This is a genomic window from Cryobacterium sp. CAN_C2, from assembly GCF_015751745.1.
Taxonomy (GTDB): domain Bacteria; phylum Actinomycetota; class Actinomycetes; order Actinomycetales; family Microbacteriaceae; genus Cryobacterium.
The window spans coordinates 1-213,295 of sequence record NZ_JADOUX010000005.1 but is presented as its reverse complement, the minus strand read 5'-3'; the positions used below and the strand labels follow the sequence as shown (position 1 = coordinate 213,295).

The following is a 213,295-nucleotide window of genomic DNA, read 5'->3' as shown; positions in this document are numbered from 1 at the left end:
TTTCGGTAGGCCAGCGACCCGGCGCCGAGGTCGGTGTCGGCGCGGGCACCGATGTCGGTGGTGGCTCGGAGTCTGGCCCCATCCACCCTGCGCCCGAGCCCTTCTAGAGCGCTCATCACCGCGATGGCCTCGGTGTCGTCGAGGTGACCAAACCGCACCCCGTCCAACGCGGAGGCCAGAATCGCACCGGCCTGAGCTATCGCCGCGACCCGGGAGGACACCGGCTCCGGGGTGGAGCCGGTGGCGGCGGGCGGGGCGGTGAGGGTCATGGCGGCGGTGCCTCCTTCACCCACAATTATAGCCCACACCACCCCCAAAGGCGAGAGAATCTCAGTAATATGCTGATACTCTCTCCGAGCTATATACCATTCGCAGGCAAGGGTAAATGAAGTCCTGAGGGCGGGTACAGGGTTGCCTCGGCACCCGCGAAGCTACCCGGTACCCGCCCTCGCGACCACGCGGTGAGCGTGTGGAGCGGGGCCTCACAAACTACGCTGGGGGGATGACCTCTGGCCCGATCACTCCCCCACTCGCCGCAAAGAAGCCGCATCGCCGTGAGCACCACAACGACGTCTACATCGACGACTACGAGTGGTTGCGCGATAAGGACAGCCCCGAGGTCATCGCCCACCTCGAGGCCGAGAACAGCTACACGGATGCCCGCACCGCTAATCAGGAACCGCTCCGGCAGCAGATCTTCGACGAGATCAAAAACCGCACCCAGGAGACCGACCTGAGCGTTCCGGTGCGTCGCGGCACCTTCTGGTACTACACCCGCACCGTCGAGGGCCAGGAATACGGCATCCACTGCCGTGCACCGATCGGCAGCCCCGATGACTGGGCCGCGCCCATCCTCGGCGACACCGACCCGACCAGCCCCGGCCTGCCCGGCGAACAGGTGCTGCTCGACGACAACGTCGAAGCCGAGGGCCACGAGTTCTTCTCGCTCGGCAGCTTCGACCTCAGCGAAGACGGCACCCAGCTGCTCTATGCCGTCGACGTGGAGGGCGACGAACGCTACACGATCCGCGTGCGCACCATCGCGACCGGCGAGAACCTGCCCGACACGATCGCGAACACGAGCGCCGGCGCCCTGTTCGATCCGAGCGGCCGCTACCTCTTCTACACCACCGTCGACGCCGCCTGGCGCCCCGATACCGTGTGGCGGCACGAAATCGGCACCACCCGAGACGCTGACACCAGCATTTTTCACGAACCCGACGAACGATTCTGGGTGGGGGTCGGAATCACGCGCAGCCGCAAGTTCCTCATGATCGAGGCCGGCTCAAGCGTCACGACCGAATCCTGGGTGCTCGACGCGAGCGACCCAACCGGCGACTTCACCGTCGTCTGGCCGCGGCAGGACGGCATGGAATACGACGTTGAACACGCCGTCATCGATGCAGAGGACCGCCTTCTGATTGTGCACAACGGCGGCACCGCCGTCAATTTCGAGCTGGTCAGCGTATCAGCAGGAGACCCACAGGGTGAGAAGCGGATGCTGCTGCCGCACGACCCGCAGATCCGCCTCGAAAGCGTCGACGCCTTCGCCGACTTTCTCGTCGTGGAGTACCGCCGGGACGGCCTCACCCGCCTCGCCATCGACCGGCACGACGCGAGCGGACTGACCGAGCTGGACTTCGACGAACCGTTGTTCGCCGTCGGCTCGGCCGGCAACCCGGAGTGGACGCAACCGACCATCCGGTTCGGCTTTACGAGCTTCATCACGCCCTCTACGGTGTACGACCTCGTCGTAGGGACCGGCGAGCGACGCCTGCTCAAGCAGCAGCCCGTGCTCGGCGGCTACGACCGGGCGCTCTACGAGCAGCGCCGGGAGTGGGCCACCGCCGACGACGGCACCCGCGTGCCGATCTCGCTGGTTTACCGCCGCGACCTCGTCACGCCCGGCACACCGGCACCGACGCTGCTCTACGGGTACGGATCGTACGAGCACAGCATCGACCCCGGGTTCGGCATCGCCCGACTCAGCCTGCTGGATCGCGGCATGATCTTCGCCATCGCGCACGTGCGCGGCGGCGGCGAACTCGGCCGCACATGGTACGAAACCGGCAAGACGACGACCAAGCGCAACACCTTCACCGACTTCGTGAGCTGCGCCCGGCACCTCACCGACGCGGGCTTCACCACCCCCGACCGGCTGGTGGCCGAGGGCGGCAGTGCCGGCGGACTGCTCATGGGCGCCGTCGCGAATCTCGCGCCCGAACTGTTTTCCGGCATCCTCGCCGAGGTCCCGTTCGTCGATGCCCTCACCTCGATTCTCGACCCCTCCCTGCCACTGACCGTGATCGAGTGGGACGAGTGGGGTGATCCCCTGCACGACGCCGAGGTGTATGCCTACATGAAGTCGTACTCCCCCGTCGAGAACGTGCGCGCAGTCACCTATCCCTCGATTCTTGCCGTGACCAGCCTGAACGATACCCGCGTGCTCTACGTCGAGCCAGCCAAATGGGTGGCCAAGCTGCGCGAAGTGGGAGCGAACGCCCTGCTCAAGACCGAAATGTCGGCCGGCCACGGCGGGGTCTCTGGTCGGTACAGCGCCTGGCACGAACGCGCGTTCAACTACGCTTGGGTGCTCGACGCCGCCGGCCTGAACCCGTCCGAGAGCGACAGCTAGGGGAATGTCGGATTCTGCGGGTACCCCGGGGAACGGGCCCGACGCAACCCCGGCTTGGAAGCGGCTGGTGCTGCCGCCGCTGCAGCCTCGCGGGGCATCCGTTCTGCCGCCCATCGGCAATTTCGGGCACCCGCGTGCCCTGGCGACCGGCCCGAAGGTGCCAATGGGGCTGCAGTTCGAACTGCGCGAGCAGACTCCGCGCACGAATGACCGCTGGCGGGGGCCGACCGCCAAACCGGTGAAGACGCTCGTAGCCGGGCACGGCGAGTTTCGGCTCGGCGTGCGGCCGGTCATTCAGAATGCGAATGGCAATTGGGTGCGCAGCAACGTCACGTGGAGCCACCTCACCTTTCAGCTGAACCGGTTCAACCTCGACCCCGAACATCACCGCTGGATCTCGCAGTTCTCCGCTCTCTACAAGGCCGTGCGCGAGGTCTACACGAGCCAGGAAACCGACTGGATCTACCTCGACAACTTCACCAGCCCGCTGCTCTGGCCGCTGCTGCGTGAGGCCGAGCAACTCGGCATCGGCTTCGTCGGCAATAAGAAAGACGTTGTCGTGCGGGTCGGGTCGCTCGCGCACGTCAGCCTTGACGCCTCGCAGGCGGATGCTGCCGGCCCGCTGCTTTTGCAGGCCCGGCTGCACATCGACGGCACCACCTACCCGCTCGAGGCCGCCGGAATCATCGCGGGCCACGGCGTCTACAGCGTACGGCTCGGCGCTCCGACCGTGTTCACCCTCGCGCCAACGAATGGTCCGTTGAGCCCTGAGCAGCGACATCTGGTCGGGCAGGTTGATCCGGCAGCGGTACCCGCGGCCGACACGGCCGAGTTTCTGGGCACGGTCTACCCGGCCTTGCAGCGCAGGGTCGCGGTCACCAGCACGGATGCCTCGGTGCGGTTTCCCGAGGTACTGCCCGACAATTTTGAACGTATCGAACCACCGCGCCTCGTGATCACGACCATCGAGACCGACCAGCGCGACTGGTTCGACCTCGGCGTAATCGTGACGATTGGGGAGATCACGGTACCGTTCGGGCCGTTGTTCACGGCGCTCGCAACGGGCCAGACCCGCCTGAAACTCGTCGACAACAGCTATCTCTCGCTCCAACAGCCCGAGTTCGAACGACTGCACGAACTCATTGACGAAGCCCGTGCGCTGCAGGAGTGGGAGACCGGCTTGCGCATCAGCCGCTACCAGGCCAGCCTGTGGAGCGATTTTGAGGATCTCGCCGACGAGACCGTGTCGGCCGTCTCGTGGCGGGCCGCTGCTGCGGGACTGAAGGATCCGAGCGGTGTCGACCCGATCGTGCTGCCCGACACTGTGCACGCAACTCTTCGCCCGTACCAGCAGGAGGGGTTCGCCTGGCTCGCGTTTCTCTGGCAGCACCAGCTCGGTGGCGTACTCGCCGACGACATGGGACTCGGCAAGACGCTGCAGACCCTGGCGCTGCTGGTGCACGCGACAGAGTCGAAACCGGGGCCGTTTCTGGTCGTGGCGCCGACATCCGTTGTGGCGAACTGGCTCAACGAGGCGACCCGGTTCACGCCTGGGCTGCGGGTGCGCACGCTGATGGCGACCGAGTCGAAAAGCCGCACCCGCATAGCGGATACCGCCACCGACGCCGACGTGCTCATCACTTCCTACGCGTTGTTTCGTCTCGAGTTCGAGGCGTACCAGGCTGTGACCTGGGCCGGCCTCATCCTCGACGAGGCGCAATTCGTGAAGAACCGCACCAGCCGCGCCTATGCCTGCGCAAAAGAGCTGGACACCCCGTTCAAACTGGCGATCACGGGCACTCCGCTGGAAAACAACCTCATGGACCTGTGGTCACTGTTCAGCATCGTGGCACCCGGTCTGTTCGCTTCAGCGCGCAAATTTACCGAGGACTACGTGCGGCCGGTGACGCGCGGTGAAGGCCCGCAGCGGCTCGCGAAGCTGCGCAGACGCATCCGCCCACTGCTGCTGCGCCGCACCAAGGAGGTTGTTGCTCGCGACCTACCACCGAAGCAGGAGCAGGAGTTGCAGATCGCGCTGAACCCGGCGCACCAGAAGCTCTACGACACATTTCTGCAGCGGGAACGGCAGAAACTGTACGGCCTCATCGAGGAACTCGACAAGAACCGGTTCATCATTTTTCGCTCTCTCACCCTGCTGCGGCTACTGAGCCTCGACGCTTCGCTCGTCGACCAGAAGTTTGCCGGCGTGCGCTCGAGCAAGCTCGACGCCCTGTTTGAGCAACTCGACGATGTCATCGCCGAGGGGCACAAGGCGCTTATCTTCAGCCAGTTCACGTCATTCCTGAAGCGCGCCGCCGCCCGGCTCGACGCGCAGGGCGTTCCCTACTGCTACCTCGACGGGTCGACACTGCGGCGTAGCGAGGTGATCGACCGGTTCAAGAGCGGAGCGGCACCGGTGTTTCTGATCAGCCTCAAGGCCGGCGGCTTCGGCCTCAACCTCACCGAAGCCGACTACGTTTTTCTGCTCGACCCGTGGTGGAATCCGGCGACGGAGGCGCAGGCCGTCGACCGCACGCACCGCATCGGCCAGACCCGCAACGTGATGGTCTACCGGATGGTCGCCACCGGCACCATCGAGGAGAAGGTTGTAGCGCTCCAGAAGCAGAAGGCCCAGCTGTTCACCGCGGTGCTCGACGACGACGCAATGTTCAGCACCGCGCTCACCGCCGAAGACATTCGCGGCCTGCTCGAGCCCTAAACGGCGCTCGAACCGGCCCAGAGGTTGATGCCCATGTCGTGGGCGTGCACGTCGATGGCCGCGAGCTCGGCGGCGGTGAAGGCGAGATTCTGCAGCGCTGCCACGTTGGTTTCCAACTGCACGACCGACGACGCCCCGATCAGGGCGCTTGTCACCTCGGAATTGCGCAACACCCAGGCCAGGGCCAGCTGTGCGAGCGACTGGCCCCGCTCGGAAGCGATTTCGGTCAGCGAGCGGATGCTGGCGAGCGTCTCATCGTTCACCATGGCCTTGTTCGCGGACCCGTCCCTGGCGACCCGGGAGTCCGCAGGAATACCGCCGAGGTAGCGGTCGGTGAGCAGCCCCTGGGCGAGCGGCGAGAACGCGATGCAACCGGCCCCGACGTCTTCGAGGGTGTCGAGCAGGTCGTCCTCGACCCACCGGTTGAACAGGGAGTAGGAGGGCTGGTGAATCAGCAGCGGCGTGCCGAGGTCGGCCAGAATCGCCGCAGCTTCGCGGGTGCGTTCGGGCGAGTACGAAGAGATTCCGGCATAGAGCGCACGGCCACTCGTGACGGCGGTGTGCAGGGCGCCCATGGTCTCTTCAAGCGGCGTGTCGGGGTCGGCGCGGTGGGAGTAGAAGATATCGACGTAGTCCACGCCCATGCGTGAGAGCGACTGGTCGAGGCTCGACAGGAGGTACTTGCGGCTACCGAAGTTGCCGTACGGACCCGGCCACATGTCGTAGCCGGCCTTGGTCGAGAGCACGAGTTCGTCTCGGTGGGCCAGAAAATCTTCCCGGTAGAGCTGGCCGAAGTTCGTTTCTGCAGACCCGTACGGAGGCCCGTAGTTGTTGGCGAGGTCGAAGTGCGTGATGCCGAGGTCGAACGCTCGGCGCAGAATGGCTCGCTGCGTTGCGAGCGGCTTGTCATCGCCAAAGTTTTGCCAGAGGCCGAGCGAAATGGCCGGGAGTTTGAGGCCGCTGCGCCCGGCGCGACGGTAGGGCATGGACTCGTAGCGGGATTCGTTCGAAATATAGGTCACACAATTATTGTCCCATTCTTCGGGCACGCGACGCCAAACGCGCCGGCCTGGGGCGCGTGGCTGTTTCACCCGGTGTGCGGGAACGATCATTGCGCGACTTCGGTGTCGAGCCTCTCGGTGTCGATGTGAGACCGCAGGTAGCCGGCGAATCCCGCCGGGGCGCGTCCGACTCGTCGCCCGCTCGTCAGCACCGGAATCAGCGCTGTACGCGCTTCGATCACACCCAGGTCGCGCAGCCGTGCCACCAGGAGTACGTCTTCATCGCGGTCCACCGGCGCAAACTCCCCGGCGGCCAGATACCGATCGGCGCGCACGCCCAGATTGGCTCCGTGCACGTGCGGATGACCCTCGCCTATCGTGTGCAGGGCCTCCCAGCGCAGTAGCTCGTGAGCCGCCACGTCGTCGTCTGGCTGAACTGTTCCGAGCACGAGCTCAGAACCATTGCGGGCCAGGGCCAGCTGGGTTACGAGCCAATTCGGCGGCACTGCCGAATCCGCATCGGTGGAGGCGATCCAGATGCGATCTGCTGCCGGTGCCGCCTTGAGCTGGCGAAGCGCGCACCGAATGCCGTACCGACGGGCCACACCGACGGAACCAGAGTCGAATTCCACTCGCGCAAAGTCGGCCCAGTGCGCCGCAACCCGGGCAGATAAGTCGGTACACCGGTCAAGAACGAGCAGCACTGACACCCGTGGACGATCGGATTGCGACACCACCTTCAGGGCGTCGATGGCGACCGTCAGGGCCGTCAAACAGCGTGGCAGCAGCAGTTCTTCGTCGCGCACCGGCACCACAATCGTGACGAAATCAATGTCCGGCCGCCGCACTCGCTCCCCGTAAGTACCCGCACTGTCGCTCACGGTACGAGGCCGTCACGCTGGGCCACTGACAGGGCCGGCCGCGGTTCGTACACCTCAAGCACGAAGTCTCGCTCGAGGTGATGCACCGTGCGCTGCAGCCCGACCACATGCGTGAGCTGGGCGTGCACGGCGTCCCCGGTGAGCGGATATTCCGCGACCGGATGCCGCCAGTGACAGGCCACAAGCACGCCATTCTGGGCGAGACTGGCCCGGCACCGTTCGAGCAGGCGGCGCAGATCGTTCACGGAACAGTAGTAGCCGACCTCCGACAGCACGATCAGGTCGAAGGACCCCTCCGGCCACTCGCCCGGCACCGTGCAGCGCTCAAAAGTCACACCGGGCTGCCCGGCCAATCGTTCCCGAGCCTGCATGAGCGGCGCTTCGATAAGATCGATTCCCAGTAGGGTGTCGCAACGTTCGGCGAGTTCGGCCGTCAGCACTCCGATCGAGCAGCCCAGCTCCAGCGCTGCGGTAAAACGTTGCCTGGGTAGTGCCGCGATCAATGCGGCCCGTTTGCGTTTCTCGTACCAGCGGGATTCAAACCCCCACGGGTCGGGACCCGACGAGTAGACGTCGTCGAAGAACCCGGCGGTGAGAGTCTGATTCGGGTCGGCCGGTGCGGGCGTACCGCTCCGCCCCGGTTTAGGGGAGCGTCCAGGCTGGGCATCCGCTGCGGCCGCGCTCAGCTTCATCTCCACGAGCGTTTCGTAATCGCGCGCGAAGTGCGCCCGAAAGTCGGCCGGCACGATCGCTTCATCGCCGGGTGCATCAGACAGTGGCCCAACCTGACTGCGATGCAACGCGAGCGCCCGAGCCTTGGCCTTGCGTTCGGCCGGTTTCAGGTCAAAAAGACGAACGGTATCACCTGACCAGATTGCAGCATCCGGAGTAGACCAGTGCCACGCCCAAATTGGATATTCGAAGAGACGCGCACTGCGATCTCGGGCCGCACGTTCGGCGGCCGCGCTGGCCGCGGCATGATCCGGATGCCCATCAGCTCGCCACGGCGCCACGACCCAGGTCGAGTCACCCGCATCGCCGATCGCCTCCGCGATGGCTTTCTCGGCGATGGCCACGTGATCGACGAGTTTGCCGTCGGGCAGTTCCAGCAGGTGAACGTGGGCGTTGGGGGCGAGGTGGGCGAGGGCATCCGTGACTTCGATGCGGCGGATCTGCGCGAGTCGGGCCGCGTCGTGGGTCGTTGATTGCGGATGCGACGCCTCGCCATTGCTCAGAACGATGACCACGATGGGCAGTCCGAGTGCCGCCACACGGGCGATGAGTCCGCCGACACCGAGGCTCTCGTCATCGGGATGCGCCGACACGACGACAAGGTGTGCCAGGGAGTCCAGGCCCAGCGAACCGAAGCGATCGGGCCAGCGAGCGGCCTCCCAGACCCTTTCGGGCGTGCCGCTGTCAGAATGACTGAAATTCACCATGGCGCACTCCCCCTCATTGCGAGCATTCGGCCCAACGCAGCATCATCGCGTTCGGCATGGTGCTGGCGCACGTACAGTTGCAGGTCGGCCACCCGCTGAACATGCCGCGCATCGAGAGCGAGCGGCGCCGGCCCGAGCGCATGCCCAACGTGGAATATGACCTCATCGACCGTGCGGGCGACGATTCCCCGCACGCGCGCAGCGAGCACGGAACCGGCCGCACCATCGGCTTCGCCAGCGTCGATGGCTGTCGCCGCAGCCGCGAGTGCCATTTTCGACGCGGTCACGGTCACGTCCACAGCACCGAGGTGGGCGAGTGCAATCTGGTCGGGGGTTCGGCCCTGGCTGGATTCGTAGAGTGTGCGGGCCATGCCAACGGCTCCACCCCACCACACCGCGGCCACGCCGATACCGCCCCAAGCGAATCCCGGCCGGCGCAAATACCAGCCGTCGTCGCCGACCGCGTCGGCCACGACGGCAGAGAAATCGACCGGTCCACTCGTCACCTGGGCCAGCCCCCTGGCCACCCACACCTCGTCGTGCACCTCGACCCCGGCCTGACGCAGGTCGACGGCGAACAGCCGGCGACCCCAAGCGCCGTCCGGGCGCTCCGCGCGCGCCGTAACGAGCGCATTCGAGAGCAGTCCGGCAATCGAACACCACGGTTTGGTGCCATCGAGCCGCCAGCGGGCGCCCGACCGAGTTGCCGTCAGTGTCATTCCGGGCATTTCAGCGGCAAAAACTCCCCATGATTCGCCCGGAGCGACGGGCGTGCAGCCCGCCTGATGCACGATCGCCATGGCATCCAAATGTGCCTCGGCGATTCTGGCCGTGGTGAGGTCGGCGGAACCGAGTTTCGCGAGGATCTCGAAGTATTCGTCGGTGCGGCCTCCTCCCGGCCGTGCTGTGGAGGGAAGGCTGGTCAGTACCTGCAGCGCCCGCGCCGCATTGCCGTCGACCTCATGTGCTGCCGCAGCGAGCTCATCACTATTCATCGACGGGGCCGTCGGTCTGACCGACTGAACGGACACGACGCGATCGGACACGGTGCGATCTAGCACCGACCGCTCATACCCCGTTGCCTCCGGTCACCGGCCAGACCGTCGATCACGAGGTCCGGGCGACGGATTTCAGCGCGGCCCGCTTGCGCGGCTTGCGGTTCTCCGCGCTGACCATCCACGAGTACTGCTCTAATTTCTCGATGAATTCGTGCAGAATATCCGCGCTCGTGGGGTCTTCATCATCGACTTCATCGTGCACCCTGCGCATGTTGTCGACGGCGGCATCGAGCCGTTCGGTGATGAGCGTCACCGTCTCGGTCGTGTCGACCTCACCGTCGGGAAACTTGGGCAGATGCGTGGTTTTGGTGACCGTCTCGCTGCGGCCATCGGGCATGGCGTGGAGGGCGCGCATCCGCTCGGCAACTTCGTCGGAAAATTCGCGCACATCGCTAATGATCTCGTCGAGTTGAAGGTGCAGGTCGCGAAAGTTCTTACCGACGACGTTCCAATGCGCCTGCTTGCCCTGAAGGTGCAGCTCGATCAGGTCGACCAGAACGGACTGCAGATTGTTGCTGAGTGTTTCGGAGGCGTGCATGGTGTCCTCTCAAAATAAAGGTGGAGTAACTGGGGAACATTGCCGCGACCATATCACCGCGCGATAATGTGGGCCACAATACCAAAGCCACCACGGATCCCAGACCCGACGTGCGGCCCGTGGTGGCTGCTACCGAGCGACCTCGCCGCGCCAGCCACCATTCTGGTTGGCCGGGTCTTCGATGAAGGACTTGAAGTTCGTGAGGTCCTTCTTGATCACGTGGTCGTCAATCCCGAACACGGCGCCGACCTTTTCGAGAAATCCCGCGGCCTCCCAATCCAATTGCACGGTGACCCGGGATGTGGAATCACTCAATTTGTGAAAGGTGACGACTCCGGCGTGGTTTTCGTCGCCGCCGATGCTGTTCCAGGCGACACGCTCGTCGGGGTGCTGTTCGGTGATCTCAGCGTCGAATTCGCGATCGACCCCGCCGATACGAACCTTCCAGTGCGTATGCGTATCGTCGGTTTGTTGAATGGATTCGACGAAATCAAGAAACTTCGGGAAAGACTCGAACTGGGTCCATTGGTTGTAGGCCACGTTCACTGGAACGTCGACGTCGATTTTTTCAATGACCTGTGCCATCGTTTCGTCCTTTTCGCTGGGTTCGCTGGGTTCGCTGGGTTCGCTGGGTGCAAACGATTCGAATCTAGCGCGCTATTCACCGAAGTACTCGGCTCAGCCGTTATTCACAGCATGCCTTGATGCGGCACCCAGCCATCAGGGCTCCCGTGGTGGACGCGGCTTGCTGTATTTCTTGTGAGCGGTCTGCGGTGCGGTACCAAGGATGCGCGCGATGTCAGCCCAGGAACAGCCGCCGTCACGCATCGCGTTGACCGCCGCGGTGACCCGAAGGTTGACCTCGACCCGATCGCGCACAGCGCGTTCCAACTCACGTTCGAGAGCCCGATAGGGCCGGGCTATGTGCGCGGCGGGTTCGTTCTGCACCGGACTGACGGTGATGGACTCGTTCGGCTGGTCCGGGACAATACTGGTCATCGGTAACCTTTCCACACAGCAATGTAGGCCCCTCCGGTGGCGGCGTCAACGGATTTTCGCAAACACGCTGACGTACCCAAATGGAGGGCTGCTGCCATCCCTTCGAACATGCGTGCGCTGTGGCAGAATCGTTGGCATGACACTCGAGAGGCTCTCCGGCACGGTCGTTTCCGGCACGGTCGTTTCCGGCACGGTCGTTTCCGTCAGCCGGGACGACGAGCACCGCTTCAGTAAGCCGGCGGTAGCCAGCATCCGTCTGCTGGCCGGAATCGGCGTCGAGGGTGACTCGCACGCCGGGGCCACTGTGCAGCACCTCTATGAGAAGAAGCGCAATCCTTCGGCGCCGAACCTTTGCCAGGTGCATTTCATGGCCGTCGAGCTGTTCGATGCCCTCGTCGCCACCGGGTACACGGTAGCGCCCGGCGAACTCGGCGAGAACGTGACCACCGCCGGAATCGACCTGATGTCCCTGCCGCTTTGGGCCCGGTTACACCTGGGCAACGAGGCCGTCGTCGCAATCACGGGCATGCGCAGTCCGTGCTCGCTCATTAACGGCTACCAGAAGGGCCTGATGAAGCAGCTCATCACAACGGATGCCACTGGAACGGTTGCGCGCCGCGGCGGCATCATGGGCGTCGTGGTCACCGGCGGCGTCGTGAATCCGGGCGACGGTATCCGGGTGGAGCTGCCCGCCGGCGAGCAGCAGCCCCTCGGGGTCGTCTAACGCGGCTGCCTCACCACCGGGCCCGGGCCGAAAAGGGACTCTACCGGGCGTCAGCGGACGTGTGGAACCACGGGGGGTAGACGGCGACCTTGGGCTTAAACGCGCTGGCTTCCAGGATGCCGCGCACGGTTGCGCGCACGTTGTCGTTGCACACGCCGATGAGCGTGATCAGCTCGATCGGCACGGCGTCGGGCACGAGCAGCTCTGCTTCGAGCATCATCGCGCCGTCGACTTCGGCGCGCAGGGTCTGCAGCATGCGCTCAGCGGTGGCCGGCGTGGCGCCGAACCGGGTCAGCGTGCCGGCGGCGTCACCGTTGGTGACGGCGACCACGCCGGGAACGAGGGGGGTGCCCTTGTTCCCGGCGGCAGCATCCGCCGTGGTTGGAGCGACGGCGGCGAGCCCGTCGTTGATCTTCTTGACCGTGCTCACGAGCATGACAAAGTCGAAGGCCTCGGATCCGTGTGCACCCAGGGCGAGGCGCGGGTCGGCCGCTTCGGCGCGAACGCTTTCCCACACCGTGGCATTCGGCGACAGGAAGAACGGCACGTACTCGGCAACGCTGCGGCCGTCGCCGGCGACGCGGGCGTCCCGCCGCGCGTCGCGAGTCGCCGGGGCGGAGATATCCACGGCCGGACGGGTCGTGAGGGCCTGGTTGGCAAGCAGACGTCCGCCCTGCAGAATCGCGGCAAGGTTGCTGATGTGGGTGAGGTGATACACGCGCTGCTCGTCGACGTTGTCGGTCGAGGCCTTTTCGGCGCGTACCGGGCGGGGTGCGCCGGCGACGCGAACCGGGCGAGCCGCAGCGGCGGGCCGCGCGGCCGCGGTCGGCAGCGGGTCGCGCAGCGAGGACAGCTTCGGAGCGCGGGTCTTCTTCACCGGTGTCGCGGGCTCAATGGGGGCTTTGGGATAGCACAGGGCGCACAATTGGCCCTCGAGTCCGTGGATGCATTCGTCGTCCAAGGGGTAAAACCTTTCGTTTCGCGGCTCGCGCCACTCGGCAAAGCCGAACGCACATACCGCCCATTAACGTTACGTTCATTTGGGGCGGAGCGGGGACCGTTCTTTGCTTTTCGGCGACACGAGCCGAACAATCAGTCCGTCGACGGTGACCTCCAGGACCAGGTGATCGAGCCCGGGTACGATCAGGTCGGCGTCGAGTTCGACGGCCGGGTAGGTTCCGGCAACGCCGATCGTTGTGCAGCCAGCCGCCCGACCGGCCTCTAACCCCGCGGGCGCATCCTCGATCACCAGGCACCGGCTCGGGTCGACGCCGAGACGCGCCGCTCCCGCCAGGAACGGTTCGGGGTTCGGCTTGCCGCAGGGCGTGTCGTCGAGTGCCACGATCACCCGCGGTGCCAGCAAAGCGGATGCCGCCAGCCGTGCGACGGCCAGTGGCCGTGCGCAGGACGTGACGATGGCGCGCCGACCTTCGGGCAGGCTGTTCAGGAGCGTGGAGTCGATGAGAGTGCCGTCCATGTCGAAGAGCACAGCATCGAAGACGCGTCCCCGCAGAACATTCTCGATGGCAAAACTGGGGTCGGGCATCCGCTGTCCCTTCGATGTGCCGGCTGGCTGTCGGTCGACATACCCACGGTAAGGCCACCCGTCAACAACTCGAAATTCGGTCTGGTTCGGGCCGGTATCGTGGACGGCAACAACAGAGCTGGGAGGCCGTACCGTGTGGACGACCGTTCTGGTGATTGCGGCCGTACTGATCGGCTCGAGCATGCAGCGCATCACCGGCATGGGGTTCGCCCTGGTCGCGGCCCCCTTTCTGGTTCTGCTGCTGGGACCGATTGACGGTGTCATCGTGGTCAACGTGTGTGGGGCGCTCACCGCCGGGGTGATTTTGATGCGCGTGTTCCGACACGTGGACTGGCGGCGCTACGGCATTCTGGCCGTATGCGCGGTGCTCGGCATCATCCCGGGCTCGTACGTGTTGCAGTTCGTGTCGGTGGCCTGGCTCGAAATCTCGATCGGCGTGCTCGTGGCCGCTGGCCTGACCATTTCGGTGAGTCTTGGCCGAGTTGTGGTGCGTGACCGGCTGAGTTTTCTCATGATGGCGGGCGTGACCAGCGGGTTGATGAACACGACAGCGGGCGTCGGCGGTCCGGCCGTGAGTATTTATGCCATCGCCACGGGCTGGCCGCAGCGATCCTTTGCCGCGACGATGCAGCCGTACTTTCTCACGATTGGGCTGGCGTCACTGACCTCGAAATTCGCCCTGGGTTCGGCCGAGGTACCGCAGCTACCCAACCTGGTCTGGGTTCTGATCGGCTGTGCCTGCCTTGTCGGCCTCATCGCCGGCGATCTGCTGACCACGGTGATCGAGCCGCACGTGGCCCGCCGCCTGCTCGTGATCGTGGCCTACCTCGGATCGTTCGCGACCATTGTGCGCGGAGTCCTCGAGCTATTCGCCTGATTCATTCGAACTCAGATGGTGAAGTCGACGCCCTCGACCGCCACCGACGCTGACTCGGCGGGATTAGCGAGGTGATGCGCGGCATCCGTTTGCATCATCTGCTTATGGGAATAGGTGGCCGTCACCAGAATGGGCATATGGTCGGAGGTGCCCTGCGGAAGGGTCTCGACGTTGGTGATCGCCAGGCCCATCGACGTCGCGAGGTCGAAGTGCCCGCGAAAGAACTTGTAGCGGGTGTAGGTGCGAGTGTCGCTGAGCGTGAGGTCGTAGCCGGACTGGTTCACTTTGTTGCCGAGCTTGCCCTGAAAGATCGGGTAGTTGTAGTCGCCGACCATGAGGGTCGGCAGACCGGGACCGAGGATGCTCAACTCTTCGTGGGCCGTGCGGATTTGGTTGCGGCGCAAGGAATTGAGCGCGGTCAACGGTGCTGCATGAAACGATGCGACGACGAGCTCTCGTTGGGCGACTTTGTCGATGAGGCGGGTGGCGATCAGGCGCTCGTGGGCGGGCGCGGCGAGGTGGTCGTGCAGGGACTTCTTCAGCGCGAAAGTCTGAGTCTTGATCGCCGTGAAGCGGTCTTTGCGGTAGTAAATGGCGAGGCCGAGCCGGTTGCGCTGAGTGGAATCCGCCAGGTGCAGGTCGCCGACCTCGGCCGGCAGGTCGATGGTGCTGCATTCCTGGAGGCAGAGAATGTTGGGACTGTAACGCTCGGCCAGTGCGACGAGTTCGCCGCTGGCACGATTCTTGCGGAGGTTGTAACTAATGACCCTCATGGCACCCGTTTCAGACTTAATGGCTAGGCCTAAAGCCTACGACTCTCTCCGAGGTAGAGATTAAACATCCGGGGCCAGTTGGCACATGCGCAGGTGGTATCCAGCCTGGCGCCGAGAGCCGTGCGGTGCTTTTTAGCGCCGACGATGAACCTCGTCACGATGACGACGAGGCCGGCCGCGGAAAAAGTGATCGTCGTGTAGCCGAGAATGTCGGCCCCACGATCAGGGTCCGGATTCGGCCGGCATCGAGTCGGTCAGCCCGCGCCACACTCTGTTCCCCGACGACCGCCGTCTGCCCGCATCGACCTCGAGCACGAGGACCGGGGCGTTGCGTCGCGGGGCGACGAGGCTCCGCGCGTCTGCACCGACTTTATAAAGGTACCAGGAGGGGTGCCTGCTCCCCCGGTCGGGGCACGGCGTGCGGGTGAAACGTAGACTTGGGGCGCCGACTCGTGACTTCGGCGAACGTGAGGGAGTCGCATGACCCAGAATGACATCGTTCTTATTCGCCACGGCCAGACCGAGTGGAGCATCTCCGGCCAGCACACCGGGCGCACCGACGTTCCGCTGACCGATTTCGGTCGTCAGCAAGCGGATGCCCTCGGCGAGATGCTCGACGACGAACATTTCGACCGGGTCTACTCGAGTCCGCTCGTGCGCGCTTGGGAGACCATGGAACGAGCCGGCTATGGGGCCCAGGGCGAGGCGAACAGCGACGTGTTGGAGTGGGATTACGGGGTCTATGAGGGTCGCCGCACCGTGGACATCCGCTCGGAAATTGCGGGCTGGACCGTGTGGGGCAACCCGATTTTGGGCGGTGAATCCGTCGATGAAGTGGGAGCACGCGCCGACCTCGCCATCGAGGAATGTCTCGCGGCGGAGGGCCGGGTGGCCGTTTTCGCCCACGGACATTTTCTGCGCATCATGACCGCGCGCTGGATGGGTTTGCCCGCCAACGCCGGCAAGAGCCTCAGCCTTGGAACTGCGACCGTGTCGACCCTCGGCTGGGAGCGCGAGAACCGAGTGTTGCAGATGTGGAACGACGCCTGCCACCTGAGCTCAATGGACCCGATCGTCTAACCGCACGCCGAAGGGCCGGAGTACCCCGAGTCTGGGCTCAGATAGATTCTATTCATTGGAACCACTGTCGCGGGGGCGCACAAACGAATGTGCGGATTGCGCCCGGAGGGCACGCCGCGCTGTCGACGTCGGGCTCAGACGGCCGTCACGCTGCAGAGCAACACGGTCACCGCGCCCGTCGAGTATGACAGCTTCGACGAAGGCGCGGGTGACTTCTCATCACCCGCGCCTTCGTCGTTGAACTCAGCGCACCGGCACCCAGGTGCCCTTGACTCTCTCGGTGACCAGAGACGCCCGCAACGCGGCGACGACCCGCAGGTCGGCCACGACGTCGGCGCCGATCTGCACGGCCGACGCCGCGTCATCCGCTGTGAACCGAACCGTGACCCGTGCTGCGCCGGCGACGATCGAGAGGTCGGAGGCCTCCACGGTGGTGAATTCGGCGGCCTTGGCTGTGGCCCGCGGCACGACCGAGGCGGGCGCGGTTCCCGGATGCAGGGATTCGATACTCATGGTGACGCGATAAGAGGGCATGGTTTCAGGGTACGGGTACTGCTTTACTAAACATGTCCCTCATCACTTCACGTTCGGAGACCCATGACTTTCACTGCCACGATCGTTGCCCAGGTGCACTACACCAAGCCCGATGCCCTCTGGGCCATCGCCACCGCCCTCAGTACCCAGGTCGAGAACCCGGCAGGCGCGAACGCGTTCATTGCCCTGCCCGACCAGGGTCGGGTCGAGGTGGAGATTCCCAAGTTCGGCGAGAGCCTGCCGCTGACCATCGATGTTGTGGACGCGCGCGGCCAGGCCGAGGCGCGCGCGTCCGCCCAGAATATTCTGGATCTGTTGGAGCAGTCCACCGGCTGGCAGGTCGATCACCTGCACGACTGAAGCGGATGCCCACCCGTGGCACACAGGCGCGCCGCCTAGGCTCGTTGCTATGACTGAAACGACTGCCACCGCACCGCGCATCACGATGTATGGAGCCGAGTGGTGCGGCGATTGCCGTCGGTCCAAGTCGCTGCTCGACCGACTTGAAGTCGACTACCACTACGTCGACCTGCTGCTCGTCGAGGATGGCGCCGACCGCGCCCGGGCCATCAGCGGCCGCACCAACATTCCCGTCATCGTGTTTCCCGACGACACCCATATGGTTGAGCCGAGCGACGCCGAGGTGCGCACCAAGCTCACGCAGCTCGGCCGCATCAGCTGACCTGCGTCGCTGAACACACCTCCATGGGGGCCGTCATGGTTCGTGATACTGTCAGAAATCGCAGATACCTACGGGAGTCGCACCATGCATTCAACGGTCAGGCGGTCGACGCGGAGCGTTCCTATTTCTCTGTGGATCAGCACGGTACTCTTCGTGCTCTACAGCGTGCTCGGAGTCACCGTCTGCCTCGAAGTGCGCAACGATGTCCTCAATATCATTGCTCTGTTGACCGTGTCTCCGCTGATGTTCGTGGGCATGGTCATCTCCGTGGTCGACATCGTGCGCACCCGTAAGCGCGATGATGCCGACCAGGCCTACACCCGGCTGCAGTGGGTGGGCCTCGCACTCATGGTCGCGGCAATGCCGCTCTGGATGGCTATCGCCATCGCGATCGCCTCGCTGCCGTAACCCGCATTCAGCGCCAGCGATCCCGGTATCGGTTGGTAGTGGCCGACAGAAAGAAATCCGATGCGTTTCATACGGTGTTCAGGCAAGAAGGGGCGCGCCAGGTGTGCGCCCCTTCTCGCAGTACGATCCGGCCGTTAGCGGCGCACGATGGAACGCAGCAGACGCACGGCGACCGAGAGCGACGCCATGTCGTCTTGCGCGAGGGCGTTGACCTCTTCGAACACACTGCGAGCCCGGCCGAGCTGTTCGGCATTGAGCTCCTCCCAGGCGAGGAGTCGCTCGTCGGCAGCGCCGGCGTCCGTTTCGTCGAGTACGGACCTGGCCATATCGGCGACGGTCGAGTACAGGTCGTCGCGCAGTGCGGCGCGGGCGAGGGCCTGCCAGCGGTCCTTGCGCGGTAGCTTGGTGATGCGCTCGAGCAGGTTGTCGATACCGAAACGGTTGTACACCGTGTAATAAATTGCGGCGACCTCGGTGACCTGCACGTTGGCCCGCGCCGCGACCTTGGCCACGTCGAGCAGCGCGTACGCCTCGAACAACTCGGACCAGCGACGACCGAGGTCGTCGGGCAGGCCCCACTCCCGGGCCTTGTCTTCCTGCGTTTCGAGGCGTTTGAGGTCGGTGCCTTGCAGGTACTCGCCGAGGTGCGCGCGCATGAGCGCAATCTGCGGCTTGTACCTGGCGACCACCGCGCCGACCGGCATGGTTCCGCCGTGGTTCACCTGCCAGCGCACCGCGCGGTCGAGCAGCCGGCGAATGTCGAGGTGGATCGCCGTCCACTTCTCGGTCGGGAACGACGACGGCAGCGCGTTGAGCTCATCGACCATCGTGTCGAGTTCGAAGACCTCGCGCAGGGCTACGAAGGCGCGCGCGATCGTCGCTTGGTTGGCCGAGGTCTCTTCCATCGTGCGGAAGGCGAAGGTGATGCCGCCGAGGTTGATCATGTCGTTCGCGACGACCGTCGCGATGATCTCTCGGCGAAGCGGATGCGTATCCAGCTCGGCATCGAAACGTTTCGACAAATGGGTCGGGAAGTACCGGCGCAGGGTGCTGCCGAACCAAGGATCATCGGCCAGATCGCTGTCGCGCAGCGCGGTGGCCAGCTCGATCTTGGCGTATGCGGCGAGCACGCTCAGTTCCGGGCTGGTCAGTCCCTGACCGCGGTCGAGACGCTCCCGCAGCGTGGCCGTCGTCGGCAGGGCCTCAAGCTCGCGCTGCAGATCACCCGATTCTTCGAGCCAGTTCATGAGGCGCTCGTAGCTCGGGCTCCAGTTGTTCACGAGCACCCGGTCGTTGAGCAGCAGAATGTTCTGGTCGACGTTGTCGACGAGAACGAGCCGCCCGACCTCGTCGGTCATCTCGGCGAGGAACTCGGCCCGTTCGGCCGGATCCAGCTTGCCAGCGGCGACCATGCGGTCCACGAATATTTTGATGTTGACTTCATGGTCGGAGCAGTCCACGCCGGCCGAGTTGTCAATCGCGTCGGTGTTGAGGATGACGCCGGCGAGCGCGGCTTCGATGCGTCCGAGCTGGGTGAAGCCGAGGTTGCCGCCCTCCCCCACGACCTTGACGCGCAGGTCCTTGCCGTCAACCCGAATGCCGTCGTTGGCCTTATCGCCGACCTGCGCGGCGGTTTCGCTGCGCGCCTTGACGTAGGTGCCGATACCGCCGTTGTAGAGAAGGTCGGTGGGTGCCAGCAGAATCGCACGCAGCAACTCGGGCGGGCTCAGCTGAGCGGTCCCCTCGGGCAACCCGAGCACGACCTGCACCTCGGCCGAGATCGGAACAGCCTTGGCCTGGCGGGGATACACTCCGCCGCCGTCACTGATCAGGTCGGTGGAGTAGTCCGCCCACGAGGAACGCGGCAGTTCGAACAACCGGGCACGTTCGACAAAGGAAAGGGCCGGGTCGGGATTGGGGTCGAGAAAAATATGCCGGTGGTCGAAGGCCGCGACGAGCTTGGTGTGCTTCGACAGCAGCATGCCGTTGCCGAACACATCGCCCGACATGTCGCCGACGCCAACAACGGTGAAGTCTTCGGTCTGGGTGTCAACGCCGAGTTCGCTGAAGTGACGTTTGACCGACTCCCAGGCGCCCTTGGCGGTGATGCCCATCTCCTTGTGGTCATAGCCGACCGAGCCACCGGAGGCGAAAGCGTCACCGAGCCAGAAACCATACTCGGCGGCCAGCCCGTTGGCGATATCCGAGAACGACGCTGTGCCCTTGTCAGCGGCAACGACGAGATAGCTGTCGTCATCGTCGTGCCGCACCACGCGGTGCGGTGCCACGACGTGTTCGCCGTCGGCCTCGGCGACCAGGTTGTCGGTCAGGTCGAGCAGCCCGCGAATGAAGGTCTTGTAGCTGTCGATGCCCTCGGCCATCCAGACCGCACGATCAACGCCGGGGTCGGGAAGCCTCTTGGCAAAGAACCCGCCCTTAGCGCCCGTGGGCACGATGACGGCGTTCTTGACCGTTTGCGCCTTGACCAGGCCGAGCACCTCGGTGCGGAAATCTTCACGACGGTCCGACCAGCGCAGCCCGCCGCGGGCGACCTTGCCAAAACGCAGGTGCACGCCCTCAACCCGCGGCGAGTACACCCAGATCTCGTACATCGGCTTGGGCGAGGGCATCTGCTCGATCTGCGATGGGTCGAGTTTGATGCTCAGATACGGCTTGTACTGAAAGAAGTTCGTGCGCAGTGACGCCTCGATCAGGGTGACAAGCGTGCGCAGCACCCGGTCGGCGTCGAGGGTGGCCACCTGCTCCATGGCGACCCGAAGCTGCTCGCGCACAACGGCGACACGGAGAATCCGCTCGTCATCGGCGAGGTCGGGGTCGAACCGGGCCTCGAACAGGGCCACGAGGCCGCTCGCGACGGCCGGGTTGGCCAGCAGTGCGTTTGCCACGAAGCCATAGGAGTTGGTGTTGCCGATCTGGCGCAGGTACTTGGCGTAGCTGCGCAGAATGATCACGCGGTGCCAGGGCATGCCATCTTGCAACACCAGGCGGTCTAGGCTGTCGGATTCGATGGCTCCGCTGATGGCCGCGCCAAAGGAATCGGCCAGCAGCATGCCGGTCGCAACCGGGTCGACTCCGGCCGGGTAGTGCAGGCCAAGGTCGTACAGGTAGAAACGATGCCCGTCGGTGGTCTGAATTTCGAACGGAACCTCATCAAGCACCTCAAGCCCTAAGTTCTGCAGAAATGGCAGAATCTGGCTGAGGCTCTTCGGTTCGGTCATGTAGAGCTTGATGCGCGCATCTTCGTCGGGGTCGCCGGCGGTCTTCGGCAGGTATACGTGCAGCCCAGGGCGGGTATGTGTGCCAGCGGATGCCCCCACCTGCTCGGTGCAGGCCTCGAATCGCCCAATGTCTTCGAGGGCGTCGGTGATTTCGTAGTCGACCCGGTAGCTGTCGGGAAAAGCGTCGGCCCACACGTTCGACAGGCGCTCGGCCTCTTCAACCGAGTGCGTTCCGCGCAGTTCGTCGCTGATACCCTCGGGCCAGGACCGCACGGCCATGGCCAGGCGGTGTTCCAGCGCTGCAGCATCGACGGAGTCGGTCGAGACGTCTTTAGGCAGGCGGATGCGATAGAACAGTCGCGCAAGCGCCGATTCGGTCATGCGCGCCTCGAAGTCAAGCGACTCCGAGTTGAACGTCTCTTGCAGTTCCTTTTCGATGCGCAGCCGCACGGCGGTGTTGTATCGGTCTCGCGGCAGGTAGACCAGTGCCGACATGAAGCGGCCGTAGATGTCGGGCCGCAGGAACAGGCGGGTACGACGACGTTCCTGCAGACGTTGAATGGCGAGCGACGCGGTGACCAGCGCGGGCACCTCGATCTGGAACAGTTCGTCACGCGGGTAGGTTTCCATGATGCCGAGCAGGTCTTTGCCGCTGTGCGACTCGGGCGGAAAACCGACCTCGGTCATGACAGCCTTGACCTTTTCGCGCAGTACCGGCACGGCCGTGACCGAGCTGGTGTAGGCGCTCGCGGCGAACAGTCCGATGAAGCGCTGCTCACCGTTGACCTGGCCGGCGGCATCGAAACTCTTGATACCGATGTAGTCGAAGTAGGCGGGACGGTGCACGGTGGACCGGGAATTGGCCTTGGTGATCACCAGAGCCGTGCGTTCGCGCGCTTTCTGACGGCCGGCATCCGTTAGATGCTGGATCTGGTGTCGGTCGTCGGCGGACCGTAGCAAGCCAAGGCCGCTGCCCTCGACGAGGGTGAGCACGTCTTCGCCATCGAGCGTCTCGAGGTTGTATTCGCGGTAGCCGAGAAAGGTGAAGTTGCCCTCGTCGAGCCAGTGCAGCAGCTGTTGGGTTTGGTGGAGGTCCTTGATCTGCTCGGCGCCAGCGACCGTGTCAAGGGAGTTGGCGATCTGCATGGCCTTGGTACGCATGAGCGGCCAGTCTGCGACGGCGGCGCGCACGTCGCCGAGAACGGCGGTGAGCCCGGCAATGAGGCTGTCCTGTTCGCCGTCGCCCGCGCTGTCGATCTCGATGGCGATCCAGGATTCGAGGTGTGAGGCGTCATCACCGATCGCGATGAGATGGGCAATGTTCGGCATGGCCGAGGTGTCACCGCTGGAGACGCCGGCGCTGGCCGGGATGCGGTTGATGTCGACAAGTTCGTTCGTGGCCTTGCTGCGGGCGACGATCAGCAGGGGGTGCACGACCAGGTGGATGGCCGAATGCTGGCGCACCAACTCGGCCGTGACCGAATCAACGAGGAATGGCATGTCGTCCGTGACGATATAGACGACACTGCGACCGGATTCATTGTGAATCTCGATGGTCGCCGTCTTCGGCACCCGACGCTGCGCAACCTGCCAGTGCGCTCGCGCCCGAGCTTCGAGAAGCTTCGAGGTGTAGTTCGCCGCATCTTCGTCTGTTAAATGCTCGTAGTAATCAACTATGAACGTTTCGAGCGTGGGATCTAACGGGGACAGACCCGTTCGGGTGAAACCAGACGACATCGAAAAAACGCCTCCATCAAATTCATCGTCGTGCGAGTGCGGCACGCTTGGGCTCACAAACTACCGGCTACCGCCGACATCCCCCGGGTGGGAATCTGGCACGGCGATGACCGGGCAGCCAACGAACAACAACCACAGACGAAATACGTGTGCAGGGTTCCTGCAACGGGCACGTCGGTGTGCCTCGCCGAACTCAATCATGGAGATCCCTTACCAACCCATCGTAGCGCCGGGCCCTGCACCCCGGCCGTACCGCCGCAGAACCTGCGGACTACCGCAACAAAATCGCCTGCGCATCGTCGATTCGGTCATGGCCGGGTTGTGAATGGCCGAGATCCTCACTCCGCCAACAAGAATTTTTTACGATAAGGCACGTTCGCGTTATTCCGGTCGACTGCAGCTGATCCTGCAGTCGACCGGTACGTCACCGTCGCCGCTGGTTAATACCAGCCGACGGACTGCGAGTGCGACCAGGCGGCGCACGGCGTTCCGTAGGAGGAGGCCTTGATGTAGCCGAGGCCCCAACTGATCTGTGTGGTGGCGTTGGTGGCCCAGTCGTTGCCGGCCGACGCCATCTTGCTGCCGGGTAGCGCCTGGGGAATGCCGGTCGCGCCACTGCTCGAGTTCATGGCCGCGTAGTTCCAGCCGGATTCTTTCTGCCACAACCGGTCGAGGCAGCTGAACTGATCCTCGCCCCAGCCGTACTGCGAGCCCGCCATAGCGCGTGCTGTGGCACGGGCACCCTCGACGCTGTTACCTCCGGCGAGGGATTGCACGAGAGTGGTTTTAGCAGCGGCTTCAGCGGCGGCTTGAGCGGCAGCTTGAGCGGCAGCTTGAGCGGCAGCAGCGGCAGCAGCCGCCGCCGCAGCCTCAGCGGCGACACGGTCGACTTCAGCCGTGGCGGCAGAGACCGACGCGGTCTCAACCTTCGCCGCGGCCGTGAGTGACTCCAGCTGGTCGATCGGCAGGATTTCGTAGCTGGCCAGGGAACTGGCTACCGAGGTGAGGGCCGTGGCATCCACTTTGCTTTGGCTCGCAGCGATCACCACGGTGGCGGCGTTCAGGGCAGCGGATGCGCTGTCGCGCGTGATCGACTCACCGCGCTTCGCGTAGAAGTCGAGTTGGTCGCTCTGGCGACCGGTGCTGTCGGAGAGGGCGGTCGTGGCGGCGATGCTGTCCTGCTTGGCATCGGCCGACTGGGCGGCAAATCCGCTGCCGGCGACGAGGCCGGCGATAACGAGTACGGCCCCGGTGGCAACGGCAACCTCGTGCCGACGGGTGCGGGGCTTACGGGGCTTACGGTGGTTTCGGGGGGCGAGGGGCGACTCACTGTTTTTTGGGCGCATGTCCTTCATCTGGCGCGAGAGATGGACGCTAGGTACGCCCGTTCGCTGGGTTCTGGGCCCGTGCACGTCGGGTTGGCGCGGGCGAATCCGCCAGCATGCCCCGCCTGTTTGAACAAATCCTCACGATTTTCTCCGAAACCCCTGACTTTCGGTCACACGCAATCTTTCATGACATACTCCGCATTTGAAATGTGCTTTCATACTGGCGAAATCAGGCGATTTAGCTGGTCAACGTCAAATTGGCCGGTAGAAATTACCGGAGCGAGCACGGCCACAAGGCCCAAAAAAAATGCGGTAATCTTTCGCGGCGAGAGCGAGCAAGCTCCCGACACGGCACCAAAAGTTCACCCAGTGCGCGGGCATCGCCGACCTCGTCTGCCGCGACGACGACGGCAGCCTCGTGAACGTGGATTTCAGGACCAGTATCAGCCTCGCACACCCATCACTCAGAGGCCGCGGCGACCCGTCAACAGGGCGTGCAGCAGCGGGGCGACCGACGCGATCATCAGCACCGTGCCGAGCACCGCGTCATCCGCTCGTAGCAGCACACCAGCGATGAGCAGTGCTCCGAACAGGAGCGCTGACACCGTTTGCCGTGTGGTGCGCTCGAGTTGGACGACCCGTTTCTCCAGGCCCGGGTTTGCGACCGCCACGGAGCCGTCCTCGAATCGGGTGATGAGCGCATCGAGCCGCTTCGGCAGACGAAATGCGATGCCCGCGGTCTCCAACGCTTGCTTCGCGAAGTCCTGCACCAGGTTGCCGCCCTCATCACGCAGCAGCTGCGCCGCATAGGGCTCAACGGAGTCCCAGAGGTTGAACGCGGGATTGAGCGCACTGCACACCCCGGAGGTGAGGGACATCGCCCGAATAATGAGCAGGAAGTTCTCCGGCAGCTGAAACGGCAGCGATCGCACCACAGCACCGAACTGCACCGCGAAGTCGCGGAACTCCCGTGGGTCCACTTCGCGCAGCTCGGCAAAACCCATGCCACCAAACCGAGCGAACAGCTGCGTCATCGCCCGCTCGAGTTGCGTCGTCTCCGCCGAAGGAAGAAGCACACCCACGTCCCGCATCGCATTCACCAGACCGCGCCCATCGCGTGAGGCTGCAGCGATCAGCAGCTTGCGCAGGCCGCTTCTTGTGCCGGTAGAGACCTCGCCCATCATGCCGAAGTCGATGAACGTCAGCTTCCATGGGCGCCCAGCAGGCCCGTCGGCGACCGGGGTGACAAAGACGTTACCGGGATGCGGATCGGCGTGGAAGAAACCCTTCGTGAACAGCTGGTCGAACATGACCGCCGCGAAGACCGGGGCCACCCCCGCCGGGTCGATGCCCGCCGCGACCAAGCCGTCCACATCCGTGATCTTGATCGCCGTCACGTCCTCCAGGGTGAGCACGCGGCGAGTGGTGCGCTCCCAGACGACAACGGGCACGCTCACCCGGTCGTCGTCGGCAAAAACTTCCGCGAAGCGCTCGGAGTTCGCAGCCTCATGCAGGTAGTCGATCTCTTCGAGGCTGGTCTGCGCGAACTCCTCAACCAGCGCAGGCATGTCCACACGGTTGGACACCAGTCGCACATGGCTGAGCCACCCGCCCACCTTCCGCAGTGCGGCCAGGTCGACATCGATGATCTCATCGATGCCCGGTCGCTGCACCTTGATGATGACTTCGTCGAGCCCGGTGTCGGCAGCATCGACCGGGGAGAGTCGGGCTCGGTGCGCCTGCCCGAGAGAGGCCGCAGCAACCGGGATCTCGTCGACCATCGTAAACGCGCGATCGAGCGGCATGCCCAGCTCCGCTTCGGCGACCGCGCGGATCGCCGCGAACGATACAGGAGCCACCTCGTCTTGCAGCCCCTCGAGTTCGGTGGTGATCTCGGGCGGGAGCACGTCGAGACGTGACGACATGAACTGCCCGACCTTGATCATGAGGCCGCCGAGGTCGGCCGCCAGCACATGAAAACCCTTCGCGAAGCGTCGCATCCGCTTTGATCGTGTGCGCTTGGCAATCTTCACCAGCCCGATGCGAGGGAGGAACAGCTCGAACCACCACGTTATCGCGAGATTCCAGCCGGCAAAACGCAGAATGCGGCGGTAACGGGCGCGGGTGTTTCCCGCGCCCGACATCGAATCGGTTCGACCTCGACGAGCCGATGGCACCCCGTCAGTCCTGAGCGAGGATCGAGTAGAGCCGACGACGCGCCTCGTCGAGCACCGTGACGGCCTGCTGAATCTGCTCCGGCGAGCCGGTACGACCCACCTGGGCCGCCGCCTGGGCGAGCTCGACGCCCGCCTTGGGCAGAGCCGCGAAGCCATGGCCGGGAGTTGCGCCCGCTGACCCCCACGGCGCTGTCGTGTCGGCGTCAGCGACAGCTTCGCGACCCTCATCGGTCAGTGAGTAGATTTTGCGGCCGTTGGACTCTTCGGCGCTGATGAGGCCCTCATCGGCCAGCAACTGCAGGGTCGGGTAGACCGAGCCCGCACTGGGCTTCCAGCTGCCGCCGCTGCGCTCCTCGATTTCGTGAATGATCTGGTAGCCGTGCATCGGCTGCTCAGCGAGCAGCGCCAGCACCGCCGTGCGCACTTCGCCGCGACCGGCTCGGGTGCCCGTTTGCTTCTCGAACCGTGAGCGCAACTGCTCCATCGCCTGCCACATGCCTTCAATGCTATTACCAGCGCCGAACCCGCCTGTCGGGAATGAACTGCCCATGATTGCCTCCTTTGTGTGAACCGCGAACGATATACAACGATACTCAACGATAGGTGGCGATGCGGTCGAGCGATACAAACAAACGGATGTTCTGTGCCGGCTCCCAGCGTCACTTTCAGAAGTCGACTGCACCGCCCATGGAGAGCGAGGGCCGCGGGGCGGGCACACGTCGAACTAAAAGTTTCCAACATCATGCCATCGGAGAGCACTGGCGAATCGCAGTGGCCGGGCGAGTATCAGGCCGCTGATGAGGCTGGCGAAGGCGACCGGGAACGCAATCAGGGCGCTGAGATGGGGAAGGTCCGAAGGGCAGAAAATGAGGGTCTTCCCGGCACGGACTTGAGTGAGGGGCAAGCTGCACCCCTCGACCATGTCGAGACCAGGACACTGGAGTCCGAGAACATCGTACGACCTGGCTGTACGGCCTTCCGCTGGTCGTACGCTGGCGAGTATGACGGTTGGTCGAGTGACGGCGCGCCAGGGCATCCCGACTCCTTGCGCGTATGCATCTTCGCGGCCTCGAACGCGAAATTTGGACGCTTGAGGGCTACCTCAAGCTCCCCTGAGCCTGTTCAATTCAAAAACGCAGCGATTGACGGAGATTTGATCTGGTGTGACTGGCTAGAGAAAGTTGTTTGTGTCGCCTCGGAGTAGTGTTTGCGGGTGATCAACTCTCGCGCTGTCTCCGACGGCATCCGCACCTGGATGCTCAAGGGCCTCGTCAACGAGCGCGCCGATCACGTGGGTCCCCACGCCGCCACGGTCGAGAAGACGCATTCCTGGTGGCGGGTGATGTGCCTGACCGGGGTTGACTATTTCTCCACCCTCGGGTACCAGCCGGCCATCGCGGCCCTCGCGGCCGGTTTGCTGTCGCCGATCGCGACCATCGTGTTGGTCGCCTTGACTCTTCTGGGTGCCCTGCCGGTGTATCGACGGGTTGCACAGGAGAGCTTCAACGGGTCTGGTTCGATCCAGATGCTGGACCGCCTGTTGCCGTGGTGGGCCGGGAAGCTCTTCGTGCTCGTCCTGCTCGGGTTCGCCGCCACGGACTTCATGATCACCATCACCCTGTCGGCGGCAGACGCCACGGCCCACGCGATCGAGAACCCGTTCGCTCCCTCCTGGATGCACGGTCAGGAGGTGCTGGTCACCCTGTTCCTGGTCGCGCTGCTCGGCCTCGTATTCCTCCGTGGTTTCAAGGAAGCCATCGGCATCGCCGTCGTGCTCGTGGCGATCTACCTGCTCCTCAATCTCGTAGTGATCCTAGTCTCCATCGGACACGTTGCCGGGCACGCTGCCCTAATCACGGACTGGTGGGCAGCGCTCACCGCGCAACATGGCAATCCGCTCGTCATGGTCGGAATTGCCCTGATCGTGTTCCCGAAGCTGGCGCTGGGCCTGTCCGGCTTCGAGACCGGGGTCGCCGTCATGCCGCACGTGACGGGCGACGCCAGCGACACCGAAAAGAACCCCGCCGGCCGGATCCGCGACACCAAGCGCCTACTCACCACGGCGGCGCTCATCATGAGCGGCTTCCTCATCACCTCAAGCATCGTCACGACCCTGCTCATCCCGCAGAAGGACTTCCAACCCCGGCGGACCGGCCAACGGTCGTGCCCTCGCGTATCTCGCACACGAATACCTCGGACCGGTTTTCGGATCCATCTACGACATCAGTACCATCTGCATCCTGTGGTTTGCCGGCGCGTCGGCGATGGCCGGTCTCCTCAACCTTGTTCCCCGCTACCTGCCGCGGTACGGGATGGCGCCCCAGTGGGCCAGGGCCGTCCGCCCGCTCGTCCTGGTCTTCATCGGCATCGCATTCCTGATCACCGTGGTCTTCCAGGCGAACGTCGACGCCCAGGGCGGCGCGTACGCCACCGGAGTGCTCGTGCTGATGACGTCCGCCTCCGTCGCCGTGACACTCTCGGCCTGGCACAAGCAGCAGCGCTGGCACACCCTCGGGTTCGGCGTCATCACCCTGATCCTGACCTACACGACGGTCGCCAATGTCTTTGAACGTCCGGAGGGCGTCCGGATCGCCGGACTCTTCATTCTCGCCATCATGACGACCTCGATCCTCTCCCGCGTCCGGCGCTCGTTCGAGCTGCGGGCGACCTCCGTCGTGCTGGATTCCAGCGCGCTCGACTACGTCATGTCGGATGCCGAGGAGTACGACGTCATCAGGATCATCTCGCACGAGCCCGATGAGGACACCGAGGCCGAGTACCGGAACAAGAGCCGCGACGAACGTCGCTTCGGACATATCCCGCCCGGGTCACCGATCATATTTCTCGAGGTGCACCCCTCCGACTCATCCGATTTCGAAGAGGACCTGCTCGTGCGCGGAGTCGCCAAGCACGGGTACCGCGTGCTCCAGGTAACGAGTGGCAACGTGCCGAACACGATCGCCTCCGTGTTGCTTGAGATCCGCGACCAGACCGGACTGATCCCGGAGATCTATTTCGAGTGGACGCAGGGCAACCCGATCTCCAACATGTTCAAGTTCCTGTTCACCGGCCTCGGCGAAATCGCCCCCGTCACTCGCAAAGTGTTGCGCGAATCGGAACCCAACGCCAAACGACGACCGCACATCCACGTCAGCTGATCACGATGATCTGCGTAGAATCCTGACGCGGGAAGCAGTTCTCGCAGTCAGCGGCGTCGTGTGGCCCGCGCAACACTTCGCGAGAACTTCGATCGGGCACGCGAAAAGCGAATCACCGGCATAGACCGTCCGAAACTGCCCATGAGAGTCATCCCACCGGCCGTTGAAGCGACACGCCCGCCTTCGGTGGCGTACTTGCAGTTGCTCCACTCCCACGGTTCCGGACGGAATCCGACCCGCCACAGCCGTTGGTCGACAGGCCGTTGGTCGACAGGCCGTTGGTCGACAGGCCGTTGGTCGACAGGCCGTTGGTCGACAGGCCGTTGGTCGACAGTGACAATGACCAGATCTGTGTCCCTCACGCCCGCTCAGCCGAACGCCGCGAAGGAACGAGCCGCCGCGAGCACAGCGGGGCCCGCAGTCTCGAACTCCTGCTCTCGCAGGACTCGCGCCGGCGAGACGTCGTTCAGTTCCGGGTTCATTCCCTGGAACCAACTCGCGACGGTCGACGCCGACTCGCGGTCCCTCAGCATCGCCATGACATAGAACGACGTACGCAACCGGAGCACAACGTCGCTCGAAGGCGTCCGCGTTCCCTCGGCCCACTCTCGAACGGCGCGTGTCTCACGAACGCCTCCCAAATATGCCACGAGCTTCGCGCCCAGCGTCTCCCGCAGCACCCCAGACCTAGTCCAGAGAACCGCGAGCATGAATTCAGCACGGGCCGTGACCGGGAGTTGATCACATCGATAAACGCCGTGCGCTGCTTGAGAGAGCCTCCCGCGATGGGCCAATGTGGTCAAGTCGATCGCGGACAGCCCCGATGGTTTTTGCATCGCGCGCGGTGACGTAGTCGTACTACCCGATCGCGATGTCCCACAGCCGGTCAAAGCCAATTACCTCACACGCTGCCCTGCGCTGAACAGAGCCACGCCTTAGACCTAGTTCCGCAATCGGGCCTTGACTTCGCGTTCGACAAGCATGGGTACGTAGTCACGTACCGGACGCCCGTCAAAGACGTGGTGTTGTTCGTAGACGGCCTTTTCAATGCGCGGCCGAGGGAGTTCGGGGAATCGTTCGACTAGTCGATCAACTACCTTTGCGACCGCTCGGTATTCGTCGTCGAGGTTCATCTGGCAAGTCTCGTGGAGAAGATACCGGTGGTCAATACTTCACCTACCTGGTCTCGGCGAGGGCCTGAGAGGCGGCGTGGATTGGATACGTACGCGCTCTCGCGCGTGCCGCCGGGGTCACCGGTCGACGTTCAGCGGGAGGTCGGCAGAGGAAACGGGCGGAGAGATCAGGTAGCCCTGCACCGTGTCGCAGCGAAGGTCTCGCAGGATCTGGAGCTGGCAGGGTCGTTCGATACCCTCAGCAGTGACGGTGAGACCCAGTGCATGGGCGGTGTCGATGACGCCGCCCACGAGTGCAGCGGCGGCGGGTGACGCATCAATGCTGTCGATGACGGTCTTGTCGATTTTGACGATGTTCAGAGGAAGGTCGCGCAACATCGACAAGGAGGAGTATCCGGTGCCGTAGTCGTCGAGGGCGATGCTGATGCCCATCTCACGGAGCTCGCGGAGTTGTCCGATAGCTCGGGGAAGGTCGCTGATCGCGGTGCCCTCGGTAATCTCGACCTGGATCAGTCTGGCCGGGATACCGTGCTCCCCAAGCGCCGCCCGGACATCAGGAACGATGGTGCGAGCAGCGAGTTGCATGGGAGACACGTTGACGGCGATCCGGCGCGGGCTCCCCCCATTGAGCCAGATCCTGGCCTGGGCGCAGGCCTCATTGATGACGCGTTTTCCGATCCGGAGAATGTCGCCGGAGAGCTCCATGATGGGAATGAACTCGGCCGGTGGCACCGCACCCAGTTCGCTGTCCGTCCAACGAAGGAGCGCCTCGACCGTGAGGCACTCGTTGCTGGCCAGGTCCAGTTGGGGCTGGTAGTGCAGTTCGAACAACCGGCTTTCGAAGGCATCCGTCAGGCGGCGACGAATGTGCGCGTTGCGGGCGATCGGAACGGCCTCACCGTGTCCGTTCAGGCGCGCAACCTGGCGTTTGCCCGCCTGTTTGGCCTTGATCATCGCGCCGTCGGCCTGGCGGAGCAACACGTCCAGCCGGCTCAGCCCCCGCTCAACGGCGACTTCGCTGGCCATGACCATCCCCACTGACGCGAAGACGTGCAGTGGCTGCCCGCCGCAGAGAAAGGGGACGGACGTGCTGAGCACTACCGTGTCGGCGATGGCCAGTGCCTGCGTCTCGTCCACGTTGGTCAACAACACCGCGAACTCGTCGCCGCCGAGCCGAGCGAGGACATCCCCGGGTCGCACGATATGCCGGAGCCGATCGGCGAACCCGATCAGGACCTCGTCCCCCATCTGATGGCCGAAGGTGTCGTTGACGGCCTTGAAACCATCCAGATCAATGTAGAGGACGGCGACGCCTGCCAGATCAGGGTCACTCTGGATGAACACGACGCCCCGGTCCTCCAACTGCCGATGGTTCGGCAGCCCGGTCAGGGAATCGTGCAGTGCTGCGTACCGGAAGTCCTCCGACAGCCGCTCAAAGACCTGCGACACCGACGCTACGCGGGGACCCTGATCGGTCAGCACCAGCACGTCGCGGTCACGGCTGTTCTCCGGCAACCCCAGGATCCGCTGCGCGGCGTCCACGAGGGACATCTGCCCGGGCAGGGCGAGCGCCTTCTCGGACACCAACTGACCGGCCGTCGACCGGGCGTGGAGCCCGCGGCCGTAGCCGAGCCGACCGGTCAACGTGGACTCGACATGCTCACGCGAGAGCAAAGCGTGGGTGCCGGCGTTCTGAACCACAAGGGAGCGGAGCTGCCGGTCCGCGCGAAACATCCGGTCGATCTCAGCCACCGGTGTCGCGGCAGAAACCAACCTCACCTCCGTCGCCAGGTCGGCCAGGCACGCTACACGGTCCACCCTGAAAAAGTCGAACCCGGACGCCAGAACAATGCTCATAGTTGATCAATACCCGAGATCCGCCGCGGGTCCAAAAGGAACCGCCGCTGTTTGCCGAGCGTTCAGGTCCTGCGCTGGCGGAGCCCGGTCGCCGGGAACGCTCGCGGCAGTTCACCGCGTGGTGCGACTGCCCGGCGGCGGAACCCTTTACCTACGAGGGACTGATCAGCGCGGTCTGAATATTGAGAACTGTTTCAGTCACTTTCGCATTCTCATTGCGCGCACCGCCGACAAATTCACCCTGATCGAATTCTCGTAAGCCATGGGCGGTCTCACGGGGTCGTTGCAACAGCGGTTGTCTTGGTCGACTGGTCCGGCGAGTCCATTCACTGTCGCCTGGACGTGTCTCCTGACTGTTTGTGCTTTCGGCTGAGATGTTTGTCTCGTGTCTCGCACTTCTGTATTGACCGATGACCAGTGGGCTCGGATCGCGTCGTTGATGCCGAGCTCGGCGGCGATGGGACGTGGGACAAGATCATCACCGAGTTGCTGTCGCAGGCCGATGCGGTGGCCGTGATCGAGTGGGAAGTGTCGGTGGACTCGACGCTGAATCGTGCCCATCAGCACGGCACGAACCTTGCTCGCACCACAGGGGGATCTGTCAAATTACACGAATCTGCTCGACGAGCCTCCTGATCATGCGATTGGCCGGTCACGTGGCGGTTTGACGGCGCAGATCCAGGCACTGTGCGATGCCAAGATGCGCCCGTTGGCGTTGTTGCTGGGGCCCGGTCAAGGCGGTGACTCGCCCCTGTTCCCGGAGGTAATGGGAAGCCTCGAGGTGCCGCGTGTTGGCGGCGGCCGGCCATCAGGGCTCGACAAGGAGGCGGACAGACGCCGCAACGTGATCTACGGGTGTTTCGCGGCCTTCAAGCAATGGCGGAGCAGCGAAACCCGCTATGACAAGCTCGCTCTCACGTACCGCGGCGGAGTCGTCCTTCGTGCCATCACAATATGGCTCAAAGCGTTACTGGCTCAAAGTGTTAGGAGACACGCCCTGGGCGGTCGTCGTCCGGCAGTGAAGATGCGGGTGGATGTGGTCATCCGAGGCGCTCTCTCCTGTCACGAGGCCTGACAGTTCGGCTCGTGGCGCCAGCCTGAGTTTCGATATGCCGATTTCGCTGACGCAGCGCGATTCTTCTCAAGGGGCCGTTCGCCTCTACGACACCGCGCGTCGCGCCGTCACCGCATAGAGCGGATCACCTCGATACCCCCGAGCGGCGGGCGTACGAAGGCTCAGGTGCGCTTCATCGAATGCTCCGGCTCGACGAAGATAATCGAGCACGATGGCGCCACGACCTTCGTCATCCGTCTCGAGCCAGCCGCGGATCGCTTTGGTCGGGAAGCATCGATTCGAGAAAGTGATCACGACCTGGCCCCCCGGCCGCAACACTCGCGCGGCCTCTCGGAGCACCTCGACGGGTCGCACGAGATAGTCGATCGAGACGCAGCACAGCACCGCATCGAAAGACCCGTCGGCAAACGGCAGAACGGGGTCGGCATTCAGGTCCTGCACGATGCGCTCAGTGGCCATCGAGTTGGCGTCGAGCTCCGAGGCGTTCATCCCCAACACGACCAGTTCGTCCGGGGCGGCGCGAAGATGCGACACCCACGACGACATCAGATCGAGTACTCGCCAGTGGTCCCTGGACAAACCGTCGATTCCGAGTTCCGCGTAGAGCTCCGAGACAGCGCCGATCGCGGCGTCGTCGATGTGTGTGACGAGCCTTAGCGGCCGGTAAAAGATGGCATCGGACGCGGGATCGCTACGCTCGAAGAACCCGTCGGGATAACCGCTCTCGATCTCGCTCACGGATCAATGATGCACCCTGGCTTTCACGGAGACCAGCTCTCGCCGAACGGTCAGCGGGCCGAACCGGTGGAGCTAGTGAGCGCGTCGGTAGATGTGCTCGACGACATCGCGGCCCAGGCCATCGGCATGCGATGTCTCGGAGCCGATATCCACGTATCCCGCGCGGGCCAGCACCCTGGCCGAGCCGAAAGTGTGCTCGGCTACGCGGGCGAGAACCGGCCGTATCGTCGCAACGGTCAGAAACACGAGGAGGGCTGCGCAGGCAAGTCCTTCGCCCCATCGAGCCGGGTCGATCCAGTAGGTAACCTCGCGGTCTCCATCGATTGTGAAGCTTCCAATGGTTCCCACCAGACCGTTACCGTCGTCGATCGCGCGGAGGATCACTGGCGGAGGATCACTGAGGGAGGCTCACTGAGGGATCGGTTCGAATTCGCTCGTAGTGGGTATCGAACACGTTCCGATCGGATGGATCCGCGCCGGTGAGCGCAGCCATCTCAGCTGCCGCACGATCCTGTTCCCAATCGAAGAGTCGATCAAGTTCAGCATCGTCAAGTTCCCGAAGCATTATGGCCACGCGCCTACCGTAACGGCTCCTACCGACAGACACCCGCAGGCCGAACCTTTAGCGGGACAGATTCGCCGCATCGCGGAGTCGCACCGCTCGGGAACGGATGTGACAGCGTTTATGGGGTCCAGCTCACCCGGCCGCGATCAATCCGCCCCGTTAGGGCTGGTTTGGCTTTCGCCTCGCCACCATAACGCGACCCACAATCCGCAACGGCGGCAGAGGTATGCGCCACCATCATTGAGGTAATGGAGTTTCGTGGGGCCCATCTGCGTCCGAACTCGGTCAGTCGTAGATGACCGCCAAGCCCCGGCGCTCCAGGTCGGCGAAGTTGTCTCGCATGGCCTGTAACTGATCAGGCGAGTGTCCGACCCAGTCCACCAGTTCACCGACGACCTTCACTGGCTCCCGGGTCCGATAGGATCGGGTCGGATTGCCAGGGAACTTTTTGTCCGTCACGTTGGGATCGTCTTCAGGGGTGCCCATCGGTTCAACGATATAGATCCGGCCAGAGCCCTCGCCTGCCGCTAGTTCAGCGCCCCACGTTGCGGCATCCACGGTCGCCGCAACATAGACGTGGTTCGCGGTCCGGCCCCCGCCGACGTTCGAACGCCGTCCGGGCCCCAAAAGATCGCCCACCGCGAGGTTCGCTTTCGTCCCGTGAAACAACGCCTCCGCCGCGTGGACTTCGAACGGTTTCGGCACGCTCATAATGTGTTCTCCCCAACATATTTGTACCGGGACTCTAGCGCGGTCGAGCACGTGGGCATTATCCACGACCCGGTCGCCGACGATCCACGACGAGCAGGCAGCCGCTGCGCCCGCAAGCTGGACTCTTATTGTGCACGATCAACGTGAACGTAAATTGGTCATTGCAGGCCGTCGACCTTCGCGAGGAGGACATCGCGTTCCCGGGAGTTAGTCGCCAGGCGGGCCGCTGTGAGCAGCTCGGATCTAGCCTCATCCGTCCGGCCGAGCTTCGCCAGGAGTTCACCGCGAACGCTGGGCAGCAGGTACGAGCCGCGAAGGGCGCCGTCGCTGTCGACGCGATCGACGATGGCGAGGGCGGTGGCTGGACTCATGGCCATCGATACCGCGACGGCCCTGTTGAGGTCGACGATGGGATTGGTCGCGATGCTCCCCAGTGCCTCGTAGAGCAGCACGATCCGGTACCAGTCGGTGTGGTCGAACATCTCTGCAGTCGCGTGACACTCGCCGAGGTCGCGTCGAATCCAGTGGTCGCCCGTTGTCGGTGCGTACCCTTCCGTGAAGATCAGGTAGGCGACACCGAGCACGGACCCGATGTGCCTCTGCCATTCGTTTCGTTCCGGTACCTCGAAGGTGATCTTCGCAGCGCCCAGCGTCGCTTTCGCGCGAACGATGCGCTGCTGGATCGTGGCGACTGGCACGAAGAACATCCGCGCGATCTCGGCGGTCGACAGGCCGCCGATGATGCGGAGCGTCAGAGCGATCTGCGCCTCGCGGCCCAGGACCGGGTGGCACGCCGTGAAGACCAATCGGAGGACGTCGTCCTCGATGGGATGCCCGGAGCCCACTCCTGCAACGTAATCGTCCAGGTCCTGCGCCAGGGAACGGTATCGGTCCTCCAGCTTCCGGCGACGGTTCCACGCATCGATTGCTTCCCGCTTTGCGACGGTGGTGAGCCAGACGCCGGGATTTGTGGGTATCCCTGTGGAGGGCCACTCGGCCAGAGCGTCTGCGACCGCCTCCTGCGCCACATCTTCCGCCAGGCAGATGTCGCCGGTCAGGCGCGCGAGCGCCGGTCACTCCTGCCCGTTCTCGGCTCTCCACGCGCCCTCATTCTTCAGGGCGTCAGTATCGGCGAAGTCGGCGAAGTCGCTCATTTCGGTCACACGTCGCCCTTCGAGCTTCGAGCCCGGGCCCAGCGGAGCCCGACTGGCCCACTGAGCGGCTTCTTCCTTCGACGACACCTGGATGATCCAGAAGCCATTGAAGAGTTCGTGGACCTCCCCCTAGGGACCGTTCGTGGCGACCGGGGCCTCACCCGCGAAGTCCACAACACAACTGACGGTCGTGTCGTCGGCCAAGCCCTCGCCAGCCAGCAGCACGCCCGCCGCAACGAGTGCCTCGTTGTAGGCGCCCATCTTTTCGATGATCTCCTGGGACGGGCGGGTGCGCTTGGGGCGGTCGACTTCCGAACCAGAGGCCTCGCGCTCGGCCAGCTCGGCGTGGTGCACGAAGGTTCGCAGACGCTGCACTATGCGATCGTGCCCGGGTCGGGACACGGCGAGCTCAACGGCATTACCGGAACATTTCACCTCACCATCGAGGACGATGGCACCCACCGGTATGAACTCGACTACGAGGTATAGCCGGCGGAACGCTCGCCGACAGGATTCCTCCGTGCACCCCAGGAGAATTCAGGGAGCATGTCGGGGTGCGCGATAGCGGGACGCTCACCGGACGGCATTCCAGGTGCCCACGAAGTGTGATCGAGGCTGGATTTGAACCTTGCTCGCGTGCCCGCAAACCGAACAACCTGAGGGACCGTGCTCTCACGCGGATCCCTCAATGAACGTCCAGAATTCTGGGGCTTTCAGCCACTGAGGTAAAGCCGCCATGTCGAGGGGATCAGCCGTCTGCCATCATTGGTTCATGGCCTCGACTCCTATGCTCGAAAGCGCCGTGCCGGACCTTCCGTCCCGAAACTTTGACGCTACGAAAGCCTTCTACGGCGGCTTCGGTCTCGAGCCGGTGTTTCGCGACGTGGGTTGGATGATCCTGACCTGAGGTGGCTTGCAGTTGGAATTCTTCCCATTCCCCGGCCTCGAGCTGCACGACGCCACCCGCCGAACCGGGGTACCCGACGTCATTACCGGGATCGCTCGTCTGCAGCCTGTTCGAATGCAGAAGTGGGGGCTACGGGCTGGGTATCTCGTGGATCCCGATGGTACCCAACTCACCGTCATTGAGCAGCGAGCCCGAAGACAGCGCTGACGCTCCGTTAAGCCGGGGTGAGGAGTCTCCGTCGGTGGGTTACCGGAGCGTTTTGAGGACCATGCGGATGTTGTCGTTGTCGAGTTCGGTGAATCACCGGATTGCGAATCGACAAATCAAAGAAGGTTTGTCGTCCAGAGCGGTTCGACTCACCGTGGGTGGAAAGCGCAGGGCCATGATGAACCGTACCACCACCGCCCTGCGCCTCGTTGTCGCCGGCCTGATCCTCGCCGCGGTCATCAGCACCGCGGCGGATGTCGCCTCCCGGGTGCCCCTTAACCCCTTCAATTTCTTCGGGTTGTGCACAGTGTGAACACGGCCGGGCCGGTGGCTTGTCATCGCCCGTGCATCTGTGACGAGGTACATGATCATCGTCGGCATTGTCTACGCACTCCTTCTGGCGCCGCTCGGCGCCGCCGGCGGGGTTCCGTTGCCGTGAGCCAACGCTGTGCTTCACATTGTGGTGCCCGTCTACGCCGTCGTGGACTGGCTCGTGTTCGGGACGCTGGTGTTCCGGGCGAGCCGACTTGCGCGAAAGGAAGTACAGGGACCAGCAGTGACCTGAGAGAGCCGGTGTCAGGCTTATTCGACCGCTCCGGAAAGAAGTGCCGCACGCGCACTGATGCCGGCGAACAAAAGCAATGCGACAATAAGCAAGCAGTCGTCGGTGCAGGGTACAGATGCATTAGACACGGGGCTTTCCTCCATCTCCTCAGCCTAGAGTCGGCTGATGATCATCTCCCTTGATGGCGCCTCTCCGGAAGCCGTGGTTGAACGACACTTCTCGCATCTCGTGTGTGATCGCATCAGGGCGAGCCCAGACATCCGCGGTGGCCAAACGGCGGCGAATGCTGCGCTCAACGCTTTCGACGTGGCCGGGTACGCTGCGACGCGTAACCGGGTACTTCCAGAAGCGGCTCGCGGAGCCTCCCGGTTGTCGCCCTACATTCGCCACGGGTTGCTTTCGCTGAGGGAGGTCTGGAACGCAGTCGCCGGTCCAGCGTCGGATGTCTCAAAATTTCGCGACGAACTCCTCTGGCAGGAGTATGGCCGACATTTATACGCTCGACTTGGCATGCAGTTGCATCGCAATCTGCGGTTCGACGTGGCATGGTCTGGGGATTTCACACCAGCGGCCTGGCCGCGCGAAATGGCCTGTGTGAACTGGGCACTCTCGAGTCTGGAAACAGAGGGCTGGCTTGTGAATCAGACTCGCATGTGGCTTGCCTCGCATTACACCGTGCGATCCGGAGCAGGGTGGATGGCTGCGCAGGAGTATTTTCATCGCCACCTGCTCGACGGCTCTCGCGCTGCCAATCTGCTCGGGTGGCAATGGACAGTTGGCGCAGGCACCGGAAAACCCTACGGATTTGCACGTTGGCAGGTGGAGAAACGAGCGCCTCAACTGTGCACGGCTTGTCCTCTCAATCGCAATTGCCCGATAGAGAACTTTCCTTCGGATACGGTTCCGCGGCCGGTTGCCGTACCGAATCCACGGCTCGTCCGGGACGACGATCTGGCAACCACCCGAGGTCCATCCACGGTCGTCGAACGCTCCACACCACAATCTGTTTTGCTCACAGTCGAATCACTGGGCGATGAGGATCCGGCACTTCTCGCCCATCCGCAGCTCCCTGTTGTCTTCATCTTCGACGAACCGGCCTTGGAAAAACTGCGCCTGTCGAGCAAAAGACTCGTGTTTTTCGTAGAGACGCTCCAAGATCTGGCGGAGCGGCGTGAAGTGATCGTGCATCTAGGAGACCCCAAACAGATCACTCCGGACCTTGACGCCGCGATCACCTGGGCCCCAGTGCCGAGCTTTGAAAAATACGCCAGGATTGCCGCGGAGATTCATCCGTGGCCGTGGCTCGCCGAACCTCATGCCGGTTCGCTCACAAGCTTTTCGGCGTGGCGCCAGAAACTGACGCAGCCGAAATAATACTCGGTCCGTGCGCCTCCGGCGGCATGTCTCCAACCCATCGAATCGAGCGCGCGCGCCGCCACGGGTCACGTCCCGCCGCGGAGTGCGATTCCACTCACCCTGCAGGTAGAAGTTTTCTGATTCTGGGGCTTCTGGTCTGGGGACGTGGATCAGGCCGGTGAGCGTGCCCCGATCGGCGTTCTTGAGCACCTCGTTCAAGGCGTCAAGCTGGCGGCGCAACCTGTTCCATCCCCGGGAACCAATCGCCGCCTGGGATGAGACACCGCGCCGGTGTCGAGACACTGAGGTTAGTAGACATCCATGCAGCTGGCGAGCGATAGCTGGACTGCGGCGTTCGGTGCTTCTCTGTCGTCGGTGGTCGTTCTGACTTCTCGGCCAGCTGGAGTACTTCGGCGCTCTGCAGATACTGGTGTGGAATCCGCTGGCTGCGGTCCCGGGCGCGACGCTCGGGCAGATCCGTGCGGATATGGCTCGCGCCAATGAGCACCTCAACGCGGACTGGGTCGTTGCCTGGGGTGGGATCGGCATTCTCTTGGCCGCCGTGGTTGCGCTGGTGGCGACCGTGCGGAGCACCAGTCGGGTCAAGCCGGTGGTGGCGGCCTATCTCGTGCTGCTGGTGAGTGCGGCCTCCCTGCTTGCTCTGATCGTGCTGATCATTCGTGCCGCGCGCGGCGCAGCCGAACGTGCCGCAGCTCGCGCCGGGGGTCTTGGTTAATTCGAGCCAGCCATTGCGAGTAAGAGTCGCCGCTGAGGCAGAATAGTCGGATGAGCGATGCCGGCGACTTCGTAGATCGCACGCTGCAGAACGAAGCAACGTGGGAGCGCGCAGCTGAGGCGCAGGCCCGTCTGGGCAACGAGCTGGAAATCTATGGCGCTTCGGTGGGTGCCGTGCGGGGAACCATCCGCGATCTGAACCGCCGGTATACAGACATGACGCGCGGCGAGGTGACCGCGCTGAGTTCCGAGCTGTGGAACGTGCCTGTATTCGAGCGCCGCCTGGCTGCGATCGTGTTGCTGCAGGCGAACCTGTCGCGGCTGGACAACACCGACCTGACCCGCATCGAGGGTTTTCTGCGGGGCGCGGGGCTGCCCGAGCTCGTGAATCCGCTCGCCCTCGACGTGGTGCTCCCCCTGGTCCACAGGCTGGGCGGAGCGAATCGCGCCCGTGCGGAGGCGGCTTTGAATCGGTGGGCAATCGACGGCAACCCGTGCCTACGCCTTGCCGCACACAGCGTCAGCGCGCACATCACGAACGGATAACGGCGGATCGAAGCGGCCTTCGGCGTTTGTTTTGCGGCACGAGTACGCGGTGCCACGGCTGGCTGGCGCGCCCCGCGCGTAGGCTGCGCCTATGCGCGCAATTATCGTGAACTCTCCCGGTGGGCCGGACGCCCTCACCCTGACGACCGTGCCCGACCTCGTCGTCGGTGCCCACGACATTCGGGTGGAGGTGGCTGCGGCGGGTGTGAACCGAGCGGATGTCGTGCAGCGGCAGGGCCATTACCCCTCGCCCGCCGACGCACCCCAGTGGCCGGGGCTTGAGGTGTCGGGCGTCGTCACCGAGGTGGGCGACGACGTGACCCGGTTCGGGACCGGCGACCGGGTGTGTGCTCTGCTCGCCGGCGGCGGCTATGCCACCGAAGCCGTGGTGAATGAAGACCTGGCCCTCTTGGTGCCACTGTCGATGGACCTCATCGACGCCGCTGCCCTGCCGGAAGCCCTGGCCACCGTGTGGTCGAACGTGTTCATGAGCGCTGAACTCGCACCCGGCGAGACCCTGCTCGTGCACGGCGGCGGCAGTGGAATCGGCACGACCGCAATCCAGCTTGCCCGGCTCATGGAGGCCCGCGTGGCCGTGACGGCCGGCTCCAGCGAGAAACTCGCCGTCTGCGAGGGCCTCGGGGCGCAGATTCTGATCAACTATCGGGAGCAGGATTTTGTGGCCGAGATCGAGGCAGCCACGCACGGGCGAGGCGCCGACGTAGTCCTCGACATCATGGGCGGCTCCTATGCGGCGCGCAACATCGAGGCGGTCGCGGTGAACGGCCGCATCATGGTGATTGCGAACCAGAGCGGCGAACCCGCCGCGTTCGACCCGTTCCGCCTCATGCAGAAACGCGCTCGCTACTGGGGCACCACCCTGCGTGCGCGGTCGCTGGCCGAAAAAGTCGCCATCATGCGAGCGCTCGAAGCGGCGGTCTGGCCCTGGATCGTATCGGGCGAGTTTCGACCCGTGATCGACGGCCGATTCTCGTTTGCGGATGCAGCGGATGCGCACCGACGGCTGGAAGCATCCGCTCACGTGGGCAAAATCGTGCTCGTGCCCTGACCCGGCTACCGACCGGTGCGACCCCTTCCGACTAGCGTCGAACGACTATGCCTGCTTATCGGCCAGCTCGGCGGCTGTAGCTGCAGGTGCAGCCCTGGCCTCGGCCTTCGCCGCGGCGGCGGCCTTGACGTCGGCGTCGATCGCGTCGACGAGGTCGGTGTGCATGGTGATCAGGAGCCCGTTGACGAAACCACCGACCAGGGCACCGACGCGACCACCGGTTGCGTCGCCGTAGACACGGCGGCGCCGAAACGAAAGCTCTACGTGAGGTCGCCGGTGACGCATGCCGCACCCTGCTCCGACACGTGGGCCCAGCAACCAGCACCCGCAGCGGCTCGTGACGGTCGCGGTACTGCCGAGCTGACTCTCACACGGTTGTGCGAGCATCCGTTCTCGTACCCAGCAGAATGAACGAAATCCGTTTCGCCTATCTTCCCCTGCGAACCCTCAACAGTGCGCATGGTGTCGATGCCGGGCATGGCGGGGTCAGACCCGTCAGGCCCCGCCTTCCGCTAGGGTGCCAGCACCGCATATTGGTGTGGTCAGCAAATCGTTGCAGCGTCGGGCTTGGCAGCGTGAACGCGGTCCCGCCCGTTGTGCTTGGCCTCGTAGAGAGCGGAATCCGCTCGAGACAGCCAGACCGAGACGGATTCGTGCGGTTCCAACGCCGCCACCCCCGCACTCACCGTGCAGGTCAGCCCCGGTGCGAGGCTCTCCCAGTCATACCCGCGTATGGAGGTCAAAAGCCGTTCGCAGGCCGCCGTCGCTTCAGCCAGGCTGGTTTCGGCAAAGACGAGCAAGAATTCCTCTCCGCCCACTCGCACCGCGAGGTCGGTGCCGCGGGTGATCGTGCGCAGCATCGAGGCCATCACCGTTAGAACCTGATCACCCGCCGCGTGACCGTGGTCGTCGTTCACCTGCTTAAAGTGATCGAAATCGATCATGGCGGCGCAGAGCGGTCGCCTGCCTTTCTCGGCGCGGCCCATCATCCATGGCAGTTCACGGTCGAGCGCGCGACGATTCGATAAGCGGGTGAGCGGATCGGTGTTTGCCTGGTCGTCGAGTTCCTCGGCCCGGAGGCGTTCCATCCGCACTTCCAGTTGGGATTTCTCTACCTCGTGTCGAGCTTGTTCGATTTCGATGGTGTTGATCAGCATCTGCGCCTGCAGCCCGGCCGTCTGTACGGTCATGAGCAAAGTCACGGCGTGCAGCCGCTCATGATGCGCCAGCGACTGAGCGAAACGCCCGCCCGCCTTGTGCATCTCATACAGCGACCGGTGCAGCTTGGCGAGCAGTGCCGGTTCGTCGTTGACGTCGGGATCGGCGAGCTGAGCTTCCATCATGGCGGTGGCTTCGTCGAAACAGCCGTCAGCCCTCACCATCTCGGCGAGCTGGGCATCGATGTCGACCTCAAGGCTGCGGTAGCCATGCACCTTGGCCAGCACCTTGCCCTGCCGACCTTGCTCGCGAGCCTCGTCGTACCGCCCGAGCCCGATCAAAAGGCTCACGAGGTTGGTTCGCGCAATCGCCTCCTGAAACGGGTTTTCCTGCTCCTGCGCCAGGCCAACCGCCTCACGCATGAGAACCAATCCGTCCTTGAAGGGTTGCGACGCGTCTTCGTTGCGGGAAAGCCTGGCCCGAGCGATGGTCAGATAGGTGTCGCCGAGGTTGTTCAGGGCCGTGAAACTTGTCTCCGGGTCGTGCAGCGCTTCGGCGAGTGCCAGAGCCTGCTTGCCCAGTTCTACCGAACGCACGGCATCGCCCATTGCCCCGTGCACCAGCGACGAGCGGCTCAGCGCCCAGAATTCTGCCGTCGGGTTGGCGCACGCGCGTGCCGCCTCGATCGCGCCGAGAACGTGGTGGAGCGCTGCCTCATTCAGTGCGGTGTCGGAGAACGCCAGCGCGAGCGTGCAGTGCACGTTCGACTGGGCCAACAGATCGCCACTTGCCGTGAAGTATTCCAACGCAAGAAGGCCCTGCTTGACCGACGCCTGATAGTCACCCAGCCGCAGTCGGTGCAACGTGAGCAGCTCGCGGGCAATTGCCTGTTGCCAGGGAGTCGCTTCGGGGCGGGCCAGCGCCTCTTCGGCCTGATCCGCGCCGGGACAATGTTCCCCCTGCGAGCTTGCTCGTTTACTGTTCGAGAGGAGGTCGTCGACGCTCATCGAAAGTTCCCCTGCGACAGCAGTGTCAGTAAGGATCATGGTGTAGCCCCCAGCGGTTTGCGGCTCATGAGGAACCGGGTAACGGCCCGCACGAACGTGAACCGCCACTGAGCCAATTCTGCTCATGGGTCAAGTTAAGCATGAAGCAAACCGGATGTGTGCCCCCTAACCCACCCAGTACGGGGCAGTGGCCGGTACTTTCGCGGCGGGCTGCCCCTTTCCAGGTTCTGCTCCGTCCGGTTTTAGAAGGTGATCAGCCAGAACACATCGCCCGCCTGAGCCGACTGTCACCAACGTCACGATCAGGTACACCGAGCGCGTCGTCTTTTGCTGCTGGATGCAACACCGAAGGTCGGGGCGTGCCCGAGCGGTGGTGACGGCTCCGGTTCTCACGAACTGCAGGGTCACACCCGCACGAGAGCACCGCGCGAGTTTCCAGACGCGGAACAAGAACGCCACCCGCGTCAGCCAATCACCGTGCCCGAGGCGCCAGGGTGACCGTTGCCACATTCTCCACCAGCGGATGCCGGTCATCGCCGTGGAGTACAACACCCTTCTCCCACCAAAGTTTTAGCCCGGCGGGGGTATCTTCAAGGCTCGCCAGACAGTTGTCAAACCAGGGCCCCTTGATGCCCGCCCAGCGGAACGGCGGCGACGCAACCCCGGCGGCGCGGGCCAGCAGCGCGCTCACTCGCGTGGCTATTCCGAAGGCGAGCACGGCGGAGAACGATCGCATTGCCACGGGGAGTGGATTGCGGATCGGCGAGCAGACGGCTTGCACGATGCGGCTACCCGTCGTTCGTTCCACCTCGGAGACGGTCGAGTAGTGCACGTCACCCGACAAAAAAGTCACCGTCTGCGGAATCGTCCCCCGTTGGCCGTCGGCGACCTCTGTGGCCATCCGCGCCAAATCCTGGAAGCTCCGCTGGAAGGCACCCCAATGCTCCAGATCGACCAACTGGCGCAGCCATTCGCCGACGCGCGCGGCTGGCTTGCCCCAGGCGCCTTCGGACACGGCCTCGTCCCACGATTCCAGGTGGTGGAGCCCGGGCGGCAGCAGAAACGGCAGGGAGGTACCGATCAGCAGGTGCCGAAATCCGCCGCGCATCCGCTCGTCTAGCCAGTCGGTCTCTGCGTCGTCCAGCAATGATCGCCGAGCGGGCTCCAATTCCCGGGCTGCGCGGGAGTCGACCACAATCAGCCGTACATCGTTGATGTCGCGGCAATAACTCCACCGGTAGCTGCTGGGTTCTTGATCACACCGTTCAGCAAACGCGTCGAGCCTGGAGCTGATGTCGAGTTCGGAAGCGCCGCCGTGGGATGCGATGTCGCGCCAAATTTCATCGGCAGCTCGTTCGGTGGGTGACATGTTGCCGAGATGCTGGTACACCCAGTACGAGGCCAACCCCGCCACAATGCGCCCCCGCCACCACGACGTTGCCGCCATCTGTCGTTTCCAACTCAGCGAGGTATTCCAGTCGTCACGAATGTCGTGGTCGTCGAAAATCATCGCGGTCGGCACCGTGGAGAGCAGCCAACGGTTGGCCTCGTCTGACCAGGCCAGGCGGTAGAGGTGTGCGTATTCTTCGAAGTCGGCCAGTTCCTTGCCGGGCGGCTCGCTGATGTCACGTCGAGCGCGAATGAACTCCTGCATCTTCTCCGTGGTCAAGTCTGCGTACACCTGATCGCCGAGAAAGAGGATCAGATCCGGACGCGGCACGTTGTTGCCAGGCGAGGCGAGGCGCAGGGCGCAGGCTCGGAGAGCGTCGACGCCGTGCGTGCGGTTGCCGTCTGCGTCATGTGGAACGCTGGTGCGGCAGGAACCAAACGACATGCGAAGTGGATGCCCGCTTCCGAGCGTCGCGATGACAGCCGCCGGAAAAGTGGAGTGCGCCATCGGCCACGCCAACGTCCCGTCGAACTCCACGGTGTACGGCAGCGTCATGTCGGGTTGCAGGCCGTCAACGTACACGAGCGCGTAGTGGTGTCCATGCACGGCGAAGGTGCGCGCCTGCCACGCTCGACCCGCGGCCGTCACGGCAACCTGACCGGCCTCCCGCGTCTCACACCAGATGCTCGCCGAGACGTCGTCGACGTACCGAATCATCGGGCCGAGAATCAGGGGCGAACTCGTCATGAGTAAGTTGTACCGCGTCAAACCGGCGACGGCTAGACATTTTTCGTCGGCAATCGGTATTGATGCTTCCCGCCGAGGTCGGTCGGCCGAAACTTTCTGCGTCCGGGGCACGCCGGCCGAGGTGCTCACCGACGAGGGAGCGCGCAGTCGTAGGGCGTCGACCAGGCTCGGCGGTACCGCCGGCGACGCGTCGGCGACCAAGTCGTGGTCCGCCGCCCGTAGACCGGTTCGGCACTGCTCCGGCGGCGAGTACGCTCGAATGGTGCTGTCCCGCGATTTGATTCGTCTGTACCCTGAGCTCTACCACGTGGCCGCTGACGGCAGTTGGCCTGCCATCGAGCGGCACGGACTGCTCAGCCCGACCGCGCTCGTGACCCGGTGGGGCGTCCAGCAGGGCGCCCCACAAGCGGCCATTCTGGGTAAGCGGCGAGGCGAGTCGCGTGTGCTGGAGCATGCGGAATTCGGTACCGCGGTCATCCGTCATCAAAAAGCCATTCACGAGCCGTCGCTCGACGACGCCCTCGAGGATATGACGCTCGCCGACTGGTACGCAGCCCTGAACGACCGCGTGTTCTTTCACCTGCAGCCGCGATTTCTGCGCGACCTGCTGAACGCCCGCTCCTATCGGAATGACGCCCACACCGTGATCACCCTGAGCACCAAAAGTCTGGTCGCCGCGCACGAGGACGAGATTGAGTTGAGCGCCATCAATTCCGGCTTCGCTCAGCGGCACGACAAAGAACTGCGCGGGCGCGACACCTTCGTATCAATCGAGGACTATCGACACCCGACCCGGTCACACGCGGTGACCAAGGGTCGCGATGTCGCCGAACTCGCTATTCCGCGCGCGGTGCGCGACCTGCGTGACCACGTCGTGCGTGTCGAACGGATGCGCGAGGGCACCGTTCTGGAGCGCCTCGCCTGATAACTCGGTGCGCGAGCTCTCGTGCAGGAGCCGGGCAGTCAGCGGGCGGCCAGAAACTCCACGGCGGAGACGATGAGGGGCGAGGTCGCGATGGCGAGCACGGTCGCGCCCGCCGCGGCGGCAAGAACCGTGAACGTGGTGCGCCGGGTGCGGGCGGCCGCTACCTGCTGTTCAAGTGCGGTGAACCGGGCGTGCAGGTGAGCCGGTGCGAGCGGCTGGCTCGCGGCCCGCCACGTGGCCGGGTCATCGATGACCGCGGTGAGCGCGGCCTGCTGCTGCTTGGTGAACACCGGGGGGCGCGCGACAAGCCACCGGCGCAGGCGCGGTGCGTCGATCACCGTCACGGTATCCGGTTTGCGGGCGAGCAGAATTTTGTGCGGATTGACCAGCACAATCATGGCTTGAACGACGGTTGCTGCCGGCATCTCCGCGGCCAGCAGGGCGGTGATCTGGGCCGATTCGAACCGGGGGTCTCGCAGGTACGGCATGGCGTGTTCGCCGATCGGAATCGAGCGCGGTGATCCGGTCAAGTCCCGATCCCAGTGGGTCTTCGAGTTGATTGAGAAGATTCCACCCGGACCCACCACGAGGTGATCGACCCAGAATGCCGTATTGCGAATGGGCAGGGAGTGATAGACGCTGTAGCCGTCGGGAAGCCGGGCGAGAATATCGCCGACAACGATCTCGGCCTGCGCGGCGCGCAGCCACCCCAGCTCGTTCGCGTCGAGCGGCGAGGCGCCCAGGGTGCGTGCGAGCCGTGACTGCGGCGGCCGATCGCCGTGCTGGCGGAGCAGTTCCTCGACGACGGATTGACCGGCGAACCGGCCCGGAGCGGTGAGTGCACCGGGCACCACTATACGAGCAGGCTCGCTAGCACGAGGATGCATTCCAGCTCCGACACTTATTATGGCCACGTTCACTTACCTCACCACGGGTTCGCACCCCGTACTATCGTGGCACCGCCACCTGCCGATTGCGTGTTAACAATCGGCCGCGTCGCAGCATTGGTTAGTAACTCTGAAGTAATGCTCATTCGTGCTCTGAAGGCGACGCACGAGGCTGGCACGAAGCATCCGCTGTCAATTTAGAGGGACGACCCCGGCCGGTGCCTCCCCCGCTAAGTAGGGCAACGTCAGCTAGCCTGAAATCCACCCCACCGATTGGATCCGCACGTGAAACACCTGACCTTCAACGTTTGCGCGATCGCGGGACTCGGTTTCAGCGGCTTAGCCGTGCTTCTCCTGCTGGCCAATCTTGTCTCGGGCAACCAGTTCGTCGACGCGATCCTGCCTGCGGCCGTTGTCTCCCTCGTGGTCGGCGGCGCATTCTCTGTGCGCGCCCGCCTGCTTTCGGCCAAGGGGAACGGTCCGGCCAAGCGCTGACTCCTAGTGTCTGGGCTGCTCCGCGCTACCGGGTTGCGGCACGATCGACGGCCGGATGCCCCAGGTCAGCGGGTTGTCGACCACGGCGGCGAGTTCCATGCGTTCGATCGGGCGCAGCACCCGCGGGCGCGCGGCCAGCCAGTCGCCGAGTGTGGCCGCCCCGAGCACCGGCACGGTCCGGCCCGACACCGACCGGCCGGTCACCCGTAGTCGACGAGCGCCGAGCACGACGAGCGCCGGCTGCACCGCGGTTCGCAGCGGCAGCCGCTGGCGCAGCCGCGTCGTAAGGCGGCGCGCGGTGGCTTCGGCGGCCGCGAGCTCCGACGAGCGTTTCCCGGCGACGAGCACCGTGCGTCGGTGAACCCAGGCGATCCGGCCGTCGTAGAGCTGCGCGTGCAGCGCGAAGACGCCGCCGGGGCCCACCAGGAGACGCACCACGCTCGCGTCGTCACCGCCGAGCACGGGCAGTGTGAAGGCGGCCCAGTGTTCCGGCAGCGTAACGAGCAGCGTGTCCACGGCGGACTCACAGCGCGCGCGGGCCACCGCGAGGTCGGTCGGCGTGGCGGTAGCTGGTCGCGACCCACGGCCGAGCAGCCAGGCTGGTCCTGTCGATGATCGAGGCGCTCCGGTACGATTCGATTCGGGCAATTCCGGAGACGTCGTCAGACGCCGCCGCGTGGAGAGTATGTGCGTCATCAGTGCTCCTCGCCGGGTTCTATATCCTGCCAGTGCCACCCCCGCTGCAAGACCCCCAGAATGGGTTACTTTTTACCAGGCGGATGCCGTGCCTCGGCTCCGCGGTTTGAGGCGCCCGGGTTGCGCAACGTATATTCATAGGGTCGTTCGTGTGCGGCCAGAAGGAGCCCCATGACCGTTCGCCGCCCGACCCGATCATTTCTGGTGGTGGGGTTGATTGCGGGCGCGCTCGCGGTGATTTTGGTGGGAACGGCGGTAGCGGAAGCATCCGTTTCGCCTGATCGGGCCGACACGGTAGGCAGTCCAACGCCCATACCGTCACCCGCCGTCAGTGCAGCCCCCGAGGCTTCGGCCGACACCGCGGCCCTCGCCGTGCTCGCGACCCTGCCGGTGAAGGGGCGGGCACCGAAGACCGGTTACGACCGCGAGGGAAGCTTCGGGTCGGCCTGGCAAGACGTCGACCAGAACGGCTGCGACACCCGCAACGATATTCTGGCCCGCGACCTGACCGTGCTCGTGGTCGACGGCAGCTGCGAGGTGCAGAGCGGCACCCTGATGGGACTGTACACCGGCCTGACCATCAATTTCGTGCGCGGGCAGGCGACCTCGTCGCTCGTGCAGATCGACCACGTAGTCGCCCTGTCGAACGCCTGGCAAACCGGCGCGCAGCAACTGTCGCAGGAGCAGCGGGTGGCGTTGGCCAATGATCCGCTCAACCTGCTCGCCGTCGACGGCGTGACCAACTCCCGGAAGGGCGATGGCGACACGGCCACCTGGTTGCCGCCGCTGAAAAGTTACCGGTGCGCCTACGTGGCACGGCAGGTCTCGGTGAAAGCGACCTATGCGCTGTGGGTGACTCCGGCCGAGCATGATGCGATGACGCGAATACTGTCGGGCTGCCCCAACGAACTCGCGACCATCGGTACCCAACCGGTCGTCGCGCCCGAAGTCGTGCCCAAGGCAGCGCCGGTTGCCGATACCCCGAACGACGTCTATTTTCAGAACTGCACCGCCGCCCGCGAGGCCGGAGCGGCTCCCGTGCACGCTGGAGATCCCGGCTATGGACGCCACCTCGACCGCGACGGCGACGGAACCGGCTGCGAGTAGGGCGTGGGCCCGGGCAATCGACAGGCCGAGGCCGGAACCGCCGAGAGGCTCTCCCCCTCTACGTGACGACAGCGCCCGGCACGGTGTCGGCGTGCTTGGGGGCTCCCGGTCCCCGGTCTGAGCCGGGAGTGGGGTCGGCCCGGTCGATCAACCGCTGTTGCAGGTCAGCCCGTACCTGCCCGCTGGGCACGAGGTTGATCAGAACACCGTCCGCCGCCAGCACAATCGTCGGCATCGCCAGAACTGCGCCGCGGCGCGTGGACGGCATCCGCTTGCCACGGCCAGCGACGAACCGGCGAGCGGTGACGAACTTGTCAGCCGGTGAGGCGGTAGCCGATGCCGCGCACGGTGTGAGGTCAGCGTTCGACCAAAATTCCATCTTCGTCGCAGTAGACGGTACGACCCGGAGTGAAGGTGACGCCGGCGATCTCGACGACGGCATCCGCTACCCCGGAACCGGTCTTGGAACTCTTGCGGGGGTTGCTGCCGAGGGCTTTCACCCCGAGGTCGAGGACGCCGATGGCCACTCGGTCGCGCACCGCGCCGTTGATGATCGCGCCCGACCAGCCGTTTTCGACAGCGAGGTCGGCGATCATGTCGCCCATGAGCGCCGCGTTGAGCGAGCCACCGCCGTCGATGACGAGCACGGCGCCGTGGCCGGGCGTGGACAGGATCGATTTGAGCAGGGCGTTGTCTTCGAAGCAGGTGACCGTGCGGATCGGGCCGCTGAAGCGGGCTCGCCCACCGATCGTCTGAAACTGCAATGGTACGGATTGCAGCTCGTCGCCACGCTCGTCGTATAAATCGGCGGTCAATACGGTCATTGTTCCTCCAGAGTTCCGGTGCTTCCAGAGTAGGCCCCGGCCAGGCAGCCCTGAACTCTATGTATATGACGCTGGCGAGGAACGCCTTCGTGCGCGGGTTCTACGGATTGTCCAGCACACTGGCCGGCTGGCCGTTTTCCACGACGACGCCGGCATCCATAAAAGGAAGATTCCCCTGACCACTTCGACGCCGCCGAAGCTCGTGCCACCGTGCGGGCACTGAACAGTGCTGCAACGGCGAAGGCCGTCGGTGCAGCGCTCGTCGCGGCGACCGTTACGCGTGTGGTGTCGGTCACCGGGCATCCGCTCTCAGGGTGGCAGGTGACGGTTGCGAGGCCGGACGCAGTGCCGCCCCTCACGCGGGCGAGCGGAGACGGCGGCAGCGCGCGGGCGTTGCCGCGGCCGTGGTGGCGTTCCAGGTACTGCTGCGGAATGATCACCCGCATGGCCTGCGGCAAGACGACCCTGAAGAGGGTGAAGGTGGCGTTCAGGCCTGCGTCACATGCAGGGTCATGGCCGTCTCCTCTGGTTGGGGAAAGGCCTGGTTGGGGAAAGGCTAGAAACGGATGCTGTCGGTGCGGGCGGTCACGCTGGCCAACACGTCGCGCAGCACCTCCACGCCGATGCCGGGGCCGGTCGGCACCCGCAGGTGCCCGTTCTCGAGCTCGAACGGTGCGGTGAGATCCTGCGCGAAATACCGGTTGGAGGCTGAGGTATCGCCCGGCAGTACGAAGTTCGGCAGCGCGGCGAGGGCCACGTTGGCCGCCCGGCCGATGCCGGTTTCGAGCATGCCGCCGCACCAGACTGGCACGCCGTGGGCCGCGGCGACATCGTGGATGCGACGCGCCTCGAGGTAGCCGCCGACCCGGGCCGGCTTCACGTTGATAATGCTGCAGGCGCCGAGGGTGATCGCCGTTGCGGCGTCGCGGGCCGATTCGATCGACTCGTCGAGACAGATCGGCGTGGTGATGAGCTTGGCCAGGTTGGCGTGGCCGAGCATGTCATCCTCCTTCATCGGCTGTTCCATCAGCAGCAGGTCGAAGGGGTCGAGCAGGGCGAGGTGACGGGCATCGGCGAGGGTGTACGCGGTATTGGCGTCTACCTGCAGCAGAACGTCGGGGCCGAAACGTTCACGCACCGCCCGCACCGGCGCGAGGTCCCAGCCGGGTTCGATTTTCAGCTTGATGCGCAGGTAGCCCTCGGCAAGGTAGCCAGCGACGGCGTCGAGCAATTCGGGGATCGAGTCCATGATGCCAACCGAGACGCCGGCCGGCACGGTGTCGCGCACCGCGCCGAGGTGGTTGCCGAAAGAGACACCGGTGGTTGTGAGTTGCGCATCGAGAATGGCCGTTTCAAGTACGGCCTTGCTCATCATGTGCCCCTTCACCGGTTCGAGCGCGGTGGCCACGAGTTCGGCGCTGAGCCGGTCGCCGAGCGCCTGCAGCCGAGGCACGAGGTGGTCGCGAATGACCAGATCGCTCGCGTCGAGAAATTCGGAGCTGTAGAGGGGATGGGCGTCGGCAGCACACTCGGCCCAGCCCTCGGCATCCGATGTGATGACGCGCACCACGGTCACCTCCCGCTCGGTCGACGTGCCGAACGAGGTGCGGAACGGCCGCACCAACGGCATGTGCACGCGGCGTAGTTCGATGGTCTCGATTTTCACGCTGTTCCTCCTGGTTCGAGTCGGTACCAGCCGTCACGGCTGACCCCGCGGGCTATATGCCCCGAAGCGAATACGTCGGTGAGGATGGAGCGGATGCTCCGCCGCCACTCGGCCGCGAGCTGCGGGTTCTTCGCGCGCAGCGCCACAATGTCAGTGGGGACCCGGCACCACCGGGCGCCGCCCACCGCGATGAGCACGGGGTCTCCGTCGGGGCCGAGTCGGAGCACATCGTTGGCTCCGAAGTCGGGGCGCCGGGCCGCAAGCGGGCGGTCTTCACTGCAGGCGGCCGACTCGTCGCTCGTGAGGGGCCAGACGGCGACCAGACGGTCGCTTTCGTCGTTGGCGTTCATCCCGCCCTGCATGGGGCCGTAGAAATCGACGGCGTACTCGCTCGTGTAGGCGCCCAGTTTGGTGAGGTTGAAGCGGGCGTTGCGGCTGACCAGGGGATCGAAGGTCCAGGTCATTTCGGTCAGGTCGCGAGCCAGCCCCCAGGCCCGCTGGTGCTGTTTGAGGGCGAAGCCCACGCCACGGTCGCTGATGCCGGGTAGAACCCCGGCGATCAGGGAGTACATCGACGGCGCCTGCCTGGCGGGGGACCGCGGGGTGACGATCGCCGCGGCAGCGCCGACGAGGCGGCCGGCCCGGTCTCGGGCCGCGGTAACGTTGCAGCCGGCGTGGCTGATGCTGCGCAGCAGTTCGGAGGAGATGGCGCTCTCGCCCGGCGGCAGCAGCCAGATCGTATTGAACAAGGTTTCGATCTCGAGAAAACCAGCGAGGCTGCCCTCGTCGCGCACTCGAACGTCGGCCGATTCAGACGCAATCCGAGCCGCAGTCTGGGCCTGCTCCGTCAGAGCGGTGAAGGACGGTTTCTGGAACATCTGCCCAGTATGGTCGAGTCGCGGACGGTGATCTTTAGCGCCCAGCATGAAAAAATGGTCGGTTTGTGGTCGCGCAGCACAATACGGGTTGGCTACGGTGCACGAATGACCCCTTTGGGCCTGTTCGTCGGTGACCGTTCCCGCTGGCTAATCCGATTGTCGCGAGGGTCGGCGGCGCGACCGCGTCGAAGACGTGCAGACCGGGGTGCTGGCCTATTCGACGCTGCCGGACCAGCCGATCGATGACACTCGGCGCGATGGCATTCTCGGCCGGCAGGTGCCCGAGCCGGCTGGTCGACGCCACCGGAACGCTCGCGCGGTCAGCGCGTTCGGTGCACACTAGCCAGGTGATTCGTAAACGAGTGCTCGCGCGAGGCGAGGTGCAGGGCGTCGGATTTCGGTACCACGCAAAGGCCGAGGCGCTGCGCCTCGGGCTGGTCGGGTATGCCCGCAACCGGTCGGACGGATCGGTGGAACTCGAGATCGAGGGGCGGGAGGCATCCGTTTCGCGCATGCTGGCCTGGTTGCAGGTCGGCCCGCGCTATGCCGTTGTGACCGCGCTCGAGGTGAGCGATATCGCTGCAACGGGCGAACGGGAGTTTCAGATCACCGGCTGAGGTCGGGGGCCGCCCAGCGCTGGCGTAGCGTTGTCCTATGACCGCGCGCACGAGTCCCGCCGGGGGATGGGAATGACAGCGCGCACCGCGTTCGGTTTGGCGCGCCTCGGACTGGCAGCGGGCGGGCTCGTCGCCCTGATCGGCTATTTTCGGTACACCCTCGGTGTGACCACGTTTGCGATTACCAATTTTTTCAGCTATTTCACGGTGCAGAGCGCCATTGCGTCGGTTTTCGTCTTCGTGACGGCCGCCGTGGTCGCGTTACGACGGCCCACCGACCCGGCCTGGCTCGACATGTTGCGGGCCATGGTCACGACCTACATTCTGGTCTCTGGCGTCGTCTACGGCATCATCGTCTGGCAATCGTCGGGGGCGAACTACTCGATCGAGGTGCCGTGGTCGAGCCAGCTACTGCACTTCGTGATTCCGCTCTGCGCCCTCATCGACTGGATCGTGGACCCGTTCAAGGCCCGCCTACCCTGGAAATATCTCGGCTGGGCCATCGTGTTCCCCGTGTTCTGGCTGGTCTTCACGCTCCTTCGCGGACCGATCGTGGGATGGTACCCGTACTTCTTTCTCGACGCCCGCCAGGTGAGCGGCCCCGGTGAGACCGTGTTCTATTGCCTGATCACTGTGGGAATCATCACCGGCATTGCTTCGCTGCTCACCTGGCTCACCCGGATCAGGCGGATGCCGCGCCACCTGCTTGCGCCTTGGCGCGCCTGAGCTACTGTTTGGGCTCCGCGAGGAACGGTTCGAGCGCGGTGAGCGCGGCCGCGAGAAAAGCTTCGTCGTCGAGTTCGGACAGCCGGGTTGCGTTTTCGGCGGCGACCATGCCCAAGAGGACGGGTTCGCCGGTGAGCGGCATCATGTTGACCCAGACCGGAAAGTCGGCGTCTTCGCCGACGATGGTCCAGAGGCGGGCCGCGGTATCCCAGAACGGCACGTCGAAGCGCAGCCAGATTTTGTCGACCAGGCCCATGCCGAGGGCGGCGATGGCACCGCGGTGGGCGAACGGCAGCGCGGGCGAAAACTCGATCGCCGCGTTCTTCAGCACACCAAGCGGCACCGTCACGATGACGCGATCGGCCGACAGCGACTCGCCGGTGCCGAGTCGCAGGCTCACACCGCGGTCGTCGTGGGCAACACGGTTGACCACGCTCGAGAGCAGCAGCTCGAGGCCCTCCGCGTCACTGGTCAGCAGCGTTGCATAGCCGCCGACCACGATCTGGTCGTCGTCGGCGCTCGCGATGTCGGTCGTGTACCAGGCCGATTGCTGGCTCGGGGTGGCCCCGGTTTCGATCTTTAGCTTCGTGGCGATTTCGTACTCGAGCCAGTCGGCATCCGAGAGGCCGTCGGCGTTCGGGGTTTTCGAGAGGTTGGCTTCGCCCGAGTCGATCAGCGCACGTTCGACCGAGACGTCCTGCTGCTGGTCGGCAGCCCAGTCGAGGGCACCTGCGACGACCTGCGCGCCGAGCGGGGACACCGTGACGACGGCACCGGCTCGGGTGCGCACCTCGGGGGTACGCACGAACGGCAACAGCGTCACCCCGAGAGCGGTCAGCTCGTCGTCCAGAGCAGTGACGGAGCTACGGTGCACGAACGAGGGGCCGCGTTCGATCGGAAAGGGCCAGTCGCCATTGACCGTGTCGATGCGTCCGCCGATGCGGTCGCGGGCCTCGATGACGAGCACGCTGAAGCCGGCGTCGACGAGTTCGCGCGCGGCGGTGATGCCGGCGATTCCGGCGCCGACGATCGTGATGCGCTCGCCGGGAGCCGCGACATCCCGCACCTGGCTGGCCGCGAGAAGGCCCGAAGCTCGGGCGCCCTGAACGGTGCCTGGCTCATCGACCGCGGTCGCTTCGCCGGCGAAAAATACGCGGGCGTCGACGGCCTGGCCGAGGGCCGCTCGGTGCTCGGGCGTGGCGCCGACGGCGGCGTAGCTGAAGGATCCGCGGGAGAAAGCGTCAGCCGACCAGTTGGTGCGGGAGACCGTCACTGGTTGGGGCACCAGCGACGGTGTGAGAGTGGTGGGTGAAGCGGATGTCGTCGGCACCGGCGCCGGCGTCACGCAGGCCGCGAGGGCCAACACGGAAAAACCCGACGCCGTGCCGAGCAGAAAAGTGCGCCGCTTCACGATTGGCCTGGTTCAGAACGGCGGATCTCGGGTCTGCGCCCGCAGTGGTTCAATCCGGCGCCAGTCATGAGACCAAACTACCGCAGACCGCCCCGAAGCCTCGGGCTGAGACGACGACGTTACCGATTTGAGTTGTCATTGCCGCCCCGCGGGCAGCTGGGGGCTGGTTCAGGAGATTCGTGTCAGCGTCCGCCGGCACCGCGTCGACCCAACAGGCCACGGCTCAGGACGGGCGGCGTTCCTCGGCCACGGAGTTTCCGCCGTCGACGACGATCACCTGCCCGGTGACGTAGGCGGCCCCCGGCGAGGCGAGAAACGCGATGACGGATGCGACCTCCCCCGGCGTCCCGCTGCGTGCGGCCGGAACAAGGGCACCTTCCAGAGCTTCGCTCGTGAGCTGGGAGCCGGTCGCGATCCAGCCCGGGGCGACGACGTTCGACGTGATGCCGGCTGCTGCCTCGTCGACGGCGAGGGCACGGGCCAGCCCAACCAGCCCGGCCTTGGCCGCGGAGTAGGCGATATCGCCGCGGCTCGCCATGATCGTTCCGCTGACGCTCGACACCGTCACGATGCGGCCCCAGCCGGCCGCGCGCATGAAACCGATCACGGTGCGCGTGGCGTGAAACGCCGTGGACAGGTTGATAGCGAGGCCGTGATCCCACTCGGCGGGGCTGGTCAGAATGTCGCCGTGGCCCATCTCGGCGTCCCCGACCGCGACCATACCGGCGTTGTTCACGAGGATCGTTGGTTGGTGCCCGCTCGCAGCGAGCGCCGCCTCCAGCCCTGCGGCACCCGCGACCGAGTCGAGGGTGCAGACGATTCCGATGGCATCGAGGCCGTCTGCGGCCAGCTCCTGCGCGCGGTCGTGCACCCGCGCCGTGGTGCCGGTGAGGATCACCCGAGCGCCGAGTTCGCCGAGCATCCGTGCTGCTGCGAAGCCGATACCGGCGGCGCTGCCCGCCCCGGTGACGAGCGCCGTACGCCCACCGAGGTCGAGGGCGGCCGGGAGCGCGTGGGCAAGAGTCATTGCGTCAGGTTAGCGCCCCGCGCCCGAGCCGGTGGTGCTGGGCGGCGACACTGTCAGGAAGCCGTCGGCCAGCAGCTCGCGTACCCTCGGCAGCAGTTCGCCGCTCAGCAAGGCCTCGTCGGCGTCGAGTAACTGGGCGAGAGCTCCGATGATGGCGCCGACGGCGAGGTCGCCGTCGCAGGCGCCGACCAGCCCGGCCAGAGCGGTGTCGAGCGAAACCGAACGGCCGAATCCGCTGCCCTGATGCAGGGTCATGAGTGTCGGATCCTGCTGACCTGGCCAGTAGTGGCGTTCTTCGGTGACGTCAGAGGCCACGGTGAGATTCGTTTGCAACAGGCGCGCGTCATCCGTTTGTGCCTGCCAGTCGTGCGCCGCGAGGCACTCGGCGAGGTGCGCGCCGAGCCCAGCCGGGTTGTGACCGAGGGCGTCGGGCAACCGTTCGAGGCGGCGCAGGGTGGGTTCGGTGGCGGACGCCACGCTCAGAGTTTCGTCGGGCATTCCTCGGGGCTCTGCGTCTGTCGGCAGCCGCAGCAGCAGGTAGCCGAACCCGACCCGGCGTACACCGCGCGTCTCGAAGTCGTTCAGCCAGGCGTTGTACAGCCGGTCGAAGTCGGGGCCGGGGCGGGTGCCGCCGTCGCGAATCCAGGTCTCGGCATACTCACCCGGTGACTGTACCTCACGTTCAATGATCCATGCGTCGAGCGCTGCACGAGCCGTCGCAGATTCTCCGGCTTCCGGCGTGAGCCAGTGCTCGAGCCGCTCGAAGGCATCCGTTTCGTCGTGGTATTCCCAGTTGCCGAGCAACTGGACGACGCCGCCGGGAGTGAGATGATCAGCAGCCCCGCGCACAACGGCCTCGACCAGGGCGTCGCCGACCATCCCTCCGTCGCGATACTCGTAGCTCGGCACCCCCTCGGCCCGCGGCGTGATCACGAACGGCGGATTCGAAATGATGTGGTCGAACCGCTCCCCGAACACCGGCTCGAACAGGCTACCGAACCGAAATTCGATGTTGTAGATGTCGTTCAGCTCGGCGTTCAGCGCCGCGAGTTCGAGCGCACGCACCGAGATGTCGGTCGCGACGACGCACTCGGCGTGCCGAGAGGCGTGCATGGCCTGAATTCCGCATCCCGTGCCGATGTCGAGCGCGCGCTCCACCGGGGTCGGCATCATGAGTGCGCTGAGGGTGCGCGAGGCGCCGCCGATGCCGAGAACGTGTGTTTCGCCGAGCGGATGCCCCAGCGCCAACTCCCCCAGGTCGCTCACGATCCACCAGCTGCCAGCCCCGTGGGCGTCGATGAAGCTGTACGGGCGCAGGTCGACGAGCGGGCACAGGAGCGCATCCGGTGCGGTCACGCCTCTTGCGCCGGCACGTTCGACAGCGGGCGGTCGATCAATTCCATCGACCGCTCTGACGAGCCCGAGTTGCTCGGCTCCGGCCGCCCCAAGAGCCGGCAACGCGGCATCGAGGTCGGCGCGCGGCACCGCGTCCCCGAGCAGGAACAGCCGGGCAAGAGTCGCGGCGGGCTCGTTCCGGTCGAGCGTGGTGGCGAGCGCGGCGAGCGCCCGCCGGGCCGGAACCCGCTGATTGCGGCGGAGGGCGGCATCCGCTTCGATGCCCCACAAGCCGGTCAGGCCGGGAACCGAGAAGTGGGCGGCGGCAAGGTCGGTGCGCAGGCGGGAAATAAGAGTTGCAGAAGTCACCCGTCCATTCAACTCGATGCGCGGCCGACGCCCCATCACAGCCAGCGCATGGTGAATGCCCGGGCCACGAGCTCGTTGGCCGGTGGCAGCGTGAGCGAGCGCACGAGGGCGTTGCGAGCGCCAAGCCGCAGGCCGTGCGCCGGCCGGCCCATCTGCATGTTGAATGCTGCCTGCCGGACCGCACGGCGAGCGGCGTCGCGGCGGGTACGGTCGTAGTCGGCCAGCACGGATGCCGCCTCCCCCGGCGCCAGCAGCGCCCGCTGCAGCGCCGGCGCGAGTGCAACGGCGTCGAGCCAGCCGAGGTTCATGCCCTGCCCGCCGATCGGACTGATCTGGTGTGCCGCGTCGCCGACCAGCACGATGCGGCCGGCGGGCCGCGGCTGAGGCAGCGGCCCGGGGCGCCAATGCCCCGCGCGCGACGGCCCCTCCCCCAGCGGCTCCGAGTGCATCCGCCCCGCGAGCCTCTGCTGCACGGCGAACGCGCTGGCCGCTCCGAGCGGCTCGGCAACCCTCACTCCTGTTCGATGACGGATGAGCGCGGCCAGGTCGGCGCTGTCGGCATTCGCGGCCAGAAAATCGGTCATCGCCACCCAGCGGCGTCGGGCACCGGGCAGCGGAAACGACTCGACCACCCCGCCGCGCTCGAAATAGAGCACCGCACCGGTGTCGCTCGGTCCGGGGTCGGCGAAGTCACCCATGAGATAGGTTTCGTGACGGCCGAGCTGCCGCCAGGCAATGCCGGCCGCTTGGCGCACCCCACTGCGCGCACCGTCCGCGCCGATCACATAGCGGGCCTCGATCGGGCCAGAGTCGGTCGAGAGTTCGACGGCGTCGCCGCGGCACTGAACCCCGGTGACCGTTACGCCGCTGCGATACCGGTCGGGCCGCAACTGCTCGAACCGGCCGAGCAGCAGGGCCTCCGTCTCGTATTGCGGCAGGGCGACGACGAACGGATACCCCGGCGCAGCCCGCTCGAACGACATCTTCCCGAGCCTCCGGCCGTCGCAGCGCACCTCCCCCGCGGGAATCCGCACAGCCCGCTCGAGCACGGCGTCGGCGACACCGATACCGGCGAGGGCGCGCAGCAACGGCGGGTGGATACCGATCGCCCTCGAGCGGAGCGACGGCTGCTCCCGCTGCTCGAGCACCTCGACATCCAGTCCGCCTACGGCCAGCACGCAGGCAAGCATCGTGCCGACCGGACCCCCGCCGACGATAACGACGTCACGCATTCGGCGCGTCCCAGCTCAGTACGAGCCGGGACGGCAGGCCTCGCGATACCGTCCACCCGGCGGGAACCGCCGCCCGTAGCTCGACCGGCGTGTAGCTGCGGCGAATCGAGGTGAGGCCGTCGGGGCGAATATAGGAGTGCCGAAAGAACGGCCAGGTCGCCGCCGCGAACCCGAGATAGGCGATGTTGGAGCGTTCCAGGTCGGCGTGCAGCACCCGGCGACGGGCGAGATCCTCTGAATCCACGAGCAACCCTTTCAGTTCAGCAACGCTGAGGTGGTGCAGCACATGGTTCGAGACCACGAAATCGAAGCGCGCACCCTCAGCGACGAGGTCCGAGCTGAGCGCCCGCCGAAACGACAGCCCGGCAATTCGCGACTGGCTGGTCGCGAACAGGTGCGCGCGGGCATCCGGGTCGATGCCGGTCACCCTCAGCCGAAGACCGTCGCGTACCGCCCAGCGGGCCAGCGCCCGCGAGACGTCGCCGCCGCCCGAGCCGACGTCGAGCAGCGTCGCTTCGGTCGTGGTTGACAAGGCGGGGCGAATGCTGCGGCGATAGATCCTCCACCAGCCCGACACGACCGCGTTGACCACGCGAAAATCCTGGTAGGTGCGGTTGAGCATGGCCGGATCGCACAGCGGAGAATCCATGATCTCTGCTGCTCCGTGAGCCCGCACACGCAATGAGGGAAGGACCATTCAGCCCTCGATCACGGTCATCAGGCCGGATTCCACGGTGAGCCCCGGGCCGAACGCCATGGCGCAGACCCGTTCGCCATCGGCGGTGGCTGGGCCGTCGAGAATGGCCTTCATCACGAACAGAATCGTCGCGCTGCTCATGTTGCCGTTGGTGCGCAGCGTCTCCCTCGAGGGCACCAGTTGGTCCGCGCGCAGCTCGAGCTTCGCCTCGGTCTTGTCGAGAATGCTGCGGCCGCCGGGGTGGATCGCCCAGTGTTCGATTACCGAGCTGAGCGAGGCGGCGGGAGCGAGGGTGAGAACCGGGGCGAGGAGGGTCGCGACGGTACCGGCAGAGTATGCGGCGGAATCCGCTTCGCGAGGAGCGGCGAGCTGCCCGGTGATGGCCGCATCACGGGCGAACAGCGGGGCAAGGGCGCCCTCGATGTGTTCGTCGATGATGTGCGGCACGTAGGTGCTCAGAATCATTTCGAAGCCCTCATCGCCGATTTTCCAGGCCATGTCGCCCTCGCCGACCGGGGTGATGACCGTTTCGAACAGGTCGAGGCCGAGTGCTTTTTCGCCGGGCAGCGGCGGCCGGGCGCTGACGATGCCGGCGGCCGCGCCGTCGGAGAACAGTGAGGACGCCACGATCGTGTCGGGGTCGCTCGAGGTGCGCAGGTGTAGTGAGCAGAGTTCGGCACTGACCACGAGCACGACCGCGTTCGGGTCGGCTTCGACGAACTGCTTCGCGGTGCGGAGGGCCGGCATGGCGGCGTAGCAGCCCATGAATCCGAGGTGGTAACGCTGGGTGCTGGCTCGCAGGCCGAGCTCTCGCACGAGCATGTAGTCAGGGCCGGGGGCATAGAACCCGGTGCAGGAGACGGTGACGACGTGGGTCACGTCTTCCGGTCGGACGTCGGGGCAGGCGGCGAGCGCCCGGCGCCCCGCTTCGACAAAGAGTTTGGTGGCCTCCGTGATGTACAGCTCGTTGCGTACCCGGGTGCTCGGCACGAGCAGAAGCTGCTGCTTTGAATCGAAGAACTGCGGTTCGGTCTCATCGTTGTCGAGGGTGAGCTCGGCGATCACGGTATGCCGGGTCTCGATGCCCGACACGTTGAAACTCGTGCTGACCAGCCGTTGAGCCAGCCGGCTGAGTCCGGGCTGGGCGGCAAAGATGTCGCGCACCTGCTCTTGAATCAGAATCGTCGGGGGAACTAGGGTCTGGATCGCTCTCAGCGTGACGGCCATGAGTCAGTCTCGCACGCGACTTCGATTGAGTACACCCCAACTTTACGAATCTGGGGCAGCCGGGCGGACAGAATCTGGGGCAGCCGGGCGAACAGAATCTAGGGCAGCCGGGCGAACAGACGGGTTCCGCTGAGCGCCAGCAGCAGCCCGGCGGTGACGATGGCCGCGACACCGCCGAGGTAGGCGACGATCGTGCCGAGCGTTCCGACACTGTCAAACAGGCTGCTGTTCAGTACCAGAGTGGCGATGAAGGCCACGGCAGAGAGCCCGCCACAGCCGATCGACAGCCAACGAATGCCGCGAATAGTCGACTGACGCAGTCCAGTGAACGTCCGGCGCGGGGCTGCTGGTTGGGCGAGAGCCGCAGCATCCGCTCGCGGTACGACGCCCACGCGCGGCCAGGCCAGCACGGCTCCGGCGAGGCATCCCCACAGGGCGACCCAGAGCAGGGCGGCGATCACGTCGCTCGGTCGATGCCACTGGTTGGCGAGCGTCGCTACGCCGGCCAGCACGGCGAAGGCGGTTCCCCAGCCGGCGACCATCGGGCGCATCCGCGGGCTCGCGACCAGGAACACGACGAGAGCGGATGCCGCCGCCACAGTGGTATGCCCGGATGGGAATGAGTTTCCGGCGTAGCCCTGGACCGCCAGGTCAGGGCGGGCCAGAATTCCATATTTCAGCAGTTGAGCCGAGGCCGTCGCCGCTCCGCCAGCGACGAGCGCGACGATCAGGTTGCGCCAGTTGCGGCGCACGAGCGCGATGACCGCGGTCAGTACCACTCCAAACGCCACGGCGACATCCGGCACCGAGTCGAGCACTCGGCCGGTGAACGGTGTGATGCTCCGTCGGCCGAATTCGGCGCCGTCATAGGCGAGCTGGTCGGCCTCCTGGCCGGCGTGGCTGCGCACAAAGAACAGGTAGAGACCGATAAAGGCGACCGTGGTCAGCGCGGCTCCGGCGAGGTACCCGAGCGATCCCTGTCGGAGGGAGCTGAGACTTGACCGGTTGCGCACGGTCAAGCATGCCACAGCGTTTCTGGGAGGCACAGCGTTTCGGGGAGCTACTGCGATGCTGGGAGCCCGCACCTCGCCGCGACCAGGCGAGAGAGCTCCTTGCCCATTTACCCCAAGGGACGCACGATTGATGCGTGGCGTACACCCGTTGTTCAAGAACTTCTGATCGAATAGGCTCAATCATCGTGACGGCATGCCCGCAGAGCACGCCCGCGACAAACGAATGGACGCTCCGTGAGCATTCGAACGGCTGAGTACCCCCGGCCGGACCACTTCTTGTTACACCTGAGCGACACCCACCTGCTGGCGGGGGGTTCGAAGCTCTATGGCAGCGTCAACGGTGAAGCGCATCTGGCCGAACTCTTCGCCGAGGTTGAGGCCTCCGGCGCCCGCCCCCAAGCCATCGTCTTCACCGGCGATCTCGCCGACAAGGGTGAGCCGGGCGCCTACGAGCTCCTGCGCGAGATCGTCGAACCCGCGGCGGCCCGGCTCGGCGCCCGCGTCATCTGGGTGATGGGCAATCACGACAACCGTTCGGCGTTCCGCGCCGAACTGCTCGATCAACTGCCGAGCGAAGCTCCCGTTGACCGGTCGTACGACCTCAATGGTCTGCGTCTGATTACGCTCGACACCTCGGTGCCAGGCCACCACCACGGCGCGGTGTCCGACCAGCAGTTGCTCTGGCTCGCCGACGAATTGCGTGTGCCGGCACCGGACGGCACGATTCTGGCCATGCACCACCCACCGATCCCGAGCGTGCTCGACCTCGCCACCGCGGTGGAACTGCGCGATCAGGACCGTCTGGCCGCGGTCCTGAGCGGCACGGACGTGCGTAGCATCATCGCCGGACACCTGCACTACTCGTCAATGGCGGTGTTCGCCGGCATTCCTGTGTCGGTGTCGTCGGCGACCTGCTACACGCAGGACCTCAACGTTCCCGTCGGAGGGACCCTCGGTCGTGACGGCGCCCGCGCGTTCAACCTCGTGCACGTCTACCCGGGCACCGTGCTGCACTCCGTGGTGCCGCTCGGCCACTATCCGACGCTCGACTATGTCGATGCCGCCGAAAGCGCGCGTCGACTGCGCGCTTCCGGCGTCGAGATCAAGCCGTCGGAAACTCTGCCTGCATTGCGCGAGCCGCCAATGACCAGGCCGATCCCGGTTCTGCACTAGTTGCGACACTGGTCCGTTCCCACGGCGCCACGATCGGAAAGTACAGCTCCAAAAACTCGGTGACCGCACCGCGGCGCACCTCGGTCGAAATCTCCGGGTGACTGCCGTCGTTCAGGCAGAACATGTCCTGGTCGCGACGCTTGCGCAGGTGATTCATCTGCCGCAGGGCGATGCGCAGGGTCGTCTCGATGTATAGCGAGTGCGCCTGTGTCTGCGCGACCGCACGACCGGTCATCAAGGCGTAGTAGTGGTAGAGCGAATTGGTGACCGAGATGTCGGTCGCCGAACGAAAACGACTCGCCGCGGTGCGACTGAAGTCCTCGGGAAACTCCCGCTCCAGTTCCAGCAGCACGCTCCGACGCATCGGTGCCGGCGTGTGCTCCAGGTGCCGGGTGGTGACCTTGCCGAATCGACCGCGCAGCAGCGCCCGGTTCACGCGGGCGGCGTTCTCGAAACCGCTGCGGGTCGGGTCGTTCTCGCCGAGACCGATACGAGTGGATGCCTCCACAAACTTGGTCACTCCGCCCGGCGAGAAGAACAGCTCGGGACCGACAGGACGGCCGAAGAACATGTCGTCGTTGGAGTAGAGAAAATGCTCCGCCAGCCCGGGAATGTGGTGCAGCTGGCTTTCTACGGCGTGCGAATTGTGAATGGGCAGCACACTCGTGTCCACGAAGAAGTCTTCGCTGCGCATGATGGTCACGCGGGGGTGTTCGGCGAGCCACTCGGGCGCGGGCGAGTCGGTGGCGATGAAGATGCGTCGAATCCACGGGGCGAACATGTACACGCTGCGTAGCGCGTACTTGAGCTCGTCGATCTGCCGAAAACGGGCGTCGGAATCGTCGCCTTCGCCGACAACGTAGGCCTTCATACGCTTGGCACGTTCCCGCTGAAACTCGTCGCTCGAGCCGTCGACCCAGCTGAACACGAGATCGATGTCGAAGGAGACGTCGCTGGCCAGGTCATCAAACATGTTCTGCAGGGTCAGCCAGGTGCGCCCGTACAGGTCGATCGTGGTCTCGCGGGCTTCGGAGCGCGGCAGCCGGGTGCGCATGAGGGCATTTTCGACCGGGGCGATGATTTCGTCTTCGCCGAACCGCCACAGCTCAAATTGGAACGCGGTCTGGGCGCCGTAGCGCAGGCGACCGATCGGTTCGATGCGCGGCCGGTAGACCCGAAAAACGGAAGACTTGCGCAGCGCCGTGAGCGCGCCGTCGGCGAGCAGAAACGGCTGGCTCACGTTGCCGTCCAAGGGCTTGGCGTAGAAGGGCTCGTTGGCGAACGCCGTGGCGAGAACCTTGGTTATTTCCTTGCGCCGTTTGCGGTCCACGGCGATGACTGGACGGTTGTGGTCGCCGCGCACGAGCACAAAGTCGACGCCGGCGTTGGTGAGGGCGTCGTACACTGCGACGAGGTCTTTCACCATGGACTCGTGCGGCGTGTAGTGACCATTGATGAGGGCAATCTCGCCCTTCCGCACGACAAGGTCGTCGCGGTCAAACCGGCGGGTGCGGGCATCCGGTGTGATCAACACCAACTCGGGCTCACCGCTGAGCGACAGGGTCGGGATCAAACCGGTGTTGGTCGGGGGTTCCGGCTCGCTCGAGTCGTAACCCACAGAGTCGGGGCGAAAGGCGTCGGTGCCAAAGATATCGCCACCGAACGTATCGGAGTGACCCCGGTCGGAAACATCCGCTTGTGCGTCCGGAATATCGCGTGTCGCCATGGTCCTCCTTGAAAAAGTGGAGCACTCAATCGCGGGCCGGCCAGGGCTGAACCCGAGGAGTGCGGCCGACTGCGTCGGCGTGGATGCTTCAGTGTGTTTCGCAGCGACGATCTTGTCGAGAAGTGACGAAGTTCTCAATGGGCGACTGGCGTTCGGTGAAACGCCGTGGGCGCTCGTAGTCAGTCTACGTCCCGATGTCGGTAATTTGCTGCGCCCACTGATCGACCGGTCGGCGCCGGCGAAACGAATGCTGCGGCATCCGTTTCTCGGCCCGATTGTTGCTGTTCAGCGGCAATCTCGCTCAAGAACGCAGCGGCGACAGTTCTGCCGGGTCGGTGATCGGCAATCGGCAGACGAAGTCACGGCAGAGGTAGGCCGTGGGCTGGCCGCTCGGTGCGGTGCGTGCCGCGAACAGGTCGAATCCGGCGGCGGCGAACGCCCCGGCCTGGGATTCTGAAACGGATGCGACGACTCCCGCCGGGTGGCGTCGGGCCAGGTCCTGCAGGGTGACGGGGTACGCGGTGGCGACCGGTGGGGTTGACGGGCCGGGCCGGTCGGGCGAGACGATCACGAGCTGCTCGATCGGGCCCCCCAGCTCATCGAACAGGCGCAGGGCAGCGCCAAACGCGAGCGGACGGTCGGGCGCGAGGGCGGAGACCGGACCGAGGCCGGCCTGCGCCGCCCGCCGATAACGGTCGTCGCCGGTGAGGAAGTGCAGCAACAGGGCAGCGTCGGCCGTGGCGGACAGTCCGGACGGATAGGCGCCCTCGGAGGGGTCGACGGCGCTGACCAGGCCCTGCGCGGTGAGCACCGGATCTGCGCCGTGCGGCGGGCGGAAGGCGGGTGCCGCGGTCGTGGCGGCGGATAGAGCCGGGCCGGCGACGTCACCCCGGGGCGTTGCCGCCGGCACGAGGGTCGGCGCGACGGGCCGGTCGGTGGTGCCCGACAGTGTGCTCTCGAGCAGGTGACGAGCCTGGATGGCGTAGGTCACGTCGCCGGTGACGAGTGCGAGTTCGAGGAGACCCCGTGAGTACATGCCATAGTCCTCCAGCGTGGCTTTCGCGTTGGAGGTGCGGCCGCCGGAGGCAGGTCCGTCAACCGACGCGCGGACGAGGGTGCCGTCGGCGCGCTCGTGGTGCTCGCGCAGATAGTTTGCTGCGCGGCGGGCGGCGTCAACGAGGTGGGGCTGGTTGAAGGCGAAGCCGGCTCGGGCGAGAGCCTGGATCGCGAGACCGTTCCAGCCGGTCAGCACCTTCTCGTCGAGAGCCGGCGGGGCCTGCCGGAGGCGGTCGTTCTGTTCGAGTGCGTAGTAGCCGCCCTCGACTCGTTGGCCGTCGACGGTGCTCTCGGAGTCCTGGGCGCTCGCGAACCCGCCGCCCGGCAGTTGCATCACGTCGCAGAGAAAGCGGGCGATTCCCTCTGCGACGTGGCGAGCCCAGGCCGCTCCGGTGAGCATCCAGGCGCGCGTGTACAGGCTGAGCAGCTGGGCGTTGTCGTAGAGCATGCGTTCGTAGTGCGGGTCGCTCCAGTTGCGGTTGACCGCGTAGCGAAAGAAGCCGCCCTCGATCGGGTCCCGCAGCGGTGATGCGCCCATGAGCTTGAGGGTGCGCAGGGCGAGGGTCGGTCCGTCGTCGCTCTGCCCGCCGGCGGCCTTGGCGCTGCGGGCGTTCCCGTCCCCGTGTCGCAGCAGAGAACCGTGTCCGAGCAGAAAGGAGAGTGCCGGGGCCACCGGAAACTTCGGCGCGCCGCCGAAGCCGCCAAACCGGGCGTCCTCATACCCGACCAGTTCGGCGACAGCGCGGTCGAGCGCATCGGCGCCGGGCTGCGCACCAGTCGCGGAGCCTGCGGCGCCAGGCGCTGCCCCCGCGGCGAGGTCGCGCGCCGACTCGCTGAGCATTTCAGCCACCCGCGCGGCGCCGGCCGTCACCTCGGCGCGGCGGCTGAGCCAGGCCGTCGTCACCGCGGTCAGAACATCACGAAACGATGGATGCCCCGCCAGAGCGACCGGCGGAAAGTACGTTCCCGCGTGAAACGCCTGCCCGTCGGGCGTGACGAACACGTTGAGCGGCCAGCCGAGTCCGTCGGTGAAGGCACTCGCAGCGGCGAGGTAGCTCGCGTCGACATCGGGGTGCTCCTCGCGGTCAACCTTGATACTGACGAAGTGGGCGTTGAGATACTCGGCGATTGCCGGGTCGCTAAAACTTTCCCGGGCCATGACATGGCACCAGTGGCAGGTCGAATACCCGATCGACACAAGCACGGGCACATCCCGCTCGTGTGCTTCAACGAACGCATCCTCGCCCCAGCCGAACCAGTCGACCGGATTGTCGGCGTGGCTTCGCAAGTAGGGGCTGATGGCGTCGGCAAGTCGGTTGGGCATGCTCCATTGTGCTGCCAAACTGCAGGGAGGGGCGAGCGGAACCTGCCGCTAGACAGCGCCGAAAAGTGCGTCCTGCCGGCGTTGTACTCGCACCCAGACCAGGAATCCAACGAGGGTGAAGGCTCCATAGAACAGGTAGAGCACGGCGGAGGCATAGTAGCCGGCGCTGATCAGCAGGGGCACACCGACCACGTCGACGGCCACCCAGACCAGCCAGAATTCGGTCCAGCCCTTGGCCATGCCATAGGTGGCGAGCAGGGAACCGGTGAAGATCCAGGCATCCGCCCAGACCGGTTCGAACGAGCCAAGAGCGCGAAAGATGGGCGTGAGTACGAGGGTGCCGGCGACCAGGCCCAGAACGAGCAGGATACGGGTGCGGTTGCCGGCCCAGTGTGGCGCGACGGCGATGTGCACCGTTGAGTCGCGGCTGCGCTGCCATCGCACCCAGCCGAAAACCGACACGACGATGAACATGATCTGACGGCCGGCCTGGCCGAGCAGGTTGACCGGGTTGGGTGTGCCGAACACAGCACCCAGAAACACCGTGAACAGCAGCGCGTTACCGACGATCCCCACCGGCCATGCCCAGATCTTACGGCGCATGCCACCGACCGCGCTCGCAATACCGAAGGCGTTGCCGACGACCTCGCGCGTGCCCGCGCCTTATCAAACGCCGCGCATTCCAATGTACGCCGGTGCCCGGAAAAAAAGTGGCTCCGACAGACGGGCAGTCTGCGGGGCCACTCGATACAAGCGGATGCTGCGGGCTAGTTCACCTCGTTGGGGTGGGCCGAGACCCGTCCGGAGCGCTCGAGCGCGGAGATCATGGTGACCTCGGTGTGAGTGAGTTCGAAGTCGAACACGTTGAAGTTCTCCGCCATGCGCTCCACCCGGTTCGACTTGGGGAACACAATGTTGCCGACCTCCAGATGCCAGCGAATGACGATCTGCGCGGGCGACTTGCCGTGCGTGTCGGCAGCATCCGCGATCACCTGCTCCTCGAACAAGGGATACTTACCCTGGCCGAGGGGACCCCAGGCCTCGATGTCAATGCCGTTTTCGCGGGCAAACGCTGCGACCTCGGGCTGCTGGTGCGCCGGGTGCAGCTCGATCTGGTTGACAGCGGGAACGATGCTCGTCTCGTGCAGCAGGCGGTCGAGGTGCGGCACCAGAAAGTTGGAGACTCCGATGGAGCGGGTGCGGCCGGACTCCTGAATCTTTTCGAGGGCCCTCCAGCTCTCGACGAACTTGTCATTCGCCGGGGCCGGCCAGTGGATCAGGTAGAGGTCAACATAGTCGAGGCCGAGCTTCTCGAGGCTCTCCTCGAACGCGTCGAAGGCGCTCTCGGTGCCCTGACGGTCGTTCCAGAGCTTGGTCGTGATGAACAGCTCGGAGCGGTCGATGCCCGAGGCGGCAAGCGCCGTGCCCACGCCCTCTTCGTTGCCGTAGATGGCGGCGGTGTCGATGTGGCGGTAGCCGACCGAGAGCGCGTCGGACACGATGCGGGTGGTTTCATCGGGTTCGACCTTGAACACGCCGAAACCGAGCTGCGGAATCGTGTGGCCGTCGTTGAGGGTGATGGTGGGTACAGATTTCGTCATGCACCAACCCTATTAGCCCGATTCTCGGCTTACCTCCCCCCGCACTCAATGTTCACTGACCGCGAAAACGCCAACGCCCCCAGCAGGCCAGCAGGCCAGCAGGCCAGCTGCGCGTGCTTTCACGGCACGGATGAGGGCGAAGTAACATTGACACTTCATGGAAACGCTGAATATCACCTTCCCGCCCGAACTGCCGGTCAGCCAGCGTCGGGACGACATCGCCCGCGCCATCCGCGACAACCAGGTCGTCATCGTCGCCGGATCGACCGGGTCGGGCAAGACCACCCAGTTGCCCAAGATCTGTCTCGAACTCGGCCGCAAGAACATCGGCCACACCCAGCCACGCCGGCTCGCCGCGCGCACCATTGCCGAGCGCATCGCCGAGGAACTCGGCCAGGAGGTCGGCCAACTGGTCGGCTACCAGGTGCGATTCACCGACAAGGTCGGCACTGACACCCGCATTAAGTTGATGACCGACGGCATCCTCTTGAATGAGATTCACCGCGATCGCATGCTGCGCAAATACGACACGATCATCATCGACGAGGCGCACGAGCGCAGCCTCAACATTGACTTTCTGCTCGGCTACCTGCGGCAGTTGCTGCCCAAGCGCCCCGATCTCAAGCTCATCATCACCTCGGCCACCATCGACCCGGCCAGTTTTGCAAAGCACTTTGCGGCCGCCGACGGCACCCCGGCACCGGTCGTCGAGGTGTCCGGACGCACCTATCCGGTCGAGATTCGCTACCGACCGCTCGTGGCCGAGCCCGGCATCGACGACGATGACGACACCACGGATGCCGCTCCCCCGGTCGACCGCGACTACATCGAGGGCATCACCGCGGCTCTCGACGAGCTCGAACGAGAATCGAACGGCGACGTGCTCGTCTTTCTCTCCGGCGAGACCGAGATTCGCGACGCCGCCGACGCGCTGCAGGGCAAGTACGCCTCCTCGGCCAGCCGCAACCCGACCGAAGTGCTGCCGCTCTACGGCCGCCTGTCATCGGCCGACCAGCACCGGGTGTTCCAGCCATCGACCGTGGCGGGGGTCAAACGGCGCATCGTGCTCGCGACCAACGTCGCCGAGACCAGCCTGACGGTGCCGGGCATCCGCTACGTCATCGACGCGGGAACCGCGCGCATCAGCCGGTACAGCGTGCGCTCCAAGGTGCAACGACTGCCGATCGAAGCGATCTCGCAGGCCTCGGGCAACCAGCGCAGTGGCCGCAGTGGGCGAACCAGCGACGGTATCGCAATTCGGTTGTATTCCGAAGAAGACTATATGCGCCGACCGGAGTATACCGAGCCGGAGATTCTGCGCACCAACCTCGCCGCCGTCATTCTGCAGATGATCTCGCTCGGCCTCGGCGACATCGCCTCGTTCCCGTTTCTGACCCCACCGGACTCCCGCAACATCAAGGACGGCCTCGACCTGCTCGCCGAACTCGGCGCCATCGAGGCTGAGGGCGCCGGGCGTACCAGGAGCGGGCGCGGCGCGGCGCGTGCCAGCAACACCGCAACGGATATCGCCACGCCGGCCACCGCAACTGGCCCGGCCACCCCGCGCCTCACCCGCATCGGCCAACAGCTCGCGCAGCTGCCGATCGACCCGCGCTTTGGCCGCATGGTGATCGAGTCTAAGACGCAGGGCACGAGCCGAGAAGTCATGGCGATCGTCGCCGGGCTCACCATTCAGGATCCACGGGAACGCCCGCTGGAACGTCGCGCCCAGGCCGACCAGTTTCACGCCCGGTTCGCCGACCCCACGAGCGACTTTCTCACCCTGCTCAACCTCTGGAACTACCTCGAAAAACAGCAGTCCGAACTGGGCTCGAGTGCCTTTCGGCGACTGTGCAAGAACGAGTACCTCAACTACCTGCGGGTGCGCGAATGGCACGACGTGCTACGCCAGTTGCGCCAGCTCGCCAAGCCGCTCGGCCTGCACCTCGGTGAGCCGAGCGCGAACCCCGACGGCGTGCACCGGTCGCTGCTCGCCGGGCTGCTCTCACACATCGGGCTCAAAGACGTCGCCAAGAAGGACTACGTCGGTGCCCGCCAGCAACGCTTCGTGCTGTTTCCCGGGTCGACCCTGGCCAAGAAACAGCCCAACGCGGTCATGAGCGCCGAACTGGTCGAGACCAGCCGACTGTTCGCACGCATGAACGCGGTCGTCGACCCGGCCTGGGCCGAACCGCTCGCCGGCACCCTGTGCAAGCGAAGCTACTCCGAACCGCACTGGGAAATGAAGCAGGGCGCCGCCGTCGTCTACGAACGCGTGACCCTCTACGGTGTGCCGATCGTGGCCCGCCGCCGAGTGCAGTTCTCCCGCATCGACCCGGCCTATGCCCGCGAGCTCTTCATTCGCCACGCGCTCGTCGAGGGCGAGTGGGACCGCGCCTCAAGACCGCAATCGTCCCCGGTTGAGCGGGAAGCAGATCGTGGCGGCCCTGGCCCGTCACGCAACGAGCGCGTCAGCATCTCCGTCGACGGCGACACCGCCTCGGGCGGGCGCGGTTCCGGCCGATCGGACGGCGCACCGGCCGGCGGCAGCAGCGCGAGCCGCGGCGGTCGGCCTGGCCAGACGGGCGACCCCGGCATGTGGGCGTTTGAGCGGGCCAACGCCCGGCTGCGGGAGGAACTCGCCGAGTTGGAGGAGCGCACCCGGCGCCGGGACATCCTCTTCGATGATGAGGCTGTCTTCGACTTCTACCAGCGCCGCATTCCGGCCGACGTGTCATCGACCAAGAGCTTCGAGGGCTGGTGGCGCACGGCCCGGTTCGACACGCCCGACCTGCTCACCATGACCGCCGAGGCGCTCGTCGCCGAGGACTCCCCCGAGATCGACGAGGGGCTCTTTCCGCCGAGCTGGCAGCAGGGCGACCAGCGTCTGAGCCTCGGCTACCGCTTCGAGCCCGGCGAAGACGACGACGGCGTGACCGTGCGGATTCCGCTCGCTCTGCTCGCCCGCCTCTCGCCGAACGGTTTCGACTGGCAGGTGCCGGGCCTGAGAGCCGAGCTCGTGACCGCCATGATCAAATCGCTACCCAAGAGCATCCGGCGCAACGTCGTTCCCGCGGCCGACTGGGCAGCACGACTGCTCGACGAACTGCCCGGCGAGCCCGGCATTGTCGTGTCTCGACACGCTCGACAACTTGATCAGGTGCCGGCACCCGAGGCCTCGTTCGCCGAGACCCTCGCCGCCCTCATTCAGAAGCTCACCTATGTGCCGGTGACGGCGCTCGATTTCGAGCTCGGCCGCGTTCCCTCACACCTGCGCATGACCTTCGTCGTAACCGACGAGCGCGGGCGCACGGTTGCCGCTGACAAGGACCTCGCCGACCTGCAGCGACGGCTCGGCACTCGGGTGCGGGAGAGCGTCGCGAAGGCGACCAACTCCGCGACGCCCAGCAATGCAATCGAGCGCAGCGGCATCACTACCTGGGATCTCGGCGAACTCCCCCGCTTTCTCGACACGAAATTAGGCGGTACCGCGCAGGGCGACAACACGATTCGCGGGTATCCGACGCTGGTCGATGATGGGGCATCCGTTTCCATTCGCATGATGAGCACCGAGCTGGAGCAGGCCCGCGCGCTACCCCGCGGCGTGCGTCGGCTGCTGCTGCTCGCGACACCATCACCAGCCGCGTATGTGCAGCAGCACCTCACCGCTGCCGAGAAACTCAGCCTCGCGACGAGCCCCTACAAGACCACGCAGGCTCTGTTCGAAGACTGCCTCGCCGCCGCGGTCGACGACGTGCTCTTTCGGGTACGCCCCGACGGGCAGGTGTTCATGAAAGCGGAATTTGACACCATTCGCGACCGGGTGTCTGGGGTGGTGATGGACTCCATGTTCGAAACCGTTGGCCTGGTCGCGCGCATTCTCACCGCGAGCCGCACCGCTGACAAGGCATTGAAGGCCGCGACCAGTATGGCGTTGCTACCCGGAATCAGCGACGCCCGCCAACAGCTCACCGCACTGGTCTACCCCGGATTCGTCAGCGCCACCGGACTCGCCCAGCTGCGGCACCTGCCGCGCTACCTCGGCGGCGTCAGCGCGCGCGTGCCGAAACTGGTCGACAATCCCAGCCGCGACCGAGTCTGGATGAATGAAACCCAGGCCGCCACCACCCGGTTCGAGAATGCCGGTGGCACCATGCCACTCCAAGCGGATGCTGCGGCGCCCGTCGTGCGCGCCCGCTGGATGATCGAGGAGTTGCGTATCAGCCTGTTCGCGCAGGAGCTGAAGGCGGCGGAGTCGGTCTCGCTGCAGCGCATCCAGAAGGTGCTCGCCGGGTAGGTCACGCGCCTGGGCCCACCTTATGCACGTGGGCCCGGGTCCGGTGCAGGTCAGAGAACCTTGGAGAGGAAGGCCTGGGTGCGGTGGTGCTGGGGGTTGGCGAGCACCTCGGTGGGTACGCCGCTCTCGACGACGACGCCGCCGTCCATGAAGACGAGCGAGTCGGCGACCTCGCGAGCGAAGCCCATCTCGTGGGTAACGACGATCATGGTCATGCCGTCGCGGGCCAGGCCCTGCATGACATCCAGTACCTCGCCGACGAGCTCGGGGTCGAGCGCACTCGTGGGCTCGTCGAACAGCATGAGCTTGGGTTCCATCGCCAGGGCGCGCGCGATCGCGACCCGCTGCTGCTGGCCGCCGGAGAGATGAGCCGGGTAGTAGTCGGCACGTTCGGCGAGGCCGACCCGGGCGAGCAGGGCGCGAGCGTTGGCTTCGACCCCGGCCTTGGAGAGACCCTTGACCCGGATGGGCGCTTCCATCACGTTCTGTAGCGCGGTCATGTGCGGAAACAGGTTGAAGCGCTGAAACACCATGCCGATGTCACGGCGCTGCCGAGCGGCCTCTTTCGGTCGCATCTCGTAGAGCTTGTGGTTGGCCTCGCGGTAGCCGATCAGCTCACCGTCGACGCTGAGGCGCCCGGCCGACACAACCTCGAGGTGGTTGATGCAGCGCAGAAAAGTGGACTTGCCGGAGCCGCTGGGCCCCACCAGGCACATGACCTCGCCGCGCTTGACCTCGAGCGAGATGCTCTTGAGCACCTCGTTGGAGCCGAAACTCTTGGAAACGCGGTCGGCGACCACCATGGGGGCGTCGATAACTGTACTCATCAGCGTTCTCCCTTGTGTGGGTCGGTAGGCGGTAGCACGGCAGTGGGTTGACCGCCGCGGATTACCGGGGTGACGCCCGTCAGTGCGGCGGTGGCGTCATCCGCTTTCTTGTCGGGACGACGGTCACCGATGCCGCGGGCGAACCGTTTCTCCAGAAAGTACTGGCCGACCATGAGAATGGAGGTGAAGAACAGGTACCAGATCGACGCGACGATGAGCATCGGCACCGTCTCGAAAGTGACGGCGGCGATATCGCGGGAGCGCGTGTACAGCTCGAGCGTGAACGGAACAGCCGTTACGAGTGACGTCGTCTTGAGCATCGAGATGACCTCGTTGCCCGCCGGCGGAATGATCACCCGCATCGACTGGGGAATGACCACGCGCACCATCGTCTGGAACCAACTCATGCCGAGCGCCGTCGCGGCCTCTTCCTGCCCGCTGTCCACCGCGAGTAGGCCGGCGCGCACGATTTCTGCCATGTAAGCGGCCTCGTTGAGGGCCAATCCGACGATCGCGAGAATGAACGCGCTCAGCGCCACCCGGGTCGGAAACGACACCCACGGTTCGGTGAACGGCAGCCCGATGTCGATGGACTGGTAGATCGTGCCGATCAGCCCCCAGAAGGTCAGTTGAACGTAGACCGGGGTACCACGAAACACCCAGAGGTAGACCCAGGCGATGCTGTTGACCACCGGGTTCGGTGACAGTCGCATGATGGCCAGGGCGACACCGAGAATGATCGCGATGACCATCGAATACACCGTGAGCTGCAGGGTGACAAATGCCGCCTGTGAGATGCGCTGGTCGAACAGGTACTTGCCAACCGCCGGCCAGTTGTAGGCCGGCCGCATCGCCGCGTCAGCGATGAACAGCGCCACGATGATGAGCAACACGACCGCGAAGGTGTTACGCCACGGGTGGCGCAGGCGGATCGCCTTGATTCCGGGCTCCGTCTTGTCGGAGTGCACGGCCGTGTCAGTCATGATGTGAGTCGCTTACTTCTAGCCGTTGGATGCGGCGTTGATGGTGATGGTGTCGATGCCACCGTCGGTGACACCCCAGGCGTCGAGGATCTTGCCGTAGGAACCGTCGTCAACCATGGACTGCAGGGCAGCCTGCACGGCCTTGGTCAGTTCCGAACCCTTGTTCACGGTGATGCCGTACGGCGCCGTGTCGAAGCTCTCACCGGCGGCCTGCAGCTTGCCGTCAGCCTTGGAGATGGCGTAGAGGGTAACGGGTGAGTCGGCGCTGAGGGCATCAGCCTTGCCGAGAACGACCGCATTGGTCGCTTCATCCTGCGAGCCGTAGGGCAAAACCTCGATGGGCGCCTTGCCGGCGGCAGCGCAGGCCGCGTTCTTGGCGGGCAGCTCATCGGTGTCTTCGACCGTGTTGGACTGCACGGCGACAGTCAGGCCACAGGCGTTGTCGGGGTCGACGGTGGATCCGGTCGGCGAAGCCCAGAGAATTCCGGCGTTGTAGTAGTTGACGAAGTCCACCTGCTTCTCGCGCTCGAGGTTGTCGGTGAACGACGATTCGCCGATGTCGACGGTGCCGCCGGTGATGCTCGGAATGATGTTGTCGAACGACGCGATCTGGTATTTGGTCGTCAGGCCGAGTTTTGCGGCGATGCCGTTGGAGAGTTCGATGCCCCAGCCGATCGGTGCCCCCGACTCGTCCTTGAACTCGTTCGGCGGGTAGGCGGCGTCGGTTCCGATGACGAGCACACCCGCGCTCTTGATGTCTCCCGGCAGCAACGCGACCGCGGCGGCATCCGCTTCGATGGTGCTCGCGGCGTCCGTCGGCGCCGTGGCGGCCGGGGTGGAGTTGTCGACACAGCCGGTCAGCAGCAGAACGGCTGCGGCAGCGAATGCCGGAATGATATAACGTGCGCGCATGGCACTTCCTTCTTCATCTGGGCGAAAATGCGCGGATTCTACGGTGAACCCACACGCGAGTAAGACCTAACGAGCCTAGTGCAACCGCAGCACGACAGATTCGAGCACGCACCCCCACAACAAAAAGTTGTTTTGACGAGCGGATGCTGCAGATCTATCGTCGAGAGGTGCCCACCGCCAGCCCGAACATTTTGTACACGTCACCGACCGACCCGCTCGCAGCCCCGATGGTGGCCGAGCTGTCACGGGAGTACGACGAGCGCTACGGCCTGAACAACGGAATTCCGTCGTCGGTCGAGCTCAGCCGATATCCGTCCAGGCGCTTTCAGCCGGTCGACGGCGGCACCTTTCTGCTGCTCGTGGAGAACGGCCGTGCCGTTGCCGCCGGCGCATTCATGCGAGCCGACGCTCCGGACACGGTCGAGGTCAAACGGGTCTGGACCCACTCGGCGCACCGCCGCCGGGGGCTGGCCCGCCAGGTGATGGTCGAGTTGGAGGCCGAGGCGGCGCGGCGGGCCATCCCGTCGATTGTGCTGACCACCGGGCCGCGCCAGCCAGAGGCGGTCGCGCTGTACGTCGCGCTCGGCTACGAGCCGCAATTCGACCTCGATGCCGAGTGGGAATCGATCGGCTACCTCGAATTTCGCAAGCGACTCCCGTCGTCCGACGACGAGCGGCCGTAGGTACCGGCCTGGGATAGTCGGCACGGGCCCCTCTCCGGCCCGCAGGGGTCGCGTCGTCTCCCCCGGTTTTCGGCGCGCCCGACCCTAGACTGAAATCATTGTGAAAAGTTACTGGACGCTACTGCGCACGCCCGGCGTGTCCCGCCTGATCGGCGCGCAGCTGACGGCCCGTTTTCCGTTCGGAATGCTCTCGCTCGCTTTTCTCATTCACATTGAGCGCATCTTTGATTCCTATGGCGCGGCCGGGCTGGTCCTCGGTGCCATGAGCATCGGTCAGGCCATCGCCGGCCCGCTCACCAGCCGGCTGATGGGCCGACTCGGCATGCGCCCCGTAATCATCGCGACCATGTTGATCTGCGCGGTCTCGATCATCGTCATGGCGCTGGTTTCACTGCCGATTCCGAGCCTCATGCTCATCGGATTCGTCGCCGGCCTGTCCACGCCGCCGATTCAGCCGGCCGTGCGCACCATCTACCCCAAGATCGTCAACTCCCGCCAGCTCACCCCGCTGTTCTCGCTCGACGCCTCCGCGCAGGAGATTATCTGGGTGCTCGGACCCGTGATCGCGACCTTTGTCGCCCTGCAGGTATCGACGACCGCGGGCATCCTGCTCGCCGCATTCTTTCTGGTCGCCGGCGGAACCTGGTTCGTCTCGCTGCCCGAAGTCGGCCGGGTGCGCATTCCGCGCAGTCGCCGCAAGCTCGGCGTCGTGCTCAAGAAGCCCGAGGTGCTGCTCAGTACCATCGTCGGATTTACGCTCGTCGCTGCCTGCGCCGCCGTCGAAGCCGGTGTGGTCGCGGTGTTCGGCCACGGCAGCGCCGACGCCGGCTGGGTGCTCGGAATTTTCGCGATCGGCTCGCTCATCGGCGGGCTGGCGCTCGGCCACGCTCCGATCGGACCGTGGGCCCTCGCAGCCCGTATGCTCATCGTGACGATCGGGCTCGCCCTGGCGAGCCTGTGGCTCACCTTCTGGTGGCTCTCGCTGGCCTTGTTGCTGGCGGGTGTCGGCATCGCTCCCGCCTTCGCTGTGCTCTTCGGCATCGTCTCGGCGAGCGTGAAGTTCAGCGACACCGCCGAGGCCTACGGCTGGGTCGGCACCGGCCAGCTGATCGGCGCCGCCATGGGCTCCGCCATCGCCGGGTTCTCGATCGACCACTCCGGGCCAGTGTCGGCGATCTACGTCGCCGCCGGCTTCGCCGCCCTCGGCTCCATCATTCCCGCGCTCGGTCGCCGCTGGCACCCCGACCTGCGCGGACGGGACATCAGCCCCATTCCCGACACCGAGCCCATTCAGATACAGGTGTCCTGAGCACCTTCACTTCGCCGAACCGTGAGTTTGGGCCCGGTTTCGAGCCAAAACAGGGACCAAACTCACGGCTCGGCGACGTCCGGTTTAATGGACAGATGGATATCACGCTCAATGACGGCCACACCATTCCGCAACTCGGTCTCGGGGTGTACAAAATAGCGGATGCTCTCGCCTCCGACACCGTTCAGGTCGCGCTCGAGGCCGGGTACCGTCACGTCGATACCGCCGCGCTCTACGAGAACGAGGTCGGCGTCGGGCAGGGGCTGGCACGCTCGAGTGTGCCCCGCGAAGACGTGTACGTCACAACCAAGGTATGGAACGATCGCCACGGCTACGACGAAACACTGCGGGCGTTCGACGAGAGCCTGGCCAAGCTCGGCCTCGACTACGTCGACCTGTACCTGATCCACTGGCCGGCACCGCAACAGAATCGCTACGTCGAGACCTATCGGGCCCTCGAAGCGCTCCGCGCCACCGGCCGTGCCCGTTCGATCGGAGTCTCCAACTTTCACCCGCACCACCTCGACCGGCTCCTGGCCGAGACCGACGTTGTGCCGGTGCTCAACCAGGTGGAGTTGCACCCCTGGCTACCGCAAACCGAGGTGCGCGCGTATGACGCGGCCCACGGCATCCGCACCGAAGCGTGGTCGCCGCTGGCCCGCGGGCGCGCGATCGGCAACGAGACCCTCGACGCGATCGGAGTGAAGCACGGCAAATCAGCGGCCCAGATCGTGATCGCCTGGCACCTGTCGCTCGGCACCATCGTCATTCCCAAGTCGGTCACGCCGGCACGGATTCGCGCGAACTTCGACGTGTTTGACACTGTGCTCGATGCCGCCGACCTGGCCGCGATTGCGGCGCTCAACAGCGGCGAGCGCACGGGCAAAGACCCCGACGACCTCGACTGACCTGACTTGATCTGGCCTACAAGGGAACGCGGGCGTTGCTGCCGAGCGGGTCGGCACGTCCTCGGCGTTCGGCAGAGTGCTCACAAACCGGTAGACCACCAGCCCCAGCGTCACAACGAACCCGCCGCCGTGCGCCGAGCCATCACCAGCGCGGGTGGATCTGCTCGCGCAGCAACCGGTCGTAGATGTTCTGCACGCCCTCGTTGAAGGCGAGGTCGAGCGGTTCGGCCACGCCGGCCGTGGCATTGCCCTGCACCTGCGCGACCGAGCGGGCGCCCGGAATAACGGCGCTCACCCCGTCGATCTGGGCGACCCAGGCCAGTGCGGCCTGCGACGGACTGAGGCCGGCCGGAGCGAGGGCGGCGAATTCGGTGGCGGCCTGTAGCCCCACTTCGAAGTCGACGCCGGAGAAGGTCTCGCCGACGTCGAAGTGGCTGCCGTCGCGGTTGAAATTGCGGTGGTCGCTGTCGGCGAACACGGTCTTGCGCGAATATTTTCCGGTGAGCAGCCCGCTGGCCAGCGGAACCCGGGCGATGATGCCGACCCCGGCAACACGCGCGGCGGGCAGCACCTCATCGAGGGGTTTGAGCCGAAACGCGTTCAGAATGATCTGCACCGTGGCGACGCCCGGGTGGCGGATCGCGGCGAGGGCCTGGTCGCAGGTTTCCACGCTCACGCCGTAGTTGCTGATGACGCCCTCGTCGACGAGGGTGTCGAGCGCGTCGTAGACCTCGCCGGAGTCGAAGACAGCGCTCGGCGGGCAGTGCAGTTGCACGAGGTCGAGGGTGTCCATGCCCAGGTTCGTTCGCGACCGGTCGGTCCACTCGCGAAAGTTCGTGAGCACAAAGTTCTCGGGCAGTTGTTCGGCCCGGCGACCCATCTTGGTGGCGACGGTGAGCTCGCTGCCCGGGGCGTCATGCGCGAGAAAATTCCCGATCAGGCGCTCGCTGCGACCGTCACCATAGACATCCGCTGTGTCAAAGAACGTTATTCCGGCATCAGCGGATGCCGCGAGTACCCCGGTAGCGTCGTGGTCCGATACTGCTCCCCAATCGGCGCCGAGTTGCCAGGTACCCAGGCCGATAACGGAAACGGTGCGACCGGTGCGACCGAGGGTGCGTTTTTGCATGTATCCAGCTTAGGCATCGGGTGCGCCTCGGTGCCGGAGGATTTTGTTGCTGCTCGGACCTGCGACCCAGACATTTTGAAAGGCCCCAGCAAGGACGCGGCTAGCGGCTCCCGATGCGCTCCGCGATCAGCGGCCCGCCATCCTGCACGAGCTCCCCCGGGTCGCCAATGCGCCAGGCCCCCTCAACGGCCTCGAGCGCGCGCGCGAACCGCTCGGGCTCATCGGCGCTGAGCGTAAACAGCGGTTGGCCCTGAACGACGGTGTCGCCGGGCTTGGCGTGCAGGTCGATTCCGGCCGCGTGCTGCACCGGATCCTGCTTGCGCGCCCGCCCCGCACCGAGCCGCCAAGCGCCGATGCCGAACGGCAGCGCCTGCTGTTCGACCAGCACACCGGACCGCTCGGCGTGCACGATGTGAGTCTCGCGCGCGACCGGCAGCGCGGCCTCCGGGTCGCCGCCCTGCGCCCGAATCACGGCGCGCCACTTGTCCATTGCCCGGCCGTCCCTGAGGGCTGCGGTCACGTCGACGTCGGTGATTCCCACCAGGGCGAGCATCTCTTCGGCCAGGGCCACGGTGAGTTCGACCACATCGGCCGGGCCGCCACCGGCGAGCACCTCGACCGACTCGCGCACCTCGTTGGCGTTGCCGATTGCACAGCCCAGCGGCACATTCATGTTGGTCAGCAAAGCCGATGTCGCCACCCCGGCGTCCTCGCCGAGCTCCACCATCGTGCGTGCCAGCTCTCGCGACCGCTCGATGTCTTTCAGAAAGGCGCCGGAGCCGAACTTCACGTCGAGCACGAGCGCGCTCGTGCCCTCGGCGATCTTCTTCGACATTATCGACGACGCGATGAGCGGAATCGCCTCGACCGTGCCGGTGATGTCGCGCAGGGCGTAGAGCTTGCCGTCGGCCGGAGCCAGGCCGCTGCCGGCCGCGCAGACCACGCCGCCGATCTGCTGCAATTGCTGCCGCATCTCGGCATTGGTCAGGTTGGCTCGCCACCCCGGAATCGACTCGAGCTTGTCGAGCGTGCCGCCGGTGTGGCCGAGGCCACGGCCGGAAAGCTGCGGCACGGCCGCGCCGAACACCGCGACGAGCGGCATGAGCGGCAGGGTGATCTTGTCGCCGACGCCGCCGGTGGAGTGCTTGTCGGTGGTCGGCTTGCCGAGCCCGGCGAAGCTCATGCGTTCGCCGCTCGCGAGCATCGCCATCGTGAGCCCGCGAATCTCGTTTCGGGTCATGCCGTTCAGAAAGATCGCCATGGTCATGGCGGCCATCTGCTCGTCGCCGACATAACCGCGCGTGTAGGCGTCGATGAGCCAGTCGATTTGTGGGGTGGTCAGTTCGCCGCGGTCGCGCTTGGTGTGAATGAGGTCGACGGCGTCAAACGCTTCGATGGTGGTCACGTTGGAGACTCCTCAGGAAGCGGTGGTGTTAGGAAACGGTGGTGTTAGGAAACGGTGGTGGCGCGGTACTCGGCGAGTTGGCGCGGCCCGAAAGCATCCGGCAGCACCTCGTCGATGGTTTTGACCCCCGAGACCGTTTCGAGCAGCATGCCCGGCGCGGAGTGTTCGTAGAGCAACTGCCGGCAGCGACCGCACGGCATGAGAATGCCGCCAGTGCCGTCGACGCAGGTGAAGGCCACGAGTTGGCCGCCGCCGCTTCGATGCAGGGCGGAGACCAGACCGCATTCCGCGCAGAGGGTGAGGCCATACGAGGCGTTCTCCACGTTGCATCCGCTGATTACTCGCCCGTCATCGACCAGAGCCGCGACACCGACCGGAAACTTCGAGTACGGCACGTACGCGGTTGCCATGGCGGCGAGAGCGGCCTCGCGCAACGCCGCCCAGTCGACGATCACAATGGTCACTTGATGTACGGCTTTCCGTCGGCGGCGGGCGCCCGCGAGCGGCCGACGAACCCGGCAACGGCGAAGATCGTCACGACGTAGGGGAGCATGAGCATGAATTCGCTCGGCACCGGCGAGCCGATGATGCCGAGCACGTTCTGCAGGTTGGTTGCGAAACCGAACAGAAGCGCCGCGAGGGTGGCCTTGATCGGATGCCACTGGCCGAAGATCACCGCGGCGAGGGCGATGAAGCCCATGCCGTTGGTCATCTCCTTGTTGAACGCACCGACCGCGCCGAGCGTGAAGTACGCTCCGCCGAAGCCGGAAACGACGCCGCCCAATGTGACGGCGATGAAGCGGGTGCGGTTGACGTTGATGCCGACCGTGTCGGCGGCTTGCGGATGCTCCCCCACGGCCCGCACGCGCAGGCCCCATTTGGTGCGAAACAGACCGAAATACACCACGGCAATGGCTACGTACATGACGTAGACAATGATGGTCTGGCGAAACAGGACCGGACCGATGATGGGGATTTCACTGAGCAACGGAACGTCGAGACGGGGAAAGACGTCCGGTGAATTGAGATTGGCGCTGGGAGCGAGCACCTGCGAGTAGAGAAAGCTGGTGAGGCCGATCACGAGCACATTGAGCACGACACCGACGATGACCTGGTCGACGAGGTACTTGAGCGCGAAGGCGGCGAGCACCATCGACACGAGCGCCCCGGCTACCATTGCCGCGAGCAGGCCGAGGTACGGGTTGCCCGTAGCGGAGGCGACGACCGCCGAGCTGAAAGCTCCCGCGAGTAGCTGGCCCTCGATGGCCACGTTCACCACGCCGGCGCGTTCCGACAACACACCACCGAGAGCACCGAAGATGAGCGGGGCACTGAGGGTGACCGTTCCGATCAGGAGTCCGGGCACCGGAATCGTGGAACCGGACGCCGCCCAGGCCAGAAACCCGACCAGAAACAGCAGCGCGAACAAAATGGAGAACACGATCGGAATCTTGGTGTGGCGGTAGACCAGCCACGCCGATGCTGCAGCCAGGAGCACGAGTACGATGGCGACGAACACTCCGGTGACGAAGGTCGGCAGGGCAACCGCGGGCAGCTGGATTACGTCACGGGCTTGCGACAGGCGAAAGGTGCTGAGTTCACCGCGCTGGCCGCGACCGAGTACGACGAACAGGAACAGCGACAGCACGGCAAAGCCGCCGAAGGTGATCGGAATCTTCCAGCTGCGAATCGCCGCGGTCGGCTTGATGATCGGGGCTGAAGCCGCCACGGGAGCCGTGCTCTGTGTGAGAGTGCTCATTTCGCCACCACCTCGTTGGTCTTGCGCGCCTTGACGGCGCGAATTGCGGGTTTCTTCGTGGTGCCGGGCGTAGGCAGGTGGAACATGGCGCGCACCAACGGCGGGGCCGCGATGAACAGCACGATGAGTGCCTGCACGACCACGACGATATCGATCGGCACACCCTCGGCAGCTTGCATGGCAAACCCACCGGCTTTGAATGCACCAAAGAGGATTCCGGCCGCGAAGATTCCCCAGGGTCGTGAACGACCCAGCAGGGCGACCGTGATGGCGTCGAAGCCGATACCGGCGTCGATGCCGGCCCCGAAACCGGTGGTCACGGTGCCGAGTACCTGGTTGATGCCGGCCAAGCCCACGAGCGCGCCCGAGATGGCCATGGCATACATGTAGACGTTCTTCACGTTGATGCCGGCGACCCGGGCCGCGCTCGGGTTCTGCCCGACAGCGCGAAACTGAAACCCGAGATTGGAGCGGCTGAGCAGCCACCAGACGAAGATCGTGGCCGCGATGACCGTGAGAAAACCGGCGTGCAGGTTGTACCGCGGTCCGAACAGGTCAGGGAACACCGCGGTCGGCAACATGGCCGGTGTTTTCGGGTTGTTGCTGCCGGGCGCCTGCAGGGCGCCCGGAGTGCGCAGCAGAAACTGGATGAGATACAGGGCCACGAAGTTGAGCATGATCGTAACAATCACCTCGTGGGCTCCGGTGCGAGCCTTGAGCAGGCCAACGATTCCGCCCCAGATCGCACCGCCGAGCAGACCGGCCAGAATGGCGACAATCAAGTGGATGCCGGCCGGCAGCTCGACCGCGAAGGCAACATACCCGGCGGCCCCGGCGGCGATGAGCATCTGCCCACGACCACCGATGTTGAACATTCCCACCCGAAAGGCGAGTCCGACGCCGAGACCGGCCGCGATCAGCGGCGTCGCGAACGTGAGTGTCTCGGTCAATGGACGAATGGCGGTGAGAAAGTTGTTGGCGCGAAAGTTATAGATGGCACCCTGAAAGAGGGCGGAGTACGCCCCCGCGACGGCGGCCCAGACGGCCTGCAGCAGGTCGCCCGGCCGCGAGAAGAAGTACACCGCCGTCTCCTGCACGCGTTCGTTGGTGAAGGCGATCAGAACCGCGCCGACAATGAGCGCGAACACGACGGCCAGGACGGAGATCATGGCGCTGCCGCCGGTGATATCGCGCAGGGTTTGGGTCCAACGTTCAGACCCGTCCTTCTTCACGTTGCCGGGATCCGGAGCTGCCGCAACCGCGGCTGCCGGTACTGACGTGTCACTCACAGTAAGGCCTTCGTTTCGGGGGCGTGTTCGCCGGCCATCATGAGGCCCAGCGTGGCACGGGGGGTGTTGCCGGGCACGATTCCAACGATTTCTCCTCGATACATCACCGCGATGCGGTCCGCGAGAGCGACGACCTCGTCGAGCTCGGTGGATACAACAATCACCGGAATGCCGGAGTCGCGGGTTTCAATGATGCGGGTGTGTACGAATTCGATCGAACCGACATCGAGCCCACGCGTCGGCTGTGCCGCGACAAAGAGGCGCAGCTCACGGCTCAGTTCACGTGCAAGAACAACCTTCTGCTGGTTGCCACCGGACAGCCGGCCGGCTTCCATCTCGCTACCCTGCGAGCGAATGTCGAATTCCCGAATTTTTTCAGCGGCGAACGTGGCTCGAAAACCCAGTTGCAGGTTGCCGGCCTTCACGAACGGCGCCCCGGAGCTGCGGTCGAGCATGAGATTCTCGGCGATGCTGAAATCGGCGATCAGACCGTCTTCGGTGCGGTCCTCGGGAACGAACCCGACGCCGGAATCGAGAATGTGCCGCACGCTGTAGCCGCGCAACGGTTTGCCGTCAAGTTCGATCGACCCGGTGACGTGGTGCTGCAGACCGAGCAACGCTTCGGTCAGCTCGGTTTGACCGTTACCCTGCACACCGGCGATCGCGAGCACCTCACCGGCCTGCACATCAAAACTCACGCTGTTGACGACGATCTGGTTGCGGGAGTCGATCACCGAGAGGTTTTTCACCGATAGGGCCGTTCCGCGCAGTTCGGGGGCGTTCTTGTGCACGGTCAATTCGACGGCGCGGCCGACCATGAGCGAGGCCAGCTCCGCGTTCGTCGCGGTCGGCGACGCCTCACCGACGACGGTTCCCAGGCGGATGACGGTGATGCGGTCCGCCACAGCGCGCACCTCCCGCAGTTTGTGCGTGATGAACACGATCGAGGTGCCGGACTCGGCGAGCTGGCGCATGATGATCATGAGCTCGTCGGTTTCTTGCGGCGTCAGCACAGCGGTGGGTTCGTCGAACACCAGCACCCTGGCATCCTGGGACAGCGCCTTGATGATCTCGACGCGCTGCTGCACACCGACCGGCAGGTCTTCGATGAGGGCGTCGGGATCGATGTCGAAGCCGAAACGGTCCGAGATCTCTCGCACCTTGGCCCGGGCGGCGCTGAGATCGAGGCGGCCGCCGAAGGTGGTCTGCTCGTGGCCGAGCACGACATTTTCGGCGACGGTGAACACGGGAACGAGCATGAAGTGCTGGTGCACCATGCCGATTCCCGCTTTCATGGCGTCGCCCGGCCCGGCGAATTTCTGCACCGTGTCGTCAAGCAGGATCTCGCCCTCTTCGGCGATATACAGGCCGTACAACACATTCATCAGGGTGGACTTGCCCGCGCCGTTCTCGCCCAGAAGGGCGTGAATTTCACCTGACTCGACCGTGAGGGAGATGTTGTTGTTGGCCACCAGCGCACCGAAGCGCTTGGTGATACCGCGAAGTTCGAGCTTCATTCATCCTGAATTCTTGGGTCGAGCATGGCGGGGACTGCACGAGGGTAATGAAATGGGGAGGCCAATATCCGGCCTCCCCATTTCACGTAGCCTATTTCTGCTTGGGCGAAGCGGGCGATTCGACCGTGATCGAACCGTCGATGATGCCGGCCTTGATGCCGTCAACGTCATCAGATATCGTCGCAGACACCTTGGACTCGAAGTCGTGGAACGGTGCGATGCCCACTCCTTCGTTGTCGAGGGTTCCGACGTAGGCCGTCACGTCGAACGTGCCGGATCCGGAGGCCGTCACGACGTCAGACACGGCGAGCTTGATGTCCTTCAGAATGCTGGTCAGGAACAGGCTGGAACCGGCCGGGTTGGTCTCGAACAGGTCGGCGTCAACACCGACCATGGCGATGTCCTTGCCCGAGCTCTTGATCGCTTCGATCGCGCTCAGAAAGATCGGTCCACCAACGGGCAGGAGCACGTCGGCGTTCTGGTCGATCAGGCCCTGCGCCTTGGCGAGGGAGTCGACGCCAGCAACGAAGCCACCGGTGAATGAGCCGGTCTGCGAGGCGACGTCCCAGCCAATGGTCTTTACGGCGGTGCCGTTCTTCTCGTTGTAGTACGCGACGCCGTCAGCGAAGCCGTCCATGAAGATCGTGACCGGGGGGATCTGCAGTCCGCCATAGGTGCCGACGACGGCGGTCTTGCTGTAACCGGCTGCGACATAGCCGGCCATGAAACCGGCCGGGGCGGTGTCGAACAAGATGGGCTTGATGTTCGGCGCGTCAACCTTGCCGTCAAAGTTGAGGTCGGCATCATTGTCGATGATGGCGTAGTTGACTTCGGGGTTGGCGAGAGCCGACTCGACGGTGGCCGCTGCGAGGTTGAACCCGACGGTCACGATGAGGTTGCAGCCCTGGTCAACGAGGTTTTGCACGTTCGACTGGTAGTCGGTCTCCGCAGCGGACTCGACCGTTTTCGGCGTGACGCCGAGGGCGTCTGCAGCCTCGTTGAGGCCCTCGAAGCCGAGCTGGTTGAAGGACTGGTCGTCGAATCCACCCTGATCGGACACCATGCACGGCAGAAAGTCGCTGGCAGCGGCAGAGTTGGTGTCATTGGTGGCGGCGGGCGCCTGGGCACAGGCCGAGAGCATCGCCACGGTGCCAAACATTGCAAGACCGGCAAGTACGGTCTTACGGGTCGAAATTGTCAAGAGGACCTCCTGGATGCTGCCCAGCTAGATCGCGCGGGCATCGTGCGGTACACGTTACCGAATGAAACCCTGCGCAGATGAGCAATGTGCGTGCGCGACCGAGTCGTTACCAAGCCGCGACATTGCGGACACAATTCTCCTCTTATTGGGGTGAACTGGGTCCTTTCACCGCGATGATCCCGGCTATGATCGCAGCCCTGATCTGGTTCATTTCGTCCACGAGTTCAGCAGAAACCAGGGCGGCCTGATCGTGGAAATCGGCGATCTCGACGCCGCCGTTCTTCAGAGTGCCCACGAAAGCCGTGTTGTCGAAGGTCCCATCGAGGTCGGCCCCGATGGTCTCCACCACTGCGGCCGACGTGTTCTTGAGCACGCTCGTGAGCACGACCGACTGAAATTGTTGCGGCAGCGTGACGTAGCCGTCGTTGTCGACCCAAATGATGGAGACGCCCGGTGTCTCGATCGCGGCAGCGGCCGCACCCTGCCCGACCTGACCGGCCACCGGCAGAATGATGTCGGCGCCCTGGTCTATAAACGACTGGGCGAGGGCCTTGCCCTTGTTGACGTCTTCGAAGTCACCCGTGAAACTACCATCCTGGGTGTCTTTGTTCCAGCCAAGCACCTGCACATCAGCCCTGTGCTTGTCGTTGTACATGGCGACACCGTCGACAAAACCGTCCATGAACAGGGTGACGGGTGGCTGGTTACCGCCGCCGAACGTCGCCACGATGCCGGTCTTGCTCACGCCGGCTGCGAGGTAGCCGGCCAGAAAGGACGCCTGGGCGGTGTCGAACACGATGGGTTTCACATTGGGCGCATCGACGACCTCGTCGACGATCGCGAAGTGCACGTCGGGGTTGGCGGTCGCCTCGGCGAGCGTGGCATCGGCGAGTTCGTAACCAACGGTGAGCACGAATTGGCAGCCGGTGGCGACGGCCTGACTCACGTTGGGTGCCAGGTCCGTCTCCGACGTCGACACGATCGCGTCGGTGTTGATGCTGTACTTCGTCGCCGCCTCCTGCAGGCCTTCCCAGCTGGACTGGTTGAAGGAGCGGTCTTCGAGACCGCCCGAGTTGGTGACCATGCGGGCGCAGTAGGCGGGGGCATCCGCTGTTGGGCTCGAGACCGGGGTCGGCGCTTTGGCGCACGCCACGAGGAGCAGGACGGAGACCGCGGCTACGGCGGGGACTGCGATCAAACGGCGCATGGCACTCCTTCACACTGAACTCGAATTTTACGCGCTGGTCGAGCTTGTCGAGACCATGGCGCTCGACAGTGTGGTTTCGACGGGCTCAGCCGACGAGTCATCCTAGAGCACGTCGCTGGAACCGGAGAGCTTGAGCGCGTCGACGACCGCCTTCACCTTCTGGGCGTTCGCGCTCGTTGTCACCAGCAGAGCGTCGGGGGTGTCGATGACCACGATGTCTTCGACGCCGATGAGGGCAATCATGCGGCCGGTGTGGCTGACGACGATGCCGCTCGACGAGTCGGCGAGCACCCGAGCGCCCTCGCCGAGGATGGCCAGGTTAGATTTGCGACCGTTGGAGTGCAGCTTGGCGATCGAGGCGAAGTCGCCCACGTCGTCCCAGTCGAACTGGCCGGGAATCACGACGAGCTTGCCGGCCGCGGCCGCCGGTTCGGCGACCGAATAGTCGATGGCGATTTTCTTGAGGCGAGGCCAGACCTTATCGACCACGGCGCCGCGGGCCGGGGTGTCCCACGCTTCGGCCAGCTCCATCAGCCCGGCGTGCAGCTCGGGCTCGGCCGACGCAATTTCGGCCAGCAGACGGTCAGCACGTGCTATGAAGATGCCGGAGTTCCAGAGATAGTTGCCATCAGACAGGTACTCTTCGGCGATTTCCGGGCTGGGCTTCTCGACGAAGGAGTCGACAGCGAGGGCGGACGGGGCGCCATCCACCGCGAGCGCGGCAGCACTCTTGATGTAGCCGAAGCCGATCGCGGGCTCCGTCGGCTGAATACCGATGGTCACGATGTAGCCCGCGTCCGCAGCGGCGACGGCCTCGGTCACGGCCACGCGAAAAAGCGCATCACCCTTGATGACCTGGTCGGCAGGGAATGATCCGATGATGACGCCCGGCTCGCGCAGCTGCAGAATGGCAGCGGCCAGGCCGATCGCAGCGGTCGAGTCGCGCGGTTCGCTCTCCAGAACAACATTCGGGTCGGCTAATTCGGGCAGCTGCTGCTCAACCGCTGCGCGATGGGCGCGCCCGGTGACGACCATGATGCGCTGCTCGGTCGACAGCGGAACCAGGCGATCCCAGGTGTCGCGCAGCAGGGTCTGGCCGGAGCCGGTGAGGTCGTGCAGAAATTTGGGGGCATCCGCTCGCGATAGCGGCCACAGCCGGGAACCGATTCCGCCGGCAGGAATCACGCTGTACAGGCGGTCGAGGGGCTCACTGGGCGTAATCACACGCCCAGACTACCGGGCAGCCCCGACACGACTGTTCATGCGCCCGTCACCCGGCGGCAATGCCGGGTGCCTAGCCTCCAATTATGCGGATCGCAGTCATCAGCGAAAGTTTCCTCCCCACGGTCAGCGGGGTGACCACGAGCGTCTGCAAGGTGCTCGAGCATCTGGCAGCCAACGGACACGAGGCAATGGTCATCGCCCCCTCCGGCGCCCCGGCCGAATACGCCGGATTTGCCGTGCACACCGTCTCGGCCGTGAACTACCGCGAGTTTCCGGTGGGCATGCCCAGCCCGCAGGTTCAAAAACTTCTCGCCGACTTTCGCCCTGATGTGCTGCACGCCGCCTCGCCGTTTTTGCTCGGTGCGCAGGGCATCAGCGCGGCCAACCGGCTCGACATTCCCTCGGTCGCGATCTTTCAAACGGATGTCGCGGGCTACGCTCACCGAAATCACCTCGGCCCGGCCACCGCGCTGGCCTGGCGATTTGTGAAGTGGGTGCACGAGGGGGCCACTCGCACCCTGGTTCCGTCATCGTCGTCGATGGCCGCCCTGCTGCGCCTCGGCGTTCCCCGGCTGGCCCTGTGGACCCGCGGCGTCGACCTGACCGGTTTTCACCCGAACCTGAAAAACGATCCAGCGGTCAAAGCACTGCGGGAGCGAATTGCTCCACCGGCCCAAACCCCCAGAGCGCAGGGGGCCGTGCGCGATGTGATCGTCGGTTATGTCGGTCGCATGGCGCCGGAAAAGCAGGTGGAGCGACTGCGCGCGCTTCGCGGGCTGCCGGGCATCCGTTTGGCACTAGTCGGCGATGGGCCGAGCGTACCTTCTATACATCGAGCCCTCGAGGGCCTGCCGGTCACCTGGCTGGGCCGACTCTCGGGGCGCGAACTCGCCGTTGCGTACGCGAGCTTTGACGTGTTTGTGCACGCTGGCACCGAGGAGACGTTCGGGCAGACCATTCAGGAGGCGCACGCCGCTGGGCTCCCAGTAGTGGCTCCGCACGCAGGCGGTCCGATCGATCTCGTCGCGCACGGAGAGAATGGTTACCTGTTTCGGCCGGACGATGATCGCGATCTGCGACACTGGGTGTGCCAGCTCGCGCGTGACCCCGTGCTGCGCGCGCGCATGGGCGAAGCCGGCCGCCGCGCAGTGCTCGGACATTCCTGGTCGACGGTCTGCGCCGAGCTGGTTGACTACTACGAGCAGGCGATCGACGAGCGGCTCGCCGTGCGCGCCAACACACACGTACCCCCGTCGATGCAACGTTAGATACCCACAACCGGCACGAGCGGCAGCACAATCGTCACGCCGCGCCTACACACAGGTACCCCATCGATGCAACCTTAGGCAACCCTAACCGGCACGAGCAGGCTGAGCGCTTGTAGAATAACAACATGCGCTTGTAGCGCATTCCCGGTCTCTTTTCAGAGCCACTATTCAGCCAGGGAGGGTTGTTCATGCCACAGACGGCAGGAACCCTAGATTCTCAGCAGAAGACGACGTCACGTCGCCCCGCCGGCACCCTGTATCGGGGTAACACGGGCATGTGGTCGTGGGTCTTACACCGCATCACGGGTGTAGCGATCTTCTTCTTTCTGCTCGTTCATATTCTCGACACGGCACTCGTTCGGGTCAGCCCCGAAGCCTACAATGCGGTCATTTCGCAATACCAGACGCCGATCATGGGCCTCGGTGAGGTCGCACTCGTCGGCGCCATCGTGTTCCACGCCTTCAACGGACTCCGCATCATTTTGATCGACTTCTGGAACGCCAAATACCAGCGGGTACTGTTCTTCGTCGTCATCGGCCTCTGGGTCGTCACGATGCTGGGCTTCGCGCCGCGCCATCTCATCAACGTGTTCAACCACTAGGGGGCGACAGATATGACCTCAACAATCGAAGCTCCCCGCAGCCCGTCCACCCGCTCAACAAAAAAGAGCGGTGTCAACTGGGAAAAGTGGGGCTGGATCTACATGCGCGTGTCCGGCGTCGTGCTGGTCGTGCTCATCTTCGGACACCTGTTCGTCAACCTCATGATCGGTGAGGGCGTCAGCGCCCTGAACTTCGCGTTCGTCGCCGGCAAGCTGACCAACCCGTTCTGGATGACCTGGGACGTCATCATGCTGTGGCTCGCCCTGATTCACGGCGGCAACGGCATGCGCACCCTGGTCAATGACTACGCCACCTCGCGGATCAGCCGCGGCATCCTGAAGATCGCTATTTTGGTCAGCGTTGTCTCGTTGATCGTGCTCGGCACCCTCGTGGTGTTCACCTTCGATCCCTGCCCCGCCGGTGCGCCCGCCGACCTCGTGGCCTCGTTCTGTAAGTCCCTCTAGGAGCTGCACACACAAAAATGATTTCCTCCACTACACCCACGGAGCCCACCGTCGTAGACGGCGTGCACTACCACCAGCACGACATCGTCATCGTGGGAGCGGGTGGAGCTGGCATGCGTGCCGCCATCGAAGCCGGCCCCCACGCCAGCACGGCGGTCATTTCCAAGCTCTACCCGACGCGTTCGCACACCGGTGCGGCACAGGGCGGGATGGCCGCGGCCCTCGCCAACGTTGAGGAAGACAACTGGGAATGGCACACCTTCGACACGATCAAGGGTGGCGACTATTTGGTCGACCAGGACGCCGCCGAGATTCTCGCCAAGGAAGCCATCGACGCGGTCATTGACCTCGAGAACATGGGCCTGCCGTTCAACCGCACCCCCGAAGGCAAGATCGACCAGCGTCGCTTCGGCGGCCACACCCGCGACCACGGCAAGAGCCCGGTTCGTCGCGCCTGCTACGCCGCCGACCGCACCGGCCACATGATTCTGCAGACGCTGTACCAGAACTGCGTCAAGCACGGCATCAACTTCTTCAACGAGTACTACGTTCTCGACCTCGTCATGACCAACGTCGACGGCGTCGACCAGCCGTCGGCCGTCGTTGCCCTCGACCTGTCGAGCGGCGAGCTGCACGTATTCCAGGGCAAGGCGTTCATCTTCGCCACCGGCGGTTTCGGCAAGATCTACAAGACCACCTCGAACGCCCACACCCTCACCGGTGACGGCGTCGGCATCGTCTGGCGCAAGGGCCTGCCGCTGGAGGACATGGAGTTCTTCCAGTTCCACCCGACCGGCCTGGCCGGGCTGGGCATCCTCTTGACCGAGGGAGCCCGCGGCGAGGGCGCCATTCTGCGAAACGCGAGCGGTGAGCGTTTCATGGAACGTTACGCTCCGACCATCAAGGATCTTGCCCCGCGCGACATCGTCTCGCGGTGCATGCTCAAGGAGGTCGCTGAGGGTCGTGGCGCCGGGCCCGACAAGGACTACCTCTACCTGGATTGCACCCACCTCGGCAAGGAACTGCTCGAGACCAAGCTTCCCGACATCACCGAGTTCGCCCGCACCTACCTCGGCGTCGACCCGGTCACCGAGCCGGTGCCCGTCATGCCGACCGCGCACTACGCGATGGGCGGTATCCCGACCAACGTGAAGGCCGAAGTCTGGCGCAACAACGAGCAGGTCGTTCCCGGCCTCTACGCCGCCGGCGAGTGCGCCTGCGTCTCCGTGCACGGCTCCAACCGTCTCGGCACCAACTCGCTGCTCGATATCAACGTGTTCGGCAAGCGCGCCGGCAACAACGCGCTCGAGTACGTCAAGACGGCCGAGTTCGTTCCGCTGCCGGAAGATCCGGCCCGGGAGGTGCGCGAACTGCTGGAAGGCATCCGCTCGTCGACCGGAACCGAGCGCATCGCCGTGCTGCGCAAGATTCTGCAGGAGGAGATGGACAAGAAGGCTCAGGTGTTCCGCACCGACGAGTCCCTCGCCGAGGTCACAGAGACCATCCACCTGCTGCGTCAGCGCTACAAGAACATCGGTGTACAAGACAAGGGCCGTCGGTTCAACACCGACCTGCTCGAGGCCGTTGAACTGGGCTTCTTGCTCGACCTCGCCGAGGTTGTTGTCTACTCGGCCCGCAACCGCCGGGAAAGCCGCGGCGGACACCAGCGCGAGGACTTCCTCGTGCGCGACGACGAGAACTATCTCAAGCACACAATGGCGTACCTGAAGGGTGACGCCATGTCAGCGGATGCCGCCGACCACATCAAGCTCGACTGGAAACCGGTTGTCATCACCCGCTACCAGCCGATGGAGAGGAAGTACTAATGAGTACCGCCACGATCGATAACAAGCCCGTCGTTCCCGAAGAGATCAAGTCCTTCACGGTCACACTCATTGTTCGCCGTTTCAACCCTGAGGTCGACGACGAGCCGCACTGGCAGGACTTCGACGTGCAGCTCTACCCGACCGACCGTGTGCTCGACGCGCTACACAAGATCAAGTGGGAGCAGGACGGTTCCCTGACCTTCCGTCGCTCCTGCGCGCACGGCGTCTGCGGCTCGGATGCCATGCGCATCAACGGCCGCAACCGCTTGGCCTGCAAGACGCTGATGAAGGACCTCGACGTCACGAAGCCCATCTACGTGGAAGCCATCAAGGGCTTGCCGCTGGAGAAGGACCTCATCGTGGACATGGAGCCGTTCTTCGACTCCTTCAAAGAGGTGCAGCCTTTTCTCGTTGCCAAGAGCAAGCCGGTTGACGGCAAGGAACGCCAGCAGACCGTTGCCCAGCGCGCCCGCTTCGACGACACGACAAAATGTATTCTCTGCGCCGCCTGCACCTCCAGCTGCCCGGTGTTCTGGACTGACGGCCAGTACTTCGGTCCGGCCGCGATCGTCAACGCGCACCGTTTCATCTTCGACTCCCGCGATGAGAATGCGGCCGTGCGCCTCGATATTCTCAACGACCAGGAGGGCGTGTGGCGTTGCCGCACGACCTTCAACTGCACGGATGCCTGCCCCCGCGGCATCCAGGTGACCCAAGCCATCGCCGAGGTCAAGCAGGCCATCCTGCGTGGCAAAGCGTAACCGCGTTATCGTCTGAAAAATACCCTCGTCACTTCGACGGGGGTTTTTTTCGCGCTGTTCGGCTGACGACACGTGGGCTGGTACGGCGGTTAAACTAACACCGTGAAAGAGCTTCAGGCGCGCATCCAGGCATGGCGACCCGTGCGGGTCTTCGCCCACTTCACAACGGTGGGCGGCAGCATCCTCGCCGGTGGAATGTCGTATCAAGCCATCTTCGCCATCTTCGCGGCCGTCTGGGTGGGGTTCTCCATCGCTGGCCTGTTTCTCACCGCGAACCAGGGACTCCTCAATGCTCTCTACGCGATCATCAACCAGTCGATTCCGGGTCTGATCGGCAGCAAGGGCATCGTCGACCCGGAGGTGCTCGCCACAGCGGGTATCCTCACCTGGACCGGCGCCATCGCCCTCGCCGGGCTGCTCCTGACCGCTCTGGGTTGGCTCTCGACGACGGCGCAAGCCGTGCGCACTGTCTTTGGCATGCCCCCACAAACCACGTTCTTCATCTGGGTCAAACTGCGTGAGCTCGGCCTCGGGCTGCTGTTCGGCCTGGCCCTGGTCGTGTCGGCGCTCGTCTCCCTCGCCAGCACGGCGCTCCTGGGTGCCCTGTTCGGCCTCTTTCAGATTCCACAGGATTCGATCTTCTACGAGGCCTCCGCCCGCGGCATCGGCCTCGCAGTCGTGCTCGTCATCGATACGCTCACTCTCGCCGGTCTGTTCCGGGTCTTGTCGCGGGTGCGCATTCCGGTGCGACGTCTATTTGCTGGGGCACTGCTTGGCGGTATCGCCCTCGGAATAGTGAAGGTTCTCGGCGGCGCGCTGCTCGGCGGCGCCAGCCGCAACCCGCTGCTGGCAACCTTCGCCGTGATCATCGGACTGCTGATCTGGTTCAACCTCGTGAGCACTGTCACCCTCATCGCCGCGTCCTGGATCGCGGTCGGCATGGCCGACGCGGGTATTCCACCACACACCCTCAGCGCCGACGAGACTGCAGAAAGCCAACAGAAGCGCATGCACGACGCGCTTCGCCTGACCGCGCAGGCCGAGCTCACTGCAGCCAGGGCAGACCTCGATGCATCACCCTGGTATGCCCGGTGGCCCGCCGGGCGACGGTTGAAGGCGGCCGAGGCTCAGGTGGCCGAGTATGCCAGGGCCGATGCGGCACACGTGCGCTAACTAGACTTGACCCATGTCGTCTCCCAAACCCCTTCGTATTGCCAGCATCAACACGAACGGGGTCCGAGCCGCATACCGCAAGGGAATGGGCGACTGGCTGAACGCCCGCGACATCGACATTCTGGCGATTCAGGAGGTGCGTGCATCCACGGAAGATCTGGAGGGGCTCCTTGGGCCGGACTGGAACATTCTGCACGATGCGGCCACAGCCAAAGGCCGGGCCGGAGTCGCCCTGGCCAGCCGGTCGTCGGCATCCATTCACCGCGTCACACTCGGCGCCGACGAGTTCGACAGCGCCGGCCGCTGGCTCGAGGCCGACTACGAGGTGAACGGCAAGATCATCAGCGTCGTGAGCACCTATGTGCACTCCGGCGAGACCGACACTCCCAAGCAGGTCGAAAAATACAAGTTTCTCGACGCCATGATCGCCCGGCTGCCCGAGCTGACCGAGTCCAGCCCGCTCGCGCTCGTTCTCGGCGACCTGAACGTGGGGCATCGCACACTCGATATCAAGAACTGGCGCGGCAACAAGAAGCACGCCGGTTTTCTTCCGCAGGAGCGCGAGTATTTTGACCGCATCCTCGGAGCGGAAGGCGACCCGGGCTACAACGCGGGTGCCGGACTCGGGTGGGTCGACGTCGGACGAAAATGGGCCGGCGAGGTCGAGGGCCCGTACACCTGGTGGTCCCAGCGCGGCCAGGCGTTCGACACCGACACCGGGTGGCGGCTTGACTACCATTTGGCCAGCCCGCAGCTGGCGGCATCCGTTCTGCATTATGCGGTCGATCGGGCCGCGGCGTACGACCAGCGCTGGAGCGACCACTCCCCTGTCGTCGTGGACTACGACCTGTCGGGAGACGACAACTCATGACCAAACCACGCCTCTATTCGGGCATGCAGCCCTCAGCCGAGTCCCTGCAGATCGGTAATTACATTGGTGCGCTGCTGAACTGGAAGTCGTTGCAGCAGACGCACGACGCGTTCTTCTCCATCGTCGATCTGCACGCGATCACCGTCGCCCAAGAACCGGCGAAGCTGCGCGAGAACACGCGCGGCACGGCAGCGCAGTACATCGCGGCCGGGATCGATCCGTCGGTGTCGACCCTGTACGTGCAGTCGCATGTCGCCGCGCACGCACAGCTGGCCTGGGTGCTCAACACCATCACCGGTTTCGGTGAGGCGAGCCGTATGACGCAGTTCAAAGACAAGTCCGTGCGGCACGGCGCCGACGCGACCACCGTGGGTCTGTTCGCCTACCCAACCCTCATGGCCGCCGATATTCTTCTGTACCAGAGCGAGGTCGTGCCGGTCGGCGAGGACCAGCGCCAGCACGTTGAACTCACTCGCGACCTCGCGCTGCGCTTCAACTCGCGGTTCGGCGACACCTTCACGATTCCCGAGGTCGCGATCGTCAAAGAGACCGCGAAGATCTACGATCTACAGAATCCGCTGTCGAAGATGAGCAAGTCGGCCGAGTCGCACGCCGGGGTCATCTGGCTTCTCGATGAGCCCGGAGTCACCAAGAAGAAGATCATGCGGGCGGTGACGGATGCCGATGGCGGCGTGGTCTTTGACCGCGAGAACAAGCCGGGGGTGGCCAACCTGCTCACGATCTACTCCGTTCTCGCGTCGCGCTCGATCGAGTCGCTCGAAAACGAGTACGCGGGGCGCGGCTACGGTGACCTGAAGAAGGGCCTCGTCGAGGTCGTGCTGGGAACGTTTGATCCGATCCGTGCGCGCGTCGCCGAACTGCTCGGTGACCCGGCCGAGCTGGATCGTCTGCTGGCCTCGAACGCGGCCCGCGCCGACGCGGTGGCAAACGAGACTCTGGCCACCGTCTACGACCGGGCCGGCTTCCTGCCGCGCCGCTGATGCGTGCCTTCGCGCTCGCCTCCCCGGTGGTTCTGCTCAATCAGCCCGCAGCCAGCGACACGGACCGGATCCTTGAGTACTGCCAGGATCCGATCTTTGAGCGCTATTTGACCGTTCCGTGGCCTTACGATCGCAAACACGCCGAGGGTTTCCTCGACGAGTTTGTTCCCGACGGGTGGATGACGGATCGGGAATACACCTGGGCGGTGCGGGAACCGGGTGGATCGGAGCTTTTGGGCGTGATTGGGCTACGGCTGGCCGGGGAATCCGCCACGGCGAAAGCATCCGTGCACCGGGTGGGGTCAATCGGATTCTGGCTGGGCGCCCCCCACCGTGGCCGCGGGCTCATTCCCGAGGCCCAGCGGCTGGTCGCCGATTGGGCGTTCTCCACCGGGACCATCGATGTTCTCCACTGGGAATGCCTCCTCGGCAATGTCGCGTCGGCTCGAGCGGCGTGGAAGTCGGGCTTTCGATATGCCGGGGTATCACAATCCGTCGCCGCGTATCGGGACGGAAGCTATCCGGAGTCCTGGCAGGGCCACCTGGCCGCCGGAGACGACCGCAACCCCCAGCCCTGCTGGCCGGCCGCGGCGCTCGCCCGGTGACCGCTCCACGGGTGGTGCTGTTTGATCTCGACGACACCCTGTTTGCGCACCGGGCCGCGGCCGCCGCGGGCATTCTGCTGCACCTCGACCGGGTCGGCGGCGCATTCGCGACCGGCGACCCGGTAGCCGCGACCGCGCTCTGGGATGCGCTCGAGGAGGAGCATTACCACTCCTACCTCGCCGGCGTCCTGGACTTTGCCGGCCAGCGCCGCGCTCGCGCCCAGGATTTCGCGGCGTCGTATGACATGACGCTGACCGACGCCGAGGCGGATTCCTGGTTCGACGTGTACTTCGAGAGCTACCGGACCAGTTGGCGGCTGCACGACGATGCGCTCCCGTGCTTCGATGCGCTGGCCGAGCTGATTCCCGGGGTGCGCTTTGGCCTCATCACGAACGGCGACCCGGTGTTTCAGGGCGAGAAGATGCGACGTGTCGGCCTGACGGACCGGTTCGAACATGTCATCACGTCGGGCGCGCTCGGTGTTGCCAAGCCCGACGCGCGCATCTTCCGGCACGCCTGCGCGCTGTTCGACGTGCCCGTGGAGACAGCGGTTTACGTCGGAGATCGACTCCGCACGGATGCCCTGGGCGCTGCCGCTGCGGGGCTGATGGGGGTCTGGCTCAACCGAGCCGCGGCATCGCCTGCACAAGTTGACGAAATCGAAGCCACCCAACGAGGAATTCTCCGTATCGAGTCCTTAAAAGTACTTCCCCCTCTGCTGACAAAGTAACGTGCGAGCACAAGAAGTGCCCGTATGGACCTGCCATACGGGTACTTCTTGTACTCGCGCGCTTTGCGGGCGAGGGTTAGAGAACGTCGTCGTCTACCCAGTCGAGGGTCTTTGTGACGGCCTTCTTCCAGTTGCGCAGCAGACGTGCCGCGTCCTCCGGGTCCATGGCGGGCTCCCAGCGGGAGTCTTCCTGCCAGTTCGAGCGCAGGTCGTCCAGACCGCTCCAGAAGCCCACGGCGAGGCCGGCCGCGTATGCGGCACCCAACGCGGTGGTCTCGGCGACGACCGGACGCACGACGGGCACGCCGATGATATCGGCCTGGAATTGCATGAGCAGATCGTTCACGGTGGCACCGCCGTCGACCTTCAGCTCGGTCAATGGCACTCCGGAGTCAGCGTTGACCGCGTCGAGCACCTCGCGGGTCTGATAGGCGATGGCCTCGAGCGCCGCTCGGGCAATGTGGCCCTTGTTCACGTAGCGGGTGAGGCCGACGAGCGCGCCGCGGGCGTCTGACCGCCAGTACGGTGCGAACAGCCCGGAGAACGCCGGCACGAAGTACGCCCCGCCGTTGTCCTTGACCGTCTTGGCCAGGTCTTCGATCTCGGAGGCGTTATTGATGATGCCGAGCTGGTCACGCATCCACTGTACGAGCGAGCCGGTAACAGCGATCGAGCCCTCGAGCGCGTAATGCACGGGTGCATCGCCGAGCTTGTAACCCACCGTGGTGAGCAAGCCGTTCTTTGAGTGGATGATCTCGGTTCCGGTGTTGAAGATCAGAAAGTTTCCGGTGCCGTAGGTGTTCTTCGCTTCACCCTGGCCGAACGCGGCCTGGCCGAACGTCGCCGCCTGCTGGTCACCGAGGATGCCGGCGATCGGTACCTCGCGCAGCAGGCTGTGCCCGCTTGCGGTGCCGTAGACCTCAGAGGACGACTTGATCTCGGGCAGCATCGATTTGGGCACGTCGAAGATGGCGAGGATCTCGTCGTCCCACTGCAGGGTTTTGAGGTCCATGAACATGGTGCGGCTCGCGTTGGTGACGTCGGTCGCGTGTACGCCTCCCTCGGTGCCACCGGTCAGGTTCCACAGAACCCACGAGTCGGTGGTGCCGAACAACAGGTCGCCGGCATCCGCTTTCTCGCGTGCTCCCTCGACGTTTTCAAGGATCCAGACAATCTTGGTGCCGGAGAAGTAGGTGGCCAGGGGAAGGCCGACCTTGGCTTTGAACCGTTCGACGCCGCCGTCAGCGGCGAGACGGTCGACGATGTCCTGGGTGCGGGTGTCCTGCCAGACGATGGCGTTGTAAACGGGTACGCCGGTGTTTTTATCCCAGACGACAGCGGTTTCACGCTGGTTGGTGATGCCGACGGCTTCGATGTCGTGGCGGGTGATGTTTGCCTTCGACAGTGCCTGGCCGATGGCCTCACGGGTGTTGTCCCAGATTTCTTTCGGGTCATGCTCGACCCAGCCGGCCTGCGGCAGAATCTGTTCGTGCTCAAGCTGACCGATCGAAATGATCGACCCGGCCTTGTCGAAGATGATCGCGCGGGAGCTCGTGGTTCCCTGGTCGATGGCGAGAACGTACTTGGCCATGTGTAACTCCTTTGTTGTTCCAGGTGAGAATTCAGATATCAGCGGATGCTGCAGAATACGTCGGCGACCTTAGCCCAGGATGGGCAGCAGTAGACCCGACGAGGCACCGGCGAGCACGCCGCCGATGATCGGGCCAACGACCGGCACCCACGAGTAGGACCAGTCGCTCGAACCCTTGCCCTTGATCGGGAGCAGGAAGTGCGCGATACGCGGTCCGAGGTCACGGGCCGGGTTGATGGCGTAACCGGTCGGCCCGCCGAGGGAGGCGCCGATCGCGATCACGAGCAGGGCCACCGGCAGGGCACCGAGCGCGGCGAGCCCGCCACCGTCACCATTACGGCCGAAGCTGATGACGACGAAGACGAGTACGAAGGTGCCGATGATCTCGGTTACGAGGTTCCAGCCGTAAGACCGGATAGCCGGGCCGGTGGAGAACACACCGAGTTTGTTGGCCGCGTCGGGCTCCTGGTCGAAGTGCTGCTTGTAGGCCAGCCACACAACGACGGCACCAAGAATTGCACCGAGCATCTGACCGGCGATGTAGGTGAGGATCGAGATCAGATTGACCGGCACGCCAGACCCGAATTCGGTAACGCCACTGGCGACGAGGCCGAGGGTGACCGCAGGGTTGAGGTGAGCGCCCGAGTTGTAGGCGGCGATCACACCGGCATACACCGCAAGGCCCCAACCGATCGTGACCATGAGAAAGCCGCCGCCCAAGCCCTTGTTCTTGGCGAGTGCGACGTTGGCGACCACGCCGCAACCGAGGAGCAAGAGGATGGCCGTTCCCACGACCTCTGACATAAAGACGACACCGAGATTGTCCACATTGACCTTTCTGATGGGGTACTGCTATCCACCGACTGACCTAGTTGTCACGTGCGGCGGTCGTGCATCACGTCTAAAACGTATCGGCGCCCGGGTCGGCTCCGGACGGTTTTCACTGCACGTTTGTGCAGATTACCGGCGATCGCTGGCCCGGGCGCATTGCCTGCGCGACGAGAGGGGCGGCCTAACTGACGGGTGCCAGGTCGACCCCGTGGACGTCGATCAGGATGCCGCGAGCCAGCTCGATCTCCTCAGCCCGGCGCCCGGCGTCCCAGCCAAGAACGGGGGCGACGACGAGCGCGAGTTCCTCGATCAGCGGGGTGGTCACGGCGCCGACGAAGGCCATACTGGTGCGGCGCAGGAGCACGTCCATCAAGCGCACAACGCTCTCCGTCGAGGCCAGAAATTCGATCTCGCGGCGGGTGTAGGCGGGGTTGTGCTGGAGGGGGGCATCTGCTGAACCGGTCGGATCGGTCAGAAACTTAATGACCTCGCTCGCCCTAGTACCGTAGCGGGAGAGCAGGGCTGCGGCGCGATCGGTGCCGACCTCATCGCCGTGCGCGGTGACCCAGACGAGGTGGGCGGCCTCCGTGGCGGGAAAGTCGCGCCCACCGCCGATGGCGCGGCCCTCGGTGGAGACGGTGCGTGGCAGGCCGAGCAATTTCATAATGTCGGTGCTCAGGTTTTCGGCGAGGGCGCGGAAGGTGGTCCACTTGCCACCGACCAGGCTGAGCAGGGTTCCGTCGGCGGCGCCCGTGCGGGGCAACGGACGCGACTCGATGCGGTAATCGCGGGAGACGAAACCGGGAGCTTCATCGTCGTGGCGCGGCAGCGGGCGCACGCCGGAAAAGCGGAACACGATGTGCGATCGGTTGACCGGGACGGTTGGGAAAACGTGCGCGACGAGATCAATGAAATAATCGATCTCGTCTTCGGTGCAGCGGACCGGTTGGGTCATGTCGTGCTCGAGGTCGGTGGTACCGACCAGAACGCGGCCCTTGAGCGGGTAAATCAGCACGATGCGGCCGTCTTCGTGCTCGAAGAAAATCTCGCCGCCACCGGTCGCCGCGAGCAGTTCCGGGTTATCGAGCACGACGTGGGAGCCCTTGGTGCCGCCCATGAACCGGCTCGGCTGGCCGAGAGCGTTATTGGTCAGGTCGGTCCACGGCCCGCTCGTGTTGACGACGACATCTGCTTGGAAGGTAAATTCTTCGCCGGTAATCGTGTTGCGGAGGAGTACGCCGTGCTCGTTCATGCCGGCGGCTTCGACGTAGTTCGCGGCGCGGGCGTGCGGGCCGGCGTCGAGGCCGTCATGCAGCACGTCCAGGGCGAGGCGCTCGGGGTCGTCCATGGCGGCGTCGTAATAGGTGGCCGTGTACTTGAGGCCGGGGTTCAGCAAGGGCAAGGCTGCGAGCGCTTTCGTGCGGCCCTTGAACTCGTGGCGGGGCACCGTTCCACCGTCGCGGGAGAAAGAGTCGTAGATCATCATGCCGATTTTGATGAGCATGGCGCCGCGCTCAACGTGTTTGGCCCCCTGCTTATGGGTAAGAAACCGCAGCGGCGCGGCCATCACGCCGGAAAAAGTGGAAAAGATGGGAATGGTCGTCTTTAGCGGCTTGACGTAGTGCGGCGCGATCTTGAGCAGGCCGTTCCGCTCCGTCACCGATTCCTTGACCAGACGAAACTCGCCGTTTTCTAGGTAGCGCACCCCGCCGTGGATCATGTGCGAGCTGGCCGACGAGGCACCGGAGACATAATCGTTCTTCTCGACGATGACCACGTCGACGCCCTGCAGGGCGAGATCGCGGAAGGTGGCGATGCCGTTGATGCCGGCGCCAATGATGAGCACTTGGGCGCGGGGGCGTTCGGAGATCGCGGACGAAGTCTGTGAGTTTAAGAACGACACTGTTGTCACCTCTGTCTCGGGGCTTGCCCCGTTTCAATTTGCGCGGGGCACGCCATATGAATAGATTCATTCTGACAGTCCGACACAATTTCTCAACTGGATTGAACATACGTGCAAGGAGCCGTTGTGACCTTCGATACTGATCCCGTGCAGTCCGAGCGCAGCCGCGACGCCCTCACCGCGGCGCACCTGTATTACATGCAGGACCTCACGATGGATGCCATCGCCCACGAGCTGCACACCTCCCGTTCCTCGGTTTCCCGCCTGCTCAGCCACGCGCGCGCGACCGGTTTGGTCGACATTCAGATCAAGTCACCACTGGACGCTCCGAGTCACCTCGAGCAGCAGATCGGCGCTCGGTTTGAAATCACCGCGCACGTCGTGCCGGTTCCCGACAGTGCGAGCGACGTCGATCGGCTCGAGCGCGTGGCGCTCTCGGTTGCACGAATTCTCGGTCAATACTTCGACTCCAACATGACCATGGGAATCGCTTGGGGTTCCACCATGAACGTAATCAGCCGGCACGTGACCCCGAAGCAAACGCACAACTCGCAGATCGTGCAGCTCAACGGTGCCGGAAACATGCGCACGACCGGTCTCGGTTACGCGAGTGAGATTCTCGGCCGCTTCGGTACGGCCTTCGGCGCGCACGTACAGCAGTTTCCGGTGCCCGCTTTCTTCGACGACCCCGCAACCAAGCAGGCGCTGTGGCGGGAGCGCAGCGTCAGCCGCCTGCTCGACAAGCAAGCCATCATGGACATCGCCCTGTTCGGCCTCGGGTCCCCCTTCTCCGGCGTGATCAGCCGCGTCTACGCCGGCGGCTACCTCGAGCAGGCGGAATTCGACGCCCTGGGCGCGGCCGGCGTGGTCGGCGACGTGGCAACCGTGTTCTATCGCGCCGACGGCTCCTCCGACGGCATCGCGCTGAACGAACGCTCTACCGGCCCGGACTTCACCGTTCTGCGCCGCACCCCCCGCCGCATCTGCGTCGTGGCCGGCCGCTCCAAGCTGGCCAGCCTGCGCGGTGCGCTCGCCGCAAAGCTCATCACTGACCTGTTCGTCGATGAGAGCACCGCCCGCGCCCTGGTCGAAGCTTCCCCGGCCCCGTGACCACTCCGGCCATTTTCAGCGGGAATAGCACGACGCACAGGCTGTTGCACTATAAATAGAAGAAGAACTTGCAGTACACGTGCTCCGGGGTCGGTGTAATTCCGAACCGGCGGTGAGAGTCCGCGACCCGTTAGCCCCTTGAGAATTTTTGAGGGGCCAAACGGTTGAGCTGGTGAAACTCCAGCACCGACGGTTAGAGTCCGGACGAGAGGCGCACGAGTCGATTGGTCCCTACGGTCAACCGACGGGATTTTGCGTGGATGCGCACACCCATACCCCGGAGCTCGTCCGAGACGGATGAGAGCGGGATGACCACGAACGCCGACCTCGACACGGGTGTGCAGGGCCCGGCTCTGCACAGCGCCATGCGCCGCGCTCTGGAACTCGCTGCCCGAGGCCCGGCTACCGGTGTGAATCCGCGAGTCGGCTGCGTCATCTTGAATACGGCGGGCGACAGCCTCGCCGAAGGCTGGCATCGAGGTGCCGGAACGGCGCACGCCGAGGTCGATGCCCTGTCGAAGCTCGACCCGGGCGCCGCCCGCGGCGGCACCGCCGTCGTCACGCTCGAACCGTGCAACCATATCGGCCGGACCGGTCCGTGCGTTGTTGCCCTGATCGAGGCTGGCGTCACACGCGTCGTGTACTCCGTGACCGACCCCGGCGAGCACTCCTGCGGCGGGGCCGCGCGGCTGCGCGGCGCTGGTATCGAGGTGCAGGGCGGCGTGCTCGCCGATGAGGGCGAGGCATTTCTCGGCGACTGGCTCGTCGCCGCTCGCCTCAGCCGCCCGTTCGTGACGCTCAAGTCGGCATCGAGTCTCGACGGCCGCGCGGCCGCGGCCGACGGCTCCAGCCGCTGGATCACCGGCGCCGCAGCCCGCCTCGACGTGCATCGGCGTCGCGCCGCCTGCGACACGATCCTGGTCGGTACCGGCACCGTGCTCACCGACGACCCGGCGCTGACCGCACGCCGTGCCGATGGCGGGCTGCTCACCCGGCAGCCCGTGCCCGTGGTGGTCGGCCGACGTGAGTTGCCGGCATCCGCTGCCCTGTTCGCGCACCCGCAGAAGCCACTGTTTTTCGACGGTCTCGATCTGCCCGGCCTGCTGGCAGACCTGCACGGCCGGGGCCTGCGCAGCGTCTTCATCGAGGGCGGACCGACCGTGGCGAGCGCCTTTGTCGCCGCCGGGCTGGTCGACGAATACCTCATCTACCTCGCGCCGACGTTGATCGGTGGGCCCCGAGTGGCCCTTGAGGACATCGGCGTGACCGCAATCGGCGAGCAGCGCCGTCTCTCTTTTCAATCCCTCGACCGGCTCGGCGACGATGTGCTCATCGTCGCCCGGCCTCTCACAATCTAAGGAACCCTATGTTCACCGGAATCATCGAGGAGCTCGGCCAGATCGAGCGCATCGATCTGACAGCGGATGCCGCCCGCCTCACCATCCGCGGCCCGCTCGTGGTCCTGGGCACCGGCCACGGCGACTCCATCGCCGTGGCCGGTGTCTGCCTCACCGTGGTGGAGCGCACCCCCGATACCTTCACCGCCGACGTCATGGCGCAGACCCTGCTCATGTCCACGCTGTCTGACGCCCGCGTCGGCTCCCCGGTCAACCTCGAGCGCGCCGCGCTTGTCGGCGGACGCCTCGGCGGCCACATCGTGCAGGGCCACATCGACGGCACGAGCACCGTGCTCGCGGTCATCCCCGGCGAGGCCTGGCGGGTGCTGCGGTTCAGCCTGAGCGCCGAACTCGCGCCGCTCGTCGTCGGTAAGGGCTCGATCGCCATCGACGGCGTCTCCCTCACCGTGAGCAATATCAGCCCGGCCACCGACGCGAGCCAGTGGTTCGAGGTGTCGCTCATTCCCGAGACACTCGCCGCCACCACCCTCGGCGAGCGCAAGGTCGGCGAACGGGTCAACATCGAGACCGATATTCTGGCCCGCCACGTCGAGCGCATGCTGGCCGTCGCCGCCGCCGCGGCAACCCCCGATTCCCAGCACGCAACCGTATCAAGGAGCGCATCATGAGCCTCGCCGATATTCCCTCCGCTCTGGACGCCCTCCGCCTCGGCCGACCGGTCATTGTCGCCGACGACGAGGGCCGCGAAAACGAGGGCGACGTCATCATCTCTGCCCAGCTCGCCACTGCGGAGTGGATCGCCTGGACCGTGCGCTTCTCCTCCGGTTTCATCTGCGCGCCGATGACCAACGAGATCGCCGACCAGCTCGACCTGCCCGTGATGGTCGCGAACAATGAAGACCCCCTCGGCACCAACTACACGGTGAGCGTCGACGCCGCCGACCGCCTGTCGACCGGCATCAGCGCCGCCGATCGCGCCCACACCCTGCGGGTGCTCGCCGACCCTGCATCGGCACCGGCGAGCCTGCACCGTCCCGGCCACATTCTGCCGCTGCGCGCCCGCGACGGCGGCGTGCGAGAGCGCGGCGGCCACACTGAAGCCGGCGTGGACCTGATGAAACTGGCCGGCCTGGTTCCGGTCGCCGCGATCGCCGAGATCGTCGCCGAGGATGGCGAGATGATGCGCCTACCCGGCCTGCTCGAACTCGGCGCGCGCGAGGGCTTGCTCGTCATCACGATCAAAGACCTGATCAGCTACCTCGACGAGGTTCACCCCGACGAAGATCTGCCGACTATCGCCCCAGTCGTCGAGGCGCCGCGGGTCGACTTCGAGGTGGAAACCACGGTGCCCACCCGGCACGGCGCCTTCCGCGTGCGCGCCTATCGGGACCGCTCCACCGGTGCCGACCACGTGGCATTCGTGGCGGGAACCCCGGTCGACGGCGCCATCGTGCGGGTGCACTCCGAGTGCCTCACCGGCGAAGCCTTCGGCTCGCTCAAATGCGAGTGCGGACCGCAGCTCGACGCCTCGCTCGACATCATCCAAGAGGAGGGCGGTGTGGTTGTCTACCTGCGCGGCCAGGAGGGGCGCGGAATCGGCCTGGTCAACAAGCTGCGTGCCTACGCGCTGCAGGAGGATGGCCTTGACACCCTTGACGCGAACATCGCGCTCGGGCTGCCGATCGACAGCCGCGATTACGGCGCGGCCACCAGCATCCTGCACGATCTGGGGTTGAATTCGGTGCGGCTGCTCACCAACAACCCGGAGAAGGTGCGTCAGCTCGAGCTGCACGGCGTAGCCGTGACCGAGCGGGTGCCGCTCGTTGTCGGAATCGGCGAATTCAACGAGGAGTACCTCGCCACCAAGCGTGACCGCATGGGTCACCACATCACGAACACCGAAATCATGAACGGAATCGCCTAATGGCCGGAACAGGTCCCGCAATCAGTGTTGACGGGCGCGGTTTGCGCGTCGTCATTGTGGCCGGGCAGTGGCACGACGCGATCACCGACGGTCTCATCGCCGGCGCCACCCGGGTGCTCGAAGCGAGCAACGCCGAGTTCTCGCTCGTGCGGGTGCCGGGCAGTTTCGAACTCCCCGTCGTCTGCAAGGCCGCTCTCGAAAACGAGGCCGACGCGGTCGTCGCCCTCGGCGTGATCATTCGCGGCGGCACCCCCCACTTCGATTTCGTGTCGAATGCGGCAACGGATGGCCTCACCCGCGTCGCGCTCGACACCGGCAAGCCCGTGGGCTTCGGCGTACTGACTCTCGACGACGAGCAGCAGGGCCTCGACCGGGCCGGCCTGCCCGGTTCGACAGAGGACAAAGGCGCGGAAGCGGCCTCCGCCGCCCTGGCCACCGCGTTGCTACTGCGGCAGCTGCGCGAGCACATCGTGTAATTTTAGGTGCCGCGGCGTCGCCTGGGCTGAACGGATGGCTCGTCTACGCAACATTTTTTCTCGCTCAGGGAATGACGTTCGGCCCGAAGGGCGCACTGCTACCGGAGCTGTTCCCGACGCGCGTGCGCTGCACCGGCTCGGCCTTCACCAATAACATGAGCTCGATTCTTGGTGCTGCCATTGACGCGTTCATCGCCCTCCGGCTGCGGACGCTCGGCGAGAGCAGCCCCTTCGGGGCGGCATCTACCTCTCGGTGATGGCCGTCATCACCCTGATCGCGCTGATCCTGAGCCGCGAAACGAAGGACCTCGACCTGCACCGGCAGGTTGTCGCTGCGTCAAAATCCGCGCCCCTCTCGCCCCGCGAAGGGGAGCGTTTCAGTTGAGGAAGAGGGCTTTGAGGCGGCGAGTGGTGAAGAACAAGCCGATCGCGATCATCGCGACGTAGTAGAGCACGTGCCAGAGCAGACCGGGGTCGACCTGACCGGTGGTCAGGCCGCGCACGAGCTCAACACCGTGCCAGAGCGGCAGCGCCTGGATCACATACTGAATGCCCTGCGGGTAGACACTCAGCGGGTAGAACGTCGCCGAGAATAGGAACATCGGCAGCAGCACAAAGTTGATCCAGTCCATCTGTTGGAAGGTCTTCATGTAGCTCGTGACCGCCATGCCAACACTCGCGAAGCCGAACGCGACGAGCAACACCGCGGGCAGGGCGAGCAGCGCCCACCACGACAGGTTGAGACCGAGCGCCTGCATGACGAGCATGAATCCGGTCGCGTAGAGCAGGCCGCGAAGCAGGGCGAGGGAAATCTCGCCGAGTGCCACGTCGAGCGGGCCGAGCGAGGTCGCCAGCATTCCCTCGTAGAGTTTGGCGAACTGCATTTTGAAGAACACGTTCCAGGTGGAGTCGTAGATCGCGCCGTTCATGGCGGCCACGGCGAGCAGGGCTGGTGCGATGAACGCCGCGTAGGGCACGCTGGCGCCCTCGACGGTCTGCACCTGCCCGATCAGCGTTCCGAGGCCGAGACCCATCGACAGCAGGTAGAAGATGGGCTCAACGAATCCGCTGAGCACAACGAGCGCGTTGGTGCTGCGCGTCGCCCGCCAGCCGCGCGCCATCACGCTGCGCGCGTTGCCGGCATACAGGCTGCCGAACAGTCGCGGCCGGCCAGCGCCTGCCGCGAGCGTCGACGGAGACAGGTGCGGCCGGGTCATTTGTTGAGCCTTCTGACCGTGAGGCGGCGGGCCCAGACCCAGCCGATGGCCAACAGTGCCGCCAGATAGAGCACGTGCACGAGGCTCAGCCAGATCGGCTCCGTCATGCCATAGGCGAAGACGCGGGAGAGCTCAGTGCCATGCCAGAGCGGTGAGATCCAGCCGATCCACTGCAGGTAGGGCGGCAACAGATCGAGCGGAAAAAACGTGCCCGAGAACAGGGTCATCGGCAGGATCACGAAGCGCTGCATCATAGCGAGCTGGCCGGTGTCGTCTTTGAGGGTAATCGTGTAGGCCATCACGAGTACGCCGAAGGCGAGGCCGGTGAGTAGCGCCACCAATACGGCGACCACACCGAGCGCCCCGGGCACCGCCCCGAAGACCAGCATGAAGACGTAGTAGATGGTGCAGGTGAGCAGCATGCGGGCCGCGACCGAGATGACGATTCCGTTGATGATCTGACCCGGCTGGATGGAGGTCGCGTTCATGCCGAAGAAGGTCGGGTTCCATTTGAAACCGAGCATGATCGGGTAGGTGAACTCCTCTGAGGCGACCGCGATCGCGCTGCTCGCGAGCAGTGCCGGAGCCAGGAACGTGAGGTAGCTCACCCCGTTGACGGCGTTGTCGCCGAGGTTGCCGTCGACAAGGCTGGCCAGGCCAACACCCATCGCGTAGAGATAGACGAGCGGGCTGCCGATTGCGGTGAACAGCACGGTCTGCGCGTACGACCGCATGACCCGAAACCGGTGCTCCGCCACGTACCAGGAGCCGTAACGCCGGGTGCGCGCCGCTGCCGCGACGGCTGCGGCGAGCGTCTCTAAACGGATGCTGTCGCTCGCGGCCCCCGCATCCCTGGCGCGGCCCACATCATTCGCGCTCACGATGTGCCGCTCATTCGATCAGGTTCCTGCCGGTGAGACGCAGAAAGACGTCTTCGAGGCTGGAGCGGCGCACGAGGCTGGTGATCGGGCGGAGGCCGGCCGCGGTCATCCGCTCTAATTCATTCTCGCCGCTATCGCTGTAGACCAAAATGCGGTCGGGCAGCACGTCGACCCGTTCGCCGAAGCCTTGAATGCGACCGGCGACCTCGGCGTTCTGGGTGGAGCCGAAGCGCACCTCGAGCACCTCGCGCGAGGAATAGCGGCGAATAAGGTCAGCCGGAGAGCCCTCAGCCATGATTCGGCCCTTGTCGACGACGACGAGGCGGTCGCAGAGCTGTTCGGCTTCGTCCATGTAATGGGTGGTGACCAGCAGGGTCGTGCCCTGCTCCTTGAGACGAAACAGGCGGTCCCAGAGAATGTGGCGCGCCTGCGGGTCGAGGCCGGTCGTTGGCTCATCGAGCAGCAGCATGCGCGGGTCGTTGATGAGTGCCCTGGCGATGGTGAGGCGGCGTTTCATGCCGCCGGAGAGGTCGTCGACCTTCGCGGTGGCCTTGTCTTCGAGCTGGGCGAACTCGAGCAACTCATCGGCGCGGCGGGCCACTCGGGCGTGCGGCAGCCCGAAGTAGCGCCCGTAGACCATCAGATTCTCCCGCACCCTGAGTTCCATGTCGAGGTTGTTCTCCTGCGGCACCACGCCGAGCTGGGAGCGAATCTCCGGACCGTACCCGTTGGGGTCGAGGCCGAGCACGCTCAGTTTGCCACTCGTGCGGGTGGAGACTGCGCCGATCATGCGCATCGTCGTGGATTTTCCTGCCCCGTTGGGGCCGAGCAGCCCAAAGGACTCCCCCGGCGCCACCTCGAAACTGATACCGTCGACGGCGACGAAATCTTGGTATCTCTTGACGAGATTCTGGGCGACGATGACAGGCTCTGGCACAGTTCCCCACTCTAGACCGCACCGGTGACATTGGGGTTCGCATCTTCGACGGTTAAGATTCAGGGGTGACTACCGCTACCCGTGCGCCCGAAACCCCCGCTCCATCCGCTTCCCCGACCGCTATGAAGCCGCCGCGCGGCCGACGCGGCCGCCCCGCCCCCACCGGGCCACGCGCGAAGTTCAGCCAGCTGCTGCCCTACCTGTTCGAGCACAAGAAGGTGCTCAGCGTCGTCATCGTATTGAGCGTGCTCGGCGCCGCCGCGAGCCTGGCCCAGCCGCTGCTCGTGAGCCAGGTCATCACGATCGTGCAGGCGAACAACCCGCTCGGCTCGCTCGTTGGCCTGCTCGTCACCCTCGTGGTGATTTCGGGTTTGATCAGCGGATACCAGCACTATCTGTTGCAGCGCACCGGCGAGGGCGTCGTGCTTTCAAGCCGTCGCAAACTGGTCGGGCGCCTACTGCGCCTGCCGATCAGCGAGTTCGACTCCCGCCGCACGGGAGACCTCGTCTCCCGGGTCGGCAGCGACACCACCCTTCTGCGCGCGGTGCTCACTCAAGGCCTGGTCGAGGCAATCGGTGGGTCGCTCACCTTCATCGGCGCGCTTGTGGCGATGCTCATCATCGACCCGGTGCTGCTCGGCCTGACCGTGCTCGTGATCGCGGTGTCGGTGGTCACTGTCACCCTGTTGTCGCGACGCATCCGTACCGCGAGCCAGGCCGCTCAGGCGAAGGTCGGCGACCTCGCCGCGAGCGTCGAGCGTGCCATCAGCGCCATTCGCACCGTGCGTGCCTCTAACGCGACCGAACGCGAAGTCACCGTGATTGAAGAAGACGCCCGTGGTGCCTGGCGCATGGGCATCAAGGTCGCCAAGATCAGCGCCCTCGTCGTGCCGATCGCCGGCATCGCTATGCAGGTGTCGTTCCTCGTTGTGCTCGGTGTCGGTGGTTTTCGCGTCGCGAGTGACGCCATCACCGTGGCCAACCTGGTCGCGTTTATTCTGTTCTTGTTCATGATGATCATGCCGCTCGGCCAGTTCTTTGGCGCGATCACCTCGGTCAACTCGGCGCTCGGAGCGCTCGGCCGCATCCAGGAGATCATCGACCTGCCCGCCGAGGACCAGTTCGACCGCGACATCGCCCCGCTCGCCATGACGGTCGGAGCGGCGAACGAGAAGGTCAACCCCGAGGCCGCTGCGATCAGCTTCGAAAACGTGCACTTCGGCTACCTGGTCGCACCGATCGAGGTGAATGCCGAAGCGGAGGCCGACGCCAGTGCGGCCGACCCCACCGATCACGCGGAACCGCGCCCGGTGCTCACCGGCGTCTCCTTCAACGCTCCACGCGGGCTGCGTACGGCGCTCGTCGGGCCGAGCGGCGCCGGCAAGAGCACCATTCTCGCCCTGATCGAACGGTTCTACGACGTCTCGGCTGGCACCGTGCGACTCGGCGGGTTGGACATCCGCTCCCTGGATCGCACCGCGCTGCGCGCTCAGATCGGTTACGTCGAACAGGACGCCCCGGTGCTCGCCGGGTCGTTGCGCGACAACCTCACCCTCGCGACGCCGGATGCCACCGACGACGAGTGCATCGCTGTGCTACACGCGGTCAACCTCGGCGAGGTGCTCGACCGCGACCCGTCCGGGCTCGGTGCGGCGGTCGGCGAATCGGGCGTGAAACTCTCCGGCGGTGAACGACAGCGGCTGGCGATAGCACGGGCGCTGCTCGCGGCCCCGCCGATTCTGTTGCTCGACGAGTCGACGTCGAGCCTCGACGGCAAGAACGAGCAGATGATGCGGGAGGCCATCGATGCCGTCGCGGCCGACCGCACGCTCATCGTGATCGCGCACCGGCTGTCGACCGTGGTGGATTCCGACCAGATCGTGGTACTCGACCACGGCCAGGTCGTCGGCGTCGGAACGCACTCCGAGCTCGTCGTATCGACGCCGCTGTACCGCGACCTGGCCAAGCACCAGCTGCTCGTTTGACCCGCTCGTCAATCGAAATGGTCAGCCTCTGCCATATCGCAGCGTCACCAGTTGAAAGGGGCGCATCTCCAGTGTGAGGGCTGCGCCGTCAGCGGCAATGATCGCGGTCTGGGAGAGGGGCCGCTCGAGTAGGTCGGTCTCATAGGCCTCGGCAGCCGGGAACGAGCGGTCGACCCGAGCCCGAGCCCGTGTTCCGTGCGCCTCGTAGAGACGAACGATTGTGTCTCCACTGCCGTCTTCGGCGAGCTTGACCGCCTCGATCACGACCGCCGCATTGTTCACTGTGAACAGCGGTTCGATCTGCGTTGCGCCGACGCCCGTTATGGTGTGCAGGGGCAGGTTCAGTCGATAGCCCTCAGACACCGCATCGGGAATACTCGCTCCGACGCGGAGCGCCACCCTCAGTTCGTGCCGCCCCTGGTCGGCAGTCGGGTCAGGATAGAGCGGCGCGCGCAGCAGGGACAGCGATACGGTGGTGCCGACGCGCGCTGTAGTTGCGCCGCCATTGGTCGCCGGAGCCGCAAAATCGGTGCGGGTAATGGAGTGGCCATAGGTGGAATCGTTCGCGACGGCGACTCCGAAGCCCGGCTCACCGACGTGCACCCAGCGGTGGGCGACGGTTTCGAAGCGGGCCGAATCCCACGAGGTGTTTGCATGGGTGGGACGGAATATATGTCCGAATTGAATTTCGGAGGCGGCCCGGTCCGCCGGCAGGTCGAGCGCGAAGTTCAGCCGCAGCAGCTTCTGCCGTTCGTGCCAGTCGATGCTGAACGTGAGGTCGATGGTGCTCGACTCGCCCGCGAGAGTGACGTCCTCGGTGACTTGAGAGGAGCCGAATTTTCGGGTGATCCGCACGCCCACCTGACCGAGTGGCAGTGCATCGAGCGCGAGCTTCTCGACCGACTCGGCGTGAGTCAGCGTCTCGAAAGAGCGTGCATGCTGGGTGTCGATGTCCCAGGCATCCCACTGGGTCGGGGTGTCTCGGTGCAGCGTGAGCAGGTTGGCCCGGGCGCCCGCCGGCACGACCTCACGGTCGGCATAGCGGTCGTAGACCGAACTGAGGAGTCCGTCGTCATCGATGATTACTCTCACCCGCCGATTCAACAGCACCCAGCCGTCGGGGGTGCGTGCAATCGTGGCCCCGGAGTGCGTATCGCGCGAGTGCGCGTGCCCGCCGAGGGCGGGCACGCCGGCACGGGCATAGGGCCCCGCATTGAGCACAACTTCGCCCTCGCCCGGCCCGCACAACGCCCGAACGGATGACACAATCACGCCCTCAAGCACCTTCGCGACCCGCGCATACTCACGCTCTGCCTGTTGGTGCACCCAGGTGATCGACGATCCCGGAAGAATGTCGTGAAATTGTTGCAGCAACACCGTCTGCCAGGCCTTCTCGAGCGCCGCGCGTGGATATTTCGCCCCGACCCGAACTGCGGCCGTCGTCGCCCACAGCTCCGCCTCCCGCAGCAGGTGCTCGCTGCGCCGGTTGCCCTGCTTGGTGCGGGCCTGTGAGGTGAGCGTGCCGCGATGAAACTCCAGATACAGTTCACCCGACCATACCGGCGGCGTCGTATACTCGGCCTCCGCCGTCTCGAAGAACCGTCGCGGGCTCGACAACGCGACCGTGGGCGATCCCTCGAGCGACGCGGTGCGGTGCGCGGCGGCGATCATCTCCTCGGTGGGCCCGCCGCCGCCGTCACCCCAGCCGAACGGCACGAGCGAGGTATTCGCCGCGCCCTTCTCCGCGAACAGTCGCTCGGCCCTGGCCAGTTCCAGGCCGGAGAGCTGCGCGTTGTAGTCGGCGACCGGTGGAAAGTGCGTGAAGATGCGGCTGCCGTCGAGGCCCTCCCACAGAAAACTGTGGTGCGGAAACACGTTCGTGTCGTTCCAGGACAGTTTCTGGGTAAGAAACCAGCGGCTGCCGACCGCCCGCACGATCTGCGGCAGCGCCGCGGAGTAGCCGAACGAATCGGGCAACCAGACCTCGAGCGGTTCCATCCCGAACTCGCGCAGAAAGAACTGTTTTCCGGCCACGAACTGCCGGGCCAGGGCCTCGCCGCCGGGCATGTTCGTGTCGGATTCGACCCACATGCCGCCAACCGGCACGACGTTGCCGGCCGCAACGGCCCGCCGCACCCGCTCAAAGAGCTCGGGGTAGAACTGCTGGAGCCAGGCGTACTGCTGCGCCGAGGAGGCCGCGAACACAAAATCGGGGTACCGATCGATTAGATCGAGTACGTTGGCGAAGGTGCGCGCGACCTTGCGCACGGTCTCGCGCACCGGCCAGAGCCAGGCACTGTCGATGTGCGCGTGACCGACGGCGTGCACCCGGTGCGCGCTCGCGTTCGCCGGGCTCGCGAGCACGTCGGCGAGGGCGGCCCGGCCGGCCACGGCCGTGCCGCCCACGTCGTCGGGGTCGAGCAGGTCGAGGCAGTGGTCGAGGGCGCGCAGAATATTCGCCCGCCGCGGTGACGCTGCGGGCAGCTCGCGGCGCAGACCATCGAGCGTAACCACGTCTTGCAGGAGGTGCCAGACCTGCGTGTCGCGCTGGGAGACATCCGCTTGACGGAGCACGTAGAGCGGTGCGGTGCCGGCGGTCGCGAGGTCGCCGAGACGGGTGGGGGTGAAGCTGAAATCGGAGGCGATATTGGGGTTGGCGGCGGCCTCGAGGTAGAGATCGATGGTGTTGCCGGTCACGGTGACCGTGCGGTTCAACGATTCCATGCCCTTCAACAGTCGACCGTCAGGGCTGTACACGATGCCCTCGGCCTGAAACCCCGGCACGGTGGTCGTGAACCCTAAGTCGATGATGACCTCGATACGGGTGTCGGCTTGTGCTGCCCACTCCGTGGGCACGATTCCGGTGAGGTGAAACCAGACGGTACCCCACGGTCGGCCCCACGGGTCACCCACAGAGAAAGGCAGAAACGGATGCGACACCGCCTGCGCAAACGACACCGGCTCCCCCGGCGCCACCCAGGCGGTGACCGTGAGCGGCGCGGTGGACCGGCAGATGGCCGGCTGCAAGCGCTCGCGAACGAAGCGGTTCAGCCGAGCCTCGACGAGTGCGCTGTCGTCATGCATGCTGGCATCCTACGGCCGCCGAGCTGCGACCGCACGGGACGGGCCACACGCAGACGGCCCCGTCACGGGAGGTGACGGGGCCGTCTGCGCTGCAAGAACTAGTCCTTGAGGTGGTAGCGCACGCTCGCGAGCTCGGCACGGAGCGCCGGCGGTACCTTGTCGCCGAATTTGTCGAAGTATTCCTCGGTGAGGTCGCACTCGGCGAGCCAGCTAGTCTGGTCGATCGCGAACAGCTGGTCCACGGCTTCCTTCGACAGGTCGAGACCGTCGAGGTTCAAGCCGTCTTCGGCCGGGAGCAGGCCGATCGGGGTGTCGACGGCAACGGCTGTTCCCTCGATGCGGCGAATCATCCACTCGAGAACCCGCGAGTTCTCACCGAATCCGGGCCAGATGAAGCCGCCATCGGGGCCCTTGCGGAACCAGTTCACCTGGAAGATGGCCGGGGCGTTCGTGCCGAGTTCCTTGCCAACCTTGAGCCAGTGACCCCAGTAGTCGGCCATGTTGTAGCCGCAGAACGGGAGCATCGCGAACGGGTCGCGGCGCAACTCACCGACGATGCCGTCAGCTGCCGCCGTCTTCTCGGACGAGACGGTGGCTCCCATGAACACGCCGTGCTTCCAGCTGCGTGCCTGGGCGACCAGTGGAACGTTGGTTGCGCGACGGCCGCCGAACACGATTGCGTCGATCGGCACGCCGCCGGCGGCTTCCCAGTCGTCAGCGATGGACGGGCACTGGGCGGCCGCAACGGTGAAGCGCGAGTTGGGGTGGGCGGCGGTACGGCCGGAGTCGGGCGTCCAGTCCTTGCCCTGCCAGTCGATGAGGTGGGCGGGGGCCTTGTCGGTGAGCCCTTCCCACCAAACATCTCCGTCGTCGCGCAGCGCGACGTTGGTGAAAATTGTGTTGCCCCACATGGTGGAGACGGCGGTCGGGTTGGTGGTTTCACCTGTTCCGGGGGCAACTCCGAAGAAGCCGGCCTCGGGGTTGATCGCCCAGAGGCGGCCGTCTTCGCCCTGGCGCAGCCAGGCGATGTCGTCGCCGATGGTCTCGACCTTCCAACCGGGAATGGTCGGGCGCAGCATCGACAGGTTCGTCTTGCCACACGCCGACGGGAAAGCGGCAGCGACGTGGAACACGCCGCCTTCCGGTGAGATCAGTTTGATGAGCAACATGTGCTCGGCCAGCCAGCCCTCATCACGTCCCATGACGGACGCGATGCGCAGCGCGAAGGACTTCTTGGAGAGCAGGGCGTTTCCACCGTAACCGGAGCCGAACGACCAGACCTCGCGCGTGTCGGGAAACTGCACGATGTACTTCTCGTCGTTGCAGGGCCATTCAACGTCGGGGCGGGTGATGCCGCTGGCGTCGACCAGCGGGTAGCCGACGCTGTGCACGGTGTGCACCCACGGGTCCCCGGCTTCGATCATGGTCAGCACGGTTTCGCCCATGCGGGTCATAATGCCCATGTTGAGCACCACGTACGGGGAATCGGTGATCTCGACGCCGAGCTGAGAGATGGGGCCGCCGAGCGGGCCCATCGAGAACGGCACGATGTACATGGTGCGGCCGCGCATGCTGCCGGCAAAGACTCCGCGCAGTTCGGCGCGCATGGCGGACGGTTCGGCCCAGTTATTGGTGGGGCCGGCATCCGCTTCATCGTTGGAGCAGATGAAGGTGCGGCCCTCGACGCGGGCGACGTCTTTCGGGTTGGTGCGAGCGAGGAAGCTGTTGGGTCGCCATTCCGGGTTGAGTCGGATCAGCTGGCCGGAGGCGACGAGCAGTTTGGAGAGATTGTTGGCCTCGCGCTTGGACCCATCGCACCAGACGATCGCGTCGGGTTCGGTCAGGCGGGCAATCTCATCGACCCAGGCCTGAAGGTTGGGGTCGGTGCTGCCCGTGCGTGACGGGTAGGCGTCCCCGTTGGTCTTGAGGGAAGAGTTCGTGAGGGTCATATTCTGGCCTTTCCGTAGTGCTCGGGTAGGTGCAAATTCATAGAACGTCGAGCTGCGTTGCTGTGTGACGACGTTGCGTGCGGCCAAGTTTTTGGTTACAAACCCAGGATGGCCCCGTCTGGCGCGTAGAACTCCCGATATTGCATGTTAAGAAGTGCTGTTCTTTAGATATTGTTAAGGAATGTCGCCTCAAGCTTCCGATCTGATCACCCTCGGCCATCGCATCCGTCATTTTCGAAGCGAACGCGGCCTCACCCTCGACCAGCTCGGCGACCGCGTGAGTCTCGCCGGCAGCCAGCTGTCACTGATCGAGAACGGTCGCCGCGAGCCGAAGCTCTCGACCCTGCAGGACCTCGCGACCGCACTGACGGTTGACCTGACCGAGCTGCTGCGCCGGGAGGCGCCGAACAATCGGGCGGCGCTCGAGATCGAATTGGATCGGGCCCAGAAGAACCCGCTCTACGGGGCGCTCGGCCTGCCGGTGGTCAAGGTGACCAAGGGCATGCCACTGCCGGCCATCGAATCGCTGCTGGGGCTGCACCGCGAGCTTTCCCGCCGAGCCAGCGAAGCCATCGCAACCCCGGAAGAGGCACGGCGAGCCAACACCGAACTGCGCGAGCGGATGCGCGAGAAAGGCAACTACATCCCAGAGATTGAGGAGCTCGTCGAGGAACGTGTGCGCGCGAGCGGACATATCTCGGGCGCCCTCACGCACCGTGAGGTGAGCGTTATGGCCGATCAGCTCGGTTTCAGCCTGATCTACGTGAACGACCTGCCGCACTCCACCCGATCGGTCATCGACCTCGCCAATGGGCGCATCTACCTGCCTCCGGCCTCGATTCCCGGAGGACACGGCCTGCGCTCGATGGCCTTGCAGGCGATGGGGCACCGGCTGCTCGGGCACGAACGGCCGGGCAGCTACGCCGAGTTTCTGTGGCAGCGGCTCGAGATCAACTATTTCGCGGCGGCCTGCTTAATGCCGCGCGAGGCATCCATCGCTTTTCTCGCCAACGCCAAGCAGGAACGCGAGCTGTCGGTGGAGGATTTTCGCGACACGTTCGGCGTGACCCACGAGGCAGCCGCGCTGCGGCTGACCAACCTCGCCACCTCGCACCTTGATATGACGCTGCATTTTCTGCGGGTCAATGGCGATGGCGCCCTGCAGAAGGGGTATGAGAACGACGACCTGCCGTTTCCGGTGGACGTCACGGGGTCGATCGAGGGCCAGTACGTCTGCAAGCAGTGGAGCGCGCGCAGCGCGTTCACCCACAACAACCGCACCACCGAGTTCTATCAATACACCGACACTCCCGCCGGCACGTTCTGGTCGGCGACCCAGACGGGCTCAACGGATGCCGGTGAGTTTTCGATCAGCGTGGGCGTGCCGTTTGCGCAGGCGAAGTGGTTTCGCGGGCGGGAGACCACCCAGCGCACGGTATCGCGCTGCCCGGACGAGTCGTGCTGCCGTCGCCCTGACGCGGATGCCGCGGCGCGCTGGGCCGGACGGGCCTGGCCGAGCGCCCGGCTGCACGCGCACGTGCTGTCGCCGCTGCCGTCGGGCACCTTTCCCGGCGTGGACGACTCCGAGGTATACGCGTTTCTGGAGGCACACGCGGCGGAGTAGCATTCAGCGCACGTGCAGCGACGCGGCAATGAGCGTGTCCGCTGCAGCCACGATAGGTATCGTCGGTAAACCACTCGCACAGAAAACACACACGGACAGCAGCCTGCCCCGGGGCGTAGCAACCATCTCGGCAGCGCGCTGGATTCCCTGCATCCAGAAGAGCTGATGGTGCTCAAGCACCGCCAGGAGCAGGGACTCCTGAGACGGGACCAGCGTGGACAACTCCGTCAGCGAGAGGCCCGCTTCGACCCGCAACTGGTCCATGGAACCGGGCCGGCGGTCATGCTCGTGCACGGCTTTCCGCTCGACGGCCACTCCTGAAAGAAGCAATCAGCCGCGCTCTTCGACCAAGGTACCGCGTCATCGCCTCCGACCGTCTTGATCATGCACGGCATGCTTTGGACCCACCCTGCCGGAGTCAACGGCCTGATCTCATTCCTCTCGCGGTAACTCCTCCCCCGCCTCGGCATCCGTTGAGCCCCACTCATCGGATGCCGAGGCATCCGTGATGTCGCGCCCGATAACGGGTACCACCGCGGCCCGTTGCGCCGCCGACGATGCCGCTTCATGCACCGACTGTCGCTACCGCTCGGAGGGTGCCAGGGCGCCCTCGGACAGGGCGAGTTCGTGCTCGACGATGGTGCGCACGAGGGGGCGCTGGGTGCGCGCGTCGCCGTACCGCACGGTGGCGTGGGCGGTGAGGCCGTCGATGATTCCGAGCAGCTGCCAGGCCACAGCGGGCGCGTCGTTGACCACGAATTCGCCGCGAGCCCTCCCCTCGTGCAGCCGGGCGACCAGAAAGCTCTGCCAGGCATCCATTTGGCGGCCCACTTCCGCGGCGAGGGCCGGGTTGCGTCGGCCGAGGCTCCAGGCGTCGAGCCAGATCGCGGTGACCGCGTTGCGTTCCGGGCCGAGCAGGGTGTCAATCAGGGCACCGAGGGCCTGCACCGACGTGGGACATTCCGCGAGTTCGGCGGCCACCTCGTCGATCTCAGCCGCCACGATCGCGCCGAACGTGCCCGCGACCAGCACGTTCATGCTGGGCTGGTAGTGCGCGATCAGGGCAGGGGTCACCCCGACCCGGGCGGCGACGGCACGCACCGTGACGGCAGCAAGCCCCTCGGTCAGGGCGATTTGGCTGGCGGCCAACGCGATTTCCGCGGCCCGCTCGGCGGGGGACTTGCGCCGGTTGCGCAGGGAAAGTGTTGACATGGGACCCCAGTGTATATACTTTGATTTCAGGTTGTTGATCATCTGATCAATAAGAGTCCTGAGGAGAACACCGTGCGCCTGATCGAGGCCCCGTCCAGTCCCCCCTCGCCCACCCGGGTGCGCGAGCCCACCCGCCTCCCCCTGCGCGTCGGCCTCGTGCAGCATCGCTGGCACGCCGATGCGGCGACGCTTGAGGCCGAGTTGGCCGACGGCATCCGTGTGGCGGCTGAGGCCGGTGCTCGCATCGTTTTTCTGGCCGAATTGACCCTGAGCAAGTACCCGGGCAACGTGCGGGCCACCGGAACGCCCAAATCGGATGCCGAGCCCCTCACGACCGGCCCCACCTTCGCCTTCGCGGCCGCACAGGCCCGGCTGCACAACGTGATCGTGCACGCCTCGCTGTTCGAGAAGCCGACCGACGACGATGAGCCACTCGATGGGCGCGGCTACAACACGGCCATTCTGGTATCGCCGACCAGCGATCTGCTCGGCCGCACCCGCAAGACCCACATTCCGATCAGTGCCGGCTACCACGAAGACACCTACTTTCGGCCGGGGCCCGCCAAGAACGCCTACCCGGTCTATACCGTCGCCGGCGCACGCCTCGGACTGCCAACGTGCTGGGACGAGTGGTTTCCCGAAGTCTCCCGCCTGTACGGGCTCGGCGGCGCCGAAATTCTGGCCTACCCGACCGCGATCGGTTCGGAACCCCTGTTTCCCGACTTTGACACCCAGCCGATCTGGCAGCAGGTCGTCGTGGCCAACGGCATCACGAGCGGGCTGTTCATGGTCGTGCCGAACCGGCACGGCGACGAGGGTGACCTCACCTTCTACGGTTCGTCGTTCATCTCCGATCCGTTTGGACGCATACTCGTGCAGGCGCCACGCGACGAATCCGTGGCGCTCGTGGCCGATCTCGATCTGGTCCAGCGTGAAGAGTGGCTCAGCCTGTTTCCTTTCCTGGTGACTCGCCGGCCCGACAGCTACACGCCTCTGACGATGGCGGTCGACCCGGAGCATCCGTTCGGTGCAGCGGCGACGGAGCAGGCATGACCTGGCTCATGCCGGCGGAAACCGCGCAGCAGGATCGGGCCTGGATGGCGTTTCCGACCGGCGGTTACACCCTCGGCGATACCGCCGAGTCGGCCCACGAGGCCCGTCACACCTGGGCCACCGTCGCGCACGCCATCTCCGACTTTGAGCCCGTGACCATGGTCGTCGACCCGACTGCCCGCGCCGTCGCCGCCCGCTATCTGGGCAGCGAGATAGAAATCGTTGAAGCACCATTGAACGACAGCTGGATGCGGGACATCGGCCCGAGCTTTGTGCACGACGAGGCGGGCCGCCTTGGCGCAGTGGATTGGACCTTCAACGGCTGGGGGGACCAGGACTGGGCCACCTGGGATCACGATGCGAAGGTCGGACTTCTCGTAGCGGAGGCAGCCGGTGCGGCCGTCGTCTCGTCGCCGCTCGTGAACGAGGGCGGCGGCATTCACGTCGACGGCGAGGGAACCGTGCTGGCGACACGCAGCGTGCAACTCGATCCCAAACGCAACCCCCGGGCCACGCCCGCTTCAGTCGAGGCGGAATTGCGGCGTACGATCGGTGCGGAGCACGTCGTCTGGTTGCCGCGCGGCCTCACCCGTGACCAAGGACGCTTTGGCACCGGCGGGCATGTCGACATGGTTGCCGCGTTGCCGTCGCCGGGCACGATTCTGTTGCACGCGCAGAATGATCCGGGGCATCCCGACTACCCGCTCACCCGACAATTTCGCGCGCTACTGGCCGACGCGCACGATGCGGCCGGGCGATCGTTCACGATCATCGATCTGCCGGCGCCGGCAACGCTGCGCGACGACGAGGGGTTTGTGGATTACAACTACATCAACCATCTCGTCGTCAACGGCGGCGTCATCGCCGGCAGCTTCGGCGAGGATCGGGCGGATGCCCTGGCCCGCGACGTGCTCGCCACGGCGTACCCGGGGCGGCGCGTGGTCTCGGTCGACGCACGGCCGCTGTTCGCGCGCGGGGGTGGCATCCACTGCATCACGCAGCAGCAGCTGTCAGCGCCGCCCTGATCGGTCAGCCGGCTGCGGCAACCCGACGATTATGCCAGGCACGAATAACAAGGAACGGCACGAGCACGGCCGCGATCAACAGCGCAAAGGCCCATGCGCCGATGTCTGGCGTCATGATGTTCGCACCCCAGATGACGAACGCGATGGCAGCGACGTTCAGGAGAACGGATGCGCGCGGCCGGCTCGGCGGATTGGCGAACAGGGGCAGCGGCGCCGTGGGATTGGCCCAGGCGAGGCGGAGAACGTAGAAGACGCCGCAGACGAAGCCGGCCAGAACGAGAATCGCGCCGAATATCACTGCCATGCGGTGGTGCTCCCTGATCAATCGTTACGTCGACCCTACAGTCCTACTTCGGCTGCATCCGGATCGCACCGTCAAGACGGATAGTTTCGCCATTGAGCATGGGATTCTCGATAATATGCCGCACCAGGAATGCGAACTCTTTCGGGTCGCCAAGCCGGGACGGATGCGGCACTTGGGCGCCCAGGGAGTCCCGCACCGGCTGCGGCAGCCCCTGCAGCATGGGTGTGTCGAAGATGCCGGGTGCAATCGACATGACCCGAATCAGACTCTGCGCGAACTCGCGAGCGAGCGGCAGGGTCATCGCGGCGACGCCACCCTTGGAGGCGGCGTAGGCCGCCTGCCCGATCTGCCCGTCGAATGCAGCGACCGAGGCGGTGTTGACGATGACCCCGCGTTCGGCGCCGCCCTGGCGGTCAGCGTCGCCCACGGGGTCGGTGCGCTGCATCGCGGCGGCGGCCAGCCGCACGACGTTGAAGGTGCCCACGAGGTTGATGCGAATCGCGCGTTCGAACTCCTTGAGCGGCAGCGGCCCATCGCGGCCGACCGTGCGAGCACCCGGCGCGATGCCGGCACAGTTGATCACGATGCGGAGCGGCGCTCGAGTCACCGCGGCGTCGACGGCGGTCTGCACGTCGCCGGCGCTCGTCACATCGCCGGCCACGAACCGGGCCCGGCCGCCGAGCGCGGCGGCGATCTCCTCGCCGGGAGCGCCCGGCAGATCCAGCAACACAACGGATGCCCCGGCTTCGTGCAGCGAGCGAACGCACGCCAGGCCGAGGCCGGAAGCGCCTCCGGTGATGAGGGCGGAGCTTCCGTCAATTCGCATCAGAACCTCCCAAATACAGTCGAGAAACGCACGCGCCCGCGCAGCATCAGTGCCAAATCACGCATCAGAGCCTCTCGACCAGGGTTGCGTTGGCCATGCCGCCGCCCTCACACATGGCTTGCAGGCCCCAGCGTCCGCCGGTCATTTCGAGGTGGTTGAGCAGGGTACCGAGCAGTCGGGTGCCCGAGGAACCCAGTGCGTGGCCAAGAGCGATGGCGCCGCCGCGCGGGTTGAGGCGGTCGGGGTCGGCGCCCGTCTCGCGCAGCCAGGCCAGCGGCACGCTCGCGAAGGCCTCGTTGATCTCGTAGGCGTCGATGTCGTCGATGTTGAGGCCAGCCCGCGAGAGGATGCGCTGGGTCGCCGGAATCACACCGGTCAGCATGAGCAGCGGGTCACTTCCCACGACAGTGAAGCTGTGAAATCGAGCGCGCGGGTTGAGGCCGAGTTGATCGGCCCGCTTGGCGCTCATGATCAACGTCGCCGACGCTCCATCAGTCAAGGGTGACGAGTTGCCGGCCGTTACGTGCCAGCCGAGCTTCGGAAACCTGGCGGCCAGTTCATCGGTGCGAAAAGCGGGGCGCAGGCCGGCGAGCGAGGCGTGCGAGGTGCCGGGGCGGATGGTTTCGTCGTCACGCACGACAGTGCCGTCCGGCAGGGTGACGGCAACGATCTCGCCGGAGAAATCGTCCCGTTCGGCAGCCGCGGCGGCGAGCCGATGTGAGCGGGCCGCGTAGTTGTCGAGCGCATCGCGGCCGAGGTTCCACTTCTGGTTGATGAGTTCGGCGGAGACTCCCTGATTGACGAGGCCGTCGGGGTAACGCTCGTGCATGAGGGTGCCAAAGGCGTCCTGTGCGCCGGCGGAGGAACCGAGCGCAACCCGGCTCATCGACTCAACGCCGCAGGCGATGACGATGTCGGCGCTGCCGCTCAGCACGGCCTGGGCGGCGAAGGCGGTGGCCTGCTGGCTGGATCCGCATTGGCGGTCGATCGTGGTGCCGGGCACGCTGTGAGGAAATCCGGCGCTGAGCAGGGCGGTACGTGTGAGGTTGCTTCTTTGCTCGCCGACCTGGCTGACGCAGCCGCCGATCACATCGTCGATCAGCGCTGGGTCGAGGTTGTTGCGGCTGACAAGTTCGCGCAGCACTGTAGCCAAAAGGTCGGCCGGATGAATGCCGTCGAGGGCTCCCCCGGGTTTGCCTCGGCCTGACGGGGTGCGCAGAACGTCGACGATGACAGCTTCATTGCTCATGACCCCAGCCTAGGCCCGCCGGGCTGGGGGTATCCGTCATCGGGAGCGATCGACCCGTTCCCAGACCACGATGAGGTAGGTGGCGATCGGCCCGAGCAGCAGGGAGAGCAGAAACCAGTTCCACCGGCCACGCCCCTTGTTTTCGGCGAGGCCGGCGTTGACGAGCGCCAGGGCGAACCAGCCGGGGCCGTATTGAACGGGTTGTGAAAGGTCCATGCAGGCAGTGTGGCAGACCAATGACTCGCGCAACAGCGGATGTTGCGGCCCGGGCTATCCGGACAGGGCCCACATCGCAACGGCACTGGCCGCGGCGACGTTGAGCGAGTCGATGCCGTGCTTCATCGGAATCTGAACGACGCTGTCCGACGCGGCGAGCGCCTCCGGGGTGAGACCCTCACCCTCGGCGCCGAGCAGCAGGGCCAGATGCTCGTGACCGGTTCCGTCGAAGTCGCGCAGGCTGACCGCACTGTTGCTCAGCGCGAGGGCTGCTACGTGAAAGCCGTGCCGGGTGAGCAGGGCGCGGGTCTGGGTCCAGTCGCCGACGCGGGTCCACGGCACCTGCAGCACCGTGCCCATCGAGACGCGGATGGCCCGTCGGTAGAACGGGTCGGAGCAGCGGGGCGTGACCAGAATGGCATCCGCTCCGATGGCGCCGGCCGAGCGAAAGATGGCTCCGACGTTGGTCGGGTCCGACACGTTTTCGAGGATCACGATGCGGCGCGCACCCGCCAGCAGCGTGTCGCCGGATGGCAATTCGGGTCGGCGCATCGAGGCGATCACGCCGCGGTGCAGAATGTAGCCGGTGAGTTCGGCGAGCATCTCCCCGGGGCCGACGAACACCGGAACCTCGGCCGCGTAGTCGCCGAGCACCGCCAGCGCCTCGTCGGCCGTGGTGCCGAGCGCGAGCACCGACCGTGGCAGGTGCCCGGCGCGCAACGCACGCTCCAGGACCAGGGCGGATTCGGCGATATACAGCCCGTGCTCGGTGCCGCGAGCCTTCTTGAGTGCGACGTCGGTGCGGTGGGCATAGTCGACCAGTCGCGGGTCGCTCAGGTCGTCGATCACGATCAGGGGCATCCGCAAAGTCTATCCAGCGGCCCGCTCGCCGTCTTGCCCCGGCCTCGGGGCCAATTCAGGAAAACCGCTGGCTTTGCAACCCGCCGCGCCCGCACATACGCGGCACGGCCGGACGATAAAGCTGGATTTCCTGAACTAGCCCCCGCGACGCCCGACTACTTCGTGGGCACGGTCTGAACGGCCAGGGCGAGGTTTCCGTCGGCGAGGCTACCCCAGGCGTACACGATGGTATTGGTGCTCCGGGCGATGGTAACGTCGGCCGGACCGATGAGCGCGGCAGTGGTGCCAGCTGCGGCAACCGCGGCCGAGATGGTGCCCACCGGAAGCACAAGCACGGACTCGTTCGGGTTCGTCAGACCGGTGAAAGCCGGGGCGCCATTGGCGAGCACGTCCACCGCCGGAGCGGCAGCGACGTGGCGCACCGTGAGGCGCCCCTGGCCGTCGCCGGGTGCGGAGGTGTCGTTCGTGAACAGCGCCGCGGTGGAAACTCCCGTCTCGCTCAGGTGAGCCACCGCCGTGTAGTTCATACCGGACGCGACAGTGAGGACGACCGGACCAATCACGGCAGCGCTCGCGTCGGCGGCATCCGCTGCGGTGATGGCGAGGCTGTAGCTACCAGCCGCGATACGGAATGTCCTGGTGAGGGTGCCGGGTTCGAAATTGTCGATGACCCGCTTGTTGTCCACATAGACGTCAACCACGACGCCGGGAATAGCGTGCAGCACCGAAACGGATGCCCGTGCTTGGGCCCGCGTGCGAACCGTCTGCACGAACAGGGCCAGGTTGTTGTCGGCGAGACTGCCCCAGGCGTAGACGATGGTGTTGGTGCGCGGAGCAATCACGACATCGGCCGGGCCGAGCAGCGGTGCGGTGGTTCCGGCGGCGGCGACTACGGCGCTGATCGTGCCTACCGGCAGGTCGAGCGCGGCCTGCGCTGGGTTGGTCAGACCGGCGACGGCGACGGCTCCGTTCGCGAGCACGTCAACAGCGGGGGCGGCCGCGACGTGGCGCACGGTCAATCGACCCTGCCCGGCGGCCAGTGGTGTGGTGTCATTGTTGAACAGGGTCGCGGTGGGGATACCGGTGGCGCTCAGGTGGGCAACGGCCGTGAAGCTGCGGCCGGCCGTGACCGTCACGGTGGTCGAGCCACTCAGGGCAATACCAGCCATCGGCGAGCCATTGGCGCTGCCGCCGAGCACGACGGGGTTCGAGGCGGAGATGTCCAGGGTGTGGGTGCCGGCCGAGATCGTGAACGGGCCGAGCAGGGTCCCCGGCTTGAAGTCGTCGACGACGACGCGGCCGTCCACCGAAATATCGAGGTTCAGTCCGGGAATGGCATGCAGCACCGAAACCGAGGCGGTGCCCGGTGCCGCGGATGCCGCGGGAACCGCCGCCTGTGCCGGCGCGAGCCCGGCGAGAGCGACGAGGAGGCCGGCGGAGATTCCGACGGCTATGGATTTGCGCATTGCTACCTCCAGTGGGTCGTTACGGAAGGCAACATTGCCTCCCTGCTAAGCTCTTCTCCCGCTTGGCGGGTTTCGGATGCACCGCTTGAACTATTTCGCGGACAGGTTCACAGCGTGTGTAACTGGCCGCGCACGATCGAGTCACCGGAGTGTGCCGGGTCGCCGTCGGTGGGCTCGGCCGACACGTCGATGATCGGGTACTGGGCCAGGTCAACGCTCGCGGGGATGGTGAAACGACCGGTGGACCCGTCGAGGAATCCGATGCTGACCAGACCGGACGCATCCGCTTTGAGCAGCCAGACCTCGCGCAGGCTGGTGCTCGAGGAGGCCGGCGCGTCAAGGTCGACGACGACCGCGCGACGACCGTCGGAGGCTTGCTCGACCCGGGCCGACCCGCCCGCGGTCCAGCCGGGCAGGGCGTCGAGGGTGGCCTCGGCAACGACCTGCTCACGGGGCGAGCCTCCGGTCGTGCTCGCGACACCAATGGCGATGCCGCCCACCAGTCCGATCACGCCGGCGGCAGCCGCGACGGGCACCCAACGGCGCCGGGGCAGCAGACGAACAGGTGCAATCTCCCGCACCGAGCCCGAATCCGGCAGTACCTCGGGCGGCGTGGCTGATTCCGGCCCGTCGATCAGCGAACCGGATGCATCGGGCCGGGCCGCCGTGTCCGTCAGGTGAGGGGGCGTCGAGAGGCGAGGCACCGTACGCACGGCATCGCTCAGCCCGAGTTCGGCACGAATGCTCGCCCAGACTGCCGCGGGCGGCGTGAGTAGGCGGTCGAACCCGGCCGCGCGACCGAGTTGCACGACCTGGCGCAGGGCGAGGTACTCGCCGGCGCACGCGGCGCAGGCGGCGAGGTGGGCGCGCTCCCGGGCACTTGCGTCACGTTCAGCCACCAGGGCCAGCAGGTGCAGGTCGGCCGCGTCGATATGGGCCGCGTCAATGTGGGCCGCGTCAATGTGGGTGGCATTAATCGGAGTCATCGGACACCTCCAGCCGGGTGCGCAGGCGGGTCAGACTGCGCCGCATGTGGCTTTTGACCGTGCCGAGCGGCAGTCCGAGGCTGTCGGCGATCTGCACCTGGGTGAGATCGTCGAAGAAGGCGAGGCGCATCACCTGCCGCGGTATGGGCTCGAGTCGGTCGATTTCGTCGCCGACGAGCACCCGGTTGACCACGCTGACGCTGTCGTCCGCGCGATGCGACGGTAGGGTCGCGGCGAGCGATACCTCGAGTCGTCGCTGTCGGCTGCGAGCCTCATGGGTGTCGGCGATCACGTGCCGGGTGATGCCGATCAGCCAGGCCGGTAGTCGGGACCGGGCGGGGTCGAATCCGGCGCGTCCGCGCCAGGCTGCGATGAACACTTTTTGGGTGACGTCCTCGGCGTCGGTGGCATTGGCGAGCGATCGCACGGCGATTGTGAAGACCAGCGGCGACCAGCGTGTGTAGGCCTTGGCCAGGGCGCGCTCGTCGCCGTCCTGAAAGTTGCGGGACAAAGCCGCGTCATCGTCGATGGGTGCGCTCACGTCGGGGTGGGTCCTTCGGGCCGAAACACGAACCGGGCAGGGGCGCGGCAGCCGAACACCTCGGGTGTCGACCTCCGCGCGCACCAGCATAGTGAGTTTCCTTCGACTCGGGGAGGCTCCCTTGCCCGTCAAGGACGGCGAAAGGGGCCACAGCAGCAAACCCGACGTCGCTCGCTGTGGCCCTTCCCGGGGCGGGAACCACTTACTCTCTTATTTCTCTCATCGAAGGCGAAACGGATGCACCCGGTCTTGATTCGGCGCGCCCGTTACGGCGTTGGTGTGAGCGTGTACTTTGTCGAGAGGTATTCCTGAATGCCCTCGAGCCCGCCCTCGCGGCCGAGGCCGGACTGCTTGACGCCGCCGAACGGTGCCGCCGCGTTGGAGACGACGCCGGTGTTCAGACCCATCATGCCGGTCTGTAGTTTGTCGATCATGCGTTGTCCGCGGGCGAGATCGGTCGTGAACACGTAGCTGATCAGTCCGAATTCGGTGTCGTTTGCGAGGCGCACGGCATCCGCTTCGTCGGTGAAGGTGCTGATCGCGAGCACCGGGCCGAAGATTTCGTCGCGAAGAATATCGCTGCCGGGTTTGACATCGGTGAGCACGGTGGGCGCGTAGAACGTGCCCTCACGCTCGATCGCAACGCCGCCGGTGAGCAGGGTGGCGCCGCGGCCGAGGGCATCCTGCACCAGGGAGTCGGCCTTGGCAACGGCTTTATCATCGATCAGCGGGCCGATGGTGATACCGGCCTCGGTGCCGCGCCCGATCTGGAACGCCTCGACGCGTTCGGTGATGCGGCGGGCGAATTCGGCCGCGACGGACTCGTGCACGATGAAGCGGTTCGCCGCGGTGCAGGCCTGGCCGATGTTGCGAAACTTGGCGATGAGGGCGCCATCGACGGCCTTGTCGAGGTCGGCGTCGGCGAAGACGACGAACGGGGCGTTGCCACCGAGCTCCATCGAGGTGCGCAGCACGTTCTCGGCCGAGAGCTTGATGAGCGACTTTCCGACCGCGGTCGAGCCGGTGAAGCTGAGCTTGCGGAGGCGCCGGTCCGCGATGATCGGCTCGGAGACCGCGCCGGACTGCGAGGTCGTGATGACGTTGACGACACCGGCTGGCAGGCCGGCCTCTTCGAGCAGGGCCACGAAGTGCAGGGTGGTGAGCGGCGTGAGCGCGGCCGGCTTGACGACGACGGTGCAGCCGGCGGCGAGCGCCGGGGCGATCTTGCGGGTCGCCATGGCGAGCGGAAAGTTCCACGGGGTGATCAAAAAACAGGGGCCGACCGGGTGCTGGGTGACGATCATACGGCCGGTGCCCTCGGGGTTGGCACCATAGCGTCCGCTGATGCGCACGGCTTCTTCGCTGAACCAGCGCAAAAACTCGCCACCGTAGGCGACCTCGCCGAGCGCCTCGGGCAGTGGCTTACCCATTTCGATCGTCATGAGCAGCGCAAATTCCTGCTTGCGTTCCTGCAGTAGATCGAAGGCGCGACGCAGAATTTCGCCGCGCACGCGGGCGGGAGTCGCGGCCCAGTCGGCCTGCGCGGCGTCGGCGGCGTCGAGGGCGGCGGCGCCGTCGGCCACGCTCGCGTCGGCGATGGTCTTGATGACACGGCCGGTGGCCGGGTCAGTCACATCGAGGGTCCGCCCTCCGGTCGCGGCGATCCACGCCCCGTTGATATAGAGCTGGTTGGGCACGCGAGCGAGCAGCTCGGATTCGTTCGTGCGCGCGTCGGTAACAATCATCATTGCATCTCCCAAACTTGTGTCGGCCCGTCGATCTGCCGGTAATATCCTAACCGCGCCGACCGACACGGCTGCTGGATGCCCGCGCCGATCGGATCAACTGAACATCAACGAAGAGACCAAACCGACCGTCATCGCCGACATTGCGTGGCCCCTACTGTTATGTTGCGCGACCGCCCAATGTTTTCTCGTGCCCGGCCGGCCGACGAAAGCGCGGGCTGCGGCATCCGTTGTGGTCACGGGCACTGCCGGCAGCATGGCGAGCCAGATGACCGTCATGAAGAGGAGCCCCGCCGCGTGCTGCGCGGTGGTCCCACGGCCGCCGTCGAGCACGCTACGCGCAAAACCCGTCTGCCAGCTTGTCGACGGGCGCACGCTCGGAGTGCACCAGCGCACCACGCGCATTCGGCACACTCAAGAACGACCGGATGCGAGAATACCAAGGTGTTGATTCCAAAATTTGCCGTCGCGACCGACAGCCAGAAACCGGATGCTGCGGTCCCGGCGCCTCGCGCGCCCGCTGCCCACTCGCAAACCCTGTCGCGCGGAATCCGCGTGCTGGAGATTCTCGCCGAAACCGACGAACCGATGACGATCGTCGCTCTCGCCGCGGCCCTCAGCGTGCACCGCTCGATCGCCTATCGAATCCTGCGCACCCTCGAAGATCACGGCCTCGTCGTTCGCGACCCGGCCGGACGTGTGCGGCTCGGCCCACGCCTGGCTGCCCTGGCCCGCGGCGTATCTCGCGACCTACAGGCTGCGGCCCTGCCCGTGCTCACCCGCATCGCCAACGAGCTCGGTATGACCGCGTTCGTCGCCGTGCTCGACCAGAGCGAGGTGGTCACGCTCGTGAGCATCGAGTCGCGGCAGGCACACGCGACGGTCGCCCAGCGGCCCGGCACGCGGCATGCGCTGCACATGGGCGCCCCCGGAATCGCCATCCAATCCGGTCTGAGCGCCTCGCAGTGGGCCGCGCTCGGCCACGCCGAAAGCCGCCGCAGCGAGGCCGGCGAGGTCGCTGCCCTTGGCTACGCCTCCAGTCACGATGAGGTCATTGCCGGGCTGTCGTCGATCGCCGTGCCGCTGCTCGTGCCCGGAGAATCACCGGCCTCCCTCGCCGTCGTGTACATCTCGAGTCTGCACTCCCCCACCGACATCGGCGCCGCGCTCACCGAGGCCGCTCGCACGATCGTCGCCGAGCTCAGCTGACTAACCGGCCACGCAGAGGCTTTGCCGACCGAGGCGACGCATCGCGAGCGGGGCACGCTACCGGCCACGTCGGCAGAGTTCACACCGAGGCGCCGGCGCCGAGGTGGGAGGCATCCGGGCACCGGCCAGCACACCGACGACCATGGCCGCAACGCATAGCGCGAGTACGACGGAGAAGGCCATGGTCTCGCCGAGATCAGGCCGGTGAGAAGCACCCCGAATGCGGTGAGGGCCTGCGTCGAGGGCATCTGCGGGGAGGGCCTTCCCTCCAAACCAGCCTCACTCGCCCTCTCTCGTGGCGGCCCGCACGCCCGTCCACGTGCGATTAACCGCGCGGAACCGCCGAAAGTAACGATCCCGTACAATACTGACCAATAGGTAGGTAATCTCCAATTTAGGTGCAATACTGCCCCAGTGCCGGTTTCTCCGCACGATCCACACACTTTGCAGCAGTACCCGACCCAGCACCGCAGTGAGATACGAGGGAGTATTCCATGGCTATATCGACCGAGCGCACCCGGGCGACCAGCGCTAAACGGAGCGAAGAACGGCGGGTCCTCGCCGGCACGATGGTGGGTACCACCATTGAGTGGTATGACTTCTTCATCTACGCCCAGGCCGCCGGCCTCGTACTGGCCGGCCTCTTCTTTGCCCCGCTCGCCGGCGAGAACGCACCCCTGGCCCAGTTGATCGCCTGGGCCTCACTCGGCATCAGCTTTCTGTTCCGCCCGCTCGGCGCCATCGTCGCTGGTCACCTCGGCGACCGCATTGGCCGCAAGGCAATGCTCGTCTTCACGCTCGTCATGATGGGCGCGGCGACCGCCCTTATCGGCCTGCTGCCGACCTTCGACCAGATCGGCGCCTGGGCACCGATCCTGCTGATCGTGCTGCGCATCCTGCAGGGCTTCTCGGCCGGCGGCGAATGGGGCGGCGCCGCGCTCATGTCGGTTGAACACGCGCCGGTCAACAAGCGCGGCTTCTTCGGCGCCTACCCGCAGATCGGCGTTCCGGTCGGCCTCATCCTCGCCACCGGCGTCATGATCGCCGTGACCACCTCGATGAGCGAAGAGGCCTTCCTCTCGTGGGGCTGGCGCATCCCGTTCCTGGTCTCCGTGCTGCTCATCGTCGTCGGCTGGGTCATCCGCCGTGCGGTCGCCGAGAGCCCCGTCTTCAAGGAGATGCAGACCCGCAAGAAGGAATCCGCCGCCCCGCTCAAGCAGCTGTTCAAGAACCACTCGCGTCAGGTCATCCTCACCGCGCTCATCTTCATCGCCAACAACGCGGCCGGCTACATGCTGATCGCGTTCTTCAATTCCTACGCCACGAAGCCGGTCGAAGCCGGCGGACTCGCCATGGAGCGCACCCCGGTGCTCATTGCGAGCACCGTCGCGGCCGTCTTCTGGCTCGCGTCGACCATGCTCGGCGGCATTCTCTCCGACAAGATCGGCCGCGTGCGCACCTTCCAGCTCGGCTACGCCTTTCTGTTCATCTGGGCGATTCCGATGTTTCTGCTCATCGACACCGGCGACATCGTCTGGTTCGCGCTCTCCCTCATCATTCTGGCGAGCGGACTCGGCTTCTCATACGGCCCGCAGGCCGCGCTCTACGCCGAAATGTTTCCCGCCCAGGTGCGCTACTCGGGCGTCTCGATCGGCTACGCCCTCGGCGCGATTCTTGGTGGCGCCTTCGCCCCGCTGATTGCGCAGCTGCTGCTCGATGAGACCGGCCAGTCCTTCTCGATCGGCATCTACCTCATGGTGCTCGCCGCGATCTCCTTCACCGCGGTGACCCTCGTGAAAGAGACCCGAGGGGTTCCGCTGGGCATCAGCACGCACGAATAATTACCTGCAGGACCCGACCGTGTCGCCCGGATTGAAACCCGGGCGGCACGGTTTTTTTTCGTGCCGGCCTGCCGGCGCGATCTGCGGCCACGACGACTCTCGACATCCACCCATGAATCGTATATGGTTTCATATACAACGACACGTGAGCACGTTGTGCAACGACGCGATTGGATACCATGACCCCCGAACCCCTGCCCTATCTGGGTCGGCCCGGCAAAGTGATCGCCGTGCACATCAACTACCCCTCCCGGGCCGCCCAGCGTGGGCGCACCCCCGAGCAGCCATCCTATTTTCTGAAGCCGTCGACGAGCGTCGCGGCCAGTGGTGCCACCATTGTCCGACCCCGAGGATGCGAACTGCTCGCCTTCGAAGGCGAAATCGCGTTGGTCATCGGTCGCCGCCTGCGTGGCGTGAGCGTTGAGGACGGTTGGAGCGGCGTTGCCGGGGTCACGGCGGCCAACGACTTCGGCGTGTACGACCTGCGCTACGCCGACAAGGGCTCGAACCTGCGGTCCAAGGGCGGAGACGGCTTCACTCCCCTGGGACCGCGCGTAATCGCGGCCGAGACGATCGACCCCACACAACTGCGCATCCGAACCTGGGTCAACGGCGAGCTCGTGCAGAGCGACACCACTGCCGACCTGCTCTTTGGCTTCGGCCGCCTCGTCGCCGACCTGTCCCAGCTGATCACGCTCGAGCGCGGCGATGTCATTCTCACCGGAACCCCCGCCGGCGCCTCGGTCGTCGTGCCGGGCGACGTGGTCGAGGTCGAGGTCGACGCGCCGACCATGCCCGGCGCGCCCAGCACCGGCTGCCTGATCACGCCGGTGGTCGAGGGTAAGTTCGAGTTCGGCGCGTTCGGTGCCGGCCCGAAGATCGACGACCTGCAGCGGGCCGAAGCCTGGGGATCAGTCGAAGCCAACGGCCCGGTGACAGCCCCGCCCTTCGTGCTCACCGAGGAACTCAAAGTCCGCATCAACAGCGTCGGCACCGCCACGCTCAGCTCGCAGCTGCGCAAGCGCGGCCTGAACAACGTCTCGATCGACGGCCTGCACTCCACCCGCCCCACCGTGCGCCTGGTCGGTCGCGCCCGCACCCTGCGCTTCATTCCTAACCGGGAAGACCTCTTCACGGCGCACGGCGGCGGCTACAACGCCCAGAAGCGCGCGTTCGACGGCCTCGGCGTTGACGACGTGCTCGTGATCGAAGCGCGCGGCGAAACCGGCACCGGCACGGTCGGCGATATCCTCGCCCTCCGCGCCCAGGTGCAGGGCGCCGCCGGCATCGTCACCGACGGCGGCGTGCGCGACCTCGCCGCGGTCACGGCGCTCGATATGCCCACCTACCACCACGGCGGCCACCCGGCCGTGCTCGGCCGCCGCCACGTTCCGTGGGACACCGACCTCACGATCGCCTGTGGCGGGGCCTCCGTTCAACCCGGCGACATCATCGTCGGCGACGCCGACGGGCTGCTCGTCATTCCGCCGCACCTCATTGACGAGCTCGTCACCGACGGCATCGAGCAGGAACGCGAAGAGACCTTCATCGCCGAGATGGTCGGCGCTGGCGAGGGCGTCGACGGCCTCTACCCGATGAACGCGGCGTGGAGAGCGAGGTACCGCGCATGGCTCCTTCAGCAGTAACGGATGCCACCCGTCCGACAATCGGCAAGGCCCAGTTCGCCTACGACTGGCTGAAAACCCGCATCAACGACGGCACCTTCGGCCCGGGTTTTCGACTGGTCCTCGACCAGATCGCCCGGGATACGTCGATGAGCCCGGTTCCGGTGCGGGAAGCAATCCGTCGCCTCGAAGCGGAGGGACTCGTGACCTTCGCCCGCAACGTCGGGGCGCAGGTGGCCATGCTCGATCCCACCGAATACCAGCACACCATGCAAACCCTCGGCCTGGTCGAGGGCGCGGCGACCGCACTGTCGGCGCCGACCTTGAGTCCGGCCGCCATTGCGCGGGCACGCCAGATCAACGCCCAGATGCGCGACACGCTGCTGCACTTCGACCCGACGAGTTTCACGACGCTCAACCGTGACTTTCACTCCGAGCTGTACAGCACCTGCCCCAACCCGCACATTCTCGACCTCGTGCACCGCGGCTGGAACCGGTTGTCGGTGCTGCGCGAATCCACCTTCGGCTTCGTGCCGGGGCGCGCGGCCGAATCGGTTGCCGAACACGACCACATTCTCGATCTGATAGAGCAGCGGGCATCCGCTCATGACATCGAACACGCGGCGCGCGACCATCGGCTGACCACCCTGAACGCATTTCTCCTCTCGCGAACCGGTACCAAGGAAGGCACCTCATGAAGTTCCGCAGTACTCCGAGCCAGATTCGCGGGTCCATCGCCGCGCTGATGACCCCGTTTACCGCCGACGGCGCGCTCGACCATGCCGGTCTGACCAACCTGGTCAACTGGCAGATCGCCTCCGGCTCGCACGGCATCTCGATCGGCGGGTCGACCGGCGAGCCCAGCTCGCAGACCATCGCCGAGCGCGCCGCCGCCATTCGCACCGTCGCGACCGCGATCGACGAGCGCGTGCACTTCATGGCCGGAACCGGCTCCACCAAGCTCGACGAGACCCTCGAACTGACCGCGGCCGGCCGTGACGCCGGCATCGACGCGGCGCTCATCATCACGCCGTACTACGCCCGCCCCACCCAGGAGGCGCTCTACGTCTGGTACAAAACCGTCTGCAAGGAGTTTCCCGACCTGCCAATCGTGGCCTACAACGTGCCGAGCCGCACCGCCGTCGACATCGCCCCCGAAACGGTCTACCGACTCTTTCGCGATTTCGACAACTTCGTCGGCGTGAAGGAGACCACCAAAGACTTCGAGCATTTCTCCCGCGTGCTGCACCTGTGCGGCCCCGAATTGTTGGTCTGGAGCGGCCTCGAGTTGCTCTGCCTGCCGCTCATGGCCCTCGGCGGCGCCGGCTTTGTCAGCGCCACGAGCAACATCGCGCCGGCTGCCGTCGCGCAGATGTTCGAGGCCTGGGAATCCGGCGATTTCGCCGCCGCCCGCAAAATTCACTACGGACTGCACCCGCTCGTCGACCTGCTCTTCGTCGAGACCAACCCGGCACCGGGCAAGTGGGTCATGGCCCAGCGTGGCCTGATCGAGAGCGGCTTCGTGCGTCCCCCGCTGATCACTCCGACCCCCGGCGGGCTCGCCAAGATCCGCGTACTGATGAACGCCGGTTCAAACTACCTCACGTCCACTGCCGGATTCGCCCTGGAAGGAGCTTCCCAATGATCGAAACCAACACCCAGGTGCACTACGTGCCGGCTGACCTGCCCACCAGCATCCGTCATTTCATCGGTGGAGAATTCGTTGACAGCGTCGGCGGCGAAACCTTCGATGTGCTCGACCCGGTGTCGAACCAGACCTACGCCACCGCGGCCGCCGGCCAGAGGACCGACGTCGCACGAGCCGTCGCCGCGGCGAAGGAGGCGTTCGACAACGGACCCTGGCCGCGCATGCTGCCCCGCGCTCGCGCCCGGGTGCTTCACCGGATCGCCGACGCCGTCGAAGCGCAGGACGCCCGGCTCGCCGAGCTCGAAACCTTCGACACCGGACTGCCGATCACGCAGGCGCTCGGCCAGGCGCAGCGCGCCGCCGAGAACTTTCGTTTTTTCGCCGACCTGATCGTGGCGCAGGCCGACGACACCTACAAGGTGCCCGGAAAGCAGATCAACTATGTCAACCGCAAGCCGGTCGGCGTCGCTGGGCTGATCACCCCCTGGAATACCCCGTTCATGCTCGAAAGCTGGAAGCTCGCGCCGGCGCTCGCCTCCGGCTGCACCGTCGTGCTGAAACCGGCCGAATTCACGCCCCTCTCGGCGAGCCTCTGGGCCGAAATCTTTCGCACCGCCGGGGTGCCCGACGGCGTCTTCAACCTGGTCAACGGGCTCGGCGAGGAGGCCGGGGACGCGCTGGTCAAGCATCCGGATGTGCCGCTCATCTCGTTCACGGGCGAAACGACCACCGGCCAGACCATTTACCGCAACTGCGCCGCGAACCTCAAGGGTATGTCGATGGAGCTCGGCGGCAAGTCGCCGGCCGTGGTCTTCGCCGACGCCGACCTCGACGCCGCAATCGACTCGACCCTGTTCGGCGTATTTTCGCTGAACGGCGAGCGCTGCACCGCGTCGAGCCGCATCCTGGTGGAGCGCTCGATCTACGACGACTTCTGCTCCCGTTACGCAGCCCGCGCCCAGAGCATCGTGGTCGGCGACCCGCACGACCCGAAAACCGAGGTCGGCGCCCTCGTGCATCCGGAGCACTACGCCAAGGTAATGAACTACGTTGAGATCGGCAAGACCGAGGGGCGTCTGCTCGCTGGCGGCGGCCGCCCCGCAGGGCTTGCCGAAGGCAACTACGTCTCCCCCACGGTCTTCGCGGATGTCGCCCCGACCGCCCGCATCTTTCTGGAGGAGATTTTCGGCCCGGTTGTCGCCATCACCCCCTTCGACACGGATGCCGAAGCGCTCGGCTTGGCCAACGGAGTGAAGTACGGGTTGGCTGCCTACATCTGGACCACCGACCTCACCCGCGCGCACAACTTCGCGCAAGCGGTCGATGCAGGAATGGTGTGGCTCAACTCGCACAACGTGCGTGACCTGCGCACCCCGTTCGGCGGGGTCAAGGCCTCGGGCCTCGGCCACGAGGGCGGCTACCGGTCAATCGACTTCTACACCGACTCGCAGGCGGTGCACATCACGCTCGCCCCCGTGCACACGCCCCGCTTCGGCGGCCGCGCTGCATCCGCTTAAGGCACCGTCGGTCGAGCCCGTCGAGACCACCTGGTCTCGACGAGCTCGATCAATGACTTTCCCATTATTGAATCTCACCGAGGAGAATTCCTATGACCACCATTTCTAACCCGGTTCCCACCCCCACCGCGACCCCACCCGACATCCTCCGCTGCGCCTACATGGACATCGTTGTGACCGACCTGGCCGCGTCCCGCGAGTTCTACGTCGACATTCTCGGACTCGTCGTTACCGAGGAGAGCGACACCGAGATCTACCTGCGCAGCTTCGAGGAGTTCATCCATCACAACCTCGTGCTGCGCCAGGGTCCGATTGCCGCCGTCGCCGCGATGGCTTTCCGGGTGCGCAGTCCCGAAGACGTCGACCTGGCCGAGGCCTACTACCGTGAACTCGGCTGCCGCACCGAACGCCGCACCGAGGGCTTTGTGAAAGGCATCGGCGACAGCGTGCGTGTCGAAGACCCGCTCGGCTTTCCCTACGAGTTCTTCTACGCGACCACCCACGTTGAACGCCTCGCCTGGCGCTACGACCTGCAGGGCCCGGGCGCACTCGTGCGGCTCGACCACTTCAACCAGGTCACCCCCGACGTCGGCCGCGGTCGCACATACCTCGAAGACCTGGGTTTTCGCGTCACCGAAGACATCCAGGACTCCGACGGCGTGACCTACGCGGCCTGGATGCGTCGCAAGGACACCGTGCACGACACCGCTCTCACCGGCGGCAACGGGCCGCGCATGCACCACATCGCATTCTCCACGCACGAGAAGCACAACATCATCTACATCTGCGACAAGCTCGGCGCTTTGCGCAAAAGCGACCTGATCGAGCGTGGCCCTGGCCGGCACGGTGTCTCGAACGCGTTCTACCTCTACCTGCGCGACCCCGACGGCCACCGCGTCGAGATCTACACCCAGGACTACTACACCGGCGACCCCGATAACCCGGTCGTCACCTGGGACGTGCACGACAACCAGCGCCGCGACTGGTGGGGCAACCCCGTCGTGCCCAGCTGGTACACCGAAGCCTCGCTCGTGCTCGACCTCGACGGCACGCCCCAGCCGGTCATCGAGCGCACCGAGTCGAGCGAAATGGCCGTGACCGTCGGGGCCGACGGCTTCTCCTACACCCGTCAAGACGACGAGGTCGCCGGCTTCAAACTAGGCACCACCCTCTAGCTCATGCACGGGGCGCGGGCCCGGAACGTGGGCCCGGCGCATTCGGCTCGTCAGGTCGAGTGGAGTTCACCGCGCACGACCGAGTCCGCCGAGTGCGCTGGCATGCCGTCGTTGGGCTCTGCGGAGACATCCACGAGCGGGTATTCCGCGAGATCAATTTCGGCGGGAATCACGAAGCGGCCGGTTGTGCCGGTGAGAAAACCAAGACTCACCAGCCTCGTTGCATCCGTGCTGAGCAGCCATACCTCGCGCAGGGGGGCGTCCACGGATGGGGCAACCGAGGGGTTCAACGTGACCAGCACATCACGCTGGCCAGACGAAGTCTCCTCAACGGATGCCTGCCCGGTCGCGCTCCAGCCCGGGAGCGGTTCGAGCTTTGCGCGAGCGACAACGGATGGCCCGCCACCGAAATCGGGCCACCAACTACTCGCTCCATAGCCGGCCACGAGGCCGATCACCGTTGCGGCCGCGAGCGGGATCCACCGGCGACGGGCGCGGGATATCGCCACGACCGGGGCCGGTTGCCGGGCAGATGGCCGGGTTGATGCCGGGGCAGGCGCAGGCGACACACCGGTAACGACGGCGGTTGTCGGCACGGCGGTTGTCGGCACGGCGGTTGTCGGCACGGCGTCTGAAGAATTCGTCAGCGTGGGAAGGGAAGCCATCGCGGCAGACAAGCCCAGTTCGGAGTGAATGCGGCTCCATGCACCGGCATCAGGGGTGATGAGCCGGGCGCCGGGGGCTGAGCGGCCCACCGCAACGGTGTGCTGCAGGACGAGGAGGTCGTTGGCGCACTCGGTACAGACCGCGAGGTGTTCGCGTTCCATGGGCGTGGGCTCAAGCTCGGCCAGGGCGATCAGGGCGAGATCGTCGGGATTAAAATGCGTCATAGCTCACCTCCAGTCTAGTTTTGAGACGGCTCAGACTCCTGCGGATATGGCTCTTCACGGTGCCGAGCGGCAGTCCGAGGCTGTCGGCAATCTGTACGTGCGTGAGATCCTCGTAGAAGGCCAGTTTCATCACCTGCCGGGGAACGGCCTCGAGCCGCTCGAGTTCCTCGCGCATGAGCACTTGGTCGGCCACCGCAATCGAATCATCGGGCTGCACGAGGGGAACGTACCCTGCAGCCACGCCTTCTACTTGGCGGCGTCGGGTACGCGCTCTGTGGGCATCCGCAACCGCGTTCCGGGTGATTCCCACCAGCCAGGCGGGCAATCGGGACCGGTCAGGATCGAAGGTATGCCGACCACGCCAGGCGGCGATGAAAACTTTCTGCAGCACATCCTCGGCTTCGGTATGGTCACCGAGCGACCGGACGGCGACCGTGAAGACGAGCGCCGACCAGCGGGCGTACATCTCCGCGAGAGCACGCTCGTCACCATCGCGGAACCTCTCGACAAGCCGCCGGTCCGCCTCGAGGACGGCAAAATTGTTTTCAGCCGCGCTGAGGGAATCCACATTCTTGTGGCTCGTGCTGTCGTCGGGCTGCGTCACGGGGTGAGAATGGCTCCTGGGGGCAGGACGTGTCGTCGGATGCGCGTCTCTTTGGCCGGTGACCGGTGAACCCGCGGGGTTTGTGTTCATCAGCATAGCGACCCCTGCTACGCCACCGGGATCGCGGTGACAACGATATTCGACTGGTACTGCCGTGTCGTGTAGTTAAATTCTCCTCCGCAGGTCACGAGGGTGAGGCGCGGCGACCCGGTACGGTCGAAAACTGCGGCCCATGGCACCTCGGGTTTGCCGGTGGACTGCACCGATTCCAGCGCATACCGGTGTTCGACGCCGTCATCGGACGACACCATGATTTCGGTACCGGCCGGCGCATCGGCCAGTCTCGCGAAGGGGCCGAGCCCGTATCGCAGTGAGTCCACATGGGCCGCGATCACCGTCGCTCCCTCGGCGCCGGGTGCTGGACCAAAGCGGTACCACGATGCGATGTCGGGGTTGGCCGCGAGCGCCATCGATCCGACGGCGTCGAGTCCTGCGGGTTCAACGGTCATGTCGATGTTGAGCGACGGGATGCGGATGCGCGTGGGTGCCGCGGCCGCTGGTCGCTGGTTGGCCAGGCTGGCATCGACCGTGGGTACATCGATGACCGGCGCGGGTGGCGGCGCGGGTGGCGGCGCGGGTGGCGGCGCGAGCGGTGAAACGGATACCGATGGCGACGACGACGGGGCCGGTGTGGATGGTGCGGCGGAGCATCCGCTGATCACGAGCGCCAGGAGAGCCGGCGCGAGAATGGCGGCGCGCCTCGATCCGGCTCTCCCCGTGCCCATGGTGGTTAGTTGCCCTTCGACGTCGCGGTGCGACGCGCCCGCAGTGTGGCGGCGATGACCACGCCGAGAAGCAGCACGAGCGACGAACCGCCGAGCCAGAGCGCGGCGGGAGCCACCGGTTGGTTGGTGGCGGCGAGGCCTGCCTCACCGGCCGGGATGCTGCCGGGAGTGGAGTGCAGGCCGGTGATGGTCTGCAGGCCGAGCGCGAGGTTGTTGTCCGCAAGGCTGCCCCAGGCGTAGACGATGGTGTTGACACCTTCAGCCACGTTCACGTCGGCCGGCCCGATCACCGGCGTCGTGGTTCCGGTCGCCGCGACGGACGCGGAGATCGTTGCGGTCGGCAGAGTCAGCAACGACTCGGCGGGGTTCACCAGGTTCGTAATGACGGGTGTACCACCGGCGAGCACGTCGACGGCGGGTGCCGCTGCCACGTGGCGCACAGTGAGTCGTCCTTCACCGGCGGCGAGGGTGGAAGTGTCGTTGGTGAACAGTGTGGCGGTTGGCGCACCGGCGGCAGCCAGGTGGGCCACGGCGGTGTAGTTCATGCCGCTTGCCAGGGCGAGGTCGACCGGGCCGATGGCCGGTGAGCTGGCATCTGCAGCGTCCGCGGCCGTGATGGCGACCGAGTAGGTGCCGGGTGCGAGTTCGAGCGGACCAGCGAGGGCGCCGGGCTCAAAGTTGTCGAGGGTGAGAGCACCGTTGACGTACACGTCCACGGTGAGACCGGGAACGCCGTGGAACACGGACAGTTTGGCGTCTCCTTCAGCGGCGGTAACCGGGGTCACGCCGACGAGAGCGATGAGCGCGCCCGCCGCGATGCCGGTGCTGAGTAACTTGCGCATGAGAACCTCCTATTTGTTGCCCGGCGCGAGTCACCGTGGCAGGGGATGCTTACACACACTCCTACCGGTCCCATCGTGCGCTTGGATGCACTCCGCACGACATTTTTTGAGTTTTCGCTTTCGGTCAGGCCAGGCCTTCGTGCTCCCTATTGCTAATGCGCGGCGCGGGGCACCCACAAGGAGCCCTCGTCATTGACGAGGGCTCCTTGTGGTGGCTGAGCAAATGTTTATCCGTTAATGACCTGCGGCACGCCCAGAGCCTTGAGGCCTTCGACACCGAACTCGAGGCCGTAGCCGGACTGCTTCGCCCCGCCGAATGGAATCATCGGGTGCACGACGCCGTGCGCGTTGATCCAGACCGTGCCGGTCTCCAGGCGCGCGGCGACCGCACGGGCCGCCACGAGGTCGCTCGACCACACCGAGCCGCCGAGCCCTACATCAACGCTATTCGCGCGCGCGATGACATCGTCGAGGTCGGTATAGCGAATGATCGGAAGCGCCGGCCCGAATTGCTCCTGACTCACGAGCGGGTTGTCGTCGTCGATGTCCGCGATCAGCGTGGTCGGGTAGAAGAAGCCGGGCGCCTCCAGGTCGGGGTCACCGCCGATGAGTACGCGGGCTCCTGAGTCTTTCGCGGCCTGCACGAGTCCCGCAACGATGTCGAACTGCGCCTTGTTCTGCAGCGGGCCGAGCACATTGTTCTCGTCGATTCCGACACCCATCGGCATTTTCGCGGCGACCGCTGTCAGTGCGTCGCAGACCGCGTCGTAGATGTCGTCGTGCACGTAGAGGCGTTTGAGCGCGGCGCAGGTCTGGCCGGTGTTGATGAAAGCACCCCAGAACAGTCCTTCAGCAATGGCCTCCGGGTCGGCGTCGGGCAATACAATGCCAGCGTCGTTGCCGCCGAGTTCCAGGGTGAGGCGCTTGACCGTGTCGGCCGAGCTCTTGATGATGGCCTTGCCTGTTGCCGTCGATCCGGTGAACATGACCTTGCCGATTCCGGGATGCACGGCGAGGCCGGCTCCGATATCGCGGCCGCCGGAAACGACGGTGACGAGCCCCTCGGGCAGCACCTGATTGAGTACAGCAACGAGCCCAAGCACGCTCAGCGGCGTGTACTCGGACGGCTTGACCACGACGGCGTTGCCCATGCGCAGCGCCGGGGCGATCTGCCACGTCGTGATCAACATCGGCCAGTTCCACGGGCCGATCGCGCCGACGACACCGATCGGGCGGTAGGTGATCGCGGCGTGGGTGGTGCCGTCATCGATGAGCACTTCGGAGTCCAGTGGGGTCGCGGCCGCGGTGCGGAGCCAGGCGGAGACGGCGCCCACTTCGAAGCGCGCGTTGGGTCCGTTGAGCGGTTTGCCCTGTTCGCGCGAGAGCAACTGGGCCAGAGCCTCGGCTGCGGCGTCGACTGCGTCAGCGGCACGCAGCATAACGGCGCTGCGCGCGTCGTGGCCGAGGGCGGCCCAGGCCGGTTGAGCCCGCGTCGCTGCGGCAATGGCAGCTTCAAGGTCGTCGACGGTGTGCACCGGGGCGAGGCCCACGACAGCACCCGTTGCGGGGTCGAAAATCTCGCGGGTCTCGCCCGTCGCGGGAGTGATGGCGGCGAGCAGCCCGTCGAGGGTGTCGAGCGTCGGGGTTGCCAGGGTGTCGTTCGTTGTCATGAGTCCTCCACGTTGAGTGCGGCGCCGTGAGTCCCGCCGTGGCTCCACCGTATGCGGGAGAATCCCGGACCGCTTGCACGAGAGCGCTGCCCACCCGCCATCGCGCGCACAGCGTGCAGTTGCAGGCCGGCGCAAGCCGAGTGTCAGGCCAGAAATTGCAGCGCGGCCTGCTTGAACTCGCGTGACGTCAGCGCGTTCAGATGGGTGCGACCGGGCAGCTCGAGGTACTCGGCACCGTGCCGGGCCGCGAGCGCGGCAATACCGGCCACAATCGGATCGGCCCCGCCGCCCACAAACAGCTGCGGGATGCCCGCCGGCACGTCGAGCGTGCACCCCGCGACCCCCTGCACGCACGCCACCAGCGCGTCACGGTCGGCGCCGGCGGCGATCGCCGGGCCGAGCACCGCGACGATGGTCGGATCGGTGGGCAGATCGCCACAAAGCACGAACCGGTTGACGGCATCGAGATTCCAGGTGGCGAACAGTTCGAGCGGGCCGGCTCCGCCGAGCACGAGGCGTCGCACGCGTTCGGGAGCAAGCTGGGCCAGCGCGGCCACCACTCGCGACCCCATGGAGTAGCCGATCACGTCGACCTGATCGAGTTCGAGAGAGTCCAGCACGGCCACCAGGTCGGCGGCCAGCTGCCGCGGTGCGTAGTCGGCGACGCGGTGCGGCTTGTCGCTGCGGCCGTGGCCGCGCAGGTCGGGTGTGATCGCGGCGCGCCCGACCTCCCCCAGCGCACGCACCCAGCCGGAACCGGCCCAGGTGACCGCTGCGGTGGAGGCAAACCCGTGCACGAGCAGAACGGGTCGCTCTCCCGGCGTGGCGTCAAAGGCGATGCGCACTCCGTCGAGCCGCCGAGCGAAATCGGTCACTCGACGGCGTCGCTCGCGGCGAACACCGCGCCGGCGTGCGCCATCTCGGCAAGGGCGGTCGCGGTGGATTCTGCGGCCACGCCGGCGACGAGATCGGTCAGCACGCGCACGTGCTGGCCGTGTTCGAGGGCGTCAAGGGTGGAGGCGCGCACACAGTAATCGGTGGCGAGACCGACAATGTCGACGTCCGTCACCCCGTGCTCGCTCAGAAGCGCCCCGACCGTCTGCCCGGCCTCGGTGGTGCCCTCAAAGATTGAGTAGGCGGGCTTACCCTGGCCCTTGCGAATGTGAAAGGTCACGGCATCCGTTGTGAGGTTTCGGTGATATTCGGCGCCTGCAGTGCCGGCGACGCAGTGCACCGGCCAGGTCGTGACGTAGTCGGGCGTCGCGTCGCGGGCGAAGTGGCCACCGTTGTCGTTGCCGATATCGTGCCAGTCGCGCGAGGCGAACACATATTTGTAGGCGAGCGGATGCTGCGCCAACAGCGCGCTCACGCCCGTCGCGACGGCGCCGCCCCCGTCAACTCCGAGAGCGCCGCCCTCGGTGAAGTCATTCTGAACGTCGATGATGAACAGTGCGCGGGTCACGATGTCTCCTTCGAAAGTCAGTTATTGCACGGTCAATTATTAGACAAGTTATCGCCGCAATGGAAAAATCCGGTAGCCAACGTGTCAATGGCGATTTTTGCGCTCGAGCTCACGTTGCCGATGGCGTAGACGGCAAAGGTGAGCGGGGTGCCGTCGGCAGCGCGAATAACGCCGGCGAGCGTGTAGCCGGTATCGATCCAACCGGTCTTGGCGAAGACCGCGCCGTCGGCGGCGGAGTTCGCACCGGCGAAACGGTCGCTGTAGGAGAGGGATCCACTCGGTCCGCCGGCGACCGGCAGGCCGTCGAACAACACGCCGAGGTTGCCTTCGCGGGCATTGACCTTGATGAACAGGGCGGTCAGATAGGCGGGCGACACGGCATTGTTGGGGCTGAGGCCCGAGCCGTCTGTGATGATCATGCCGGTCGTGTCGATGCCGTAGGCGGCGAGGCCACCGACGATGCCCTGCTGCAGTGCAGAGAAGGAGTTCCCGGCGCCGTTTTCGATAGCGACCAGACGGGCGAGCATCTCGGCGATCGTGTTGTCACTCACGATGAGCGTCTGCTGGATGAGCGTCGACACCGGCTCGGACTGCACGGCGCCGAGCTCAGCGGCGCCAGCGGGAGCGGTGGCCTGGCTGATGGTGAGCCCGCCGCCGAGTGCGTCGGCGAAGGCCTGCCCGGCCCGCATGATCGGGTCTTCGCTGCGAGCGGAGGAGCTGCGGGTGGGGTCGTTGCGGTCGCCGTCAACCATGAGGGCGGTAATTTCGGGCATGTGGCCGAAGCCGAGTTCGGTGCGGGCCCAACCGTCGTCCCAGTCGGGGCCGGAGAAATAGGAGGAGTCCAGCACGAGGGAGGTGATCGGCGGGTTGGCCGGGTCGGCAGCCCAGGCGACCATGGTCTGGGTGGCGAGGTCGTCGAGGTGGGCGGCGCCGGTGTAGAACGGTTCCTGACCGGTGGGCAGCCGCGACAGGGTGAGGTCTCCGCCGCCGATGAGCACAACCTGGCCGGGTTCGGCGCCCTTGACCACACGGGTAGTGGCCCGATAGTCGTCGCCGAGCACGTTGAGCGCGGCGGCCGAGGTGAGCACCTTCATGACACTCGCCGTGCGCGAGGAGGTCGTGCCGCCGCGATCGAACAGCACCTCACCGGTGGTGGCGTTCCTGACCTGCGCCTGAAAATCGGCGAGGCGGGTGTCGGCGGCAAGCCCGGCGACCGAGCAGGTGCGCAGTCGGCTGGCCGTCGTCGCCTCCGCGGGCACCGGCCGGGCGGGGTCGATGGTCGGCGCCGGGCTTGGCGTCGCCGTGGGCATGGCCACCGCGGATGCCGCCGCCCGTTCATTCGCGCCGGTCTGGCTGCCGGCAAACACAGCTCCACTACCCAGCAGCACGAACACGAGGGCGCCGGCGGCAATCAGCCAGGGGCGCCGATACCGGGCGAAGACGCGTGCGATCCCACCGCGCGGGACAGCGCCAGCCGTAGCCGGTTTGGGTTTCTGCACTGGTTCGTCCACCTCCGTATGCTAACCGACGCGCCGCCGGGCGGGCTATTCGCCCGGATAACGCAGTCCGATCAGGGCCCGCACCGCGTCGAGGGTGGTCATGATGGCGACCGATTCCTCGGCCGGCATGATGGCGCTCGAAACTTTTGCGGCGCGAATGAGGGCTTCAGCCTCGACCGCTTCGAAGTGCATCCCTCGGCCGGTGAACTCGGCCGCCGTGAAGGTCTCGAGTATGGTCCCCACGTTGTCGAGCACCCGAAAACCGGTCGGCGCATACCAAACGGCGTCGATGTCGATGCGCCCGTGCGTGCCGATGATCGACGCCGTCGTCGGGCCGAGGGTGTCGCTCGCCGCGAATGTCATGGCGATCTGGCCGCCGGGATAGCGAAAGATCGTCGCGACCTGTGCATCCGCTCCGGTGGACTTGAACGAGGCGCTGGCCAGAATCGAGTCGGGCGCACCGAAGACGGCATTCGCAAAGTTCACCGGGTAGACGCCGAGATCGAGCAGCGCGCCCCCGCCGAGGGAGAGGGAATTGAGCCGGTGCTCGGGGTCATCGGGTAGGTCCTGTGTGTGGTCGGCGAGCAGGCTGCGCACGTCGCCGAGCGTGCCGGCGGCGAGAATCTCCCGAATACGCACCATGTGCGGCAGAAATCGGGTCCACATGGCTTCGAGCACGAGTAGGTTCTTACTCGCGGCGAGGTCGACGATCTGCCGGGCTTCGCGGGCGTTGAGTGCGAATGGCTTCTCGATCAGCACGTGTTTGCCGGCGTTCAATGCGAGTGTGGCGTGCTCGGCGTGAAAAGGATGCGGCGTTGACACGTAGATAACGTCGACCTCGGGGTCGTTCACGAGGGCTTCGTAGCTGCCATGCGCGGTGGGGATGCCTAATTCGACGGCAAACGCATCCGCTGATGTCTGCCGGCGCGACCCGACCGCTTGTACCGTGTGGCCGTTCTGCACGAGATCGTTGGTGAACGAGTGGGCGATGCCGCCGGTGGCCAGGATTCCCCAGCGGATGAGAGCCGTCATGCCTGCAGTTTATCCACGGGCACCGACACTGGGTTCTGGATGCCGAGACCCGAAACGATTCCGCCGCCGACCAGCAGGATTCCGGTCACAATGGCCGCCCGATGAAACCCGTCGACGTCAAGAACCGGGCCGACGATAATGCTTGCCGCTGCAATCGCCACGAGTCCAGCCACCCGCGACACCGCATTGTTGACGGCCGAGGCGATGCCGGCCCGGCTCGGATCGATGGCGCCGAGGATGGCGGAGGTCAGTGGGGCGACGGTGATGGTCAGTCCCAGGCCGAAGATGACAATGCCGGGCAAGACCTGGCTGACATAGGCGACGCTCGGTTCAACACGCAGCATGGTGAAGAAGCCGGTTCCGGCCGTGATCGGGCCAACGCACATGAAGAGCCGCGGGCCGAACCGTCCGGCGAGCCGTCCGACGGCGCCCGACAGGGCAATGCTCAGAATACTCACCGGCAGCAGCGCGAGGCCGGCCAGCGTCGCGGAGTACCCGCCGACCTGCTGCAGGAAGACGGCGAGAATGAACGAACCGAGCGACAACGCCGCATAGATCAGGGTCGTAGCCACGTTTCCCACCCAAAAGTTGCGCACCCGAAACAAACTGAGCGGCATCATGGGCTTTCGGGTGCGTCTCTCGTGCCAGATGAACGCGGCAAAACATAACAGACCAACCGAGAGCGGCACCAGAATGACCGGGCTTCCCCACCCGAAGTTTGCCTGTTCGATGAGCGCGAAGACGGGCAGCGCGAGACCGAGCACCCCGAGAACGGCGCCGATGATATCAACGCGGGTGCCGGCATCCGCTGCCCGATCGCCCGGAAGACGCGCCAGCAGAACCAGAGTCGCCGCGATCGGCACGATATTGATGGCGAACACCAGTCGCCAGGATGAGAGGTCGACCAGCAGACCGCCGATGAGCGGGCCCGCGATGAATGCAGTGCTGGTCCAGGCGGTCCAGGTACCGATCGCGCGAGCCTGGCCGGAGCCCGAGAACGTGCTGAAAACGAGGGCGAGCGAGCTCGGTACCAGCAGGGCGCCAGCCACGCCCTGCAACCCACGCGCGCCAATGAGAAAGGAAGCGCTCGGTGCCACAGCGCAGAGAACGGATGCCGCGGCGAACCCCACCAGACCCCAAAACAGCACCCGTTTACGCCCGAACGCGTCGGAGAGTGAACCGGCCAGCAGGATGACGCCGCCAAGGGTGATGAGGTACGCATCGACGACCCACTGCTGGGTCGCAATGCCGCCGCCGAGCTCGCGGGTGATCGCCGGGAGGGCCACATTGATGACGGTGCCGTCGAGAAAGGCTATGAAAGAGGCGAGCACTGCGACGACAAGAACGAGCCGTTGTGCGGTGGCCGGTGAACGAGTCATGACTTGATTTAACCGCACGAACCACCGCACTGGACAATTTACTCGGTGTGTAATTTATAGGTCACACTAGAGCAATGATCACCCTGCAGCAGGATGCCGATGGCTTCATCCGCATGAACCGGCACTTTCCCGATAACTCGCTCATCAGCATCACTTTCACCGAGGGCGCCCAGGAGGAGTTCACCGGAGCCCAGCTGAACTCCATCTACGATGGCGCCTTGGCCGAGTTTCGCGGGCAGAACCGCCTCGAGGGAGCAAAGGGCTTCTCTCGGGCGCCCACGCAGACCGTTCACCCCACCAAGAAGATCACCGTTGTTCGGGTGCACCCCGGAATGGCCCGCTGACTGGCGGCGATCAGGTCTGGTCGCCGCCAGTCTGCCCACGTGACCTAGGCGGGTTGCGGGGCCAGCGCTGTGAGGGCGGCGAGCCTATGGACGCCGATCGGTCCCTCAGCCAACAGCGGAACGATGGCAACGCGGTCGGCGCGGGCGAATACGGCCCTGATCTGGGTGGCTTCGTTGGCGGCGCGCGCTTGCAGGAACGGCGTTTCGGGGTGTGCGGCGACGATGGAATCATTGACCACCCAGCCCCACGGCTGAATTCCGGCGCGGTTGAGATCCTGTTGCCGGCTCTCGGCCTCGAGCACCGGGGTCGTCTCGGCGAGGGTCACCAACAATACCTTCGTCAGGGCCGCATCCTGCAGACGCATCAACGGGGTCACGATCGACAGGCCCTCCCCCATCTGGCGTGAAATTTCCCGATGGTACGACCGGTGGCGTCCAACAACAGCAGGGTAGGGCCGGTCGGGGCAGTATCGACGACGACAAATTCGTGACGTGATTCGTGAACGGCCTTCGAGAACTGCCGAAAAACCGCGACCTCGTCGGTACACGGCGAGAGCAGATCTTCGGCCAGGGCGGCCCGACCATCATCGTCGAGGTTTTTGCTCTTGGTCGCCATCAGGCGCTCCCGATGCTCACGAACCGCCTCGACCGGGTCAACACGCGAGACGCGCAGCCCGGGCAGGCTTCCGTGCAGGGTGTCGACCAGATGGGCTGCCGGGTCCGTCGTCGTCAGGTGCACGGCGTGGCCGCGCTGGGCGAGGGCGACGGCGATCGCCGCCGCGAACATGGTCTTGCCGACTCCGCCTCGTCCCATGCAGAGGATCAGGCCGTGACCGGCCTGCTCCAGTTCGTCGACGACGTGGCCGAGCGGGGCATCCGGCACGTCGACAGTGATTTTCGGTGGCACGGCGCCATCGATATCGGTCTGAAACAGGGTACGGAGCGCCCCGACGCCCATCATGTTGCCGGCTTTGAGCTCGAGAATGTCCCGCGGCAGGGCCACCAAACGTGTGGGAATACCGTTCAGCGCGACCGACTCCCGGTTTCGCACCGCTATCGCTATCGCTTCAGTTTCCGCGCTGGTGGAAGCACTCCGTTGATCACGACGTAGCCACCGAGAATGACGATTTGCTGCAATTCGTCACAGGTTCGATCGATCTCCGCCAGGGCGGATGCCTGGGCGCACGCGACGAGCACCAGGCGGGTGCGTTCGGGGTCGGAGAGGGCGGCGACCGCTGCGGCGTACACCCTCTTCTGCTTCTCCAGCCCGGACAGCGGGCCGAGGCAGCTCGGATCACCCTAACCGGCGTCGAGAAACTCGGTCCACGAGCCGGGCAGTTGCAGCAGGCGGATGGTGTGCCCGGTCGGCGCGGTATCGAACACGATGTGATCGTACGTCTCCAGCCGGCTGTCATCGGTGAGCAGGTTGGTGAACCCGTCGAACGAGGCGACCTCGGTCGTGCACGAGCCGGATACGCCCTCGAGAATGCTCGCAAGCTCGCGCTCCGGCAGCAGTTCGCGAACCGGGGCGAGAATGCGTTCCCGATAGGCATCGGCTGCCTGTTCGGGGTCGATCTCGAACGCGCGCAAGCCGGCAATAGCGCCAATCGGAGTGACCGTGTTACCGATCGTGTCACCGAAGACCTGCCCGCTGTTGGAGGCCGGGTCGGTGCTCACCAGCAGCACGCGGCAACCGCGTTCGGCCGGTTCGATGGCTGTGGCGCAGGCAACGGATGTTTTTTCCACGCCCCCCTTGCCGGTGAAGAAAAGAAATCGCGGCGGGTTGCGGAGAAATTTCATGCTCTGCAAGTCACGGTGTCAACAGCAGGCGGTAGCGCCGCCGTAGCATCCGCTATCAGATTTCGCGGCCAACCCGAGCTGGGGGCGGTCGGTCGGCGCTTCACCGACAACGGCAGCGGCGAGGCCGGCGAAGGCGAGCAGCTGAGCCTTGGAGGGGTAGGCGCCGGTCGCGACGGTAACGCCGTCGACGACGGTCAGCAATAGCCCGGCGGAACCGACGACGTTCAGGAACGCCCGCACGGTCTCATCCGTGGCGAAAGCGAGTGGATTGGTGGCCAGATTATGACGCTGAATGTCTGCACCGAGATCGTGCCTGCTGCGCACGGTTGCCGTGACCTCGACGAGGGACTGGTCAACGTCGACACCACACACCCCGGTGTCGCAGCACAATGTCGGCTCATAGATTCGGATGGCCGCCATGTCGATCTCCCTCGTGTCGCTGACCTCAGCCTGACCTTTTGTATCGATGAATATCAATATGGCATTAGGCACGCATGAGGTCGCTCCCCGACGAGCACGGAGCCATCATCACAGCGGTCAGACCAGCACGCTTCATTGCGGAACGCCACCACCTCATCGACGGGCTGCCCAATGCACTGAAACCGCACCTTTCGCCGAACGCGCGCGCGGGCCAGACTGTGCCCATGGAACACGCACGAGCGGCAGAGATGAGCGCCCGGGTGGCGGGCCTGTTCAACCGGGTGGCCGACACCTACGATGCGGTCGGAGTGCCGTGGTTCGCGCCGATCGCCGAGCGGCTCGTGGCCGAATCAGTGCCCCGAACGGGCGAACGCGCCCTCGATCTCGGCACCGGTCGCGGCGCCGCCCTATGGCCGCTCGCCGAGGCCGTCGGGCCGACCGGCCGCGTGACCGCGCTCGACCTCGCCGAGCAGATGGTCTCGGCAACCCATCGTGACGCCACGGCTCGCGGCCTGCGCACCGTGACCCTCCTCGTGGCTGATGCTTCGAACCCGGGCCTGCCGCCAGCGTCGTACGACCTCGCCATCGCTTCGCTCGTGCTCTTCTTCCTGCCCGAGCCGGGCGTCGCTCTCCGCGCCTGGTGGGACCTACTCGTGCCGGGCGGCCGCCTCGGGGTCTCCACCTTCGGCCCCCGAGACCCGGCGTGGGAAGACCTTGACGACGTCTTTACGAGGTACCTTCCACCGCAGCTGCTCGACGCCCGCACGAGCGGCATCCGTGGCCCATTCGCAACGGATGCCGGGGTCGAGGCTCTGTTCGCAGCTGCGGGTTTCGACAGTGCTCGCACCACTCATATCGATCTGCCGGTGCATTTCAACGATGTCGACCAGTGGCGTCGCTGGTCAATGTCGCACGGACAGTTGTCGCACTGGTTGGCGGTGCCGGAACCGGACCGGGACGCCGTTCTGGCGCTGGCCGCCGAGCGGCTCGAAGCGGCGCGCGATCCCCGCGGCGGCTTCACGCTGGAGCAGCGCGTGCGCTTCACGACGGGGCGCCGGCCCCTGACCGGCTGAACCAACGTCTGACACTCAGACTGAACGCTCAACCCTGTCCTATCAAGTGGGGGCGCAGGTGCTCAATCGGGCGACCTGCTTCCCGTCCGCCGGTGCCCCGCCGAAACCCACAGCTTCTTTCCCGAGGCGGCCCTCGATGAGCGTTGCGTCAGACCATGCTCATCAGGGTAAATTCCTCGTGCCGAACCTGACAGGCCACTGCCTATCAGAATTCCACCAGAAGGGGTATTGACAACGCGTCGGGTAAAATCGTCGAGATTGGTTCACGACTTCGTTCCGGAAAACCCGGTAGGACCAAGCTGTTTCGTGGAGCCGCCTGTCAGAATCGAACTGACGACCTTCTCATTACGAGTGAGATGCTCTACCAACTGAGCTAAGGCGGCGTTACCAGAACGCCCCCTCAGGCACTCGGTGACACAGCAATCAAGCCTAGTCGTTTCTGCGAGTGATTCTGTACACCTCGGCGAATGAGGCATCCACGCTCCGACAGCGGGCTCGCACCGCCGCCCTCAGCCCACGCGTGCCAGGCATGACCAATCGCGGCCACGGCCACGAGCGTGAACAAAAGGGCGCGCTGGGGCAGCTCGGCTGGGTCGTCATCACGTCAGTGTTGGGGCCGCGAGCGACGAAGAATTAACTGTCTTCGACGGTGACGCGGTCGAAGCCACGCTGGCGAGACGGGGTCAGCACGGCGTGCTGCACGGCCCGCCGCGTGGCGAGGCGCTTGCGCTCCCGCAGTCCGGGCAATTCAGTTTCGATCGACAGGCTCCAACTGTCTCACAGCGCGCATATCGGCCACGGCGGCTAACACTGCGGATCGGAGGCCGGCACGATTCCGTCAACGAGATACGAGTCGACGGCGTTGTTGACGCAGGAGTTCGACTTGTTGTAGGCGGTGTGCCCCTCGCCGGTATAGGTCACGAGGCTGCCACTGTCGAGCTGTGCGGCCAGCTGCTGCGCCCAGACGTACGGGGTTGCCGGGTCGTTGGTGGTACCGACGACCAAGATGGGTGCCGCTCCGGGCGCGTGAATCTCGGAGCGTTCGCCGGTGAACTTGTATGGCCAATCGGCGCAGCCGATGTCGCCGAAGCTCATGAACTGGCCGATCACGGGTGCCGCAGCCTCAAGCTCGGCAGCCTGGGCCCGCATCACGGTCGGGTCTGCGTTGTAGGCGTAGTCGATGCAGTTGATGGCCGTGAACGATTCGGTCGAGTTGTCGCTGTAGTTGCCGTCGGCGTCGCGGCCGTTGTAGGCGTCGGCGAACTGAAAAGCGCCGTCGGCGCTGCCGTGCAACACGGTGTCGAACATGCCGCTCAGTTGTGGCCACGCGGTCGCTTGGTAGAGCGGGTAGATGATAGCGGTGAGCAGCGCGTTTCCGCCGAGTTGACGGCCATCCGTGGCCATGATGGGGCTCGTGTCAACGGATTTCAGTAGCGCGCCGATCGTCGTCATCGCACTGTCGACGCTGCCACGGAAGGGGCAGTTCTTGCCCGCCAGACAGTCCGTGAGATAGGCGCGTAGGGCGTTCTCGAAGCCCACCGCCTGGGTCTTGGTCACCTCGAAGTTGCTGGTCGAGGGGTCGACGGCGCCATCGAGCACGAGGCGGCCGACCTTCTCGGGAAAGAGTTCGGCGTAGGTAGCGCCGAGGTAGGTGCCGTAGGAGAAGCCGAGATAGTTCAGGTGTGTGTCGCCGAGCACGGCGCGCAGCAGGTCGAGGTCGCGGGCGGCGCTCTTCGTGTCGACCGTGCCGAGCAATGGGCCGGTCTGCTCGGCGCACGCCGCCGCGAATGCGTCGGCGGAAGCCGAAAGCTCAGCGATCCAGGCGTCCGTGCCGCGTTCCGCCACAGTCAGTCCGTAGATGTATTCGTCCATCTGGGCCGAGTCGTAACAGGACACCGCCGAGGAGCGCCCCACGCCGCGGGGGTCGAACCCGACGATGTCGAAGCTCGCCTGCAGGGTGGCGTCCGTCGCGTAGTCGAGGGAATCCTTGATGAAGTCGTAACCGGAAGCACCCGGCCCGCCGGGGTTCACGAGCAGCGAGCCGATACGGTCGCCGCCGGTGGCGACGTGGCGAATCAGAGCCAGCGACACGTCGCCGGCGGCCGGGTCGGAGTAGTCGAGTGGCGCCTTGGCGTCGGCGCACTGCAGTCCGTCACCGCAGTCGTCCCACTGCAACACCTGGCTGTAGAACGGATCGAGGTCGTTCGCCACCTGCTCGCCGGTGGGGGTGGACTTGTTCGGGCCGGCATCCGTTGTCGATTGGGCGGAGCATCCGATTAGGGCGAGCGTGAGCGCCAGGGCGGCGGCCGTGATGCTAGTGGCGCGGATGCGTCGGTTCAACGGATTCCTCTTTCATGGCGTGAAGCGGATGCTGTGGTTCAGGCTACCGACAGTGGCTGAGAGTCAGTGTGGGCGGCGGATCGCCGACACGAGCATCGCCTCAAGGGCGAGAGCCGGGGCGACGTTGGATTGGATACGCTGGCGGGCCAGGGCAATCGCGTCCATGGTGGCGACCGTGGCCGCGGGGGCGCTGGCGGCACTTGCGGTGCGCAGCTCAGCGAGCAGTTCGAGGTTGATCACTGACCGGTCGCGGCCGAGTTGCACCATGCAGACGTCCCGGTAGAGCGAAGCGAGGTCGACCAGGATACGGTCGATGCCGTCGCGCAGGCTGCGCACGGCCCGGCGTTTCTGGTCGTCTTCGAGGGCCTTGATCTGGCTGCGCAGCCCCGGCGGCACGGACTGTCCGGCCTCGACACCGAGCGAGCGCAGCATGCCGTCGCGCTCCGCGGCATCCAGTTCGAGGGTGATCGCCTTGGCGTCGTCACCGGCGATCGCGAGCAGCCGCGCCGCCGCGTTGACGGCCGATGATACCGAGCGGATGCCCAGGGCGGTGCGCAGGGTCTCCTCGCGCCGTGCCCGCGCGTCGGCATTGGTCGCGAGCCGCCGGGCCATGCCGATGTGGCTTTGAGCGAGGCGGGCGCTCAGCTCGGCGATGACCGGGTCGACGCCGTTGCGCCGCACGAGCAGGTCGGCGACATCGGCGACGCTCGGTACGCGCAGGCGCACGGTGCGCACCCGCGAGCGAATGGTGGGGAGCAGGTCTGCTTCGCTCGGCGCACAGAGAATCCACACGGTGCGCTCCGGCGGCTCCTCGAGGGCTTTCAGGAGCACGTTGGAGGTGCGTTCAACCATGCGGTCGGCGTCTTCGACGACGACGACCCGGTACCGACCGACCGACGGGGAATATTGCGAGCGAGCGACGGCCTCCTTGACGGATTCCATCTTGATGATGACGCCCTCGGTGGTGAGCACGCTGAGGTCGGGGTGGGTGCGCGCGTCGACCTGACGAGCGGCCGCGAGGTCGCCGTCGGGTGTGCCCGGGCTGAGCAGGGCCGCCGCGAAGGCGAAGGCGAGGTTGGAGCGGCCTGAACCGGGCGGCCCGGTAATGAGCCAGGCGTGCGTCATCGAGGTCGACTCGGCGGTGGTGGCGGTGGCGGTGGCGGCGCCGGCATCGACGGCACTCGGCACCCTCTGCGCCGCCGCCCGGAAGATGGCGATTGCGTCGGCCTGTCCCGTTAGGTTGTCCCACACTGCCATGAGTCAAGGGTAACCCGCCCCGCCGACACCGCCGCGTTGCGTTTCCCACGTTCCGGGACCGGGCAGTAAGACGAGGAGGCGTCGAAGCGCTGGGGTTAGAGGAGGGGAGCTACGCGGGCCCGGATGGTGGCGGCGATCTCGGCGGCCGGGGCGGCAGCATCCACCACCACGAACCGGTCGGGTTCGACGGCCGCGAGCCGCAGGAATTCGGCACGCACACGGGCATGAAAGTCGTTCTCCTCGGCCTCCAGCCGGTCAAAGACCTTGTCATCGGCGGCCAGCCGAGCCCGCGCGGTGACCTCGTCGAGGTCGAGCAGCACGGTCAGGTCGGGCAGCAATCCTTCGGCGGCCCAGAGCGACAGGTCCCGCACCTCGGTGGCGCCGAGCACGCGCCCGGCCCCCTGGTAGGCGACCGAGGAGTCCAGGTAGCGGTCCTGCACGATCACATCGCCGCGGGCGAGCGCCGGCCGTAGCTTGGTGCCCACGTGCTGGGCTCGGTCTGCAGCGTAGAGCAGCGCCTCAGCGCGTGGGTCGACCTCGCCACGATGGTGCAGCACGATCTGCCGAATCTCGACGCCGACATCCGTTCCTCCCGGCTCACGGGTGCGTACCACGGTGCGCCCCCGCTCTTCCAGCCAGTCGGTGAGCAACTGCGCCTGCGTCGTCTTGCCGGATCCGTCGCCGCCCTCGAGGGTGATGAACAGGCCGGTCACGACGTGGGCGCAGCCTTCGGCGCGATCGTCGTCGACGCAGCGGATTCAGCGGCCGAACTGGCCGCCTTCTTCACGGCCGCCTTCTTCACGGGCGCCTTCTTCACTGGCGCCTTCTTTGCAGCCGGCTGCTTGGCCGTGGCCTTCTTGGCCGTGGCTTTCTTGGCCGTGGCCACGGGCGTTCCCGTGCCGGCCAACGCTGCCTTGGCTGCCGCGTTCGAGGCCCGGGTCGCCGCCGCCTTCTTAGCGGTAGCCGCCTTAGCTGCCGCGGTCGGCGCCTTCTTCACGGCAGGTTTCTTTGACGCCGACTTCTTCACGGCGGCCTTCCTGGCCGGCGCCTTCGTGCGCGGCGCGGCCGGACCCTTGGCACGCTTATCGGCCAGCAGCTGCACGGCCCGGTCGAAGTCGATCTCCTCGATGTCCTCCGACTTGGGAATCGTCGCGTTGGTGACCCCATCGGTCACATACGCGCCGAACCGCCCGTCCTTGATCTTGATCGCCCTGCCACTCTCGGGGTCGGGCACTTCGAATTCCTTCAGGGCGCTGGACGCCCGGCGGGCACCATATTTCGGCTGGGCGTACAATTCGATCGCACCCGGCAGATCCATGTCGAAGATCTGATCTTCGCTCGTGAGCGACCGGGTGTCGATGCCCTTCTTCAAATACGGGCCGAACTTGCCATTCTGGGCCAGGATTTCGGCGCCCGTCTCCGGGTCGAGTCCGACGATGCGCGGCAGGGCGAGCAGGCGCAGCGCCGTTTCGAGGTCGACCGTCGCCAGATCCATCGATTTGAAAATGGATGCTGTGCGCGGCTTGTCCGCAGCAGCCACCTTTTTCGCGGCCGGCTTGCGCTTCGGCTTGGTCGGTGCCTCAGCAAAAGCGGTGACCTCGCCGGTGGCAGGGTCCACGGCTTCCATCGGAGCGGCCACGGCGACTGGAACAACGGATTCGCCCGGAGCCGGCGCGAGTTCGGTGACGTACGGCCCGAAGCGACCGTCTTTCGCGACGATTTCCTTGCCGTTGTCCGGGTTCAGTCCGATCACCCGGTCGGTGACGACCGGAGCATCGATGAGCTCACGGGCTTTGGTAGCGGTCAGTTCGTCGGGAGCGAGTTCCGGCGGAATGTTTACGCGGCGGGGCGGGGCATCCGCCGCAGCGTCGGGGTCGATGACCTCGAGGTACGGGCCGTACTTGCCGATGCGCAGGGTGATGTCGTCGCTGATGGCGACCGAGTTGATCACGCGCGGGTCGATCTCACCGAGGTTATCGATGACCTGGCGCAGGCCGCGGTGCTTATCGCTGCCGAAGTAGAAGCTATTGAGCCAGTCCAGACGGTTGGCTTCGCCGCCGGCGATGCGGTCGAGGTCGTCCTCCATCTCGGCGGTGAAGTCGTATTCGACCAGGTCGCCGAAGAACTCTTCGAGCAGGCGCACGACCGAGAACGCGATCCAGTTGGGAACGAGCGACTGGCCGCGCGGCGTGACATAGCCGCGCTCGGTGATGGTCGAGATGATCGACGCGAAGGTCGACGGGCGGCCGATGCCGAGCTCCTCGAGTTTCTTGACCAGGCTGGCCTCGGTGTAGCGGGCAGCCGGAGTGGTCTCGTGGCCCTTGGCCTCGAGGTCCTGCAGAACCAACATCTGGCCTTCTTGGAGCGGCGGCAGCTTCGACTCGGTCGCGTCGGTCGAGGCATTGCGCTCCTCGTCCTTCGACTCCTCATAGGCAAGCATGAAACCGCGGAAGGTGATGACCGTTCCGCTGGCCGAGAATTCGGCGAGCACGCCCGACGCGGAGGGGTGCTCCGAGGTGCCGGTCGGGCCGGCCGCGATGGTGACGGAGGCGGTCGAGCCGGTGGCGTCCTTCATCTGCGAGGCAACGGTGCGCTTCCAGATGAGCTCATAGAGCTTGAAATCGTTGCCGCGCAGGCTCGACGCGAGCGAGGCCGGGGTGCGGAAGGTATCGCCCGAGGGGCGAATGGCCTCGTGCGCTTCCTGCGCGTTCTTGCTCTTGCCCTTGTAGGCGCGCGGCGCATCCGGAACCGTCTCGGCGCCGTACAGCGCCGCAGCCTGGGTGCGGGCGGCAGTGAGGGCCTGCTGCCCAAGCGACGGCGAGTCGGTACGCATATACGTGATGAACCCGTTTTCGTACAATGACTGGGCAACGCTCATGGTCTGGCGGGCGGTGAAGCGCAGCTTGCGAGCCGCTTCCTGCTGCAGGGTCGAGGTCGTGAACGGTGCAGCGGGGCTGCGACGGTAGGGCTTCGAGGTGACCTTGGCGACCTCGAGCTTGACGCCGGGTTTCTGCAGCGCGGTCGTGAGGGCGTGGGCGGTAGAGGCATCCAGCGTGACGGCCTTCACGGCAGGCTTGAGCGCACCGGAGTCGTCGAAGTCGCCACCGGTGGCAATGCGCTCACCGTTCAACCGAACGAGCTTCGCGTCGAACGCCTGGTCAGTCTCCGAAGCGGATGCCGCCAGTCGCGCAAGCAGATCCCAGTAGCCGGCCGAGACGAACGCGAGACGTTCCTTCTCCCGGTCAACGACGAGGCGGGTCGCGGCGCTCTGCACGCGTCCGGCGGACAGGCCGGGGCCGACCTTGCGCCACAGCACGGGAGAAATCTCGTAGCCGTAGATTCGATCGAGGATACGGCGGGTCTCCTGCGCGTCGACGAGGGCGGTGTCGAGGTCGCGGGTGTTGTCCTTGGCGGCAAGGATGGCGTCTTTGGTGATCTCGTGGAACACCATGCGCTTGACCGGAACCTTGGGTTGCAGCACCTGCAGCAGGTGCCAGGCAATGGCCTCGCCCTCGCGGTCCTCATCCGTTGCGAGCAAGAGTTCGTTCGCATTCTTGAGGGCCCGCTTGAGTTCGCTGACGGTCTTCTTCTTAGCGTCGCTCACCACGTAGTACGGTTCAAAACCGTTGTCGACGTCGACCGAGAATCGGCCGAGCGCACCCTTCTTGAGCTCAGGTGGCAGGTTTTTCGGCTCGATCAAATCGCGAATGTGACCGACCGAAGACAAAACCTCGTAGCCGTCGCCGAGATACGAGGCGATCGACTTCATCTTGGTCGGTGATTCAACAATGACCAGCTTCTTAGTGCCTGGCACCAGACTCCTCTTTATACGTAGTGACCAAATGATGGGCCAAGGCACACCATACACACCGGAATGGAGTGCCCGCCTAATCGACGGGCGCGTCTCGGCGCGTCCCGCCCGCACACACAGAGCTCCCAGCCGCTGCCCAGTTCGCTCGGAGCCTGCCGGACAACAATCCCAAACCCTTGCTGTTTACCCGCCCACGTGCAGAATAGACCCATGGGTACAACGACGGCCACATACACCGCGAAGTTGACGGACGGGCCCCTTCAGGGCAAGACAATCACCACGACCTTCCTCGACACGGGTGATCCGCAGCCCCGCATTGAGATTCCGGCCGACTCCGGCAAGCGCTACCTCTACGCGCGCGGTGCCGGCCTGGAGTTCGAGGGTTCCGACACTCCCGGCCGCCCGAGTGCGGTCGAGTACCGCTACCTTGAGGCGCTCCTCTCCTAGATCGCTGGGTCATCAGGTCGCTGCGTTTGCCTGGTCGAGTGCGCCCCGACTCCTTCTACCCGGTCGGCGGCCCGGTCGGCGGCCCGGCCCGGGCACTCGCGGAGATGTCGATGCCGAGCACCCGGCGCCGCACCGAAACGGATGCGATCAGCGCCGTTACGGTACACCCCGTGGCGGCCGTCTCGTTCAGCGTCGCCACGGCATCCGCTGCATCACAGGGGTAGCCTGCAATCGCGCCGGAAGCTGTGTCGGCAGCGGCGAGCGCAGCCGCATCGGCCGCGTTTGCGACGGACCGACCGACGACGAGCAGACCCAGGATCGTCACGACAAGGGTCGTCAGCAGCACGGTGGCTGCGAGCAGAGCGAGGGCGAGGATCGACCCGGCTCCGCTCTCGGAAAGCCCCGTCGCGGCAACTCCAGCGTCTACGTTGTCGACGCGCGCGCTCATCGGCCACCGGCCAGGGCGCAGGAGCGCGCTTCGAGGGTCAGGCCCGCGAACATCCCCGGCAGGCTTGAGACAGTGACCCGGGCACAGACAAACTCGCCGTGTCGCTGTGGAGCCAGGATCGCCCCCGATACCGCGTGCTGCACCAGCCCTCCGACACGTGCCACACTGTCGCCGCGGGCGAGCGCCCGCGCGGCATTGGCGGCGGCATCCGTCAACCGCACCTGAACTCCGACCAGTTGAACGGCCCCGAGACAGCAGGCCAGCACGAGCACGACGGCCGGCAATACCGTGGCGAATTCGGCGGTCGTACTACCCCGGCTACCCCGGCTATCCGATACTGAGGGCACGTCGCACCAGATCGGTGAGCATTGCGCGCACCTCGTCGCTGCGCAGAATGACGATGAGCAGCCCGGCGAACCCGACCGCGGCCATCGTGGCCACAACGTATTCCGCCGTCGCGGCTCCGACCTCGTCGGTCAGTCTTCTCAGGGTGGTCTTTGTATACACAGACTCGTCTCCTTCGGCGTCCATCGACGCGGGTTGGGTGGCACGAGCATGTTCACCCTGCCCCGATCCCCCGGCGCGCGCCGCGGCATCCAAATCATTTGTGGACAGTTTCAGAGCGTCGTCAGAGTGGAGGAGAGCACGCTGATCAGCAGCGGCACCACGCCGACCAGCATGAACGCGGGCAGCACGCACAGGCCGAGCGGCAGCATCAGCGTCACCGACAGCGTCGCGGCCCGGCGCTGCCCGGCGCTGCGGGCATCGCGGCGCAGCTGTTCGGCCGCACTGCGGAGCAGTTCCGCCGCGGGAACTCCCGCCCGCGTCGATAGGTCAAGTACCCGGTCAATCGGGTCGACGTCGGCACCCGGCGCGATGCCGTAGCGCTTGGCTGCTGCACGCACCAGTGCGCGCGAACGGTCGATCGACCCACCGCCGGACATGGCAATCGCCATGAGTTCGAGCCGCAGCCCTGGGGTCAGGTCGGCCGGAGCCGCTCGGCGCACCAGCGCACGGTTCCAGCTCGCGGCGGCCAGCATCAACAGTGCGCCGCCGCCGAGGCAGACCAGCCCGGGCACGGTGGCGAACAGCGTGTGCAGGGAATCGAAACCCATGAGGCTGCCCAAAACGACGCCGATCAGCGGCAGCACCATCACGAGTCGGGCCGTCGCGCGCGGGGAGGCCAGCGCCACCTCGAGATCACGCTGCACCTGGGCGAGTTCGCGCAGCGACGTGGCGAGCTCGCGCAGACAGCCGGCCAGGGGCGAACCGGCTTGTGTGGCCACCTGCCAGGCTGCGGCGAGTCCGAGCCAGGCGCGCTCGGCCTGAGCCGCTGCGTCGCCGCGCCGTCGGGCGCGGGCGGCGACCGTCACACGCGTGCCGCCCGGCGACGGGTTCTCCCTGGCATGCCGGTGCGCCTGCCCGGCGATCGCGTCTGCCACGCTGTCGCCGCGCGCCGCGGCTCGGGCTGCCGCCCGCAGGATGCCCGTCGTCGCCGTATCCGCCGCACCCGCCGCACCCGCCGCACCCGCAGGCGCCGAGCCGATTCGGCGCCCGACCGCGGTCGGCGCAACAACCGGCACCAGGTATCCCCAGGCTGTCACCGGGGACACGCCAGCCGACAGCAGCACGGCCAGCTGCTGGGTGACCGCCGCAACCTCCTCGATCGGCGGCACCACGTCAACCCTCCGCATGGTCGGAGGCTCCCGCGTCGGATTGTGACTGAACGAGTCTTTCCATCCCGGCCCCATCAAACCGCCTCGATCGAGAGTCGGTCTCGGCCGTTGAGGGTGAACCGGCCGACCGCGTCAAGCCGACGCACGCCGTCGGTGCGTTCCAGGTGCAGCACCAGCCCGATCGCACTCACCGTCTGTCGGGCCACGGCCGCCGCACTCATGCCGGCGAGAGCTCCGAGCGCCTCCAGCCGAGCGGGAACGTCTTCGAGCGAATTGGCGTGCAGGGTGCCCGCTCCCCCGTCGTGCCCGGTATTGAGGGCGCCGAGCAGCTCCCGAATCTCCGCCCCGCGGCACTCGCCGAGCACGAGCCGGTCCGGGCGCATGCGCAGCGCCTCCCGCAGCAGCGCCTCAAGGCCGATGCGGCCGGCCCCCTCCAGGTTGGCCTGCCTGGCCTCGAGAGCGACCACGTGTGGATGCCGAATGCGCAGCTCCGCCACATCTTCGATCGCGACAATGCGCTCGTCGGCCGGCGCTTCACCGAGCAGCGCGGCCAGCAGCGTCGTCTTTCCGCTGCCGGCGGCCCCGGTGATGAGCAGGTTCTGGCGGCCGCGCACCGCAGCGCGCAGCCGGTTCAACCGGGCAGCGGATGCCTCGCCCACGCCGAACAAACCGGCGTCCGCGAGTGCACCGAGGCTCCGGTTCGCGGCGTGCGGCAGGCGAATCGAGAGCAGCGTTCCCGTGCTTGACACCGGTGGAAGCACCGCGTGCACCCGGATACCGTCAGCCAGGCGCACGTCGACGCACGGGCTCGCCTCGTCGATGTGCCGCCCACCGAGCGCGATCAGCCGCACAGCCAACCCGCGCACCTCGGCCTCACCGAGCTGCCAGGCCGGTGCGAAGGCGAGGCCGTGCCCGGCATCAATCCACAGCCCGGATTCCCCGTTGACGAACAGGTCCGTGGTTTCGGGGTTCGCGGCATAACCGGCCAGCGGGCCGAGCACACGCACGTCAACGCGCACGCTGTCGACGTGAGCCGGCTCGGCGGGCTCCGTTGTCGCCGTGCGATGCCGAGCGACCTTGGCGGGTGGCCGTAGAGATGCCGGGCGGGCAGCGAATGCACGTACCACGGCCGGGCGCGCCGACGGCTCAGCCCGGGGATCTGCCACCGCTGCCGAGACCGGGCGAGCAAAGGACGCAACTACGTAGGACGGAACGGCGACGAAGGACTGACCCATGCTTCGACGATAGGACGAGCCGACCACGCGCAACCGGAAGCAACCAAATCTGTGGAAATCCACCGGCCGTCGGGCTTGGGGAGGGATCAACGACGTAGAAACAGCACCGACCGGCAGTAGCGCTCCTGCTCCACTGGGCACGCGCCTGACATAGAAGGGGCGGCACCTATTGGGGGGAACAGGTGCCGCCTAGCACCGCGCAGATTGGGGGGAACCGTACGCGTTGCTGGTCAAAAACTTTCGTTCAGACGTAAGTCAGTTTACGCAGCCGCCGACAAAATGCAAGTCCAATGTCCTCATTAGAGGGGACACTTGCACGGGGGCACGAAATCCCCCTGAATCGAGGGTCCATTTCTCAGTATTTCGTTTGTGTATACAGAGATTGGCCAAGAACAGGTAGGGTTCAACTGAGCTGGCAATGTCCTGCATGCACGTACCGCAAAGGAGCGAATTACACATATGACGGTTAAAATTGACACCCTCCTGCACGAATCGCGTCGATTCGCGCCCACTCCCGAGTTCGCCGCACAGACAGCAGCGACAGCGAACCTGTATACAGACGCACAGAAGGACCCGGCCACATTTTGGGCTGATCAGGCCCGTAATCTGTTGCACTGGCACAAGCCGTTCACGACGACCCTCGACTGGACCAACCCGCCGTTCGCGAAGTGGTTCGAAGACGGCGAACTCAACGTCGCCTACAACTGCCTTGACCGTCACGTTCTGGCCGGCAACGGCGACCGCGTCGCGCTCTACTTCGAGGGCGAGCCCGGTGATTCGCGCAGCTACACCTATGCAGAACTGACCACCGAAGTCAAGAAGGCCGCCAACGTGCTGCTCGGGCTCGGCGTCAAGGCGGGCGACCGTGTGGCCGTCTACCTCCCGATGATTCCCGAGGCCGTCATCTCCATGCTCGCCGTCGCCCGCATCGGCGCCGTACACTCGGTCATCTTCGGCGGATTCAGCGCCGAGAGCCTGCGTTCGCGCATCGACGACGCCAACGCCGTGCTTGTCATCACGGCCGATGGCGGCTACCGCAAGGGCAAGATTAGCGCCCTCAAGCCGGCCGTTGATGCGGCCCTACAGACGAACGACACCTCGGTGAAGAACGTACTCGTCGTCAAGCGCACCGGCCAGGATGTGCAGTGGAACGACCGCGACATCTGGTGGTCCGACGCCATGGAAACCGCCTCTCCCGAGCATGAGGCCGAAGCCTTCCCGGCCGAAAACCCGCTCTTCATTCTGTATACATCGGGCACGACCGGCGCGCCCAAGGGCATCCTTCATACCAGCGGCGGCTATCTGACACAGAACGCGTTCACCCACCAGAACGTTTTTGACCTCAAGCCCGAAACGGATGTCTACTGGTGCACCGCCGACGTGGGCTGGATCACCGGACACAGCTACGTGGTCTACGGACCGCTCGCCAATGGCGCGACGCAGGTGCTCTACGAGGGAACCCCCGATTCCCCGCACACCGGCCGCTGGTGGGAAATCATTGAGAAGTACAAGGTCTCGATCCTGTATACAGCGCCGACGGCCATTCGCACCTTCATGAAGCTCGGTCGCCAGATTCCGCAGAAGTTCGACCTGTCGAGCCTGCGTGTGCTCGGTTCGGTGGGCGAGCCCATCAACCCCGAGGCCTGGATGTGGTACCGCGAGGTCATCGGCAGCAACCTCACGCCGATTGTCGATACCTGGTGGCAGACCGAGACCGGATCGATCATGGTCTCGGCGCTGGCCGGTCTCACCGAGACGAAACCGGGCGCCGCACAGGTTCCGGTGCCGGGCATCACCATCGACGTGCTCGATGACGACGGCGTGCACGTTGGCCATGGCAACGGTGGGCTGCTCGTGGTCACGCAGCCCTGGCCGGCCATGCTCCGCGGCATCTGGGGCGACCCGGAACGCTTCAAGGAGACCTACTGGGACAAGTTCGACGGCACAACCGGCGCGAAGGACGGCCCGTTGTACTTCGCCGGCGACGGCGCCCGTCTCGACCACGACGGTGACATCTGGTTGCTCGGCCGCGTCGACGATGTCATGAACGTCTCGGGTCACCGCCTGTCCACCGCCGAGATCGAGTCGTCGCTTGTAGCACACTCGCTCACGGCTGAAGCGGCCGTGGTCGGTGCCGCCGATGAGACGACCGGTCAGGCCGTGGTCGCGTTTGTCGTGATCAAGTTCAGCCAGGCCGAGATCGCCTCGCACGAGGACATCGCCGGCATCCTGCGCACCCACGTGGCCCAGCAGATTGGCGCCATCGCCCGCCCGCGCGACATCTTCATCGTCGACGAGCTGCCGAAGACCCGCTCCGGCAAAATCATGCGGCGTCTGCTGCGCGACGTGGCCGAAGGCCGCGAGGTCGGCGACACGACGACTCTCGCCGACACCATGGTGATGAACACCATCGCCGCGCAGATCCGGAAGTAGCGGCACCACCCGCACAACAGGCTGCGGCCGCTTCTTTCGGAGCGACCGCAGCCTGTTCTGGAGGCTACTTCAGGAAATCCGCGGATTTCGCGCTCTGGCGCCCACTCGTCGTGTCGACCCGCGGGCTCGCCTCGGGAGGCTGTCCTGAACTAGCCACCGGGCCAGACGGTTACGCGAACGCGACGACGAACTCGACCTCAACCGGGGCGTCGAGCGGCAGCACCGCGACGCCGACGGCGGAACGTGCGTGCCGGCCGATGTCGCCGAAGATCTCGACGAGCACGTCGGAGGCGCCGTTGACCACGGTCGGCTGACCGGTGAACGACAAGTCGGAGGCGACGAAGCCGGTGACCTTGACCACCTGGGTGATGCGGTCGAGCGACCCGATCACGCTCTTGATGGCGGCGAGCCCGTTCAGCGCACAGGTGCGGGCGTAGTCCTGTGCGTCAGCGGCCGGCACAAGACCGTGGCCGTCGCCGACTTTGCCGGCGGCGGGCAGCACGCCGGATACCATCGGCAGCTGGCCGGCGGTGTAAACGAACCCGTTGCTGATCACGGCGGGCAGGTAGGCGGCGACCGGCGGTACGACGCTCGGCAGTTCAATGCCCAGTTCGGCCAGACGCGCTTCAATGTGCGACATGCCTATGCCTCTTCCTTGGATGCGAGCGGGCGTTTCAGATAGGCAACGAGGCCACCTTCGGGGCCGGGGACGACCTGCACGAGTTCCCACCCGTCAGCGCCCCAGTTGTTTAAAATGGCGGCCGTAGTGTGGATCATCAACGGCGTTGTGAGGTACTCCCAGGCGGGCATGTGACTCCTATTGTGGCGGGCTTTCAGATTTGTCGCTTACGCTCAATTCTATGTCTGCCAAAAATCGAACCGTGAGTGGGGCTCTGGGGGGTTTCCTGGGTGTCGTCGGGATGAGTGCCGTTGCCGGTATCCTCGTGACCGCCGCCGTCGCCCCCGCCGTTGCCCTGTCCGGTATGGCCGCTACGAACACCATCAATGTGTTCGACAGCCTGCCCGAGTATCTCGCCATCGATACGCTCTCCCAGAAGAGCAACATCTACGCATCCACCAACGCCGCGGATCCCGTGGGCACCCGCGTTCTCCTCGCCTCGTTCTACGAGCAGAACCGGGTTGACGTGGCTTCCGACGCGATCAGCCAGTTCGCCAAGGACGCCGCGGTTGCCGGTGAGGACCCGCGCTTCATGAAGCACGGTGGCGTAGACATTCAGTCCAGCTTCAACGGTGCGGTGCAAACCCTGGCCGGCGGTGAAACACGCGGTGGCTCGTCTATCACTCAGCAATATGTCAAGAATGTGCTCATTCAAAAGTGCGAGGTCATGACCGACGCCGATAAGGCCAAGACATGCTACGCCGACGCCACCAAGACCACGCCTGACCGGAAGCTGCGCGAGATGCGCCTTGCCATCGGCATTGAGAAAAAGTATGAAAAAGATGACATTCTTCGCGGCTACCTCAACATCGCTGGCTACGGCGGATCGGTCTACGGCATCGAAGCCGCCGCCAACTACTACTTCAACACAACCGCGCTCAACCTGACACTGCCGCAGGCTGCGAGCCTCGTGACGATAGTGAACAACCCGGTCAAGTTCCAGCTCGACCACCCCGACAGCAAGACGAACGGTGCGGCAAACGGTTACGCCGACAACAAGTTTCGCCGCGACTACATTCTCGACCGGATGCTCGAGTACAAGAAGATCAGCCAAGTCGACCATGACGCCGCCATCGCGACGCCGGTCGAACCTGTCATCACCGTCGCTTCAACCGGCTGCCAGGCGGCCGCAGGCAGCGCGTACTTCTGTGACTACGTCACCAAGATCCTGAAGACCGATCCGATCTTCGGAGCGGATGCCGACACTCGCCTCGCGAACTTCAAGCGCGGCGGGTTCAATGTCTACACCACGCTCGACCTCGACCTGCAGGGCGCGGCCGAGACCTCCCTCAACAAGTATGTTCCAAAGACCTCTCCCGGCTGGGATGTCGGCGGAGTTGTATCGAGCGTCGGCGTCGGCACCGGCGAGGTGCTCGCCATGGTGCAGAACAAGGACTACAGCCAGGTTGAGCAGCCCGCCGGCAGCACCTATACGAGCATCAACTACAACACCGACCGCGCCCATGGCGGCTCCAGCGGCTTTCAGCCCGGTTCAACCTACAAGGTGTTCACCCTGGCCGAATGGCTGAAGGAGGGCCACGCCCTCACCGAACGGGTCGACTCGCGGGTCAAGTCGAACTGGGGAACGTTCCAGGACAGCTGCCTCGGACCGCAGAACTATGACGCCCAGGGGTTCAGCCCGCGCAATGACGGTGGTGAGGGCGGCCCGAATGAAACGGCACTGCACTCGACCACCCGGTCGGTCAACACCGGCTTCATCGGCATGGCCAAGAAGCTCGACCTCTGCGGCATCAAGAAAACCGCCGAGGCCTTCGGCGTGCACGCGGCCGACGGCGGCGACCTGGGCCAGAACGCGTCATCGGTGATCGGGACGAACTACATCGCCCCGCTCACCATGGCCGTTGCCTTCGCCGGCATCGCCAACAACGGCATGACCTGCAGCCCGATCGCGATTCGCAGCATGGTCGGCTCAGACGGCACGGAGCTTCCAGTGCCCAAGTCTGACTGCAAGCAGTCGGTCGAACCGGGTGTTGCCGCTGGAATGCAGTACGCCATGCAAACGACCACAACCGGCAACGGAACGGCGGCTAAATCAGGTCGGGACACCTCGCCCAAAGTCCCCATCATCGGCAAGACCGGAACGACTGATGCCGCAAAGGACACCTGGATGAGCGGTGCCAGCAGTAAGGTCGCCACCGTCGTGGGTGTCGTCAACGTCAGTGGGCCCTTCAAGAACCAGCGCCTAAGCGGGTCTAAGTTGAACGGGTTCAAAGCCTCCGAGATTCGCCACAGTATCTGGCCCCAGGTCATGAGCGTCGCCAACGCCAAGTACGGTGGCGACAAATTCCCGGACCCCTCCTCCGCGGTGATCAACGCGGTCGCCGTTCCGGTGCCCGACGTTCGTGGCAAGTCGATGGCAGACGCCAAATCAACCCTCGAGGCTGCCGGTTTCTTCTTCGTCGATGGCGGCGTCACGAGCTCCGAGATGCCCGCCGGCACCGTAGCCAAGAGTGATCCGGCCGGCGGCTCGGCATCCACTCGCGGTGCCACGGTCACGGCCTACTCCAGCGACGGTACCGGTGTGGTCATCCCCGCCGTGATCGGCAAGAGCGAAACGGATGCCCGCACCCTGCTGGCCGGCGCACCCTACGGTTTCGCCATCACCAAGCTCGAACAGGCCACCACCGACAAGGCCCAAGATGGCAAGGTTGTGGCGGTTCAGCCGGGCGAAGGCACCGGAAGCCGCCCCGGTGATGCCGTGACGATCGTCATCGGCAAGTACACCGCGCCAGCGCCCGCCGCGTCCGGCCAAGGCAACAACAACGGCAAGAACGGATGATCGCGCTTCGTCGCCTCGGCGAGGGTCGTGGGCTCGTCGGCACGTCGCTCGCGGCGGCGGGCGCGATCGGCCTCGCGGCCTTCGCCTGGGGCGCGCTCGTGGAGCGCAACCGGTTCACGCTGCGTAAGGTGAGCGCTCCGGTGCTCGCGCCGGGTTCGGCCCCGATTCGGGTGCTGCACCTCTCCGACCTGCACATGGCTCCATGGCAGAAGAACAAGCAGGAGTGGGTGCGCAGCCTTGCAGCGCTGAAGCCCGACCTCGTCGTCGACACCGGCGACAACCTCGGGCACGAAGATGGCGTCACGGGCATCGAGTATGCCCTCGCACCGTTCCGGGGAATTCCCGGCGTGTTCGTCAACGGTTCCAACGACTACATCGGACCGCAGTTGAAGAATCCGTTCACCTACTTCGGCGGACCGTCGAGTCGGCGCACCGTGCGCCGGGAAGAACTCGACACTGATGCGCTGCGCCGGGTGTTTGCCGATCTCGGCTGGACCGATATCAACAATGCAGCCGAATCCCTCGATCTGAACGACACCCACGTGGAGTTCTTCGGCGTCGATGACCCGCACATCGGGCATGACCGGCTCGACCTGATCACGCGCGCGATCGACGATTTGCGCGCCAACGACCCCCTCGGCGACGACGTCTGGCCCGACCCGGAAGAGGCCGCCGCCCCGCGGTCCACGCTCACCGTCGGCGTCGCGCACGCGCCATACCAGCGGGTGCTGAACTCATTCGTGAATCACGGTGCCGAGCTGATTCTGGCCGGCCACACCCACGGCGGCCAGGTCTGTCTGCCCGGCTTCGGCGCACTCGTGACCAATTGCGATATTCCGCGCCGCCAGGTAAAGGGTTTGAGCCTCTGGAACCACGGCCTGCGCACCGCGTTTCTGAACGTGTCGGCGGGCCTCGGCACTTCGATTTACGCCCCCGTGCGTTTCGCCTGTCCGCCCGAGGCGACCCTGCTCACCCTCACCCCCGCCTAGCTGCTCGCACAATTCGTCCTGGGGGCCAAGAGCGCCTATACTGATGGAGGCCCACGGGCCATCGGGGTATGGCGCAGCTTGGTAGCGCGCGTCGTTCGGGACGACGAGGTCGCAGGTTCAAATCCTGTTACCCCGACCGCGGTAAATATGGCACAACCCCCACTTCGATCGAGTGGGGGTTGTGTTGTAGGATCTTCTGTCGGCATCAGCGTCACTCCTGCCGAGAATCGCCGGGAGACCGGTGCGAATGGACCTCCCGCATGACCGTCACCCCCTCCACTCCTGGAACAACGTCGGTCGTGTCACGCCGAGCCTGGCAGGCACTGATCGTGCTGCTCGCCGGCATGTTCATGGCGTTGCTCGACACGACCATCGTGAACGTCGCTCTCCCCAGCATTCGTACCAGCCTGGACGCCTCCGAGGCGACGCTCTCGTGGATCATCTCCGGCTACGCCCTCGCGTTTGGTCTCGCGCTCATTCCCGCGGGCCGGGTCGGCGACCGCTACGGCCACAAATGGGTCTTCTTCACCGGCTTGGCCCTGTTCACGCTCGCGAGCCTCGCCTGCGGCCTCGCACGGAACGACCTGCAACTGATCATTGCCCGAGTCGTGCAGGGCCTGGCCGGCGGCATGTTCGTGCCGGCGGTGACCGCCGTCATCCAGCTGATGTTCCCGCCCGCCGCGCGTGGCAAGGCCTACGCGATCATGGGCTCGGTCATCGGTGTCTCGACCGCGCTCGGCCCCATCGTCGGCGGGCTCATCATCGAGGCCTTCGGTGTCGACAACGGCTGGCGCCTGGTGTTCTGGGTGAACCTGCCGATCGGACTTCTCGCGCTCGTCGCCACCGTCTTTCTTCTGCCCGGCGGTGCCGCGCTCCCCACAACGACGCAGCTATCGCCGGCGGGTATCGACTGGCTCGGACTGGTACTCCTTTCGGCCGGTCTGGTGGCACTCCTGGTGCCGCTGATCGAGGGTCAAGACCAGGGCTGGCCTCTCTGGACCTTCCTCACTCTCGCTGCCGGGGTGCTGCTTGTGACGGCTTTCGGCGCCTGGGAAGTAGTTGTCGCCAGGCGTGACGGCAGCCCGCTCGTTCCTCCCCACCTGTTCTCACACCCGGCATTCACCGGCGGTGTCATTCTCGCGCTGGTCTATTTCGCCGCATTCACCAGCATTTTCTTTACGATTTCCATTCTCTGGCAGGCAGGCCTCGGGCACACCGCGCTCGAGTCGGGCCTCGTATCCATTCCGTTCGCGATTGGTACGATCCTCGGCGCGTCGCAGAGCGACCGATTGGCCAAACGCCTGGGACGCACCGTTCTCGTGGTCGGCGTGGCCTTCGTCACGATCGGCCTGATCTGGATCTGGCTGGTCATGCTCCTCACAACGCCGGGCGACCTCACCAACTGGCACCTGCTTCCGCCGCTGTTCATTGCGGGCCTCGGCAGCGGATTCTTCATCGCACCCAACGTGTCATTCATCGTCGCAACCGTCGACCGCTCCGAGGCCGGCGGCGCGAGCGGCGTGGTCGGTGTGATGCAGCGTGTCGGCAGTGCGGTCGGGATCGCCGTGATCGGCAGCGTGTTCTTCGGCACGCTGACCGTGGCCGGCCCCGGAGCGGATGCCCTCGCGACGGCCTTCACGCACAGCGCCACCATGGCAATGGCGGTGAGCGCCGGGTTCGCCATCCTCGCGCTGATCCTCGTGTTTGCGCTACCCAAGCGGGTGGGCGGCAGCCTTCCTGCTCGCGCCGCCTCGTAGGGCATCGGTGCCCAGAAAGCCCGGAGATGTTATGACCGCGATTCGACGGCACCGGCTGTTGCGCCGCGTCGCCCTGTGGATCGCGCTTGCCTACATCGCGGTCCTGGCGCTGGTCGCGTTCTGGCCCACCCCCGTCGACAGCGGCGCGCACGGATCGATCTCATCGATCGTCCTGTGGCTGCACGCCCACGGCATTCCGGCCTGGCTCGACTATGCGGTCATTGAATTCAGTGCGAACATCGCGCTGTTCATTCCCGTGGGCCTGCTCGTGGTCGTGCTCGCCGGCGCGCGACACTGGTGGCTCGGCTCTGTGGTTGGCGCTGGGGTCAGTTGTGCTATCGAGTTCGGCCAGCTCGTCTTCCTGCCCGAACGATTTGCCGCCGTGAACGATGTGATCGCCAACAGTCTCGGCGCCCTGCTCGGAACCGCCGTCGCCGCCGTTGTTCTGCACCTGTTTCTCGGCCCGGCCTCGGCGCCAGTCTCCGCGGCTCAGAAAATTTGATTCCGTTGGACGTCGTCGATTCTCTCTGCTATCTTCTCCAGAATGGATCGTCGAAAGTTTCTCACTTTGTCAACTGCTGGCGCAGCCACGCTCGGTTTCGGTGTGCTCGGCGCTCCCGCCGCTTTCGCTGCCACCGCTCCGAAGCTACCCGGAGAGGTGTCACGCCTGTCGAATGTGTTCACCCAGAAGGGGAGGAAGCTCTACGACAACATCGAAGTGAACATTGGTGGTGATCGAGCCCGCCTGTTCATTCCCCAGACGATCTCGATGAACTCGACAGCCTCGGTGGGTGCGGTGTGGTTCTACCACGCGGCCTCCAGCTCACACAACGCTCTCAACGGCGGCTTCAAGTATCCCGGCGAGCTCGTCGTCGATCAAAACACCATCGCCATCTGCATCAACGCCGGTGGTACCCAGTACACCAATTCCATCGCCACGACCGCTCAGAAGAACGCCTGGACCTACTTGAACGCGCTCTACACCGTGCGCCGCAACTTTCTGCGCGCCACCTCCTTTGGGGGCTCGCTCGGCTGCTACACCTACGGCAAGAAACTCATCCCCTACATTCGTGGCCTGTACATGGTCAACGGCCTCTATGACAACGAGTGGCTCTATGCATATGACACCCTGAACCAGGCACACGTCGGCGATGCCTACGGCAACGACCCCACCCTGATCAAAGGCACCAACCCGGCACGCATCAGCGCGACGCCGTGGACCAACAGCCGCGTCAAGGTGCTCGTCTCCGACGCCGCCCACCCCGACAACGTCGTCGTTCCGAGCAAAAACGGCCTCGCGCTGATCAACAAGATCAAGCCGGTCGCCGCCGACGCCCAGGTGATGTACCACACGCTCGGGCACGAGACGCCGGGCTTCGCCCACACCGACATGATCGCCACGTTCGCGAAGTGGTCGGTCTAACCAAAAGGACTGCCGTGCCGGAGGGACGAGTGGCTACAGGGACGCGGGTCGATTGGGTCGACGGCGCGAAGGGCATCGCCATTCTGCTCGTCGCCCTGGCGCACGCCGTGCAGTGGACGGTGCTGTCCGGCCTGGCGCCCGAGCTCTGGAACAAGATCAACCTCGTCTTCATCGTGTTTCGCATGCCGCTGTTCTTTCTCGCCTCCGGACTGTTTGCCGCCTCGATCATCAAACGCTCCTGGCCAACGCTCTGGCGCACCCGGCTGAGCCTGCTCGTCTGGGCGCTGCTGCTCTGGACCCTCGTGCGGTATGCCTATTTCTCCCTGCTTCCCAACCCTGCCGGCCTCGACGAGACCAACCCGATTGACCTGCTGCTCGCTCCCGTGCGACCCAGCAATGGCCTCTGGTTTCTCTACGCCCTTGCACTGTTTTTCGTCGCCGCCAAACTCATGCGAAACCGCGTCGACTGGCGGGTGCAAATCGGCGGCGCCGCCGTGTTGTCGGGGCTGTTCTTCGCCCGCGCCGACACCGGCAACATTGCCTGGAACGGCATCGGCCGCTACTTCGTGTTCTTTCTACTCGGCTGCTACCTGCGGGAGCGGATCCTCGCCTTCGTGAACCGGCCCAGCCGCTATGGCACCCTCGGGCTGGGGATCGGTTTCGGCGCGGCTTTTCTCGGGCTGGCCGGGGTGATTCTCACCATCGACGCACGAGTGCCTTTCATCACCGGCACCCTCGTACTGGTGAGTCTTCTCGCCCTCGGTGCCGGCCTGCTCCTGGCCCGATTCCTGGTCGGGTATCGGGCGCTGAACTGGCTGTCCTACATCGGCCGCAACACCCTGCCGATCTACGTTGTGCACGTTCTGTTCGTCTCGACTCTGACCAGCCTGTTGCTGCTCGCGCGCGGCCAAGCCTGGCTCGACCGGCTCGGCCCGGCGCTGCCCCTGCTCGTCGCCGGAGGAGCGGTCGCCGCGTCACTGCTGTTCTGGCGCCTCGTGCGCGACTTGCCGGTGCTGCGCTACGGATTTGCCGTGCCCACGTGGTTCTCTGGGCGCGCGCCAACGGAGGTGGTAGCAACGGAGGTGGTAGCAACGGGGGTGGTAGCAACGGGGGCTGCGGCATCAGTTTCGGCAGATGCAGCAGATGCAGCAGATGCAGCAGATGCAGCAGATGCAGCAGAGCAGATGCTGCCGCGCAGCGAGTGAGATCCCGCCGCCGGCAGCGCGCACTGATACTGCTCACCGGCCTGGCACTACTGACCGTCGGCGTGCTGGCCCTCACCACTCGAACAGTCATGTTTCCCCGGGAAGACCAACCGGGCCCCGCCGACGCCATCGTCGTGCTCGGTGGACTCGGCAGCGCCGCCGTGGTGGAGGAAGCGGTGGGCCTCGCTGAAGCCGGGTACAGCGAGCACATCCTCATCTCGGATGCGTTTGGCGGTGATACCCGCCCGGCGAATCTGTGCGCGCGCCCAGTGCCGGTGCCGGGAACGACGATCGTGGTGGAGTGCTTCGACCCGCACCCCACCACGACCCGCGGCGAGGCCGAAGCGATTGCCGCGTTCGCGACCGAACAGGGCTGGGATCGGGTGATCGTGGTCACCTCGAGCTACCACGTGAGCCGGGCTCGGCTGCAGATCAGTCAGTGCTACGCGGGGTCGCTCGCCGTGATTGGCGCCCGGCAGTCGATGGATCCGCTGAAATGGGCTTACCAGTTCGTCTACCAGAGCGCCGGTTTTGTGAAGGCCTGGGTCATGCCCGCTTGTTGACCAGAAACCCCTCGGCGATCGAGTCGACCCGCTGCCGGTAGGTCTGGCCGACCATGTCGGCCTCAGTCGGCCAATCGGCCAGCGCCGCGTGAAACTCCGTCCATCCCTTGATCGGCCGGGCCGGAACGCCGGCCACGATCGTGCCCTCGGGCACCGAGGCAGTGACGACTGATCCCGCTCCGACCACGCACCGGTCGCCGATGCTCACGCCCGGCAGCACGGTGACACCGGCGCCGATGAACACGTCGGAGCCCACCCGAATCGGCGCAAACCGATATCGGCGGCCACGCTCGTCGCGAAAGAGCCAGCCGGAACCGTCGTGGGTGATGAATGTCACACCAGAACTGATGGTCACCCGGTCGCCGACCGAGATGAGCCACGGCTCCGTCGTGGCGATGTCACTCAGAATGCGGCAACCGCTGCCGATGCTCACGCCCAAGGAACGAATGGCGTAGACCCTGCCCCGGGCAACTCGTCGAAATCTGTAGGTAAGGCGGGACAATTTCACCGAAAACTCCATTTCCCACTCGGTTGCGTGCATGCGATCCGCCCAAAGTATCGGGTTTCGAACCATTCCGCTGGCGCTGAGGAAATTTCACGTGTTATCGTTGCGGCTATTCGCATCCACAGCGCTGCGCCCACCCTGTTTTATTCACTGCGCCACTACCATCCGAGGCGGCCGATGTTTGATTCCACCCTGCGCCGATTGCGAAGCACGCCGGTCATTCTCGTTGCACTCGCCGCCACGTTCGTCATTGTGGCCAGCGTTGTACTGCCACGATTCATGACCGATCTCGGTATCACCGTGATTCCGTTCGCGCTCCTTGCTTTCGCAGCGCTCGTCACCCTGTTTCTGTTGCCGGTGCACATCCTCCCGGCGGTCGCCCTCGTCACCTTTGCTCTGATTCCGGCGCGCATCCTGCCGCAGGATGGCCCCATCGGCGCCCTACCGCTGACCACCATGATCATCGCGATCTGGGCGCTGCGACGATTGCTCCCGATTGAAACGACGGGTCATCCTACGACCCCACCCGCCCCCTTTCGATCAGCCACCCGCTACTTCGCCCTGCTCCTTCTGGTCTGGACGCTGTTGACCCTCGCCCGCACGACCGACCTGCAGGCGAGCCTCGGCTGGACGATCAGTTTCAGTGCGGCCGTACTCCTGCCGCTGTGCGTCGGCAGCAGCTCCCGCGAGGCCTACTGGATTCGTCGAGTCTGGCTGCTGCTCGGCGCCTGGCTCGGCGCCTACGCGGTCATCGAGGGAGGGCTTAGCTTCAACCCGATCTGGGGCACCGTGTTCAGGGCGCTTGGCCTGAACGACCACCAGCACTGGTCGGTGTACCGGGCCGACGCAAGTTTCGGGCATCCGCTTTTCGCCGCATTGTTTTTTGCCGTGGCCTGCGCCCTCGCCATTGGCATCTGGCTACAGGAGAACTCGAAGCCCGCCCTCGCCTCAGCCGTGTTCAGCGGTCTCGGCCTCGTCGCAACCGTCTCCCGCGGGGCCATTCTCTCTGCGGCGATCGCCATCGGCTTCGCCTACGCCGTGTCGCTGGTGTTGCGCGGCGACAAGCGCTGGGGCAAATTCGCCCTGCTCGCGGTATTGCTGGTCGTCGCCGTTGTCGGATTGTTTCAGTTCGACGCCTTCACCGCCCGCAACAACTCTGTCGAGGCCGAGCTGTCGTCCCAGGCCCGCGAGCTCGGGGTCTGGGTGTCGTTGCAGGCCGCGAACCTCACCGGCTGGATCGGGTCGGGCCCGGGCACCTCGGGGATCACCGGGCGCCTGTTCAACGAGGTCACCATTGAGAACTCGCTGCTCCAGCTGCTCATCAGCATCGGCCTGCCCGGTCTGGCGCTGTTTCTGCTCATGATCGGCTCGGCCGTTGCGCACGCGCTGTCGCGTCGGGCAGTCGGAGCGGCGGCCGCCCTCGTGGCGTACACGGTGAGCATCGCCGGATTCAATGCGATCGACGCGCTGCGCCCGATGCACCTGCTGCTCGGCTGCCTGCTCATTCTGGCCCTGAATCCGACCCGAGCGGACGCCGCTCCCCCGCTCGAACCCGGCCGCGCATCCAGTGCGCGGCGGGCAGGTGCGCGTCCGGCGAGCATGCGCCCCAAACGGGGGTATGCGCGGATCTAACGCGTTCGCGACGCGCACGCTACGCTAAACCGAGAGATTCTCAGTTATCGCCGGTCTCGTTTCACCGGCCCGTGAGGGGTATGGGCGTGATGAATATTGGCACGACACACATCATCGTGTTGCAATCACTGAGTCCGCCCGACGGCACCACCCGGTACGTCAACCAGGTGGTTGAGGGGGCACCCGACCTTGTGACCATGCGATTTTTCTCGTGGCACACCGCGCTGCTCGGCCGCTATGACGTTTTTCACGTGCACTGGCCGGAGCTGCTCATTCGTGCGCCGCGACCATTGAAGGCCCGGCTGCGGCGCGGCGCGCTGTACCTGCTGCTGCTGCGTGCCCGACTGCAGCGCATTCCGATCGTGCGCACCGCGCACAACCTGACCCCGCACGAGGCCGGCCACAACGCCGAAATCCGGGCGCTCGACGCGCTCGACGCCCGCACGGCGCTCGTCATTCGTCTCAACCCGACGACACCGGTCGAACCCGAGTCCCGGGCAGTCACCATTTTGCACGGCCACTATCGTGATCGATTCAGCGCGATGCCCCGGCCCGACTCGATACCCGGGCGCGTCCTGTATTTCGGGTTGATCCGGCCGTACAAGGGTGTCGAAACTCTGCTGCAGGTGTTTCGGGCGTTGCCCGACCCGAACCTGACTCTGCGCATCGTTGGCCGGCCGTCGAGTGGACTCGGCGAGATCATCACCACCGAGGCCGCGCAGGATGAACGCATCAGCTCGGTGCTGCGCTTCGTCTCCGACGACGAACTGGTGGTCGAGGTCGGCGGAGCCGAGCTGGTTGTTCTGCCGTACCGCGAAATGCACAATTCCGGCGTGCTGCTCGTGACGCTGTCGCTCGATCGGCCGGTGCTCGTGCCGTCGACACCCTCGAACCAGGCCCTGGCGGACGAGGTCGGCCCGGACTGGATCTATCTCTACGCGGGCGAGCTCACGCCCGATATTCTGCGCGACACTCTCGAACGGATGCGCGCGGCCGGTTCCCGCCCGCGTCCGCGGCTCGACGACCGGGACTGGAAAACGCTCGGACTGCAAAGCTATCGAACCTACCTGCGGGCCCTGCAGCTGACCGGGCGCACAGTGGGCGCTGATCGGAGCATCCGTTGACCGCGCCGATTGCACCCAACTCCCCCGACGTTCCCGAGACACCCCGGTCGACAGCAGGCCTCGGACGTACCGCGGGGCGCGGGGCATCAACGACCCTGGTCGGCCAGCTCATTCGCATCGGCGTACAGCTCGGCGGCATCGTCGTGCTCGGCCGGCTGCTCGACCCGAGTGACTATGGACTGGTCGCCTCGGTCGCCGCGATCATCGGCGTCGGCGAGGTGCTGCGCAACTTCGGGCTGTCGTCGGCCGCGATTCAGGTGCGCGACCTGAGCCGGCATCAGAAAGACAACCTGTTCTGGATCAACAGTCTGATCGGGCTCGCGCTCATGCTGCTCGCGGTGCTGATCAGCCCGCTCATCGCCACCCTGTACGGCGACGATCGGCTTGTGCTGCTTACCCAGGTGCTCGCAGGAACATTTCTACTCAATGGTCTGGCCACCCAGTTTCGCGCCGACCTCAACCGCAACTTTCACTTCGTCGCCCTGACCGGGTCGGAGATCGGCGCACAGGTCGGCGGCCTCGCTGTCGGCATCGTGATGGCACTGAACGGCTTTGGCTACTGGGCCCTCGCCGGGCAGCAGATCAGCCAGGGCGTCCTCACCATCATCCTTCTGATTCCGATCACCCGGTGGTTTCCCGGCTGGTATCACCGCCGGGCGCCCATGCGCCACCTGATCACGTTCGGGTCCAACCTCGCCGGCACCCAGCTGCTCGGCTACGCCAGCCGCAACACCGACACGATCGTAATCGGAGCGACGCTCGGCGCCGGCCCACTCGGCCTGTACAACCGCGCATTCCAGCTGCTGTTGCTGCCGCTCAACCAGATCAACGGTCCCTCCACCCGGGTGGCCCTGCCGGTATTGGCACGGCTGCAAGACGACCCGCCCAAGTACGACCGGTTCATTCTGCTCGGGCAGACCATCATGCTGCACGCGGTCACCATCGTGCTCGCCTTCTCCTGCGCCCAGGCGTTGCCGATCATCAGCATCGCGCTCGGCAGCCGGTGGCTCGGCTCCGCCCCGATCTTTCAAATTCTCGCCATCGCCGGCTTCTTCGAAGCGGCCGCTTACGCGAGCTACTGGGTGTTCCTGTCGAAGGGTGCCACCCGGCAGAACCTGTATTTCGCCCTCACCACCCGGCCGCTCCTCGTCGCATTCGTGCTGCTCGGCTCGCTCTGGGGCGTCTACGGCGTCGCCGCCGGCTACTCGCTCGGGGTCGCCCTGATCTGGCCGATCGGCCTGTGGTGGATCAGCCGGGCAACGGACGCCCCGGCGCGAGCAATGTTTCTGGCCGGCGTGCGCGCCATTCTCGGCTACGGATTTGCAACCGGCATCAGCTGGGTGGCCGTGCAGTGGATTCCTATCGACCTGCCGTTCGCGCGTGTCGCCCTCGGCGGCGTGGCCCTGCTCGCGGCCATCGGCGTGGTCATGCTGATCTGGCCGGTCTTTCGCCGCGATGTGCGCTCGATCACCCAGGCCCGTAGTTTTCTGCGCTTTGCGAAGTCATCAAAACCGGCCAGCGAAGGCCCGACCACTGGTGCCGACAGGCTCGGGCCGGCAACCGTCCGCACTCCGGTCCGCGCCCGCAAGGCCGGACGCACGCGCCTGCGCATCATCCGCCGGCTCAACCGAGTCGTGCAGGGGCTCGCCGCGGCATCCTCTCTCCCCTACCTGCGCGACCGAACCGCGCTGGAACGAGCGATCGGTCGGTTACGCCCGTTTGATCTGCGCTGCGAGCATTGGCACGTACTCGTTGCCCCGCCTGGCGAGGGTAATATTGGCGACCAGGCCATGGTCGAAGCGTTCCTCGAAAACGTGTCGGGACCGGTGCAGGTACTCGTGCGGCGGTCGGCCGACGTGCGTATTCCCCCGCAGCATGCCCGGCGTGCCCAGCTCGTGCCGATTCCGCACCTGATCTACGGCGCGGCACGGGCACACCAGCAGTCCATGGCCCTGCTGGCGCCCGTACTCGAGGGTGCCCTGTCGCTGACCGTGGTCGGGGCCGACATTATGGACGGCGCCTACAGTGTGCGCGCCTCGTCGCGGCGAGCGGATGTCGCCAGCCTGGCCCGCAGCGTCGGTGTCGACGCGCGCATTCTCGGATTCAGCTGGAACGGCCACGCCAATGCCGGGGTGCGCCGGTCACTTGCCCGCGCCGGTCGAATGGGAACCCGACTGCAACTGCGCGACCCGATCTCGAGCGAGCGCGCTCGCGCCGATGGCTTCAAGAACGTGGTCGATGTCGCCGATTCTGTGTTCGCGGCCCAAACCAGCTCCGGCGTCGCCGCAACCGAATACCTCGGCACCAGGCCCCAACCCTATGCCGTTGTGAACGCGAGTGCACTGGTCGGCCGCAGTTTCGACCAGACCACGGAGTATGCGAGCATCGTCACCGCCCTGGTACAGGCGGGACTCACCGTGGTACTGCTGCCACACGTCGTTCGCCACAGCGGCGATGACGCGGCGGCCTGCCGGGCCGTGTTCGACCGGTTGGCTGATCAGACCGACGGCGTCGACTCCCGGGTTGTCCTGGTCAACCGGCTGCTCGCCCCGGCCGAAGTGCGCGGGCTGTGTGCCGGCGCCGACATAGTGCTGGCCGGGCGCATGCATCTTGCCGTGCAGGCCATGTTTCACGCGGTGCCGGCAGTCGCTCTGTCGACCCAGGGCAAGGTGGCCGGAATGATGCGACTCTTTGACACGCAGGAATTGTGCGTCGAACCGGGTGTCAGGCTGGCTGAGCGCATGATTCCGGTCGCGCTGACGGTGCTGGGCGATCGTGAGCGCTATCGCGACCATCTGGCCGAGCGGCTGCCGGAGATACGACGCCTGGCCGCCCTCAACTTTGCGCTGCTGCCGAGCGACGCGGTTTCCCATCCTCCCGTTCAGAACCCCCCAGCCCCGAGCGCGACGCGGCTGAATCGTCCTGGCCCGCGCCCGACTTCCCACAGACAAGGCCCCGCATGACATTCTCGTCACAGACCGTGCCCAACTATTCGCACTCGCAGTCGCAGCTGCGCCGCATCCTCTTTGTTATTCCCTCGCTGCACGGTGGCGGGGCAGAATTCGTGGCCCGAACCTGGATGGGCTGGCTCGCCGACCAGGGCTACGAGGTGAGTGTTGTGCTCACCGCCGCCGAGGTGAGGCCGGAATACCTGCCCGACGGGGTCGACGCCCACTCGCTCGCCGGAGCGCACGGCCACGTGCGGAAGACCGCCGCGCTGCGCCGCCGCCTGCTCGACTGGCAGCCCGACGTCGCGCTGTCCCTGCAGGCCCACCCGAACTTGGTGCTGCTGAGCGCGGCCCGGCTGGTGCCGGCCCGCCTGCGGCCACGCGTGCTCGTGAGTGAGCGCAACCTGGTGTCGCTCGGGCTGCCCGGTTCAAATCGAGCGCACCGGGCAAAGGTCTGGCTTGCCAAGCGTCTGTATCGGTGGGCCGACCACGTGATCGCCATTTCGCATCCGGTCGCCGCCGAAATGGTGGCTGCCTTCGGGGTACGTGGTGACCGCATCACCGTCGTCGCCAACCCAGCAACGGCGAAACTGCGGGGCACACCACGAGGGCAGGGTACGACGCAGGCGCACGCGCAGGTGGCCGGCGGTGAATTGTCGGGCACGGAGCCGAGCAGCACCACGATCGTGACGCGATCGGAACGCCGACCCGGAACGACCAACGGCATTCAGATCGTACTGGCCTGCCGCCTGGTGGCGCAGAAGCGTCCACTGCTCGCCATCGCGGCCGCCGCCGAGCTCGCCCGTCGCGGCGTGCCCGTGGAGGTCGTGTCGTTCGGCGGAGGTCCGTTGCTCGACGATGTGCAGGCCGCCGCCCGGCACGAGAACGTGGTCTTTCACCATCGCGGCTGGGTCGAGAACTGGTTCGACCACTTCGGCGACAATGCCGTGGCACTGCTCACATCAAGTCGTGAGGGCTTCGGCAACGTGCTGGTCGAGGCTGCTGCGGCCGGCTATCCGGCGGTCGCCATATCGGGTGCGCTCGGGGTAGCGGATGCGATTGTGCCCGGCATCACGGGTGAGCTCGCGCTCTCCGCGCATCCGGTGGACCTCGCCGACGCCATTCTGCGGGCGGCCGACCTGTCGCTTCACAACATCGAGCCGTGGCTGGCCCGTTTCTCGGAGGAAGCGAGCGGCGCCGACCTGGAACGGGTACTCCTTCGGGTCGTGGAACGTGCATGAAAATCTTTGCCTCGGCCATGGGCCAGATCGACAATGTCGGCGATACAGTGCTGCGGCGGGCCTTTCTCGATGCCCTGCGCGGGGCCGGCGAACTGCAGGTGTTCGTCGGGAGCCGCGCGGATTCCTACCTGAGCGGGCTCGGCCTACACGACGAGGACCGTCTGTTCCGCACCAGTACCGAATGGCGCCGTGAAATTTCACGGTCGACCCTGCGGGAGGCATCCGTTTATGCCTTCAACGCCGGGGAAATGGAACTGCAACGCGCGTACGCGCTGCGCTATCTGCGCATTGCGCCGCACCTCGCGCTCAATCGGCTGCGTGGCGGGCACGCCGTGCACGCCGGGTTCGGCGTGCGGCAGAAGACCGCGTGGCGCATTCCGGTTGCGGCGACGTTGCGGCTATGCGACCTCGTGGCCTGGCGCGATGCGTACAGCCGCGGCACGATGGGGCTCGGCCGCATCGCACCCGACTGGGCCTTCGCGACCGGGGCAGCGGATGCCGACCTGCTCGCGTCACGGCCCGACCGCCCGCTCCTCGCCGTCTCTGTGCGCTACAACGGGCGCCGCCCCGATGACGCGTGGCTGGGGGCACTGCGGGTCCTGGCCGACACGCTCGGACTCGACGTGGTCGCTGTGTCGCAGATCGAACGTGACGGGCCGCTCGCCGAGGAACTCGCCTTAAAGCTCGGCGGCACCGCACTGGTCTGGGATGGCCCCGACCATCTTGCCCAGGAGCTCAAGCTGCGCGAGGTGTACCAGCGGTCGCTGCTCGTGGTGAGCGACCGGCTACACGCCGCCGTGATCGGGCTGACGGAAGGCGCGCTGCCGCTCGTGATCGCCGACGCGGGCACGTCAAAGGCGGCGCGCACCCTCGACGCGGTCGGCATCAAGGGCGCCAGGATCGGTTGGACGCTGCCCGACCCGGCGGCGCTCGAGCGCGGGGCAAATGATGTGATCAGCCGCCGGGAGCCGATTCTCCGCCACGTCGTCGAGGCCCGCGCCTCCCTGCACGAGCTGACCCGGTCCATTCGAAAGCTCACCGCGTGAACGGGGCGCACGCAGCCGACCGACCGGTCGTCAGCGTCATCGTACCGGCCTACAACGCCGCCGAGTTTCTGGAAGCCGCCATCGAGCGGCTGCTGCAGCAGACACTGGCCAGGGATTCTGCAGCGGTCGAGATCATCGTGGTCGACGACGGCTCAACGGATGCGACGGCCGCGATCGGTGCGCGGGCGGCGGCCACGCACGCGGGCGTTCACTTTTTTCAGCAAGAGCAGAATGGCGGCGTCGCGCGCGCCCGGGCGCGGGCGGCAGCCGTGAGTCGGGGCGAGTTTCTCTGGTTCGTCGATTGTGATGACGATTGGGCTGACTCGGCGCTCGAGAAGCTCGTGGCCGCGGCCCGGTCGACCGGCGCCGACGTCGTCGTCTGCGGCGCGGAGTACGTCTATCCCGGCCAGCGGCGTGCGCTTGCCGCGCCGACCCTGGCGGCAGCGATAAACGGTGCGGAAGCATTTCGTCTGCTGCTCGACGGCGAAATCACCGGTCACCTCTGGAACAAGCTGTTCCGACGTGAACTGACCCTCGAGATCGAGTTCACACCGGCACGCGTGCACTCCGACCTCGCCATGGTCGCTCAGCTGCTCGCTGCGGCCGATCGGGTGGTGGCGATCAGCGACGTGCTCTACTCCTATGTCGTACGCGGCGGGTCGATCATTCGCTCGGGGTCGCGTCGCGCCGAGTCGCTTCTGCTGGTGGAGCAGGCCGTCACGACGGCAGCCATCACCCTCGACACCCGCATCATTGGCTCGAACTCCTACGGGTACTTTCGGCTGCGCTACGTACTACTGTCTGGGTTGAAGGACGCCCTGAGTGGCCCCTATGACGCCGAGGAACGCGATGAGATCGTTGCCGAGCTGCGCTCCCGATTGACCTGGCGCCTCGTGCTGCTCGCCGCTCGCCGCCGCGACTGGAAGCGTCTCGCCCTGGCTGGCACGGCCAAGGTGAGCATGCCGCTGCATCGACGGATACTGCGTCTCGCCGCCGAGCAGGGTGCAGCCTGAGTCGGAATGGCCGGTGCCCGCTGCTCAAGCAGCCACAGTGATCGCGAACCGCGTTGATGCTCAGGTGCGCCAGTAGCGTTCTGGGCGGTGAGTATGGGCGGCGATCTCAATAGAATGCTGATGTCTTATACGAGTTGTCTACAATACGAGCCACACACGTGGCGCGCGGTTCGCAGCATCCGTTCGAACCCGCAGATCGAGCGAAGTGAGTGATTTCGTCACACAGCAGTGCGCCATTCTGGGTACTTTCACAGGAAAGTGAAACCGATTCGACTTTGCCTCTCGATAAGCTCGGGTCCACAATTCAATCCGAATAGTCCCCACGCTCTCGGGCTTCGAACGCGGAATACGCATCGCACCACGCAACGACCAAGCCAGTGACCGTCATACTGCGCCCGTCGAACGTTACGGCGCATTGTTTCAGATCATCGGAATCACGAGACCCTGACCGAATCGACGAGGTCGACGAACTGACTCTCCGGAGGACTCCAACGTGCCCCTTCCCCGCAAGCCATTTGCCAGCCGAGTGTTCGCGCGTCGACGAGCGACAGCCGTTCGCCACACCCTGATCGCCATAGCTGCCTTCACTGCCACGACCATTGCGGTTCTCGCTCCCCTGACTATTCCCAGCCCCGGCATCGAGACGGCCGCCGCCGCGACCGCCCGCACCGTCATCGACAGTTCCTCGTCGACGATCAGTTACACCGGCAACTGGCGTACCACGCGCAGCGTCGCCGACCGCGGTGGTTCCGTGCGGTTTCAGTTCAGCGCGGGTAGTGCGTCGATGATGTTCACGGGAACGAGCGTCGCGTACATCACTCGCACCACGAAGAGTTCCGGCACGAGCACCGTCTCGATTGACGGCAAGGTGGTCGCCACCGTGAACGGCTACTCCAAGACCACCCAACACCGGAAGACGGCGTTCAGTACGACGAGCTTGGCGAACGGCACCCACACCATTGAAATCAGCCGCACCGGCAAGAGAGACGCGCGCTCGAGCGGCACGAACAGCATCGTCGACGCATTCGTGGTGAACGCCGCGTCCAGCACGACTCCAGCACCCGCACCGGCACCCGCACCGGCACCGGTGCTCGCACCGTCGCCAACAGCGCATCGCTACGCCGACTGCCCCGCCGCGACGACGATGGTGCGCACCGCCGACGAGCTCATGTCCGCCGTAGAGAGGGCCGAGCCCGGCACTGTCATCAGGATGGCCCCCGGCACCTACCGCGGCCAGATCGACATGCACGCCAATGGAACCGCATCCAACCCGATCTGGGTCTGTGGCCCGCGTAGCGCCGTGATCGACGTCGGCAGCATCCAGGGCAACCACGGCATTCAGATCACGAACTCGTCCAACCTCGTGATCGCCGGAATGACCGTCACCAACAGCCTCAAGGGCATCAGTGTGATTCGCAGCAACCACGTCACCATCACCGACACTCTCGTTGACAACATCGGCTATGAGGGCATCCACGTACGGGCCTTCAGCACCGATAACAACGTCGTCGGCAACACCATCAAGAACACCGGCAAGCGCGACCCGTTCTACGGTGAGGGCATCTACATCGGAACCTCAGAGAACAACTGGTGCGCCCAGACCAACTGCCAGCCCGATCGCACCGATGGCACGCTCGTGCTCGGCAATCACATCAGCCTGACCGGCGCCCAGCCGATCGAAGTGAAGGAGGGCACCTCCGACGGCGTCATTCGGGGCAACATGATCGACGGCGCCAGCGCCATGAGCAACGCTGAAGAATGGGTCAAGGTCAAGGGTAACAACTGGACGATCGAAGGCAATCAGGGCTCAAACAGCCCCATGCACGGTTTTGCGGTCAATGGAAGCGTCGCTGGCTGGGGCCTGGGCAACACGTTCTCCGACAACTCCGGTGCGGTGAACGCCAGCGGCTACGCCTTCTTCATCTACGAGAAGGGCAGCAAGGGTTCGAGCGATACCGATGTGTCCTGCTCGAACTCGGTCACTCGCGCAGCCGAGGGATTCTCCAACATCGCCTGCACGCCGTAACCACAGCGTGCAGGACCCTCAGCGCGCTCACCCAGCGCGCTGAGGGTCTTTTCTTGCGCCCGCGCCCTCCAAATCGTCCTGAGTGACAACAAACTCCAGAGTCACAATTTAACTCAAGGCACTTTCACAGGAACCCCGAAAATCGCCCCGTGTTCAGCCCGCGCGAACGCCTAAATCCCATCCTTCGCTCGATGAGTTTCTCCCATAATGGGCAATAGCACTGATCAGGGCGAAATCGTCGAGGTCCTCTCAGGTCCTTTCCGGCGGCCAATCGAACGGAACCGTGGCCGCGCGCGCACTCACGCGAGGAATGGTACCGGCATCCACTCACGTTGCGCCCACAAACCCATTTGTACACGAGTAACGTGCAGCGGGTCGGACGCTAATTGACGCAGTGATCACGGCGGCACAATCGCCCGGCATCACGAAGATCATGTGCGTTGGAACCCATCCGGGTTCACGGACGTACTCATCCTGTCCATGAGCATCCGGAAGGTCTCACATGTTGTTCCCCCGCTTCCTGCGACATGCCACCATCGTGGCCGTGGCTATCACCGCGCTGATTCCCCTCACGGCCCTGATTCCCGTCGGCGTCGCATCGGCTTCCGCCGCCACTGCGCCCGCCGGCACCACGGTGATCGACAACAGTTCAGCGCTGGTGAAGTACACCGGCACGTGGCGCACCACCGGCAACCCCTTGGACAACGACGCTTCAATCAGCTACGCCTCCAGCACCTCGAGCGCCTCGCTAACTTTCACCGGCTCAGCGATCGCCTACGTCACCCGCCAGACGAGTAGCTCGGGTACAAGCAACATCACGATCGACGGCAGGGTCGTCGCCACGGTGAACGGCTACTCGGCCACCACCAAGTACCAGCAGAACCTCTTCAGCACGTCGACTCTGTCCAGCGGAACCCACACCATCACGGTGAGCCGCACGGGCCAGAAGGATGCCCGTTCAACGGGCACCAACAGCATCATCGACGCATTCGTCACGCTCACCTCCACGACCGCTTCCGCTCCGGCTCCGGCTCCGCAGACCGTGCTAGCGCCGACGGCCGTCAGTACTCCGGTGGAGGCGCCAGCCAACTCCACCACCATTGACAGCGACTCCCCGCAGGTTACCTACACCGGCACGTGGCGCACGTCCGGTTCAGCGAATGACTCGGGCGGTGGAGTCAAGTTCTCCACGAGTTCCAGTAGCGCCTCCTTCACTTTTGATGGCCCAAGCGTGGCCTTCGTCACCCGCCTCACCAGCAGCTCGGGCACAAGCAACATCGCTATCGACGGCGCGACCGTCGCTACGGTCAACGGCTACTCCGCGATCACCGCCTACCAGCAGAAAGCGTTCAGCACGACGAGCCTCTCGGCCGGCAGACACACCATTACGGTAACCCGCACCGGCCAGAAGGATGCGCGCTCCACCGGCACCAGCAGCATCGTTGACGCGTTCATCGTGTCGGCCGTTCCGAGCACCGCGCCGACCCCGGCACCGATCAGCACCCACCGCTACGCCGATTGTCCGGCCGCCACCGTCGACGTGACGACGGCCAGGGAACTCATGACCGCTGTGTCCCAGGCCCAGCCCGGAACCGTCATCAAGTTGGCTCCCGGCACCTATAACGAGCAGATCAACATGACCGCGAACGGAACCGCATCCAACCCGATCTGGGTCTGTGGCCCGCGGGACGCCGTGGTCAACGTCGGCAGCATCCAGGGCAACCACGGCATTCAGATCACGAACTCGTCCAACCTCGTGATCGCCGGAATGACCGTCACCAACAGCCTCAAGGGCATCAGCGTGATTCGCAGCAACCACGTCACCATCACCGACACTCTCGTTGACAACATCGGCTATGAGGGCATCCACGTACGGGCCTTCAGCACCGATAACAACGTCGTCGGCAACACCATCAAGAACACCGGCAAGCGCGACCCGTTCTACGGTGAGGGCATCTACATCGGAACCTCAGAGAACAACTGGTGCGCCCAGACCAACTGCCAGCCCGATCGCACCGATGGCACGCTCGTGCTCGGCAATCACATCAGCCTGACCGGCGCCCAGCCGATCGAAGTCAAGGAGGGAACCTCGAACGGCATCATCCGCGACAACATCATTGACGGTACCAACGCCATGCCGCACGCTGAGGAATGGGTCAAGGTCAAGGGTAACGACTGGAGTATCTACAACAACCAGGGCAGGAACAGCACCATGCACGGCTTCGCGGTCAACGGAAGCGTCACCGGCTGGGGCCTGCGCAACACCTTCTTCGGCAACACCGCTCCGGTGAACGCCGCCGGGTATGGTTTCTTCATTCACGAGCAGGGCGGCAAGGGTGCCAGCGGCACCAAGGTCTACTGCTCGAACACCGTCACCGCTGCAGGGTCAGGATTCTCTAATCAGGCCTGTATCTCTTAACAACACGCTCTGATCGCCGGTCGAGCGCAGCCTTCCAGCTACGCTCGACCAGGGGGAAGACGGCGGCCGCCGAATACGCGTTCTCAAAGGCGGATCGGGCCAGATCCGCCTTTTTGGTGCGCCAGGCGGTATCCGTCATCGCGTGCCGCAGTGCCGACTCGAGCGAGTCGATATCGCCGGGTTCCACGATAACGCCCACGCCGTTCGCGAGCACAGCCGGCACGCCGCCCACCCGGGTCGCCACGACACAGTTATCGCGGGCCATCGCTTCGAGAATGAACATAGGCATCGCTTCCTCGCGGGAGGGCAACACCGCGATCGCCGAACGCTCAAGCAGCACCATCAGGGCCTTGTGGCTGAGCGGGCCGACGAACTCGGCCCGCGTGAGCGGCACCATTGGCTGGTCGGTGATCGGGCCGGCGATGACGAGTCGCCAGCGCGGATGCTCCGGCGCGAGCCGCTGCCACGCCGCCGCGAGCACGTCGACGCCCTTGCGTTTGCTGACCGCACCGCCGAACACCATGAGGGGTTCGATCTCGCGGCGGACACCGTCGGCGACAGCGTTCGGCACGAGCACTACCCGCTCCCCCGGCACAAACTCGGCGGCCGCGGCGCGCGATTCGGCCGAGAGGGCCAGCACCACATCGGCCGCCCGCAGAATGCGCCCGACCAGCCCGGGCCGTTTCTGTGCGAAGGCGGCGAAGGAGCTGCCGTGCAGCTGGGCGACCGTCGCGAACCCGCGCGCGCGTGCGAGTGCGAGCAACGCGCCCTCGCGCCCAAAGGAACCGCCCTGCGACAGATGCGCGATCACGACGGTGTTCTCGGGGTTGGACAGGCGCAGTACCGTCCAGAAAGCGGATGCCGCCACAGCAACTGCTCGCACCCCGCCACTGCCGTCGCGCGAGGAGATCATGTGCAGGTCGAAGTCGGCGAAGGAATGCGCCAGGTAGCCGTTGACGACCTGACTCATGCCGCCGGCGACCTCACCGCTGCGCCCGATGTGCACGGCGAGCAGCCGTTCGGGTGACGGCGCAACCATCGGACTGATCGTGATCGGCTGGGTGTTGCCCGGCTCCGTTTCGCCCGACTCAGCGTCAGCCGGCTCCGTCATGATCGGATGGATCTCTATCGGATCGGTATCGACCGGTCCGGTGTCGTGCGTTTCGGCGAGGCTCACCGCACGCTCTCGGTTGTCAGCACCTGGTCGAGCAGGCGACGCACGGTCTGTAATTCGCCCTGCGCTTGGGCCAATCCGGCCAGAATGGCCGCGCGCCGGCCGAGCAGGTTCTGCAATCGCCCCGTGATCTCGGCCGCGCTCAAGCCGGAGCTGGCGATGCTCACGTCGTGCAACCCGGCGGCGGCGAAGTGTCGGGCAATTTTGTCGGACTTGGCGTCCACCAGGAGCGCCGCCGGAACCGCTCCCTCGGTGAGGGCACCGACGAGCACGTGCAAGCGATCGCTCACGGCGAGCGCCGCCCGCCGGTACAGGGCGCGCAGACGCTGTTCCTGTTCGTCGTGGGCGGTGCCGTTCCAGCGCAGTGTCTGGCCGCCGAGGTCGACGGCGAGCTGACCGCACTTGTCGTCGTCGCGCAACACCTGGGTAACACACCAGATCTCGAGGCCGTTGTCGGCCGCGACGGCGCGCACCCCGGCAAGCCAGGCGGCGCTCGGGTAGTCGAGGTCGGAGCGCATCGACACAACGAGCACGTCGCGGCCTGCCGTACCGTTCCTATCGGCACCGTTCGAACCGGCACCGGTGCTGGCGAAGGCCAGATCGGGCATGATACCGCCCTGCCCGAGATACCCGGCCGTAGCCGCATCCCGCCAGAATGAGACGTTCGACAGCGCGATCGAGGGCCCCATGAGCGCACGCGGCAACGGGGAAAAGTTGCGGCTGCCGACGCCGATCCGGGCGACGCGGCCGTGCCGGGCGCGCACGAGAGCGAGCACCGGCAGCATGGCGAGGTGCTCCTTCATACCGGTCAGGGTGAGTTGAATCTCTCCCGGTTTGAAGACATACGAGGCCCGGCCGCGTGCCGCACTCAGAAGCGCCGCCGTGTACCAGCGGCCAAAGGAGCGGTATTGCACGTCGTCGGGCCCGAGGCCGAGCCCCTGGGCATACCCGTCGGGCGCGTCGCCGACGTACACGTGCAGCGGGCCGCTCGCACGCAACCAGTCGAGCAATTGGCGGCGCAGCAGAATGTCGCCGATGTTGTCGTATTGGCCGCGGGCGGGCACGAAGATCGCGCGCAGTACCCGCTGATGTGGTGCTCGTTCGCTCATCGGTCGCTGGGCAGCGGAATGCGCACACCGGTGTCGATGGCGCGGCCGGCAGCAAAGCGGATGACGTCGGCCGTCAGATCGGGCGCGTCAACGGCTCGGGCGACCCCGAGGTACTCGGCGAGTTCGGCGATCTGCATCTGATGGTCGTCGACGTGTTCGCCGCGGTGCTTGCGGCGGGTCACGATGACCGGAAAGATACCCATTTCGAGCAGCGCCATGAAGGTACCAACGCCAGCGTGGGTGATCACGACGTCGGCGGTCAGCGCGGCGTCGATGAACTGCGCGGTCGGCATCATCTGGTGCACCTGGCCGGGAAGATCGGTGCGGTTGGTGGTGAAACCGAGCTGCCAGACGGTGCGATCATCGGCCAGGCCGCTCGCGAGGACGGCGTCGACGAGGGAATCGAATCGATAACCCTCGATGGTACCGAGGGTGACGAACAGGCTGGGGCGATCCGGCGCGTGTCGGCTCAACGAATGGTAGGTGGAGAGCACGCTCGGGTGTGTTCTCCAGCGGTTGGTGGCCCAGGCGGGATGCTGGGTGCGCACGCTGACCAAGTGGCTGGCCGCGAGCATCCGCCCGCTGAGCGATGGCCCTTCGACGCGGGAGACGCTCTCGATGTACAGGCTCGGCACGCCCCTGAGCGCGGCCTGCGGAAGCGCGGCGACGGCGAGGCCGGCGCCGGTGCTCACGGCACCGTCAAAGGTTTCGTGCTTGAGCACCCGGCGCACGATGCCGGCCGCCCGCATCATGCCAACGTAGTCCCGGGGACGCACGTACGGCACGTGGATGCGGCGACGGCCGGCCAACAGGGAGCGGCTCTGCACGGAATCAAAGGTGACCCAGAGCGAGCTGGGCGAGGCGCCGAGCCCCGGCGCCAGCCGCACCAGCTGCGCCAGATGCCCGCCGGTGGAGGCGACGAGCAGAAGCTTCCGTTGCGTGGCGGGCGACGAATCGATCGGATGGGACATGTGCACGGACACTCTGGCTCCCTTCGGGTAAAGCCTGTATAAAACTGTTTCGAACGTGCGTCATAGAACGTGCGCCACGGTGGAGAACGCAGGGTCTACCAGGTGACGCGCTGTTGGGCGGGGGCGTCTGTGGAGGCAGACTCACGCTCGGGCGGAGTGGAACGACTCGCGTCGCTCGCGTCCGCGTCGATCGGTCGAGTGGCCCGGGGTGCCGTGCGGGTGGTCGCCGCGAAGCCGCCGTCTCGCACGAGCGCGTCGGGGCCACGGGTGGGAACCATCGCCAGCACGACGCCAAGCGGCGTGGTACCGACAGCTTCAAGGGCGTGGAACGCGGCGAGCAGTTCGGGTTCGCGCACCCGGTTGGCACCGACGACGAGAACGGTGCCGCCGGTCCAGCGGCTGAGCACGGCAGCGTCAGTCACGGCGAGCACCGACGGGGCGTCGATGAGCACATAGTCGTAGCTGCTGCTGAGCACGTCGAGCACGGTGCCCATCGTGGTCGATCCGAGCAGTTCGCTCGGGTTGGTGGGGACCTTGCCCGATGACAGCACGGTGAGCGGATGCTGTGTGCCCCACGATTGCAGGGATTCCTTGAGTTGCACGTCACCAACGAGCACGTCGGTCAGGCCACGATCGGCGTCGAGACCGAGATAGTCGGCCAGCCGCGGTGTGCGCAGGTCGGCGTCGATCACGGCGACGGTTGCGCCGCTCTCGGCCAACACGATGGCGAGGTTCACGAGCGTCGTCGTCTTGCCCTCCCCCGAGACGGAGGAGGTCACGACGAGGCTGCGGCGACTGGTGTCGGCGTCGGCGAACTCCAGGTTGGTGCGCAGCACCCGGAACGCTTCGGCGCGGGCGGTAGATGCACCGTCGGGGGTGATGATCGGGTTGCCGCCGGCTTCGAGGGGGATGCTGCCGAGCACCGGAACAACGGTGAGCCGCTCGATGTCGTCACGGTTGGAGATGCGACGGTCGAGCAGTCCGAGGATGAGCGCGGTCACCAGACCGACCAGCAGGCCGATCAGCAGACCGAAGGCAAGGTTGAGGTAGAGCAGGGGCAGCGCGGGGTTGTCGGGAGAGACTGCGGGGTCGAGCACTCCGACCGTGACCGGGCTCGCGCCGCCGTCGGCGGGCGTTTCCAGCTGGTTGATGACGACGTCGGTGAAGCTCTCCGAGACGGCCTGCGCGAGCTGCTGCGCTGCATCCGCCGTGGAGGCGAGGGCGGCAATTTCGATAACGGCGGAACCGGGCTGGGTCGTTGCCGTGACCCGCCGGGCCAGGTCGACCGCGCTCTCGTTGAGCTTCAAGCGCGTGATCACCGGGTCGAGTACGCGGGGGCTCGTGGCGACGTCGAGGTAGTAGGGCAGCTTCTGCACCACAAAGTTGTTGCCCTGCACAAGGTCACCGGGAGTGGACCCGTTCTGAATCTGCGCGGCGACGAACACCCGGGTGGAGGATTGGTATTGCACAGGGGTCAGCAGCGCTGACGCTGCCCCACCGACCAGACCGAGAAGGGTAAACGCGACAATGAGAGTCCATCGTTTTCGTAGTATACGAACCAGTCGTTTCAGTTCCATGCGTGCTTCTCCCCGCGTGATCGGCGCGTCGTGCTTCGGGTGCACGACGACAGGACCCTATGTTGGCATAAAAATCCTCACTTATGGACGGTTGGTACCGAGGATTTAATCAGTCCGTGTGGAAGTGTTCACCAAATTGTCGATGAGAAACTGACGAATGCTCGCTCGCGTCGCCTCGTCAAGGAGTTCCAATGCGTGTCGTTTACCGGGTTTCACGTCGAGCGTGACGGGTACACCGACCGCCTTGAGCGCGCGCGCCATGGCTTGGCCCTGCTCGACGGGAACGAGTTCTTTTTTGGAGATGGCAATGTAAAACGGCGGGTCGGTCGTGTCGACGGAGTACAACGGCGATGCGTCGTGGGCGTTTGGACAGTCGGCGAAGTCGTCGCAGCCGAGGTATTGCAAAATGGATGCGATTGCCATTTTCGATGGGTCACCGAGCTGGAGTCCGTTCTCGGTGAGGTCAACCGCGGGTGACATCGCCACGACCGCAGCGACCCGGTCGCCGCTGGTCAGGCTGCCGGTACCGTTGGTTCCGATCGAGGAGGCGATGATCGCGCCAGCCGAGCTGCCGAACAGTCCAATGCGTTCGGGGTCGATACCGAACTCGGCTACCTGGGCGGGCTCGCGCAGCCACTCGAGCGCGTCGGTCACATCGTTCACCTGCGCCGGATAGGCGAATTCCGGCGCCAGTCGGTAGTCGACGGAGAAGGCCGCAATGCCGCCGTCGGCCAGCTCTGAGCAGAGGGCGGTCATACCGCCGAAGTCCTTGGTGCCGCTGTCGAAGCCTCCGCCGTGAATGAGGATCATCGCCGCGGTCGGGGCTTTCTCTCCCTTGGGCAGGCAAGCGTTCAGCAGCAGCTTCTGGCCGCGAGCGGTGCCGTATTGCACGTCGTTGTGCAGCACGACCGAGTTGCTGTGCGCGTTGTCGACGGGCGCGGCGGGAGCGGCGGAGCATCCGCTCAGCAGCAGACCAACAGAAACCGCGAAGGCAATCACGGACGAGAGTTTCTTCACGGCAGATCTCCGTTCTGATGAGCCCGACGCGAGACCGGTTTGGTCTGGCGTTTGCGGAACGGACTGACCCAGAGAAAGGCGAACCGGCGGAGCAGCTTGGCGAGGTAGAGCGAAGCGACGAGCGCGACGGCGGCGAGCAGGAACGGCAGGGCGTTGCCGGCGCGTTGAAGCCAGGGTGATTCGGCGAACGGTGCGAGCAACGCGAGGGCGCTGGCCACGAGAAACAGGTGCAACAGGTAGATCTGAAAGCTGTATTGGCCGAGCGTGCTCATGAAGTTCAGCCATTTCACCCGCACCAAAAGGGTCGCCAGGGCGACGCCCATCGCGACGGCGACGGCGCTTTCAAGCAGAATCAGCCCGGGCAGACGGGAGAGGTGCAGCGGCACGAGCAGCACGGCGAGGCCGACATACGCGGCGACGAGCACGATCGCGTGCCAGACGCGCACCCGCGCGGCCAGACGATAGACCGTGTGCGGAAAATAGACGGCGACGATGAAAAACCCAAAGTTGGCGGCGACCCGGTCCCAGCCGACGTTGTCAAGGTCGAGCACGCCCGGCGTTGTCGACACGATCGCCAGTACGCCCGCGAGTCCGATTTGCACGCTGACCGGGAGTTTACGTAGCAGCCATGCGAGCAGGGTGAAAATGGTCAGGGCCCAGATGAACCAGTAACTGCTGGTGGGCCAGACTGGCAGCAGCGCAATGTTGAGCAGGTCGGTCGGGGATCGCTCTGTACCACGCAGGTGCGGCACGACGAGATAAAACCCGACACGGATGACGGACCACAGCAGGTAGAGATAGACCAGCGTGAGCAGACGACGGCGCCAAAGATCTTTCAGATTCCAGGTGAGCATGCGCCGGGCGGTGAGTCCGGCGATGAAGAAGAACACCGGCATCGGAAAGAAGCCCAGTACGAGGCGCAACCGCGGTGTTCCGCCGGCCAGCCCGAGGTCGTTGAGGAACAACGACGAGTGGTAGAGCACGACGAGAATGATCGCCGCGCCCTTGGCGAAGTTGATCCACTCGCGGTTCTCGGCCCGCATCTCTTGCACATGCGAAATGTACACGAGAAAAACTCGCTATGGTATCTCGCCCGGCCGTTAGGGAAGGTAGTCCTCGAACGAGTCGGTCTGAAAGGCCCGCTGCAGCGAGGGTAACGCACCGGTGTCGATGTTCACGATGGACTGCCCGTTGGCCGAGGTTCCGGTGCCGCTCGTGGGCAGGGTGAAGAATGTGAGATCGCTGCCGTGCAGGTCGCGCAGCTGCAGCTGCAGGCCGGTGAGGTAGGCGAAGTCGAGGCCGTCATCTACCGCGAGCCACGGGGTCACCGCCTCGATCAGGTGGACGAGGGTGGCCGGATTGGTCACGGTGCGGGAGCTCATGACGGTGCTCAGCATGGCCTTGAGGAAGCGCTGCTGGTTGCGCACTCGGGTGAAGTCTCCGTCCGCGAAAGCGTAGCGTTCCCGCGAGTAGGCGAGCGCCTCGGCGCCGGTCACGATTTGCTTGCCGACGGCGAAGCTGTGGCCCGTGATTTTGGAGGAAGCAAACGCGACAGGGTTGTCGATTTCGACGCCGCCGAGGGCATCCGTGATGGCTTGGAAACCCTCGAAATCGACGACGGCGACATGGTCGATGCGCGTCTTGATCAGACTTTCTACGGTTTGAACGGCGAGCGGCACCCCACCCCAGGAGAGCGCGGCGTTGATCTTAGCCTGGCCATGGCCGGGAATTTCCAGCCAGCTGTCACGCATGATCGACATAACCCAGACACCTTCGTGGTTGGCTGGAATGTGCACGATCATGATCACGTCGGAGCGTTGTCCGGTCAGGTCGTTGATCGAGGTGTTGTGCGCGCCGCGGGTGTCGGAACCGAGCACCAAAATATTCTGGGCTTCGGCCACCTGGCCGGAACTGGGCGCCGGACGCACATTGTCGGGCGGAAAGACGGTGCTGAGAGTGGCGACCTGGTCGTCAAAGGAGTGGCTGATTTTGTAGGCGCCAACACCCCCGATTCCGGCCGCAAGAAGCGAGAGGGAGATGATGCTGGCGAGAGTGATCCGCCAGACCTTTTTGCGGCGCCGGTGTCGAAGTGTGTAGGGCACGGTACTGCCTCCTGAGACCGCCTTCGGGAGCGGTGTGCATACCGTAGGCCGGTCTCCCCTTCAGCGGAATGGGGCAACGCAGAGTCAGCCTCGAACTGGGGGTAAAAGCACGAGTCGCGTGGAGAGGTGAGCCCCGGGGCCAGACGGTGACGTAGCGGGGCCAGACGGTGACGTAGCGGGGTCAGACGGTGACGTAGCGGGGAATGAGGTCCTCGAGCAGGGCGGCGGTGTCGGGCCAGCCCTCGACGGCAATGCACTCCACGCCGAGCACCTTGACCGGGTAGTCGTTGCCGTTCTCGTCGAGCCGATCACCGACGAACAGCATGTCTTCGAGGCCGACACCGGTGAGGCTGGCCAGACGCTTCATTCCGTAGGCCTTGTCGATGCCCTGCCGGGTGATATCAACGGATGTCGACCCGCCGGAACGCACCTCGAGGTCGGGTAGCAGTGCCTGCGCGCCCTCACGCAGGGCATTCTTCTTCTCACCGGTCGGGTCCCAGGCGATCTTGGCCGCCACCGGGGCGGCCTGACCGAGTGCGGAGAAGGTGATCTGGGAGCCGCGGTCTTCGAGAATGGGGCCCCAGGTGTCGCTCTCCCAGAAGCCCAGGCGGCGGGCGGTCTGCTCGACCGAATCGCGGGCCCGGGTCTTCTGGTCGTCGCTGAGGTTCTCGGCGTACACCTGGGTCCAGCCCTGGGCGTCGCTGCGGTAATACTGCGTGCCGCAGGTGGGCATGAGGTGCAGGCGGGCGAGTTTTTCCGGGCTGATCTCGGGCAGGTTGTCGATGATCTGCGCCTGGAACTGACCGAACTGGCCGCCGGAAATGATACAGACCTCGGTGACACCGAGCAGCTTCACGAGCAGGTCGATCATGGTCGGATCGAGCGCAGACTTGGACGGTGCGAGCGTATCGTCGAGGTCAAAGGCCACCAGGCGGGGAAGAAGAGGCATCAGTCCACTCTATCGGCGTGAGCAGGGCTCGGCCGTGTGCGCTGCCGGTGCGTGCGATGCCACCCGCCGGCGGCGCGCCGCTGGCATGCGCCCGGGCCGAGGGCGCCGCAGTTGTTAGCCTGAGCGGGTGCGTACTGACTTTGACCCCCGGGATCTGCCCCGCCGCGACTTCTACCGCCTGCTGAACTCGCTCGTGGTGCCGCGGCCGATTGCGTGGGTGTCGAGCCGGTCGGCGGCGGGTGTCGACAACCTGGCGCCACATTCGTTCTTCACCGTGGCATCCGTGTCGCCGGCCATCGTGCAGTTCACCTCGGTGGGCGTCAAGGACACCGTGCGCAATGTTCTCGCGACCGGGGATTTCGTGGTGAACTTTACGCCGGAGTCGCTGTTCGAGGAGGTCAACGCGACCGGCACCGACTTCGGGCCCGAGGAGAGCGAGTTCGACCGGGCCGGGCTCACTCGGGAGCCGAGCCTGACCGTGGGCTCGATGCGGGTCGCCCAGTCCCCCGCGGCGATCGAATGCCGCCTGCACTCCACGCTCAAGCTCGGCGATTGCACCCTCGTGTTCGGCGAGGTCACGCACATCGCGGTGTCGTCTGCGGTGCTGAACGGGGCGCATCCGCTTATTGAGAAGCTGCGACCGCTGTCGCGGCTGGGCCTCGATGAGTGGGGAACCATCGGCGAGGTCAAGGAGATCAAGCGCATTCGCGCGAGCGACTGGCCGCGCGAGTTTCGCCCGCACCAGCACTAGCTAGGCGGTCGGCGGGAACAGGGCCTCGGCGAGCAGCGGGCCGAGCTGGGCGCTCGCCTCGCGCACGAAATGCTGGCCGTCGAAGAACACCGGCGTGCTGTCGATGAAGGCGGGGCAGCTGTTGTCGACGCAGAGCCACGGCACGACGTTCACGTACTGGGCGAAGCCGCCGTGCTGGCTGACCGCAGCCTGCTCACTCGCGACGACCTTCTGATAGAGGCTCGACGGGCTGTAGGCGCAGTCCTCCGGGGCGCTCGTGAGAGTCTTGCACTCGGAAAACGGCGTGCTGGCCGGCGGCGGCGAGAGTACCGCAACGTGGTCAGTTGACCCCTGCAACGAGGTGATCGTATCGGCGGTCGCGGTCTGCCACTCGGTCAGGGCGGCGGCTCCTTCGTTGCCGCTGGCGAGGCGCACGATGGATGCGGCCAGGCTCGACATGATCACGAGGTCGGGCGAGAGTCGGGCGACCTCGGCGTAGACCCAGGCGTGGTGGTCGTTGCACGTGGCCGCCGACGCGTCGGAGGCGTTCTTGGGCGCGACCGAGATATTAACGGCCGGGCAGGAGAACATGGTCAACGATTGCACGTTGTAACCAAGCGGTTCGAGCGCCGCGCGAATGGCCGGCATGTAGCTGATCGCCATGGAATCGCCGAGCAGTACAGCGGTCTTCGCCGCTTGGGGGTCGCCGTAGAGGCAGCCGACGGCGTTCTTTTTGCTGACTGAGAGGCAGTTGTCGTCGACCCATTCCGGGACGCCGGAGTTGTCGCCGAGGGCGTCGAACGCCGGGGTAGCCTCGGGCCAGGCGGTACTCGCGAGGGCCGCCGTGATAGCGGCCTGCCGGGTCGCCAGCAGGGTGGCGGGTTCGGTGGGCGTTTCCACTCCCCGATCGGCGCCCGCGCCGATCGGAGCAGCATCCGCAGACGGGCCGGACGCGGTGCGGGCGTTCAGGGCGACGAACGAGACCGAAACGATGACGAGGGTCACGACGACAAGGGCGCCGATCCAGGCTTGGGCCGCGCTGATGCCCCAGCGGCGTTGGGGGGCGGGGCGGAGCATCCGTTCTCGCTGGCGGGTGTGGGAGTTTTCGAGCCAGAGCGAATGGCGGATGGGGTCTTCGACTAGGTGAAAGGAGAACACCGAGAGCGCGACCATGAGCACGAGGGCGAGCGGCAGATAGAGCGGCGAGTCGGTGGCGAAGACGGTGGCCAGCAGAATGACCACTGGAAAGTGCCAGAGATAGAGGGAATAGGAAATTTTACCGACGTAGCGACTGAGGGGGTTGGTCAGGGGGAACAGGAGGCGCTGCTCGGGCCGGCCGATACCAGCGGCAATGACGAGGGCGGCTCCAGCGACGGGCAGCAGGCCCCAGGGCGCGGGAAACGGCGAGTCGCGGCTGATCAGCACCAGGCTCGCAGCGATAACGGCGAGGCCGAGCCAGGCGAGCACGGGGCGCAGAGCCGTGGGCAGCTTGGCGATCCCGGGCGCGGACGCGGCGAGGAGTGCGCCGATGCCGAGCTCCCAGGCTCGGGCTCCGGTGGAGAAGTAGGCGATGGCACTGCTGGTGGAGGTCTCCACGAAGCTCCAGGTCAGAAATGCAAGGGTGATCACACCCGTGGTGACGGCGACCGTCGTGATGAGGGCGCGGGCGCTCAGCGTGCGGCGGCCGGCGAGGGTGAAGATGACGATGAGCAGGAACGGCCAGACAAAGTAGAACTGTTCTTCCACCGCGAGCGACCAGTAATGCTGCAAGGGGGAGACGGCGTTGGTGGCCTGCAGGTAGTCGGTTCCGACGAAGGCGAAATGCCAGTTGGCGACGAACAAGGCTGAGAACACGCCGTCCCACAGGGTGCTCAGGGCGCGGGCGCTCGGCAACAGCAGGAACCCGATCGCCACCGTCACAACGAGCACGAGCAGCGAGACCGGCAGAATGCGCCGGATGCGCCGGCGGTAGAAGTCGACGAGGGAGATGCGGCCGGTGCGGGCATGTTCCTTGAGCAGCAGGCTCGTGATGAGAAAGCCGGAGATGACGAAGAAAATATCGACGCCGATGAAACCGCCCGAGGGCCAGCCGAGCAGGTGGTCGAGAATGACAACGATCACGGCGACCGCCCGCAGTCCTTCAATGTCACCACGGAACGTGCGGGTGGCAGATTTGCCGCCGGCTGGGCTGGCCGGGTCGGGTGCGCGTTGCTGAGTTTCCAGGGTGGACTGAACGGACATGTATAGCCTCCGACTCGGGTTTCGGAACTGGTACCTGTTGGGCCCAGCGTTCGGGCACGCCCTGAGATTATGACGTAATCTCAACTCGTCATGCAAACCCGGCCCACGAGTTTTTACCTGACCGACACAACCTCGCCGGTGCAGGCCGACTCCTGCGCGGCGAGCACAATTTCCAGCGAGCGGATGCCAGTGGCCCTACCCGTTCAGGGCCACGGCGCCCAAGGCGAGGGCTGCGATGAATGCCCAGGAGATCAGACCGACACTGAGCGCCCGGCCGCCCGTGCGCAGTAGTCCGCCAAGGTTGACGGTCGTGCCGAGAGCAAAGAGTGCCATCGCGAGCAGTGCGGTTTGTACCAGATCGGCGGCGTCGAGAACCTGAGCGGGCAGGGGCACCAGGGTGCGCACGAGCGTGGCCGCGATGAAACCCGCCACGAACAACGGAATGATCGGCGGCCGCGGCGCACCGGGAGTATCGGCATCCGTTGGTGAAAGCGCGCGGTCGTCGAGGCGGTGGCGTTCCACGATCGAAGCAACCGAAACGATCGGGGCGAGCATGAGCACGCGCGTGAGCTTCACGACAAGGGCAACGGCGAGCGCTCCCGACCCGGCAATTTGGGCGGTAGCGACGACCTGGCCGACGTCGTGCACACCGGCGCCGACCCAGTGGCCAAATTGCATCGCGCTCAAGCCGAGCGGATGCCACAGCAGCGGCAACACGGCGATCGCGAGGGTTCCACACAGGGTCACCAACGCGATCGGGGTGGCTGTCTCTTCGTCTTTGGCCTTGACGACGCCGCTCATGGCACCGATCGCCGAGGCGCCGCAAATACTGAATCCGGTCGCGATGAGCAACGGTTGATGCCCGGGAAGGCCGAACCAGCGGCCGAGGCCGAGCGTGCCGACGAAGGTGAGCAGCACGATCGCGACGGTGCTGGCGATGGTCACCCAACCGAGCTCGGCAATGTCGACAAGGCTGAGTTTGAGGCCGAGCAGTACGATTCCAAGCTGCATGAACGGTTTCGCGGCGACGGACAGGCCGGGCGCGAGAACCCCAGCGAGCGCCGGACGCACCGCCGGGATCTGGCCGATGACGATTCCAAGCACAATGGCCATGGTGAGCAGGGGGATGGCGGGTACGGCGACGTGCACGCCCCAAGCCACGAGGGCAGCGACGGCCGCCACGAGAATTCCCCGAAACCACATTCCTACGAGTCTAGGCGGACCCGCGAGCTGACCGATCGAAGTCGCGGGGGGCGGGGCGCAAGCGCGAACGATCGCCCCGCCAGAACAGGCATGCCCGGGCCCGGAACGCGCTCTGGGAGAGAGCTAGGGGCGCCCGAGGCCGTGGTAGGTCCAGCCGGCGGCGCGCCAGGCTGCCGGGTCGAGGGCGTTGCGGCCGTCGACCACCGTCTTGGTACGCACGAGCGAGCCGGCCCAGACCGGGTCGAGGTGCCGAAACTCGGGCCACTCGGTGACGAGCACAACGGCATCCGCTCCGCGCAGGGTGTCCTCAAGCGATTCCATGTACTGCAGCTGCGGATGGCGCGCCCGCGAGTTCTCGATGGCCTGCGGGTCGGTGGCCACGACTTCGGCACCGAGGCCGCGCAGCTGCACGGCCACGTCGAGCGCCGGAGAGTCGCGCACGTCGTCGGAGTGCGGCTTGAAGCTCAGGCCGAGGACCGCGACTTTTTTGTTATAGACGGAGTCGCCGAGCGCCCCGACGGTGAGGTCGACGACGCGCTGGCGGCGACGCAGGTTGATCTTGTCGATCTCTTTGAGAAAAGCCACGGACTCGCCGCGCCCCAACTCTTCGGCGCGGGCGGTGAAGGCGCGAATGTCCTTCGGCAGGCAGCCGCCCCCGAAACCGACCCCGGCACCGAGAAAGCGGCGGCCGATCCGGCCGTCGTAGCCGATCGCATCCGCTAGCTGGGTGACGTCGGCCCCGGTGACCTCGGCGATTTCGGCCATGGCGTTAATGAAGCTGATCTTGGTGGCGAGGAACGCGTTCGCGGCGACCTTGACGAGTTCGGCGGTGGCGTAGTCGGTGATGACGAGGGGGGTGTCGGCGGCGAGCGCCGTGGCGTAGATCTCGTTGAGCAGCGCTGTGGCGTGCTCGCCGGCCGCGCCCGGGGCGATCCCGTAAACGAGGCGATCGGGGCTGATGGTGTCGTGCACGGCGAATCCCTCGCGCAGAAACTCGGGGTTCCAGGCGAGCGATGCTCCGCTGCCGGCCTCGATGAGTTCGGCCAGGCGGGCGGCGGTTCCCACCGGCACCGTGCTCTTGCCCACGACGAGGTCGCCGTCGGCCAGATGCGGAATGAGCGATTCGATGGAGGCATCGACGTAGCGCAGGTCCGCGCTGTAGCTGCCGGGCTTCTGCGGAGTCCCGACGGCGATGAAGTGCACCTGTGAGCCGGCGGCATCGGCTACGTCGGTACTGAAGCGCAGGCGACCGCTGTTCATTGCCGACGTGAGAACCTCGGGCAGTCCGGGTTCGAAGAACGGGGGCCTGCCGATGGCAAGTTGGGCGATCTTGGCGGCGTCGACGTCAATTCCGACGACGTCGTGGCCCAGTTCGGCCATGGCCGACGCGTGTACGGCACCCAGGTAGCCGCATCCAATGACAGAAATTCTCATTTATTCCTCTCGGTCCCCCCCAGAGCATAGTGGGCGCGGCACGTCGTCCCAATTCGGACCTGTAAACATGTGGATGCCCCCGTGCTTTCCGGGCCCGGGCCCGGAAAGCGGGCCCATGATCGTGGGCCCGGTTTCAGAAGGTGGGCCGGGGCGGGGCGGCCGTCCGGGGCAGGGGCCGCCGTTTCAGGCGGTGCGGGCCAGGAGGTACGCGTTCAGTGCGCTGGTCAGAGGGTGGTCCGCAGGGAACGGGCCACCGTCGAGGACGACCACGGAGACCGCCAGGCGCACGCTCGAGACGAGCCACGCGGCATCCGCCTGGCGAAGCTCGCCGATCGTGACATCACGATAGTCGACCCGTTCGCCCCGCGCACGCAGGTAGTCGAACATGCTCTGCTGCGTGGTTCCGTGCAGAATGGCCCCGCTCGGCGCCGGCGTGACATACTCACCGTTGATGCGCAACACGACGCTCGAGGTCGGGCCCTCCAACACGTAGCCGTCGGTGGTGAGAAAGATGGTGTCGTCGGCGCCGCGCCGGTGGGCCTCGCGGATCGCCGCCATGTTCACGGCGTAGCTGAGGGTTTTGGCGCCCATCAGCAACCAGGGGGCGCGTTCGGCCACGCCGCGCGGGTAGCCGCGGTCGAGGGTGATCGCACGCACGCCGCTCGCGCGCACCCCGCTGAAGTCCGCCGCCGCGCTCGCGTGCAGCCAGGCGGTTGGCGCCGGGCCGTGCTCGACGCCGCGGCTGAGCACGAACTTGAGCGCTATCTCGCCCTGCTGCGGAATGCGCGCGACGGCGTACGCGATCGCGGCCCGCCACTGCTCGGCATTCGGCGCCGGCAGCTCGCAGATGCGCGCGGAGTTGCGCAACCGGCTGACGTGCGGCTCGACCTCCTGCGGGTGGCCGTTGACGACTGCGAGGGTCTCGAAGACTCCGTCGCCGCGTTGGGTGCTGAGCTCCCCCACTCGGAGGGCCGGGGCGCTGGACTCCATCTCGTGGAAGGTGCCGTCAAAGTTCTGTCGAAGCGAGTCGGCGGGCACGGGGTCGATCAGCAGGGTGAAGGGCAGTCTCATGCACCGAGCCTACTTCGCGCATCCGCGCGCTGCGGCAAGCGGATGCGGCCGTCCACCAGCAGCCCGAGTCGGTCGCGGGCCAGGCGTATCGTGGCTGCACCCAAAACGGCGGGTGCGGCCAGCAGGTCAGCTCTGGAAGGCGACGATCGGGTTGCTGGTGGGCTGGTCGGACCCTCCGTTAGGTTCAACGGTGACGCCAACCTGGTCGCCGGCGCGCATCCTGCCCTCGAGCACGCGCCAGGCGGTGCCATCCCCGCTCGAGTCGAAGGTTCCGGCCGAGGCCGCTCCCTCACCGTTGATATACCAGAGCTGGTAGTCCTGGTTGCTCGGCAGCACGGGCAGGTTGTCGACCAGCACCGCGGAGATTCCGAGCTTGTTGGACCAGACCAGGGTGGCTTCCTGGCCGTCGGCGGTGGTCGTCGCGGCGCGCTGGGAGTCGGCGGCGGCGTTGATCTGCGCGAGCCCGGAGGCCTGCTGCGACTCGAACTGGTTGGTGTTGAGCGTCTGGCCGAGGAAGGTTCCGCCGACGAACAGCGCCACTGCGGCTGCGGCAGCGAGCAAGAACTGCGCCGGACGCTTGAACCAGCGCGTCTGGGCACGCTCCGATGCCGTCGCTGAGAGGTGCGTGCTGCTGGCTGCACCGTTACGTGAGTGGATGTCCGCGACCGGCCGGTTGAGGCCGGCACCGGAAGGCGCAGCGTTGGCAGGCGCGTCGCCGCCGGACGTCGGCGCGGGAACGACGGAGGTCGCACCGGGAACGGACGCGGCAGCATCCGTTGTGGCGGGGCCAGCGGCACGCGATGCGGGCACCGGCGGAAGCTGCGGGGTCGACGCGAGCATCGACATGAGGTTGGCCTTGAGCGAGGCCGAGGGCTGCACGGGTGCCACGGCGAGGCCGAGGGCCACCGCGGTGTCGTTCAACTCGGCAGCCTCGATGCGGGCTCGCTCGGAGTCGGCGAGGTGCGCCTCGAACACGGCTGTGTCGTGCTCGTCGAGGGCATGCAGGGCGTAGGCACCGGCGAGGTCGGCCGGGTGTTGCTCGGCATCATTACGGCCGTCGCGGGTCATGATGCCACGCCCAATTCGTCGCGCAGGCGGATGAGTCCGTCGCGGAGCCGCGTTTTCACGGTGCCCAAAGGAATGTGGAGCATGTCGGCGACCTCACTATGACTCAGCCCGCCGTAATACGCGAGGCTCACAGCTTGACGCTGCAGCTGTGTCAATCGAGTCATCGCCTTCTCCACCCTTTCATGTTCGATTCGTACTTCAACAGTTTCGGCAACGTGATCGAAGGCCACTGCCAGATCACGGATTCCGATTTTGGTGTCGCGGTCACGTCCGGCCTGCGACGACCGAATTCGGTCGACCGCTCGCCGGTGTGCCATGGTGAGGATCCAGGTGCTCGCACCACCACGAGTTGGTTCGTACCGTGACGCCGACTGCCAGATCTCCAGAAAAATCTCCTGGGTCACTTCTTCCGACTGCGCGTGGTCGACGAGCAGACGCTTGACCAGGCCAAGCACTCGCGGGGAGATCTGGTCATACAGTTCTCCGAAGGCCGATTGGTCGCCGTGGGCTACTCGACCCAGCAACGCCTCCTTGGTGGCAGGGGCTGCTGGCGCGAGGTCTCCGGCGGAATCAACAGTCATGAGATCTAGCATGTCAGGTCTCGTCCCGTTCCATGACTATGGTTCGGTGCGAAGTCGGTAACGGATTGGTCGATCTGAGAAGTCATCCGCGTGAACGGATTCCCCGCGCGGTTCGCCGTGCAGCGCCAGGTTGCGGTCCGCGGGCGGGTGTCGTGAAGGTGGTAGGGAAGAAGGTCGGGCCGCAGAGCACCTCTCGGCGCGAGGCCGCTCGAAGCGGCGAATAATGGAACCCGGGATTACTGCGACCCGACCAGCTTCCAGTGTATTCGAGCAGGGCGGTCGGCGGCGAATGTTCGCCGTCGGCGCACAGTGGATTCTGGGGTTACTCGGGCAGCGAGGCCGTGGGCACATGGCGATCTCGATCCGCGCCCGTCGGGTCCCACCCTGTGAACGCAGGCCCAGGATAGAACATGGGCCCACTTTCCGGGTCCGGGCCGGGCAAGTAAATGGGAAGGCCCGGGCCCGCTACTCCAGGGAGTCGCGGCGCCAGAGGCGCGCGCAGGCCGCGAACTCGGCGGCGGTGGTCGAGAAGCGCAATGCCCGGGTGGTCAGCTCCGACGAGCGGTGCGGCTCCGTCAGCTCAAGATCGTCGGCGATGCTCGCCGCGCCGACCGCGGTGACCCGGCAATACGCCGCGCCGCGATCCAGCGCGACGGCGAAGTCGCCGGTGAACAGCCCGCGCAGAATCTCGTCGGCCAGAACGATGATCTCGGCGGGACCGGTGGGCACCGCGGCGCCCGCGACGAGCGGATCGATCGTGGCCGCAGCATCCGTTCCCCGCTGGTAGAGGTAGGCGCAACCCTCAGGATCCTGCCGGATGAGCATGCGAATAAGGTAGATGCGCCAGAGCGCGCCCGGCAGACTGCGCGGCGTGGCCCTCGACCAGAGCTCGGCGACCGCGTCGATGCCGTTCTCGTCGGTATACCTCACGAGACGTTCGACCGTCTCCGGGTCGGGGTCGCTGCGCACCCGGTTGAGCAGGGCCTGCGCGGTTTCGTGCGCGACGCGGCTGATATGGGCCGGATCGTCGCCACCCTGGAACGCCTCGAACTTGTTCACCGAGAACAGGGTGGGTTTGTGAAAGTTGTCGGCCACGGCTGGTTCTCCTCGGTTGTTTTGGTCTTCAGACGGCAGGTTTTTTGCTGCCCTCCACGCTACCCAGAAAAGCTGGGCGCGAATCCACGGTAGATTAGAACCTATGGGCCTCTAGCTCAGTTGGTAGAGCAAAGGACTTTTAATCCTTGGGTCGTCGGTTCGAGCCCGACGGGGCCCACCATGATCGCGCACGTGGCGCGGCACATGCGCACTGAATCCACCGGATTCGGTGCGCATGTGCGTTCTCCGGCCCGAGCGCCGGTTCTGTCCGCCGGTCGCGGGGTACGCCCGTGGCCAACTCCGGAAAATTTCCGGCCACGCTGAACCGCCGCCCCGTGTTTTTCTTGGCCGAACCGTCACACCGTGACCGGATTTTCTGAATCAGCCACCAGGTCCAGCAGAGAACTGGGCACCGGCGCAGCGCAGCCAGCCTTAGAGGGGTCAGCTCACGAAACGGAATAAATACCACGCTAAGAGTTTCCGGGCCTGTGCAGGGGGCGGAGTTTTCCGGCTTTGGGTTGGCGGGGGTTGTTCCAGGTGTAGTCGCCGGTGAGGTTGATGTGTTCCCAGCCGAGTGGTGAGAGGTGATCGAGCAGCGGGTCGTCAGTGGGGTGGCCTGTTGTGGTGATGGCGTGCTCGAGTATCACGCCGGACAATGCAGCGAGTCGGGGCCGCTTGTCTACACCTGGTGCGGCAAGCCGCGAAGGGCCCCTCGAGCCTCGATGTCGGATATCCGGAATCTCCCTGGCGTAGTTAGGCCACCCCACAACCGCGTAAACCGGTGCACCAAAATGGAAAGCCCTTCTCTAGAAGCATCTGAGCGTCCCTCCGGTGCAGGTTGAGTAAATCGAGTTCTGCCCTCGGGCAGGTCATCTACCCCCGGATGGGGTCTGGGCGCAGTTCGTGGACGGGAATATCGTTCTGTTTCGGACCCGGCTTTCAACGTCATACCGTGGCTGTCAACCGGATCCGCCGTGTGTCTGCTGTCGGGTCGTGAGGGTGCGGGAGTGCTTCTTCAGGTCGGGTGGTGCCTTGTTGCAATCGATCAAAGGGGATCCTCTTGTCAATTGTTGCCGCCCGTCCCGCCCGTCGAGGGAAGCGCTTTGCGTTGCACTCCGTGATCGTGGGGGTGACCTGCGCTGCCCTGGTTGGTGGTGTCGCCCAGACCGCGCAAGCGGCCTTGCCGACGGGACCGGCCGCGACCGGCTTGACGGGGTCGCGTTCGAATGCGACGGCGCTGTCTTTTGGGATCAGTGATCAGGTCGCCGCGTCGGTCGATGTTGCTACCGGCAACCTGCTCGTGGCGACGCAGGGTCTGAACCTGCCAGGGGTGAACAACACCGTTTCGATTGGCCAAACGTATAACTCGCTGGGCTGGCAGACCGGGTCGAACACGGTCGCGGCGGCCACGAACTGGTCTCTGGGGCTCGCATCGGCCGGCAGCTTGTCCCTGGTCGGTACGAACATCGTGTACACGGGTGGTGACGGTGTCACGTGGAAGTTCATTCCGGTCTCCGGTTCGACGACGGCGTTTACGTCGCCGGCGGGATTCAAGCAGGATCTAGTCAAGACCAGCACCGAGTACAGGCTCACCGATCTTACCTCGCGGCAGGTCGTCACGTTTGATACCAACGGTAACGCCACCGCGGTGGCGGATCGGAATGGGAACTCCACCGCGATCACCTACACCGCCGGGGTGGCGTCCTCCGTGGTTTCGACGGCGGGACCGCTCGCCGCTCGGACTGCTCTGCTGAGTTACGTGCCGAGCGAGCTGGCCTACACGATCACCCAGAACGCGGATCAATACAACACCCGCACGGTGACGTACCAAAAGAATTCCTCCGGAAACCTCACCGGCTTCACCGATGCGGCCGGGAACACGACGTCGTTCGCGTACACCGGCACCGACCTCACCACGATCACCGCGCCGACGGGCGCCGTGACGACGTTCACCTACAGCGGCACCACCCATATGGTGTCCAGGATTGATCAGCAGAACACGACTGCAGGGTCTCCGGGTACGTCAACGACGCGGCTCACGTACCCGTCGACGTCGCAGACTCTCGTGGCGGGCCCGAACACGGACGCCAGCGTCGCCGTCGCTACGGTCGCCCACACCACCTACACGATCAACCCCACCCAGGACCTTGTCCTCAAAGCGGTGGATGCCGCCGGCCGGGAGCGGTCCAAGACCTACACCGGGAATGCGGACACCTTAACGGCGACCGTCGGCGCGACCGGTGCTGCAGGCACGGGCACCTCGACGGGGACCTTCGGGGCGAACAACGGCAACTCACTGACTAAGGCTCAATCGCCGGGCGGCGCATCAGCTTCAACGACCTACGGGTCGACGACGAGCACGGCCTACC

The 213,295-nt window shown here is 65.5% G+C and carries 191 protein-coding genes, 3 tRNA genes, 5 pseudogenes and 1 riboswitch; of the genes and pseudogenes, 79 read left to right on the top strand and 120 right to left on the bottom strand.

Features of this window, described 5'->3' with window-relative positions:
* Positions 1 to 269 (bottom strand): hypothetical protein (locus IWX77_RS06650; protein WP_196843720.1); only part of this gene is annotated, 269 nt, incomplete at its 3' end.
* A 233-nt stretch (positions 270 to 502) separates the two neighbouring features.
* On the opposite strand from IWX77_RS06650, the gene IWX77_RS06645 reads away from it, so the two are divergent.
* Together IWX77_RS06645 and IWX77_RS06640 are read left to right on the top strand one after the other, a co-directional pair.
* A complete protein-coding gene (locus IWX77_RS06645) occupies positions 503 to 2,635 on the top strand; it encodes a S9 family peptidase (RefSeq protein ID WP_196843719.1) in 2,133 nt (710 codons plus the stop codon).
* A gap of 4 nt (positions 2,636 to 2,639) precedes the next feature.
* Positions 2,640 to 5,354: a DEAD/DEAH box helicase gene (locus tag IWX77_RS06640; RefSeq protein ID WP_196843718.1), complete on the top strand. Its 2,715-nt coding sequence runs from the start codon at positions 2,640 to 2,642 to the stop codon at positions 5,352 to 5,354.
* Here IWX77_RS06640 and mgrA read toward each other — a convergent pair.
* The 7 genes from mgrA to IWX77_RS06605 all read right to left on the bottom strand — a co-directional run bounded on the left by mgrA (position 5,351) and on the right by IWX77_RS06605 (position 11,270).
* Complete coding sequence (mgrA, locus tag IWX77_RS06635; protein ID WP_196843717.1) at positions 5,351 to 6,376, bottom strand: L-glyceraldehyde 3-phosphate reductase; 1,026 nt, start codon at positions 6,374 to 6,376, stop codon at positions 5,351 to 5,353. The genes IWX77_RS06640 and mgrA overlap by 4 nt on opposite strands.
* Before the next feature lie 86 nt (positions 6,377 to 6,462).
* Positions 6,463 to 7,236 (bottom strand): glycosyltransferase, encoded by a 774-nt coding sequence (locus IWX77_RS06630; RefSeq protein ID WP_297412683.1) that lies wholly within the window; start codon positions 7,234 to 7,236, stop codon positions 6,463 to 6,465.
* Positions 7,233 to 8,675, bottom strand: a complete 1,443-nt coding sequence (locus IWX77_RS06625) for a PIG-L family deacetylase (RefSeq protein WP_196843716.1) — start codon at positions 8,673 to 8,675, stop codon at positions 7,233 to 7,235. Before IWX77_RS06625 ends, IWX77_RS06630 begins: the two co-directional genes overlap by 4 nt.
* Entirely contained in the window at positions 8,669 to 9,670 is a 1,002-nt protein-coding gene (locus IWX77_RS06620) for an acyl-CoA dehydrogenase (RefSeq protein WP_196843715.1), read from the bottom strand. Before IWX77_RS06620 ends, IWX77_RS06625 begins: the two co-directional genes overlap by 7 nt.
* Positions 9,671 to 9,782: 112 nt before the next feature.
* A complete protein-coding gene (locus tag IWX77_RS06615; RefSeq protein ID WP_196843714.1) occupies positions 9,783 to 10,271 on the bottom strand; it encodes a Dps family protein in 489 nt (162 codons plus the stop codon).
* A gap of 129 nt (positions 10,272 to 10,400) precedes the next feature.
* Entirely contained in the window at positions 10,401 to 10,856 is a 456-nt protein-coding gene (locus IWX77_RS06610; RefSeq protein WP_196843713.1) for an SRPBCC family protein, read from the bottom strand.
* A 135-nt stretch (positions 10,857 to 10,991) separates the two neighbouring features.
* Positions 10,992 to 11,270 carry a hypothetical protein gene (locus IWX77_RS06605; protein WP_196843712.1) on the bottom strand — a complete coding sequence of 93 codons (279 nt, stop codon included), beginning with the start codon at positions 11,268 to 11,270 and terminating at the stop codon, positions 10,992 to 10,994.
* A 136-nt stretch (positions 11,271 to 11,406) separates the two neighbouring features.
* Here IWX77_RS06605 and IWX77_RS06600 point away from each other — a divergent pair, with 136 nt between their 5' ends.
* Complete coding sequence (locus IWX77_RS06600; RefSeq protein WP_196843711.1) at positions 11,407 to 11,994, top strand: MOSC domain-containing protein; 588 nt, start codon at positions 11,407 to 11,409, stop codon at positions 11,992 to 11,994.
* 40 nt (positions 11,995 to 12,034) lie between these two features.
* On the opposite strand, the gene IWX77_RS06595 is transcribed toward IWX77_RS06600, so the two are convergent.
* Both IWX77_RS06595 and IWX77_RS06590 read right to left on the bottom strand, forming a co-directional pair.
* Positions 12,035 to 12,955: a DarT ssDNA thymidine ADP-ribosyltransferase family protein gene (locus IWX77_RS06595; RefSeq protein ID WP_196843710.1), complete on the bottom strand. Its 921-nt coding sequence runs from the start codon at positions 12,953 to 12,955 to the stop codon at positions 12,035 to 12,037.
* Between the two features lie 75 nt (positions 12,956 to 13,030).
* On the bottom strand, positions 13,031 to 13,540 hold the full coding sequence (locus IWX77_RS06590; RefSeq protein WP_196843709.1) for an HAD-IA family hydrolase: 510 nt from the start codon (positions 13,538 to 13,540) through the stop codon (positions 13,031 to 13,033).
* Positions 13,541 to 13,673: 133 nt separating this feature from the next.
* On the opposite strand from IWX77_RS06590, the gene IWX77_RS06585 reads away from it, so the two are divergent.
* Positions 13,674 to 14,417: a sulfite exporter TauE/SafE family protein gene (locus IWX77_RS06585; protein WP_196843708.1), complete on the top strand. Its 744-nt coding sequence runs from the start codon at positions 13,674 to 13,676 to the stop codon at positions 14,415 to 14,417.
* Positions 14,418 to 14,428: 11 nt separating this feature from the next.
* Here IWX77_RS06585 and IWX77_RS06580 read toward each other — a convergent pair whose 3' ends face one another.
* Complete coding sequence (locus tag IWX77_RS06580; RefSeq protein WP_196843707.1) at positions 14,429 to 15,190, bottom strand: endonuclease/exonuclease/phosphatase family protein; 762 nt, start codon at positions 15,188 to 15,190, stop codon at positions 14,429 to 14,431.
* 480 nt (positions 15,191 to 15,670) lie between these two features.
* Between IWX77_RS06580 and IWX77_RS06575 the strand changes: the two genes are divergently transcribed.
* A complete protein-coding gene (locus tag IWX77_RS06575; RefSeq protein ID WP_196843706.1) occupies positions 15,671 to 16,270 on the top strand; it encodes a histidine phosphatase family protein in 600 nt (199 codons plus the stop codon).
* A 243-nt stretch (positions 16,271 to 16,513) separates the two neighbouring features.
* On the opposite strand, the gene IWX77_RS06570 is transcribed toward IWX77_RS06575, so the two are convergent.
* A complete protein-coding gene (locus tag IWX77_RS06570; protein ID WP_196843705.1) occupies positions 16,514 to 16,804 on the bottom strand; it encodes a hypothetical protein in 291 nt (96 codons plus the stop codon).
* Between the two features lie 63 nt (positions 16,805 to 16,867).
* On the opposite strand from IWX77_RS06570, the gene IWX77_RS06565 reads away from it, so the two are divergent.
* The 3 genes from IWX77_RS06565 (at position 16,868) to IWX77_RS06555 (ending at position 17,894) form a co-directional block, all read left to right on the top strand.
* Positions 16,868 to 17,164 (top strand): hypothetical protein, encoded by a 297-nt coding sequence (locus IWX77_RS06565; RefSeq protein WP_196843704.1) that lies wholly within the window; start codon positions 16,868 to 16,870, stop codon positions 17,162 to 17,164.
* Positions 17,165 to 17,213: 49 nt separating this feature from the next.
* Complete coding sequence (locus IWX77_RS06560) at positions 17,214 to 17,486, top strand: glutaredoxin family protein (protein WP_196843703.1); 273 nt, start codon at positions 17,214 to 17,216, stop codon at positions 17,484 to 17,486.
* 84 nt (positions 17,487 to 17,570) lie between these two features.
* Complete coding sequence (locus IWX77_RS06555) at positions 17,571 to 17,894, top strand: hypothetical protein (protein WP_196843702.1); 324 nt, start codon at positions 17,571 to 17,573, stop codon at positions 17,892 to 17,894.
* A gap of 134 nt (positions 17,895 to 18,028) precedes the next feature.
* On the opposite strand, the gene IWX77_RS06550 is transcribed toward IWX77_RS06555, so the two are convergent.
* From IWX77_RS06550 to IWX77_RS06535, 4 genes are all read right to left on the bottom strand, one after another.
* Entirely contained in the window at positions 18,029 to 22,870 is a 4,842-nt protein-coding gene (locus IWX77_RS06550) for an NAD-glutamate dehydrogenase (RefSeq protein ID WP_196843701.1), read from the bottom strand.
* A gap of 440 nt (positions 22,871 to 23,310) precedes the next feature.
* On the bottom strand, positions 23,311 to 24,216 hold the full coding sequence (locus IWX77_RS06545; RefSeq protein ID WP_196843700.1) for a phospholipase: 906 nt from the start codon (positions 24,214 to 24,216) through the stop codon (positions 23,311 to 23,313).
* 446 nt (positions 24,217 to 24,662) lie between these two features.
* The gene (locus IWX77_RS06540; protein ID WP_196843699.1) at positions 24,663 to 26,342 is read right to left on the bottom strand and encodes an ABC1 kinase family protein; all 1,680 of its coding nucleotides are present in this window, start codon (positions 26,340 to 26,342) and stop codon (positions 24,663 to 24,665) included.
* A gap of 37 nt (positions 26,343 to 26,379) precedes the next feature.
* On the bottom strand, positions 26,380 to 26,925 hold the full coding sequence (locus IWX77_RS06535; protein WP_196843698.1) for a PadR family transcriptional regulator: 546 nt from the start codon (positions 26,923 to 26,925) through the stop codon (positions 26,380 to 26,382).
* Positions 26,926 to 27,630: 705 nt separating this feature from the next.
* Between IWX77_RS06535 and IWX77_RS06530 the strand changes: the two are divergent.
* Positions 27,631 to 29,533 (top strand): annotated as a pseudogene (locus IWX77_RS06530) (amino acid transporter).
* A gap of 368 nt (positions 29,534 to 29,901) precedes the next feature.
* Here IWX77_RS06530 and IWX77_RS06520 read toward each other — a convergent pair.
* The 3 genes from IWX77_RS06520 to IWX77_RS06515 all read right to left on the bottom strand — a co-directional run bounded on the left by IWX77_RS06520 (position 29,902) and on the right by IWX77_RS06515 (position 32,523).
* The gene (locus IWX77_RS06520; RefSeq protein WP_196843696.1) at positions 29,902 to 30,243 is read right to left on the bottom strand and encodes a hypothetical protein; all 342 of its coding nucleotides are present in this window, start codon (positions 30,241 to 30,243) and stop codon (positions 29,902 to 29,904) included.
* Positions 30,244 to 30,474: 231 nt separating this feature from the next.
* Positions 30,475 to 30,666, bottom strand: coding sequence for a three-helix bundle dimerization domain-containing protein (locus IWX77_RS17045; protein WP_327012087.1), 192 nt, complete (start codon positions 30,664 to 30,666; stop codon positions 30,475 to 30,477).
* 117 nt (positions 30,667 to 30,783) lie between these two features.
* Positions 30,784 to 32,523, bottom strand: coding sequence for a putative bifunctional diguanylate cyclase/phosphodiesterase (locus IWX77_RS06515; RefSeq protein ID WP_196843695.1), 1,740 nt, complete (start codon positions 32,521 to 32,523; stop codon positions 30,784 to 30,786).
* A 553-nt stretch (positions 32,524 to 33,076) separates the two neighbouring features.
* Here IWX77_RS06515 and IWX77_RS17420 point away from each other — a divergent pair.
* Positions 33,077 to 33,598 (top strand): hypothetical protein, encoded by a 522-nt coding sequence (locus IWX77_RS17420; protein WP_442784427.1) that lies wholly within the window; start codon positions 33,077 to 33,079, stop codon positions 33,596 to 33,598.
* 84 nt (positions 33,599 to 33,682) lie between these two features.
* Here IWX77_RS17420 and IWX77_RS06505 read toward each other — a convergent pair whose 3' ends face one another.
* From IWX77_RS06505 to IWX77_RS17025, 6 genes and pseudogenes are all read right to left on the bottom strand, one after another.
* Positions 33,683 to 34,336 carry a class I SAM-dependent methyltransferase gene (locus IWX77_RS06505; protein WP_196843694.1) on the bottom strand — a complete coding sequence of 218 codons (654 nt, stop codon included), beginning with the start codon at positions 34,334 to 34,336 and terminating at the stop codon, positions 33,683 to 33,685.
* A 72-nt stretch (positions 34,337 to 34,408) separates the two neighbouring features.
* The gene (locus tag IWX77_RS06500; protein WP_196843693.1) at positions 34,409 to 34,720 is read right to left on the bottom strand and encodes a GNAT family N-acetyltransferase; all 312 of its coding nucleotides are present in this window, start codon (positions 34,718 to 34,720) and stop codon (positions 34,409 to 34,411) included.
* A gap of 466 nt (positions 34,721 to 35,186) precedes the next feature.
* Complete coding sequence (gene arr, locus IWX77_RS06495; protein WP_196843692.1) at positions 35,187 to 35,612, bottom strand: NAD(+)--rifampin ADP-ribosyltransferase; 426 nt, start codon at positions 35,610 to 35,612, stop codon at positions 35,187 to 35,189.
* Between the two features lie 158 nt (positions 35,613 to 35,770).
* Positions 35,771 to 36,670 (bottom strand): RNA polymerase sigma factor, encoded by a 900-nt coding sequence (locus tag IWX77_RS06490; RefSeq protein ID WP_196843740.1) that lies wholly within the window; start codon positions 36,668 to 36,670, stop codon positions 35,771 to 35,773.
* Positions 36,671 to 36,775: 105 nt separating this feature from the next.
* Positions 36,776 to 36,880, bottom strand: a pseudogene (locus tag IWX77_RS17030) (YciI family protein); the annotation flags it as partial.
* A 15-nt stretch (positions 36,881 to 36,895) separates the two neighbouring features.
* Positions 36,896 to 37,141, bottom strand: a complete 246-nt coding sequence (locus IWX77_RS17025; RefSeq protein WP_327012086.1) for a hypothetical protein — start codon at positions 37,139 to 37,141, stop codon at positions 36,896 to 36,898.
* Positions 37,142 to 37,150: 9 nt separating this feature from the next.
* Between IWX77_RS17025 and IWX77_RS17020 the strand changes: the two genes are divergently transcribed.
* From IWX77_RS17020 to IWX77_RS06455, 7 genes are all read left to right on the top strand, one after another.
* Positions 37,151 to 37,255, top strand: coding sequence for a DUF3224 domain-containing protein (locus IWX77_RS17020; protein WP_297413543.1), 105 nt, complete (start codon positions 37,151 to 37,153; stop codon positions 37,253 to 37,255).
* A 283-nt stretch (positions 37,256 to 37,538) separates the two neighbouring features.
* Positions 37,539 to 37,673 (top strand): hypothetical protein, encoded by a 135-nt coding sequence (locus tag IWX77_RS17015; protein ID WP_297413545.1) that lies wholly within the window; start codon positions 37,539 to 37,541, stop codon positions 37,671 to 37,673.
* 382 nt (positions 37,674 to 38,055) lie between these two features.
* Positions 38,056 to 38,193 (top strand): hypothetical protein, encoded by a 138-nt coding sequence (locus IWX77_RS06475; protein ID WP_196843691.1) that lies wholly within the window; start codon positions 38,056 to 38,058, stop codon positions 38,191 to 38,193.
* A gap of 417 nt (positions 38,194 to 38,610) precedes the next feature.
* Positions 38,611 to 39,819 carry an FAD-binding domain-containing protein gene (locus IWX77_RS06470; protein WP_196843690.1) on the top strand — a complete coding sequence of 403 codons (1,209 nt, stop codon included), beginning with the start codon at positions 38,611 to 38,613 and terminating at the stop codon, positions 39,817 to 39,819.
* 469 nt (positions 39,820 to 40,288) lie between these two features.
* Entirely contained in the window at positions 40,289 to 40,537 is a 249-nt protein-coding gene (locus tag IWX77_RS06465; RefSeq protein WP_297413548.1) for a hypothetical protein, read from the top strand.
* A 50-nt stretch (positions 40,538 to 40,587) separates the two neighbouring features.
* On the top strand, positions 40,588 to 41,082 hold the full coding sequence (locus tag IWX77_RS06460) for a DNA alkylation repair protein (RefSeq protein WP_196843689.1): 495 nt from the start codon (positions 40,588 to 40,590) through the stop codon (positions 41,080 to 41,082).
* A gap of 91 nt (positions 41,083 to 41,173) precedes the next feature.
* Positions 41,174 to 42,151 (top strand): NAD(P)H-quinone oxidoreductase, encoded by a 978-nt coding sequence (locus tag IWX77_RS06455; protein WP_196843688.1) that lies wholly within the window; start codon positions 41,174 to 41,176, stop codon positions 42,149 to 42,151.
* 45 nt (positions 42,152 to 42,196) lie between these two features.
* Here the strand turns inward: IWX77_RS06455 and IWX77_RS06450 are convergent, their stop codons facing one another.
* From IWX77_RS06450 to IWX77_RS06440, 3 genes are all read right to left on the bottom strand, one after another.
* Positions 42,197 to 42,436, bottom strand: a complete 240-nt coding sequence (locus tag IWX77_RS06450; protein ID WP_196843687.1) for a hypothetical protein — start codon at positions 42,434 to 42,436, stop codon at positions 42,197 to 42,199.
* Between the two features lie 257 nt (positions 42,437 to 42,693).
* Positions 42,694 to 44,316, bottom strand: a complete 1,623-nt coding sequence (locus IWX77_RS06445) for a tetratricopeptide repeat-containing diguanylate cyclase (protein WP_196843686.1) — start codon at positions 44,314 to 44,316, stop codon at positions 42,694 to 42,696.
* A gap of 472 nt (positions 44,317 to 44,788) precedes the next feature.
* Positions 44,789 to 46,453 (bottom strand): alkaline phosphatase D family protein, encoded by a 1,665-nt coding sequence (locus tag IWX77_RS06440; protein WP_196843685.1) that lies wholly within the window; start codon positions 46,451 to 46,453, stop codon positions 44,789 to 44,791.
* A 259-nt stretch (positions 46,454 to 46,712) separates the two neighbouring features.
* On the opposite strand from IWX77_RS06440, the gene IWX77_RS06435 reads away from it, so the two are divergent.
* Positions 46,713 to 47,378 (top strand): DUF7002 family protein, encoded by a 666-nt coding sequence (locus IWX77_RS06435; protein WP_196843684.1) that lies wholly within the window; start codon positions 46,713 to 46,715, stop codon positions 47,376 to 47,378.
* 38 nt (positions 47,379 to 47,416) lie between these two features.
* Here the strand turns inward: IWX77_RS06435 and IWX77_RS06430 are convergent, their stop codons facing one another.
* Positions 47,417 to 48,265, bottom strand: a complete 849-nt coding sequence (locus tag IWX77_RS06430) for a nuclease-related domain-containing protein (protein ID WP_196843683.1) — start codon at positions 48,263 to 48,265, stop codon at positions 47,417 to 47,419.
* A gap of 285 nt (positions 48,266 to 48,550) precedes the next feature.
* Here IWX77_RS06430 and IWX77_RS06425 point away from each other — a divergent pair, with 285 nt between their 5' ends.
* A complete protein-coding gene (locus IWX77_RS06425) occupies positions 48,551 to 48,760 on the top strand; it encodes a hypothetical protein (protein WP_196843682.1) in 210 nt (69 codons plus the stop codon).
* A gap of 3 nt (positions 48,761 to 48,763) precedes the next feature.
* On the opposite strand, the gene IWX77_RS06420 is transcribed toward IWX77_RS06425, so the two are convergent.
* Entirely contained in the window at positions 48,764 to 49,456 is a 693-nt protein-coding gene (locus IWX77_RS06420; RefSeq protein ID WP_196843681.1) for a hypothetical protein, read from the bottom strand.
* A 171-nt stretch (positions 49,457 to 49,627) separates the two neighbouring features.
* Between IWX77_RS06420 and IWX77_RS06415 the strand changes: the two genes are divergently transcribed.
* A complete protein-coding gene (locus IWX77_RS06415; RefSeq protein WP_196843680.1) occupies positions 49,628 to 50,563 on the top strand; it encodes a GmrSD restriction endonuclease domain-containing protein in 936 nt (311 codons plus the stop codon).
* A 58-nt stretch (positions 50,564 to 50,621) separates the two neighbouring features.
* Here IWX77_RS06415 and IWX77_RS06410 read toward each other — a convergent pair whose 3' ends face one another.
* The 4 genes from IWX77_RS06410 to IWX77_RS06395 all read right to left on the bottom strand — a co-directional run bounded on the left by IWX77_RS06410 (position 50,622) and on the right by IWX77_RS06395 (position 53,931).
* Positions 50,622 to 50,942 (bottom strand): hypothetical protein, encoded by a 321-nt coding sequence (locus IWX77_RS06410; protein WP_196843679.1) that lies wholly within the window; start codon positions 50,940 to 50,942, stop codon positions 50,622 to 50,624.
* On the bottom strand, positions 50,920 to 51,387 hold the full coding sequence (gene rraA, locus IWX77_RS06405; RefSeq protein WP_196843678.1) for a ribonuclease E activity regulator RraA: 468 nt from the start codon (positions 51,385 to 51,387) through the stop codon (positions 50,920 to 50,922). Before rraA ends, IWX77_RS06410 begins: the two co-directional genes overlap by 23 nt.
* A 556-nt stretch (positions 51,388 to 51,943) precedes the next feature.
* Positions 51,944 to 53,053 carry an o-succinylbenzoate synthase gene (gene menC, locus IWX77_RS06400; RefSeq protein WP_196843677.1) on the bottom strand — a complete coding sequence of 370 codons (1,110 nt, stop codon included), beginning with the start codon at positions 53,051 to 53,053 and terminating at the stop codon, positions 51,944 to 51,946.
* Positions 53,050 to 53,931, bottom strand: coding sequence for a hypothetical protein (locus IWX77_RS06395; RefSeq protein ID WP_196843676.1), 882 nt, complete (start codon positions 53,929 to 53,931; stop codon positions 53,050 to 53,052). The genes menC and IWX77_RS06395 overlap by 4 nt, the downstream gene beginning before the upstream one ends.
* Positions 53,932 to 54,278: 347 nt before the next feature.
* Between IWX77_RS06395 and IWX77_RS06390 the strand changes: the two genes are divergently transcribed.
* Positions 54,279 to 54,548: an acylphosphatase gene (locus tag IWX77_RS06390; RefSeq protein WP_297413571.1), complete on the top strand. Its 270-nt coding sequence runs from the start codon at positions 54,279 to 54,281 to the stop codon at positions 54,546 to 54,548.
* A 72-nt stretch (positions 54,549 to 54,620) separates the two neighbouring features.
* Positions 54,621 to 55,274: a Pr6Pr family membrane protein gene (locus tag IWX77_RS06385; protein ID WP_196843674.1), complete on the top strand. Its 654-nt coding sequence runs from the start codon at positions 54,621 to 54,623 to the stop codon at positions 55,272 to 55,274.
* Between the two features lies 1 nt (position 55,275).
* Here the strand turns inward: IWX77_RS06385 and IWX77_RS06380 are convergent, their stop codons facing one another.
* The 7 genes from IWX77_RS06380 to IWX77_RS06350 form a co-directional block, all read right to left on the bottom strand.
* Positions 55,276 to 56,685 carry a flavin monoamine oxidase family protein gene (locus tag IWX77_RS06380; protein WP_196843673.1) on the bottom strand — a complete coding sequence of 470 codons (1,410 nt, stop codon included), beginning with the start codon at positions 56,683 to 56,685 and terminating at the stop codon, positions 55,276 to 55,278.
* A gap of 223 nt (positions 56,686 to 56,908) precedes the next feature.
* Positions 56,909 to 57,712, bottom strand: a complete 804-nt coding sequence (locus IWX77_RS06375) for an SDR family oxidoreductase (RefSeq protein WP_196843672.1) — start codon at positions 57,710 to 57,712, stop codon at positions 56,909 to 56,911.
* A gap of 9 nt (positions 57,713 to 57,721) precedes the next feature.
* Positions 57,722 to 59,452, bottom strand: coding sequence for a DUF7059 domain-containing protein (locus IWX77_RS06370; RefSeq protein WP_196843737.1), 1,731 nt, complete (start codon positions 59,450 to 59,452; stop codon positions 57,722 to 57,724).
* Complete coding sequence (locus IWX77_RS06365; protein WP_196843671.1) at positions 59,452 to 60,648, bottom strand: FAD-dependent oxidoreductase; 1,197 nt, start codon at positions 60,646 to 60,648, stop codon at positions 59,452 to 59,454. Before IWX77_RS06365 ends, IWX77_RS06370 begins: the two co-directional genes overlap by 1 nt.
* The gene (locus tag IWX77_RS06360; protein ID WP_196843670.1) at positions 60,641 to 61,345 is read right to left on the bottom strand and encodes a class I SAM-dependent methyltransferase; all 705 of its coding nucleotides are present in this window, start codon (positions 61,343 to 61,345) and stop codon (positions 60,641 to 60,643) included. The genes IWX77_RS06365 and IWX77_RS06360 overlap by 8 nt, the downstream gene beginning before the upstream one ends.
* The gene (locus IWX77_RS06355) at positions 61,346 to 62,572 is read right to left on the bottom strand and encodes a type III polyketide synthase (protein WP_196843669.1); all 1,227 of its coding nucleotides are present in this window, start codon (positions 62,570 to 62,572) and stop codon (positions 61,346 to 61,348) included. It lies immediately after the preceding gene.
* A gap of 98 nt (positions 62,573 to 62,670) precedes the next feature.
* Complete coding sequence (locus tag IWX77_RS06350; protein ID WP_196843668.1) at positions 62,671 to 63,600, bottom strand: phosphatase PAP2 family protein; 930 nt, start codon at positions 63,598 to 63,600, stop codon at positions 62,671 to 62,673.
* A gap of 219 nt (positions 63,601 to 63,819) precedes the next feature.
* Here IWX77_RS06350 and IWX77_RS06345 point away from each other — a divergent pair, with 219 nt between their 5' ends.
* Positions 63,820 to 64,758 carry a phosphodiesterase gene (locus tag IWX77_RS06345; RefSeq protein WP_196843667.1) on the top strand — a complete coding sequence of 313 codons (939 nt, stop codon included), beginning with the start codon at positions 63,820 to 63,822 and terminating at the stop codon, positions 64,756 to 64,758.
* Here IWX77_RS06345 and IWX77_RS06340 read toward each other — a convergent pair.
* The 4 genes and pseudogenes from IWX77_RS06340 to IWX77_RS06325 all read right to left on the bottom strand — a co-directional run bounded on the left by IWX77_RS06340 (position 64,688) and on the right by IWX77_RS06325 (position 70,465).
* Positions 64,688 to 66,484 (bottom strand): stealth family protein, encoded by a 1,797-nt coding sequence (locus IWX77_RS06340; RefSeq protein WP_196843666.1) that lies wholly within the window; start codon positions 66,482 to 66,484, stop codon positions 64,688 to 64,690. The two genes, IWX77_RS06345 and IWX77_RS06340, sit on opposite strands and share 71 nt — an antisense overlap.
* 301 nt (positions 66,485 to 66,785) lie before the next feature.
* Positions 66,786 to 68,864: a thioredoxin domain-containing protein gene (locus tag IWX77_RS06335; RefSeq protein WP_196843665.1), complete on the bottom strand. Its 2,079-nt coding sequence runs from the start codon at positions 68,862 to 68,864 to the stop codon at positions 66,786 to 66,788.
* Positions 68,865 to 68,912: 48 nt separating this feature from the next.
* Positions 68,913 to 69,515 (bottom strand): annotated as a pseudogene (gene pnuC / locus IWX77_RS06330) (nicotinamide riboside transporter PnuC); the annotation flags it as partial.
* Between the two features lie 116 nt (positions 69,516 to 69,631).
* Positions 69,632 to 70,465 carry an aldo/keto reductase gene (locus IWX77_RS06325; protein ID WP_196843664.1) on the bottom strand — a complete coding sequence of 278 codons (834 nt, stop codon included), beginning with the start codon at positions 70,463 to 70,465 and terminating at the stop codon, positions 69,632 to 69,634.
* 157 nt (positions 70,466 to 70,622) lie between these two features.
* Here IWX77_RS06325 and hrpA point away from each other — a divergent pair, with 157 nt between their 5' ends.
* Positions 70,623 to 74,762 carry an ATP-dependent RNA helicase HrpA gene (gene hrpA / locus IWX77_RS17010; protein ID WP_327012084.1) on the top strand — a complete coding sequence of 1,380 codons (4,140 nt, stop codon included), beginning with the start codon at positions 70,623 to 70,625 and terminating at the stop codon, positions 74,760 to 74,762.
* Between the two features lie 50 nt (positions 74,763 to 74,812).
* Here the strand turns inward: hrpA and IWX77_RS06310 are convergent, their stop codons facing one another.
* Genes IWX77_RS06310 through IWX77_RS06300 form a run of 3 tightly spaced genes read right to left on the bottom strand, consistent with a single transcriptional unit; the run spans position 74,813 to position 77,484 of the window.
* On the bottom strand, positions 74,813 to 75,565 hold the full coding sequence (locus IWX77_RS06310; protein ID WP_158252828.1) for an amino acid ABC transporter ATP-binding protein: 753 nt from the start codon (positions 75,563 to 75,565) through the stop codon (positions 74,813 to 74,815).
* A 23-nt stretch (positions 75,566 to 75,588) separates the two neighbouring features.
* Positions 75,589 to 76,572, bottom strand: coding sequence for an amino acid ABC transporter permease (locus IWX77_RS06305; protein WP_196843663.1), 984 nt, complete (start codon positions 76,570 to 76,572; stop codon positions 75,589 to 75,591).
* Positions 76,573 to 76,590: 18 nt separating this feature from the next.
* A complete protein-coding gene (locus tag IWX77_RS06300) occupies positions 76,591 to 77,484 on the bottom strand; it encodes an ABC transporter substrate-binding protein (protein WP_196843662.1) in 894 nt (297 codons plus the stop codon).
* Positions 77,485 to 77,651: 167 nt separating this feature from the next.
* On the opposite strand from IWX77_RS06300, the gene IWX77_RS06295 reads away from it, so the two are divergent.
* From IWX77_RS06295 to IWX77_RS06285, 3 genes are all read left to right on the top strand, one after another.
* The gene (locus IWX77_RS06295) at positions 77,652 to 78,167 is read left to right on the top strand and encodes a GNAT family N-acetyltransferase (protein WP_334353652.1); all 516 of its coding nucleotides are present in this window, start codon (positions 77,652 to 77,654) and stop codon (positions 78,165 to 78,167) included.
* Between the two features lie 100 nt (positions 78,168 to 78,267).
* Positions 78,268 to 79,476, top strand: a complete 1,209-nt coding sequence (locus IWX77_RS06290; RefSeq protein ID WP_196843660.1) for an MFS transporter — start codon at positions 78,268 to 78,270, stop codon at positions 79,474 to 79,476.
* Positions 79,477 to 79,571: 95 nt separating this feature from the next.
* Positions 79,572 to 80,384, top strand: a complete 813-nt coding sequence (locus tag IWX77_RS06285) for an aldo/keto reductase (RefSeq protein WP_196843659.1) — start codon at positions 79,572 to 79,574, stop codon at positions 80,382 to 80,384.
* A 142-nt stretch (positions 80,385 to 80,526) separates the two neighbouring features.
* Here the strand turns inward: IWX77_RS06285 and IWX77_RS06280 are convergent, their stop codons facing one another.
* From IWX77_RS06280 to IWX77_RS06240, 9 genes are all read right to left on the bottom strand, one after another.
* Positions 80,527 to 81,513 (bottom strand): aldo/keto reductase, encoded by a 987-nt coding sequence (locus IWX77_RS06280; protein WP_196843658.1) that lies wholly within the window; start codon positions 81,511 to 81,513, stop codon positions 80,527 to 80,529.
* A 100-nt stretch (positions 81,514 to 81,613) separates the two neighbouring features.
* Positions 81,614 to 82,918 carry a thymidine phosphorylase gene (locus IWX77_RS06275; RefSeq protein ID WP_196843657.1) on the bottom strand — a complete coding sequence of 435 codons (1,305 nt, stop codon included), beginning with the start codon at positions 82,916 to 82,918 and terminating at the stop codon, positions 81,614 to 81,616.
* A gap of 44 nt (positions 82,919 to 82,962) precedes the next feature.
* Complete coding sequence (locus tag IWX77_RS06270) at positions 82,963 to 83,382, bottom strand: cytidine deaminase (RefSeq protein WP_442784426.1); 420 nt, start codon at positions 83,380 to 83,382, stop codon at positions 82,963 to 82,965.
* A complete protein-coding gene (locus IWX77_RS06265; protein WP_196843656.1) occupies positions 83,379 to 84,677 on the bottom strand; it encodes an ABC transporter permease in 1,299 nt (432 codons plus the stop codon). The genes IWX77_RS06270 and IWX77_RS06265 overlap by 4 nt, the downstream gene beginning before the upstream one ends.
* Positions 84,674 to 85,966 carry an ABC transporter permease gene (locus IWX77_RS06260; protein ID WP_442784425.1) on the bottom strand — a complete coding sequence of 431 codons (1,293 nt, stop codon included), beginning with the start codon at positions 85,964 to 85,966 and terminating at the stop codon, positions 84,674 to 84,676. Before IWX77_RS06260 ends, IWX77_RS06265 begins: the two co-directional genes overlap by 4 nt.
* A complete protein-coding gene (locus IWX77_RS06255; RefSeq protein ID WP_196843655.1) occupies positions 85,963 to 87,483 on the bottom strand; it encodes an ABC transporter ATP-binding protein in 1,521 nt (506 codons plus the stop codon). Before IWX77_RS06255 ends, IWX77_RS06260 begins: the two co-directional genes overlap by 4 nt.
* Positions 87,484 to 87,574: 91 nt before the next feature.
* Entirely contained in the window at positions 87,575 to 88,684 is a 1,110-nt protein-coding gene (locus IWX77_RS06250) for a BMP family lipoprotein (RefSeq protein ID WP_196843654.1), read from the bottom strand.
* A 142-nt stretch (positions 88,685 to 88,826) separates the two neighbouring features.
* The gene (locus IWX77_RS06245) at positions 88,827 to 89,891 is read right to left on the bottom strand and encodes a BMP family lipoprotein (protein ID WP_196843653.1); all 1,065 of its coding nucleotides are present in this window, start codon (positions 89,889 to 89,891) and stop codon (positions 88,827 to 88,829) included.
* A 102-nt stretch (positions 89,892 to 89,993) separates the two neighbouring features.
* Complete coding sequence (locus IWX77_RS06240) at positions 89,994 to 91,112, bottom strand: mannose-1-phosphate guanylyltransferase (RefSeq protein WP_196843732.1); 1,119 nt, start codon at positions 91,110 to 91,112, stop codon at positions 89,994 to 89,996.
* Positions 91,113 to 91,198: 86 nt separating this feature from the next.
* Between IWX77_RS06240 and IWX77_RS06235 the strand changes: the two genes are divergently transcribed.
* The 10 genes from IWX77_RS06235 to IWX77_RS06190 all read left to right on the top strand — a co-directional run bounded on the left by IWX77_RS06235 (position 91,199) and on the right by IWX77_RS06190 (position 100,418).
* The gene (locus IWX77_RS06235; protein ID WP_196843652.1) at positions 91,199 to 92,383 is read left to right on the top strand and encodes a glycosyltransferase family 4 protein; all 1,185 of its coding nucleotides are present in this window, start codon (positions 91,199 to 91,201) and stop codon (positions 92,381 to 92,383) included.
* A 188-nt stretch (positions 92,384 to 92,571) separates the two neighbouring features.
* Positions 92,572 to 92,985 carry a succinate dehydrogenase, cytochrome b556 subunit gene (gene sdhC, locus IWX77_RS06230; RefSeq protein ID WP_196843651.1) on the top strand — a complete coding sequence of 138 codons (414 nt, stop codon included), beginning with the start codon at positions 92,572 to 92,574 and terminating at the stop codon, positions 92,983 to 92,985.
* Between the two features lie 12 nt (positions 92,986 to 92,997).
* Positions 92,998 to 93,450 (top strand): succinate dehydrogenase hydrophobic membrane anchor subunit, encoded by a 453-nt coding sequence (locus tag IWX77_RS06225; RefSeq protein WP_196843650.1) that lies wholly within the window; start codon positions 92,998 to 93,000, stop codon positions 93,448 to 93,450.
* Between the two features lie 17 nt (positions 93,451 to 93,467).
* Positions 93,468 to 95,276, top strand: a complete 1,809-nt coding sequence (gene sdhA, locus IWX77_RS06220) for a succinate dehydrogenase flavoprotein subunit (RefSeq protein WP_196843649.1) — start codon at positions 93,468 to 93,470, stop codon at positions 95,274 to 95,276.
* Complete coding sequence (locus tag IWX77_RS06215; protein ID WP_196843648.1) at positions 95,276 to 96,037, top strand: succinate dehydrogenase iron-sulfur subunit; 762 nt, start codon at positions 95,276 to 95,278, stop codon at positions 96,035 to 96,037. Before sdhA ends, IWX77_RS06215 begins: the two co-directional genes overlap by 1 nt.
* 102 nt (positions 96,038 to 96,139) lie before the next feature.
* A complete protein-coding gene (locus tag IWX77_RS06210) occupies positions 96,140 to 97,210 on the top strand; it encodes a YihY/virulence factor BrkB family protein (protein WP_196843647.1) in 1,071 nt (356 codons plus the stop codon).
* Between the two features lie 13 nt (positions 97,211 to 97,223).
* A complete protein-coding gene (locus IWX77_RS06205) occupies positions 97,224 to 98,081 on the top strand; it encodes an exodeoxyribonuclease III (RefSeq protein ID WP_196843646.1) in 858 nt (285 codons plus the stop codon).
* Complete coding sequence (gene trpS, locus IWX77_RS06200; RefSeq protein WP_196843645.1) at positions 98,078 to 99,082, top strand: tryptophan--tRNA ligase; 1,005 nt, start codon at positions 98,078 to 98,080, stop codon at positions 99,080 to 99,082. Before IWX77_RS06205 ends, trpS begins: the two co-directional genes overlap by 4 nt.
* Positions 99,082 to 99,687: a GNAT family N-acetyltransferase gene (locus IWX77_RS06195; RefSeq protein WP_196843644.1), complete on the top strand. Its 606-nt coding sequence runs from the start codon at positions 99,082 to 99,084 to the stop codon at positions 99,685 to 99,687. The genes trpS and IWX77_RS06195 overlap by 1 nt, the downstream gene beginning before the upstream one ends.
* Positions 99,684 to 100,418 (top strand): HAD family hydrolase, encoded by a 735-nt coding sequence (locus IWX77_RS06190; protein WP_196843643.1) that lies wholly within the window; start codon positions 99,684 to 99,686, stop codon positions 100,416 to 100,418. The genes IWX77_RS06195 and IWX77_RS06190 overlap by 4 nt, the downstream gene beginning before the upstream one ends.
* Before the next feature lie 76 nt (positions 100,419 to 100,494).
* Here IWX77_RS06190 and glpK read toward each other — a convergent pair whose 3' ends face one another.
* The 3 genes from glpK to IWX77_RS06175 form a co-directional block, all read right to left on the bottom strand.
* A complete protein-coding gene (glpK, locus tag IWX77_RS06185) occupies positions 100,495 to 102,009 on the bottom strand; it encodes a glycerol kinase GlpK (RefSeq protein ID WP_196843642.1) in 1,515 nt (504 codons plus the stop codon).
* Between the two features lie 69 nt (positions 102,010 to 102,078).
* Positions 102,079 to 102,813 (bottom strand): MIP/aquaporin family protein, encoded by a 735-nt coding sequence (locus IWX77_RS06180; protein ID WP_196843731.1) that lies wholly within the window; start codon positions 102,811 to 102,813, stop codon positions 102,079 to 102,081.
* A gap of 208 nt (positions 102,814 to 103,021) precedes the next feature.
* On the bottom strand, positions 103,022 to 104,752 hold the full coding sequence (locus tag IWX77_RS06175) for an FAD-dependent oxidoreductase (RefSeq protein WP_442784424.1): 1,731 nt from the start codon (positions 104,750 to 104,752) through the stop codon (positions 103,022 to 103,024).
* Positions 104,753 to 104,941: 189 nt separating this feature from the next.
* Between IWX77_RS06175 and IWX77_RS06170 the strand changes: the two genes are divergently transcribed.
* The 7 genes from IWX77_RS06170 (at position 104,942) to IWX77_RS17005 (ending at position 109,996) form a co-directional block, all read left to right on the top strand.
* Entirely contained in the window at positions 104,942 to 105,853 is a 912-nt protein-coding gene (locus tag IWX77_RS06170) for a sugar-binding transcriptional regulator (protein ID WP_196843730.1), read from the top strand.
* Between the two features lie 76 nt (positions 105,854 to 105,929).
* Positions 105,930 to 106,073, top strand: a riboswitch (FMN riboswitch).
* An 88-nt stretch (positions 106,074 to 106,161) separates the two neighbouring features.
* On the top strand, positions 106,162 to 107,211 hold the full coding sequence (gene ribD / locus IWX77_RS06165) for a bifunctional diaminohydroxyphosphoribosylaminopyrimidine deaminase/5-amino-6-(5-phosphoribosylamino)uracil reductase RibD (RefSeq protein WP_297413604.1): 1,050 nt from the start codon (positions 106,162 to 106,164) through the stop codon (positions 107,209 to 107,211).
* A gap of 8 nt (positions 107,212 to 107,219) precedes the next feature.
* Positions 107,220 to 107,879, top strand: a complete 660-nt coding sequence (locus IWX77_RS06160; RefSeq protein WP_196843640.1) for a riboflavin synthase — start codon at positions 107,220 to 107,222, stop codon at positions 107,877 to 107,879.
* Entirely contained in the window at positions 107,876 to 109,135 is a 1,260-nt protein-coding gene (gene ribA, locus IWX77_RS06155; protein WP_196843639.1) for a GTP cyclohydrolase II, read from the top strand. Before IWX77_RS06160 ends, ribA begins: the two co-directional genes overlap by 4 nt.
* Positions 109,135 to 109,611, top strand: coding sequence for a 6,7-dimethyl-8-ribityllumazine synthase (ribH, locus tag IWX77_RS06150; RefSeq protein ID WP_196843638.1), 477 nt, complete (start codon positions 109,135 to 109,137; stop codon positions 109,609 to 109,611). The genes ribA and ribH overlap by 1 nt, the downstream gene beginning before the upstream one ends.
* Positions 109,612 to 109,682: 71 nt before the next feature.
* A complete protein-coding gene (locus IWX77_RS06145) occupies positions 109,683 to 109,868 on the top strand; it encodes a hypothetical protein (RefSeq protein ID WP_196843637.1) in 186 nt (61 codons plus the stop codon).
* Positions 109,868 to 109,996, top strand: a complete 129-nt coding sequence (locus tag IWX77_RS17005) for a hypothetical protein (RefSeq protein WP_297413608.1) — start codon at positions 109,868 to 109,870, stop codon at positions 109,994 to 109,996. The genes IWX77_RS06145 and IWX77_RS17005 overlap by 1 nt, the downstream gene beginning before the upstream one ends.
* On the opposite strand, the gene IWX77_RS06140 is transcribed toward IWX77_RS17005, so the two are convergent.
* Genes IWX77_RS06140 through IWX77_RS06130 form a run of 3 tightly spaced genes read right to left on the bottom strand, consistent with a single transcriptional unit; the run spans position 109,989 to position 112,646 of the window.
* On the bottom strand, positions 109,989 to 110,828 hold the full coding sequence (locus IWX77_RS06140) for an ABC transporter permease (protein WP_196843636.1): 840 nt from the start codon (positions 110,826 to 110,828) through the stop codon (positions 109,989 to 109,991). The two genes, IWX77_RS17005 and IWX77_RS06140, sit on opposite strands and share 8 nt — an antisense overlap.
* Positions 110,825 to 111,709, bottom strand: coding sequence for an ABC transporter permease (locus IWX77_RS06135; protein ID WP_327012083.1), 885 nt, complete (start codon positions 111,707 to 111,709; stop codon positions 110,825 to 110,827). Before IWX77_RS06135 ends, IWX77_RS06140 begins: the two co-directional genes overlap by 4 nt.
* 10 nt (positions 111,710 to 111,719) lie before the next feature.
* Positions 111,720 to 112,646 (bottom strand): ABC transporter ATP-binding protein, encoded by a 927-nt coding sequence (locus IWX77_RS06130; protein WP_196843635.1) that lies wholly within the window; start codon positions 112,644 to 112,646, stop codon positions 111,720 to 111,722.
* Between the two features lie 122 nt (positions 112,647 to 112,768).
* On the opposite strand from IWX77_RS06130, the gene IWX77_RS06125 reads away from it, so the two are divergent.
* Positions 112,769 to 114,631, top strand: a complete 1,863-nt coding sequence (locus IWX77_RS06125; protein WP_196843727.1) for an ABC transporter ATP-binding protein — start codon at positions 112,769 to 112,771, stop codon at positions 114,629 to 114,631.
* Between the two features lie 21 nt (positions 114,632 to 114,652).
* Here IWX77_RS06125 and IWX77_RS06120 read toward each other — a convergent pair whose 3' ends face one another.
* Together IWX77_RS06120 and IWX77_RS06115 are read right to left on the bottom strand one after the other, a co-directional pair.
* Positions 114,653 to 117,715 carry an alpha-mannosidase gene (locus tag IWX77_RS06120; protein ID WP_196843634.1) on the bottom strand — a complete coding sequence of 1,021 codons (3,063 nt, stop codon included), beginning with the start codon at positions 117,713 to 117,715 and terminating at the stop codon, positions 114,653 to 114,655.
* A 98-nt stretch (positions 117,716 to 117,813) separates the two neighbouring features.
* The gene (locus IWX77_RS06115) at positions 117,814 to 119,664 is read right to left on the bottom strand and encodes a phosphoenolpyruvate carboxykinase (GTP) (protein ID WP_196843633.1); all 1,851 of its coding nucleotides are present in this window, start codon (positions 119,662 to 119,664) and stop codon (positions 117,814 to 117,816) included.
* 181 nt (positions 119,665 to 119,845) lie between these two features.
* On the opposite strand from IWX77_RS06115, the gene IWX77_RS06110 reads away from it, so the two are divergent.
* Together IWX77_RS06110 and IWX77_RS06105 are read left to right on the top strand one after the other, a co-directional pair.
* Positions 119,846 to 121,288 carry a helix-turn-helix transcriptional regulator gene (locus tag IWX77_RS06110; protein WP_196843632.1) on the top strand — a complete coding sequence of 481 codons (1,443 nt, stop codon included), beginning with the start codon at positions 119,846 to 119,848 and terminating at the stop codon, positions 121,286 to 121,288.
* A 165-nt stretch (positions 121,289 to 121,453) separates the two neighbouring features.
* Positions 121,454 to 121,609 (top strand): hypothetical protein, encoded by a 156-nt coding sequence (locus IWX77_RS06105; RefSeq protein WP_196843631.1) that lies wholly within the window; start codon positions 121,454 to 121,456, stop codon positions 121,607 to 121,609.
* Between the two features lie 111 nt (positions 121,610 to 121,720).
* Here the strand turns inward: IWX77_RS06105 and IWX77_RS06100 are convergent, their stop codons facing one another.
* Both IWX77_RS06100 and IWX77_RS06095 read right to left on the bottom strand, forming a co-directional pair.
* The gene (locus IWX77_RS06100; protein ID WP_196843630.1) at positions 121,721 to 121,861 is read right to left on the bottom strand and encodes a hypothetical protein; all 141 of its coding nucleotides are present in this window, start codon (positions 121,859 to 121,861) and stop codon (positions 121,721 to 121,723) included.
* A 9-nt stretch (positions 121,862 to 121,870) separates the two neighbouring features.
* Positions 121,871 to 122,500, bottom strand: coding sequence for a TetR/AcrR family transcriptional regulator (locus IWX77_RS06095; protein WP_196843629.1), 630 nt, complete (start codon positions 122,498 to 122,500; stop codon positions 121,871 to 121,873).
* Between the two features lie 72 nt (positions 122,501 to 122,572).
* Here IWX77_RS06095 and IWX77_RS06090 point away from each other — a divergent pair, with 72 nt between their 5' ends.
* Both IWX77_RS06090 and IWX77_RS06085 read left to right on the top strand, forming a co-directional pair.
* Positions 122,573 to 123,553: a nitrilase-related carbon-nitrogen hydrolase gene (locus IWX77_RS06090; protein ID WP_196843628.1), complete on the top strand. Its 981-nt coding sequence runs from the start codon at positions 122,573 to 122,575 to the stop codon at positions 123,551 to 123,553.
* On the top strand, positions 123,550 to 124,578 hold the full coding sequence (locus IWX77_RS06085) for an agmatine deiminase family protein (RefSeq protein WP_196843627.1): 1,029 nt from the start codon (positions 123,550 to 123,552) through the stop codon (positions 124,576 to 124,578). Before IWX77_RS06090 ends, IWX77_RS06085 begins: the two co-directional genes overlap by 4 nt.
* A gap of 4 nt (positions 124,579 to 124,582) precedes the next feature.
* Here the strand turns inward: IWX77_RS06085 and IWX77_RS06080 are convergent, their stop codons facing one another.
* From IWX77_RS06080 to IWX77_RS16995, 10 genes are all read right to left on the bottom strand, one after another.
* Complete coding sequence (locus tag IWX77_RS06080) at positions 124,583 to 124,882, bottom strand: hypothetical protein (protein ID WP_196843626.1); 300 nt, start codon at positions 124,880 to 124,882, stop codon at positions 124,583 to 124,585.
* Between the two features lie 43 nt (positions 124,883 to 124,925).
* On the bottom strand, positions 124,926 to 125,708 hold the full coding sequence (locus IWX77_RS06075) for a 3-hydroxyacyl-CoA dehydrogenase (protein ID WP_196843625.1): 783 nt from the start codon (positions 125,706 to 125,708) through the stop codon (positions 124,926 to 124,928).
* Positions 125,709 to 125,772: 64 nt separating this feature from the next.
* Entirely contained in the window at positions 125,773 to 126,957 is a 1,185-nt protein-coding gene (locus IWX77_RS06070) for a thiolase family protein (protein ID WP_196843624.1), read from the bottom strand.
* 36 nt (positions 126,958 to 126,993) lie between these two features.
* Positions 126,994 to 127,173: a hypothetical protein gene (locus tag IWX77_RS06065; RefSeq protein ID WP_196843623.1), complete on the bottom strand. Its 180-nt coding sequence runs from the start codon at positions 127,171 to 127,173 to the stop codon at positions 126,994 to 126,996.
* Positions 127,174 to 127,227: 54 nt separating this feature from the next.
* Complete coding sequence (locus tag IWX77_RS06060) at positions 127,228 to 128,034, bottom strand: TrmH family RNA methyltransferase (protein ID WP_196843622.1); 807 nt, start codon at positions 128,032 to 128,034, stop codon at positions 127,228 to 127,230.
* A 155-nt stretch (positions 128,035 to 128,189) separates the two neighbouring features.
* Positions 128,190 to 129,500 carry a DUF4397 domain-containing protein gene (locus IWX77_RS17000; RefSeq protein ID WP_297414435.1) on the bottom strand — a complete coding sequence of 437 codons (1,311 nt, stop codon included), beginning with the start codon at positions 129,498 to 129,500 and terminating at the stop codon, positions 128,190 to 128,192.
* A gap of 107 nt (positions 129,501 to 129,607) precedes the next feature.
* Positions 129,608 to 130,486, bottom strand: a complete 879-nt coding sequence (locus IWX77_RS06050; RefSeq protein WP_196843621.1) for an anti-sigma factor domain-containing protein — start codon at positions 130,484 to 130,486, stop codon at positions 129,608 to 129,610.
* Complete coding sequence (locus IWX77_RS06045) at positions 130,473 to 131,027, bottom strand: RNA polymerase sigma factor (RefSeq protein WP_297414439.1); 555 nt, start codon at positions 131,025 to 131,027, stop codon at positions 130,473 to 130,475. Before IWX77_RS06045 ends, IWX77_RS06050 begins: the two co-directional genes overlap by 14 nt.
* A gap of 266 nt (positions 131,028 to 131,293) precedes the next feature.
* Entirely contained in the window at positions 131,294 to 132,775 is a 1,482-nt protein-coding gene (locus IWX77_RS06040; RefSeq protein ID WP_297414441.1) for an NAD-dependent succinate-semialdehyde dehydrogenase, read from the bottom strand.
* Positions 132,776 to 132,868: 93 nt separating this feature from the next.
* Entirely contained in the window at positions 132,869 to 133,147 is a 279-nt protein-coding gene (locus IWX77_RS16995; RefSeq protein WP_334353651.1) for a hypothetical protein, read from the bottom strand.
* Between the two features lie 69 nt (positions 133,148 to 133,216).
* On the opposite strand from IWX77_RS16995, the gene IWX77_RS06035 reads away from it, so the two are divergent.
* The 7 genes from IWX77_RS06035 (at position 133,217) to hpaD (ending at position 141,787) form a co-directional block, all read left to right on the top strand.
* Positions 133,217 to 133,981 (top strand): IclR family transcriptional regulator, encoded by a 765-nt coding sequence (locus IWX77_RS06035; protein WP_442784423.1) that lies wholly within the window; start codon positions 133,217 to 133,219, stop codon positions 133,979 to 133,981.
* A 494-nt stretch (positions 133,982 to 134,475) separates the two neighbouring features.
* Entirely contained in the window at positions 134,476 to 135,822 is a 1,347-nt protein-coding gene (locus IWX77_RS06030) for an MFS transporter (RefSeq protein WP_196843618.1), read from the top strand.
* A gap of 179 nt (positions 135,823 to 136,001) precedes the next feature.
* Entirely contained in the window at positions 136,002 to 137,468 is a 1,467-nt protein-coding gene (locus IWX77_RS06025) for a fumarylacetoacetate hydrolase family protein (RefSeq protein ID WP_196843617.1), read from the top strand.
* Positions 137,450 to 138,145 (top strand): GntR family transcriptional regulator, encoded by a 696-nt coding sequence (locus IWX77_RS06020; RefSeq protein ID WP_196843616.1) that lies wholly within the window; start codon positions 137,450 to 137,452, stop codon positions 138,143 to 138,145. Before IWX77_RS06025 ends, IWX77_RS06020 begins: the two co-directional genes overlap by 19 nt.
* Positions 138,142 to 139,092 (top strand): 4-hydroxy-tetrahydrodipicolinate synthase, encoded by a 951-nt coding sequence (gene dapA, locus IWX77_RS06015; protein WP_196843615.1) that lies wholly within the window; start codon positions 138,142 to 138,144, stop codon positions 139,090 to 139,092. Before IWX77_RS06020 ends, dapA begins: the two co-directional genes overlap by 4 nt.
* Positions 139,089 to 140,612, top strand: coding sequence for a 5-carboxymethyl-2-hydroxymuconate semialdehyde dehydrogenase (gene hpaE, locus IWX77_RS06010; protein WP_196843614.1), 1,524 nt, complete (start codon positions 139,089 to 139,091; stop codon positions 140,610 to 140,612). The genes dapA and hpaE overlap by 4 nt, the downstream gene beginning before the upstream one ends.
* Before the next feature lie 101 nt (positions 140,613 to 140,713).
* On the top strand, positions 140,714 to 141,787 hold the full coding sequence (hpaD, locus tag IWX77_RS06005; protein ID WP_196843725.1) for a 3,4-dihydroxyphenylacetate 2,3-dioxygenase: 1,074 nt from the start codon (positions 140,714 to 140,716) through the stop codon (positions 141,785 to 141,787).
* A gap of 50 nt (positions 141,788 to 141,837) precedes the next feature.
* Here hpaD and IWX77_RS06000 read toward each other — a convergent pair whose 3' ends face one another.
* The 10 genes from IWX77_RS06000 to IWX77_RS05955 all read right to left on the bottom strand — a co-directional run bounded on the left by IWX77_RS06000 (position 141,838) and on the right by IWX77_RS05955 (position 151,950).
* Positions 141,838 to 142,677, bottom strand: a complete 840-nt coding sequence (locus IWX77_RS06000) for an anti-sigma factor (RefSeq protein WP_196843613.1) — start codon at positions 142,675 to 142,677, stop codon at positions 141,838 to 141,840.
* Positions 142,664 to 143,281: an RNA polymerase sigma factor gene (locus IWX77_RS05995; RefSeq protein ID WP_297414451.1), complete on the bottom strand. Its 618-nt coding sequence runs from the start codon at positions 143,279 to 143,281 to the stop codon at positions 142,664 to 142,666. The genes IWX77_RS06000 and IWX77_RS05995 overlap by 14 nt, the downstream gene beginning before the upstream one ends.
* Before the next feature lie 107 nt (positions 143,282 to 143,388).
* On the bottom strand, positions 143,389 to 144,066 hold the full coding sequence (locus IWX77_RS05990) for a class F sortase (RefSeq protein ID WP_196843612.1): 678 nt from the start codon (positions 144,064 to 144,066) through the stop codon (positions 143,389 to 143,391).
* A gap of 5 nt (positions 144,067 to 144,071) precedes the next feature.
* Positions 144,072 to 144,908, bottom strand: a complete 837-nt coding sequence (locus tag IWX77_RS05985; RefSeq protein WP_196843611.1) for a DUF4397 domain-containing protein — start codon at positions 144,906 to 144,908, stop codon at positions 144,072 to 144,074.
* A gap of 227 nt (positions 144,909 to 145,135) precedes the next feature.
* Positions 145,136 to 146,578, bottom strand: a complete 1,443-nt coding sequence (locus tag IWX77_RS05980) for an aldehyde dehydrogenase family protein (protein WP_196843610.1) — start codon at positions 146,576 to 146,578, stop codon at positions 145,136 to 145,138.
* 143 nt (positions 146,579 to 146,721) lie between these two features.
* The gene (locus IWX77_RS05975; RefSeq protein ID WP_297414457.1) at positions 146,722 to 147,453 is read right to left on the bottom strand and encodes an alpha/beta fold hydrolase; all 732 of its coding nucleotides are present in this window, start codon (positions 147,451 to 147,453) and stop codon (positions 146,722 to 146,724) included.
* Entirely contained in the window at positions 147,450 to 148,040 is a 591-nt protein-coding gene (locus IWX77_RS05970; RefSeq protein WP_196843609.1) for an isochorismatase family protein, read from the bottom strand. Before IWX77_RS05970 ends, IWX77_RS05975 begins: the two co-directional genes overlap by 4 nt.
* A gap of 32 nt (positions 148,041 to 148,072) precedes the next feature.
* Positions 148,073 to 149,551: a D-alanyl-D-alanine carboxypeptidase/D-alanyl-D-alanine-endopeptidase gene (locus IWX77_RS05965; RefSeq protein WP_297414460.1), complete on the bottom strand. Its 1,479-nt coding sequence runs from the start codon at positions 149,549 to 149,551 to the stop codon at positions 148,073 to 148,075.
* 33 nt (positions 149,552 to 149,584) lie between these two features.
* On the bottom strand, positions 149,585 to 150,571 hold the full coding sequence (locus IWX77_RS05960; protein ID WP_196843608.1) for a Gfo/Idh/MocA family protein: 987 nt from the start codon (positions 150,569 to 150,571) through the stop codon (positions 149,585 to 149,587).
* Positions 150,568 to 151,950 (bottom strand): DHA2 family efflux MFS transporter permease subunit, encoded by a 1,383-nt coding sequence (locus tag IWX77_RS05955; RefSeq protein ID WP_196843607.1) that lies wholly within the window; start codon positions 151,948 to 151,950, stop codon positions 150,568 to 150,570. Before IWX77_RS05955 ends, IWX77_RS05960 begins: the two co-directional genes overlap by 4 nt.
* Positions 151,951 to 152,024: 74 nt before the next feature.
* Between IWX77_RS05955 and IWX77_RS05950 the strand changes: the two genes are divergently transcribed.
* On the top strand, positions 152,025 to 152,294 hold the full coding sequence (locus IWX77_RS05950) for a hypothetical protein (protein ID WP_196843606.1): 270 nt from the start codon (positions 152,025 to 152,027) through the stop codon (positions 152,292 to 152,294).
* Positions 152,295 to 152,338: 44 nt separating this feature from the next.
* Here IWX77_RS05950 and IWX77_RS16990 read toward each other — a convergent pair whose 3' ends face one another.
* The 4 genes and pseudogenes from IWX77_RS16990 to arsD all read right to left on the bottom strand — a co-directional run bounded on the left by IWX77_RS16990 (position 152,339) and on the right by arsD (position 154,514).
* Positions 152,339 to 152,671, bottom strand: a complete 333-nt coding sequence (locus IWX77_RS16990; RefSeq protein WP_327012081.1) for an ArsA-related P-loop ATPase — start codon at positions 152,669 to 152,671, stop codon at positions 152,339 to 152,341.
* Positions 152,668 to 153,345: an ArsA-related P-loop ATPase gene (locus IWX77_RS16985; RefSeq protein ID WP_327012080.1), complete on the bottom strand. Its 678-nt coding sequence runs from the start codon at positions 153,343 to 153,345 to the stop codon at positions 152,668 to 152,670. Before IWX77_RS16985 ends, IWX77_RS16990 begins: the two co-directional genes overlap by 4 nt.
* Before the next feature lie 8 nt (positions 153,346 to 153,353).
* Positions 153,354 to 154,094, bottom strand: a pseudogene (locus tag IWX77_RS16980) (TRC40/GET3/ArsA family transport-energizing ATPase).
* Between the two features lie 18 nt (positions 154,095 to 154,112).
* The gene (gene arsD / locus IWX77_RS05940; protein ID WP_196843605.1) at positions 154,113 to 154,514 is read right to left on the bottom strand and encodes an arsenite efflux transporter metallochaperone ArsD; all 402 of its coding nucleotides are present in this window, start codon (positions 154,512 to 154,514) and stop codon (positions 154,113 to 154,115) included.
* 224 nt (positions 154,515 to 154,738) lie between these two features.
* Here arsD and IWX77_RS05935 point away from each other — a divergent pair, with 224 nt between their 5' ends.
* Positions 154,739 to 155,587, top strand: a complete 849-nt coding sequence (locus IWX77_RS05935; protein WP_196843604.1) for a class I SAM-dependent methyltransferase — start codon at positions 154,739 to 154,741, stop codon at positions 155,585 to 155,587.
* Positions 155,588 to 155,894: 307 nt separating this feature from the next.
* On the opposite strand, the gene IWX77_RS05930 is transcribed toward IWX77_RS05935, so the two are convergent.
* From IWX77_RS05930 to topA, 5 genes are all read right to left on the bottom strand, one after another.
* A tRNA-Thr gene (locus IWX77_RS05930) sits at positions 155,895 to 155,970 on the bottom strand.
* 421 nt (positions 155,971 to 156,391) lie between these two features.
* Positions 156,392 to 157,927, bottom strand: coding sequence for an alpha/beta hydrolase (locus tag IWX77_RS05925; RefSeq protein WP_196843603.1), 1,536 nt, complete (start codon positions 157,925 to 157,927; stop codon positions 156,392 to 156,394).
* Positions 157,928 to 157,990: 63 nt separating this feature from the next.
* Complete coding sequence (locus IWX77_RS05920) at positions 157,991 to 159,184, bottom strand: DNA polymerase III subunit delta' (protein WP_196843602.1); 1,194 nt, start codon at positions 159,182 to 159,184, stop codon at positions 157,991 to 157,993.
* Positions 159,185 to 159,279: 95 nt separating this feature from the next.
* Positions 159,280 to 159,897, bottom strand: coding sequence for a dTMP kinase (gene tmk / locus IWX77_RS05915; protein ID WP_327012079.1), 618 nt, complete (start codon positions 159,895 to 159,897; stop codon positions 159,280 to 159,282).
* Complete coding sequence (topA, locus tag IWX77_RS05910; protein WP_196843601.1) at positions 159,894 to 162,998, bottom strand: type I DNA topoisomerase; 3,105 nt, start codon at positions 162,996 to 162,998, stop codon at positions 159,894 to 159,896. The genes tmk and topA overlap by 4 nt, the downstream gene beginning before the upstream one ends.
* A gap of 207 nt (positions 162,999 to 163,205) precedes the next feature.
* Between topA and IWX77_RS05905 the strand changes: the two genes are divergently transcribed.
* On the top strand, positions 163,206 to 163,442 hold the full coding sequence (locus tag IWX77_RS05905; protein WP_196843600.1) for a hypothetical protein: 237 nt from the start codon (positions 163,206 to 163,208) through the stop codon (positions 163,440 to 163,442).
* 55 nt (positions 163,443 to 163,497) lie between these two features.
* Here IWX77_RS05905 and IWX77_RS05900 read toward each other — a convergent pair whose 3' ends face one another.
* From IWX77_RS05900 to IWX77_RS05880, 5 genes are all read right to left on the bottom strand, one after another.
* On the bottom strand, positions 163,498 to 163,890 hold the full coding sequence (locus tag IWX77_RS05900; RefSeq protein ID WP_196843599.1) for an Rv3654c family TadE-like protein: 393 nt from the start codon (positions 163,888 to 163,890) through the stop codon (positions 163,498 to 163,500).
* Entirely contained in the window at positions 163,887 to 164,237 is a 351-nt protein-coding gene (locus IWX77_RS05895) for a TadE family type IV pilus minor pilin (protein ID WP_196843598.1), read from the bottom strand. The genes IWX77_RS05900 and IWX77_RS05895 overlap by 4 nt, the downstream gene beginning before the upstream one ends.
* The gene (locus tag IWX77_RS05890; protein WP_196843597.1) at positions 164,218 to 164,421 is read right to left on the bottom strand and encodes a DUF4244 domain-containing protein; all 204 of its coding nucleotides are present in this window, start codon (positions 164,419 to 164,421) and stop codon (positions 164,218 to 164,220) included. The genes IWX77_RS05895 and IWX77_RS05890 overlap by 20 nt, the downstream gene beginning before the upstream one ends.
* A gap of 86 nt (positions 164,422 to 164,507) precedes the next feature.
* Entirely contained in the window at positions 164,508 to 165,584 is a 1,077-nt protein-coding gene (locus tag IWX77_RS05885; RefSeq protein WP_196843596.1) for a type II secretion system F family protein, read from the bottom strand.
* A 56-nt stretch (positions 165,585 to 165,640) separates the two neighbouring features.
* Complete coding sequence (locus IWX77_RS05880) at positions 165,641 to 166,801, bottom strand: TadA family conjugal transfer-associated ATPase (RefSeq protein ID WP_196843595.1); 1,161 nt, start codon at positions 166,799 to 166,801, stop codon at positions 165,641 to 165,643.
* A gap of 459 nt (positions 166,802 to 167,260) precedes the next feature.
* Between IWX77_RS05880 and acs the strand changes: the two genes are divergently transcribed.
* Positions 167,261 to 169,234 carry an acetate--CoA ligase gene (gene acs / locus IWX77_RS05875; RefSeq protein ID WP_196843594.1) on the top strand — a complete coding sequence of 658 codons (1,974 nt, stop codon included), beginning with the start codon at positions 167,261 to 167,263 and terminating at the stop codon, positions 169,232 to 169,234.
* A 169-nt stretch (positions 169,235 to 169,403) separates the two neighbouring features.
* Here acs and IWX77_RS05870 read toward each other — a convergent pair whose 3' ends face one another.
* Entirely contained in the window at positions 169,404 to 169,874 is a 471-nt protein-coding gene (locus IWX77_RS05870) for a RidA family protein (protein WP_196843593.1), read from the bottom strand.
* Positions 169,875 to 169,876: 2 nt separating this feature from the next.
* Positions 169,877 to 170,044, bottom strand: a complete 168-nt coding sequence (locus tag IWX77_RS05865; RefSeq protein ID WP_196843592.1) for a DUF4177 domain-containing protein — start codon at positions 170,042 to 170,044, stop codon at positions 169,877 to 169,879.
* 71 nt (positions 170,045 to 170,115) lie between these two features.
* Here IWX77_RS05865 and IWX77_RS05860 point away from each other — a divergent pair, with 71 nt between their 5' ends.
* From IWX77_RS05860 to IWX77_RS05825, 8 genes are all read left to right on the top strand, one after another.
* Positions 170,116 to 172,713 carry a transglycosylase domain-containing protein gene (locus tag IWX77_RS05860; RefSeq protein ID WP_297414414.1) on the top strand — a complete coding sequence of 866 codons (2,598 nt, stop codon included), beginning with the start codon at positions 170,116 to 170,118 and terminating at the stop codon, positions 172,711 to 172,713.
* The gene (locus IWX77_RS05855) at positions 172,710 to 173,702 is read left to right on the top strand and encodes a metallophosphoesterase (protein WP_196843590.1); all 993 of its coding nucleotides are present in this window, start codon (positions 172,710 to 172,712) and stop codon (positions 173,700 to 173,702) included. Before IWX77_RS05860 ends, IWX77_RS05855 begins: the two co-directional genes overlap by 4 nt.
* Positions 173,703 to 173,764: 62 nt before the next feature.
* Positions 173,765 to 173,838 (top strand) — tRNA-Pro (locus tag IWX77_RS05850).
* Positions 173,839 to 173,962: 124 nt separating this feature from the next.
* A complete protein-coding gene (locus tag IWX77_RS05845; RefSeq protein WP_196843589.1) occupies positions 173,963 to 175,459 on the top strand; it encodes an MFS transporter in 1,497 nt (498 codons plus the stop codon).
* 31 nt (positions 175,460 to 175,490) lie between these two features.
* Positions 175,491 to 175,961, top strand: a complete 471-nt coding sequence (locus IWX77_RS05840) for a VanZ family protein (RefSeq protein WP_196843588.1) — start codon at positions 175,491 to 175,493, stop codon at positions 175,959 to 175,961.
* 42 nt (positions 175,962 to 176,003) lie between these two features.
* Positions 176,004 to 176,882, top strand: coding sequence for a twin-arginine translocation signal domain-containing protein (locus tag IWX77_RS05835; RefSeq protein WP_196843587.1), 879 nt, complete (start codon positions 176,004 to 176,006; stop codon positions 176,880 to 176,882).
* A gap of 29 nt (positions 176,883 to 176,911) precedes the next feature.
* On the top strand, positions 176,912 to 178,087 hold the full coding sequence (locus IWX77_RS05830) for an acyltransferase family protein (protein ID WP_196843586.1): 1,176 nt from the start codon (positions 176,912 to 176,914) through the stop codon (positions 178,085 to 178,087).
* Positions 178,084 to 178,650 (top strand): YdcF family protein, encoded by a 567-nt coding sequence (locus IWX77_RS05825; protein ID WP_196843585.1) that lies wholly within the window; start codon positions 178,084 to 178,086, stop codon positions 178,648 to 178,650. Before IWX77_RS05830 ends, IWX77_RS05825 begins: the two co-directional genes overlap by 4 nt.
* Here the strand turns inward: IWX77_RS05825 and IWX77_RS05820 are convergent.
* Positions 178,634 to 179,083, bottom strand: coding sequence for an acyltransferase (locus tag IWX77_RS05820; RefSeq protein ID WP_297414427.1), 450 nt, complete (start codon positions 179,081 to 179,083; stop codon positions 178,634 to 178,636). The two genes, IWX77_RS05825 and IWX77_RS05820, sit on opposite strands and share 17 nt — an antisense overlap.
* A 249-nt stretch (positions 179,084 to 179,332) precedes the next feature.
* Here IWX77_RS05820 and IWX77_RS05815 point away from each other — a divergent pair, with 249 nt between their 5' ends.
* The 8 genes from IWX77_RS05815 to IWX77_RS05780 all read left to right on the top strand — a co-directional run bounded on the left by IWX77_RS05815 (position 179,333) and on the right by IWX77_RS05780 (position 192,604).
* Positions 179,333 to 180,787: an O-antigen ligase family protein gene (locus IWX77_RS05815; protein ID WP_196843583.1), complete on the top strand. Its 1,455-nt coding sequence runs from the start codon at positions 179,333 to 179,335 to the stop codon at positions 180,785 to 180,787.
* Between the two features lie 86 nt (positions 180,788 to 180,873).
* The gene (locus IWX77_RS05810) at positions 180,874 to 181,911 is read left to right on the top strand and encodes a glycosyl transferase (protein ID WP_196843582.1); all 1,038 of its coding nucleotides are present in this window, start codon (positions 180,874 to 180,876) and stop codon (positions 181,909 to 181,911) included.
* Positions 181,908 to 184,874, top strand: coding sequence for an oligosaccharide flippase family protein (locus IWX77_RS05805; RefSeq protein WP_196843581.1), 2,967 nt, complete (start codon positions 181,908 to 181,910; stop codon positions 184,872 to 184,874). The genes IWX77_RS05810 and IWX77_RS05805 overlap by 4 nt, the downstream gene beginning before the upstream one ends.
* Complete coding sequence (locus IWX77_RS05800; RefSeq protein WP_196843580.1) at positions 184,871 to 186,100, top strand: glycosyltransferase; 1,230 nt, start codon at positions 184,871 to 184,873, stop codon at positions 186,098 to 186,100. Before IWX77_RS05805 ends, IWX77_RS05800 begins: the two co-directional genes overlap by 4 nt.
* A complete protein-coding gene (locus IWX77_RS05795) occupies positions 186,097 to 187,146 on the top strand; it encodes a polysaccharide pyruvyl transferase family protein (RefSeq protein ID WP_196843579.1) in 1,050 nt (349 codons plus the stop codon). Before IWX77_RS05800 ends, IWX77_RS05795 begins: the two co-directional genes overlap by 4 nt.
* A complete protein-coding gene (locus IWX77_RS05790; protein ID WP_196843578.1) occupies positions 187,143 to 188,159 on the top strand; it encodes a glycosyltransferase family 2 protein in 1,017 nt (338 codons plus the stop codon). Before IWX77_RS05795 ends, IWX77_RS05790 begins: the two co-directional genes overlap by 4 nt.
* Positions 188,160 to 188,652: 493 nt before the next feature.
* On the top strand, positions 188,653 to 190,185 hold the full coding sequence (locus tag IWX77_RS05785) for a right-handed parallel beta-helix repeat-containing protein (RefSeq protein ID WP_196843577.1): 1,533 nt from the start codon (positions 188,653 to 188,655) through the stop codon (positions 190,183 to 190,185).
* Between the two features lie 502 nt (positions 190,186 to 190,687).
* Positions 190,688 to 192,604: a right-handed parallel beta-helix repeat-containing protein gene (locus IWX77_RS05780; RefSeq protein ID WP_196843576.1), complete on the top strand. Its 1,917-nt coding sequence runs from the start codon at positions 190,688 to 190,690 to the stop codon at positions 192,602 to 192,604.
* Here IWX77_RS05780 and IWX77_RS05775 read toward each other — a convergent pair.
* The 8 genes from IWX77_RS05775 to IWX77_RS05740 all read right to left on the bottom strand — a co-directional run bounded on the left by IWX77_RS05775 (position 192,582) and on the right by IWX77_RS05740 (position 201,503).
* Positions 192,582 to 193,781: a glycosyltransferase family 4 protein gene (locus IWX77_RS05775; protein WP_196843575.1), complete on the bottom strand. Its 1,200-nt coding sequence runs from the start codon at positions 193,779 to 193,781 to the stop codon at positions 192,582 to 192,584. The two genes, IWX77_RS05780 and IWX77_RS05775, sit on opposite strands and share 23 nt — an antisense overlap.
* Positions 193,778 to 194,887: a polysaccharide pyruvyl transferase family protein gene (locus tag IWX77_RS05770; protein WP_196843574.1), complete on the bottom strand. Its 1,110-nt coding sequence runs from the start codon at positions 194,885 to 194,887 to the stop codon at positions 193,778 to 193,780. The genes IWX77_RS05775 and IWX77_RS05770 overlap by 4 nt, the downstream gene beginning before the upstream one ends.
* On the bottom strand, positions 194,884 to 195,858 hold the full coding sequence (locus IWX77_RS05765; RefSeq protein ID WP_196843573.1) for a glycosyltransferase: 975 nt from the start codon (positions 195,856 to 195,858) through the stop codon (positions 194,884 to 194,886). The genes IWX77_RS05770 and IWX77_RS05765 overlap by 4 nt, the downstream gene beginning before the upstream one ends.
* Before the next feature lie 95 nt (positions 195,859 to 195,953).
* Positions 195,954 to 197,435, bottom strand: coding sequence for a polysaccharide biosynthesis tyrosine autokinase (locus IWX77_RS05760; RefSeq protein WP_196843572.1), 1,482 nt, complete (start codon positions 197,433 to 197,435; stop codon positions 195,954 to 195,956).
* A 105-nt stretch (positions 197,436 to 197,540) separates the two neighbouring features.
* Positions 197,541 to 198,452 carry an alpha/beta hydrolase gene (locus IWX77_RS05755; protein WP_196843571.1) on the bottom strand — a complete coding sequence of 304 codons (912 nt, stop codon included), beginning with the start codon at positions 198,450 to 198,452 and terminating at the stop codon, positions 197,541 to 197,543.
* Entirely contained in the window at positions 198,449 to 199,519 is a 1,071-nt protein-coding gene (locus IWX77_RS05750) for an acyltransferase family protein (RefSeq protein WP_196843570.1), read from the bottom strand. The genes IWX77_RS05755 and IWX77_RS05750 overlap by 4 nt, the downstream gene beginning before the upstream one ends.
* A gap of 33 nt (positions 199,520 to 199,552) precedes the next feature.
* Positions 199,553 to 200,554: an LCP family protein gene (locus IWX77_RS05745; RefSeq protein ID WP_196843569.1), complete on the bottom strand. Its 1,002-nt coding sequence runs from the start codon at positions 200,552 to 200,554 to the stop codon at positions 199,553 to 199,555.
* 181 nt (positions 200,555 to 200,735) lie between these two features.
* Positions 200,736 to 201,503: an HAD-IIB family hydrolase gene (locus tag IWX77_RS05740; RefSeq protein ID WP_196843568.1), complete on the bottom strand. Its 768-nt coding sequence runs from the start codon at positions 201,501 to 201,503 to the stop codon at positions 200,736 to 200,738.
* Between the two features lie 127 nt (positions 201,504 to 201,630).
* Here IWX77_RS05740 and IWX77_RS05735 point away from each other — a divergent pair, with 127 nt between their 5' ends.
* On the top strand, positions 201,631 to 202,254 hold the full coding sequence (locus IWX77_RS05735; RefSeq protein WP_196843567.1) for a flavin reductase family protein: 624 nt from the start codon (positions 201,631 to 201,633) through the stop codon (positions 202,252 to 202,254).
* Here the strand turns inward: IWX77_RS05735 and IWX77_RS05730 are convergent, their stop codons facing one another.
* The 7 genes from IWX77_RS05730 to IWX77_RS05700 form a co-directional block, all read right to left on the bottom strand.
* On the bottom strand, positions 202,255 to 204,474 hold the full coding sequence (locus IWX77_RS05730; RefSeq protein ID WP_196843566.1) for an acyltransferase family protein: 2,220 nt from the start codon (positions 204,472 to 204,474) through the stop codon (positions 202,255 to 202,257). It lies immediately after the preceding gene.
* A 195-nt stretch (positions 204,475 to 204,669) separates the two neighbouring features.
* Positions 204,670 to 205,677, bottom strand: a complete 1,008-nt coding sequence (locus IWX77_RS05725) for a YeiH family protein (protein WP_196843565.1) — start codon at positions 205,675 to 205,677, stop codon at positions 204,670 to 204,672.
* Between the two features lie 123 nt (positions 205,678 to 205,800).
* Entirely contained in the window at positions 205,801 to 207,111 is a 1,311-nt protein-coding gene (locus IWX77_RS05720; protein WP_196843564.1) for a UDP-glucose dehydrogenase family protein, read from the bottom strand.
* Positions 207,112 to 207,294: 183 nt separating this feature from the next.
* A complete protein-coding gene (locus IWX77_RS05715; protein WP_196843563.1) occupies positions 207,295 to 208,182 on the bottom strand; it encodes an aminotransferase class IV in 888 nt (295 codons plus the stop codon).
* Positions 208,183 to 208,308: 126 nt separating this feature from the next.
* Positions 208,309 to 209,250, bottom strand: a complete 942-nt coding sequence (locus tag IWX77_RS05710) for an anti-sigma factor domain-containing protein (RefSeq protein WP_196843562.1) — start codon at positions 209,248 to 209,250, stop codon at positions 208,309 to 208,311.
* On the bottom strand, positions 209,247 to 209,831 hold the full coding sequence (locus tag IWX77_RS05705) for a sigma-70 family RNA polymerase sigma factor (protein WP_297413085.1): 585 nt from the start codon (positions 209,829 to 209,831) through the stop codon (positions 209,247 to 209,249). The genes IWX77_RS05710 and IWX77_RS05705 overlap by 4 nt, the downstream gene beginning before the upstream one ends.
* 465 nt (positions 209,832 to 210,296) lie before the next feature.
* On the bottom strand, positions 210,297 to 210,926 hold the full coding sequence (locus tag IWX77_RS05700) for a DNA-directed RNA polymerase subunit beta (protein WP_196843560.1): 630 nt from the start codon (positions 210,924 to 210,926) through the stop codon (positions 210,297 to 210,299).
* 105 nt (positions 210,927 to 211,031) lie between these two features.
* On the opposite strand from IWX77_RS05700, the gene IWX77_RS05695 reads away from it, so the two are divergent.
* Positions 211,032 to 211,107 (top strand) — tRNA-Lys (locus IWX77_RS05695).
* A gap of 289 nt (positions 211,108 to 211,396) precedes the next feature.
* Here the strand turns inward: IWX77_RS05695 and IWX77_RS05690 are convergent.
* Positions 211,397 to 211,561 (bottom strand): annotated as a pseudogene (locus tag IWX77_RS05690) (Tn3 family transposase); the annotation flags it as partial.
* Positions 211,562 to 211,986: 425 nt separating this feature from the next.
* Between IWX77_RS05690 and IWX77_RS05685 the strand changes: the two are divergent.
* Positions 211,987 to 213,295, top strand: a 1,309-nt coding sequence (locus tag IWX77_RS05685; protein WP_196843558.1) for a hypothetical protein, incomplete at its 3' end; no start/stop codon positions are given.

Excerpts from the sequence above, each read along its gene's own strand:
- IWX77_RS05720 (WP_196843564.1), bottom strand. The coding sequence starts at position 207,111 with ATGAGAATTTCTGTCATTGGATGCGGCTACCTGGGTGCCGTACACGCG.
- IWX77_RS05870 (WP_196843593.1), bottom strand. The coding sequence starts at position 169,874 with ATGTCGCACATTGAAGCGCGTCTGGCCGAACTGGGCATTGAACTGCCG.
- IWX77_RS06625 (WP_196843716.1), bottom strand. The coding sequence starts at position 8,675 with ATGGTGAATTTCAGTCATTCTGACAGCGGCACGCCCGAAAGGGTCTGG.
- IWX77_RS06310 (WP_158252828.1), bottom strand. The coding sequence starts at position 75,565 with ATGGTGGTCGCCGACCGCGTTTCCAAGAGTTTCGGCTCCAACGAGGTG.
- IWX77_RS06420 (WP_196843681.1), bottom strand. The coding sequence starts at position 49,456 with ATGACGCACATACTCTCCACGCGGCGGCGTCTGACGACGTCTCCGGAA.
- IWX77_RS06225 (WP_196843650.1), top strand. The coding sequence starts at position 92,998 with ATGACCTCAACAATCGAAGCTCCCCGCAGCCCGTCCACCCGCTCAACA.
- IWX77_RS05890 (WP_196843597.1), bottom strand. The coding sequence starts at position 164,421 with ATGGACGCCGAAGGAGACGAGTCTGTGTATACAAAGACCACCCTGAGA.
- IWX77_RS06050 (WP_196843621.1), bottom strand. The coding sequence starts at position 130,486 with ATGACTCCGATTAATGCCACCCACATTGACGCGGCCCACATTGACGCG.
- IWX77_RS05935 (WP_196843604.1), top strand. The coding sequence starts at position 154,739 with ATGGAACACGCACGAGCGGCAGAGATGAGCGCCCGGGTGGCGGGCCTG.
- IWX77_RS06590 (WP_196843709.1), bottom strand. The coding sequence starts at position 13,540 with ATGCCCGACCCCAGTTTTGCCATCGAGAATGTTCTGCGGGGACGCGTC.
- IWX77_RS06205 (WP_196843646.1), top strand. The coding sequence starts at position 97,224 with ATGTCGTCTCCCAAACCCCTTCGTATTGCCAGCATCAACACGAACGGG.
- IWX77_RS06575 (WP_196843706.1), top strand. The coding sequence starts at position 15,671 with ATGACCCAGAATGACATCGTTCTTATTCGCCACGGCCAGACCGAGTGG.
- IWX77_RS06570 (WP_196843705.1), bottom strand. The coding sequence starts at position 16,804 with ATGCCCTCTTATCGCGTCACCATGAGTATCGAATCCCTGCATCCGGGA.
- IWX77_RS06075 (WP_196843625.1), bottom strand. The coding sequence starts at position 125,708 with ATGCGAATTGACGGAAGCTCCGCCCTCATCACCGGAGGCGCTTCCGGC.
- acs (WP_196843594.1), top strand. The coding sequence starts at position 167,261 with ATGACGGTTAAAATTGACACCCTCCTGCACGAATCGCGTCGATTCGCG.
- IWX77_RS06540 (WP_196843699.1), bottom strand. The coding sequence starts at position 26,342 with ATGTCGGGCGCGGGAAACACCCGCGCCCGTTACCGCCGCATTCTGCGT.
- IWX77_RS06020 (WP_196843616.1), top strand. The coding sequence starts at position 137,450 with ATGGCTCCTTCAGCAGTAACGGATGCCACCCGTCCGACAATCGGCAAG.
- IWX77_RS06440 (WP_196843685.1), bottom strand. The coding sequence starts at position 46,453 with ATGACGAGTTCGCCCCTGATTCTCGGCCCGATGATTCGGTACGTCGAC.
- IWX77_RS05835 (WP_196843587.1), top strand. The coding sequence starts at position 176,004 with ATGGATCGTCGAAAGTTTCTCACTTTGTCAACTGCTGGCGCAGCCACG.
- IWX77_RS06610 (WP_196843713.1), bottom strand. The coding sequence starts at position 10,856 with ATGGCACAGGTCATTGAAAAAATCGACGTCGACGTTCCAGTGAACGTG.
- IWX77_RS05740 (WP_196843568.1), bottom strand. The coding sequence starts at position 201,503 with ATGCCTCTTCTTCCCCGCCTGGTGGCCTTTGACCTCGACGATACGCTC.
- IWX77_RS05765 (WP_196843573.1), bottom strand. The coding sequence starts at position 195,858 with ATGTCCCATCCGATCGATTCGTCGCCCGCCACGCAACGGAAGCTTCTG.
- sdhC (WP_196843651.1), top strand. The coding sequence starts at position 92,572 with ATGCCACAGACGGCAGGAACCCTAGATTCTCAGCAGAAGACGACGTCA.
- IWX77_RS06395 (WP_196843676.1), bottom strand. The coding sequence starts at position 53,931 with ATGTTCCAGAAACCGTCCTTCACCGCTCTGACGGAGCAGGCCCAGACT.
- dapA (WP_196843615.1), top strand. The coding sequence starts at position 138,142 with ATGAAGTTCCGCAGTACTCCGAGCCAGATTCGCGGGTCCATCGCCGCG.
- IWX77_RS06645 (WP_196843719.1), top strand. The coding sequence starts at position 503 with ATGACCTCTGGCCCGATCACTCCCCCACTCGCCGCAAAGAAGCCGCAT.
- sdhA (WP_196843649.1), top strand. The coding sequence starts at position 93,468 with ATGATTTCCTCCACTACACCCACGGAGCCCACCGTCGTAGACGGCGTG.
- IWX77_RS05955 (WP_196843607.1), bottom strand. The coding sequence starts at position 151,950 with ATGACTCGTTCACCGGCCACCGCACAACGGCTCGTTCTTGTCGTCGCA.
- IWX77_RS06115 (WP_196843633.1), bottom strand. The coding sequence starts at position 119,664 with ATGACCCTCACGAACTCTTCCCTCAAGACCAACGGGGACGCCTACCCG.
- IWX77_RS06245 (WP_196843653.1), bottom strand. The coding sequence starts at position 89,891 with ATGCGCCGTTTGATCGCAGTCCCCGCCGTAGCCGCGGTCTCCGTCCTG.
- IWX77_RS06355 (WP_196843669.1), bottom strand. The coding sequence starts at position 62,572 with ATGGCCGTCACGCTGAGAGCGATCCAGACCCTAGTTCCCCCGACGATT.
- ribH (WP_196843638.1), top strand. The coding sequence starts at position 109,135 with ATGGCCGGAACAGGTCCCGCAATCAGTGTTGACGGGCGCGGTTTGCGC.
- IWX77_RS06365 (WP_196843671.1), bottom strand. The coding sequence starts at position 60,648 with ATGCGTGACGTCGTTATCGTCGGCGGGGGTCCGGTCGGCACGATGCTT.
- IWX77_RS06435 (WP_196843684.1), top strand. The coding sequence starts at position 46,713 with ATGGTGCTGTCCCGCGATTTGATTCGTCTGTACCCTGAGCTCTACCAC.
- IWX77_RS06065 (WP_196843623.1), bottom strand. The coding sequence starts at position 127,173 with ATGGACCTTTCACAACCCGTTCAATACGGCCCCGGCTGGTTCGCCCTG.
- IWX77_RS06170 (WP_196843730.1), top strand. The coding sequence starts at position 104,942 with ATGCAGGACCTCACGATGGATGCCATCGCCCACGAGCTGCACACCTCC.
- IWX77_RS06555 (WP_196843702.1), top strand. The coding sequence starts at position 17,571 with ATGCATTCAACGGTCAGGCGGTCGACGCGGAGCGTTCCTATTTCTCTG.
- IWX77_RS06335 (WP_196843665.1), bottom strand. The coding sequence starts at position 68,864 with ATGCCCAACCGACTTGCCGACGCCATCAGCCCCTACTTGCGAAGCCAC.
- IWX77_RS05710 (WP_196843562.1), bottom strand. The coding sequence starts at position 209,250 with ATGACCCGCGACGGCCGTAATGATGCCGAGCAACACCCGGCCGACCTC.
- trpS (WP_196843645.1), top strand. The coding sequence starts at position 98,078 with ATGACCAAACCACGCCTCTATTCGGGCATGCAGCCCTCAGCCGAGTCC.
- IWX77_RS05725 (WP_196843565.1), bottom strand. The coding sequence starts at position 205,677 with ATGTGGTTTCGGGGAATTCTCGTGGCGGCCGTCGCTGCCCTCGTGGCT.
- IWX77_RS06640 (WP_196843718.1), top strand. The coding sequence starts at position 2,640 with ATGTCGGATTCTGCGGGTACCCCGGGGAACGGGCCCGACGCAACCCCG.
- IWX77_RS06560 (WP_196843703.1), top strand. The coding sequence starts at position 17,214 with ATGACTGAAACGACTGCCACCGCACCGCGCATCACGATGTATGGAGCC.
- IWX77_RS06450 (WP_196843687.1), bottom strand. The coding sequence starts at position 42,436 with ATGCGTCACCGGCGACCTCACGTAGAGCTTTCGTTTCGGCGCCGCCGT.
- IWX77_RS06280 (WP_196843658.1), bottom strand. The coding sequence starts at position 81,513 with ATGCAAAAACGCACCCTCGGTCGCACCGGTCGCACCGTTTCCGTTATC.
- IWX77_RS06305 (WP_196843663.1), bottom strand. The coding sequence starts at position 76,572 with ATGACTGACACGGCCGTGCACTCCGACAAGACGGAGCCCGGAATCAAG.
- IWX77_RS05730 (WP_196843566.1), bottom strand. The coding sequence starts at position 204,474 with ATGTCCGTTCAGTCCACCCTGGAAACTCAGCAACGCGCACCCGACCCG.
- IWX77_RS05960 (WP_196843608.1), bottom strand. The coding sequence starts at position 150,571 with ATGACGGCTCTCATCCGCTGGGGAATCCTGGCCACCGGCGGCATCGCC.
- IWX77_RS05885 (WP_196843596.1), bottom strand. The coding sequence starts at position 165,584 with ATGCGGAGGGTTGACGTGGTGCCGCCGATCGAGGAGGTTGCGGCGGTC.
- IWX77_RS05980 (WP_196843610.1), bottom strand. The coding sequence starts at position 146,578 with ATGACAACGAACGACACCCTGGCAACCCCGACGCTCGACACCCTCGAC.
- IWX77_RS05990 (WP_196843612.1), bottom strand. The coding sequence starts at position 144,066 with ATGGGCACGGGGAGAGCCGGATCGAGGCGCGCCGCCATTCTCGCGCCG.
- arsD (WP_196843605.1), bottom strand. The coding sequence starts at position 154,514 with ATGGCGGCCATCCGAATCTATGAGCCGACATTGTGCTGCGACACCGGG.
- IWX77_RS06580 (WP_196843707.1), bottom strand. The coding sequence starts at position 15,190 with ATGAGGGTCATTAGTTACAACCTCCGCAAGAATCGTGCCAGCGGCGAA.
- IWX77_RS06140 (WP_196843636.1), bottom strand. The coding sequence starts at position 110,828 with ATGACCCGGCCGCACCTGTCTCCGTCGACGCTCGCGGCAGGCGCTGGC.
- IWX77_RS05855 (WP_196843590.1), top strand. The coding sequence starts at position 172,710 with ATGATCGCGCTTCGTCGCCTCGGCGAGGGTCGTGGGCTCGTCGGCACG.
- IWX77_RS06120 (WP_196843634.1), bottom strand. The coding sequence starts at position 117,715 with ATGCATGACGACAGCGCACTCGTCGAGGCTCGGCTGAACCGCTTCGTT.
- IWX77_RS05900 (WP_196843599.1), bottom strand. The coding sequence starts at position 163,890 with ATGAGCGCGCGCGTCGACAACGTAGACGCTGGAGTTGCCGCGACGGGG.
- IWX77_RS06600 (WP_196843711.1), top strand. The coding sequence starts at position 11,407 with ATGACACTCGAGAGGCTCTCCGGCACGGTCGTTTCCGGCACGGTCGTT.
- IWX77_RS17005 (WP_297413608.1), top strand. The coding sequence starts at position 109,868 with ATGGCCGTCATCACCCTGATCGCGCTGATCCTGAGCCGCGAAACGAAG.
- IWX77_RS17015 (WP_297413545.1), top strand. The coding sequence starts at position 37,539 with ATGGCCTCGACTCCTATGCTCGAAAGCGCCGTGCCGGACCTTCCGTCC.
- IWX77_RS06340 (WP_196843666.1), bottom strand. The coding sequence starts at position 66,484 with ATGGCGACACGCGATATTCCGGACGCACAAGCGGATGTTTCCGACCGG.
- IWX77_RS05715 (WP_196843563.1), bottom strand. The coding sequence starts at position 208,182 with ATGAGACTGCCCTTCACCCTGCTGATCGACCCCGTGCCCGCCGACTCG.
- IWX77_RS05780 (WP_196843576.1), top strand. The coding sequence starts at position 190,688 with ATGTTGTTCCCCCGCTTCCTGCGACATGCCACCATCGTGGCCGTGGCT.
- IWX77_RS06110 (WP_196843632.1), top strand. The coding sequence starts at position 119,846 with ATGTCGCCTCAAGCTTCCGATCTGATCACCCTCGGCCATCGCATCCGT.
- IWX77_RS06550 (WP_196843701.1), bottom strand. The coding sequence starts at position 22,870 with ATGTCGTCTGGTTTCACCCGAACGGGTCTGTCCCCGTTAGATCCCACG.
- IWX77_RS05760 (WP_196843572.1), bottom strand. The coding sequence starts at position 197,435 with ATGGAACTGAAACGACTGGTTCGTATACTACGAAAACGATGGACTCTC.
- IWX77_RS06145 (WP_196843637.1), top strand. The coding sequence starts at position 109,683 with ATGACGTTCGGCCCGAAGGGCGCACTGCTACCGGAGCTGTTCCCGACG.
- IWX77_RS06325 (WP_196843664.1), bottom strand. The coding sequence starts at position 70,465 with ATGACGAAATCTGTACCCACCATCACCCTCAACGACGGCCACACGATT.
- IWX77_RS06160 (WP_196843640.1), top strand. The coding sequence starts at position 107,220 with ATGTTCACCGGAATCATCGAGGAGCTCGGCCAGATCGAGCGCATCGAT.
- rraA (WP_196843678.1), bottom strand. The coding sequence starts at position 51,387 with ATGACCGTATTGACCGCCGATTTATACGACGAGCGTGGCGACGAGCTG.
- IWX77_RS17000 (WP_297414435.1), bottom strand. The coding sequence starts at position 129,500 with ATGCGCAAATCCATAGCCGTCGGAATCTCCGCCGGCCTCCTCGTCGCT.
- IWX77_RS06615 (WP_196843714.1), bottom strand. The coding sequence starts at position 10,271 with ATGCACGCCTCCGAAACACTCAGCAACAATCTGCAGTCCGTTCTGGTC.
- IWX77_RS06080 (WP_196843626.1), bottom strand. The coding sequence starts at position 124,882 with ATGGCAGTGATATTCGGCGCGATTCTCGTTCTGGCCGGCTTCGTCTGC.
- IWX77_RS06620 (WP_196843715.1), bottom strand. The coding sequence starts at position 9,670 with ATGAATAGTGATGAGCTCGCTGCGGCAGCACATGAGGTCGACGGCAAT.
- IWX77_RS06460 (WP_196843689.1), top strand. The coding sequence starts at position 40,588 with ATGAGCGATGCCGGCGACTTCGTAGATCGCACGCTGCAGAACGAAGCA.
- IWX77_RS06415 (WP_196843680.1), top strand. The coding sequence starts at position 49,628 with ATGACCGTTCGCCGCCCGACCCGATCATTTCTGGTGGTGGGGTTGATT.
- IWX77_RS06300 (WP_196843662.1), bottom strand. The coding sequence starts at position 77,484 with ATGCGCGCACGTTATATCATTCCGGCATTCGCTGCCGCAGCCGTTCTG.
- IWX77_RS05795 (WP_196843579.1), top strand. The coding sequence starts at position 186,097 with ATGAAAATCTTTGCCTCGGCCATGGGCCAGATCGACAATGTCGGCGAT.
- IWX77_RS05845 (WP_196843589.1), top strand. The coding sequence starts at position 173,963 with ATGACCGTCACCCCCTCCACTCCTGGAACAACGTCGGTCGTGTCACGC.
- IWX77_RS06255 (WP_196843655.1), bottom strand. The coding sequence starts at position 87,483 with ATGAAGCTCGAACTTCGCGGTATCACCAAGCGCTTCGGTGCGCTGGTG.
- IWX77_RS06095 (WP_196843629.1), bottom strand. The coding sequence starts at position 122,500 with ATGTCAACACTTTCCCTGCGCAACCGGCGCAAGTCCCCCGCCGAGCGG.
- IWX77_RS06475 (WP_196843691.1), top strand. The coding sequence starts at position 38,056 with ATGATGAACCGTACCACCACCGCCCTGCGCCTCGTTGTCGCCGGCCTG.
- IWX77_RS05840 (WP_196843588.1), top strand. The coding sequence starts at position 175,491 with ATGACCGCGATTCGACGGCACCGGCTGTTGCGCCGCGTCGCCCTGTGG.
- IWX77_RS17045 (WP_327012087.1), bottom strand. The coding sequence starts at position 30,666 with ATGAACCTCGACGACGAATACCGAGCGGTCGCAAAGGTAGTTGATCGA.
- IWX77_RS06410 (WP_196843679.1), bottom strand. The coding sequence starts at position 50,942 with ATGGAATTTTGGTCGAACGCTGACCTCACACCGTGCGCGGCATCGGCT.
- IWX77_RS06535 (WP_196843698.1), bottom strand. The coding sequence starts at position 26,925 with ATGGGCAGTTCATTCCCGACAGGCGGGTTCGGCGCTGGTAATAGCATT.
- ribA (WP_196843639.1), top strand. The coding sequence starts at position 107,876 with ATGAGCCTCGCCGATATTCCCTCCGCTCTGGACGCCCTCCGCCTCGGC.
- IWX77_RS06515 (WP_196843695.1), bottom strand. The coding sequence starts at position 32,523 with ATGAGCATTGTTCTGGCGTCCGGGTTCGACTTTTTCAGGGTGGACCGT.
- glpK (WP_196843642.1), bottom strand. The coding sequence starts at position 102,009 with ATGGCCAAGTACGTTCTCGCCATCGACCAGGGAACCACGAGCTCCCGC.
- IWX77_RS06105 (WP_196843631.1), top strand. The coding sequence starts at position 121,454 with ATGGTGCTCAAGCACCGCCAGGAGCAGGGACTCCTGAGACGGGACCAG.
- IWX77_RS05985 (WP_196843611.1), bottom strand. The coding sequence starts at position 144,908 with ATGCGCAAGTTACTCAGCACCGGCATCGCGGCGGGCGCGCTCATCGCT.
- IWX77_RS06180 (WP_196843731.1), bottom strand. The coding sequence starts at position 102,813 with ATGTCAGAGGTCGTGGGAACGGCCATCCTCTTGCTCCTCGGTTGCGGC.
- IWX77_RS05880 (WP_196843595.1), bottom strand. The coding sequence starts at position 166,801 with ATGGGTCAGTCCTTCGTCGCCGTTCCGTCCTACGTAGTTGCGTCCTTT.
- IWX77_RS06195 (WP_196843644.1), top strand. The coding sequence starts at position 99,082 with ATGCGTGCCTTCGCGCTCGCCTCCCCGGTGGTTCTGCTCAATCAGCCC.
- IWX77_RS06445 (WP_196843686.1), bottom strand. The coding sequence starts at position 44,316 with ATGAGCGTCGACGACCTCCTCTCGAACAGTAAACGAGCAAGCTCGCAG.
- IWX77_RS06465 (WP_297413548.1), top strand. The coding sequence starts at position 40,289 with ATGGCTCGCGCCAATGAGCACCTCAACGCGGACTGGGTCGTTGCCTGG.
- IWX77_RS05770 (WP_196843574.1), bottom strand. The coding sequence starts at position 194,887 with ATGAGCGAACGAGCACCACATCAGCGGGTACTGCGCGCGATCTTCGTG.
- IWX77_RS06565 (WP_196843704.1), top strand. The coding sequence starts at position 16,868 with ATGACTTTCACTGCCACGATCGTTGCCCAGGTGCACTACACCAAGCCC.
- arr (WP_196843692.1), bottom strand. The coding sequence starts at position 35,612 with ATGAGCGTGCCGAAACCGTTCGAAGTCCACGCGGCGGAGGCGTTGTTT.
- IWX77_RS06520 (WP_196843696.1), bottom strand. The coding sequence starts at position 30,243 with ATGCTCGCGGTTCTCTGGACTAGGTCTGGGGTGCTGCGGGAGACGCTG.
- IWX77_RS06000 (WP_196843613.1), bottom strand. The coding sequence starts at position 142,677 with ATGACGCATTTTAATCCCGACGATCTCGCCCTGATCGCCCTGGCCGAG.
- IWX77_RS06385 (WP_196843674.1), top strand. The coding sequence starts at position 54,621 with ATGACAGCGCGCACCGCGTTCGGTTTGGCGCGCCTCGGACTGGCAGCG.
- IWX77_RS06470 (WP_196843690.1), top strand. The coding sequence starts at position 38,611 with ATGATCATCTCCCTTGATGGCGCCTCTCCGGAAGCCGTGGTTGAACGA.
- hrpA (WP_327012084.1), top strand. The coding sequence starts at position 70,623 with ATGGAAACGCTGAATATCACCTTCCCGCCCGAACTGCCGGTCAGCCAG.
- IWX77_RS06070 (WP_196843624.1), bottom strand. The coding sequence starts at position 126,957 with ATGAGCAATGAAGCTGTCATCGTCGACGTTCTGCGCACCCCGTCAGGC.
- IWX77_RS06285 (WP_196843659.1), top strand. The coding sequence starts at position 79,572 with ATGGATATCACGCTCAATGACGGCCACACCATTCCGCAACTCGGTCTC.
- IWX77_RS05920 (WP_196843602.1), bottom strand. The coding sequence starts at position 159,184 with ATGGCAGTGTGGGACAACCTAACGGGACAGGCCGACGCAATCGCCATC.
- IWX77_RS06125 (WP_196843727.1), top strand. The coding sequence starts at position 112,769 with ATGAAGCCGCCGCGCGGCCGACGCGGCCGCCCCGCCCCCACCGGGCCA.
- IWX77_RS06060 (WP_196843622.1), bottom strand. The coding sequence starts at position 128,034 with ATGCCCCTGATCGTGATCGACGACCTGAGCGACCCGCGACTGGTCGAC.
- IWX77_RS06215 (WP_196843648.1), top strand. The coding sequence starts at position 95,276 with ATGAGTACCGCCACGATCGATAACAAGCCCGTCGTTCCCGAAGAGATC.
- IWX77_RS05950 (WP_196843606.1), top strand. The coding sequence starts at position 152,025 with ATGATCACCCTGCAGCAGGATGCCGATGGCTTCATCCGCATGAACCGG.
- IWX77_RS06265 (WP_196843656.1), bottom strand. The coding sequence starts at position 84,677 with ATGAGCACTCTCACACAGAGCACGGCTCCCGTGGCGGCTTCAGCCCCG.
- IWX77_RS06040 (WP_297414441.1), bottom strand. The coding sequence starts at position 132,775 with ATGATGATTGTTACCGACGCGCGCACGAACGAATCCGAGCTGCTCGCT.
- IWX77_RS06025 (WP_196843617.1), top strand. The coding sequence starts at position 136,002 with ATGACCCCCGAACCCCTGCCCTATCTGGGTCGGCCCGGCAAAGTGATC.
- IWX77_RS06375 (WP_196843672.1), bottom strand. The coding sequence starts at position 57,712 with ATGACTCTTGCCCACGCGCTCCCGGCCGCCCTCGACCTCGGTGGGCGT.
- IWX77_RS05800 (WP_196843580.1), top strand. The coding sequence starts at position 184,871 with ATGACATTCTCGTCACAGACCGTGCCCAACTATTCGCACTCGCAGTCG.
- IWX77_RS06085 (WP_196843627.1), top strand. The coding sequence starts at position 123,550 with ATGACCTGGCTCATGCCGGCGGAAACCGCGCAGCAGGATCGGGCCTGG.
- IWX77_RS06605 (WP_196843712.1), bottom strand. The coding sequence starts at position 11,270 with ATGACCAGTATTGTCCCGGACCAGCCGAACGAGTCCATCACCGTCAGT.
- ribD (WP_297413604.1), top strand. The coding sequence starts at position 106,162 with ATGACCACGAACGCCGACCTCGACACGGGTGTGCAGGGCCCGGCTCTG.
- IWX77_RS06430 (WP_196843683.1), bottom strand. The coding sequence starts at position 48,265 with ATGCATCCTCGTGCTAGCGAGCCTGCTCGTATAGTGGTGCCCGGTGCA.
- IWX77_RS06235 (WP_196843652.1), top strand. The coding sequence starts at position 91,199 with ATGCGGATCGCAGTCATCAGCGAAAGTTTCCTCCCCACGGTCAGCGGG.
- IWX77_RS06360 (WP_196843670.1), bottom strand. The coding sequence starts at position 61,345 with ATGGTCCTTCCCTCATTGCGTGTGCGGGCTCACGGAGCAGCAGAGATC.
- IWX77_RS05705 (WP_297413085.1), bottom strand. The coding sequence starts at position 209,831 with ATGACTGTTGATTCCGCCGGAGACCTCGCGCCAGCAGCCCCTGCCACC.
- IWX77_RS06370 (WP_196843737.1), bottom strand. The coding sequence starts at position 59,452 with ATGGGGCGTCGGCCGCGCATCGAGTTGAATGGACGGGTGACTTCTGCA.
- IWX77_RS06455 (WP_196843688.1), top strand. The coding sequence starts at position 41,174 with ATGCGCGCAATTATCGTGAACTCTCCCGGTGGGCCGGACGCCCTCACC.
- IWX77_RS06545 (WP_196843700.1), bottom strand. The coding sequence starts at position 24,216 with ATGCGCCCAAAAAACAGTGAGTCGCCCCTCGCCCCCCGAAACCACCGT.
- IWX77_RS05905 (WP_196843600.1), top strand. The coding sequence starts at position 163,206 with ATGGGTACAACGACGGCCACATACACCGCGAAGTTGACGGACGGGCCC.
- IWX77_RS05815 (WP_196843583.1), top strand. The coding sequence starts at position 179,333 with ATGTTTGATTCCACCCTGCGCCGATTGCGAAGCACGCCGGTCATTCTC.
- IWX77_RS05865 (WP_196843592.1), bottom strand. The coding sequence starts at position 170,044 with ATGCCCGCCTGGGAGTACCTCACAACGCCGTTGATGATCCACACTACG.
- hpaE (WP_196843614.1), top strand. The coding sequence starts at position 139,089 with ATGATCGAAACCAACACCCAGGTGCACTACGTGCCGGCTGACCTGCCC.
- IWX77_RS06030 (WP_196843618.1), top strand. The coding sequence starts at position 134,476 with ATGGCTATATCGACCGAGCGCACCCGGGCGACCAGCGCTAAACGGAGC.